Origin of the sequence: Pseudomonas sp. NFACC42-2 (assembly GCF_900116055.1) — a bacterium.
Lineage (GTDB): Bacteria > Pseudomonadota > Gammaproteobacteria > Pseudomonadales > Pseudomonadaceae > Aquipseudomonas > Aquipseudomonas marginalis.
Genome location: NZ_FOZO01000001.1, coordinates 343127 through 572153, shown reverse-complemented (window position 1 = coordinate 572153; position 229027 = coordinate 343127). Strand labels below are relative to the sequence as shown.

Sequence of the window (229027 nt, the reverse complement as noted above, 5' to 3'; positions counted from 1 at the left end):
GATCAGGGCCCAGGCATAGAGCGGGCCTGCCTGGGAAAGGCCGAAGCCGAGCGTCGGCAGCGTGAACAAGCCAAGTGCCTGGATGAACGGCAGCAGGCACAGCGTAGCGACACCGGCACCCACCATCATCAGTGCGGTCCAGAGGCCGGTTGCCTGCGCCGCGAGGTGCGTCAGTTGCCGTTGGTTGATCACGCTGAACCACAACCACAGGGCGACCGCACTCAGGGAAAAAACCAGCCCCGCGAACCAGGCGCTTGTATCCAATGCAGGTTGATGAAAGCTGCTGATGTTGGAAAGCAAGAGGCCCGTCGTGAGGCATGCCAGGGGGGCTGCCAGTCGGCGCCATGGGACTGTCCGGGTGCTGGCGTTACCCACCAGGGCCAACAACACCGGCACCGTGCCGATAAACGCCGGGGTCATGACCGGACCGCCGAACATCACCCCGGCAGCGATGCACAGGCCGTAGCCCAGGCAACCCACTGCCCCGAGGGCGGCGGCAAGGCATCGCTGGGCGGGCCTGAGCGCGCGCAGTTGTGCCCGGCATAGCAGCACACCCATGCCGCCCAGCACGCCTGCGATCAAAAAACGCACGGCCATCAGGTCATAGAGGCTGTAGCCGCCAGTGACGTAGGGCGCGATAAAGTTCAGCGCCCAGCCCAGTGTGGCAACAATCGCGAGCAGCACGCCGACGGCAATGGAGGTCTGTGCAGCGTTCATCCGGGGCATCCATTGAGGTAATGGATCGATGGTGCCCAGTCATGCGGGTGTGCTACAAACGAGTTCTCGGCCGTGGATGTATAACCTCAGATTATGAATACACTTGGCAAGACCCTGCCGCCCCTGGCCAGCCTATTGCCGTTTGAAGCGGCGGCACGCCTGGGCAGTTTCTCCAAGGCGGCCGATGAGCTGCACATCACCCAGGCTGCCATCAGCCGCCAGATTCGCGGGCTGGAAGACAACCTGGGGGTGAAGCTGTTCAGTCGGCGCAACCGAGCGGTGTTCCTCACCCAAGAGGGGCGGGAACTGAGCAAGGTGGTCGGCGAAGCGCTGCGCAGCATCAGTGAGAGTGCCACCAGCCTGCGGGGGGTACCCCACAGTCATCGCGTGGTGTTGCTGTGCCAGTTGTGCGAAGCGTTTTATTGGCTGATGCCGCGCTTGTCGACGTTCCACCAGCAATACCCGCACATCGAAATCCAGGTGGTGACCTCCACCCGAGCCCTGACGGAGTTCACCAGCCACTTCGACGTGGCCTTGCAAAGTACCGGGCGCGCGAGTGGCAGCCATCCGCTGATGTTCACCGCCGCCGACGAAGTGTTCCCGGTGTGCAGCCCCGGCTATCTGGACAGCAAACCACCGCTGTCGCTCGCCGGGTTGCAGTCGCGCACCTTGTTGCACCACAGCTCCCATCCTCCGCACCTGATGGAGTGGGACAGCTGGTTGCAGGTGTTCGGCCAGGCCTTGGGCGGGGAGGTGCGCGGTGCGACCTTCGATAGCTACCCGCTGATGTTGCAGGCGGCGGTGGAAGGGCATGGGATCGCCATGGGCTGGCGGCGTACGGCGAGCCGGTTGATTGACAGCGGGGCGCTGGTAAGGCCCTGTGTCGAGAGTGTGCATTTGCCCCAGGCGCTATCGATTTATCGGCAGCAGGGAGAGGGCATCCGGGCCGAGGTCGTGGCGTTGCTCGACTGGCTGGAGGTGCAATTGCAGGATGAAGGCTGACAGGGGCGCCGCCGCCCCTGTCATATGCCGCTATGGCTTGCGCGTCACCCGCCACACGGTATTGGCCAGGTCGTCGGCGATGATCAGCGCGCCTTTCGGGTCGACCGTCACACCTACCGGGCGCCCACGGGTCTTGCCGTCGTCACCGCGAAAGCCAGTGGCGAAATCAATTGGCTCACCCGATGGCTTGCCATTACTGAACGGCACGAAGATCACCTTGTAGCCCACCGGGTTGTCGCGGTTCCAGCTGCCGTGCTCGCCGACGAATACGCCGTCGGCAAATTGCGCGCCCATGGCCGCGATGGAAAAGTCCACGCCGAGTGCGGCCACGTGGGAGCCCAGGCTGTAGTCGGGCTTGATCGCGGCGGCAACTTTGGCCGGGTTCTGCGGTTGCGCGCGCGGGTCGACGTTCTGGCCCCAATAGCTGTAGGGCCAGCCGTAGAACGCACCTTCTTTCACCGATGTCAGGTAGTCGGGCACCAGGTCGGGGCCGAGTTCGTCGCGTTCGTTGACCACCGTCCACAGTTGCCCGGAGTCGGGTTGGATGGTCAGGGCGGTGGGGTTGCGCAGGCCGGTGGCATAGGGTTTGTGCGCGCCGGTGGCGGCGTCGATCTGCCAGACCATGGCGCGGTCGATTTCCACTTCCATGCCACGTTCGGTCACGTTGCTGTTGGAGCCGATCCCCACATACAACTGGCGTCCATCGGCACTCACCGCCAGGGATTTGGTCCAGTGATGGTTGATCTGCGCCGGCAGGTCGGTGACTTTCACCGGTGCGCCGCTGGCCTTGGTCTGGCCATCGGTGTAGTCGAAGCGCACCAGCGCATCCTGGTTGGCCACGTAGAGCTTGCCATCGGCAAACGCCAGGCCGTAGGGCGCGTTGAGGTTGTCGGCGAACACCGTCTTCAACTCATAGGTGCCGTCACCGTCGGCATCGCGCAGCAGCGTCAGGCGGTTGCCGCCTTTTACCTTGGTGTTGCCCTGGGCCTTGATCACGCTGGCGATCACATCCTTGGGCTTGAGCTTGGCCGCACTGCCGCCACGGCCTTCGGCGATCAGGATGTCACCGTTGGGCAGCACCAACGTCTGGCGCGGGATGGCCAGGTCGGTGGCGATGGCCGTGACGCTGTAGCCTTCGGGCACCTTGGGTTTCTGATCGCCCCAGGGGGTGGGCTCGGCGATCTTCATGCTCGGCAACAGGCTGCTTTGTTGCTCCGGCAACGTGGGGTCGGGGCCACGGGCCTGGGTCTTGTCGCCTTCGCCGCCGCAGGCGCTCAGCAACAGCGCGGCGCTCAATACGCTCAGTGTGTGGGACGTTTTCATTTGGCACCTCCCGAGCGCAGGCCGGTCCAGGTGGCCGCCAGTGTCAGCAGCAAGACGACGGCGGACATGATCAGCCCGGCAGGCATTGAGGCGTAGGCATCCTTGGCATGTTGAAAGGCATTGACCAGCCCTAATACCCAGGTGGCTAACAGCAGCAGGACATACCGCGTGGGTTGCCCCGCCTTGCGCTCGGCGCGAAGCAGGTTGACCAGCGCAAACAGGAACGCGAGCCCACAGAACACCAGAGCACCGGCAATCAACCAGGACGCAAAGTTGGCCCATTGAATCTGGTAGGTCTGGGTGTAGGCAATGTCGCTGAGCAAGGCACCAAGAAACAGCGGCACGGTGCCGGCCAGCAAGGTCGCATGCAGCGGCCCCGGCGTGTATCGGTAGGCGGGAAGGGTTGTCATGGTAAGGCGGCTCCTTGTTGTACAACGCCCCTGGTCGGGGCTGCGCATAGGAAATGAACGCCTTACGTATCAGATAGTTCAGCATAATTCGTGTCGAAATATTAAGAACCAGCCGGAAAGCTGGCATGCTCAAGACTTCACATAAGGAGCCGTACCCATGCCAACCCTGCACCTGCTGTGCGGCAAGATCGCCTCGGGCAAGTCGACACTGGCCAAGACCCTGGTGGCCGAACACGCCGCCATCCTGCTCAGCGAAGACACCTGGCTCGCCCAGTTGTACCCCGGTGAAATCCTCTCGATCGCCGACTACCTGCGCTGTGCCCAGCGTATTCGCGGGGTGTTGGGCCCGTTGGTGATCAACCTGCTTGAGTCCGGCGTCAACGTGGTGCTGGATTTTCCCGCCAATACCCTGGCCAATCGCGAATGGCTGCTGGGGTTGGCGCAGGCCGCCAAGGTTCCGCACCGCCTGCATTATCTCGAGCTGGACGACGCCACCTGCCGCGCAAGGCTGCATGCGCGCAATGCCCGGGGCGATCATGATTTCGCGGCGACGGATGCCGAGTTCGACCTGATCACCCGGCATTTCTGCGTGCCGAGCGAGGCGGAAGGGCTGGTGATCGAGGTGCATCGCCCATGAGTACGCCTGCTGCGGGCATCGACGCGGACGGTTTTATCCTCACCGTCGCCGACACGCCCGTGCAGCTTGAATACCAGCCGCTGCTGGCGGACGTCTGCGCGTCGCTCTCGACGGACGACCTGGGCCTGGACGGCCTCTATCTCTATGGCAGTGTCGCAAGGGGCGACGCCATTCCCGGCGTTTCCGACCTCGACCTCACCCTGGTGCTGCGCGAGCCGGCAACCGCGGAGCTATTGGCCCGGCTGGAGGCAGTCCGCTGTGCACTGGAGCAGCGGCATCCCTTTGTCACCAAGGTGGATTTCGATATCGGCCACCACGCGCAAGTACTGGCGACGGAAAACCGCAACGGGTGGGGCTTCTGGCTCAAACACCAGTGCCGCTGCCTGTGGGGCAATGATCTGTCAGTGCATTTCGAACGGTTTCGGCCATCCCGTGACATCGCGCTGGCGGTAAATGGTGATTTTCACGCCGTATTGAGCGCGTACCTCACGCGCATCGCGAGCGCCGACACTGAGACGCAGCGACTTCGCTTGCAGCGCGAGGCTTCACGCAAGCTGATCAGGTCCACCCATGTATTGCTTTCGGAAGATGCGTCGACATGGCCCCGCACCCTCGAAGAGCATGTGGCGATGTTCGTCCGGGGGTATCCGCAGCGGGTCACTCACCTTGCGTTCTTTCTCTTTGAGGCCAGGAACCCTGGCGCCACGATGGAAAACTTCACCGCGCGGCTTCGGGCTTTTCTGGATTGGATGGATTCACCCACCGTCCTTCCTACGTACGTAGCGGATTAAAAATGTGGGGCTGTGCTTGCGCCATGTGGCTTATCCAAAGATGATAGGTTTATTAGCGTTAAACCTGACCTTTCATACGGCAAGCCTATGGAATTCCCATGATCAACTTCCGCCTTATCCGCCACCTCTGGCTGTTCCTCGCCGTGGCCGAAGAACAGAACTTCGGCCGTGCCGCCAAGCGCCTGGGCATGTCGCAGCCGCCGTTGAGCGAGCAGATCCAGGTGCTGGAGCAGGCGCTCAAGGTCACGTTGTTCGAGCGTTCGCGGCGGGGCGCCAAGTTGACGCCGGTGGGTGCGGCGATCCTGCCGGCGGTGCGCAAGTTCGCCGAGCAGTTGGAGCGCCTGGAGCTGGCGGTGGAGGAGGCGGTGGCGGGGCAGTCGGGCATGCTCACCATTGGCGCGATTTCCACGGCGATGTTTGATGTGTTGCCTGGCTTGATCGACCTGCTCAAGCAGCGATACCCCCAGCTCACCGTGTCGGTACGCGAGATCGACAGCGTGGAGGCGGTACCGGCGCTGGAGGCGGGGGATATCGACCTGGCGTTTGCGCGATTGGACGGCGACCTCGGCCCGGCGATCCAGTCCCTGCCGTTGCGCGAGGACCGCCTGATGGTGGCGCTGCCCAGCGATCACCCGCTGGCGTCGCGCACGCGCATCAGCCTGGCGAGCCTGGCCAGCGAGCCTTTGGTGATGTTTTCGCGCAAGGTCAGCCCGGTGTACTTCGACAACCTGATCGCCACGTGCCGCGCCAGCGGGTTCTCGCCGCGGGTGCTGCATGAGGTGCGCTCGGTGGCCTCGCAGATTGCCTTTGTCAGCTGCGGCCAGGGCATTGCGCTGGTGCCGGCCTCGTTGAAAAAACTCGCGCCGGATAACGTGGTGCTGCGGGCCTTGACCCAGAAGCTCAACGTCGTGACGACGGCGGTCGCCTGGAACTCGCAAAGGCCAAACCCGTTAGTCACAGAACTGGTCGCACAATTCCAGGCTCATACGATTGGCGTATGAAAACGTTCTGCAATCGGTCATTTACACGCGCAGGGAAACCCTTGAAATTGGCCGCCTTTGTGTTCAAGGAGCCCTCGCCATGTCGTTCACTCACACCCGTCTGCCGCTGACGGTAGATGGCGTATCGCTGGATATCGCCGCCCTGCATCGCTCCGGCGAGCACGCGCCGATCCTGTTCCTGCACGGCTTTGGCTCCACCAAGGAAGACTACGCCGATATCGTCCTGCACCCCGCTTTCGACGGGCATCCCTTTGTTGCGTATGACGCGCCCGGCTGTGGCGAAAGTGAATGCGCCGACCTGGGGGCAATCAGCATCCCGCTCCTGCTCGAAACCGCCTTGCAGGTGCTGGAGCATTTCCAGATCGAACGTTTCCACCTGGTCGGACATTCCATGGGCGGGCTGACGGCCTTGCTGCTGGCGCACCGTTTCCCTGACCGTGTCCTGAGCTTCACCGATATCGAAGGCAATATCGCCGCGGAAGACTGCTTTCTCAGCCGCCAGATTGTCGACTACCCGGCGGATGACCCGGAGGTGTTCTTCAGCGCCTTCATCGAACGCACCCGCCAGGCGCCGGCGTATGCCAGCGCCCTGTATTCAGCGAGCCTGCGCCACAAGGTCCGCGCCGGCGCGGTGCGCGGGATTTTCCAGTCGATGGTGACGCTTTCCGACAACGCCGACCTGATGGGCAAGTTCCTCGGCCTGCCATGCCCGAAGCTGTTCATGTACGGCGAGCAGAACGCCGGGCTGTCCTACCTGCCGCACATCCAGGCCAACGGCGTGCGCCTGGCACCCATTGCCACGTGCGGGCACTTCCCGATGTATTCCAACCCGCAGGCCATGTGGCAACAGATCGCGGCATTCATCAGGACTTGAAGCGCCCCACCAAACCATTCAGCTCATCCGACAGATTCGACAGGCGCCCCGAGTCGTCCTGCGCCGAGTTGGCCAGGCTTTCCACCAGGCGCGCCTCGTCGTAGATCTGCTGGATATGCCGGTTGATCTCTTCGGCCACGCTGTGTTGTTCCTCGGCGGCGGCGGAGATTTGCAGGTTCTGGTCACGGATCTCGTTGACCGACAGCCGGATGCCTTCAAAGCTGTCCCGTGCGCTTTCGATGGACGACACACTGGCCCGTGACAGGTCCAGGCAACTGCCCATTTTTTGCGTGACTTCCTGGGTCTTGTTTTCCAGGGTGCCGAGCAGGTGCTCGATCTCGCCGGTGGAGTCGGAGGTGCGCTTGGCCAACGCGCGCACCTCGTCGGCGACCACGGCAAAACCACGGCCCTGGTCACCGGCACGGGCGGCCTCGATGGCGGCATTGAGGGCCAGCAGGTTGGTCTGTTCGGCAATCGCACGGATGGTGCCGATGATCTGGTTGATGCTGCGGCTGCCGGCTTCCAGTTCGACCATGGCGTCGGACGACTCGGTCAAGCGGCGGCCCAGGCGGTTGACGTTATCGGTGGTGACTTCGATCTGCTGCTTGCCCTCGGACACGCGGCGATGGCCGTTCTCCGCCGACTCTGCCGCACTGCTGCAGGAGCGGGCGACTTCGTTGGCGGTGGCGACCATTTCGTTGAACGCGGTGGACACCAGTTCCACTGCCTCGCGCTGGCGCCCGGCGGCTTCGTTCATGTTGTGCGCCACTTCGCTGTTGACCTTGGAGGCGTTGTGCAAATTGGCCGAGGCGGCACCGATGTGCTGGATCAATTGGCGAATCGCGGCGAGGAACTTGTTGAACCAGCCGGCCAGTTCGGCGGTTTCATCCTTGCCCTGCACCTGCAGTGCGTGACGCAGGTCGCCTTCGCCCTCGGCAATCGACTGCAAGCCGCTGCTGACCTGGCCGATGGGCTTGACGATCACTTTGGAAAACGCCGCCGCGAGCACGCCGAAGATCAGCACCAGCACGCCGACGATGACCGCTGTGAGGTAGGTCATGCGCGTGGCTTCGGCCATCACTTCGCGGTGCTCGATCAGGCCGATATAGCGCCAGCCCAGGCCGGGAGAGGTCCACACGTTGGCCATGTAGCGCACGCCGTCGATTTCCACCTCGGTAGAACCCTGGGACGTCTCGGCCAGGTGCGCATAGGCGGCGCCCAGGTCCTTGAGCGGCTTGAAACTGTGGGCGGCGTCGCGCGGGTCGACCAGCACCACGCCGTCTTCGATCAGCATCACGTAGCCGCTTTCGCCGAGCTTGATGCTCTTGACCAGTTCGGTGAGGTTCTTCAGCGACACGCTGACCACGAACACGCCCTTGGCTTTGCCGGCGTTATCCAGCAACGCCCGGGCAGTGCCCACCAGCGCCACATCGTCTTTGTCGTAGTAGTAAGCCGGCGTGCGCACGGTCTTGCCGGGGCTGGCCATCGCCGCCTTGTACCAGGGGCGCGTGCGTGGGTCGTACTTGGCCAGCTGCGGGTCATCCGGCCATTTGGCGTAGGTACCGTCTTCCAGGCCGATGGACAGGATCGCGGCGGCCGGGTGCGTGGCGCCGAAGCGTGCAAAGCGCTTGATCACATCCTGCGCCGCCGCCGGCATCGGCTGGCTGGCTGCATCGGCAGGCTGGTAATTCTTCAGAGAGTCCACGGAGGTGTATACAGGATCGGTGGCCATTTGATCGACGTTCTGCAGTGTGCCGTCGAAGAACTGGCGGATATTGCCATCGATCTGGCGGATTTCCCGGGTGCTGCCATCGATAAACTGATCCACCGCCTGGGTCCGTGTGTTCATCACGGAGATCACGGCCACCAGGCTTACCGGAATAAACGCCACAGAGACAAATGCCAGCACCAGCTTATTTTTTATTTTCATCGAGACGACCATCAGCGCAGAGGGTGGTCAAATCGTCCGCTCAGGAAAAACAGCGCGGCGATTTGCTATCACCGCTGTTTCGGCCCGGAGCCGGTAAATCTTTAGGGTTTTTTGTACACAATACAAAGTGCTTATTGTTCTGTATCCAATCAGTAGACATCACGCAGGTAACGCTTCTGTTCGCTCAACTGGCGCCAGTACTCCACCGCGCCCTCAACGCCAAGCCCGCCGTGGGTTTGCGCGACCTGGCGCAACGCCTGGTCGACGTCCTTGGCCATATGGCTGGCGTCCCCGCAGATATACAGCCTGGCGCCGTCCTGCAACCAGCGCCACAGCTCGGCCCCCTGTTCGTGGATGCGGTCCTGTACATAGATCTTTTGCGCCTGGTCGCGGGAGAACGCCAGGCTCAGGTGGGTGAGCAGGCCGTCGCGCTGCATGCCTTGCAGTTCATCCTGGTAATAGAAGTCGCTGGCCGCGTGCTGCTCGCCGAAGAACAGCCAGTTGCGGCCTTGGTGTCCCTGGGACCGACGTTCCTGCAAAAACGCGCGGAACGGCGCCACACCGGTGCCGGGGCCGATCATGATCATCGGCACGTCGCCGTCGGCCGGTGTGCGGAAGTGCTTGGACGGCTGCACGAACAACGGCACCTCGCTGTCTGCGGCGCGGTCGGCGAGGAAGGTCGAGGACACGCCCTTGCGCTTGCCATAGCGCACGGCGGCCACGGTGAGGTGCACTTCCTGCGGGTAGGCCTTGGCGCTGGAGGCGATTGAATACAAACGTGGTTGCAGGCGCTTGAGGGTGCCGAGCAGTTCGTCCGCCGAGCAATCGATGGGGTACTCGTGCAGCACATCCACCAATTGCCGGCCCCACAGCCAAGCCTGCAGTTCGGTCTTGTGCTCGGGGCTCAGCAGGCGCTTAAGGCCTGGGTTGGCACTGCGCTCGGCAATAAAGGCCAGGGTGTCGCTGCTGGGGCGGGCGATTTCGAAACGCTGGGTCAACGCCTGGTGCAGCGGTACATCGCCGAAGGTGTCGATGTTCACGCAGGCACTGGCATCCAGGCGCGTCAGGTCGAGCAGTTCGTTGACCAGTTCCGGGCAGTTGCGCGGCATCACTCCCAGGGCATCACCGGCTTCATAGCTCAGCCCGGAGTCGGTCAGGTCCAGGGCGAACTGGCGGGTTTCCTTGTGGGTGCTCTGCGGGTTCAGGTGCCGGTTGAGCAGCAGCCGTGAGCCATGCAGCTTGGTTTTGCCCGCCGGTGTGGCGGGTGGGGCGAGCGTCGCGGGTTTGGCCGGGTTGAGGCTGTGTTGCAACTGTGCCAGCCAGGCATAGGCGCGTTCTTCGAATTCGGTGTCGCAATCCACGCGCTCCAGCAGGCGGGTCGCGCCCAGCTCCAGCAGGCGCTGGTCAAGGCGTTTGCCGTGCTTGCAGAACTGGTCGTAATTCGGATCGCCCAGGGCCAGTACCGCAAAACGCAGCGACTCCAGGCGCATCTCGGCGGTGCTGAGGCTGTGCCAGAAGCCTTCGCCGTTGTCCGGTGGGTCGCCATCGCCGAAGGTGCTGCTGATCAGCGCCAGGTTTTGCGTGCTCGCCAGTTTGCTGGCCGGGAAGTCCGCCATCGCGCTGAGTTCCACGCTGATACCGGCGTCGCGCAGGCGCTTGGCGAATCGCTCGGCCAGGGCTTCGGCGTTACCGGTCTGGGAGGCCCATAACAGGGTGACGGCCGGGGAGGGCGTTGCGGCGATGGCGCTGACGTCTGCGCGGCTGAACAATCCGCCGAGCAAACCGTCCAGCCACAGTCGGGAATCCTTGGTCAGCGGCGCATGGGTTGGCATCACCGGCACACCCGCTGCCTGGCGCCCGGCGTCGGAGCGCAGACCGCTGAGGAAACCTGCGAGGTAAGTGCGTTCGCTGTCGCTCAGTGGCGGCGCCGGCAGGTTGCGGAGGCCGGCAATATCGGCGAAGGCGTCGAGGCGCGACATGGTGAGGTCCCCTGCTAAGGCGGGCAGGTCTTGCGAGACCGGCTCATCGAGAAACTGGTGATCGATCAACTCGACCCGGGCCAGGGCGACGGCACAGAACTTGAACTCGGGTTGCAGGGAAATCGGATCGACCGCGTCGTTGGTCACCGCGTTGATCGCCAGGTTTTCGCCAAATACATCGTTCCAGTGGAAAGGCGCAAAACAGTTGCCCGGCCGCACGCGGTCGGTGACCACCGCAGGCAGTACGGCACGCCCGCGCTGGGAGCGCACCTCCACGCGGTCCTTGTCCTGGATGCCCAGGCTGGCGGCATCTTCGGGGTGCAGTTCGACGAAGGGGCCGGGGTTGAGTTTGTTCAGGGTGGCGACCTTGCCGGTCTTGGTCAGGGTATGCCACTGGTGCTGCAAACGGCCGGTGTTGAGCACGAAAGGGAAGGCCTCATCCGGCATCTCCGCCGGCGGCATATGTGGGCGCGCCAGGAACTGGCCCTTGCCGTTCTCGGTGGCGAATCTGAGCGTGCCGGTATTCAGGTAGCGGATCGGGTTGCGGTCCGCGCCGGCGTCTGAAGCGCAGGGCCATTGCAGCGGTTGCGCGCGCAGCCGTGCATGGCTGGCGCCGCGAATGTCATAGCCGGTCTTGGGGTTCCAGGCGCGCTTGATCTCGTCGAAGACCTCGGCGGCGCTGGCATAGGTGAAGGCTTCGGCAAAGCCCATCTCGCAAGCGACCCTGGCGATGATCTGCCAGTCGGGCAAGGTCTGGCCCGGTGGTTCGACGGCTTTTTGCATCAGGGTCAGGTTGCGCTCGGAGTTGATCATCACCCCTTCGGCCTCGGCCCACAGCGCACCGGGCAGCAGGATGTCGGCGTAGCGGTTGGTCTCGGTGTCGAGGAAGGCGTCCTGGGTGATCACCAGTTCGGCGGCTTGCAGGCCTTCGATGACCTTGCGGCGATTGGGCGCGCTGGCCACCGGGTTGGTGCAGATGATCCAGCAGGCCTTGATCTGCCCCGCGCTCATCTGCTCGAACAGCGCCACGGTGCCGCCGCCGACCTGGCGCGGCAGGCTGCCTGGGGGGATCTGCCAGAGGTCTTCGATAAATGCGCGGTCGGCTTCCACCAGCAGCGAGCGCTGCCCCGGCAGGCCCGGCCCCATGTAGCCCATCTCACGGCCGCCCATGGCGTTGGGTTGGCCGGTGAGGGAAAACGGCCCGCTGCCGGGGCGGCAGATGGCGCCGGTGGCCAGGTGCAGGTTGCACAGGGCGTTGGTGTTCCAGGTGCCGTGGGTGCTTTGGTTGAGGCCCATGGTCCAGCAGCTCATCCACTCGGCGGCGGCGCCGATCCAGTCGGCGGCCTGGCGGATATCCGCTTCGGCCAGGCCGGTGATCTCGGCGACCGTGTGCGGCGGGTAGTCCTCGAGAAAGCCGGGCATGGCCTCCCAGCCCTCGGTGAAAGCGGCAATGAACGCGGGGTCGGTGTGGCCGTTCTTGACCAGCAGGTGCAACAGGCCATTGAGCAGGGCGAGGTCGGTGCCGGGTTTGATCGGCAGGTACAGGCCGGCCTTGTCCGCCGTGGCGCTGCGCCGTGGGTCGACCACGATCAGCTTGGCCCCGGCCTTGACCCGGTCCATCATGCGCAGGAACAGGATCGGGTGACAATCGGCCATATTGGCGCCGATCACGAAGAACAGGTCGGCGCGGTCGAAGTCTTCGTAGGAGCCCGGCGGCCCGTCGGCGCCGAGGGACAGCTTGTAGCCGCTGCCGGCGCTGGCCATGCACAGGCGTGAGTTGGACTCGACGTTGTGGGTGCGCACAAAGCCCTTGGCCAGTTTATTGATCAGGTACTGGGCCTCCAGGGACATTTGCCCTGACACATAAAAGGACAGGGCATCCGGCCCGTGGCTGTCGAGGATGCCGCGCAGGCGCCCGGCGGTTTCGCTGATGGCGGTGTCCATGGCGATGCGCACCGGGTCGTGGTCACGCTTCTCGCGCAGGTAGGCGTTTTCCATCCGGCCGGAGTCGGCGATGGCCTGCCCGCAGGTGGTGCCTTTGGTGCACAGGCGGCCGAAGTTGGTGGGGTGGGCCTTGTCACCGATGACCTTGACCACCTTATTGTGCTCGACCTGCATGATGATGCCGCAGCCCACACCACAATAGGGACACACACTGCGTACGCTTTGGTTTGCCATCCGTCACCCTCGAAACTTTTTCTGCCCGCCAACAAAAAAGCGCCCTGCAACCCTCCGTTGGAAACGGGGATTGCACGGCGCCTTTGTCGTGAATGGGCAATCAGCGTTGACTGCTCTGTGTGTGTTCCTAGCAAGTCACGCGCCAGTTTCTTAAGCACGGGCAATAAGCACAGGCAAATTGTGGCAAGCCCGCTCACCACAATAAGCCCGCTCTTCTGTGACCCTTTGATTTGTATCCGGGAATGCACTTTTTTGTCGCGGGATGCACCAGTTGGAGGCGCTGAAGTGTGCATTCAGATTCGATGAGTGCCGCTAGAAGGCGTCGCAGTAAGGCTCGCGACCAATTGGCACAGACCCTGCAAGCTCCCCCTCAACCCACCTCGGTCAACGACGATCGACAACAGGGGCATAAAGCGGTAGATCCGGCGCAGTCGCCGATCCGATCCCGCATAAGAACAGGCAAAGACGCCTGGAACCGCAAGGTTTCAGGCGTTTTTTTTTGCTTTTTAAACCGTGATGAACGTTGTCGGGTGCTTGCTATGAACAAACAGATGAAAACCCTGATCGTCGTCGGCAATGGCATGGTCGGCCACCATTGCGTGGAGCAATTGATCGAACGCGGCGCGCTGGATCACTACCGGTTGCACGTGTTCAGCGAAGAGCCGATGCGTGCCTATGACCGCGTGCATCTTTCCGAGTACTTCACCGGCCGCGATGCCGAGTCCCTGGCGTTGTCGGACGCCGCGTTGTACCAGACGCCGGGTGTCACCCTGCACCTGGGCGTACCGGTGCTGGAGATCGATCGCGAACGCTGTGAAGTGATCACCGCCCAGGGCTGCGTGGGCTACGACAAGCTGGTGCTGGCCACCGGCTCCTATCCGTTCGTGCCGCCGATCGAGGGCGCCGAAGGCGACTCGCGCCTGGTGTATCGCACCCTCGAAGACCTCGACGCCATCCGTGCCGCAGCCGCCAATGCGCGCCGTGGTGTGGTGGTGGGCGGTGGCCTGCTCGGCCTGGAAGCCGCCAACGCCCTGAAAAGCCTGGGCCTGGAAGCCCATGTGGTGGAGTTCGCGCCGCGCTTGATGCCGGTGCAGCTGGATGATTTTGGCGGCCTGGCCCTCAAGGCCCAGATCGAGCGGCTGGGCGTAGGTGTGCATCTGTCCCGCGCCACCCAGTCGATCAGTGCCGGCGAGCAGTACCGCTACCGCATGAACTTTGCCAATGACGAGTTCCTTGAAACCGACCTGGTCGTATTCTCCGCCGGGATCCGCGCCCAGGACGCCCTGGCTCGCCAGGCCGGCCTGGACATTGGCCCGCGCGGCGGCGTGGTGATCAACGACGAGTGCTTGAGCTGCGACCCCAACATCTACGCGATTGGCGAATGCGCTTCCTGGAACGGCAGCCTGTTCGGCCTGGTTGCGCCGGGTTACCAAATGGCCCGTGGCGTCGCCGCGCTGTTATGCGAGCACAGCGCCGAGCCCTTTGTCGGCGCCGACATGTCCACCAAGCTCAAGTTGCTGGGCGTGGACGTGGGCTCCATCGGCGACGCCCACGCCCATACACCGGGTGCGCGCAGCTACCAGTTCATCGACGAGGCAACTGCCAGCTATCGGCGCCTGGTGGTGGATGCGAGCGGCAAACACGTGATCGGCGCGGTGCTGGTCGGCGACAACAGCTACTACGACACCTTGCTGCAATACATGCAGAACAGCATCGCGCTGCCGGCCGAACCGGCCAGCCTGATCCTGCCATCGTCCAGCGGCGCACCGACCCTCGGCCCAGGCGCCTTGCCGGACTCGGCCACGGTGTGCTCGTGCCACAACGTCAACAAGGGCGCGATCTGCTCGGCCATCGACGCCGGGTGCAGCGACCTCGGCCTGCTCAAGTCGCAGACCAAGGCCTGCACCGGTTGCGGTGGTTGTGCCGGGCTGCTCAAGCAGGTGTTCGAGCACGAGCTGATTGCCCGTGGCGTCAGCGTCGACAAGAGCCTGTGCGAACACTTCGCCTACACCCGCCAGGAGTTGTATGCCCTGGTGCGTGTGGAAGGGGTACTCACGTTTGAAGAACTGCTGGCCAAACACGGTCGTGGCCACACCGGTTGCGATGTGTGCAAACCGGCGGTGGGGTCGATCCTGGCCTCGTGCTGGAACCAGCCGATCATGGACGCGTCCCTGGTGCCGCTGCAGGACACCAACGATACCTTCATGGCCAACATGCAGAAGAACGGCACCTACTCGGTAGTGCCACGTATTCCGGGCGGCGAGATCACCGCCGACAAGTTGATCGTGATTGGCGAAGTGGCGAAGAAATACGACCTCTACACCAAGATCACCGGCGGCCAGCGCATCGACCTGTTTGGCGCGCAACTGCACGAGTTGCCGGACATCTGGGCCGAGCTGATCGCGGCCGGGTTTGAAACCGGCCACGCCTATGGCAAGTCCACGCGCACGGTGAAGTCCTGCGTGGGCAGCACCTGGTGCCGCTACGGTGTGCAGGACAGCGTGAAAATGGCGCTGCTGATCGAGGACCGCTACAAGGGCCTGCGTTCGCCGCACAAGCTCAAGTTCGCGGTGTCCGGCTGCACCCGCGAATGCGCCGAGGCCCAGAGCAAGGACGTGGGCGTGATCGCCACCGAGAAGGGCTGGAACCTGTACATCGCCGGCAACGGCGGCATGCGCCCACGCCACGCCGAACTGTTCGCCACCGACTTGGATGACGCCACGCTGATCCAGTACATCGACCGCTTCCTGATGTTCTACATCCGCACCGCCGACAAGTTGCAACGCACCTCGGTCTGGCGCGAAAGCCTGGAAGGCGGCCTGGATTTCCTCAAGGACGTGATCCTGCACGACAGCCTGGGCCTGGGCGCCGAGCTTGAAGCGCAGATGCAACTGGTGGTCGACCGCTATGAATGCGAGTGGGCCAACGCCCTCAAGGACCCGGAAAAACTCAAGCGCTTCCGCACCTTCGTCAACGACAAACGCCCCGACCCGGACATCCACTTCGTCCAGGAACGCGGCCAGCGTCGGCCGATCATGGCCGCCGAACTCAACCTGATTCCCGTCACCGAGGAGCTTGCCTGATGAGCCAGTCCAACACGCAGCGCAACCTTGCCACCTGGAAAAGCGTGTGCAACGAGACCGACCTGGTGAGTAATTCCGGCGTCGTGGTGTGGCTGGACGGCGCCCAGGTCGCGCTGTTCTACCTGCCCGGCGCCCGGGACCAGACGCTGTACGCGATCGACAACCACGACCCGGAATCCGGCGCGAATGTGATCGGACGCGGGCTGGTCGGCAGCATCAAGGGCGACCTGGTGGTGGCTGCGCCGATCTATAAGCAGCATTACCGTTTGCACGACGGCCAATGCCTGGAGGCACCGCACCAGCGTTTGCGGGTGTGGCCGGTGCGGTTGAATGCTGGAGTGGTGGAAATAGGTCTGGGCTGACACGCCTCGGTCTGAATGTGGGAGGGGCGGTGCGACGATTCGACTTGCTCCCGATAGCGGAGTGTCAGTCAACTGATTCATTAGTTGATCCACCGTCATCGGGGGCAAGCCCCCTCCCACAATTGGGTCGTTTTACTGCTCTTTGCTGCAATCCCGCGGCGTGATGCCTTTCTCCTTGGCGTACTGCGCCGCCGAGGCTTCGATGATCGGCCGCAGCAAGGCGCGGTCGGCCTGTACCCAGTCGCTGATCAGGTTCCAGCGTTGGCCATCCCATTGCTGGAAGCGCACGGCGCCGCCGCCTTCGTGGTCGGCGCAGGAGAGTTTCAGCGGTTGCACCAGGCCCTTGGCGCCCAGGGCCTGCAGGCGTGCGTCGTCGAGGTTCAGGTGTTCGAAGCCCCAGCGTACCTGCTCGCCGGTCAGTGGTTTTTGCCCGTATTTTTCCTGGGCCAGGCGCAGGGCCTCGACGTTGAGGATGCCGTTGACCACGCCCAGGTTGTAATACACGGTGCCGAAACGCTTGGGGTCGGCCAGGTTGCCCTTGCCGGCGTCTACCACGCTTTGCTGGATACCTTGCAGCACCGGGAAGTCGGTGCCCGACGGGTGGGTGGTGATCGAGATAAAGCCCTTGGCGGCGGCACCGGCCGGTACCACGTCTTCTTCGGAGTTGCTCCAGATATTGCCGATGATGTGATCGGCCGGGTAGCCGACTTTCTGCGCGGACTTGAGCGCCACCGGGTTCATCACACCCCAGCCGCGCAGGATTACCCAGTCGGGCTTGAGGCGCCGGATGTTCAGCCACTGCGATTGCTGCTCGTTGCCGGGGTGCGGCACTTCCAGCAGGGTCAGTTCGAAGCCGGCGTTTTTCGCCAGGGTTTCGAGCACGCCATTGGTTTCCTTGCCGTAGGGCGAGCCGTGGTAGAGCACGGCGATTTTCTTGCCCTTGAGCTTGTCGGCGCCGCCTTCGCGTTGGCCGATGTAGTTGATGATCGCCGAGACTTCCGAATACGGGTTGAGCTGCAGCGGGAACACGTAGGGGAACACGCTGCCGTCGGTAGAGTCGGTGCGGCCATGGTTGATGGTGATCAGCGGCAGTTTGTCGGCGGTGGAGCGGTCCAGGGTGGCATAGGCGATGCCGACTGACAGCGGGTTGGTGGCGGCGGCCGGTGCACCGTTGAGCCCACCCTTGAGACGCTCGTAGCATTCGACGCCTTTTTCCACCACGTACTCGGTCTCGCACTCGCTCCAGGTCAGCTTGACGCCGTTCACCCCGCCTTTGGCATTGATGTATTGCAGGTAGTCGATAAAGCCACCGAAGAAACCGGTGCCGCCGGCGGCGTACGGGCCGACCCGGTAGCTCTGCAAGGGGAAGTATTGTTCGTTGGCAGCCTGGGCGCCGGCCGTGAGCCCGGCGGTGATCAGGGCCAGGCCCAAGGCCAGGCGGCGCAGCGATAAGCGGTGTGTCATGGAGGTCATTCCTGGGGGGTTATTGAGTTCAGTAACGCAGCGGCCAGACCCTGGCCCGTTGACGAAAGCGCTGCCACAGACGGGCCAGCCCCTCCGGTTCCTTGATCAAAAACGCGATGATCAGCGCGCCAAACAGCATCTTCTGGATGTTTTCCAGCTGTCCGGCATCCATCAGCCCAGCGGGCAACAGCGCGAAGAGATTGGCCAGCAGGATCGGGAACAACACGATGAATGCCGCGCCAAGGACGTTGCCGAGCACGCTGCCCAGGCCGCCGATAATGATGATGAACAGCACCTGGAACGAGCGGCTCAGGTCAAAGCCGTGGGGCTCCACCGTGCCCAGGTAGGCGAACGCCCACAGCGAACCGGCGATGCCCAGGTAGAAGCCGCTGATGGCAAACGCCAGCAGCTTGGCCTTCAACAGGCGAATGCCGATGACGGCAGCGGCGGTGTCCATGTCGCGCACCGCCATCCAGTTGCGGCCCAGTTCGCTGCGCACCAGGTTCTTGCCCAGCCAGAACAGCGTCACCACCACGGCCAGCGTCAGCACGTAGCGGCCGCGCGGTGAGCTGAAATCCAGCCCGGCAATCAGCAGCGGCGGTGAGGTGATCACGCCCGAGGCGTTGTCGTTGGTAAACCAGCTGAAGCGGGTGAGCACCCACTCCACCACGAACTGCGCGGCCAGGGTCGCCACCAGCAGGTAAAAGCCCTTGATGCGCAGGCTCGGCAAGCCGAAGAACACCGCCACCGCTGCGGCGATCACGCCGCCCAGGGCAAAGCTCACCAGCAGCGGCAGGCCGGGCACCCGCAACTGCAGGTTGTAGGCGGCAAACGCGCCCACCGCCATGAACGCCGCCGAGCCGAGGGAGAGTTGCCCGGCGTAGCCCGTCAGCAGGTTGAGCCCAAGCCCGGCCAGCGACAGCACCAGCAGCGGCACCAGGATCGCGCTGAACCAGTAGTCATTGCCCAGCCAGGGCACCGCAAAGAACGCCACGCCCAGCAGCAGCCACAGCGCGACGCGGTCCTGGCGCAGGCGAAAGGTGCGGCGCTCGGCCGCGTAGGAGGTGCTGATTTGACCGACTTCTTGATACAACATGCAGGCATTTCCCCAAGGACAATCAAACCCGTTCGATGGCACGCTCGCCGAACAACCCGGCAGGCCGCACCAGCAGGAACAGCAACGCGAGGACGTACGGCACCCAGTTCTCGATGCCGCTGCCGATGATCGGGCCGAGGTAGATCTCGGCGATCTTCTCCGCTGCGCCGATGATCAGGCCGCCGACAATCGCCCCGCCGATGGACGAGAACCCGCCGATGATCAGCACCGGCAGGGCCTTGAGCACCACCAGCGAGAGCGAGAACTGCACCCCCAGCCGCGCGCCCCAGAGCAGCCCCGCCACCAGGCCGACAAACCCGGCCACCGCCCACACCAGCGCCCAGATGCGCGGCAGGCGAATACCGATGGCCATGGACGCCAGCGGGTCATCGGCCACCGCACGCAACGACAGGCCCACCCGGGTCTTGTTGAACAGCAGCGACAGCACGATCACCAGCGCGGCGGCGGTGCCGGCGGCAAACAGGTCGAATTGCGAAAGCAGCATGCCGCGGATTTCCAGCGGCTCGTCGGCGATGCCCAGGTCGAGCCCGTGCACCTGCGCACCCCACAGGAACTGCGCAAAGCCCTCGATCATGTAGGACAGCCCAAGGGTCGCCATGAAGAGGATGATCGGTGGGCGATTGACCAAGGGCCGCAGCACCACTTTTTCGATCAGCAGCGCCAGCACCACCATGCTCGCCAGGGTGATCAGGAACGCCCAGGCAAACGGGAAGCCGCGCTCCAACAGGCTGACAAACGTCAGCGCGGCGAACAGCACCATGGCGCCCTGGGCAAAATTGAACACGCCGGAGGCCTTGTAGATCAGCACAAAACCAATCGCCACCAGGGCATACATCACGCCCGCCAGCAGCCCGCCGATCAGCACTTCGAAGAAAAATTCCATGCTCAGGTACCCAGGTAGGCGGCGATGACATCGGGGTTGGCGCGCACCTGTTGCGGGGTGCCGTCGCCGATCTTGCGACCGTAGTCGAGGACCACCACGTGGTCGCACAAGCCCATGACCACGCCGATGTCGTGCTCGATCAACACCACGGTGGTGCCGAACTCGCGGTTGATGTCGCGGATGAACTGGCTCATCTGGGCTTTCTCCTGGGCGTTCATGCCGGCCATGGGCTCGTCGAGCAACAGCAGGGTCGGTTCGGCGGCCAGGGCGCGGGCCAGTTCGACGCGTTTTTGCAGGCCATAGGGCAGGGTGCCGACCAGCACATGGCGCCAGGGATGGATCTGCAGGAAGGCAATCACCTTTTCCGCGTGCAGGCGGTGCGCGTCGTCCTCCCGTGGCGCGCGGCCCAGGCGCAGCATCTGTTCCAGCCAACTGCTGCGGCGCTTGAGGTTGCGCCCGGTGAGCACGTTGTCGAGCACGCTCATGCCCTTGAACAGCGCGATATTCTGGAAGGTCCGCGCAATCCCGCCTTCGGCCGCCTGGTGCGCACGCATGCGCCGCCGGGTCTGGCCGGCGTAGCGGATGCTGCCGCCCTGGGGGTGGTAGACGCCGTTGATCACATTGAGCAGCGAGCTTTTACCCGCGCCGTTGGGGCCGATCAGGCCGCAGATGTCACCGGCCTTGACCTCGAAACTGATGGAGGTGATGGCCTTGATGCCCTTGAACGACAGGGAAATGTCATCGAGCCGCAGTAATACCGCTTCAGTGGGTGTGTGCATGGAAGGCTCGTCAGGCAGATTGAGGCAGCAAGTGGTCGCTGGGTTCGTGGCGGGTGGACGGCTCTTGCCAATGGCCGGGACGAATACCCAGGGCCGCAAAGAAGGCGGCACTTTCCGGATGCAGTGGCGGCCCGACCAGCAAGGGCACGCGCAGGCGGCTCATGCCCAGCACATCCAGCAACGGGCGACGCACCAGCCAATGGCCCAGCCAGCGGCGCACGGGGGAGGGTGTCGGCTGCATGGCCCAGTCGTATAAACGATGGCTGAAGCTGCCCGGCAGTGGCAGGCGTTCACGCACCCATTGCTCCAGGCGCCCATAGGATTCGCGGGTGCCCAGCACCAGGGTCGGGCCCAGCTCGCGGCGGTCGGTGTCACGGGTGGCCAGGGCCTCGGGGAAGTTCAGCCGAAAGCCGGCGTGCAGCCAGGGCGCGAGCAGGTAGCGTGCCTGTCCGCTGGCGGCAAACACCCGTGCGGCGAGGGCTTCGTCGTCGGCGCCGAGGTGTTCGCGGTCGACCAGCGTCCGGCCGCCCGCGAGCAGTTGCCCATGGGTCAAGTGCAGGGAGGTGTCGGTATGAAAGACGAAGGCGATGTCGCTCGGCTGCGGGGCGTGGACGGGTGGCGGTGCATCGGTACGCAGCTCGGCATAGTCGATCAAATCGGCGTCTGCGAACTGGCTCAGGCCACGCCCGTCAAGAAACACCACCACCCCGCGTTCACCGAGTTGTTGCAGCGCTTCCAGGTCTTGCACGAGCACGAAGCGCGGTCGCAGCCCGGCCAGCAGCGCCCGGTTGTCGCGGTCCGGGTCCAGCAGCGTCACGCTGGCGCCCAGCCATTGCGCGGCCAGCGCCAGCAGCAACGCTTCGGGGCGCGCCTGGCTGAGGATCAACAGGTTATCGTCAGGCCCGAAGCGGCGCTGATGCAAGGCGGCGGCGAGCTGGCTGACCTCGTCAGCCACCGCGCTCCAGCTGCGCTCATGCCAGATACCCAGGCGCTTGAAGCGCAAGGCAATCGCCGACCCTCGGGTGTGGGCTTGGCGCAACAGCGCCTGGGGCAGTGTCTGGGGCATGGGGGTATCCTTCGTCAGTATGCGAAGGCGATTGCACGCGTCATGCCAGAGGATTAAATGCTTTTATTTCAAGGGGATATCTGGATTTTTGGGGGAGGAGGCGTGTGTTGATTCAGCACAAGCTGTCCAAGCAGTGTTGTTGGGCCAACAGCGATGGGGCCATTGCTGGAGCGCTACCTGTCGCCGGCAGGGCTCCAGCTTGTCACGCCGGGATAAGCCCCGCGTCCCGATAACTCTGGACCAGTTCGTCGTACAAACCGAGATCGGCCCGGGTGCGGGCAATCAACTGCGCGCCGGCAATGGCGGTGTAGATGGCACGCGCGCGACGCTCGCATGCCTCTGTATTGCCGGGTTCGATCTCGGCAAGCAGCGCCGCCAGCCAGGCTACGTTGATATTGGCAAACGTCAGTATCTCTTCCTTCACCGGCTCGGGCAGGTCCTTATATTCGGCCGCCATAAAACTGGACAGGCACAAGCGGTTGCCGTCTTCGAGTGATTTCCGAAAGATGCTCGGATAAGCACGCAGGCACTGCAGCGGATCCGGGTTCTCGCTGCGTATCGCCGCGAGGGCGCTGGCGGCGTCTTCCCAATAGCGCCTGGCAACGGCTGCGCCGAGATCGGCTTTGCTCGGGAAGTGGTAATAGATACTGGCGTTCTTGATCCCCACCGTTTCGCCGATGCTGCGGAAGTTGATGCCACTGTAGCCGTAGTGCTGAGCGGCGAGTTTGGCGGCTTCCAGAATCGCTTCGCGGGCATTTTCACTCACGTGTGGATTGCTCTTAAATGTGGGGAGGGGCGAATTCTACGCTGATAAGGTTTTACCTGCCAACTGGTAGGTAATGCTTGACGGCCTGAAATAATACCTTCAGTCTCTACCTACCATTTGACAGGTAGGCGAGCAGATCATGACGTTCCAACAACCACAACCCCACGTATCCCAACCGCCGTTGATGAAGATTTATGATTGGTACAACGGCCCCTATCCAGCGCGTGTTCGTATTGCGCTGGCCGAGAAAGATCTGTTGCCGCGCGTTGAGTTCGTGTCGGTCAACCTATGGAAAGGGGAGCACAAACAACCTGAGTTCCTGGCCCTCAACTACTCCGGCACCCTGCCAGTGCTGCAACTGGACGACGGCACGTTCATCGCTGAATGCACGGCTATCACCCAGTACCTGGACACGCTCGATGGCAACCCGACCCTCACCGGCAGGACGCCGACCGAGCAAGGCTTGATCCACATGATGACCAAGCGCGCAGAGATTGAATTGATGGATGCGGTCAGCGTGTATTTCCATCATGCCACCCCTGGGCTTGGGCCTGAGGTCGAGCTTTATCAGAACGCCGAATGGGGCATGCGCATGCGGGACAAGGCGGTCAGGGGGATGCACTATTTCGATAACGTGCTCAAGACCCGCGATTTTGTGGCGGGCGACGCCTTCTCAATGGCCGATATCGCGTTACTCGGCGGCATGATCTTCGCGGACCTGGTGCAATTGCCCGTGCCGCAGACGTGTGAAGCCCTGCGCGCCTGGCAGGCCAGGGTCAACGAGCGACCTAGCGTTCAGGCCTGGCGTGCAATGGTTGCACAACCGCACTGAGGCCAACGGCCCGCATAGCTGCCGCCAGCCCGGCCGCTGCGCTGGTGAGGGGCAGCGGGCCGGCCGTTACCTGCACGGCGGCCGCGCTCATCGACGCCTGGCCCAGCGCAACCCGTGTCATTCCATCCCTATAGGCGGCATCGGCAGCTCTGGCGATTGTCGCCAGGTAGCCGTCGATGTCACCCGCCTTGAACAAGCGCCATGCCCCCGGAACCAGCCGCACTTCGACGGCCGCGTTCGATTGCAGCGCGGCCTTTTGAAACAGCCGCGCGGTAGGTTCGAGGGTGGTTTCCACCGCGCACAGCACCGCAATTTTTCCGCCATCCTGCACCGCCGAGGCGGCCAGCGCTTCGTCTGTCCTCAGGATCGGGACACTCCTGGAGATACCTTCAACAACCGGACCCAGGGTCGAGCAGGTGAGCAGCACGGCGTCGGCCTGTTCAGCCAGTGCAAGCAGGGCTGATGCGGTGGATGCGCAGATGTCGGCGCTCAGATGGCCGGCGTTTTCGGCAGCAGCCAATAGGTCGGCGCGCACTTCATGGCGTAGCACATCAGCGCCGATACCCAGTGCTTTCGCGGCGGTGTCAAAGACGCTGATGTTGCTGGCTGCGGTATGAAGGCAGGCGATGCGCATGGGCTGTTTCCAGTGCTGAAAATGTCGACGATGGTTAAGATGCAGCCCGCACTCACCTAACGCAAGGACAGGGTATGCCGCTGATCATGGAACGCGTAGAACAGGCCCGCAACGGCACTAACGACAAAGTCATCTGCCGCATGCCCTCAGGCTGGGCAGTGATGGGCGATGTGCAATTCCTGCCTGGCTACTGCCTGCTATTGCCCGACCCGGTGGTCGCCAGCCTGAACGACCTGGATGCCGACGCCCGTGCGACCTACCTGCTCGACATGGCGCGCATCGGCGACGCGGTGCTGCAAGCCAGCCGTGCGTTGCGTATCAACTACGAGATCCTGGGCAATTCGGAGCCGGAGTTGCATTGCCATATTTTCCCGCGCTACGCCTCGGAACCGGATGACAAGCGCAAGATGCCCGTTTGGTTTTATGACTGGAAAAATGCGTTGCCGTACGCGGAAGACGTGCATGGGGAGCTGCGTAAGGCTATCGCGCAATTACTGGCAGGCTGATGCGTTTACCCTGCGATGTCGTTCAGTTCTGCCAGCACGTCGTCCGTCAGGTCCAGTTCGGCTACGGCGAGGTTTTCTCGTAAATGAGCGACCGATGAGGTCCCCGGAATCAGCAGGATATTCGCTGAGCGACGCAGCAACCACGCCAGGGCCAGTTGCTTTGGCGTTACGCCCAGGCGCTGGGCAACGTTGGTCAGTGTCGATGATTGGACCGGGGTAAATCCGCCTAGGGGGAAGAACGGTACATAGGCGATGCCGTCCCTGGCCAGCTCATCGATCAAGGCGTTGTCGTGTTGGTGGGCGATGTTGTACAGGTTCTGCACGCAGACGAACTCAATCAGGCCACGGGCTTCGGCCACTTGCGTCGGCGTGACGTTGCTGATGCCGATATGGCGTACCAGGCCCTGCTGTTGCAGTTCGGCGAGTGCGGCCAGGGGCGCTGCGATCGAGCCTTCTGCCGTGCCCATCAGGTTGTGGGTGCAACGGAAATTGACCACATCCAGCACGTCCAGGCCCAGGTTACGCAAGTTGTCATGCACGGCCTGGGTCAGTTCCGCCTTCGATGCTGCGCCATGCCATCCACCTTGATCGTCGCGACGGGCGCCGATCTTGGTGACGATCGTGAGGTCGTCCCGGTAAGGATGCAGCGCCTCGCGGATAATTTGGTTGGTGACGTGCGGTCCGTAGAAATCGCTGGTATCGATATGATTCACACCGGCTGCGACGGCCTCACGCAGTACCGCCAGGGCCGCATCCCGGTCCTTGGGCGGGCCGAATACACCCGGCCCAGCCAGTTGCATTGTGCCGTAGCCGATGCGGTTGACCTTATGGTCGCCAAGGGTGAAGGTGCCGCTGCTTGCCAGGTTGCTCATGACTGCTGCTCTTGCTTGAACTGAATAAGGCCCTAATATGAAGGATCCTTCAGATTTTGGAATTCGCATTCCATGAGCACCGCCAAAGCGTCATTGAAACCAAGAAAATCAGCGGTTCAAGCACGCTCCGCGGCAACCGTCGAAGCATTGCATGAGGCAACCCTTCAGGTTTTGACCCAGCAGGGCCTGGTGCGCTGCACCACTACGCGGGTGGCGGAGCGCGCGGGAATGTCGGTGGGCAGTCTCTACCAGTACTACCCAAATCGCGATGCGTTGCTCGCCGCCATTCTGGAAAAACACCTGGTGCGCGTGGCCGATAGCGTCGAGCTGGCGTGCTCCGGGCTTCAGGGCGCGTCGGTTGCGGAGATGGCGGGCGGCCTGGTCAAGGCATTACTCACCGCAAAATTGCGCGAACAGGCGGTATCCAAGGCGCTCTATGCGATCGCAGCCGAACGCGGCGGGCCGGAGTTGGTCGCACGTATCAACCTGCGCATGGTGGGCGCGATTGCAGCCATGCTGGCAACGGCGTCCGACGCCCACTTTGACGACCCAGGCCTGGTCGCGGCGATCTCGCTGAGTGCCATCGTCGGCCCGGTGCGCACCCTGCTTGAGGGGAACGCCGCGCCTGCGTTCGAGGCTGCGCTGGAGCAGCAAACCACCTTGATGCTGAGGGCGTATCTGCAGGCTCATCAACCCCCGACCCCAAGGAAGACCCATGCGTGAACGAAAGGCTGCACGATTGCTGGTGATCAACCCCGCGCACGAAGTACTGCTCTTCAGGTTCATCCATAAAGACGGCGCACTGGCTGGTCAAAATTACTGGGCTACCCCTGGCGGCGGTGTCGAACCGGGGGAGACTTTCGAGGCCGCTGCCATCCGCGAGCTGCGCGAGGAAACCGGTATCCAGGTGCAGGCCGTTGCCGCGCCTATCGCCGAGCGCCGGTTTGCGCTGATGCTGCCCAGCGGTGAAACGGTGCCGGCCGTCGAGCACTACTTTGTGGTGCACACCGCCAGCACCGAACTGTCCAGGGCAGAATGGACGCTGGAAGAAACCCAGGTAATGGCGGACCATCATTGGTGGTCGGCTCAGGCGTTGCGCGCCACCGAGGAAACGGTCTGGCCTGAAGCGCTGGTTGACATGCTGGTGCAAGCCGGCGTGTTCAGCGCATAGCGCCGATAATTCCGGCCGTTTCGACCACCCTGGCGTAGTCCATGGCCAGGTTGCTCAGCGACAGCGCGTGCACGTCCTCCGCCGGCCACAGGCGCCCGGACCCATCGGTTTGATCGAAGGTGTAGCAGGCGTCTGCGGCGACGAGCACGTCAAAGCCCAGGTTGCCGCCTGTGCGTGCCGTTGCTTCGACGGAGTTGTTGGTGATCACCCCGGCGATCACCAGTTGCTTGATCGAACGCGCGTGCAGCCAGCGTTCCAGCCCGGTGGCGATGAAGGCACAGGGTACGTTCTTTTCCACCACATGTTCGTGGGCCAGCGGTTGCAGCGCAGGCTGAAATTCGCAGCCCGGCTGGCCCGGCCAGAATACCGAGCCGGGGGTACGGGAGATGTGCCTGACGTGCACCACAGGCCGCCCCGACTGCCGCCAGGCGCCGAGCAATTGCTGCAACTGTTGCTCGGCCTGCGGATTATTGCGGCGCCCGAGCTTCGGGTCATTCATGCCCTGCTGCATGTCGATGAGCACCAGTGCAGCGTTGGTGGCTAAGGGTTCCATGGCACATCCTTTGGCTCGTGAGGCACAAAACATAGCAGCCAATGAGTGGGCCTAAACAGCGATTTGTTCGAAGCCTTCGCCGTTTGCCTTTACACTGCCGCCCCCGAATTTCAGCAAGGATGCGTTGGATGCGTACGCGACTCAGCGGTGTACTCCTCTCCCTGGCCCTGGCCGCTCCCGTCATGGCCGAGCCCCGTTCGTTCTCGGTCAATGACCCCAGCGGTCAATACCTGGTCGAGGTGTTGTTCCCGGAGGTGCCGCAGGACTTGCAGCATCTGGCGCCGGCGCTCATCACCCTGCGCGATAAAAGCTCCCTCGAAATCCTTCAGCAATTGCAGACCCCGGATGCCCACGTGCCGCTGGACCAGCAAGGCAGAACCGTGGACTGGCGCCTGATGGGGGAGAACGGCGTGGTGTACTTCGCCGATATCAACCAGGATGGCCGCCAGGACCTGGCGATCCGCAATGGCACCGGTGCAGATAAGGACTTCCAGTCCAGTTACGACGTGTATCTGCAAGACCCGCACACGTCCCACTGGGTGCTGAATGGCCCCTTGACCGACCTGGCCAACGAGACCTCCGGCGGGATGTTTTCGATCAATCCCAAGGACGGCGTTATCCATTCGCAGACCGACCGGGGTTGCTGCTGGACCCGCGCCAGTCGCTATCAGATGCGCGATGGCAAACTGGTGCGACTCAGCGCGTACACCCAGGCAGAAGTGCCCGCGACGGACGATGACGCCAACAACAGCATGCCCAGCGGCTACATGTTGCGCACCACCGGTGAGTGGAAGGACGGCCAGTGGCTGGAAACGCCCAGGCTGGAAGGGCCGGTCAACGAAGACCCCGAGTTCCTGGCCGGCACCCTCAACGACAAGATCCCGGTGCAACTCTGGTACCAGCAACAGGGCGCGGTGCTGATCGGTGAGTTGCGCTACACCAAAAGCGGCAGCGGCAAGCCGATCAAACTGGTGGGCGACCAGGGTGAATACGGCGACCAGTCGTTTATCTACCTGCACGAATATGCCGATGACGGCCGTCAAACCGGCATCTGGCGCATCACTCGGGAAACCGTCGAACCTTATGACTACGCGGGCACCTGGGTCAGTGGCGCCAAGGGTGACCAGCCCGAGCTGCAGATTCAACTGCACAGGCAGGACCGGGAGCCTGAGTACGACAAACTCGGCGACGTGGCCCGCGATCAGCGCGATGGCCATTACCAGATGCGCGATGACTTCCTCGACCGCGACGGTGACCTGGACCTGAAAATCCTTCCCGAACGCGACGCCCAGGGCAGGGAAGTGGCGGAACTCAGCGTGACGCTCAAAGACACCGGCACCGACAAGATCATCATCACTACGCACCAACGCGTGCCGATGGAAACCGCAAACCTGATCATCGTGCGCGCCCCCCAGGCGCCCCCTCGGGCCGGGCCGTATCACATCCAACTGGTGAAGGGTTTTGCCGTGATCGAGCACAACTCGGCGCCGGACAGCCAGGACTACCTGACCGGGTTTTATCGTAAGCAGCCCTGAAACCGGGGAGTAATGCCGCCTGAGTGTCGATCCTGGGTCAGGCGGTTAGACACATCGGGTATCTTCAGCCGAGGGCCGCTTCAGGCTCGGCGCACAATTGATTGATCAAGGAAGCAGGCATGGCACTCAGGGTGATGGTGATCGGCGGCTACGGCAACTTCGGCAGCATCATTTGCCGGCACCTGGCGGGCGCGCCGGGCATTGAACTGGTGATCTCGGGCCGCAACTCACACAAGTTGCAGGGCAAAGTCGATGCGTTGAAAACGTCCTCGGGCCGTGTGTGCGAAAGCTGGTGCGGCGACGCCATGGCGGTCGGGTTCGCTGGCGTCTTGCAGTCGATGAACATCCAGTTGGTGATCCACACCGGCGGCCCGTTCCAGGGGCAGTCCTATGCCGTCGCCCAGCACTGCATCGATGCGCGCGTGAACTACTGCGACCTGTCGGACTGCCGGGCCTTCGTCAATGGCATCGGCGTGCTGGACGCGAAAGCCCGGCAGGCGGGCGTGGCCGTCCTCAGCGGTTGCAGCTCTGTGCCGACGTTGTCGTCCGCCATCATCGATCAGTACCGCGATCGCTTCATGCGCATCGACGCCATCGAGCATGGCATTTCCTCTTCGGCCAAGATGCCGGGGCTGTCGACCATCGAAGGCGTGCTTGCCTATGCGGGCAAACCGATCAAGCAACTCAAGCAGGGCCAGGTGCACGAAGTGCTGGGCTGGCAGGACCTGACGCTGCGCAGGATGCCCCAGCTCGGCACGCGGGTGCTGGCCAATGTGGACGTGCCCGACATGGATATATTCGCTGGCCGTTATGGCGCCCATACCCTGCGCTTCAAGGCCGGTGCGGGGCTCAAGCTGGGCGGCGTCGCCAATTACCTGCTGGCCCAGTCTCTACGCATGGGCATCGTGCGCGACCACCTCGTGTGGGCCGCCAGGCTGCATCGCCTGGGCACCTGGTTCGAACGATTGGGCGATGGCAAAAGCGCGATGTACATCGACGTGCAGGGCCTGGGCATTCAAGGCCAGCCGCTGTCCCTGGCGGTGCAACTCACGGCTCTGGACGACAAGGGACCGGAAATCCCCAGCTGCGCGGCCGTCGCCCTCGCCATCAAAATGGCCCACGGCTACGTGCCCGAACCCGGCGCCCGCCCGTGCGTAGGCGAAATCAGCGTCGACGAATACATGGCCGCCATCAACGAACCGACGAAGCTGAGCCTGACGGTGCGCTTCTCTGACGGGCAGGCCTGACCGATGCTCTACCTGTGCCTGAAGTACCTGCACATCATCGCGGCGATTTTCCTGTTCGGCTTCGGCATGGGCTCGTACCTCTACCTGATCGCCGCCAGTCGCACGGCCAACCCGCAAGTGATCGCCCAAGTGGCGCGCATGGTCGTGCGGTTTGATACCTGGATTACCACGCCGGCGGGCGTTATTCAGATCATCACGGGCTTGCTGCTGATCCAGCTTGCGGGGCTGTCTGTGACCACGGAATGGGTACTGACCGCGTTGATCATCTTCCTCTGCGTGGGTTCGCTGTGGCTGCCGGTGCTGGTACTGCAGAAGCGCATGCAGCAGATGGCCTCTCGGGCGGTCGAGACCGACACGGTGCTGGATGATGGATACCGTGGTGTGTACCGGCAATGGTTCTGGCTGGGCGTCTTCGGGTTCCTGGGGATGTTTGTGATCGTGATGATCATGGTGACGAAGATGACGCCGTGGCAGTTGGTCGGGCTGTTGGCGGGGGGCTGAGTGCCCGCTCAAGGCTTGGCATCCCAAACCGGTGCAACGATGCATACCGCTGTGTTCATAGCGGCCCCCCCAAAAAGCGCTGCTCATGCGTCGGCCGCTGCTACGGTTTGGACGGTGTGAGTGCTTAACGCGAGAGCAGCGGCGCCGGGCTTTTGTCCTCAGCGCCCACGTCGTGCAGGGAAATCCTCGACGTCTCCGGCAACGCCAGTCCGCCCGCCAACGCCAGCAATGCCACGGCAATCAGGTAGAGCGCCGGTGACAGGTTGCTGCCGGTGGTGCTGATCAACCACGTGGCCATCAGCGGCGCGGTACCGCCGAAGATCGTATACGCCATGTTGTAGGTAATCGCCGAGGCGGTATAGCGCGTGCGGGTCGGAAAGGTCTCCGACAGCAACGCCGCCGTCACCACACCACACAGTACTGCGCCGACCGCCAGCAACATCACCCCGACAATTGACGCCGTGAACGAACCGGAACTGGCCATCAGGAACGACGGATACACCACCACCATCAACAACACGCACGCCGTCATCACCGTGACCCGACGCCCCACGCGATCCGAATACAGCCCCGCCAGCGGGCAAATCGCCGCGGCGAAGATCAACGCGATCAGCGACACCAGCAACGCCATCGCCCGACTCAGCCCACCGGCCACCTGCAGGTACGTCGCGAAGTAGGTGGTGAACATATAAAACGACAGCGCCGTCAGTGACACAAAAGCGCCCAGGCAGCAGATCGCCGCACCATGGTTGCGCAGGGTTTCCTTGAGCGGGGAGTGGGCGACCGCGTGCTCTTGCTTCACGGCCTGGAAGGCCGGCGTCTCATCCAGTTTCCAGCGCAGGTAAAGGCCCACCAGTCCCAGCGGCGCGGCGATCAGGAACGGCAGGCGCCAACCCCAGCTGCCCATGGCCTCGGCGGACAACGACGCTTCAAGGGCGTACGCCACCACGGCGGCGGCGGCGAAGGCGGAGAACGTCGACACCGGCACGAAGCTGCCGTACCAGGCGCGTTTGTCCCGGGGCGCGTGCTCCATCAGGTAGGCACAGGCACCGGCGTATTCGCCGCCGGCGGAGAAACCCTGGGCGCAGCGGATCAGCGACAACAGGATCGGCGCCGTGACGCCGATGGCGGCGTAGGTGGGCAGCAGGCCGATCAAGGTGGTGGCGCCGGCCATCAGCAGGATGGTCATCGCCAGGGTGCGCTTGCGCCCGATACGGTCGCCGAGCATGCCGAAGAAAATCCCGCCCAGGGGCCGGAAGGCGAAGGCGACGGCGAACACCGCGAAGGTTTTGAGCAAGGCCGCGCTGGCATCGCCGCTGGGGAAGAACTGTTGGGCGATGGTGGTAGCGAGGAAACCGTACACGGCGAAGTCAAACCATTCGACGAAGTTACCGATGCCGGCGGCGATGATGACCTTGCGCAGGGTTTGGGGGCTTACCTGTTCGGTGGAGGGGCTCGTCATGGGGAAGGCCTCGGAAGGGATCGGGGGATGCTGGATTATCCGGGGAAGGGGGATAGGCGGCCGGGCTCAAAAGAGTCGTCCGCATAGTCAGTAGCGACCGGGTGGGATTGGGGAGGCAGGAATTGGGCCAGGTCAGGCGGGGATTTATCGTTACCGGGCAGACGTGCGATAGGTCAGCAGCACAATCCCGGTCACTACGATGACGCCGCCGACTATCTGCCCGGCGCTGAGCATTTGATCAAGCACGATCCAGCCCATCAGCAACGTCGCCAGCGGTTCAATGTTCATGACCGGCGCATTGCGCGGCATGTCCAGGCGCGGGACCGACATGAACAGCACGATAAAACCGGTGCCATACAGCACCACCAACGTTGCGAGTGCCAGCCAGCCGGTACCCGTGGCCGGCGGGTTCAGGCCGCCGGGAAGGGCGCCGCTGAGGCCGGCGAGGTTGACACTGCTGAATACGATGAAGATGGTCAGCAGGCTGCGCACGGAGCCGCGTACCTGGGACAACTTGTGATCGGTGATCCACAGCGCGCAGGCGAACACGAACGCGGCGCAGAAGGCCAGGCCGACGCCAAGCAGCCAGTGCGGGCCGATATCGGCATTGCCTGAGAGGCGGCCGGGTACGTCCAGCACAAACACCAGGCCCACCAGAATCAAGCCCATCAGCAAGGCGGTGCGCGCCGTCGGACGTGGGCCGCCGAATGCCCAGGTGAGCAGGGCGAGCAGAATCGGGAACACGTTGCCCACCAGCAGCGCCAGCGCCACCGGCACACGGGCGACGGCGGAGTAGAGGCACAGGCTCTGGGTAGCGATAAGCAGGCCCAGCAGCACTTGCCAGCGCCATGCACCAGCCGGCAGGCGCAGGCTTTGGCGTTGCCACAGTACCAGCACCGCCAGCACCAGCAAGGTGCCACCCGAGCGCAGCAGAATGGCCAACAGCACACCGGCGCCATCATCGAAGGCGACCCGAGCGGCGATGTGATTGCCGGCGAAGGCACAGCCCATGCAGAGCAGAATCAACACGGCAATGGGACGGGAGAACAGGGTGGGGGCAGTTTGCGTCGGGGCAGGCGGAGTCATGCTGGGGCTCGGGCGGTTGGCGCCATCGTCGGGGATGGCGATTTATTTTTAGGTTGTCGTACAACTTCGCGACCGGGTGATTTGTAGCGTGTTTACGCCGAGGGAGCAAGGAGGGATTTGGTCTGGAAAAACTCAGCGCTTGCTGAGCGCGAGCTTTGCGGCAAACAGCAAGAAGATCACACCGGTGGTGCGATCCATCCACTGGATGACCTTTTCGCGGCGCAGGAACCCGGACAGCGACTGCGTGGCGCCGATCAATACCAGCGACCACAACAGTCCGAGCAACACATGGATGCTCACCAGGCCGAAGGTCCAGGCAATCAGCGAATGGCCTTGGGGGATAAATTGCGGCAGGAACGACACGTAGAAAATCCCCACCTTGGGGTTCAGCACATTGCCCAGCATGCCCTTGATAAACCAGTTGCCGCCGGGCTTGCCATCGGCTGAAGCGGGTGCCAATGAGCGGCGCGGACGCACCAGCATGTTCAGCCCCAGCCAGGCCAGGTAAGCCGCGCCGCAGTACTTGAGCAGGTTGAACGCCATCTCCGACACCGCGATCAACGCGCCCAGGCCAAAGGCAACCGCGGCGCCCCACACCAGGCAACCCGCGTTGATGCCCAGCGTGGCCTGCAGCGCCTGGCGCTTGCCTTCCACCGTGGCGGTGCGCAGGACCAAGGCGGTGTCGAGCCCGGGCGTGAGGGTCAGCAGGGTGGCGGCGAAGGTGAAGGCGAGGAGGTTGTCGGTGATGGACATGAGCGGGCTTCATGCAGAGGGATGAGTGGACATTAACCCAAGCTTGGCATGAGTGGTTATCCTGTGGCGAGCGGGCTTGTTGTGGTGAGCCGGCTTGTAGTGGTTAGCAGGCTTACTATGGTGAGCGGGCTTGTTGTGAGTGACCGGGCTTGTTGTGGTGAGCGGGCTTGCCCCGCGCTGGGCTGCGAAGCAGCCCCAAAACCAGGCAATGCGGTTTGTCTGATGGAACACAGTGATCTTGATTGGGGCCGCTTCGCAGCCCAGCGCGGGGCAAGCCCGCTCACCACAGTAAGCGGGCTTGTCTGCCTTCAGCGGTTGAAGCGCTCAACCAACGCGTATTGGGTGGCCGCGGTATTGGTCAGTTCCTTGCTCAGGTCCGTGGATTGATGGGCTTGTATCGAGGTCTGGTCGGCCAGTTCGGCGATGGTGGTGATGTTGCGGCTGATCTCCTCGGCGACGGCACTTTGTTCTTCGGTGGCGGCGGCGATCTGGGTGGTCATGTCGGTGATATGCGACACCGCTTCGCTGATCCCCACCAGGGCCTGGTCCGCTTCCAGCACCCAGGCCACGCCTTCCTGGGCCTGGCGCTGGCCGTTTTCCATGCTTTGCACCGCGTTGCTGGAGGATGCCTGGAGCTTGGTGATCAGCCCATGGATCTGGGTGGTCGATTGTGACGTGCGCTGGGCCAGTTGGCGCACTTCGTCGGCTACCACGGCAAAGCCTCGGCCTTGCTCGCCGGCCCGCGCCGCTTCGATTGCGGCGTTGAGGGCGAGCAGGTTGGTTTGGTCGGCGATGCCCTTGATCACATCCACCACGCTGCCGATTTCGTCGCTGTCCCTGGCCAGTTGCGCCACGGTCACCCCGGTCTCGCCGACCATGGTGGACAGACGCTCGATGGCTTCACGGGTATCGCGCGCCACTTCGCGGCCGCGCCCGGTCAGCACGTTGGCCTGTTGGGTGGCGTCGGCGGTGCGTTGTACATGGCTGGCGACTTCCTGGGTGGTCGCAGCCATCTGGTTGACGGCCGCCGAGACCTGTTCGGTTTCCACGCGCTGGCGGTTCAGGCCTTTGGCGCTGGCGGCCGCCAACTGATCGGATTGCCCCGCCAGGGTACTCAGTTGTTCGGCGCTGTCCTGCAGGCGGGTGAGGCAGGTTTTCAGGCGCGCGGTCTGGCTGAGGAACGCGGTTTCCAAACGCGACTGTGGGCCGCGTGCGTCACTGTACATCTGCGCGATCAAGGCATCCGACGTCGAGGGTTCGACCCCCTCCAATAGACGCAGGGTACTGCCCTGGCGCCAGCGCGAGCACAGCAGGCCCACCGGCAGCGCGACCGCCACGGCCACTGCGACGGCCACCGGTGCACTGAGGAACAGCCCGGCGACGCTGCCAGCCACACCGGTGGCCATGTACGGCACGCAACTCACTGCCGCCGGCAGCCACGCATCCTGGCGCGGCACGCCCGGCTTGCCTTGGCTCAGACGCCGGTAGAGGGCCTGGGCGCGGCGAATTTCGTCGGCCGTGGGCTTGACCCGCACCGACTCGAAGCCAACGACCCGGCTGCCGTCGAAGATCGGCGTGACGTAGGCATTGACCCAATAGTGATCGCCGTTTTTCGAGCGGTTCTTGACGATGCCCATCCACGGCAGGCCTTGCTTGAGCGCACTCCACATGTGCGCAAAAACGGCGGGTGGCACGTCGGGGTGACGCACGATGTTCTGGGGCGCGCCGATCAGGTCGGCGCGTTCAAAGCCGCTGATATCGACGAAGGCGTCGTTGCAGTAAGTGATCATCCCTTGAACATCGGTGGCGGAGATGAGTTTTTGCGAAGGCGCGAGTGAAATCTCGCGCTGTGTTACAGGCTGGTTGTTGCGCATTCCGACTACTCCCTGGTTGCACACAGTCCATCGGCGGCATTGGGCAGAAGATTAATGCGCATGGCTCATTTCGCCAGCCACTGGTCAAAAGCCTGAAACTTCCCGATGAAAAACCTCATAATGGCGGCCATTTTTGTTTAGCCCGTTATTCTGGTGTGCCCCCATGGAAATCAAGGTCAACTTTCTCGACAACCTCCGGCTTGAAGCCAAGTTCGATGACTTCACGGTGATTGCCGACCAGCCTATTCGCTATAAAGGCGATGGCTCGGCACCGGGGCCGTTCGATTATTTCCTGGCCTCGTCGGCGTTGTGCGCGGCGTACTTCGTCAAGTTGTACTGCAGCACGCGCAACATCCCCACGGACAATATTCGCCTGTCGCAGAACAATATTGTCGATCCGGAAAACCGCTATAACCAGATCTTCAAGATCCAGGTCGAGTTGCCGGCCGATATTTCCGATAAGGACCGCCAGGGCATCCTGCGTTCCATCGACCGTTGCACCGTGAAGAAAGTGGTGCAGGCCGGGCCGCAGTTCGTGATCGAAGAAGTGGACAACCTCGATGCCGATGCCCAGGCCTTGTTGATGCCGAGCGCGGGCAGCGAGGCGGGCACTTATATTGCCGGCAAGGACCTGCCGCTGGAGCAGACCATTGCCAACATGTCCGGGATCCTTGCCGGCCTGGGCATGAAGATCGAGATCGCCTCGTGGCGCAATATCGTGCCGAACGTGTGGTCGCTGCATATCCGCGACGCCCATTCACCGATGTGCTTTACCAACGGCAAGGGCGCGACCAAGGAGGGCGCCCTGGCGTCGGCGTTGGGCGAGTTTATCGAGCGACTCAACTGCAACTTCTTCTACAACGACCAGTTCTGGGGTGAGGAACTGGCCAATGCGCCGTTCGTGCATTACCCGGACGAACGCTGGTTCCAGCCGGGCCCGAATGACGAGCTGCCCGGCGAAATCCTCGACGCGTACTGCCTGAAGGTCTACAACCGCGACGGCGAGTTGCGCGGCTCGCACCTGTTCGACACCAACTCCGGCAACGAAGCGCGCGGCATCGTTTCGCTGCCGTTCGTGCGCCAATCGGATGGCGAGGTGGTGTATTTCCCGTCCAACCTGATCGAGAACCTCTACCTCAGCAACGGCATGAGTGCCGGCAACACCCTGGCCGAGGCCCAGGTGCAGTGCCTGTCGGAGATTTTCGAACGGGCGGTGAAGCGCGAAATCATCGAGGGCGAATTTGCCCTGCCGGACGTGCCGGCTGACGTGCTCGCGAAGTACCCGAGTATCCTGGCGGGTATTGCAGGCCTGGAAGCCCAGGGTTTCCCGGTGCTGGTCAAGGACGCGTCCCTGGGCGGCGAATTCCCGGTGATGTGCGTGACCTTGATGAACCCGCGCACTGGCGGTGTGTTCGCCTCGTTCGGTGCCCACCCGAGCCTGGAAGTGGCGCTGGAACGCAGCCTTACCGAACTGCTGCAAGGCCGCAGCTTCGAAGGCTTGAACGACCTGCCGCAGCCGACCTTCGAAGGCCAGGCGGTGACCGAGCCGAACAACTTCGTCGAGCACTTTATCGACTCCAGCGGTGTGGTGTCGTGGCGCTTCTTCAGTGCCCAATCGGATTACGAATTTGTCGAGTGGGACTTCTCCGGCCAGGGTGAAGACTCCAACGCCCAGGAGGCCGCGACTTTGTTCGGCATCCTCGAAGGCATGGGCAAGGAAGCCTATATGGCGGTGTACGAGCATTTGGGCGCAACCGCCTGCCGCATCCTGGTGCCGGACTACTCGGAAATCTATCCCGTGGACGACCTGATCTGGGACAACACCAACAAGGCGCTGTTCTTCCGCGAGGACATCCTCAGCCTGCACCGCCTGGACGAAGCGGAATTGCAGGGGTTGGTCGAGCGCCTGATCGAAAGCGAGCTGGACGACTACACCGACATCACCACCCTGATCGGCATCGAGTTTGACGACAATACGGCCTGGGGCCAACTGACCATCCTCGAATTGAAGCTGCTGATCTTCCTCGCCTTGCAGCAGTACGAGGAGGCCAAGGAGTGCGTGGAGATGTTCCTGCAGTACAACGACAACACCGCCGAGCGTGGCCTGTTCTACCAGGCGATGAATGCGGTGCTGGAGATGGAACTGGACGACGACCTGGAACTGGCGGACTACGAAGCCAACTTCCGCCGCATGTTCGGCAATGAGCGGATGGATGCGGTGATCGGCTCGGTCAACGGCAGTGTGCGTTTCCATGGGCTGACACCGACCAGCATGAAGCTGGAAGGGCTGGACCGGCATTTGCGCTTGATCGAGAGCTACAAGAAGCTGCATTCGGCGCGTGCCAACATCGTCCAGGGGTGACGCATACCCAATGTGGGAGGGAGCAAGCCTCCTTCCCACAGTTGACCCCTGTTGTCTGGGGGATTTATATCCGGGCCAAGGCTTGCGCCAGGTCCGCCCGTAGATCCTCCACGTCCTCAACCCCCACCGACAACCGCACCAGCCCGTCGCCAATCCCCAACTGCGCACGGGTCGCCGCCGGGATGCTGGCGTGGGTCATGATCGCCGGGTGTTCGATCAGGCTTTCCACGCCGCCCAGGCTCTCGGCCAGGGCGAAGAGCTTGACGGTTTCCAGGAAGCGCGTGGCGCCGGCCAGGTCGCTGTTCAAGTCCACCGATATCATCCCGCCAAACCCGCGCATTTGCCTGCGTGCCAGTTCGTGCTGCGGGTGGGACGCCAGGCCTGGGTAGTAGACCCGGGATACCTGCGGTTGCCGTTCCAGCCAGGTGGCCAGGTCGAGGGCGTTGCTGCAATGGCGCTCCATGCGCAGGGCCAGGGTTTTCACCCCGCGCAGGGTGAGGAAGGCATCGAACGGGCCGGCGATGGCGCCAACCGAGTTTTGCAAAAAGCCCACGCGCTCGGCCAGTTCGGGGTTGTCGCCGACGATGGCGATGCCGCCGATCACATCGGAGTGACCATTGAGGTACTTGGTGCTGGAGTGCACCACGATGTCGAAACCCAACTCCAGCGGGCGCTGGATCCACGGGCTGGCGAAGGTGTTGTCGGCCACGCAGAGAATGCCGCGGCTGCGACAGATCCGGGCGATGGCCGCGAGGTCGGTGAGGCTCAGCAGCGGGTTGCTCGGGGTTTCGACCCAAACCATGCGCGTGTCGTCCTGCAAGGACGCTTCGAACGCCGCCACATCACTCAGGTCGACAAAGCTGAACCGGTGCCCGGCACTGCGCTGGCGCACCTTGTCGAACAGGCGGAAGGTGCCGCCGTAGAGGTCGTTGCCGGACACGATATGGGCGCCGGCATCCAGCAACTCCAGCACCGTGGAGATCGCCGCCAGCCCGGACGCGAAGGCAAACGCCTGGCTGCCGCCCTCGAGGTCGGCCACGCAGCGCTCCAGGGCAAACCGCGTGGGGTTGTGGGAGCGGCCGTAGTCGAAGCCCTTGTGTACGCCGGGGCTGTCCTGCAGGTAGGTGGAGTTGGCGTAGATCGGCGGCATCAGCGCGCCCGTGGTCGGGTCGGGTGACTGCCCGGCGTGGATCACACGGGTGGCAAACGCGCTTTTATCGGGCTGGCTCATGCAAGGGATCTCCGCAGGTGGTTGAGCAGGTCGACGCGGGTGATCAGGCCGTGAAAGCCCGCCGCGTCGGCAATGATGGCGACCAGGCCGCGATCCAGTTCAGCCTGCAATTCGGCCAGGCTGGCGCCGGGGGCCAGGGTGTGGACTTTGTCGCTCATGGCGCTGGCGACCATCATGGAGAAGTCCGCCGCGTCATGGTGCAGGCCCAGCAGGATGTCGGACTCATCGATCACCCCCACCAGTTCGCGGCCGCCCACCAGCACCGGCAGTTGCGACACGTCCGCCAGGCGCATGCGCTGGAAGGCGGTGAGCAGGGTGTCGTCGGGGCTTACGCTGATCACGCGGCCATCTTCGAAGCGCCGCGCGATCAAGTCGCGCAGGTCGCCGTAGTGCTTGTAGTGCAGCAGGCCCGCATCGGTCATCCATTGGTCGTTGTAGACCTTCGAGAGGTAGCGGGTACCGGTGTCGCAAACAAAGGTGACCACGCGCTTGGGCACGGTTTGTTCGCGGCAATAGCGCAGCGCGGCCGCGAACAGGGTACCGGTGGAGGAACCGCCGAGAATGCCCTCGGCCTTGAGCAACTGGCGGGCGTGGTCGAAGCTGTCTTCATCGCTGATGGAGTAGGCGTGGCGCACGCTGGACAGGTCGGCAATCGACGGGATGAAGTCCTCGCCGATGCCTTCCACCGCCCACGAGCCGGGTGTTTCCAGCTTGCCGCTGCGGCTGTATTCGGCCATCACCGAACCCACCGGGTCGGCGAGGACCATTTCCAGGTCGGGCTGCACCCGTTTGAAGAAGCGCGTCAGGCCGGTGAGGGTGCCGGCCGAGCCGACGCCCACCACAATCGCGTCTACATCGTGTTGGGTTTGCGCCCAGATCTCCGGCGCGGTGCTGGTCTCGTGGGCCAGGGGGTTGGCCGGGTTGTTGAATTGGTCGGCGAAGAAACAGCCGTCAATCTCCTTGGCCAGCCGCGCGGCCATGTCCTGGTAATACTCGGGATGGCCCTTGCCGACATCGGAGCGGGTGATATGCACCTCGGCGCCCATGGCCTTGAGGTGCAGCACTTTTTCCGTGGACATCTTGTCGGGCACTACCAGCACCACCCGATAACCTTTCGCCCGGCCCACCAGCGCAAGGCCCAGGCCGGTGTTGCCGGCGGTGGCTTCAATGATGGTGCCGCCGGGGCGCAGGCGGCCGTCGCGTTCGGCGGCGTCGATCATGGCCAGGCCGATGCGGTCCTTGATGGAGCCGCCGGGGTTTTGGGATTCAAGCTTGAGGAACAGCGTGCAGGGGCCGGTATCGAAACGGCTGACCCGAACCAGCGGCGTGTTGCCGATCAGCTCGAGTACGGCAGGGCGGGGTAGTGTGGGCATGTCGTCACCTGGGGGCTTAGGGTGGGGGGACAGCAAATGGCAGAGCATGGTCTGGAACAGTAGGTCGGTATCGGGCCGGTCGCAACCGAGGGGTCGATTGAATGTCTTTTTTTGGCGCATGGACGATGCCCGGGTGCGCTATCTAAGCGCACGTTGTGCGGCGATACCTGCGTAATCACTGGCAGAGTGACCTGGCGTGGGCTTTGCTTAGATAAATCCAAACTTGGATACAAGATGGAGTTTCCCATGCACAACGTTGTTGGCTGGACCCTCGGTGAATGGCAGGCCGCTTACCGCAGCAGCGCGATCACGCCGGACATTTTGCTCACCCTGGCCGCGCAATACCCCGCCGAGGACAGCGCCTGGATCGCCCGCGCTCAACCGCAGGCATTGGCCGAGCAACTGGCACAGTTGAGCGAACGGTTGGCAGCGCTGGGCGGCGATATGACCCGGCTGCCGTTGTATGGCGTGCCGTTTGCGATCAAGGACAACATCGATGCGGCCGGTTGGAACACCACTGCCGCCTGCCCCGAATTTGCCTACCGCGCGACCCGGGATGCCTCGGTCTTACAAAAGCTGCGCGCCGCCGGCGCAATCCTGATGGGCAAGACCAACCTCGATCAGTTCGCCACCGGCCTGGTGGGCACCCGTTCGCCGTATGGCGCGGTGGGCAACAGTTTCAATGGCGATTACGTCAGCGGCGGCTCCAGCTCCGGCTCTGCGTCGGTGGTCGCCCGTGGGCTGGTGGCGTTTTCCCTGGGCACCGACACGGCGGGCTCCGGGCGTGTACCGGCGGGGTTCAACAATATCGTCGGGTTGAAGCCGACCAAGGGGCGTTTGTCCAATACCGGCCTGGTGCCGGCTTGCCGCACGGTGGATTGCGTCTCGGTGTTTGCGTTGACCGTGGAAGATGCCGAGACCGTCGCGCACGTTGCGGCGGGATACGACGCCAGTGATGCCTATTCCCGCGCCAACCCCAACACGGCGCCGGTGGCGGTGGGCGCTTCGATCAAGCTGGCCATCCCGGAGGTCCTGGAGTTTTTCGGCGATACCCAGAACCAGGCCGTGTTCGAACAGGCGGTGGAGCGCTTCAAGGCGCTGGGGGCGGTGATCACCCCGGTGGATTTCACTGCGTTCAAGGAACTGGCGGACCAGCTGTACTTCGGCCCTTGGGTTGCCGAACGCACCGTGGCCCTGGAAAGCATGCTCGAAAACCAGCCGGAGGCAATCAACCCGGTGGTGCGCGGCATTGTCGAGAATGGCCGCCAGTACAGCGCCTGCGACGCCTTCAAAGCCGAATACCTGCGGGCCGAACTGAGCCGCCGCATCAACGACAGCCTGGCCGGTTTCGATGCCTTGCTGGTGCCGACTTCGCCAACCCTGCGCACCATGGCCGAGATGGCGGAAGAGCCGGTGCGCTACAACTCGCAGTTCGGCTACTACACCAACTTCACCAACCTGGCCGACCTCTCGGCCCTGGCGCTGCCGGCCGGTATCCGCGCCGATGGCTTGCCCAGCGGCATTACCTTGCTCGCACCGGCCTGGCATGACACGGCGCTGGCGCACCTGGGCAAGCGCTGGCAAGCCAGCCTGGAGCTGCCTTTGGGCGCCACCCAGCGCTATCTGCCGTCACCGTCCGCACCCGCCCAAGCCCCCGGTTGCGTGCGTGTGGCGGTGGTGGGTGCACATCTCACCGGCATGCCACTGAATGTCCAACTGACGACGCGTAACGCGGTGCTGGTGGAGCAAACCCTGACTGCCGACACTTACCGCCTGTACGCGCTGCCGGGCACGGTGCCGCCCAAGCCAGGGCTGGTCAAGTCGGACAGCGGTCGGGCGATCATCGTCGAGCTGTGGGACATGCCCCTCGCACGCTTCGGCGAGTTCGTCGCCGAGATCCCCGCGCCGCTGGGGATCGGCAACCTGCTGCTGGCCGATGGGCGCAGCGTCAAAGGCTTCATCTGCGAGCCCTGGGCCCTGGCCGATGCCCTCGACATCACCGAGTTCGGTGGCTGGCGCGCCTTTATTGCGAGTCGCGGTTAAACATGCGGGCCAAGACACGCCCTGACAGCCTGGCCGAGCAGATCTACGCACAGCTCAAGGCGGATATTTTCGACTTCCGCCTGCTGCCGGGCGATCGCTTCAGCGAAGGCGAGGTGGCCGAACGCATGCACGCCAGCCGCACGCCGGTGCGTCAGGCACTGTATCGCTTGGAGCGGGAAGGGTATCTGGAGGTGTATTTTCGCAGCGGCTGGCAGGTGAAACCGTTCGATTTCGCCTACTTCGAAGAGCTCTACGACGTGCGCATCGTATTGGAACTGGCGGCTGTCGGCCGGTTATGTGCGATGGATGAACCGAACCCGATGCTGCAAGCGTTGCAGGCCACCTGGCAGGTGCAGGAGGGCGAGCGCCTGGAGGACGCCCAGGCCGTATCGGCGCTGGATGAGCGTTTTCATTGCGCGTTGGTGGAAGCCACCGGCAACCGTGAAATGGCGCGCATGCACTACGCCATCACGGAGCAGATCCGCATCATCCGGCGGCTCGACTTTACCCAGGCGCCCCGCATTGCGGCGACGTACGAAGAGCATGGGCAAATACTTGCGGCCATCGTGCAACGCCAGGCTGACCAGGCGCAGCACCTGCTGAAGCGGCATATCGAACTGAGCAAGCAGGCGGTGCGCGAGATCACGCTGCACCGGTTGCATACGGCCCGGCAGGTGGAGGGGCAGATTTCCTGATGCCCTGAGCTTCTGTGGTGAGCGGGCTTGCTGTGGTGAGCGGGCTTGCTGTGGTGAGCGGGCTTGCCCCGCGCTGGGCTGCGCAGCAGCCCCAATCAGGCTCCCTGTGTTCTGTCAGGTAAACCGCAGCGCCTGGTTTTGGGTCTGCTTCGCAGCCCAGCGCGGGACAAGCCCGCTCACCACAGGTGACGAGTAGTCCTCAGATCACGTGGGGTGTGGAGGTGCACTCTCGAACGCGTTATTGGGTGAGCCTGCGCAAGCTTATTGTGATGAGCGGGCTTGCTGTGGTGAGCGGGCTTGCCCGCGCCGGGCTGCGCAGCAGCCCCAATCAGGCTCCCTGTGTTCTGTCAGGTAAACCGCAGCGCCTGGTTTTGGGTCTGCTGCGCAGCCCAACGCGGGGCAAGCCCGCTCACCACAAGTTACGAGTAGTCCTCAGATCACGTGGGGTGTGGAGGTGCGCTCTCGAATGCGTTATTGGTTGAGCCTGCGCAAGCTTATTGTGGTGAGCGGGCTTGCCCCGCGCCGGGCTGCGCAGCAGCCCCAATCAGGCTCCCTGTGTTCTGTCAGGTAAACCGCAGCGCCTGGTTTTGGGTCTGCTTCGCAGCCCAGCGCGAGGCAAGCTCGCTCACCACAGTTTACTGGGCCTGGCGTGAAAGCCTTTGCAGCTTTGCGATGACCGCCTCGGTTGCCCGCTGCATCGGCGCCCGCAACTCACTGTCGATCAAGCCCTCCAGCGCCAGTGCGGCTTTCACCGGCGCCGGGTTGGGCTCCATGAACAGTGTGTTGATCAACGGCACCAAGCCAAGGAACGTCGCCCGCGCCTCAGCCAACTGGTTATCCCGTACCTGTTGCCACAGCGCCACAAACTGTTCGGTGCACACATGGGCCGACGCGGCAATCGCACCGCTGGCGCCCAGGCACAGCGCATTGAATATCTGCAGGTCCTCGCCACACAACACATCGGCCTCACCGCTGGCCAACACCGCCAGGGTGTTGCCCAGATTGCCGCCGCAGTCCTTGATCGCCACGATCTGCGGGTGCGCGATGATGTTCAGCAAGGTCGCCTGCTCGAAGGTCACGCCGGTACGGTAGGGAATGTCGTAGAGAATGATCGGCACGCTGGACGCATCGGCCACCGTGCGAAAGAACGCTTCAAGGCCGGACTGGGAAGGGCGGATGTAACTCGGCGCCGGCACCAGCAAACCCGACAGCGGGCGCTTGAGGACCTCGGCCTGGAATTGCAGCAGCTCAATCTGGTTGTTGCCCGCCAGGCCCATCACCACACGGTGGGCGGGCACCTGTTGCAATACCGCATCCAGCACCGCCAATTGTTCCTGGCGGCTGAGCGATGCGGCTTCGCCGGTGGTGGTGCACACCATGATCCCGGCCACGTGTTTGTCCAGCAGGTGGCTGACCAGACGGTGCAGGCCGACAAAATCGATGGCGCCATCCTGGAACGGCGTGACCACGGGAACCCAGATACCTTGGAACGATGACATGCACTTTCTCCTGATGATTGACCGTTTGAGTCACCGTCAGAAGGGCATGGGCAATTGTGCAAGGGGGAGGGAGTCCGCGCTCAATGTCCTGTCAGCTCATCTGACGGGACAGCGCGCCCCGGTCACATGAGCGACTGTTTCTTCGATTTGAGGGCGTGCGCCACGCAACCTTGCGCCTTGGCAATCAAGCCAATGACGGAAAGGTTAACCACTGAGGTTGCGGACATAAGCTGACACACCCATGAAGACTGGGGCTATCTTCATGGAATATTACGAGGTGTGTCAACTTCCCCCGTGGCTTGAATGCACCGGTGCAGGTGGATCAGCCTTTTATCGCGGTTTCAATCGCCGCAATGTCGATTTTGGTCATGGTCATCATCGCGTCGAAAGCACGTTTGGCTATTGTCGGGTCAGGGTTGGCCACCGCATCGGTCAACACCCGAGGCGTGATCTGCCACGACAATCCCCACTTATCCTTGCACCAACCGCAGGCGCTGGCCTGGCCGCCGTTGTCGATGATGGCGTTCCAGTAGCGATCGGTTTCGGCCTGGTCATCGGTGGCGACCTGGAAGGAAAACGCTTCGCTGTGGGGGAATATCGGGCCGCCATTGAGGCCGATGCACGGGATGCCCATCACGGTGAATTCCACCGTGAGCACATCGCCCTGTTTGCCGGACGGGTAGTCACCGGGGGCCAGGTGCACGGCGTCGAGCGTGCTGTCGGGGAAGGTGCTGGCGTAGAAGCGCGCAGCCTCCTCGGCGGTGCCGTTGTACCAGAGGCAGAGGGTGTTCTTGGGTTTCATGATCGGTCTCCACGGACAATGGGTCCATGGAGTTTAGACGGCCAACTGCCGTTCGATCGCCGCCTTGTCGATCACCGACCAGACCTGGGCGATTTTGCCGTCGACGAACGTGTAGAAAACGTTCTCCGAGAACGCCACCCGGCGACCATTGATCGCCAGCCCGAAAAACTCGCCCCGGGGCGTGACATTGAAGTTCAGCCGGCAGGCGACGGTAGGCGGGTCGGCGATCAGCAACTGGATGTGGAACACCAGGTCGGGGATCTCGCGAAAGTCGCGCTCCAGCATCGCGCGGTAGCCCTCCAGGCCGACCACCTTGCCGTTATAGGCCACGTCAGGGTGGACGAAGTCGCCCAGGCGGTTCCAATCCTGCCGGTTGAGGCAGTCGATATAGCCGAGGTAAAGGTCGGCAAGTTGGTTGCGGGTCATGTTTTTTCCTCAAGCCCTGCGCGCGGTCAACAACACCGTCGCCGCCGCCGACAACAATCCCGCACAGCAGCGATTGAATATCCGCTTGCCACGCGGCTCGGCAAACCAGCGGCGCATGTGCAGGCCCATATAGGCGTAGAGGCTGATGGCGATCCATTCCAACACCAGGAACAGCGCGCCCAGCACGGCGAATTGCGGCGTGATCGGCTGGCCTGGCACCACGAACTGCGGCAGGAACGCGGTGAAGATCAGGATCGCCTTCGGGTTGCCTGCCGCCACCAGAAACTCCTGTCGTGCCAGCGCCCACAAACCCACCTTCGCGTCTGCCGATTGCGCCTCAGCCTGCGGATCAGCCCGCCACAGCTGGAACGCCAGATAAAACAGATACGCCGCGCCCACAATCTTGATCGCGTAGAACAACAACTCCGACGTCTGCAGCACCACCGCCAAGCCTGCGGAGGCGAGGGCGATCATGCCGGCAAAGGCCAGCAGGCGACCGACACCGGCCAGGCACGAGGTGCGGTAGCCGTAGCGCGTGGCGTTGCTGACGGACAGCAGGTTGTTCGGGCCTGGCGCCATGTTCAGGGCGAAGCAGGCGGGGAGGAACAGGGCGAGGGTGGCGAGGTCCATGGCGGCTCCGGTTTTGGACGGACGGGGAGCGTCGAGGATAAGGGGAGTGGAGGTGGTTGGACAATGTGCGGCTTGATTCCCATGTCCGGCGTGCACTCCGCCGCCTCATGCACAGGCGGCCCTGTGACTGCTCCGGCTAAGCCACCTGATTCGCAAACCTGCCCACCGCGTCGACCACCCGCTTGGCGCCGTCCTGAATTTCCACAATGACCTGGCCTGCCTGCGTGGCGAGTTCAAGACCTTGCTCTGCCTGGGACTTGCTGTTGGCCATTTCGGCGACGGTCTCGTCCACCAGTTTCTGGTTCTGCAGCACCACCGAGGCGATTTCTTCCGTCGCCGTGCTGGTGCGCCCGGCCAGTTGCCGCACTTCATCAGCCACCACCGCAAAGCCTCGGCCTTGCTCGCCTGCACGGGCGGCTTCAATCGCGGCATTCAATGCCAGCAGGTTGGTTTGCTGGGCAATGCTGCTGATGGTCTGAATGATCGAACTGATCAGCAGTGATTGTTTTCCGAGGGCTTCGACTCCGCCGGCAGCCGCCTGCATATCAGCGGCGATTTTATGCATGGTATGCATCGTGTCGTTGACCACCACGGCTCCGCGCTCGGCACTGACATCGGTCTGCCGGGAAATTTCAAACGCGGTTTGCGCCGCGCCACTGACTTCCTGTTCCCGGGCAACCTGGTCGGAGACCACCGTGGCGAACTTGACCACCTTGCACAGTGTGCCTTCAGTGTCATACACCGGGTTGTAGGTTGCTTCCAGCCACACGGTCTGGCCGCGGCTGTCAACGCGTTCAAATCGGCCGGCTACAAACTCGCCCCTGTTCAGGGTTGCCCAGAAATCCTTGTAGTGCTGCGACGAGGTTTCCTCCGGCTTGCAGAAAATCCGGTGGTGGCTGCCTTTGGCTTGCTCCAGGCTGTAGCCCATGGCGTGCAGGAACTGTTCATTGGCGGTGATGACATGCCCGGAGAGGTCGAACTCGATCACCGCCGTCGAGCGCAGCAATGCCTGGATGAAAGAGGTGTTTTCCGAGGCTTTTTCTACCCGGGCGGTAATGTTCGTTGCATAGCAGGTGACATGACTCAGCTGGCCGCTCGCATCCGTGATCGGCTGCCAATGTGCATGCAGCCATATCAGTGAGCCGTCGGCATGCAGGTAGCGGTAATCGTCGGTAATGGACTTGCCAGCGGCGACCGCCGCCCGGAAATTATGAAAGCAGGGCAGCTTGGAGACGTACTGCGGCACGATCTCGGCCATGGCACGGCCGCGAAGCTGGTCCGGGGTGTAGCCCAACGACTTGGCAAAGTTGTCGTTGCATGCGGTGATCTTGAATGTCGAGTCGATACTCAACGTCAGCATTTCACGGTTCAGGCCATCGCGCAGTTGGCGCAGTTCCAACAGCTCGGCTGCCTGGGCGTGAAGCTGGTTCTTGGCTTTTGTATTGAACATGGGAAACCGCCTCCTTGGGTTACATCCAGCCTATCGGCACGTCATTCTGCAAATTTAGACCGTTCGACGGGTAACGCTTCACCAGGCAGGCGAGGTTCCCGCTGATGTGTTGCGGTCCGCCGCATGTACCGCGCCGGCGGCGAGCCCAGTGTCTTGCGAAACATGCTGATGAACGAACTGACCGACTCGTACCCGAGGGCTTCGGCGGTGCGTTGCACGGATTCGCCCTCGGCCAGGCTCTGCAAGGCCACGATGATTTGCCATTGCTTGCGCCATTGGCCAAAGGTTAGCCCAGTTTCGCTTTTAACCAAGCGCGCCAGGGAGCGCTCGCTCATGGCAACCTGGCGTGCCCATTGGGCCATGGTGCAGCGATTTGACGGGTCCTGGGCCAACCCCCGTGCGATGAAACGCAGCTGCGTTGTGGCCGGAAGCGGCAGGTACAGCTGTTCCGAGGGGGCCAGTTCCAACTGTTCGAGGAGCACGCTCGCCACGCGTGCATTGGCAGACGCCGGCGGATAGTCCTGGGCTTGGGCGCTCAGGTGCAGGATCAATTCCAGGACCAGCGGTGACAGCACCAGCGTGCAGCATGTGTGCGGTAGCGCGGCCGCACCGGGCTCGACGAACAGATAGCCGATCTTGCCGTTGGCGGTCACCCGGTTGCTGTGGGCAATACCGCCCGGAATCCATACGCCGAACCCCGATGGCACCATCCACACGCCATCCTCTACGGTGCATACGATGCCGCCGTGATACGCCACTACCAGTTGGCCTTTGCGGTGGGTATGGACGGGGAATTCGGTGTCGTTTCCCTGGCTTCCCAGCATCAACGCCACTGCGGGCTGGTCGAAACTGTCCAGTTCGAATTGATCCACCCCGTAGAGATGTGTCTCGTCCACGTCGCGTCACCTCGATTGTCTGAATTTGATTATATCTTGGCAGCATACTCAATATCGGCACGGCCTTGCAGTCCCTACCATCGTCAGCAAGGCCATTGCCGACTGCGAGATTCAACGATGCTGAGCGAAATCACGATTGCCTACCTCTACCTGCCGCCTTTCTTACTCTACCTGGGCGTTACCGCCGTGGTTTACGCACTGCTGGAGCGGATCGTGCGGCCCTGGCTGGACTGGGCCTGGCACCCGAGCATGGCGCGTTTCTGCATGTCGTTGATCGTTCTCTCGATCCTCGTGCTGAAGTTTTGAGGCGCGGGCGATGACGATCAAACACCTGCTCAAGACCCTCGTCACCCTGGTGCTCGGCTTGACCGCGCTATTGTTGTGTACGCAGTTGTGGCGCGCCTATGAGCTGGCCCCCTGGACACGGGACGGGCGGGTCAGCGCGCAAGTCATCCGTATTGCCCCCGAAGTGTCCGGCCAGGTTGAACAACTGCTGGTCGAGGACAACCAGTGGGTCGCCAAGGGCGCGTTGTTGTACCAGATCGACCGCAGCGCCTATCTGCTGGCCCGGCAACAGCGAACGGCCGAGCTTGCCGAGGCGCGCAGCGTGTTCGAACAGCGCCGCTCACAGCTCAGCCGTCGCCAGCAACTCGGCGATGCGATTGCGCGGGAGGAGACCGACAATGCGGCCCGGGACCTGGCGGTGGCCAGGGCGCGGGTGGACGCGGCCCAGAGCCAGTTGGCCCACGCGCAGCTGGATCTGCAGCGTACGACGGTTCGTTCTCCGGTCGACGGGTATGTGACCCAGCTGCGGCTGCAGCCGGGTGACTACGCGGCGGCGGGCGATACCAATATCTTTGTGGTCGACAGCCATAGCTTCTGGGTCACCGCTTACTTCGAGGAGACCAAGCTGCCGGGTGTTCGCGTGGGGGCCGCGGCGTCCATCAAGCTCATGGGCTTTGCACCGCTGCTTGAAGGGCATGTGGCGAGCCTCGGCAGAGGCATTGCCGACGGCAACGAGCTGCGCAGTAACAGTGGCTTGCCCCAGGTGGCTCCTACGTTCAGCTGGATACGCCTGGCCCAGCGTGTACCGGTTCGGATTGAGCTGGACAAGGTGCCACCGGGCGTGGAGCTGGCGGCGGGGATGACCGCGAGTATCGAGGTCGCCGAGGCGGGGGCCGCCCCCCATTGGCGGCTTACCCAGTGGCTGCAGGATTTCATGTGATGGCCCGTGCACTGCGAATGCTCGGGGCATGGTCGCCGGAGACCCCGGGGTATGTGCTACGCAGTCTTGCGGCGGCCACATTGGCCCTGTGGCTGGGTTTCCAATTGCACCTGGAGGCGCCGTTCTCCGCGGCTTCGACCGTGTTGCTGCTGATCCATCCGCTGCAGGGCGCGGTGGTCGGCAAGGGCTTCAATCGCGTACTGGGAACCCTGGTGGGGTTGCTCGCCGCCCTGGTCCTGACCGGCCTGTTCGCGCAAAAAATGCTGCTGTTCATCCTCGGGGTCGGGGTGTGGCTCGGCCTTTGTGTCGGTGCCATGACCGTGCTTCGGCACTACCAAGCCACGGCGGCAGTGGTCGCAGGCTATACGGTTTGCCTTGCCCTGGGTCCGGCCATTGTCGCCCCGCAGCAAGGTTTCGAGCATATCGTGGCGCGGGGCACGGCCGTGGTCCTCGGGGTGTTGAGCCTGAGTCTGGTGGCGACGTTGTTCAGCCGCAAGACTGTCGAGTCCAAACTGAACAAGGCACTTGAGGACATCGCCGCCCGTACCTTGGGATTGCTGGCCTTGCGATTGGAGGGGGAGCACAGCGCGCAAACCGCTAGTGCGCAGGGCCAGCTGGCCATCGATGTGGGTAAGGTGGACGAGCTTCTCGGGATCGGCCGAGGTGAGTCCCGCCTGATCCGTTCCAGGCTTGCGACCCTGCAGGCAGGGCTTGCGTATGTGCATGGGGTGATCCTGGACGAGTCACCGCTCAACCGCAGTGGCTTGCCTTCCCTCGTTCGGATGGGCGCGCAGCTGCAACAGCTGGCCGAAGCAAAGCCAGGTTTTTCCGCGGCAGCCGAGCATGTCCGGGAGATGCAGCACCGCCTCGCCCAGGCCCATGAAAACTGTCAAAGCCAGCAGTGCTTGAGTGAACAACTGGCAGACCTGTCCAGCGCCTTGCTGAGCTTTGCCGGCCTTGAGCGCGCGCCCCGGACGCCGGCCCGCGCCGTGGGGTTCCACCGTCATTACGGCGACGCGCTGCGTAACGGTCTACGCGCCCTGGTGGCCACGCTTGCAACCGCTGCGGTCTGGTACCTGACCGCCTGGGACCAGGGGCCAACCTTGCTGGCGGTGTTGGGCCCGTGCTGCACCTTGCTGGCCACCAGCCCGGCGCCCGCTCAAGGCATCGGCCGCTTCTTCGAGGGAACGCTGTACGGCATCGTAACGGCAGCGGCGTGCAAGTTCCTGGTGTTGCCCCATATCAGCGGGTTCGCGTTGCTCAGCATCGTGCTGATCGCCTTCTGGACCGTCGGCATTCATGCCACCACCCGGCCGCGCCACGCCTTGCAGGGCATTGCCTACCTGATCGCGTTCAACACCCTCGTCGGCACCGGCGGCACGGCCCAGTACGATTTCACTGACTTCGCCAATCAAGCGCTCGCCTGGCTGGTAGCGCTTGCCATCTGCCTGCTGGCCTTCCAGCTACTGCCGGGGAAATCTGCCCGCCATGTACACGTCCTGACCCAGGCGCTGCACAGGGACACCCGGCGCTTACTCCGGCACGGGCGCCGCATGGACCTGCTCAAGTGGCAGGCCCGGCAACAGCACCGATTGGTCGCCTTGCAGGCGCTCTTGGGCGCTGGTCACCAGCCGGCGGGCGGCGCCGGCTCCGTGTCCCTTCAATTGAGTCGCCGGTTGCTGACTTTGCAACGCCAGACACGCGAGCTGGAACCTGACTCGGCGATCGCCACGTGCGCGCAAAGGGGCGAGCGGCGTATTTCACGGTATGCCTCCAATCCCGCGATCAGCGCGGCTCAGGCACGTCGGACGTCGAGATCATTGACCCGGCTGGGGGCTCACGCTCTGGCGGCGGGCTACCAGGATTTAGCCGGGCTGCTCGACACCTATTCAAGCATTCCCAACGCGGATATCCGCATCCGTTCCAGTTCAAACAACCAAGGTGAGATGAAATGAAGCAACTCCTTATCTGGACGCTTTTCGGCATGATCGCGTCGACGCCATGGGCCGTGCAGGCATCGGACGGGGCTGAGGCGCTGGTGCGCTGGCAGCAGCAATTCAAGCAGGAGCAAAAACAGCGGGCTGAACGCCCGAGGGGGGATCAGGGCTCCAGGTCCAAGGCCGCAATGACCGGGAAAGAGGAAACCTGATCGGATAGCGGCCGGGGCAGGGACATTCATCGGGCGAGGGCTTGATTGAACAGGTTTTGTAGAAGCCCCTCACTCCACCGCAGAGTCAGAAGCTCTCAAGACGCACGTGGATTCCCGCTCGACCAGCCAGCTCGATAACGTCTTCCAGTCGATCCGTGTCAACAATGAAACCGTCGTAATTTTCACCTCCGGAGTCCAGGTGAAGAAACCGTTTACCGAACCGGGCGAGCCACTGGTCAAAGTTATCGAGAACCTGTGGCATGGAGGTAGCGTCTTCCCGTACATAGGGGTAGGGCGCCTTCAAACCACTGGCGCTGACCAGAAAGGGCACTTGATACTCAAACACGTCATAGCCCTTCCAATCCACGCTGAGGAGTACAAGGTGTTCAAGTTTTTGCCCCTTGGCGTCATTCAGGAAACCTTCGGTGAGGGCACTGCAGGGGTCATCTCCCATCGCGTATCTGCGCATAACGCGGCGGACAAGTCTGGTGCCTTCTTTTTCCGCAGTGGTCGCCACCAGCGCCTGGGCAAAGGCTTCGAGGGCTTTTTTCTGGGTGGGGTCGCTGCGCTCGGGCCGCAGCTCTTTCATGATCGCTGAAGCGCTGAGGTTGGTTTCCTCGGGAGGAGGCATGGTAAAGCGTCCACCAAACAATCGATCCAAAATGCCCATGTCTGTCCCTGTATGAGTGTGAGGAAAACCATTGAGTCAAGTGCAACTGCCGTTCAACAACTGTCCCGGGACGATCAAGGCAAGGACGCTGGGGGCACGGTGTACCAGCCCGACGGTGTTTTGGCACATACCTGGGGTCTCAGCGGCGTTTCTACGGTGGTGTCGGCCTGGGTGGAGAGCTGGCGGACGGCAATCACGCAGCCGGCCTTGAACGTGCTGATTTTCATCATTTGAAGTTCCATTTCATAGTCTTTACCGGGCTCGGGGATGAGCGTGACAGGCGCGGGAAAGCAGGATAGCTGCGAGCCCCCCATGGCGAACCCGGCAATAAAGGGTTGGCCCGCCGGGATGACATGTTCGTCAAACACCTTGGGCGATTGATTGATGGCTTTGCTCGCCTTGCTGGCAGGCATGCCAATCACGCTGTTCTGGCGGTCTGTCGCCCGGAAAGGGTAGAGCCCTGCCGAGTCGACATGGGCTGTTTGCCATCCGGCTTCTTCAGGGGTTTTGGTCAGCAGGGACTCGTTGTAGAACATCTCGCAGGTCTGGCCACTGATAAAGCCTGCGTGGGTGGTGTCACCGGTGATCAGACGGATACGCGCGGTAGTGGCCGGGTCATATCGGCTGATGTGTGCTTCGTTGCGAACGTCGGTTTTGGTGGTGGCGCAGCCGATCAGTGTCAAGCTGACGGCCAGGGGAAACAGTAAACGCATGGGTAACCTTCAGATCCTGTGAGGGTTGGTGGCCGCAACCATACTATGAAGGGGCCGTACTCGCCCACTGACAGGTGCATGCACGGCCATCAACTCAGTCACCCATTCGATAAACACGCGCAGCTTGAGGCTGATATGCCGGTTCGGCGGAAAGGCCACGTAAAGCGGCATCGGATCAAGGTCCCAGTCCTTGAACAAGGGCACTAATTCGCCCCGGTCCTCGAAGGCTTTCGACATGTAGCTGGGCAACCACAACACGCCAAGGCCTGCCAGGCCGGCAGCAAGGTAGGCATTGCCATCATCGACCGCCAGGGCGTAGCGGCCCTTGATCTGGAGACTTTCCTGGTGCTTGCCCATGGCATAGGGCAAGGGCTTGCCGGTGCGGGCCCACAGGAAGCCGACGATACGATGGTTGGCGTCTTCCAGTTCCCGTTGATCGACGTGACGGTGTTTATCGTCGATCCCGAATCCAGGTTCGAGACGATCTGGAAGGTGGTGCCGGAGTTCTGGGGCGAGGCGCCGCCCCCGACGCTGACTGGCGTGGGGGTTACTTGGCTGTATGGGTACCAGTTCGAGATCAAGGTGATTGCCAGGCTTCCTTTGTAATCCGTGCTGGCACATCCACCTCAGCAAGCACGGCTAGGCGCAGGCTGTCGGTATAGTCGATCCTATCGTCCAACGCCTATCCCGGAGCTTGCAAACCGTGTCTGACTTGCCAGGCAACGCCGCCTACACACAGCGCTTCGACGCCGTACTCGCTTATATCGACGCGAATCTTGAAGGTGACTTGTCGGTGAAGACGCTGAGCGAGGTGGCGCATTTTTCGGTGTTTCACTTCCATCGGCAATTCACCGCGTTCGTGGGCATGCCGGTTGCGCGCTATGTGCAACTGATGCGCCTGCGCCGCGCGGCACATGACTTGTCTTCCCGCGCTGATTATTCGGTGCTGGAGGCGGCGCTGGGGGCCGGCTTCGAAAGTCCTGAAGCCTTTGCCAGGGCGTTCAGGCGAGCGTTCGGCATGGCGCCGAGCGCATTCCGGAAACGACCGGATTGGCAGCTCTGGCGCGCGGTGTTCAGCGTCCCTTACTTTTCCAGGAGCATCATCATGCAGGTACGAATTGTGGAGTTTCACGCGGTCAAGGTGGCCGCATTCGAGCACCGCGGCGCCCCAGGGCGCGTGAATGAAAGCGTGCAGACATTCATTGCGTGGCGCATGCACAGCGGGCAGTCGCCGGTGGCTTCAAGTCGCAGCTTCGGTATTCCCTTCGACAATCCTGATACGACCCCGGCCGATGAGTTCCGGTTTGCCATTTGCGGCGAGATTCACCAGGCGCTGGCCGCGAATGGGTTCGGCGTCACTGAACGCGTCATCCCCGGCGGGCGCTGTGTGGTGGTGCGTCACGTGGGTTCGCCGGATCACATCGCAGAGTCGATCTATCCGATCTACCGCGACTGGCTGCCTGGCAGCGGCGAAGAGCTTCGGGACCAGCCGTTGTTTTTCGAATACCTGAGCATTTTCCCCGAGACACCGCAGGATCAATGGCAGACCGATATTTATGTGCCGTTGCAATAGCGGCGCTCGCCGGCCTGTGGGAGCGCGACTGCGCTTCCACGCCTGGTGTTGCGGCCAGCTACGGCTGAGCGGTCCACACCGCCAGTTCATAACCATCCGGGTCAATGAAGTGAAACCTGCTGCCACCGGGGAACGAAAAGGTCTCGCGGCTGATCACGGCGCCTGCGGATTTGAGCCGCTGCTGCGTGCCTTCGAGATCATCCGCGTACAGGATCACCAGCGGGCCACCCGGTCGAACGGGCTCTCCGGTCGTGAACCCGCCGGTCAGCCTGCCATCGCTGAACTCGGTGTAGGTGGGGCCGTAGTCGACGAATGCCCAGCCGAACACCGCGCCGTAGAAGGCTTTGCTGCGGGCGATGTCGCCCACGTTGAACTCGATATTGTCGATCTGTCGGTCTTGACCGCGAACGCTCATGGTTGCCTCCTTGGCGGATGGTTGAGGGGCGAGTGTAGCGGTTTACACCCAGGACTGGGTTACCATGCCGCCGCGAAATTCCCGCCGAACCCTCTGGCCACTTATGTCCTCCAACGCGCTGTACACCGACCTGTCCATCTACTACGACCTGATGTGCGCCGACATCGACTACCGCGCGCAGAGCCACAGCGTGCGCCGCCTGCACCAGTTGTTCGGCAATGACGGGCGCCGCCATCTGGACCTTGCCTGCGGCACCGGGCCCCATGTGCGCCACTTCCTCGACTTTGGCTACCGCAGCACCGGCCTGGACATCAGCCAACCGATGCTGGACCTCGCCCAACTGCGCTGCCCCGAGGCACGGTTCAGCCGCCAGGACATGGCCGGCTTCCAGGTGGACGAACCGCAAGACCTGATCACCTGCTTCCTGTACTCGACCCACTACAACCCCGGGCTGGCCCAACTGCGCGCCTGCCTCGCCAGCGTGCACGGCGCACTCGCCGACAACGGCGTGTTCTGCTTCAACGCGGTGGACAAACTGCATATCGACAACCGCTTGCTGGTACGCCATAGCGTGGAGTTTGAAGGCAGCCATTTCACCTTCGGCTCCGGCTGGCATTACCGCGGCGAAGGGGAGCAGCAGGCACTGCGCCTGAGTATCGAGAAGACCACGGCGGGGGTGACCCAGGCCTGGCAGGATGAGCACACCATGGTGGCGCTGAGTTTCACGGAGTTGCAGGGGCTGTTACAGCCGTACTTTGAGGTGCAGGTGTTCGAGCATGACTATGAACGGATCACGCCCTGGGCGGGCGTGACCGGCAATGCGTTGTTTGTGTGTGTGAAGCGGTAATGAACTGCCAGGCAGCCCTGATGCTGACGCGCTGGATCGCAATGATGCCAGCGCGGGTTGAGTTGATTTGATTTAACTTGCTGGCGCTTCTTCTGCGGCTGAAACCTGGGGACGCAAGCGTTGACCGATGATCGCCACATCAGGCGAGGGCCATCACGCAATCATCAACTGCCCTTTGATCAGGTTTTCTTGCCCGCTTCCTCCAGAGCCTTTTCAGCGTTGAACCCGTCGAAGTTCTCGAACACGCCCATAAAGCCCGGCACGGTCACTTCTCGCGCCCAGTCGCGCTGCAGTTCGCAATACATCTGCACGCGGCTGATGAGCTTCGCGCCCGCCTGCTCCATTCTGCGTAGCGCCGCCTCGTGTGCGACGAGCGATGTGCCGCCAACCGCGTCGACCGGCACATACACTTCATAGCCTTCCTGGATAGCGTCGAGCACCGGGAATGTCAGGCAGGCCTCGGTCCAGAGCGCCGTCATGATGAGTTTCCTACGCCCAAGTGCCTTGACCGCCTGTTTGAATTCCATGTCCTCCCAACTGTTGATCGAGGTGCGGTCATAGGTCGGCAGGTGGCCGAGTACCTCTTGCAGTTCCTGGATCGGCGGTTTGTTGCGACCGGTCGCTACATTGACGGTCGAATGGATGATCGGAAGGTTGTAGTTGACCGCCGCCCTGGCGACGCTGGTGATGTTGAAGACGAGTTCGTCACGCGGCATCGAGCGGATCGAGGAAACCTGAACAGGCTGATAATCGATGATGATCAACGCTGAGTTTTCCGGGGTCAGTAGTGGGTCGGTATGGGGGTTGCGCAGAGTCTCGCTTGCCATGGGCAAATCCTTTTTATGGGGGCACGTTGGTAAAAGGGCCTGAGCCCGTGCGGGTAATGGATTCCAGGACACGGGTAGAGGAAGCTGTGCCTGGAAAATCCATTGTGCTGTTCCCATGTTCGACGCAGTAGTAGCATCGTGCGATGTGCTGTGTCGCATGACGGGGAACGCAAGCATGGATATCGAAGAACTACAGACCTTCGTGGAGGTGGCTGACGCCGGGGGCATTTCGCAGGCTGCGGTGCGTCTTGGCGTATCGAAGTCGATCGTCAGTCGTCGCCTGGCTCGGCTTGAAAGCGAACTGGGCGTGCAACTGCTGGCACGCTCCACTCGCGGGGCTGCACTCACTGAGTCCGGCGCGACATTCAGGGACTACGCCGCCAGAGTCTGCACCGAGATCGACATCGCCAAGGAAACGATCCTGCCTGCCGGCGCGCTTCGCGGCCGCCTGCGCGTGGCCGTCCCGCTGTCGTTTGGCCCGACTCATTTCGCACCGGTGCTGGCGGAAATGGCACGCCGTCACCCTCAGTTGCATATGCAGACTTGCTACAGCGATCGCTTCGTTGACCTCATCACCGAGGGCTACGATTGCGCCATTCGCGTGGGGTATCTGAAGGACTCCAACCTGATCGCAAGGCGCATTGGCCCGGTCTATACCAAGCTCGTCGCGAGCACGGATTACATCAAGGCGCACGGTGCCCCCGCGACGCCGGACGACCTGGTCGACCATCAGGCGCTTCTGCAAGGCACTGAAGCCTGGCAGTTCATGGACGGCGACAAGATCATCACGGTTCGTCCACAAGGACGCTTCAAGGCCGACAACGGCATCGCCCTTGTTGCCGCCGCGATTGCTGGCCTCGGCGTCGCCTACCTGCCTGACTGCCTCACCCATGAACACGTGGCATCCGGCGCACTGGTACCGATCATGACAAACCATCCACCACCACCGGCCGGGGCCTACATCCTCCGCCCGCCGGGTCCGCATCCCGCCCGGAAAATACGCGTGCTCACCGAACTGCTGATCGAGTTCTTCGGCGAATCTCCGCACCTGGCGGTGCAGCCGCTGTCACATCGGGAAGATGCGCCGCCGAATAGCTGAATCATGGTGGGCCGAGTAACCGGGCTGAAGGTTGGCACTGTTGGCTGAGCTGGCGCCGTGTGTGAATCAAGGTCCAGCGCTTTGTTTGTTCAAGCCAGGACAGGAGATGTGATGTGCTTCAACGCTCGCGACAGTCAATGGGCCGGACTGCGTTTTTTGCAGACACAACAGCGCTGATCGTGTTTTTCACAATCACCGGCATCATCAATGAACGTTTCATTGCCGGCATGGCGTGGGATCAGGTCCTTCATGCGCGCCTTCTGGGCGCAGTGCTGATGGTGCCGGTCGCGAGACCTTACGGTCTATGGCGGGATTGGGTGATGACGCGCGCCAGTCAGGGGCGGGTTTCCAGGTTGCTATGGGACAGTCTCGCCCTCGTCAGTTTCCAGGTGCCCATCTATGCAGCGATCATTGCCTTCAGTGGTGCATCGGGAAGTGGGCTGGTGCGCGGCACGCTCGGTGCGGCGTTGATGATGCTGGTTCTGGGCCGGCCTTATGGGGCGTTTCTCAATGGGGTGCGCAAGGTGTTTGGATTGCCTCCGGGTGGAGACAAGCCGATGTCGCTGAACAGCTGAGTGACCGCTGCTGGGCGATTCTGTTGCGGTGGTCGGACGGACGTTCTTCGATATATCCGGGCATGGACATCCTCCAGCTAACCCATTTCCCTGGCGAAATGCTTGGTCAGTTCGAGCAAGGTCGTTCGCAATTCAGGCGGACGCACGGGCTTGGACAGGATGGAGATATTCATGTGGATCAATGTGCTGCGGATACGCTCGATTTCATGGCCGGTCATGATCATGGCCGGTACTTCCCAGCCACGCTGTTCGCGAATCGCGGCGATACACTCGGAGCCTGAAATCCTAGGGCCCAGGTCGAAGTCGGCAATGATGATGTCGCATTCCGTGGTCACGTTCAGTCCATCGCTATGACTTTCTACCTCGCATCCCCATTTTTCCAGCAAGGCCGAGGTCGCCATCAGTACGTTGGAATCGTCTTCCACCAGGCATATCCGCAGACCCTGCAGACGGCTTTGCGTGGGCGCTGGCCGTTGTGTCTCGGTGCCCGGCGCGACGCTTTCCAGGCGTTGGATAGTGGCGCGGGTGCCTTGGCCGAGTCGGGAGTCCAACTGGATATCCAGATTGAGCAACTGGCTGATGCGTTTGACGATGGACAAGCCCAACCCCAGGCCCTCGACATCCTTGTCGCGTGCGTGGCGCACCCGGTAAAACTCCTTGAATACGTCCGGCAGATGTTCAGCGGCGATGCCGCGTCCCTTGTCGTAGATAACAATGGCCAAGCCCTTGCCTCTGGGACGCACACCGATCAAGACCGGTTGGCCGGACGCGTATTTGAGTGTATTTGACACCAGGTTCTGCACCATGGTGGTCAACAGCCCCGCATTGACATTCACCCAGTGCTCGCAAGGGCGCAGGCGCAGTTGAACCCCGGCCCAGCGCGCGGCCTCGGTGTTCTGTTTGACGACGTCCCGCAGCAGCGCGCCCAGGTTCACCGGCTCCGCTTGCGGCTCCAGCTTTCCGTTGTCGAGGGTGTAGATATCCAGGATCGAACGGAACAATTGAGAGACGGTATGCAGCGAGCGGTCGATATTGTCCACCAGCCGCAGTTCTTCGCCGCCCAGATTCGCGTCACGCAGGCACGCGGTGAACAGGCCGATGGAGTGGATGGGCTGGCGCAGGTCGTGGCTGGCCTGGGCGAGAAAGCGTGATTTCTCCTGATTGGCGGCGATTGCCTCTTCCGATGCGATACGCGTGCGTTTGAGCAGAATGTGCGCATAGGCCGGCACGACGATGGTGGTCACGATCAGCATCAGGAACATGTAGGGCTGCGCGCGCCAGAAGGGGGTAAGCATGAAGATCATGACCAGCATGCTCAGCGCGATGAGTGTCGCGGCGGTCAAGTAGCGCGAGCCAAAGCGCATGCCATTGCCCAATGTGACCCAGAGCAACGCTGCATAAACCGGCAACGCGCCTTCTCCACCCACGATCATGGCGAAAGCGATGCCGGTATAGTCATGGGCCATGGCGAACAATCGGCGCCAGAAAAAGTGCCCTGGCCAGCGCTTGATCGCCATGCGCAGGGGGACTGCCACACTGATGAAAAACGCCATGTACCACATGATCGGTACATAGGTGGCGAAGTCACTTGAAGGAAGGAGGGCCACCACAAAGATGTACAGCGAAGCACAGGTGCTGACCGTCAACCGCAACGTGGCCTGGTCCAGCTCACTGTTCTTTTCCGTCATGTTCATTGCGATTCTCCAGGGTAAGAAGTCGCTTAAAAGTTGAAACCTGGCGTTACAGTTTGCGTTACGATGCGCCGGACCTGAGGTGAGATGGACCTTGACATGACGCACAGAATCATAGTGGCAGATGACCATCCTCTGTTTCGCGAAGGTATGCTGAGAACCATAGAACGGCTTATGCCGACAGCGATGATAGAGCAGGCGGGCAATCTGGATGAAGTACTGGCGCTGGCGCGTGCGGGCGCAGAAGTTGATTCGTTGATTCTGGACCTGCGCTTTCCCGGTATCACGTCTATGCAGGTCATAGGCCAGCTGCGCAACGAGTTCAAGCGCACCTCGATCATTGTGGTGTCGATGGTCGATGACTTGGACATTATTTCCCAGGTCATCGCCCAAGGTGCTGATGGTTTTATCGGCAAAAACGTTGATCCGGCAGGCATTGCCGAAGCCATCCTGGCGATTCGGGAAGGGGAGGTCGTGGTGAAGTACAACCCCGAAAATCCCCTGCTGGACCCAAGCCTTGCCTCACTCACCGCCCGCCAGCGGCAAGTGCTCGGCCTGGTTGCAGCGGGCAAGACCAATAAGGAAATAGCCAAGCAACTGGGGATCTCCCCGTTCACCGTACGCATCCATGTTTCCACTCTGCTTAAGTCCCTGGGTGTGCCCACCCGTGCGGCGGCGGCGGCTCAATTCAGTAACTTTCCAGGTGCCAGTGGGTGGCCGGGCAAGCTCGATACTTGAATCAAGACGGTGCAATGACCATTAGAGCGTGGGTTGGGGCACGGGGGTGTTACCGGGGATCAACTTGGCGCCTTTAGGCCTTTTTGGACAGTCGCCAGATGAATACCAGCGGGTCACCACGCCCTTTTCAATCATGAACCGCTGTTCGCAACGGGCGTAATCAGGCACATAACCCCATTCCATCGAATGGCTGCCGTTTGTAAGCCATACGTAGTCGTAGCCGATGATTTTCGAGTTGCCATCACTGAGGCCATGGCTGTTTTTTGGCGCTCCCCATGACGTCACCAACTCATCTTCGGACGCACCTACCCATGAAGCAGTAATGTCCGATGTCGTTTGATAACGCTGGTTCGTGACCAGATTACTCAAGGGAGAACCCGCACACCCGGACAGCATCAGAATGGATAAGACGGTGATCCATGATTTCATATTTCGACTCCATTCCCGCGGCTTCAATAATCCGGCGTTACATCAACTGGCGAGCAATTTATTACATTAATTCAAGCCATTAATACCCATCTGTCTATGCTAGACAAGTCCCTGTTGGTCGCCTATAGCACACTTGTACTATAGCGTCAGCTCACGCGCCCTCATAAGCTGTACACGCTCGAAAAAGTCTTAAAGGCTTTGAGCCCGAGCGCACACCGGAATGCACTTTGACTTCAGCGTTGAAGTGTTCCAGTGTGTTTGCCCGCCTGTGAATCCAAAGGCTCGATTAGTTGCACTACGTTGTGTCAACTTCACCGTGCATCCGGTCGAAATGGAATGGTATTAATCACAACTCAAGGTAAGTCTATGTGCTTGAAATATGGAAAACTACTTGGAATCGGATTCACGCTGTGCATACTGACCGCAGGCCTGGGAGGCTGTGCTAACACTGGGGATTTGATGAATTCCTTAAATCCTGGAGCACAAAAGTACGATGTTGCTTACCTGAAGAAAACCATCATCCCGGGAAAAACTACCAAGACTCAGGTGACGCAATTGTTCGGCGCTCCAGCCGAAGAGCAACTTGATTCAACGAGCAGAAGCAACGGATCCAACTGGACCTATGATAAAAACCAGGAGGGTCTGGAAAAGTACATGACCCTGGCCCACAAATATGTCTCGACCGAGACAAGCCTGAAGATGTACGACGCCTCGTCGCAAGTGTCCAAGGCACAGGGTGTCGCCAATGATGTCGGCAGTGTGACGGGCACGAAAAAAGCTCAAAGCCAGACCCAGGGAACGAAGTTGATAATTTACTTCGTGGATGACGTGGTGGATTACTACAGGCTTTACTGACACGTTCCGCTTCTGATACGACACGCCGTGTCGTTTGATGCCTTAACACGCCAACCTACGCCTTATTGTCCTCAAGGGGGCGGCATCCAGCGATGCATCCCCCATGGTCCATGAGGTTGAACGCGTGGAAAAGAACAGCGAACTCAATCAGGCCACGTTGCGCCTGACCGTCAGCGCCTGTGCGCTGCTGTACATCATCATACTGAGCGGGCTGCGCCCCAGCGATACCGCAGCCTACACGCCCATCATCGTGTATATCTCGACCTTCATCGTGGTGTCGATATTCTTGCGCATGGCGATCAAGCGCTGGCCAGGACACTTTTTTTGGCGGCGCTTGCTCTCAATGCTCCATGACTACACCGGTATCGCTTTCGCCATGGTGCTGGGAGGCGAAGGTGCATTGCCTATCTATGCCGCGCTGCTCTGGGTGACCCTGGGTAATGGCATGCGTTTCGGCTCACACTATCTGGCCCTGGCAACCGTGATCGCGTTGTCTACCCTTATCGTTATTTTCTTGTTCAACCCCTTCTGGCGCGCGCAGCCCTACATGTTCCTGATGCTGATCGTGACCACCATCGTCGTGCCGGCCTATGCGCACATTCTGCTCAAACGCACGCGTATCGCATCGGAAGAGGCAATCGCCGCCAATCAGGAGAAATCACGCTTTCTCGCCCAGGCCAGCCACGACCTGCGCCAGCCCATCCACTCCATCGGCCTGTTCACCGCGTGCCTGCGTGACGCGAATCTGGGCGACGAAGAACTGCGACTGGTGGACAACATCGACCGTTCGCTGCATACCGTCTCTCAACTGTTCCGTTCGATTTTGGATATCTACACCCTCGACAACGGAAAGCTGGAGCCGCAAGCGGAACCGGTGAACCTGGGCGCACTGCTGCAGGAGGTTGTCAAACAGAACACCGAGGCCGCGCGCTGGGCCGGGGTTCAACTGCGCCTGCACCCTTGCCCGCATTGGGTGAACGTCAATGGGGGGCTGTTGACCACCATGGTGCAGAACCTGGTGTCCAATGCGATCAAGTACGCATCGGGAGAGCCCGTGCTGATCGGTGTCAGACGCCAGCCAAAGGGCTTGGCCGTGGTGGTTTACGATAAGGGCTGCGGTATCGCCGCCGAACATTTACCGGACGTGTTCAAAGAGTTTTACCGGGTGCGCCACGCACGCGACAAGGATGTCGAGGGCCTGGGATTGGGCTTGTCCATCGTCAAGCGCATCAGCCAATTGCTCAATGTCGATGTACATATTCGCTCCACGCCCGGGCGCGGCACCCAGGTGGCAATCAGCGGGTTGAAACACGCCGCCCCAAAGGTCATCGCGCCTCGGATGAAAAGCACCCATGAGCGCCTGAACGGACTCCGGATATGCCTGATTGAAGACGACGCCAATGTGTTGCTGGCCACCAAGGCCCTGCTGGAGAAATGGGGCTGCGTCGTCGAGACCCACAGTGATGCGGATACCCTGGCCAGCGATTGCGACATCATCATTGCCGACTTCGACCTGGGCACAAAGGTCTCGGGGTCCGAATGTATCGCGGCAATACGCGAGTTCCGGGGTCAAGAGATACCGGCATTGGTCATCACCGGGCACGAAATCGAGCGCATCCGTCAATCACTGCACGCATTCAATATCTCGGTACTGGCCAAACCGGTGCGACCGCCGGAACTGCGCAACGTGTTGCTTGAGCAGGTCAAGTCAATGAAGTGCAGTGCGAGTTACCCGTAGATCCATCAAGGGACTAGCAGGTGTAGCGCCCCGCGAAACGCGCGGCGGCTACTGCTCTATTGGGTACGTTCAAGGCACGTATCAGCGAAGACACGTGAATACGCACGGTATAGGGAGAGATTTCCAGTTCAGCGGCAATTTCCTTGTTGGTTTTACCTTGTGCGATCAAATGCCAGACTTCCCGCTGTCGCGACGTCAGTTTGCCCATCGCGTGATCACTTTCAAATGATGGTGATTCGGCCGGTTCGTATTTGACCACTACTTGGCCGTTACGAATATCGTTGATGGCGTTACGTACCTCTTCGGCTGAAATGTTCTTGCCAATAAAACCATTGGCGCCGGCCTCCATCACTCGCGTAATGACCACACTGTCATCGACTGTCGAAACAACAACGACTGCAGTAGTGCCTCTTTCCTCGCACAGTTTTGCAAGCTCTTTCAAGGAGCAAAGCCCTGGCAAATATACTTCGATAAACAGCATGGCGACAGGTTGCCAGCGTTCCAGGAGAATCCAGACTTCCTCCAGGTTTCCTGCCTGTTTTATCGTTGCTTCAGGTATTAAGCGCTCCAGTAGTCCTGTCATGCCCTCTCGATAAAGTGGGTGTTCGTCCGCCACCACAATTCGGCAACTCATATCAGCAAGCACAACCCGTCCAGATCAATGAAAACACGCTTTGATCATGTCCGACTCATACAACTTATGATATAGAACAGCTGAACTAGTACACCTGTACTAGTTACTAAAGGCCATTAAGCAATTAAGTACATTTTGCTCGATGCAATTGCGGCACAAACAGCGTGCTTGAACCCGTTGCCAGGAAGGGCAGTGCTATCCTCCTTCTCATCGCCTGGGCATAAAGCTACCTAGTTGGCTCGCGTCTCATATCGCATCTTGACCACTTCAACGAGCCGCTCCTGTCCACCATTCGTTCCGGAGAGACTGGTCGACCTGATTGATTGCCCACGGTAGGGCCCTTCGGCAGCAAACCAATTCTGCACCACGACCTTCTGGGTCGGTTGTTGACCGGACGTTGATCCAGTGGAAATTTCATTGGTGAAGCGACAGGTCTCGAACGTCCCGAGTGCTGTCTTGATCGTCTCGCGGCCGTGGTAGGTCAGCTTTTCTGATACCCCAAACTCAAGCGTGGTGCCGCCGCTGACGACCTGGTTCTTGTAACTGACGGTGACTGTCTGCCCGGGTTGTAAATCCAGCGGCGTGGTGGGAGGAGGGGTGTAAAGGGTCGTAGTCAACGAAGGCCCGGCACCGTGCCGATCACCATAGCGAATCAACTGGCCGTCCTTGATTTGCGCAAAGGTGGTCGTTAAATACACCGGCGAATTGCTTATGAACGTGGTGTGTAATGACGCCACCGGGTTGGCCCCGGCGAAGTCTTCATGGCCCAGCGTTTCGGTTTTACTACGATTGGTTACCGCAGAGGTGTTGTCGCGACTTTCAGACTCCACAACGGTGCCGGCCTGGAAATCCGCTTCATTGGTACACGGTGCCGAGGAGGCCGTTGCACCAACGGCTGCCTCGGTCCAGGTAGCGCTGGTGGTTAACAGCGAGATCAAGGCCATTGCCAGCGCAGCGTTCATTTCAATTTTTCTGGTGGTTATAGGTTTCAAAAAAAGCATCCCTGTTCAATACGATCGGCAGCGTCGAATAGTGTAGAAAAGACCTATTAGAGCGCGAACAACTGTGATCCAGCGCTAAAGCGCGATGCAATAGGGCAGCTGTGCTATTGAGTTATCTCGATTGCCCCGGTTTTATAAGCAGCCACGACAGCAGCACCCTATATCCGCTCGACTATCACACCCTGGGTGTTAAGGATTTGCGGGAAGAACATGACGTTATTGAAAAAAACAGCAGCGACTACCCTGGTTTTAATCGTCACCCTGGGGCTTAGCGTTCAAGCCTCGTCATTCGAGCAGGGAGCAGACAACACGGTATTCGATGCCGCGAGCCTTGAGGTGTCGAACGTGCCGTTGGGCGCCTTTCCCTACATCGCTCTTCCCGACGGATATGTCATCGCCACCGCGCCCGATGTCTCCGACTTTGATCAGGTACCCTTCTGGACCGGTGATCGCCTGGCAGTGGTAGAAGGCAAGGTCTGGTCAGCCCATATCGACGCCGCGCAGGGCAAGGCGTTCTCCGACCTGGAATTGCAGCGCAACCTCGAGTCCGTCGTGTCCTCGTTGGGCGGCAGCAAGATCTTCGATGGCAGGATTCCGGAAGACCCTGGCCAGAAGATCAAAGAATGGCCGCGGGACTTCGCGCTCAAATACAACAGCGGCCTGGGGGACATTTGGAATAACGCCGCGCAGGTGTTTGTTATCCATCGCGCCGACCGCGATATCTGGATTCATTTGTGCAGCTACGCGTTCGGCGGCGGCCTGCTGATTGCCGAAACCAAACCGCTGCAAATAACGGCCGGCCTGTTGCCGGCCAGTGAACTGAAAGCGCAGATAGATAAAACCGGCAAGGTGGCATTGCACATCAACTTTGCGACTGACCAGACCCGCATCCTTCCGGGTTCACAGCCACAGATCGAGCAAGTGTCGTTGTTACTCAAGCAAAATACATCGTTGAAACTGGCCATTAACGGCTACACCGATCACACCGGTGACCCCGCGCACAACAAGACATTGTCATACGGCCGCGCCAAGGCCGTCGAGGCTGCCATCACCGCCAAGGGCATCGACGCGGCGAGGTTATCTGCGGCCGGATTTGGCGAGGCTGACCCGGTGGCCGACAACGCCACCGAGGCAGGCAAAGCTGAAAACCGCAGGGTCGAGCTGGTCAAGCAAGACTAAGCGAACGCTCAGGACCAGGGGCGGCCCGGGCCGTCAAGACGAGACCCCTGATGGCTTCCGGCCGATGGCGAGCCCCAAATTATCACGGGTGAAACCGCCTCCCCAACGCATCCAACCGCACCGCAATCGGCGGCAGCTGCTCGCTGCTCCTGGCCAGCATCTCCACGTCGTCAGCGGTGTTTTGAGCAATGCTCTGCACCGATTGCAAGCGCCCGACAATCTCCTGATTCGCCGAAGTCTGTTCGCGTGTGGTGGAGACAATCCGCCCATTCAGCGCATCGATCTGGGTAATGTCATTGCCCACCGCTCGCAGCATTTCCACTGCCAGCTGACTGTCCTCCACACACCGTTCCACGCCCTGGCGGCTGTCGTGCATGGCTTCCACGGCCTGGCGGCTGCCTTGCTGCAGGCCCTCGATGATGGTTTTGATTTCCTGGGTGGAAACGGCGGTGCGTTGCGCCAGGCTGCGTACTTCGTCGGCGACGACGGCGAAGCCGCGGCCTTGTTCGCCGGCGCGGGCCGCTTCGATGGCGGCGTTGAGGGCAAGGAGGTTGGTCTGGTTGGCGATGCTGCTGATGACTTCCAGTACCGAGCCGATTTGTTCGGCCTGGACCGCCAGGCCTTGCACGGTGTGGTTGGTGCCTTCCAGGCGTGTGGCCAGTTGGGTGATTTCGTGTTGGGCGCGGCCGACGCTTTCCTGGCCACGCAGGATTTGTTGGCTGGCGACGCCCGCGTGCTCAACCGCTTCTTCGACGTGCACCGTAATGTGGCCCATGGCGTCTTCCATGCGCTGCATGGAGTCGGTCATTTGCGCGATTTCGGCCAGTTGGTGGCGAGCACCTTTTTCCAGGGTGCCGCTGGCGTGGGCCAGTTCCTGGCCGAGTTGGCCGAGGCCGTGGGAGTCGCGGGCGACGCCGTCGATGAGGTGGGTGATTTGTTGAAGGAAATGGTCAAAGCGCTTGGCAAGGGAGACGTGCATCTTGCCTTCACCTTTGGCGCTTTCCACGGTGAATTGGGTGGTGACGGCGAGCATTTTTTCCAGCATCTCCTCGCTTTCCACCGCCTCGGCCTGGCTGTTTACCGCGAGGTAGAGCAGGGCGATGGTTTCCATCACTACGTAGAAGGCGTGGACAAACACCATGGTCCAACCGCCGTGATGTGCCATCACGAACACCGGGAAGCCTTGATGCTGCAACGCATGGAACACCACGTGGTGCACGGCAATCGTCAGGGCGGCCACCAGGATCGGCAGCCAGTCTCGATAGAACGTCAGCACCGCCAGCAGCGCGAAAATCCCGAAGTGCGCTTCGATCACGCCCTGGGCCTGATTGATGTGCAGCGCCGCCATGACCATCAAGCCCGCGCCCAGTGCACAACGCATCACCCGTGTGCCGCCGATGGCGCGGTAGAGCGCGGTGAGCACCGTGCTGGTGCCTCCTCCCACGACAATCGCCTGGGTCAGGGTGTCGTGCCAGAACGCAAGCCCGACGGAGAACAGCGTCATCAGCCAGATCAATGCCAGCATGATGCGGTCGGCCTTGCGGTAGTGCTCCAGGAAACGTGCGCGTGCGGGCATTCACTCTTACTCCATGTGGTCTGGCAAGGATCAAAGCATGCGGCGTGCCACTACGGCCCGCGGGTACATAGCAAAGCCGGTATCAGGCACTTTGCAGGTGCAGGAAAGCAAAAAGCTTATCGGCATTGGGGGAGGGGACTTTAAGCGCGAACGCGTTCGGAGGGGGCAGAACACATTCCTGGTGGCGAACGGGGGGCCTAATGTGGGAGGGAGCAAGCCCCCTCCCACATTAGGACCCCCGTTCGCCAGGTGGATCAGAAGCTGTACTTGGCCGTCAGCATCATGTTGCGTGGGGTGCCGTAGGCGTCGCCGCCATAGCTCACGGAGTTGGCGATGGTGGAGTAATAGCGGCGGTCGAAGATGTTGTTGGCGTTGAGCTGCAGGTCGAGGTGGTCGTTGACCTTGTAGCCGGCCATCAGGTCGGTGACGGCGTAGGCGCCCTGTTGGAGGCGGTAGGTGCTGCCGTCAGCCAGCTTGACGTCGTTGTACAGGCGGCTTTGCCAGGAGATGTTGCCGCCCACGCGCAGTTTCTCCAGCGGGCCCTGGAAGTTGTAGCGGGTGGTCAGCTTGAACAGGTGCTCCGGAACGTCCGTGTCGTACTGCTTGTTGACCTTCTGCGGGTTGGCTTCATCCTTGATGGTGTGGGTACGCGCGTAGGTGTAGCCACCGCCGACCTGCCAGTTCTCGGTCAGCGCGCCTTGCAGTTCGAAGTCGATCCCCTGGCTGCGAATCTCGCCGGAGGCTTCATAGCACTCCGTCTGTGGGCAGTTTTGCACGGTCACCTGGGTGGCGCGGTTTTCCTGGTCGACACGGAACAGCGCCACGCTCGCATTCAGCGCGCCACCCAGGTATTCGCCCTTGATGCCGACCTCGTAGTTCTTGCCGACAATCGGCTTGACCGGGGTACCGGACGTGTCCTTGGAACTCTGCGGCGTAAAGATGTCGCTGTAGCTGACGTACACCGAGTGATGATCGTCCAGCTCGTAGATCAGCCCCGCGTAGCGGGTGAGGTTGCGGGTGACGTGATAGTCGCCGTCGTTGCTGCCGTGGGCATCGTAGTCATACCAATCCAGGCGCCCGCCGAGGATCAGCTTCAACGGGTCCGCCAGGCTCAGGCGCGTGGTCACGTAGACACCGTCCTGGGTGGTGACCTCGCGGTCGTCCGTGGTGTGGACGAAGTCCGGTTTGCCTGCGGTGAGGGGCCAGTTGGTGTCGTAGGGGCTGTAGTTGTGGGTGGTCATGTCGTAGATGCGTCGGCTGGCGCCCACCACCAGTTCATGGGTGCGCCCGAATGCCTGGAACGGGCCGCTGGCAAAGGCGTCGACGCCGGCCTGGTTTTCATCGTAAGCGGCCTGGTAGACCGTGCGCGCCAGGGTGTTGTTGACCCAGCGCGACTGGTAGGAACCGGAAAACAACGCATTCTGTTCGGCGTAGTTGGCGTTGACCTGAAGCTTCCAGTCATAGGCCAGGCGCTGGCGCAGTTCGGCGAAGACCGTGTTGATTTCCTGGTCCTTGTTCTCCCAGTCGGTACCGGGATTGTAGGAGCGCGGCAGGTCCAGGTGATGGCCGTCCTGGCCGATCATCGACGAGCCCCAGAAGTAGTTGGTCTTGTCCTTCTGGTTCGAGAAGCCGAGGGTGAGGGTGGTGTCTTCGCTCAAGTCGGCTTCGGTGACGGCATAGAACAGGCCGTGATAGGACTCGGCGTTGTCGATGAAGCTGTTGGCGTCGCGGTAGGAGGTGACCACCCGGCCGCGCCAGGTGCCGCTGTCATTGAGCGGGCTGGAGGCGTCGAGCTCGCCACGGTAGTCGTCCCAGCTGCCGGCGGCACCGGTGAGGGTGACTTTCTGTTCGTCCAGCGGCCGCTTGCGGACCAGGTTGATGGCCGCCGACGGGTTGCCCGCGCCGGTCACCAGGCCGGTGGCGCCACGCACGACCTCGACACGGTCGAACATCGCCAGGTTCGGCTGGGCGCCTACGGAAACGCCGTTGTAGCCGCTGGGGATGCCGTCGTACATCAGGTTGTCGATGTCGAAACCGCGTGAGGTGTAGGACTGCCGGCCCGGGCCGCTGGAATAGTTGAGGAATAGCCCAGGCGTGGCATTGACCACGTCGTTGATGCTGGTCATCCCCTGGTCATCCATGCGCTGGCGCGTGATGACGGTGACGGCCTGCGGGGTTTCACGCAGGGTGAGGGGCAGTTTGGTCGCGGTTTTCATCGCGCCGGTGGTGTAGGACTGCGTGCCCTCGGTGGTTTCGCCCAGTTGTTGCTCGCCGGAGATCTGGGTCGCACCCAGTTCCAAGGTGGTTGTCGGCGTTTCAGCGTCGGCGGCGAAGGCCGCGTGCGAAGTGGCGAGACACACCGCCAAAGCGATCAGACTGGGTGTAAAACCTTTACCGCCGTGTTGTTGCACAGACATGGAACGGACTCTCCCCTAGTGCCGTCCTTGGCGAATAATAAATCTGTTGATAATTATTCGCATTAGTTTGGCAGATTAAACCTGCCGGAAAAAGCCTTTGGGGAGAATTAGTTAACGAATTTTTCACATCTGCAGGGCAGGCGTTTGGCCATTACCTGCCGTCGGCGAGTGCTTTTTTTGCGTGTTCAATCGCGCTTCGGAATCGCCATCCGACTCGTCGCCTTCACCTCGCGCAACGCCAGGCTCGACTGGATCGACGCAATCCCCAGCTGCCGTCGCAGCACGCTTTCGACAAATTCGCTGTAGCTGTCCAGATCCTCCGCCAGCACCTGCAACAGGTAATCCGCATCGCCGGTGATCTTGTGGCACGCCAGCACCTGAGGAAGCTCCTTCACCACCGCCTCGAACGCATCCGGCGCGTGGTCGGTGTGGATCGCAAAACGCACATGCACAAACGCCATGATGTCCAGGCCGAGCAGCTTGCGATCGAGGTTGGCCTGGTAGTCCTTGATCACGCCTTCTTCCTCCAGGCGTTTGCGCCGCCGCCAGCAGGGGGTGAGGCTCAGGGCCAGGCGCTCGCTCAGTTGGGCGTTGGAAATACTCGCGTCTTCCTGCAGCAGGGCGAGGATGGCGAGATCGGTGTCGTCCAGAACGACCTGCTTGGTTTTATTTTTCATATTTGACGGTGACCGAGGTAAAAACACCCGATAAATCTATCAGTACAAGAAGTAAAAGCAAAGAAAGCCCTGCGCGGCCAGAAGAAAATAGACCCTGTCTTTTTCTGGCGGATGTATCCAAATGCTGACTGTTTTTAGTGATGACCACCGTTTGCACCACGGCACCGAACTCAAGGACGGCGTGCTCAAGCCCTCATTCGAACAACCCAGCCGCGCCGACACCGTGCGTGACCGCGTCCGGCACGTCGGGCTGGGCGATATCATCGTGCCGCGCAGCTTCGAGCGCACCTGCTACGTCAACGCCCACAGCGAGCGCTACGTCAGCTTCCTCGAAACCGCCTGGGCCGAATGGACCGCCATCGGCCGCCGCCATGATGCGCTGCCGCTGGTATGGCCGGTGCGCGACCTCGCCAATGAGCAGGTGCCGGACTTTATCGACGGCAAGCTGGGTTTCTTCGCCATGGACGCCGGCTCGCCGATCACCGCCACCACCTGGCAGGCCGTCAAGACCAGCGCGGACATCGCGCTCACCGGCCTGGCGCTGATCGACGAAGGCCATCACAGCGCCTTCGCCCTGTGCCGCCCACCGGGGCACCATGCGGCCCGCGAATACATGGGCGGTTATTGCTACCTCAACAATGCCGCGATTGCCGCGCAACAGGCCATCACCCAGGGCGCCAGGCGCGTGGCGGTGCTGGATGTGGATTTCCACCACGGTAATGGCACGCAGAATATTTTCTACGACCGCGCGGATGTGCTGTTCATCTCCCTGCACGGCGACCCGTCGGTGTCCTATCCGTATTTTTCCGGCGCCGGCAGCGAACGCGGCGCAGGTACGGGGGAGGGCTTCAACCTGAACTACCCCTTGCCGAAAAACACCACGTGGGACCAGTACAAAACCGCGCTGATCCACGCCTGCCAGCAACTCAAACACTTCGCCCCCGAGGTGCTGGTGATCTCCCTCGGCGTCGACACCTTCAAGGACGACCCCATCAGCCACTTCCTGCTCGACAGCCAGGACTTCCTCAGCATGGGCGAGATCATCGCCGGGGTGGGCGTGCCGACGCTGTTCGTGATGGAAGGCGGCTACATGGTCGACGAGATCGGCATCAACGCCGTCAACGTCCTGCACGGCTTCGAAAGCAAGACCGCCTGACCTGATAACAACACTCGCTCGATTCTTTTTTCTGTCAAAACTCAAAAACATAACAAGAGGTTTTGTGATGAAAACAACCACGTCCGGGCTGTGTGAAAAGCCTGCGTTGCAACGCACCCTGAACAACCGCCACATCCAGCTGATGGCCATGGGCGGTGCGATCGGCACCGGCCTGTTCATGGGCTCCGGCAAGATCATCGCGTTGTCCGGCACCTCGATCATCCTGATCTACATGATCATCGGGCTGTTCGTGTACTTCGTGATGCGCGCCATGGGTGAGCTGCTGCTGTCCAACCTCAACTTCAAGAGCTTCGCCGACTTTGCCGGCGCCTACCTGGGCCCGCGTGCGGCGTTCTTTCTCGGCTGGTCGTACTGGCTGAGCTGGAGCGTGGCGGTGGTGGGGGACGCGGTGGTGGTCGGCGGGTTTTTCCAGTACTGGTTCCCCCATGTGCCGGCGTGGATGCCGGCGGTGGGCATGCTGTTGACGCTGTTCGCGTTGAACGTGCTGACGGTCAGGCTGTTCGGCGAAGTGGAGTTCTGGTTTGCGATCATCAAGATCATCGCAGTGGTGACCCTGATCGGCGTGAGCGTGGTGCTGATTGCCAGCTCGTTTGTTTCGCCCACCGGGGTCACGGCCTCCGTGAGCCAATTGCTGGACAAACAGGCGGCGTTTCCCAATGGCCTGTTCGGTTTTTTCGCCGGCTTCCAGATGGCGATCTTTTCCTTTGCCGGCACCGAACTGATCGGCACCGCAGCCGCCGAAACCCGAGCACCGGAAAGGACCTTGCCCAAGGCGATCAACTCGATTCCGCTGCGCATCATCCTGTTCTACGTGCTGGCCCTGGCGTGCATCATCGCGGTCACCTCGTGGCAACAGGTGTCGCCGAGCAAGAGCCCGTTCGTGGAACTGTTCCTGGTGGCGGGCTTTCCGGCTGCGGCGGGGATCGTCAATTTCGTGGTGCTGACCTCGGCGGCCTCGTCGGCCAACAGTGGGGTGTTCTCCGCCAGCCGCATGTTGTTCGGCCTGGCTGACCTGGGGGACGCGCCGGGTATCTTTGGACGCTTGTCGAAACGCAGCGTGCCGTTTATCAGCCTGGCCTTCACCACCTTGCTGATGCTGCTGGGCCTGGTGTTGCTGTTTGTGGTGCCGGAGGTGATGACCGCCTTCACGATTGTGTCGACGGTGTCGGCGATCCTGGTGATTTTCACCTGGTCGACCATCCTCGCGTCCTACATTGCCTACCGCAAAAAGCGCCCTGACCTGCACGCCAGATCCCTCTACAAGATGCCCGGCGGTGTGCCGATGGCCTGGTTTTCCCTGGCCTTCATGGCCTTCGTCCTCGGCCTGTTGGCGTTGCGGCCGGATACACGCCTGGCGCTGTGCGTGATGCCGGCCTGGTTTATCTGGCTGGGCATTGCCTTTCAGTTTTCACGCTTCAAGGCGGCCGGGGTGGTCAATCCCGGTCATAGGTGATTCACGGGTTCCCTAGAACTCCATTCTCAAGCCCACCGTGCCCTGGCGGCCGTTGAAGGTGTTGCTGTCCAGGTTGCGGTTGTAGCCCACCTCGCCGTACAGGCTGATGCCCGTGGCCACTTTCAGCGTGGCGCCGGCGCTCAGGTCCAGGGTGGTGGACTTCTGCTCGGTGTCGATCGCTGTCACATCGTTGAAGGTGACGGTGTTCTGCCCGGCACTGGTGTGCCAGACATTCGCCCGTACGTAGGGTTGAAGCGGCATGCTGCGGACCTGATAGTCACCGCGCAGGCGTACACCCAGGCGGCTGGTGACGGTGGTGTCGGCGTCATAGGAAACGTCGGAGATCCCGTCGTTTTGCTTATCCAGTCTGGTCTTGTCGACGATCAGTTGTGCCTGGGGTTCAACCACCCAGCCAGCCCCCCATGCAAACGGCCAGCCGGCCTCGGCGGAGGCTGTGACGTTATGCCCATGGGTGTCCATCTTCACGCCACGATCGGACTCGTTGTGGCCGTCGAAACGGGTGCCCATCAAGACCAGGTCAAGGTAGGCCTGGTTGGCGCCGATCAGCGTCCAGTAGACCCCCAGGCTGTCCCCGCGCAAGGTGGTCTTGCCGGCGTCCTTGTCCTGCCAGCCGCCGTTGAAGCCCTTGATGTTGCCTTTGAGGGTGCTGTGGCCGACAAAGAACCCGCTGCGTTGGGTCAGGCCATTGTCGTAGGTGCTGGCGTACAGGTCGGTACCCACTTGGAAGCCGGTCACCGAACTGTCGAGCGACGGGCTGACCGTCCCGGTAAAGCTCTGGCGCGTGCTGTTGCCGTAGGTCCGTCCCCAGCCCGACGTGAATGGGCCGGTGTACAACTGCTGGCTTTGGTCACCCATACGTTGGTGGAAGGTGCCGAGCATGCCCTGCACGAGTTGCTGTGCGGCGGGAAACAACGCAGCGTAGATCGGCACTTCCGGACGATAAATAGGGATCGGTTCGGTCCCGGGATTGGGCGGCAGTGGCGGTTCACCGGGAACGGGGGTGGGTAACGGCACGATAATCACCGGGCCAGGCGGCACCACGGGGATCGTCGAGCGCAGGTAGTAGTTCTCCGCCGTACCGGCCGTGACACCGCCTTTGAACAGGTAGTAGTCGAACGCGCCGGCAGGCACCGGGCCCGCCAGTGTAAACGCGCTGCCACTGCCAGACGCGCCGTTGAGGGCCTGCACGACCTGGATGCCGTCCTGCAGGGTGGCCGCCCCCGCGCCGCCGAGGTTGGTGACGCTGATGGCGGTGGTACCGGCGAGGGTGCCCTGGTTGATGATCAGTTTGTCGCTGGGGGAATCATCCGCGCCCAGGGCGCTTTGCAATGCGAGCCGCCCGTTGTCGCCGGTGTAATTGCCATTGATGGTCAAGGTGTCGCTGGTGCGGGTGTTGCCGGTGGTCATGTTGAGGGTGCCGCTGTTGGTGACGTTCACCCGTTGGCCGGCCGTAAACGGGTCGATCACCCCCGTGCCGATCAACAGTTCACTGGTTCCGTCGATGCTCAGGCTGCCCGTGCCGGTGTCGCTGTCCCCCAGTTTCAGCGTTCCGCCCAGGGTCAGCTGCGACTGGTTGTCCAGGCGGATGCTTTCCCAGTTGGGAAACAGGCCCGGATCGCCGGCCTTGGTATTGTCCAGTGTGAGCGTGTCGATACCCAGGCCGCCGTCGACCAATTGCGCCGCAGCCAGTTGGGCATTGACCAGGTTTTGCAGCACCGCAGTATCGTCACCCGCGCCCATCAGCACGAACGAGTGCAGGTTTCCGCCCGTCCAGCCGAACTCGTCGTTGCCAAAGCTGAGGAGTATCTGCCCGTTGACGTCGCCACCCGAGACGGTCACGACGTCGTTGCCACCGCTGACACTGATGTTGCCGCCGACAAAGGCCGTGTCCGAGATCAGGATGGTGTCGTTGCCGAAGCCGGTCACCAGGTTGCCGATGATCCTGCCACCCGACATGTCGAACAGGTTGTTATCGAGCTTCATGTCGACCCGGCCGATGGTGCCGCCGCTCATCCTGGCCTGGTCGCCATCCTCGAAGGCTCCGGTGATGGTACCGCCACTCATGTTGAAGGTGTCCAGGCCGTCGCCCTGGGCCAGTGACGCGATGGTGCCGCCGCTCTGGGCGTAGCTGTCGACGCCTGCGCCCTGGCTGACGGCGCCGGCCTGGCCGCCAGTGATCTGCGCCACATCCGCGCCCGAGCCCTGGCTGACGCTGCCGGTGATGCTGCCCAGGTTGAGCCGGAAAATATTACTGCCATCGCCCTGGTTGAGGTTGCCGTCGATCCCGGCACTCGGCCCGTTCACATCCACCAGATCGTTGCCGGCGCCATAGATCACATCCCCGGTAACTCGTCCCGTGGCGCTGATGTTCAGGGTGTTGTTGCCCGCGCTGTCGGTAAACCCCGGTGCCGTGCCGCTGTCGCAGGAAGAAAGGTCATCGCCGGCGGTGTTGCTGATGGTACATGCCCCGTAAGACGCGGGCGGCAACGTCGCCAAGGCAATCAGGTACAGCAGGGTCAGAGTCCGTGAGCGCATGATCCATCCTCGTGCGAGGGGAAAGTTGCCCCTGCACCGGCAAAGGCCGGTGCAGGCCAGACCATGACAACGTGACGCGATACGGATCAGGGACGACGGGTTACCTGTTCGAAAACACCGGCCAATGCAAGGGGTTGGCATGGCTTTCTCGACTGCACCTCAAGCTGTGCAGCGTTTTTTGCACCATAGCCACACATCCTGCGGGCCGCCACTGTCAGAAATAACAGGTATAGACGAGTTATGGCGCAGCATTGGCTTGGCTATGCTGGATGGACCGGGAACGAAACGGTAGTGGATGAATAAGGCAGGGGCCTTGCGGGTCTCAAGGGCGTAGCCAACGGATGATCCTGTAGTCGACGTGCCTGGCGAATGGCCTGTGAGGCCGCCACATCTACAAGGAGTGCTATCGTGAATACCCAAACAGTAAAAGCATTGTGCGCGTCCCTGATATTGATGATTTTGCCCAGCCAGAGCTGGGCCGCGCTGTTTGACTGCGCGGTCTACGACACGACGATCAACGCGGGGCAAGGGGCCGATGCCAAGCAGGCAGATGAATCAGTCGAAGCCGAAAGCGTCGACGAAGCCCAAGCAACATTGCGTGACGACGCTCGCTGGCAGGATGCCAGTCGATACCTCATCAAGTGCCGGGAGTCCGAGGAGTAAATGTACGGCTGACGGGAGCGGCGGGCTGCTCGCTCCCTTTCGTGCCTTACGCAAACACAATCTCGTAAGGCTCGCGCATACGCTCCAGCAGCACCTGGGCCAATATCGGCGCCAGGCCGATCTGCGGGTCGCCCGCCAACTGGCTGGCATACGCATGGACGGCGTGGAGCTTGCGCGCCACGGTCCAGGTGTCCAGGCGTACCTTGCGCGCCCGTTGCCAGGGGATCGTCGCACCCTCGCGGGCGGGGCAGTGCCAGGCCCAGATCGGCAGTTCATAGAGTTGCGCGCCCACCAGCCTGCAGGCGTTGGCGCTGGCACGGCCGACGGCCTCATGGTCGTCATTGCCGTCGTTGCGCCAGGTGGAAAACACCACGTCGCCCGGTTGCAGGTAGCGCGCGATGAATTGGCTCAGTTGCGGCTCGCGAGCGGCGAGGGCGTTGTCGCAGAAACCGCCGCGAATCCACTTCAGGCTGTGCAAGGGCATGCCCAGGCGGCGCAGCGCCTCGGCGCTTTCCTGGGGCCGCACCACACTCAGGCGGCTGGCCGGCCATACGTGGGAACCCGGGTGGCTGGCACTGCCGTCCGTGATGGAGATCATTTGCAGGGGGTGTTCCAGGGTGCTGAGCAATTGCAGTAGACCGCCGCAGGCCACCACCTCGTCGCCGGGATGTGGCGCGATGATGACCACGCGCGCGCCAGCGGGCACCAGGGAGGCGGTAGAGATAGGCGGGATTTGCGCCAGCTGCGGTGCGCTGTTCCAGATTTGCGCGGGGCCGCGACGGCCTTCACTGAGGGAGGCAGGCTTCATGGGCGTTACGTCCTTGTCGATTGATGCTGGGTCGTGCCCCGTTGACGGGACGACTCTATTTATTCACCACAGACTCCGCCGTGGTGCACGCGTGGTAATCCAACCCTGAATTACCAGCAAGGCGTCATCAGCATAGACAAGGATTGGTCGCTTTTACATTTTGCAATGTCGTTTTTTTCAAGACGCGCACATCAGGCTCTTCAAATAATCGCCGAACCCGCCCTGGGCACGGGCCTCCAGGCGCGCGCTGGTGATGACTTGCGGGGCGTGGCTCCAGGCGATGGACGCCCCGCAGCGCTCGAGGTCGCGCACCAATTGCACATCTTCGTGACAGGGCAGCGGCTCGAACCCTCCGGCCCGCACATAGGCCCCGGCACTGATGCCCAGGTTGGCACCATGGATATGGCGATGACCGTCACGGGCGTGGTACGCAGCCTGATAACGGATCTGCGCCGCCGGGTCGAACCCTTCGCTCCAGGTGTCGACGGTCACGGTGCCGCACACCGCGTCGGCGCCCAGTGCCAACTGGGCCACCAGCCAATCGGGGGCCACGCGGCTGTCGGCGTCAGTGCACGAAATCCAGCGTGCACCCTGGTTGAGCAGGTGCCGCGCGCCCACCCCGCGTACATGGCCCACATTGCGCGCCTGCACCTCCAGGCGCTGCACCGGGAACCTCTCGGCAATCGCCGCACTGGCATCGCTGCAACTGTCGAGCAGCACCAGGATCTGCACCGCTTCACCCAGCAGGCCTGGGTGACTGGCAGCCACCAATGCAGCCTCCAGACACTCGCCGAGCAGCGCCTCTTCGTTATGTACCGGGATCAGAATGCCGATCATCGCAGGCCCTCAAGGGTGGCAACCGAAGTGCCATCACGGCTCCACAGGTCGAGTAGAAAGTCGGGTTCGTGGTGGGTGGCGACCAGGGGCATCCCCAGCCGCTCATGGAGCAGGGCATGCACCTGTTCGGCGGTCTGCGGGCACCCGTCGATCGTCGGGCGCCAGTGGCAGGCCAACACCTGGCCGCTGGCGGTGAGGCTGCCGAGGGCGCGATCGATCAAGCGGCACAGGTCATCGCGGTCGAGGTAGTAGCACAACTCGCTCAAGACGATCAGATCGAATTCGCCGGTCGGCCATTGCGCGGGCAGCCGGCTCTGCTCCACCCGGGCATGGGCAAAGCCCAGCAAGCGGCTGCGTGCGAGGGCGACGGCGGCCGAGGCGGTGTCGCAACACAAAAGGTGATCACAGCGCGGGGCCAGTTCGAAGCTCAATTCGCCATTGGCGCAACCGGGCTCGAACACCGAGGCATAGCGCGGCCGGGTCAGGAGTGCCAGGGTCAGCGCCCGTTTGCGACGCTCGTACCAGCGTTGGCGAAAGGCCCAGGGGTCGTCGTTACCGGCAAACAGTTGATCGAAATACGGTGTCGCCACACTCATACGAATACCACTTCAAAAGGTTGTAGCAGACGCTCCACCACATAGGGCGCCAGCACCGGCGGCAGGCCGATCTGCGGGTCACCCTCCAGCTGGCTGGCGAACGCATGGATGGCGTGGCGCTTGCGCGCGACGGCTTCACAGCTCAGGGGGATTTTGCGGGCACGGTGCCAGGGCACCAGGCTGTTCTCGGGAGACGCCCAGTGCCAGGTCCACACCGGCAGCTCATAGAGGGCCGCACCCACCGCGTGCGCTGCCTTGGCGCTCGCGCGGCCAACGGCCTCGTGGTCGCAATGGCCGTCTTCGCGCCAGGTGGTAAACACCACATCCGTGGGTTTGAGGTGGCGCTGGATAAAGGCGCTGAGCTGCTCCTCCCGCGCCGCGACCTGGCTGTCGCTGAAGCCGGCCCGCAACCATTTCAGGCTGTGCAACGGCACACCGAGGCGATGCAGGGCCTGGGCCGATTCCTGCGGGCGCACCACGCTCAAGCGCTCCACCGACCAGTGGGTGGAACCGGGGTGACTGGCGCTCCCATCGGTGACCGAAATCAATTGAATGGGCCGGTCCAGCTCGGCCAAGCCCTGCAACAGGCCGCCACAGCCCAGCACTTCGTCATCCGGGTGCGGGGCGATGATTACCGCGCGGTGGCCCTCGGGCACCAATTGTTCGACGCTGATCTGCGGCAGTTCGGCCATCAGTGGCGAGTCCTGCCAGCGCTGCAGGGGCGTGCCCTGGCCGACGATCGGGTTGGGTTTCATAACTGCCACCTCCCTGTGGGTTCCTCGGCGACCAGTTCGCCGAGGCCGGCCAGGTCGCGTTCGGCATGGCTCTGGCGGACATATACCGGCAGGTCCGCCATCAACTGGGCGAAGTGCGGATCCTTGCAGTACGGACCCGCGCCCACGGCTCGACCGACATGCCGCATGACCTGCTCGACGGTGTCCTCGATGCACGCGCGCACCTGCTGGGCCAGGTGCCGGGCATTGGCCCTGGGGTAGCGATCGATCTGTTCAGCGCTGGCCCGCAGCACACAGGCCGCGCTGTTCAAGGCGCTGTCGACCGCGCCCAGGTGGGCGAGGGCGTGGGGCTCCGAGCGCTTGCTGCAGTGATCGCGTAACACTTCGGCCAGGCGCTGTGCGGCACCGTACCAGCAGGCGGCAATACCGATGCCGCCTTGCCAGAACCCGGGGCGCCCGAGGTACTCGCCGGGGCCGCCCACGGCAAGGCCATGGGCGCCGTCAAAGACGACCTCGACGCTGCCGGTGGCGGCCATGCCCACGGCACTCCAACCGTCGTGGGTGACCGTGATGCCCGGTTGATCCATCTGCACCGCCACCAATTGCTGGCCGCCTTGTTCATCCCATGCCGTCAACAAACCATGGCTGACCACCGCCGCCCCGGAACACCAGGCTTTACGCCCGTCCAGACGCAGGCGATGGCCCTCGCAGCGCACCTGCACCTTGGCATTCGGCGGTTCTGCAGCCCACATGCCCCACAGACTGCCCAAAGGCGGCGCCGGGCTACGCAGCTCGGCAATGATCGCCAACGCATCGGTGTGGCCTTCGAACAGCTTGCACAAGCGCAGGTCATGGCCTGCCACCTGCGCCAGGCGGCTGAACCGCCCCAGGGTGTCGCCGCTGCCAGGCAGCGGCAACTGATCGAGGCCTTCCTCCTGAAGTGCCCTCAGGGCCTTGGCCAGGTCTTGCGTGTCCGCATAGCCCTGGAAGCCTTGAAGGAATCCATGCAGAGCCATGTCACACCTCGTCGTCACGCTGCAGTTCGAACAGCAGCAGCGAGCGGCCGGTCACACCGTACTCGTGGTCGAACTCGAAGCGTTCCTGGCCACGTACCGCCGGCTCGTTGGTGTCGAGCATGCAGGTCCAGAACTCACCCTCCGGCACTGGCGGCAGGCGGAAATTGACCACGTCGTGGTGGGCGTTCACCACCAGCAACAGGGTGGCGTCGGCACCGGCGCGGCGAATCCCGGTTTCCTGGGCGCGGCCATCCATCAGCATGCCCAGGCAACGGCCGTGGCTGTCTTCCCACTGTTCGGTGGTCATCTCGTTGCCATCCGGCGACAACCAGGTGACGTCCTTGACGCCGATGTCCTCGTTGTAGTCGCCCACCAGGAAGCGCCCACGACGCAGGATCGGGTAGGCCAGGCGCAGCTTGATCAGGCGCTTGACGAACTTGAGCAACGCCTTGCCGTCCTCGTCCAGGTCCCAGTTGACCCAGCCGATCTCGCTGTCCTGGCAATAGGCATTGTTGTTGCCGTGCTGGGTCCGCGCGAACTCGTCACCGGCCACGAGCATCGGCGTGCCCTGGGCCAGCAGCAGCGTGGCGAAGAAGTTGCGCATCTGGCGCAGGCGCAGTGCGTTGATTTCCGGGTCGTCGGTGGGGCCCTCGACGCCGTGGTTCCAGGACAGGTTGTTATTGCTGCCGTCCTGGTTGTTTTCGTCGTTGGCTTCGTTGTGCTTGTCGTTGTACGACACCAGGTCATGCAGGGTGAAACCGTCATGGGCGGTGATGAAGTTCACCGAACTGTACGGGCGGCGGCCACGATGGTTGAACATCTCGCCCGAGGCGGTCATGCGCCCGGCGAAGTCCGCCAGTTGGCCGTCATCGCCTTTCCAGAACGCGCGTACGGTGTCGCGGAACCGGTCGTTCCACTCGACCCAGCCGGGCGGGAAGTTGCCCACCTGGTAGCCACCGGGGCCGCAGTCCCAGGGCTCGGCGATCAGTTTCAGCTGGCGCAGCACCGGGTCCTGGCGGCAGGCCACGAGGAAGCTGTGGCGTTCATCGAAGCCATCGCGGTAGCGGCCGAGGATGGTCGCCAGGTCGAAGCGGAAGCCGTCGACGTGCATCTCGTTGGCCCAGTAACGCAGGGAGTCGGTGACCATTTGCAGCACGCACGGATGGCTCAGGTCCAGGGTATTACCGGTGCCCGAATCGTTGATATAGAAGCGCTTGTCGTCCGGCATCAGCCGGTAGTACGAGGCGTTGTCGATGCCGCGCATGGACAGGGTCGGGCCGCGCTCGTTGCCTTCGGCGGTGTGGTTGTAGACCACGTCGAGGATCACTTCCAGCTTCTGCTCGTGCAGGTGCGCAACCATCTCCTTGAACTCGGCGATCTTGCCGCTGGCCAGGTAGCGCGGGTCCGGGGCGAAAAACGCAATGCTGTTGTAGCCCCAGTAGTTGGTCATGCCTTTTTCCAGCAGGTGCTGGTCGTTGACGAAGGCGTGCACCGGCAGCAACTCCACCGAGGAGATGCCCAACTGGCGGATGTGCTTGAGCACATCATCTTCCATCAACCCGGCACAGGTGCCGCGCACGTCTTCGCCCACCGAGGGGTGGCGCATGCTGATGCCGCGCAGGTGGGTTTCGTAGATGATCGTACGGTCCCACGGCACCCGCACCGGCTGGTCGTTGCCCCAGGTGTGCGCGGGGTCGATGACCTTGCACTTGGGCACGAAGGGCGCGCTGTCACGCTCGTCGAAACTGAGGTCGTCGTCCGGGTGGCCGATGGTGTAGCCGAACAGCGCTTCGGACCATTTGAGTTCGCCCACCAGTTGCTTGGCGTAGGGGTCGATCAGCAATTTGTGGTGGTTGAAGCGATGACCATTGACCGGGTCATACGGCCCGTACACACGGTAGCCGTAGATCAGCCCTGGGTGGGCGTCGGGCAAGTAGCCGTGGAAAATTTCGTCGGTGTATTCGGGCAGTTCGATGCGCTCGAGTTCCACTTCGCCAGTGTCGTCGAACAGGCACAGTTCGACTTTCTCGGCGTTGGCCGAGAACAGCGCAAAGTTGACACCCAGGCCATCCCAGGTCGCGCCGAGGGGGAAGGGCAAACCTTCACGAATCCGCGACGGCTCGCTGCCCGGCGTCGATGGGGTCTTATGGGGTTTGCTCATTGAGTTGCTCCTGCAAGGCTGTTTTTTCGGGCCGAACGCGGCCGTGCTGACGCGTTTTCAGCGGATGATAAGAAGAGTGAAATCACCTTTTGCCGACCGCGCCGGCAAAAGGTTGATGGCGCCGTGCGCGTTAAGCCTTGGGCTTTTTCGGCGCGGGTGGCTTTTTGGCCGCCGGCGGCGCCGGCTTGCTCGCGGCTGGCGCCGCTGGCTTGGCCTTCGCCGCAGGCTTGGGGGCGGTCTTGGGCTTGGCGGCGGGCTTGGGTTTGCTCGGCGTCAGCGCTTCGGCTTCGGCCAGTTTGCGCGCCATCTCCCAGTGGCGCGCGTCTTCCCCGTGGGGTTTGCCTTCAGACTCCCAGATCTGATGCGCCAGTTCGCGTATGCGTTTGTCTTCAGTACTCATCACAATGCTCCTCACAGAAAATTTTCAGCTTTCTTGATCATCAGGATTGATAAAGACATTGACCGGGAAATCCCCCAGGGCAGTGCTGATCAACAGCTCCTTGTCTGGTGTGACTGCGCCTGTATGAAAAAGTCCCTTCCAGTTTTGCGTTGGTGCGGCGAACGGTAATTTCACCCGTGTATCGCCCCAAACCCGCGCATTGATCTGGGGACGCACACCGTTTTCAAGCAGCTCATGGGACCAGCGTGGCACCACCACCAGCACGCGTTGGCCCTGGTGTTCGCGGCAGAACGCGACCACCCGCTCGGCGTGTTGGCCGACCACTTCCAACGCTGTATAGCGGCCGCTGCGGAACACCTGCGGATGGGCCTTGCGCAAGGCCAGTACCTGGGCAATCAAGGTTTGCTTGATACGCCCGTCACGCCAGTTGAACAACAGTTCGCCGATGTCCGGCGGGGTATTGAGTGCCTGTTGCCGCGCGGTGAAATCCACCGGACGACGGTTGTCCGGGTCCACCAGGCTGAAGTCCCAGAACTCATCGCCCTGGTACAGGTCCGGCACACCCGGCACGGTAAGGCGAAGCAAGGTTTGCGCCAGACCATTCAGGGCTCCGGCGGGGGCGATGGCCTGGGCGGCGTTATTGATCGCACTGCGCAGGGGCCGACCTTCCTCCGTCAGCAGCAGGCGCGTGAGAAAAGCCTCGACCCCCTGTTCATAGGCCTCATTGGGCGCGCTCCAGCTGCTCTGCAACTTGGCTTCGCGCAGGGCTTTTTGTTGCCACTGCCACAGGCGCTGGTGATAGCCCTCGAAGTCCTCGGCCTGGTCCAGCGGCCAACTGCCCAGCAATACCTGATACAGGATCAGCTCGTCGCCGGCCGACGGCGTGGCCGCGTCGTCGCGCAACGGCGCCGCCAGGGTACGCCAATGCTCCACGTGCTCGACATACCACGGCGCGCACTCGCTGAGCACGGCCAGGCGCGCCCGGGTGTCTTCGCCGCGCTTGTGGTCATGGGTGGCGGTGGCCAGCAGGTTGTCGGGGAAGGCCTGCAAGCGCTGTTGATTGACGGCATGAAACTCGGCCAGCGGCGCGCTGAACTGCTCGGTACTGAAGCCCACATCGTTGCGCGACAGCAGCACGGCCGAGCGGTAGAACGCGGTGTCTTCCACGGCCTTGGCCGCCGCCGGCGAGGTCAGTTGCTGGAAGCGCACGCAGGCATGCTTGAGCATCTTGCGCTCGCGGCCCACCGGACGATTGCGCCAGGGTTGGCCGCCGAGCCAATTTTCCAGATGATCTAGCACCGGCCAGTCGCCCTCGCCAAGGGTCGTGCGGGCGCCGTCCATGGCCTGCTGGAACACCTTGTCGTCATCTGCGCTGCGACCGCGGGCACTGATATAGGTGCGGTACACCGGGAAGTGCACGATCAGTTCCTGCAGCGCGCGGCGGATTGCGCCGAGGGTCAGGTCGCGGGTCATCACGTCGTCGCGGGCCACCTGTAACAGGGCCTGGGCCACGCTTTCAAAGTCGCCGCCCAGGGAACCGTTGAGGATTTGCTGGCGGGCCAGCCGTGCCTCTTCGATAAACGCCGAGGGCCGTTCGCTGTGGCGCGTCCATAAGTCCGCCAACGGCGCAAAGCCCTCGGGATGGTGTTGCAGCAGCGACAGTTGGTTCATGAATTCGTAGCCGGTGGTGCCGTCCACTTGCCAGTCTTCGCGAAGGGTTTCCCCCTCGCCGAGGATTTTTTCGACGAAGATCGGCAAGTGCCGTTCGGGCGACAGCGAATCCACCCGACGACGCAGCTTGCGGCAGTAACCGCGCGGGTCGGCCAGGCCATCGATGTGGTCGATGCGCAGGCCATCCACCAGGCCTTGGCTGATCAGTTCGAAGATCTTGCCATGGGTGGCTTCGAACACCGCCGTGCGCTCCACGCGCAGCCCGCCCAGTTCGTTGACGTCGAAGAACCGCCGCCAGTTGATATCGTCCGCCGCCGTGCGCCAACTGGCCAGGCGATAGGCTTGTTGCTCGAGCAAGTGGTGCAGGCGCTTGAAGCCCTCCGGCGTGCGTCCGTCGAACTCGGTCAGTCGGCGTTCGATGAGCTCGAGGACTTCGGTGGCACGTTCGGCCAAGGCCTGCTTGAGCCAGACGGCTTCGGCGTAGGCATCATCCTGATAGGCCAGGGCGCTGAAGCGGTCGGCCAGGGGTTTAAGCAGCTCGTCGGCGCCGAGGATCGCCGCGTAATCCCGTGGGCAGATCGGGAAGCGGTGTTCGTAATGCTCAACATGAAACGCGCCGTGGGCGGCATCGAAATGCAGCGTCAGCGTGCCGCTCTGCAAGGCTTCGCCGTAGTCGCTGCCGAGGAAGGGCATGAGCAATTGGCCCTTGAGCAGCGGGTCGGGCGAGTGCCACTGGATATCGAAGAACTCGCTGTAGGGGCTCAGCCGGCCCCATTCCAACAGGTCCAGCCACCAGGGGTTGTCGGCGCCGCCCACGGCCATATGGTTGGAGACGATATCGAGGATCAGCCCCATATCGTGCTCGCGCAGGGCCGCGACCAACCGGCGCAAGGCGGCTTCGCCACCCAGCTCGGGATTGACGCTGGTGGGGTCGACCACATCGTAGCCGTGCATGGAACCGGCACGCGCACTCAGCAAGGGCGAGGCATATAGATGGCTGATGCCGAGCTGGGCGAAGTACGGCACCAGCGGCACCGCATCGTCCAGGGTAAAACCTTTGTGGAATTGCAGGCGCTGGGTCGCGCGCAGGGGCAGGGCTTTCATCGGTCACGCTCATAGGCTTGGTTACGCGCGACGGCCAGCAGTTCAAGGCGGCGCGCGGCACCGGCGTTGTCGAGCAGGCTGGAGGCCTCGCCCGGCAGACGGCGGCGCCAATTGGGGTGGGTGTCGGTGGTGCCGGGCAGGTTGGCCTGTTCTTCCAGGCCCAGGGCGTCTTCCAGCGGCAACAGCACCAGCGGCGCTCGGGTGTGGCCGAGGTAGCGCACGCTGGCGTCGATCATGTGGTCGGTTTCATTGCGGATCTCATCGACGAAGTTCTGCGGGTCCTGGCTCAAGGCCTGGCGCAGCGCCTGGCGTTCACGCAGGCGGTGTTCGCTCCATTGCTCCACGGTGGGCGCATCGATCAGGCCCAACTGGACGTTCCAGTCGATATCACGGCTGTGCCACCAACCGTTGAGGGTCGGTAAATCGTGGGTGCTGGTGGTGGCCAGGGCGTTGTCCGGCCAGTCGAGGATCGGCTTGAACTGGCCATCGTGGCCCTGTTCGAACAACAGCACGCGCATACCGAGGATCGAGCGGCCGCTGAGTTTTTCGCGCAGCCCGTCGGGCACCGTGCCGAGGTCTTCACCGAGCACGATCGCCTGGTGGCGGTGGGATTCCAGCGCCAGCAGGCGCAACAGGTCATCTACCGGGTAATACAGGTAAGCGCCCTCACGCGGCGAGGCGTCCATGGGAATCACCCATAGGCGTTGCAGGCCCATTACATGGTCGATGCGCAAGCCGCCGGCATGGGCGAAGTTGGCCCGCAGCATCTCGATAAACGCGCGGAAGCCGTTGCGCTTGAGACCCTCGGGCGAAAACGCGGAAATGCCCCAGCCCTGACCGGCGCGGTTAAGGATGTCGGGTGGTGCGCCCACGGTCAGGTCGGCCAGCAGCTCATCCTGGCGGCTCCAGGCCTGGCTGCCACCGCCGTCGGCACCGACGGCCAGGTCCGCGATCAAACCGACGCCCATGCCGCTGCCTTTGGCGGCTTGTTGGGCGCGCTCCAGGCAACGGGCGATCAGCCATTGGCCAAAGGCGTAGAAGCCGATCTCGGCGTGGTGCTCCTCGGCGAACGCAACCAGCGCAGGGCTCTGCGGCGAACGCCACTCTTCAGGCCAGTGGCGCCAGTCAAGGTCCTCGCCTGCAGCGGCGCGCACAGCCTGTACGGCTTCGAAGCGGCAATGATTTTCCAGGGCCTCGCCACCGGCCTGGCGAAAGCTCAGGAAGTCGGCGTGCTGCGGGTGATGGCCGTGGCGGAAGTCTTCATACAGCGCGCGCAACAGGCGTTGTTTGGCCCGCGCAGCGGCCGGCCAGTCGATCAGGGTGTGCTGTTCCAGCGCGTGCAACTCTTCTTCCAGGCCAATGGCTTCAATCGCATTGCGCACCTCACGTTCACCCAGAATACAGGCGGGCGAGGCATACAGGCTGTTGAGGAACAGGCGGCTGGACGGCGAGTACGGGCTGTAGCGTTCGGTGTCGGCACTGAACATCGCGTGCATCGGGCTGATCGCCAGGGCATCGGCGCCGCGTTCGGCGGCGGAACGGACCAGGTGTTCCAGGGCCAGGGTGTCGCCGAAACCGCCATCGCCCAAACGGCGCAGTGAATACAACTGGGCGCTCAGGCCCCAGGCGCGGGCGGGGCGGTTGTCCACCGCTTCGGCCACGCTGTAGCAATGGGTGGGCGCGACGGCCAAGGTGAAGCTTTGATCGTCGATATGCACCTGGTGGTAGCCCAGGGCGATAACGCCGGGCAGCACGGAGTCGCCGTCGAGGCGTAGCTCCAGGGTCTCGCCGTCTTCGAGGTTGACCCGGCACAGCGTGTCGGGTTCGAAGTAGCGCGCCAGGTCGAGGCCTTCACCGCTGTCGACGGTCATCAGGGGCGGCAGGTGCTTGTCTTGTTGCACCCGCTCCAATTCAAGCAGGCTGGCGTTGATGTCGGCATCGTTGTCGGCCGGGTGGCCCAGGCCTTTGAGAACCGCGCGCAGGGCGTCGGGTGTCACTCGTTGCGGGCGGCCGTTTGCGTCGATCCAATCGACGGCCAGGCCCGCGCGGCTGGCGAGGATTTCCAGGTTCGCTTCGCTCAAGGGTGCTCTCCAACAGGGGATAAGGTGACGCGGGCGCTGAAGGGCGGCAGTTGCGCACCTTGCAGGGCCGGCGTTTCGAACAGGACCGGCGCGGTGGCCGGGTGATCCAGCGGCGTGGCGCTCAGGTTCAGGTCGATCTGCAACAGGCTGCCGTTGCCCAGGCGCCAGCGCGCACTGACGGCGGCGTAGGCCAGCACCTGCGCGCCCAATGCCACGGCGCCAGGCAGGTGCGGCACAATATGGCGATGGCGCAGGCCCAGCAGTTGGCGGTAGAGCTCGGCGTGCGGGTTATCGGCGATCACCGGGGCCGATTGCGCGAATGTCGACAGCGCGTTGGGATCCGGGATGCGTTCACGACGCTCGGGGTCATGGAACGCGGCGAAGTCGGCAAATTCATTGCGTCGGCCTTCGCGTACCGCTTCGGCCAGTTCACCGTGGTGGTCGGTAAAAAACAGGAACGGCTCGCTCGCGTTCGCCTCATCCCCCATGAACATCAGCGGAATCATCGGCGACAGCAGCAGCAGGGCGGTTGCAGCCTTGAGCGCCTGGGGCGAGCAGAGCTGGTGCAGGCGTTCGCCCAGGGCGCGATTGCCGATCTGGTCATGGTTCTGCAGGAATGCGACGAAGGCCGTGGGCGGTAGTTCAGCGCTCGGTTCGCCGCGCTCGTGGCCATGGCGGGTGGTGTGGCCCTGGTAGATGAACCCTTCGCCCAGGCACCGGGCGAGTTTGGTGGTGGGATCCTGGGCAAAGTCGCTGTAATAGGCATCGGTTTCGCCGGTCAGCAACACGTGCAGCACGTTATGGAAGTCATCATTCCATTGCGCGTCGAAATCCTCCTTGAGCAGGCTGGCCTGGTTCAGCTCGTTTTCCAGCACCAGCCACACATGCCGACCGGTATCCACCTGCTGGCGTACCCGATGCGCGAGTTCCTGGAGGAAACCGGGGTTGTCGATGGCGTGTACGGCGTCCAGGCGCAGGCCGTCGAAGCGATATTCGAGCAGCCACATCAGTGCGTTATCGAGGAAGAAATTCCGCACTTCACGGCGCTCGAAGTCGATCCCGGCGCCCCACGGCGTATGCACGTCTTCCTGGAAGAAGCCTTTGGCGTACTGGCCCAGGTAATTGCCGTCGGGGCCGAAGTGGTTGTAGACCACGTCGAGGATCACAGCGAGCCCGTGTGCGTGGGCGCTGTCGACCAGGTGCTTGAGTTGCTCGGGCGAGCCGTAGGAGGACTGTGGTGCGTAGGGCAGCACACCGTCGTACCCCCAATTGCGCTCACCGGGAAATTGCGCCAGCGGCATCAATTCAATCGCGGTGACGCCCAGCTCGGCCAGGCGTGGCAGGTGCTTTTCGACTTCGGCGTAGCCCCCCATCGCGCCGACGTGCACTTCGTAGATCACGGCTTCGTGCCAGGGGCGGCCTTGCCAGTTGGCGTGACGCCAGGTGTAGGCGAGCGGGTCGACCACCAGGCTCCAGCCATGCACGTCCGAGGCCTGGGCCCGGGACGCGGGGTCGGGAACATCCATTTCCCCATCGATGTTGTAGCGATAGCGCGTGCCCGCCGGGCACTTCACTTCAGTCTCGAACCAGCCATCTGCCTGGGGCAGCATGGCGATGGATTTACCGTTTTCCAATTCAACGCTGACATAAAACGCGTCTGGCGCCCACAAGGCAAAACGCGTGTGTTGCGCGTCCAGCATGATTGCGCCGTGGGGCCAGGTTTCCAAAGTCCGTAACGGCATCTATGAAGACCTCCCTTGATTATTTAGTCGATTTCCCCAAGGCCTTGGCCACCAGTTGTTCATACAGCTCGGCGTAGGGTTCCACCGCCTGGCACCAGTTGAAGGGTTGAGTCATGGCGCGGCTGCGCATGGCGTTGAGCAGGCCTTTATTGGCGAAGACCCGGAACGCACGGCTCAGGGCTTCTTCGTAGCTTTCTACGGTGGATTCATTGAACAGGAAGCCGGTGACGCCATTCTCGATGGTGTCCGCCAGCCCGCCGGTGTTGCGAGCCACAGGCAGCGAGCCGAAGCGCTGGGCATACATCTGGCTCAGGCCGCAGGGCTCGTAGCGCGATGGCATCAGCAGGAAGTCACTGCCGGCGAACATGCGCCGCGCGTCGGTCTCGTTGAAGCCGATGCGCACACCGACCTGGCCCGGGAAGCGCAGCGCCAGTTCACGCATGGCCTGTTCTTCTTCCGGCTCGCCGCGCCCGATAATGGCGATCTGCCCGCCGTTCTCGACGATAAAGCTCGCCACCGCTTCGGTGAGGTCGAGGCCTTTCTGGTAGACCAGGCGCGAGACCACCGCGAACAGCGGGCCGGTGGAGTCATGCAGGCCGAACAGCTCGCGCACATGGTCGGCGTTGATCGCCTTGCCTTCCCAGTCACCGATATTGAAGTTGTGGGTCAGGTGCGTGTCGGTGGAGGTTTCCCAACTTTCATCGATGCCGTTGGGGATGCCACTGAGCAGGCCCTGCTGGGTCTTGGCGGCGAGGAAACCGTCGAGGCCGCAGCCGAATTCCGGGGTGGTGATTTCCTGGGCGTAGGTCGCACTCACGGTGGTGATATGGCTGGAGTACGCCATGCCGGCCTTGAGGAACGACATCTTGCCGTAGAACTCCATGCCTTCCTGCTGCAACGCGTGGGGCGGGATACCCAGCTCCGGCGTCGAGGCCAGGCTGACCACGCCTTGATAGGCGAGGTTATGGATGGTGAACAGGGTCGGTGTGCGTGACCCACGCCAGTGCATATAGGCGGGGGCCAGGCCGGCGGGCCAGTCGTGGGCGTGCACCAGGTCCGGGCACCAGTGGATCTGGGCCAGGTTGGCGGCCATGTCGGCGGCGGCCAGGCCCAGGCGGGCGAAGCGAATATGGTTGTCCGGCCAGTCGCGGCCGTTGTTGGCGCCGTAGGGCGTGCCTTCGCGCTCGTAGAGCTCGGGGCAGATCAGCACATAGATGACCAGGCCGTCCTTGAGGTCCATGCGCCCGATCTTGCACGGCGGCAGCGCGGCGTGGCCACCCAGCTCACCGATGATATGGATCGGGTTGTCGCTTTCCATCACCTGCGGGTAACCGGGGATCAGGACGCGCACATCATGCAGGTGGGCCATGGCGCGGGGCAGGGCCGCGGACACATCGCCCAGGCCACCGGTTTTCACCAGGTCGGCGAACTCGGACGTCACGAACAGGACTTTCTTGCGATTGGGGTTATGACTCGGGACCGGCCGCACCGTGTTGAGGTCGACTAAAGCTGTCGACCCGCCAACTGGCTGACTAACACGCTCTCCCTGAATACTTGCAGCGGCACTGATCATAGCTATCTCCACGTGTTGGTCGGCTAATGGCCCGCTGCCATTAGCTCCGATGACCGCATCCTGCGGCCAGGCGCACAAGCGCAATAACAAACTGGCAAGGCGTATGCCAGTTGCACGGTAAGCAAAAAAGAATAGATAGACGGCATCTGGTATGCACCGCTTGTGCGCGCCTTACCCTAGACCTGACCTATGGCAGAGTTCGAAAGTTTAGATTTTTTGCGGGGTTTTTGTTTTGGAAGGGACCCATCGGTCATCAGTCTAGGACAGATTCCAGAGCCTGTAGGGTTTGTGCGGGAATTTTGTAGGACAAAAAACTTGTAACCATATGCAATTGAGGAAGGCGAGAGGTTGTGGTGAGCAGGCTTGCGCCGGTTCAGGGCCGCATCGCGCCCCAGCGCAGGGCAAGCCTGCTTACCACAAAGATTACGCTCACACCCTTAGTGCGGACTGCACCTGATTGGTGCGTCAGCCAAGCACGCGAATGGGCGCGCCCTTGGTCCAGGCCTGGATATCTTCAATCATCTGCTCGTAGAACTGCCGGTAGTTCTGCTCACTGACGTAGCCCACATGGGGCGTGGCGAGTACGTTGGGCAAGTGGCGAAACGGGTGATCCACCGGCAGCGGCTCTTCGGCGTACACATCCAGCGCCGCGCCCGCCAGGCGACCAGTGGTCAATGCCTGCACCAGCGCCTGCTCATCCACAATCGGCCCGCGCGCGGTATTCACCAACCGGGCCGTCGGCTTCATCCAACTCAATGCTTCGGCGTCGACCAGGCCACGGCTGCGGTCGCTGAGTACCAAATGAATCGTGAGAATGTCGGCCTGCTCAAACAGCTCGCGCTTGCTGACCCAGGTCGCCCCGGCCTGCGCGGCGCGCTCCGGCGTGAGGTTTTCACTCCAGGCCAGCACCCGCATGCCGAATACCTGGGCGAACTGCGCAACCTTCTGGCCAATGCTGCCCAGGCCGAGAATGCCCAGGGTCTTGCCATGCAGGTCGCCGCCCAGTCCCACCTGCCAGCCACCCGCGCGCAATGAGGTGGCCTCGGCCAGCAGATTGCGCGTAGACGCCATGATCAGTGCCCAGGTCAGCTCCGGCGCCGCCTGCTTGTAGCTGTCGGTGCCGCACACCTGGATGCCCAGGGCCTTGGCGGCGGCGATGTCGATGGCGGCATTGCGCATGCCGCCGGTCACCAGCAACTTGAGGTTGGGTAAACCCTGCAACAGCGCTTGGTCGAAGGTCGAGCGTTCACGCATGACGCAAATGACCGCGAACGCCTTTAAACGCTCGATCATCGTGGCGGTATCTGCCGGGTAATCGTGCAGGAAGTGCACCTGCCCAACCGACTCCAGCACCGACCAATCCACCACGCCATTGGCTACATTTTGCCAATCATCAATGACTGCGATCTGTACCGACATGCACGCGTGCCTCGAAAAAAGTTGGATTAAAGGGCGCTCAAGCCCTGCAACAGCGCCTGGTGAAACTTCGCCGGCTCTTCCATCTGCGGCGCATGGCCCAGGCCTGGAAACTCCACCAGTGTGGCGTGGGGAATCAGCTTGGCCACTTGCTTGCCCAATACCGCGTAGTTGCCGATCCTGGCCTTGACCGCCGGCGGCGCAACGTCTTTGCCGATGGCGGTGGTGTCGGCGGTGCCGATGAGCAACAGGGTGGGCATCTGCAGGTTCTTGAACTCGTAGTACACCGGCTGGGTGAAGATCATGTCGTAAATCAACGCCGAGTTCCATGCGACCAGCGTGTGCCCGGGGCCATTGCTCAGGCCCGCATACATGTCTACCCAACGCTCGTACTCAGGCTTCCAGCGCCCTACGTAATAGGTGTTGAGCTGGTACTTGCGAATCCCCTCGGCGCTGACTTTTTGCTCCCGCGCATACCATTGGTCGACGCTGAGCGATGGCACGCCCAAGGCTTTCCAGTCTTCCAGGCCAATGGGATTGACCAGCCCGAGCTGTTCGGTCTGCTCGGGGTACATCAGCGCGTAACGGGTGGCGAGCATGCCGCCGGTGGAATGGCCGAGCAGCGTGGCCTTCTGAATGCCGAGTTTTTCCAGCAGTTGGTGGGTGTTGAGGGCCAACTGCTGGAAGCTGTACTGGTAGTGGTCGGGCTTGCTGGAACTGCAGAAGCCGATCTGGTCCGGTGCAATCACCCGGTAACCGGCGTCGCTCAAGGCCTTGATCGTGCTTTCCCAGGTGGCGCCGCAAAAGTTCTTGCCATGCATCAGCACTACGCTGCGACCGTTGGGTTGCCCCTTGGCCGGCACGTCCATGTAGCCCATTTGCAGGGATTTACCTTGGGATTGGAATTGGAAATGTTCGAGGGGATAGGGGTATTGGAAGCCTTGCAGCTCAGGGCCATAGCTGGCGGCGAACGCCGGGGCGATGCTGGCCGTCAGCAGGCCGGCGATGCAAAAAGCACGGGATAGAGGCATGGGCGGGGCTCCGAACAGGGTGCTCGGATGCTGTTTGCGCGGGATTAACGGGGGATTAACACCCACTGCAAGGTGATAGCGGCGAGTACCGCGTATCGCAGGCCTTTGGCCAGGGTCACCAGCAGCAGGAACCGCCACAACGGCTCACGCATCACCCCGGCCACCAACGTCAGCGGGTCGCCAATGACCGGCACCCAACTGAGCAGCAGCGTCCAGTGCCCCCAGCGCTGGTAATGATGGCGGGCCTTTTCCAGCTGCTTGTCGCTGACCGGAAACCAGCGACGCTGCTTGAAGTGTTCCACCCAGCGCCCCAACCACCAATTGACCAGCGAGCCGAGGACATTGCCCAGGGTGGCGATACCCAGCAGCAGCCATAGGCTGTAGTGCCCGCTGATCAACAGGCCGACCAGCACCGCTTCCGATTGCAGTGGCAGTAACGTCGCCGCGCCAAAGGCGGCGAGAAACAGCCCCAGGTAACCCATCGGCACCGATCAGTGCGCCGGGTAGTCCGCCACCACCACATCCTGGCCGTCGCGGGTCAGGCCGATGACTTGATAGGCCTCGGCATGGCCGTCCATTTCCATGCCGGGCGAACCCATGGGCATGCCGGGGGCGGCGATACCCAGCAGGTCGTCGCGCTTGCGCAAGGCCAGTACCTGCTCGGCGGGCACATGACCTTCGACGAACTTGCCGTCGATCACGGCGGTATGGCACGAGCCCAGGCGCGGGGCCACGCCCAGCCGTTGCTTGACCGCGCTCATGTCGGCTTCGACATGGTCATTGACCTTGAAGCCGTTGCTTTCCAGGTGGCTGATCCACTTTTTGCAGCAGCCACAATTGGCGTCGCGGTGCACATCGATGGGGATCAGGTCGGCGGCCTGGGCCAGGGTGGTGGTGAACAGCGCTGAAAGCAGGGCCAATCGCAATGGGGTTTTCATTGGGGTCTCGTCCAATACCGGGCAGTAAGCCGGGCATTCTCCCTGCTTTTATCCGTAGGACGTCGGGTTAATGTTTCAAAATTATACGGAGAGCGAGTTTTCCATCCGTTGCTTGAGCCGGTCCAGTGCAATCGCCGACAGCTCGATCATGCGTTCATGGAGGCTGGCCAACTGCAATTCGGTTTCATAGGTCAGCACGCGCTTGAACAGGGTGCCGTCGCGAAAGGCCTGCAAAAAGTAGTGGATCGAGCCGTCGACGGCCAGTGAGGTGAACACCGTCTTGAACTCGTCGGGACGCCGGGCGATCTGCACGCGGTAGCTCATGGGCACGCGTACTCCGAGCAGGTCGATCATTTCGGTAAAGCGCGCGCCGGCGGGGAGGGGGCCACTGGTGCCGGTGTCGGCACCGAGGGAGGTTGGGTGCCATTCGTGCCAGCGATCCGGTTGGGTCACATAGTCGTAGACGGCATCGATAGGGGCCTGGATAAAACGTTCCTGACTGATCCGTTCCAAGCGGACCGACTGCTCGACAGCGCGCATGGCACACCTCCTGTGTGGCTGTGAACTGTCAGAATAGTCCCACTCCCGCACATTGCACGGGAGTGTTTCAGCCATTTATCAGCGCACCTTGAACCGGCCCATCAACGCAATCACCCGGCCATTGGCGTCCAGCAGGCTTTGTGTATTGGTTTGCGTGGCATGGCCGCTTTGCACCAGCTCTTCGACCATATGTCGGATATGCACCATGCTGCGGTTGATCTCCTCGGTCACCGCGCTTTGCTGCTCGGCAGCGGTGGCGATCTGGGTGCTGAGGTCATTGATATGGCTGACCGAACCGGCCATCTCGTCGAGGCCGGTGTTCACCCGTGCCGTGGCATCCGCCGCCGACTGGCAGCTGGCCTGGGTGTTTTCCATGGCCGCCACCGACGAACTGACACCGGTGGTCAGGCGTGCGAGCATTTCATTGATCTGCGAAGTGCTGGCCTGGGTACGCGCCGCCAGGGCGCGGACTTCGTCGGCCACCACCGCAAAACCACGACCCTGCTCGCCGGCCCGCGCGGCTTCAATCGCGGCGTTGAGGGCCAGCAGGTTGGTCTGGCCGGCAATCGCGCCGATCACGCCGAGGGTTTCGGTGATGCGCGCGGCGTCCTGGCGCATGTTCTCCACGGTGTGAGTGGCACTGGCGACTTCGCCGATCAGCGCACTGACGCTGGTGGACGCTTCCCCCACCACCACGCGGGAGCGGTCGGCGTGTTCGTTGGCGCGCTGGGTGAACGAAGCGGTTTGCGCCGCGTTCTGCGCCACCGTATCGGCGGTGGAACTCATCTCGGTGATGGCGGTAACGGTCTGGTCGGTCTCCGAGGCGTGGCGCACCAGGATGCTGTTGGTGTGCGCCGAGGTTTGCTGCAATTGCTCAAGGCCCGATGACATGGCACCGGTGGCCTGGGTCACTTCGCCGATCATGTCTTGCAGGTAGACGATAAAGCGGTTCACCGAATGACCGATGGCGCCCAGTTCGTCTTCGGCGCGGATGGTAATGCGCCGCGTCAGGTCGGCATCGCCGGTGGACAGTGCGTCGATGTTGGCCTTCAGGATTTTCATGCGCTGCACCAATTGGCGGATCGCATACACCGCCAGCAGCACCAGCAGCAACACCATGGGGATCTGCAACAGGGCCAGGCTGCCGAGTACGTCATCGCGTTGGGCGGTGATCAGCGAGGTGGGCAGGGCGGTGGCGAGGAACCACGGCGTGCCTTCGATGGGGCGCATGTAGAAGGTGCTGGCCACGCCCTGGTTGTCGAACTCGTTGCGCTGCAAGGCCTGGTCGCGATGGGCCAGGGCCTTGCTGACCTGGGCGGCAAAGGCCGAGGTGCCGGTCAATTCACTGATGTTCTTCAACACCACCGGGCTGCTCAGGCGCGTGCTGTTGCTGATGATCTTGCCGTCGCCTTCGACGATCAGCATCTGTCCGCCGATGTCCTTTTCCTTGCTGGCTACCAGTTCGTTGAAGAAACCCAGGGTCACGTCGATGGTGGCCACGCCGTACGCGGCGCCGTCACGCTGGATCGCCATGGCGCAGTTGGTGCGCGGCTCCTGGCTGGCGTCGTCCTTGTAGGCCGCGGCCCAGGCACATTGGCCACGTGGCGACGCGAGGCCGCCCTTGTACCAGCTCTGGTCGTAATAGTTGGGGGCGGGGTCGCTGTTCCAGAAGGTGTTCACTGCCAGCTTGCCCGAGGCATCACGGTGCCAGAAGGTGCTGTGCTTGTTACGCCCCGGCGTGCGCTGGTTGGGCAGCGGCCAGATACCGCCGCCGAAGACCTTCAGCTCACCATATTGATCGACCAGGCCCGGCAGGACCTTGTCGATGGCATCGCTGTCGAGCAGGGGAATGGTCTGGGTGATGGTGCGTTGCTGGGACTGAACCTTGTTGAGTTCGCCCTGGATCTGCTCGGCCACCTCACTGATGCGGTTGAGCACCACCTGTTCCTCGGTATGGCGCAGCGTGGGCGCGACCAGTTGGCCGATGCCGACGACCGTCAACACGAACAACACCAGGACGAACAGCACCAGGAACAGGGTATAGCGAGCTTGGATGGAACGCAGTGGGGGCATGGGGGTCGTCCTTACGAAGCGTTTATTATCGACGCGGCTGTTTTGGAGCTTCGTAGGGCTATCGGCTTGGCGAGGAAGAGCTTTAGGTACGGGGGGCTAAATCAGGTTTTTAACATGGCGAGGCCATCAGCTGCCTCGCCATGGGGATTACCGCTTATCGAATCAATGCCTGGCTTGCCGGCGCGGTATCACTCTCCGCGACCTTGAGGGCTGGGTGTCCATAGGTAGGACTGCCTCAAGGGCTTGCCCATTTCTTCATTCAGTGCGTTCTCAGTGAAGTGTTTCGGATTGGTTACACGCGCTGATGTCGAGGGAGGGGTGCCGTCCTCGGAAGGTTCTTCAACGTAGGGTAAACCGATGGCTTGACGTTCACCATTCTCGACAAGGCCTTCGTCCCCCGGCGCTTCGCGGGTGTACCCCGGCTCAGTTGTACCGGTTGCGTAGGTGTAGGCGTGGTTTATCTCATGGGCGAGATTGGTTACGGGCACCATTGTGTTGGTACGCTCGGCGTTTTCGATAATAGATTGCGGGTCATAGTGAATGATGCCGCGAGTGACGCGGAAACCGGGAACGCCATCCGTGATATGCCCATAGGTTCCGGCTTCTGCGCTTTCGCGCTCCTCGGGCGTCAATTCATCCAGTTCACTACCGCCTGGAATGTAGTCGGTACCGCCGTGACTGATTGGCTTGATGGTAACCTTGCCGCCATTTGCCACCGCGAGCTCATCCATTTGTTTGAGCGCTTGTTGCCCTACTGGTGAACTGCGCAGAAATTCAAAATCGTCGGCGACGCGCTGCTTGAAAGTCTGTGCGTCCTCCTCCGGGGTCTCAGGGCGAATTTCTACACTGAATCCCAGGTTGCCGGCATTGCTTGGCTTCACTTCGGTGAAAGTCGAACCCCTGGTGCGGTCGAAACTATCCGTGGCATTGGCGTAGATAAGATCCTTGGGCTGGTTGTTCCAGATAGTGTCGTTCCCTTTGCCGGTGTAGAAGGTCGTGCGCTCGTACCCTGCAAGGACGTCGTCGCCATTGCCCCCATGTGCAACGGTATGTCCGCTGCCTGAGAGAAGTGCATCGTTGTCGTCGCCACCGTCCAGATAGGTCTGCCTGGTGGAGGGGCCAAAGCCTGCAATGAGCAGGTCCTTGCCTTTATTACCGTACATTACGCCATTGCCGGCACCTCCCATGATTGTGTCATCGCCGTCGTTGCCCTCGGCATAACCCAGGCCACTGCCCAACTGCAGCGCATCGTTGCCAGCCCCTCCGAAAAGCCTGCTGCGACCTCCGCCCGCCTGGAGATAATCGTTGCCGTCGCCGCCTTTCACGCTCACGCGAAGCTTGACGTCATCGTCGATGATGACCGTGTCGTCACCGCCGTGGCTGTCGATGAAAAGCTCGTCATGGCTTCTTTCCTTTGTATTGATATCGACTAAATGCGGTTTATCGTTGATGGAGATCTGCAGCTTGTCCTCCAACCAGCTGCGCACATGGATACGGTCAGGGGCATTCCCGGTTTCCAGGTGCAGATAACTGGTCAGGATCTCCGGTTTTTCGGGATCAGATGGGTCCCAGTCAACGACCCTGCTGATTTTGGTATCACCGTCGACAAGCAGCGTATGGGTGCGGCGGTTCACGATGCCTGGCGTCAGGTCGGTGGGAGGGGTGGAGTACGAAGCGTTTGTTTCAGCGAAAGGCTGGGGGAGTTGCGCGTAGAGTCCGGATGTCAGGGAATGGGCAAGTGCAGATAGCATCGGCATGTCCTCTTGGGTGTGCGTGTAAGGGCACCCTGATTACGTATCAGGGTTGCTATTACGTGGAACTCCGACTGAGAAGGTTCCCCGCCCCCCGGAGGGGCTTTAGTGCTAAACGTGTTGGCGTCGGAGCACCGCAAACCGGGTGCCCTTGAGCTTGGCCGTCAGATATCCAGCATGGCCATCACCTCTGCGGGATAGCGCAGGCCGGCACTGGCATCGGCCGGAAAGATTCTCTCCAGTGCCGCCAGTTCAGCCGAGCCGAGGCGGATCGACACGGCCGCCACGTTCTCCTGCAGGTACTTGCGCTGCTTGGTGCCGGGGATCGGAATAATGAAGTCGCCTTGTGCCAGTACCCACGCCAGCGCCAGTTGCCCGGCGGTGACGCCTTTGTCGGCTGCGAGGGTTTGAACCTGCTCGACCAATTGCAGGTTCTTTGCAAAATTCTCGCCCTGGAAGCGCGGGTTGGTGCGGCGGTAGTCATCGGCATCGAAATCCGCCGGGCTTTTCAGGGCGCCCGTCAGAAAGCCTCGGCCCAGCGGGCTGTAAGGCACAAACGCGATGCCCAGGCGTTGGCAGGCCGCGAGGCAGCCGTTGCTTTCCTGGTCGCGGCTCCACAGGGAATATTCGCTTTGCAGGGCGCTGATCGGGTGCACCTTATGGGCGCGCTCCAGCGTGGCGGCGGATGCCTCGCTCAGCCCCAGGTAACGCACCTTGCCTTGCTGCACCAAGTCGGCCATGGCACCGACGGTTTCTTCGATGGCCACCTGCGGGTCGATTCGGTGCTGGTAGTACAGGTCCAGGGTGTCCACGCCCAGGCGCTGCAAGGTGCCGTTGATCGCCGCGTAAATGTACTCGGGGCGACCGTTCACCCCACGCAAGGCCGGGTTGGCCGGGTCACGCACAATGCCGAACTTGCTCGCCAGGAACACCTGGTCACGTTTGCCGGCAATGGCTTTGCCGATCAGTTGCTCATTGGTGTGGGGGCCGTACATATCGGCGGTATCAAGAAAATTGACGCCCAACTCCAAAGCGCGATGCAGGGTGGCAGTGGCCTCCGAGGTGTCGGTGCCGGGGGTGTAGAAATCACTCATACCCATGCAGCCGAGGCCGATGGCACTGACGTGGGGACCGTTCTTACCGAGTTGACGAGTGTGCATGGGTGCAGCTCCTGATGAGGTAGGACGCCATTGTTACCCTCGACAAAACCTGGATAAACCGGCTAAAAGCACTATCACTATTGGTAATTTCTAAATAATCCTCCTGGAGTCGGCCCTTGGATCGTTTTAACGCCATGCGGGTGTTTACCCGGATTGTCGAGTTGGGCGGATTTGCCAAGGCCGCCGACAGCCTGCAACTGCCGCGCGCGTCGGTGACCATCCTGATCAAGCAACTGGAAGCGCACCTGGGCGTGCAGTTGCTGCAGCGCACCACGCGTCAGGTCAGCCCGACCCTGGACGGCGCGGCGTATTATCAGCGCTGCGTACAGTTGCTCACCGACCTGGAGGAAACCGAGGCGGTGTTCTCCACCCGCCGCCAGAATCCACGCGGCACCCTGAGCGTGGATATGCCCTCGGGGATCGGGCGTTTGATTGTGATTCCCGCGTTGCCGGCGTTCACCGCGCGCTATCCGCAGATCGAATTGGACATCGGCCTGAACGACCGCCCGGTGGACCTGATCCGCGAAGGTGTGGATTGCGTGCTGCGCGGCGGTCCGGCGCTGGATGAGTCGCTGGTGGCCAGGCCCTTGGCAATGATGGACCAGTTGACCCTGGCGAGCCCCGGGTACCTGGAACGCATGGGCATACCGGCGGGCCTCGACGACCTGGCCGATCACCAGATGGTCGAGTATGTCTCCACGGCCAGCGGCAAGCGGTTCGGCCTGGAGTTCCTGATCGGCAACGCCGTGCACCCGATCCAGTTGCCCAAGCGCGTGGCGGTCAACAGCTCCGACGGCTATTTCGCCGCGTGCGAAGCCGGCTACGGCCTGATTCAGGCGCCGCACTATCATGCGATGCGGCAACTGGCCGAGGGCCGCCTGGTGCCCGTGCTGGCGCAGTTGCCGGTGCCGAAAATGGCGCTGACGGCGCTGTATCCGCCCCATCGCCAGTTGTCGCAGCGGGTGAGGGTGTTCGTGGACTGGCTGGTTGAGCTGTGCCGACAGCCGGGCACCGGTTTGCAACGCTAGGCCTGGGCCTTGCGGTAAGCGCCGGGTTGCTGCCCGGTCACTTTGTGGAAGGCGCGGGTAAACGCCGCCACGGACTGATAACCCACCGCCACTGCGACATCCGCGACGGTCTGGTCCTGCTTGAACAATTGGCAGGCGTGGCGCATGCGCATCATCAGCAGCACCTGGCCGGGCGACTGTCCGCACAACTCAGTGAAGCGCTTGAAAAACGCCGAGCGCGACAAGCCGGTGCAGGCCGCCATGCTTTCCAGGGTCCAGGCATCTGCCGGGCGGGCGATCAATTGTTCCAGCAGGTTCGCGAATGCCGGCTGGCGACCCAGCGCGGCCAGGCCACCGAGTTGGTTGTTATCGAGCACTTGCTGGCGCAGTACATACAGGAACAACAGGTGGCACAGGCGCTCGAGCAAGGCCGCGGAAGGCGCCGGGTCGCGCTGGCACTCCTGCAGGATCAGCTCGAACAGGTTGCGGGCCGCCGTCAGCGAGGGGTCGCCGGCCCGCAGGACGATCCACGCGGGCAGGGTATCGACGATCATCGCCGACAAGCCCGACTGGAAGTGAAAGAACCCGCACACCAGCCCCACGCCGTCACTGGCGCTGCTGTCCAGGGGCAGCATCGGGCGTCGCGGACACTCCCGCGCGCCGGCCGCCGTGGCTGCCCCGGACAACCGGTACTCAAGGTCACGGAGCAGGAACACCGCGTCGCCGTTGTTCAACTCGACGGGCGTGGGTTCGCCGGCGATATGCAGCCAGCACTCGCCCTGCACGATCAGGTGGAAACTCGCTCGCGCCAGGCCGTGGGTGCTGGCATGCCAATCGCCGCAATAGCGCCCGACATGGAACAGGCTGGTGTTGAGTTCGAGGCTGTCTAATAACCAATCGACAAGGGCACTGGAAGAATTCATCTAATGGAAAGACTCAAGAGCAAGTAATCGCTACTTTAGCCTATTGAGAGGATTTCTTATAACCAACAGACTGGATACACGAACCCTCAGGAGACCGCTCCATGTCCCGTGTACCGCTGCTCACCCCGCAAACCGCGCCACCCGCCGCCAAGCCGTTGCTGGAAAACGCGCTGAAAACCTCGGGCTTCATCCCCAACCTCCTGGCCGTGCTGGCCAATGCCCCGGCGGCGCTGGAAACCTACATCACCGTCTCGGGCCTGAACGCCAAGGCCGAGCTGAGCCTGGCCGATCGCGAAGTGGTGCAGTTGATTGCCGCCACTACCCACGGCTGCGATTTCTGCGTCGCCGGCCACACCGCCGTGGCGCGCAACAAGGCCAAGCTGCCGGAAGAGGTGATCGACGCCCTGCGCCAGCGCGGCGAATTGCCCAATGCCCGTTATGAGACACTCGCCGCCTTTACCCGGGAAGTCATTGCCACCCGTGGCGATGTCAGCGATGCCGGTTTTGACGCGTTCCGCGCCGCCGGTTACACCGAAGGCCAGGCCTTGGAAGTTATTTTGGGAGTGAGCCTGGCAACCCTGTGCAACTTCGCTAATGTGTTTGCCCGTACCCCGCTGAACCCGGAGCTGGCGCAATACCGTTGGGAAAAACCGGCCAGCTGAATGGCTGATGGTCCCGCTGCTTTGACAAGGAGAAACATGAATGCTTGACCCGATCTTGAGCCGTTGGCTCGATGTTCAAGCGCAGGCCCTGGATGTGGGCAGTTGCGATCCCCAGGAAGTGCTGCCCCGGCTGGCAGAGGCCAACGTACTGCGTATCGGTGTGCCAAAAGCCTTCGGCGGCCTGGGCGGCGATGTGGCCGGTGCAGTCGAGGCCATCGCCAATGTCGCCAGCCATTCGTTGGCGGCGGCGTTTGTGTGCTGGGGCCAGCGCTCGTTTATCGAGTATTTGCTGCAGAGCCCGAATGAGCGGCTGCGCGAGCAATTGCTGCCGGACCTGCTCAGCGGCAGGTTGGCGGGGGCCACCGGTTTGTCGAATGCGATGAAGTTCCTGTCGGGCATCGAGACGCTGCAGATCAGCGCCGAGCCGAACGACCATGGCTGGACCCTCAACGGTCGCTTGCACTGGGTGACCAATCTGCGCAAGAACGGCTTTGTCGCGGCAGCGGCGATCGAGCATGCCGGCGGCGGCGCGCCGTTTATCCTGGCGATTCCGGATTCGGTGGCGGGCCTGCAACGTTCCGGCGACCTGGAGCTGCTCGGCCTGCAATCGAGCAACACCGCAGCCCTGGGCCTCGAAGGTGTCGAGCTGAGTCGCGAGTGGTTGCTGCACGAGGATGCACGCAAGTTCCTGCCGGCCGTGCGCCCGGCGTTCCTGGGTTTGCAGTGCGGTATGTCGATCGGCCTGGCCCGGCGCTCGCTGGCGGAAGTCGCCCATCACCTGGGCGCGGCCCGCACGGTGCTGCGCGAAGAACTCGAAGGGTTGCGCGGGACCTTGGATCACCTGGTGACCGAGCTGCAGAATGGCCTGCTCGCCGGGCGCTTCGCCGCTGAGCCGGTGGCGTTGTTCAAGTTGCGCATCGGCCTGGCCGAGACCGCCGCCAGCGCAGTGCAGCTGGAACTGCAGGCCAGTGGCGGCAAGGCTTACCTCACGGCCCATGGCAGTGGGTTTGCGCGGCGCTGGCGGGAGTCGGCGTTTGTGCCGATCGTTACGCCCAGCCTGGTGCAATTGCGCACCGAGTTGCAACGCCAGGCCAACCTGTGAGCCCGGTGGTATTGAGTGCCCGGGGCATTGGCCTGGGGTACGCCGGCGGCCCGGTGTTGCAAGGCTTCGACCTGCAATTGCAGCGCGGTGAAGTGGTGTCGATCCTGGGGCCCAGCGGGGTCGGCAAGTCCAGCCTGTTGCGGGTGCTCGCCGGCTTGCAGGCGTCCCAGGATGGCAAGGTGCAGGTGTTGGGCGAGCCGTTGAACGGACCCCATCCACGTGTCGCCGTAGCGTTCCAGGACCCCAGCCTGTTGCCGTGGTTGAGCCTGGAAAAGAACGTCGCGTTCGGCCTGGATTTCGCCCGCCAGCCGCACCTGGGCGCTGATGAGCGCCGCCGGCGCGTCGACCACGCCATCGCGGCGGTTGGCCTGGAGCACGCCCGCCAGCAATTTCCGGCGCAGCTGTCCGGCGGCATGGCCCAGCGCACCGCGTTGGCCCGTTGCCTGGCACGCCAGCCCCAGGTGCTGTTGCTGGATGAGCCCTTCGGTGCGCTGGATGAAGTGACCCGTGCCGATATGCAGCACCTGTTGCTCAAGGTCAACCGTGAGCAGGGTTCGGCGGCGGTGTTGATCACCCATGACATCGACGAAGCGCTGCTGTTGTCCGACCGCATCCTGCTGCTGGGCAACCGCCCGGCGCGGACGCTGGGCGAATGGCGCATCGACCTGCCGCAACCGCGGGAAGAACAGGTGGAAGCCATCGGCGCGCTGCGCATCGAGATTCTTAAAACCCTACGGCAGGCGAGCCGCCCTCAACCCCAACCCCTTGACCTGCTGGAGCCCAGCCATGTGCCTGGATGACCTGACCCACTCGCGCCGTGACTTTCTCAAACTTTCCGCGGTACTCAGTGCCGCCGGCGCCTTGCCGCTGCTGAGCAGCCTGCAGGCCCGCGCCGCCAGCGAGCCGGATGCGCCGGTGCGCATCGGCTACCTGCCGATCACCGACGCGACGCCCTTGCTGGTGGCGCATAACAACGGCCTGTTCGAAGCCGAAGGCATCAAGGCCGAGCGTCCGGTGTTGCTGCGCAGCTGGGCGCAGGTGATCGAGGCGTTTATCTCCGGGCAGGTCAACGTGATCCACCTGCTGTCGCCGATGACCGTGTGGGCGCGCTATGGCAGCCAGGTGCCGGCCAAGGTGGTGGCGTGGAACCATGTGGGCGGTTCGGGGCTCACCGTGGCACCGGGCATTACCGAGGTGAAGCAGTTGGGCGGCAAGTCGGTGGCGATCCCGTTCTGGTATTCGATCCATAACGTGGTGGTGCAGCAACTGTTCCGCGATAACGGCCTGACCCCGGTGGCGCGTGCCGCCGGCAGTGCGATCGGCGCCAATGAAGTCAACCTGATCGTGCTGCCGCCTTCGGACATGCCGCCGGCCCTGGCCAGCCAGCGCATCGACGGCTATATCGTCGCCGAGCCGTTCAATGCTTTGGCGGAGAACCTCAAGGTCGGGCGTGTGCAGCGGTTTACCGGCGACGTGTGGCGCAATCACGCGTGCTGCGTGGTGTTCATGCACGAACATGACCTGAACAATCGCCCGGAGTGGTCGCAGAAAGTCGTGAATGCGATCGTCAAGGCCCAGGTGTGGACCCGTGATAACCGCGCAGAGGCGGTGAAACTGCTGTCCAAGGACGGCCCGAACCGCTACACGCCACATGCCGAGCCGGTGTTGAGCAAAGTCCTGGCGCCAGCCGCTGCCGACCGCGCGGCCTACCTGGCCGACGGCGCGATCCGGCACGCCGACTGGGACGAGCACCGCATTGACTTCCAGCCTTATCCATTCCCCAGCTACACCGAAGAATTGGTGCGACGCTTGAAGGACACGCTGATCGAGGGGGACAAGAAATTCCTCGCCGACCTGGATCCGGCCTTTGTCGCCAAGGATCTGGTGGATGACCGCTTCGTGCGCAACGCCATCGAAGCGGTGGGCGGCATGGGCACCTTCGGCTTGCCCGAGGGCTTTGAGCGGACCGAGGAGATTGGCGTTTGAACAACCGCAGAGTCCCGGGCTGGTTGCTCGGGTTGAGTGGCCTGGCCGGCCTGTTGTTGCTGTGGTGGCTGGTGGTGAAGGTGTGGGGCGATGGGGGCGGCCTGGCGGCGCGCTTTTCGCTGGCCGCCACCTTCAGCAGTCTGTGGGAATTGCTGGGGCGCGGTGAGCTGTATCTGCATATTGTCGTGAGCCTCAAGCGCATCTTCGTCGGGCTGTTCCTGGCCTTGCTGGTGGGGGTGCCGCTGGGGCTGCTGGTGGGCAGTTCGCGCAACCTGGAAGCGGCGACCACGCCGGCCTTCCAGTTTCTGCGGATGATCTCGCCGCTGTCCTGGATGCCCATCGTGGTGATGCTGATGGGGGTAGGGGACCAACCGATCTACTTCCTGCTGGCGTTTGCCGCGGTGTGGCCGATCATGCTCAACACCGCCGCCGGCGTGCGCCAGCTCGACCCGCGCTGGCTGCAGTTGAGCAGCAGCCTGAGCGCCACGCGCTGGGAGACCTTGCGCCGGGTGATCATCCCTGGCGTGGTGGGGCACGTGCTGACCGGCGTGCGGCTGGCCATCGGGATCCTGTGGATCGTGCTGGTGCCGTGCGAAATGCTCGGGGTCAGCGCGGGGCTCGGCTATTACATCCTGGATACCCGTGATCGCCTGGCCTATTCGGAACTGATGGCGATGGTGTTGCTGATCGGGCTGTTGGGGTTTGCCCTGGATGCGCTTGCACGCGGGTTGCATCAGCGCTGGGTGCATGGGGGGAGCCAGTGAAGGCATGGCCTGAGCCCGGCGGCCCACTGCCGTCGGGGGGAGCGGCACACCGGAGGAGCCAAAGCTTTTCATCACCTGTAACATAAGACCCTGTCGACCCCGTGCATCCCGTCGCCGGGTATGTGCCTGGCGTGTTCGGCGATACACAGTGAATACATTCTTCCGGTTCAGGAACCCGTCATGACCCAAAAGCAACGCTTGAAATACTCGATCCTGATCGCCCTGGCGGTACTGGCGACGATGTTTGGCCTGTCCTACCTGCAGAACATCGGGTTTATCAGTGAGAAGACGTTCCAGACCATCGCCATCGCCGTCGCGGTCGTCGTGGTGGTGATCAACGGCATCATGCGCCGCAAGGTCAAGCTTTAAGGTCTGCCTCAGCTTCGAGCGTCGAGTACCTTGGCAGCCTCTTCATGGAGGCTGTAGCTTTTATCCGCGTTAAGGGTGATCACGCCTTCGCTGCACAGGCGCTTGAGCACCTCGCGCACACTCAGGAACGACAACGGGATCCCCAGCTCCAGCAAATGGCTGTGCACGCCACGTACCCCCAGGGTGCGCTGGTTGTCGGCGGCGGTGAGCAGGGCGTCGATGACCTTCAGCCGGATCAGGCTGGTGCGCAGGCCGAAACACTTGAGCAGGTGGCGAATACGCTGGTTGCCTTGCTGCTCGGGGGTTTTGCCGAACGCTTGGGCGCCGTTGCCAAATTGGCTGTCGGCTGCGGTTGGATGTCCGTCCGTGGGCACTTGCGGGTTGTACATGCAAAAACTCCTTATCAGAGCCTGATCAGGAAAATGATGGCGCTCTTAGTCAATAAGACGAACGAGCGTGCGAAATCATGAAGGGCGTGATGTAGAAAATTTGTCGGTATCGGTTTTGTCACATCTGCAACGCCTCGAATAAACCCGCTCCAGGGTTAAATTTCTCCCGGTTTTTTGCGTCCTTACGGTGGGGTGGTTACCCCTGTGAGGGTGTTCAATTTGACTGCGGAGTCTGTGTGATTATTTCCAACGGGTTGGCCAGGGTGTGCGTGACGGGGCTGTTGCTGGGGGTGAGCCTGGCTGCAACGGCACGGGAGTCGACGACGCAGGCGTCGGCGGATATCCGCCGCACCAGTTTCGGCGTGCCGCATATTCGCGCCAATGGCGAGCGTGGCCTGGGCTTCGGGATCGGTTATGCCTATGCCCAGGACAACCTGTGCCTGCTGGCCAATGAAGTGGTTACCGTGAACGGCGAGCGGGCCCGGTACTTCGGCCCCGAGCAGTCGACCCTGGAAGAGCGCAACAACCTGGCCAGCGACGTGTTTTTCACCTGGCTGAACACACCGGGCGCGATGGCGGCTTTCTGGAAGGCGCAAAGCCCGCAGATCCAACAGCGCATGCAAGGCTACGTGGCCGGCTACAACCGTTACCTGAAAGAGCAGGGCGCACCCGCCCAGTGCCAGGCGGCCTGGGTGCGGCCGCTGGTGGTTGAAGACCTGGTGAAATTGACCCGCAGATTGTTGGTGGAGGGCGGTGTCGGCCAGTTCGCCGAAGCCCTGGTCGGCGCCACGCCGCCTCAGGCCTCCGCGAGTGTGCAACCCAGCGCCAAGGCATTCGAATTGGCCGCCGCCAATCAGCAGCGCTTCAGCCTGGATCGCGGCAGCAATGCCGTGGCGGTGGGCCGCGACCGCTCGTTCAATGGCCGTGGCATGTTGCTGGCCAACCCGCATTTCCCGTGGGTGGGCGGCATGCGCTTTTATGAAATGCACCTGACCATTCCCGGCCAGCTGGATGTGATGGGCGCCGCGCTGCCCGGCCTGCCGGTGATCAATATCGGCTTCAACCAGCATGTGGCGTGGACGCACACGGTGGATACGTCCAAGCACTTCACCCTGTATCGCCTGACGTTGGATCCCAAGGACTCCACGCGCTATATGCTGGATGGAAAATCCATCCCCCTGGAGAAAACCTCGGTGACGGTGCAGGCCAGGCAAGCGGACGGCAGCGTGAAGCCGGTAACCCGCTCGGTCTACAGCTCGCAGTTCGGCCCCGTGGTGCAATGGCCCGGCAAGCTGGATTGGGACACTCACCACGCCTTCAGCCTGCGCGATGCCAACCTGGGCAACGACCGCGTCCTGCAACAGTGGTACGCCATGAACCGTGCCACGAGCCTCAAGGACCTGCAAACCTCGGTGCACACCCTGCAAGGCATCCCGTGGGTCAATACCCTGGCCGCCGATGACCAGGGCCAGAGCCTGTACATGAACCTGTCGGTGGTGCCCAACGTCAGTGCGGCCAAACTGGCGCAATGCAGCGACCCGCGTGCCGGCCTGCAGATGATCATGCTCGACGGCGCCCGCAGTGCCTGCGCCTGGGACGTCGACCCGCGCGCCGCCCAGGCCGGCATCTTCCCCGCCGACCAGTTGCCGCAGCTGGAGCGTAGCGACTACGTGCAGCACTCTAACGATTCGGCGTGGCTGGCCAACCCCAAGGCACCGTTGACCGGCTTCTCCCCGGTGATCAGCCAGGACCACATCGGCCTCGGCCCGCGCGCACGCTTCGCCCTGCAACGCCTGCAATCCCTGGAGACGCGACCGATCAGCGTCGCCGACCTGCAAAACATGGTCATGGACAACGAGGTGTACCTGGCCGGCCAGGTCATGCCCGACCTGCTGGCGTTCTGCGCCAAACACCTCGGCACCGACGCGACTGCGCTCAAGCCACTGTGCACCAACCTCACCGATTGGGACCGGCACGCCAACCTCGACAGCGGCCTGGGCCTGGTGCACTTCATCAATTTGGTTGAAGACCTGCAGCAACTCCCCGATGCCTGGCGCGTCGCGTTCGACCCGGCCCAACCCCTGACCACCCCACGGGGCCTGGCCATCGAGCGCGCCCCCGTGGCCAAGGCCCTGCGCGAAGCCATGCTGGCCTCCACCGCAGCCGTGGCCAAACTCGGCCTCAACGCCGACAGCAAATGGGGCGATATCCAGGTCAGCGGCCAAACCCCGATCCACGGCGGCCCGCAAGCGCTGGGGATCTACAACGCCATGCAAACCGTGCCCCGGGCCGACGGCAAGCGCGAAGTGGTCAGCGGCAGCAGCTACCTGCAGATCGTCACCTTCGACGACCAGGGCCCCCACGCCCAGGGCGTGCTCGCGTTTTCCCTGTCCAGCAACCCGGCATCCCCCTACGCCAAGGACCAGACCCAAGCCTTCGCGCAGAAAAAACTCCGCCCACTGCCGTTCACCGACGCCCAGATCAAGGCCGACCCGCAGTACCAGCAGCAGCTCATCAAGGAGTAGGGCAGGCGCGCAACCCCTTGATGCCAATACGAAATATTTTTGAAATCAAGGGGTTGCAGGCAAAAGCAAATGAGTACATAATGGCGCCCATCGAACGCAACGAAGCATTAAAAACTTCAATGTATTCAATGAGTTAGAGTAGAGGCAGGGCTCTATGGCCCACTCAAGTTTTTATGCGGTGAATGCCAGCGGCAAGGGCATTGATCGTTTGAGGCCGAGTAGCAAAATGGTTATGCAGCGGATTGCAAATCCGCCTACGCCGGTTCGATTCCGACCTCGGCCTCCACTCTTAGAAACCCCGTAGATTAACGTCTACGGGGTTTTTTATTGTCTGCGAGTTGGTCATCGCTTCCGCAACTTTTTGGATCGCTTCCGCAACCCTACCTTTTTTGGGAAACTCAAGAAGCCGTTATCGGTATGGCTCTCCTCGATTGGACGTGGGATTGTGCTCGAGAATAAGGAGTCTAAACGTCCACTAACGGCCAAAAGCGGACAGTTACGCAAGGTTAGCAGCCCTTCCTTGAAGCTTGAAGGCGTCTATGAAACTAGGGGCGATTCATCGTTAGGATTCATCTGCCAGCTCCGAGCCCACCTCGGCTGGCCACATAGACCCAAGATCGACCGCTCGTGAGTCGATGGTTGCAATTGCGTCGAGACAGTTAGCCATGGCCTCCTTGGTGAGGTGCTCTTGGTAGATACAAAGACTCTCAGCAAATTGCGGAAGAGAAGAATTTATCAAAACTCTCTCGTTGTAACGGTCGTGGTTGAAGTAGATGACATGTCGGCTGTCCATATCAATGGCAACAACGTCGCCAGATCCATTGTGACCGATAGGAAAATAAGATTCGGGCAAGCCGAAATTTTGTACTCGTGACTCAATTTCGGCCTGTGAGTAGGCATAGAACGAAAGAAACGGCGCGGCATCACGCGGCAGCCCCTGTGCCGCCAGAAGGCTTGAATCTTCTCTTACGAGTCGGTCGGGAAGGGTCTCTGGATCAAACAAAACGAACTCATCAAGATGAAGGTCGAGATCTGCAGGAATCTTTCGCAGAGATGCGACGAATCGATCTTTGAAATTTTTGGATATGTCGTTCATGAGGCCTGACAATTGAGTGGGGGGCGGTTTCGCTGGCGTAAGTGAGCGGTTTGCACATTGTTAGATTCCAGCGGTGGGTTGGCAAGAAGGCTATCTCGCCCGTGCAGCAATGATGGTCGATTCCTCGCTAACATATCAGGTGGTATATATTCAGGCTCCACAGGTGGCCCGGCGAACGCATCGGTGCTCAGAGCACGCGCTATGAAAGGCAGTTTTGCGACCGCGGATCATGAGCGTCCGCTTCTGGCCGTTTTCTGTCTATCGTACAAGTAGCAACGGGTCATTTAGTAGGCTTCACAATTTCACCGACTCGCCGATATACCTTCTTGGTCATTTCCTCTGTGGAGTGACCTAGTAGGCGGCTCGCGTGCGTTAGCTCGATCTCGCTAGCAGCTTTAGGCCGGATGTCCTTGAATTGAAACTGACGAATGCTCGTTGCCAGCACGGGATCACCATCAGCTGACGCTTTGATTGCTGCCTTCTCTCGTGCGTCGTCCCATCGATTACGCAGCATCTGATGGCTCATTCGAAGTCCAGAAGCGTTTGTTATCAAGGTAGACGTGCGGATTCCATTGACGGCTCTGCGTTCTTGCAGGTCGTCGATAAAGCTACTCAGGCCGGATTGGATTCCGCCATCCTCCAAACGAAGACGGAGACGTTTTTCGGTCTTGCCCTGACCAATCAGCAAAAAGCCATTGTTCAAGTCGGTGGCTGCAATCTTGAGCACGTCGGCGGGACGTTGGCCGGTCAGGTAGGCTAGATCCATCGCGTCCTTGAGCTCCTGTACCGCTTGCGCGTATACCGCGTTCCATACGGTTTCACCAGCATAATAGTCCCGTGGCTTTTCCTTGTTGCGGCGAACGCCAAAGCAAGGGTTTGCTTTGTCAGTCAGCCCCCATTCACGTGCGATGGTAAATGCATGGGAGAGCAGGGCGATTTCACGGTTTGCCCTCACCTTGGCTGTCCTAGCGTCACGGTACTGGGCTACTACTTGAGGCGTGATCGATTCGATGGGGGCGCTCTCAAATGCTCTCCTGAGTTGCTTGAGTTCTTTGCGGTTGTCGGACTGGGTGCGAATCGACTTGCCCGGGATAATTTCCTTTTCGTAGCGATCAAATACATAGCTCATCAGATGATTGGGCTTCGGTGGTGTCTTGCGTTCCAGCCTGGCCCACTCCACTTTGGCCTGATCGAGGTCTGTACCGAGTGGGATTTCCTTCCGCTTCCCGTCGGCAGTCCTTCCGTCGTAGTAATACGATGTCCAAGTCTTTCCACTCTTACCCTTGCGAATGCGCCGTATCATCCGTGGCGGGAGATCTCGATTGGCTGTACTTTTCTGGCGCATTATCAGCTCACATTTGCGAGATCGAGCGACCAGGTTTCAGTCACGACATTGGCAGCGGAAGGTTTGACACCTGACAGTTTCAGTCGGGCATAAATGCGGCCTACTATCGGACGATGAGCGCCTGTCAGAACAAACTCCCAGTGGTTTGCGGTCAACCAATGGACCTGCTTGGACGGAATCTGGTAGCCGGTGATGGTGGCCAGCTCCTCGTCGGTGAGGGTTTCGCTTTGTAGTTCCATCATGCCGCTTTCCTCCGGTGTTCGATGGCGAGTTGGTCCATGAGGCGCTGGTGATAGGTCAGTCGGGCCTCTGCGGCAGGCCATGGCCGGATGGTTTCAGCCATGGGTTGTATACCAACCAAGCAATCCCAGATAGCCGGATCGGTTGGCATGAGGTCGCGGCGTTCGGTGGCCAGCGCAATCAAGTCGGCCTTGTGAACGCAAGCAGGAAGTTCTGCAGGGATGTCGAAGCGCTGGCACACGCGCTGCCATACCCAGTCTTCGAAGTCTTGGTATGCATGTATCCACTGCTTAAGTGGCTTGGTCATGTCGCCCAGGTACGCCTCTGGCGCGTCGTGGAGCAAGGCTGCGAGCTTGTGTTCTTCCGGCACCAGCTCGGCGACGATGCAGCTGTGTTGCGCCACGCTGTAGAACTCGCGGGTGTGCCCGTTGAAGCGGCAGAGGTATGCCAGTGAGTGGGAAATATCCCGTGGATCGATCATGTCGGCGTCAGGTTCGAACAGGTCAAAACGCTTGCCGGTGTGGGTGAGGATCCAGTTCATGCTGCCTCCTTCATCAGGTCGGCCAGCAGCAGGGCGTCGTCTGTTGCTTTGTGCAGATCGCGCAGCCTGTTGTAGCCGATGAGCGCTCTCAACTGACGATCGAACTCTCGGTTACGGCGAGTTATATCGTGCAGTTCCTTGATCGCCTTTGTGTATTGCTGTTGCAGCGTTCCGGCGGCTTGAGGCGTCAGACGCAGCATCGTGATGGCGCGGCTCATGTCAGATCCCCCTGGCGAAAGGCATTCAACTCGTCGGCCATGCTCAAAGCGTGGTCGCGCAACATGAGTGCTTGAGTTGCGTGGCCCTCCGATTTGATGGCGTGGAAGAAATCGGCGGCCAGTTTGAGTTTCGCCGCGATGGCCAGAAGGATCTGACGGTCCTGGGGCTCCCTGATCAAAATCATTTCCAGGCGCTCACATCGCCGCGTGGCGTTTTCGAGAGCAGTGGCGCCCGACGACTCGGCCTCTTCAATGCCTTCGATATAGCCCTTACCGTGACCGTCGTCGTATCCTTCGCTCCAGCCATCCTTTAAGCCGCCTCGATACCCGACCCAATACAGAATGGCGAGTGCAATTACGAAGCTGATCAATGCGAAAATTTCAAATGCCGTCATGTGGTTTGCTCCTACTGTTGTGTTCCGCTTGGCTGGTGGTGCAGCGGTTGCGGTGGTTCAGCTGTTATTGAAGTGCGTCGGTTAAAGTGTCATCGCTCGTCTGGCTGGGGTTGAGTGTTTGTCAGATCCTCATCTGCAGCATCCGCCTGTGTATCAATGAAAATGGCCAGATGACGGATGTCGATAAAGCGGGGGCGCTTGGCGCTGGTATCCAGAGTGGTGATGGGTAGCGCTACACGGCCATTTGTCAGCGCGCGAGTAAAGTTGTCTTGGTTGAGGTTGCTGAAGTAGCGTTCACGTACTTGGTCGACGGGGACAAGCAGATCCCCGAGGGTTCGGTACAGCAGCTCAACGGTTTGACTTCTGGGCGCCACCGGCAGGCGCAATTCGCGCTGTATAGAGGCCGTCATGCCGCGTTCGCCTTATCTACTTGCGCCTTGAGCGTGCCGAGCGTCAGCTTTCCGGGCTTACGTTGCGGCGCTGCTTTGGCATGGGGTTGGTTACTCGCTCGAATATCGCGGTTGATAGCTGCCAATGCTGTGCGTGCTGTGGTACCAAAGGCCACGAAGCGCGGCAGTGGGGAGGCGCTGTCTAGCGGTTCGAGCACGGCACCTAGCTCTACTCCCTCAATTCCGTAGCCAAGGCGCAGCATTGCGCGGGCCCGGTAATTCGGGCCGAGATTGATGGCGAGATGGTCAAGAGCAGCCGCCAGTTGTAGGTGTTCGATCTGCAGCGGTGCGGCGCTGGCTTCTAGGGAAATGCCAGCAGCTGTGGCGGCCAGTGTGAGGTTGGCCAAAATTTTTTCGGGCGTACGGCGTTCTTCGGGCAGGTTCAGCAGCTCAATCAGTAGGGCGTCAATCAGCTTGCGGTCCATGAGTGTTCCCTCGGGGGTGGTTCCAGGCTATTTCAACGTGGGTGCGTACTAGATCGCGTAGGTGCTCGGGTACTTCTGCCAGTGCGGCAATGCGTTCCTCTCGGGTTCGCATCGCCTTGATCTGGCGGGCGTACTGGCGCGGCCATGCTTCAGGTTGTCTCATTACGCGACTTCTCGCGGGTCAGGCACAGCGGGTGGGATTGGGCGCTCGACACCGATCTGCCTGGCCAGCCAGGAAATACCAATGTCGGTCACGCGCGTGGTGCGCTTGTATTGCATGCCATGCTTCTCGTGAAACCAGCGACTCTCACGGGTGACCAAATAGTCTCTGGTCAAGGCAGGGTTGGTTGGCAGGTTGTGTTGATCCAGAAGGCCTTTGTCGCGCATGCGTTTCATGAGTTCGCGGTGACCCAAACCTAGGCGTTCGGCTACGCGTTTGAGGGATAGGCTCATGACGGCACCTCATGCGACGGCTGCGAGGCTATTGCGGTAGCCCTGCAGGAACTGGTTGAGGTTTTCCGACAGGATTGCGTAGGCACGCTGGTTGTCGGTGGGCAGGGTGAGTAGGCAGCCGGCGTCGTCGTCGATTTCGACCACGGCGATATAGCCGCCGCGTGGGTTGCGCTGTATCTCTAGAGAGGGCTCCAGTTCGTCAGCGATCAGATGGTAAATACCGCGCCCACGCCGAATTGCCAGGCGTAGGGTCGCCTCTATATCACTGACAGTTTCGTGCTCATCTATGTCGGGCACGCCGGTAGGGCTGATGCCGTTTGCGATTCCCTCAATAAACTTTGCAACGCGCGTGGCGTTGTTTTTGCGGTGCTTATCGAGGGTGATTGATGTATTGCGCGTCCCGCAGATGCGCACCATTACCGTGATGCCGGCGGTGCACTGTTCGATCTCGACCTGAGCCGCGACGGATCGGCCGCCATCACACGAATGTAGGGTGTGATTGAACGTGCCGCTAAGGTTTACCTGGGCCTGCAGGCGTATATAGGCGCCTGCATTGAGAGACAGTCTGCTCATGCTGCGCGCCCTCCATCATCAGGATTGAAGGGCGCTGGCGTACGGCTGGTGGCAGCTTTGCGTTTGGTGAGGGCGAAGGTGCAGCCGTGGATTACGGCTAGGCGGCGCACCTCGAAAATGCGGCTGGGTGGGCACGATGGTAGTACGTGCAAGGTTGTGGTTTGCATGGGAAGTGCCTCGCTCTGTGGTAGGAGAGTGAGGCAAAATTAGCAACAGCTAATTTTTTACGCAATAGCAAATGCTAAATTTAGATGTCTATGTATTTGGACGCCTTCAAAATAGCTGCCACGTAATGGACCTTTTCGACGAGATGCTCATCCAAAAAGACTGGGGGATAGCCGTCGCTAATGCTATCGAATCTATATTGGCCGTCCCGAAAGTAAATAAACTCCTTCACCATAGCCCTGCCATCAGTTGTTTTTACCAGCACCTCATCGCCCGTCTGATAGCGATGATTTGGCTCAATAAGAACAAACTCCCCGCTTTTGATGCGTGGGTGCATGCTGCTCCCCACCATCTTTAGGCCATAGGCGTCGGGGTCGGAGCTGACTATGTCTATGTATCCATCACCATGACCGGGTGGATAGTCTAGGGCGTCAAAGTACCCATCGGACCCCAGCATGGCTTTACCTACTACGGGGACCGGGACAGCGCGGCGGTTTTTGGCAGACCACTCTCTTTCCTCGGCAACGCGTTGGGCGGTTTCGTTGATCGTCGCGTTGAAAAACGCGGGATGTGGAAGCGTTGGCGGTTTGAGGTCAAGTGCTAGCCATTTTGCCGTTATGTGGTCTTGGTCGGAAGCAGAGTAATTTCCTGATGTGAGTAGTTCTGCTGGAACGGCGAGCTTCTTTGCAAGGTTCATAGCGGCTCGATCCCCTAGGGTCCTATGGCCGTTAAGGATCTGCGAAAGGTAGGAAGCATCAACATCGGTATGTGCCCCGGCAAAGTCCTTCAGCTGGTTCTCGCCTATAAGGGCCTTGAGGATGGTTAAGCGTTTTTCGTAAATATTCATACTTAAATCATGTCTCTGCCGTTAGCAGATTGTAAATTACGTTCTGCTATTGCTAGGCGGATTAGCGTTTGCTAATCTCCAGGCTGTTTTGGAGATGAAAATGACTCTACTCGACTACATCAAGGGTTTGGAAACAGCGCAACTGGAAGAGTTTGCCGCATGCTGTGACACATCGGCGGGGCAGCTTAAGCAGATTGCTTATGGTAACCGGCGAGCCAATGCGGGCCTCGCGATTGCTATTGATCGGCAGACTAGGGGCTATGTGACTTGCGAAGTGTTACGCCCCGATATCGATTGGCAATATTTGCGTATGCAGGGGCATGCGACTGTTGTTGCAAATGTTACGGCTGACGCTGCTTAAGAAAAAAGGCGGCCTAAGGGCCGCCCAGTTCCTCCAGGCACACACCACCACAGTGATGCCTGGACGCGATAAAGATTGGCGGGCAAACCACATGCAAACCGCCTCCCTTTACCGCGCTGCCAAGGCACGGATGCCTTGGGTTGCCTGCTAACCCACCACGGTCTGCAGGCTGTAACGACAGGGCACATGCGGAGCGTGTGCCTTGCCATTGGGGTGCAGCCGGCTTTCCTACCACAGAGCAACCGGCTGCATGCGACCACCTGTAAGTGACCACGGCGTAACTGTACCAAACAGGCATGCGGCGGTCACTGGCAGAGTTTTTGGAGTTTTGCCATGAACCGAAAACAGTTCAATTCCATTGAGCGCGCACGGCGTTCGCTGTTGACTCTACCGCAAGCTTTGCTCCACGCCGCACGTGACTACCCGGGCGGAGCCACTGCCATTGCCGCTATCGACGGTGGCAACGCCACCACCCTCAATCATAAGCTGAGCCTGACCAATACCAGCCACACGCCTAACATTGGCGATCTTGAATTGGTGCTAGATGCCACGCGCGATCCTCGCATTGTAGATGCGTTGCTGCATCCCATCGGTTGGGTGGGAATCGACGTTTCTGAGTTGAGCGACACCGACACGGCGCAGTCGCTAATGGCAGGCATTGGCGAGTTGCTTTCTCGTGAGGGGGAGTTAGCCACGCATGTATCGACCTCATTGTCCGATGACAAATTGGACGATGACGAGCTGGCTGAGTTTGAACTGCTGGCCGAGCGCATGGTGCAGGCTGTGTTCAAGTTGCGCGCGGTACTCCGCAAGATGCATGCGGAGGATCTGACCTATGTCTGACAACGCAGATGTTGCTGATAACGTCATTGCTCTTAATCTTGCAGTGGCGATGGCCGCGCGACCTACTGCCAATCCAGGCCAATGTACGCTCGGGTGCGTGGACTGCGGGGATGTCATCCTAGAGGCTCGGCGATTGGCAATGCTTGATCGCGGCTGTACGCGCTGCACTGACTGCCAGGAGCTGGCAGACCGGCGTGGGGTACGGGCATGACCAATCACGAACTACTCGATGATGTGTTGGCCCAGTTGCAGGACTACGGGCTTAAACCAGAAACCCCATTGGTGATTGGTAAGCGAACGCGTTGCGAGTGCGACGGTGATAAGGCCCCGGAGAAAACGGGTTGGTATGTGATCTATGAGCATCTGACTGGTGACGGCAAAACACTGTATTGCGGCGCTTTTGGCGACTGGCGTCAGGGTGAAAAGGGCAGTTGGCAGAAGATCAAGCCAAAGGGCGGGCGGCTGAGCGCTGAAGATCGAGCGGTGATGCGCGCCAGGGCCGAGGAAGGCCAGCGCAAGGCCGCCCTGGCTGAGGACCGAAAGCACCGCACTGCCGCCCGGCGCGCTGCTGGTATGTGGAAGCACCTATCTGAAAAGGGCGGTTCGCGTTACTTGGATGCCAAGCGGGTAGTCGGCATCGGTCTGCGTTACAAGGCAAAGAGCGGTACGGCTTTCGTGCCGATGCGCAATGTGAAGGGCGATATTGTCGGGCTACAAGTGCTGTACCCGGAAAAGCAGGCTGCTACGGGCCGAAACAAAACCTACTGGCCGTACGGTTTGGCTAAAGAAGGCGCGTTCCATCTGATCGGCCCAGAGCCTGAGCCGGGCGATGTGATTTTGATCGCAGAGGGATACGCGACAGGCGCCAGCCTGCACATGGCGACCTCACTGACGGTGTGCATTTGCTTTGATGCCGGCAACTTGCTGCCGGTGGCACAAGCCATGCGCACAAAGTATCCCGGCCGGCAGTTGGTGTTTTGCGCAGATGATGATTGGAAGACTGTAGTGAATGGGCACCCGTATAACGCGGGGGTAATCAAGGCTGGCAATGCGTCGGTTGTGGTCGGTGGGCAGGTGGTTATGCCGGTATTCGACAACGACCGGGAAGACGGCTGGACGGATTTTAACGACTTGCACTGTGCTGAGGGCATGGACACGGTTCGCCGTCAGGTGTTGGCGGTGGTTCGACCCTCTACCGATGAGGGGTGGCGTGAGAAGCTGCAGTACTCTGAAAAAGGAGGATTGATCGTACACCCATTCAACGTGGCATTGATTCTGGGTAACGATAAACGCTGGGCCGGCGTAATCGCCTGGGATTCGTTCAGTTCGAAGACGCGCAAGCTGCGTACACCTCCGTATGGCGGTGGTAAGGGGGACTGGACCGATCTTGACGACATCAGGGTGGCGCTGTGGCTTGCTGATGTTTACGGGCTACGGGTGAAAACTGCCCACGTTGTTGAGGCTGTCAGTGCGGTGGCGAATGACAACTCCTACCACCCGGTGCGAGAGTATCTAGATAGCCTTGAGTGGGATGGCGTGCGACGCCTTGAGCGTTGGTTGCAGGATCGGTTGGGTGTTATGGATAGTTCGTACACCCGCAAGGTGGGCAAGCGATGGCTGATTTCTGCGGTGGCACGCGTGTGTCGACCTGGCTGCAAGGCTGACTCAATGTTGATTTTGGAAGGCTTGCAGGGCGAGGGGAAATCCACGGCTGCGCGGGTATTGGGCGGCGAGTGGTTCATGGATACGTCATTTGATCTGAGCAGCAAAGACGCCTATCAGGCGATCCGGGGCAAGTGGATTGTGGAGATGGCCGAGCTGGACTCACTGAACAAGGCAGAGTCAACCAAGGCCAAGCAATTCGTCTCATCGCCCATCGATACCTACCGCGAGAGCTATGGCCGGCGGATGCTGGATGTTCCCCGGCAGAGCGTTTTTATCGGCACGACCAACCAGGATGAGTACCTGAAGGACGATACGGGCAACCGCCGTTACTGGCCGGTAATGTGTACCAAAGTTGATCTTGAGGGACTGCGAGCCGACCGTGATCAACTCTGGGCCGAAGCGTTAGCCTGTTTTCGCGCAGGTGACATATGGTGGGTGGAGCGCGATGAGGCTGATGTGTTTGCAGCTGAGCAGGATCAGCGTTATCAGGCAGATATGTGGGAAGACCTGGTGGTCGGCTACCTAGCCGACAAGCATATTGGCGATACGGTGACAGGCGCTCACCTGCTTGAGCATGCGCTTAACATCGATCCAAGCCACTGGGGTAGACCCGAGCAAATGCGCATCGGCAAGATTATGCATCGGATGAATTGGCCCCGGCGGCGTAAGGGTAACTGTGTGCGTGGGGTGCGCAGCTATGAGTATGTGAAACCGCCGGAGTGGAAGCGAGGGTCGGCGGTGCCCAGACAGGAGACTGCATTTTGATCCCTGAAATGGATGAGATGTTGAAGCTGTGGGCGCTCGATATGCACGGTGGCGGCGGCCCTGACGGATCTGCCAGCAGCATGTTGGGTCAGTTGATCGATTGCCAGGGTGAATTGATTCGTGGCTCGCGCGGCGGTTCAAAGATGCTGCTGCCATGGAGTGCAGACATTGAGGTGATCGTAAACAAGCATCTGTCCTGGCATCTGGCCCAAGTGGTGCAGGAGCATTACCTGAACCGTGAAAGCGTGGAACGCCAGAAATGGGCGCACTGCGGGTGTGGTCGGACGCAGTTTTATGTGCGCTTGCATTCGGCACATCTGGAGATCGCAGGCATGCTGCTGGAGCGCGTAGCTTGATGGTGCGGCGCGTCCCTGTACGGCCTGCTAGTGTTTTGTCGGGTGGGTCATCTGCGCGCCGCGTGTTAATTGATGATGGCCCACCGTCCCACCTTTTTTGCATCTTTCCCGCATGTGACGCACACACCCACATACGCGCGCGCGTACGCGCAGCGTTTATTAATTCTCCCTTTACATGGAAAAAGTAATAAATAGTAGGACGGAGGGGCGCCGCTTTGATTCATCGGTGTTTCAGACGTCGCGCCTCTCTTGAAAACAGTGGGACAAGAGGGTCCATGCCTGCGGCGCTAGAGCCAGTAACGTTATATGTCCGTTGATTGCCGGTGTATTGCCGTTGATTACCGTTGATTGCAGGGTGGCAGCGCTGAGCTCTTGCTGCCACCGGACTGGAGGGGTATAAATCAGTCATATTCAAAGAGGTACGCAAACAGCGATCTCACCAAAAACCCGGCCTTTGCGCCGGGTTTTTTCATTTCTCCTCAGACGTACTACTTCGTACAGCCAATTTTTCTTTTGGAACTGAGAAATGGAACGAGATCAGAAGCTGTTGGTGAAAATCTTAGACGTCTGCATCAAGGACTCCGATGACTGGAAGCTCAATTTATCGGCGAAGGATATTCGCAGCAAATTCTCCAGCGCCGAGTGTGTCCATTGGTCCGGTGTAGTCGTGGATGGCCATATCGAGCTGCTTGTAGATTTGGGTTGTATCAATGTTGAAGGGGACGCTCCGGATATACGTATCCAGCGCGTCACCAATGCGGGATATAACTATCTCGACAGAAGTAGAAGGTTGAGTTCGCGTAGCAGTGAACTACCCATCCACTAGACAACAACGTTTTTGAGCCCTGCCTAGTGCAGGGCTTTTTCGTTTACGGAGTATGCCAATGACGAACGAACAGCAAGCGCTGGCAGAAATGCCGATCTGGTTAGTGATCGTCCTGGCCCTGGTGGGCGGTGTGTCGGGCGAGATGTGGCGAGCGGACAAGGAAGGGACGCGTGGTTGGGCATTGATCCGACGATTGGCCCTTCGGTCCGGCGCCTGCGTGGTGTGCGGGGTATCGGCGATCATGCTGCTGTATGCGGCAGGCATGTCGATCTGGACGTCCGGTGCGCTGGGATGCCTCACGGCGATGGCAGGGGCAGACGTAGCGATCGGGCTGTACGAGCGCTGGGCGGCCAAGCGCCTTGGTCTGCGTGAAGCGCAAGCCAACGGTGAAGCTGGGCCATAAGCATCCAGGGGCAATGACCATGATGCGACTTGAGATGCGTGACAACATCGACAAGATCGTTAGGGAGATGCGTGGGCTCAGCAAGTCGAAGGTGCCGATAGCCGCTGCCAAAGCGCTGACCTTCACCGCTGAACGCGTACAGGCGGCAGAGAAGGCCGAGCTGCAGCGGGTATTTGATCGGCCCACGCGCTGGACGCTCAATTCGGTCTTCAAGCGCAGTGCCACGACCAGCCGCCTGTTTGCCCGTGTGTGGATCAAGGACGAAGCAAGCTCAGGTGTGCCCGCGTCCAAGTACTTGCCGGTGCACATTGACGGTGGCAACCGACCACATAAGCGATTTGAGAAAGCGCTGATCCACTACGGCTTGATGCCAGCGGACATGTACGCTGTCCCTGGTCGGCGCGCCAGGATGGATGGCAACGGCAACATCAGTCGCGGCCAGATCGTCCAGATCTTGTCCGCACTCGGAGCAGCTGAGCGGGTGTCGGGCTTCATGGCCAACCGCACTAAGCGCAGCCGACGCCGCAACCGCAACGCACCGGACTATTTCGTGGGTCGGCCTGGCAACGGCGCCGGCCCTTTGGGTATCTGGCAGCGGATCGGCAACGGGGCACGGCCCATCTTGATCTTCGTCAAGCGCCCGACGTATCGGCGGCGCTTTGATTTCTACGGGGTAGCCAATCGCGTAGCGGAGGCCGAGTTCGAGCCGCTGTTCCGACGTGCACTGGCACGGGAGATGGAGCGAGGCTGACCTCTTGTAGGTTCGAAGCATTTTTTCTCAAAAAACGGTGATTTTTCAATGATTTGTCGGGATTTTTGCTTGACAGGTCGACCTGCGACCCAAAATCAATGGGTCCTTCCAGGCAGCGGGGCCATCGGGGTAATTCGAACCCCGAATTTTTTGCAGATTCAACCCGACATAGGGGGTTCCGCTTCCCTCCCAGCATCAGGAGCAGACCATGCCAACCCAACATGAAATCGCCGAGCACCTGGACATGAGCGAGCGTAATGCCCGCGACGTGCTCAAGGGCCTGACTCTGGATTGGCAAACGGCAAGCATGGACGAGATCCGAACGGCCTATATCCGCGATTTACGCGCGAAAGCCGCTGGGCGCGGGGGCAGCCAACTTGAGGAACTCAACAGAGCGCGGATTGATGACCTGCAGCAGAAGTCAGCCAACGGGCGGTTGGTGTATTACGAAAAACTGCGCTCATTGATTCCCTCCGGAGAGGCAGAGCGTGCGCTGTCTGACTGGGCCAGTTTCGCAAACCGGGAATACCTGGGCGGCCTTGAACGCATCATTCAGGAAATCGAGAACGTGCAGAAACTCACGGTTGATCGAACAGTGGTGGCCAAAGTTGCTGGACCTACGACCGAGCGAATTGCAGGCTACGCGCGAAAACTTGGCGCGGAGCTTGTCGGCAGCAGCGGGGAAATTCAACCCGCCGCGTGACATCCCGACCGCGCACTACCTGAGCACCGAGTTTTACCTGCCCGCTGAAAGCGGCGTGCTGCATGGCCTGTACGATTTCCAATACACGCCTTACTTCCTCGGCGTTGCCGCCGCTCTGGACGATCCACGGGTGAGCGAGGTCGACCTGATGAAAGCGGCGCAGATCGGCTGGACGTGGTTCTTGATCGGCTACCTGTTCAAGTTCATCCATAACCTGCCGCGCCCGATCATGATCCTGTTCGCCAAGGAAAAGGACGGCAAAAACTTTCATGACGAAAAGCTCAAGTTCGGTGTGACGGCGAACACTGAGGTGGCCAAGCTGATGCCGGTCGACGTCAGCCGCACCTCGGGCAACCGTTGGGACCATAAGACCTTCCCGGGCGGCTTCCTCAAACTGGTGGCGTCGAACTCTCCCGGCAATGTTAAGTCCACGTCGTCGGTGGGCTTGTCGGTGGTGGAGGAACCGGACGACACCAGCGACGACGTGAAGGGGCAGGGTGATGCGATCGCCCTGCTGGAGGAGCGCGGCAAGCGCTACCCCGGCTCCAAGATGCTGGTGGGTGGTACGCCGGCGATCAAGGGCGCGAGCAAGACCGAAGCGCGCCTGGCCCAGACCGATTGCCGGGTGTTGCCGATCATCTGCCACGCGTGCGGCCAGTCGCATGTGTTGGACTTTGCCCATATCAAGTGGCTCGACATTGAAGAGGACGCCCAGCCACACGAGATCTACGGCCGTGCGGATCCAGAGACCGCCGGCTACGGTTGTCCGCACTGTGGCGAGATTTGGGACGACTACCAGCGCAAAGAGAACATCCGCAATACGGTGTTCAACGCGATCGATGCTGGAGACCCTTATTGCGGTTGGGTGCCCACCAAACCCTTTGCCGGTCGTGCCGGTTTCATTGAGCTGAACGAGCTGTACGCGTGCCTGCCCGGTACCAGCCTGGCCGACATCGTGCGGGAGAAACTTAACGCCGAACACCAGGCGTCGATTGGCAATCTGTCGTTGCTGATCAAGTTCGTGAACCAGAAACAGGGCCGTGCCTACGAGTACAAATCCGACCTGCCTGAGGCCAATAAACTGGCTGAGCGAGCGGAGGACTACCCGGAAATGTTTGTGCCCATGGGGGGCCTGGTGATCACCGCCGGTGTCGACGTGCAGCACGATCGCCTAGCGGTAGTGATGCGGGCCTGGGGCCGAGGCGAGGAATCCTGGCTGATCTACTGGGGAGAAATCTACGGCGAGGTGGTGTTGCCTGACCAGGGCGTCTGGCTGGATCTGGAAAAGTTGCTGTTTGCGCCGATTTCACACGCCTGCGGCGCCAAGCTGAGAGTGTTAGCGGTTTCGCTGGATACCTCGGACGGCACCATCACCCAGGACGCGGCGTATGCGTTTTGCCGTAAGCATCAGCGCAACGGCGTGATGGCGATCAAGGGTGCGAGCGAGCGTGGCAATACACGTGACGATGAGCGTCGGGAGATCTTCAGCGCACCTCGGCAGGGTGTGGATACGGACAAAGAGCAAAAGGCCTCGAAGTACGGCCTGCGCCCTTACATTGTCGGTACCTCGCGGGCCAAGGATCTGTGGATTGAGGGCCGTTTGCCCTTGACCGGTGATGGGCCTGGTCGGATGCACTTTTACAAAACGGTGCGCCCGGATTATTTCCGGCAGATCACCGCCGAAGTGAAGGCGCCCAGCCGGCGACACCACTACCGCAAGGTTTGGCAGAAAAAGGCCGGCCAGCCGAACGAAGGTACCGACTGCGAGACGTATGCGTTGCACGCGGCCCGCTCCCTGAAAACGCATTTGATGCGCGAGCATGACTGGGCAGGGCTTGATGCACAGATCCGTCAGGGTGCGTTGTTTGACCCACCTGAGCCGGATCAATGCGAGGTAGAACCCGCTCCCGAAACGGACGGGACCAGTCAGGAACCTACACCACCCGTCGAACCACCCAATCTCCCGCCCTCTGGCGGGAGAGTTGTTTCTGGGCGCCGTAGTGCAATGCGCGTGCTCTCCCAACGCAGGAATTAATTCATGGCTATCACCCTGGAACAAGCGCAGGGCCAACTGCAAGCCTGGCTCGATGCGAGCATGAAGGTCAGCCAAAAGCAGAGCTATCGTATCGGCACCCGGCAATTGGAATACGCCGACCTTGCCGAAATCACCAAGACGATCGACTACTGGCAACAGCAAGTTGATCGGCTGGAGAGCGGTCGCCCTCGGGGGATCGTCCTACGTGGGATTACGCCGCGATGAGCCGCGCACCGAAAGTGCCAGAGCCGACGCTGCTGGATAAGGCCATCACCTGGCTCAGCCCCGAGCGCGGCGCCAAGCGCATGCATGCCCGGTTGACCATGACCGCTTTGGGTGGTTACAGCGGCGCGTCGAAGGCCAAGCGTTCGCTGAGCGCCTGGACCCCTACGGCAGGCAGTGCGGCAGCAGACCTGCTACCCGACTTGCCCACGCTTCGCGAACGCTGCCGAGATCTTGAACGGAACAATCCCATCGGTGGTGGTGCGATCAACACGGTGACGACGAAGACGGTCGGCACCGGCCTGGCGCTCAAGTCGGTGGTCAATCGCTCGATTTTGGGCTGGGACGAAGACCAGGCCAGGGAGTGGCAGCGCAAAACGGAATCGCTGTTCAAGTCGTGGGCGGAAACCACCAGCTGCGACATCACTCGCGAACAGAATTTCTATGGCCTGCAGGATCTGACCTGGCGGTCGGTGTTGAGCAGTGGTGACGTCTTCACGTTGCTGGCGCACAAAGAACAACCCGGCCAGCATTACTCGGCGTGCATCCAGCTGATTGAGGCCGACCGGGTTTGTAACCCTAGCAACAAGGCCGACACGGAAGCGCTCACCGCTGGCATTGAGCGTGACACCGATGGTGCACCGATCAAGGCTCATATTTTGCGCAGTCACCCGGGGGCGCTGGGCGTCAAAGAGCGCGTCTGGGATGAGCGCCCGTTCTTCAACGAGCGCGGCGGTCGCGTTCTGCTGCATGTGTACCGGCGTCGTCGGGTGGGCCAGCCACGCGGTGTGCCGTACTTGGCGCCGGTAATCGAGAAGCTCAAACAGTTGGATCGCTACACCGATGCCGAGCTGGAAGCGGCGGTGGTGTCTGCGTTCTTCGCCGTGTTCATCAAGCCGGGACAGTCCGGCAATCTGAGCCCTCTGGCATCGGCCGTTACCGGCAACACCCCGGTGGGTGGCGATAAACCCGCCGGGCGCGACCAGGGCGGTTGGGACGGCTCACTCAGTGGCGGCATTGTCGCCGAGCTGGACGACGGTGCGTCGATCGATACCGCATCACCCGGTCGCCCGAACATGGCGTTCGATCCGTTCGTGCTCGCTATGCTCCGGCAGATCGGCATGGCCCTGGAGCTGCCCTATGAGGTGCTGATTAAGCACTTTACCGCCAGTTACACCGCCGCGCGTGCTGCTGTGATGGAGGCTTGGCAGTTCGTTCGCGGTTGCCGTGACTTCCTGGGCCAACATTTCTGCCAGCCCGTGTACGAGCATTGGCTTGAAGAGGCCGTGGCACAGGGAGACATCGAGGCTCCCGGGTTTTTCGACCATCCGTTGCTGCGCTATGCGTACAGCGGGTCGCTATGGGTGGGTGATGGTCCCGGCACCGTTGATCCGCTCAAAGACATCAATGCTGCCGAAAAGCGCATCGATATTGGCGTCAGCACTCTCGCCAAGGAATCCATGCTTTACGACGGCAGCGACTGGGAAGAGAACCACGAACAGCGTGCGCTTGAAGTGAAGCGTAGGCGCGATGACGGCCTATCCGTGTCACCAACGGCTCGCCCCGAGGATGAGCCTGCGGCCAATCCTGATCTTCCTGAACGGACCTAACTATGAGCGACAACCCAACCGATGCACCTCCCGTGCACCGGGTGACGGCGTTCGACCTGGTATCGCGCGAGCCCTGGGCCATTACCCCGGACATGCTGCAGACCATCACCGCCATCGCCCGCCGGGAGCATGAAGGCCCGGAAGCCTTGGAGGCCAGGCAGGGCAAACCCTTGCAGAACAGTCGCGCGGTGACCCAGCGCGGCAATGTGGCATTGCTGCCCGTCACCGGCCCGGTGTTCCGCTACGCCAACTTGTTTACGGCGCTGTCCGGAGCGACGTCGCTGGATGTGCTGGCCAAGGAGTTCACCACCGCCGTCGACGATCCGCGCACCGACACCATCATCCTGGTGATGGACACCCCCGGTGGTATTGCCAGTGGCATCGCTGAATTCGGCCAGATGATCCGCGCCTCACCCAAGCGGGTGGTTGCGTATGTGTCCGGTAACGCGGCCAGCGCTGGCTACTGGATAGCTGCAGCAGCCCATGAAATCGTCATAAGCCGCACCGGCGCCGTGGGCTCCATCGGCACGGTGCTGACGGTGCGTAAAAGCGACGACGACGGCAGTTTTGAGATCGTCAGCAGCCAGAGCCCGAAAAAACGCCCTGACTTCAGCACTGAATCAGGACGTGCTGTGGCCCAGGCTCATGTCGACCGGCTGACTGACATCTTTGTCGAGGACGTCGCCAATTACCGTGGCCTCAGTGTTGAAACCGTTTTGGCCGACTTCGGCCAGGGCGATATGCGGATTGGCTCCGATGCCGTGGCATTGGGCATGGCCGACCGTGAATCCACCCTTGAACAACTCATCGCTGAGTTCAACAGCAGTTCTTCTGGAGAAAGACCTATGTCCACTACTACCAACAGTAACGCACCCGCTCCAACTGCAGAAAAACCCATTATCAACCGCGAATACCTGGCGGCGAATCATGCCGAGCTGCTGGCCAGCCTGGAACATGACGCACACGCCGCTGGTGTCGCTGCCGGTGCCCGCGCTGAGTGCGAGCGCATCCAGGCGGTGGAAGCCGCCGCACTGCCCGGACACGAAGAGCTGATTGCCACGCTCAAGTTCGACGGCAAAACCACCGGCGCCGAAGCAGCGGCGCAGGTTATCGGCGCCGAAAAAACCAAACGCGCCGGTGCTCTGGCCGACATTCGTGCCCAGGCGCCTGCGCCGGTGCCCAATGCGCTGACGCCACCTGCAGCCCCTGAGGCTGTGAAGGAGGATCCAGAGGCGCCGCTGGAGGAGCGTGCCAAGGCGACTTGGGACAGCGACAAGGAGCTGCGCGCCGAGTTTGGCACCTTCGAGGCCTATCACGGCTACCGCAAGGCCACCGAGCGAGGTCTGGTCAAGGTCCTGAAAAAGTAAACACCGGGTAATTCCGCACCATCTTTAAGCAACTAAATTTCTTGGCTTTGGAGAATCCTATGCCTCTCACTCTCGATACCCCCCGCGCTTATGAGATCGGGGAAATTAACGATTTGTCCGTTGCGGCCGGCGTGCAGATTTTCGAAGGCTCGGCGGTTGGCATTGTTGCGGCCAACGGACTCGCACGTCCCCTGGCGGCAGGTGACCTGTTCGTGGGCTTCGCCGATCGCGGTGTCGACAATCGAATCGGTGCCGCTGCTGCAGCGCGCGTGCGTCTTCGCGAACTGGGCAAAGTTGAACTGCCCGTCACTGCGCTGGCGATCACCGACATCGGCAAACCGGTGTATGCCAGCGACAGCGGCACGTTTCTGCTCACCGCCGCCGGTAACAGCCTGATCGGGCATGTTCACCGTTTCGTGCGCACCGGCGTCGGCATCGTCAAGTTCACCGCCCAGGCCATCCCCATAGCGGCCTGACGCATCACTCAACCCGTTTTTTCAAACTTTTCTCTGACCGTATCCTTCTTCAGGAGAATCACCCATGGGTGCTGAAGTACTTTCCAGCCGTGCCATCATCGGCATGTTTTACGAACTGCTCGAGCAGAATGTGGGGTCGAACTGGATCGACGCCGTGTCCAACCTGTTTGACTCCGACCAGGCCAAAGAAACCTATCCGTGGATCGGCATGGTGCCGACCTTGCGTGAGTGGATTGGTGGTCGCCACGCCAAGGGTTTTATCAGCGCTGATCTCGAAATCGAAAACCTGCATTTTGAGGCCACCCTCGAAGTGCTGGTCACCGAGCTGCGCCGCGATAAAACCGGACAGTTGCGCATCCGCCTGGGCGAGCTGGCCGACCGCACCAACGCGCACTGGGCGCGACTGCTGTCGGTGCTGCTGCTCAACGGTGAAAGCCAGACCTGTTATGACGGCCAGTACTTCTTCGATACCGACCACGAAGAAGGCCAGAGCGGCGTGCAGTCCAACAAGATCACAACCAGTCTTGCCAGTTTGACGGCGGGGACTTCCGGTACCCCAACCCGGCCGAGTGTCGAAGAGTTTCAGCAGGCCGTCGCCAAATCCATCACCCAACTGACCAGCCTGAAGGATGATCAGGGCGAACCCATCAACGAGCTGGCCCGCGAGTTCCTGGTGATGGTGCCGTTCAACCTGCTGAGCGTTGCGCAGACGGCGCTCAGCGTGCCGCGTGGCACCAACATCAATGAGATTGTCATGCCGGACAACGTGGTGGTTCGCGTGGTGGGCAACGTGCGCCTCAACGCCTGGCAGGACAAGTTCGTGACCTTCCGCACGGACGGTCGTTTGAAAGCGTTCATCCGGCAACAGGAAACCGACGTGGCCATGAAAGCCAAGGCCGAGGGCTCGGAGTACGAGTTCGACAACGATGCTCATCAGTACGGCGTCGACACCTGGCGCAACGTGGGTTTTGGGCGCTGGCAGTACGCCGTTCTTAACCAACTGGTGGCCTAAGCCTTTCGGCCTGACACCTCACTGAGGGCATTGATATGCCGAAATACCGCGTGGAACAGACGATCACCCTTTATGGGGGGGAACTGATCCTGAATGCGGCCCAGGCCAGTGCGCGTGCGCATAACCTGGAGCCGGTCGAAAACAAGAAGGGTCGCTACACCATCGTGTCGCCCGTTCAGTTCAAAGCCGGGGAAGTGATTGTGATCCCCGGCGAGCCGGACAAGGCGTTGGGGCAGCGGTTGACGAAACTGGACAAGGTCGCAGGAGAGCGTAATGCCGAATAAATCCTACACGGTGCTATCCGGCTCGTTTCGCGGGCCAGATGACAAACTGACCGGGGCAGGGGGCGTGATCGAGTTGCCTGATGACGTGGCCCAACGCTTTCGCCACCAGTTGGAAGTGCTGGCGGTCGAGCCTGTGCCGGCACCTTCCGCTGCAGCTGAGGGCGGACGCAAGCCCGTCAAGGTGAGCCCTGATGCTTGACGAAGATCTCAGGGGCTTCCTTGAGGACTTCGACGTTGGTGGGATGGTAGATGGTCAGCCGTTTCTGGCCGCGCGGGATATGCCTGACGAAATCCACGGCATGGGCGGCACCAACAGCCAGTCGACCGGCTACGAGATCCTGGTCATCACCGCCGAGGCCGAGCGCCTGGGCATCGACAATCCCAAACTGATCACCGTCGGCGGCGTGAATTTCCGCGTCCGTGACCGCCGGATGATCGATGACGGCGCCTTTAGCCTAGCCTCCCTCACCAAGGTTTAACCCTCATGCCCTCGATTCAAGAACGCATCGTCGCAAAGGCGCAGGCGCTGATTCTGGGCGCCGGTACGTTGGCGGCAGACCGGGTGTATCGGAGTCGCACTGAGGCGATCAGACGGGACATGACGCCGGCGATCGTGCTGCGTCCTGACCTAGAAACCTGTGAGCGCGAAAGCGCTGCATTGGATCGCAACCAGTTCGAGCTGACGGTGGAAATCATCGCCCGGGAGGACACGGTCACAGGTGCTGCCTGGGATCAGGTGGCTGACTTGGTCAAGGTGGCCGTACATGCGGTCTTGATGGCAGAGGACGCCTTTGAAGAGGCGAATCGGGTGCAGCGCTTCTATATCGACTGGATCGAGGACGAAGGCGACAACACCGCCGGCAACTGCATGGTGCGTTACCGCTTCACCTACCTGTGCAATACCGGCGACCTGACGGCCGGACCTACCTTTTACTGAGGAACACATTATGCAAATCGCATTCGGCAGCGGGTTGTTTTACGCGACTCCGCTGATGGACGCCTATGGCAATGCCATTTCCGCACCGACCCCCATCCTGTTGGGCATCATGCAAGAAGCATCGGTGGACCTGTCGTTTGATTCCAAGGAATTGTTCGGCAGCGAGCAGTTTGCGGTCGACGCGGCACGGGGCCAGGGCAAGCTGACGGGCAAGGCCAAGTCCGCCCAGATCAGCCTGCTGCAGTGGAATCAACTGGTGTTCGGGCAGACCCTGACCACTGGACAGGTCTTAGTTCATCACTCCACGGAGCCCACAGTGGTGCCGGCAGGGGCCACCATCACCGTGGAACCTCCAGCGGGCGGGACGCTCTCAGGCGATCTTGGGGTACGGGGCTCCGGTGCAATACCTTATGTACGTGTACTGAGCGCGCCGACAGTTGGGCAGTACACCTTTGATGCCGCCACGGGGGAATATGCATTTGCCGCTGCAGACGTGGCCAAGTCGGTGTTCATTGATTACCGCTACACCGTTACGACAGGTAAAAGCCTGTCGGTGAAAAACCTGCCCATGGGTGACATGCCGGTATTTCAGGGCGAGCTCGTCCTGAAATACAAGGGCAAGACTGTGTACGTGCGCGTGCCGAACTTTGTCAGCAACAAGCTGGGGATCGCCACCAAACAGGACGACTACACCATTCCGGACTTTGAATTCACCGGCTACGCGGATGAGTTCGGCGAGGTGTGCTACTGGAGTGCCAACGAATGACGGTCGTGAATGTCCCCGGCGTTTCGTTCCCGTTTCCAGGGAAAACTCTCGTCATCCCACCCCTTGCGCTGGGGGATCTGGAGCAACTGCTGGAGCGGATCAACGCGGTGATGGCCGGCAACATGGACCGGGACAGTATCGCAACGGTGATCGATGCCACGCACGCGGCATTGCGTCGGAACTATCCCGACATCGAGCGGGCAGAAGTGGCAGCGCTGCTGGATCTTCGCAACATGCGTGAAGCGTTGGATGCTGTTATGAGTGCCTCGGGCTTGGAGGTCACCGAGTCGGCGCCGGGGGAAGGACCGGCCCCTTCGACTGGGGCCAACTCTACGCTCACTTGATTGCGTGTACCGGGCAGAGTCCGGCCATGTTGCGACGAGACTGGGACATGGTCATGGTGGGCCATATGACCGACTACTGGCGCACTCACCCACCGGTACATGTCTTAGTCGCGGGGTATATGGGTTACAAGCCGCCTCAGGACGTCACTGATGCCCCAGATCTGGCGCGCGACTTGGCAACGATTGCCACAGACCTAAGGGATGATTTGCCAGATCATTTGCGCAGTGGTCTGGATGCATTCCTCGGAAAGGCTTAGGCAAGGATCGCCGATCCTCTGGACGCCAAGCCACTCGAACGTAGTTTGCTGGAGACTGCAGACCAAGTCTTTCAATCTTGGAGCACATTTTTCAATAAAACAAAATAGCTTACATGAGCTATTGTCTTTTAATTTTTCGTAATTTAGCTTTAACGCTACTTTTTCAATGAGGAGAGTTTGCCAAGTAAGTGAGTGTGTTAGGACGCGGCTAAACAATCTGCGCGGTGCGTGCGTTAATCAAATTTTGATAACTGGACTTATCTATTATGCTAGACACTAAGATTATGCAAATGGTACTGACTGGCTCTCTGGTCTCTCTGTTAGCTGGTTGCGGCAGCATTGCATCCTCGATGGCAAAGGATAGTGATTTGCAAGAAAAAGCTGGTGTGGCTTTGAATACTTCACCAGACCGAATAAAAATCTTGGATCGCAGCACATCGCTTGACTCGGTTAAGTTTAGAGTGCAAAGCAGCAAGGGTATTTATAATTGCTATTACACTTCGGTCTATGGCGCTCTTGATTCTGATACTCTGTGTTCAGGTCCAGTTGATGGCGCGACAGCTGAGGACTCGAAGACAACGTCCACCAACTGTAATGCCTTGACCAAAGCCGCCGGACGTTGCAAGTGATTTCAATATCTCGCGTTTTTATTCCGGTTGCCTTTATGGCAGCCGGCATTTCCGTGTTAGCTGGGTGTGTTCCGATCCAACCCATTGGACAATCCGGAGCGGGGCAAGGCTCGGGGTTGGATCGGGAAGTAGCCGAGCGCCGTAAGGTTGAGGATGAACTCTTCGCTAATGCGAAATTAGCGGGTAAAGTTGTCCTGGTAGTCCCTACCGCCAGCTTAGATAGCTTGAACGTCGACTTTAAAAACAATGACTCAACGATGGATTTTTTAAAGTTACGTTCGGCAGTAACTGAATGGACTAATACGCGTGCTTCCTCCTCCGTTTTTAAAGTAGGGTACGATACACTTTCCGAGAATATAGGTACCGAACAAGGCTCTTATTTTCAGGTGGTTTTTGGTCGTACATTGTATAAGATCTATTTGATAAACCCAGGTCACTATTCTATTACAGGTCTTAGCTACGATTTACCAAGGACGCCAGCCTATGAGACTCCCGGTGAACGTGGATTTCGCCCTTCAGCCTTGGGTTACGTTACGTTCGAACCTAAGAGCTTCAGGGAATATGATCGTGGTCAGAAGTGGGAAGACGCTACTTATAGAACGGAGACGGTCGAACAATCAGTTTGCACTCAAGTTCGCGTTGTAAATGGCGAGTGTACTTATGTTGATAAACAGACTTATGACGTAAAACGACAAACGGGCGCTGCTGGCTGGCGAGAGAGTATCCAACAGCGGAACGTTGAGGGCAGGACAGTTACCGCTCATTTGACCAAAGAGTTTGCAACTTTTGATGTGGCTGCGGGTGAAGTAGTGTTGATTGATGGGTTCTTTCCGGATCCGCCAAGTATTAATTATGAGCCTGGAAGCTGTAAGCAAACTCAGCAAAGCCAAATGCGCTGTGAACTAAAGCAAGTCAAGATGGTGAAAATACTCGGTGAGGTCAATCAGGTTCTGCATGCCCAAAATCCTGCGGACTACGGTTTTCCGAAAATGGCGGAGGTGCTCAAACAACTTACCTACCGTCCTATCAAAGTGCAGGCTCAGAAAACACCTGGACAATCATCTTGGGGGCCAACCTATTTGCTAAAATCTGATTGACATGTCTGGCTGGGATGCTTGTATCGGCCGTTTAAAAGAAGGCCCGGAAGGTTTCTATGAATATATGGGAATTTTCCGCGAGAAGTAGATTTTAGTGTTTAAGTGAAACTCCGCCCCGGCGGAGTTTTTTGTTTTCTGTGATGTGAGATTTTGGCATGGACAGGAATATCGCATACCAGTTCACGGCCGGAACCCAGGGTTTTGACCGTGCAGTTGAAAGTATCGAAAGCAACATGCGCGAAGCGCGCACGACATTTAGCCGCGAGCTGAGGGCGATCAATACCGAGATGGTCGGCAGTCAAACCCGGCTCGCTCGTTTTGGTCCGGCAGTGAATGAAGCGTTCTCCGGCGTCAGCGCCATCATGCGTTCGGGCCTCGGTGGTGTGGCGGCTGGCATCGCGGGTGTGTTTGGTCTGGGTGCTTTCAAGCTGGGCCAGATCGTTAGCGATAGCAAGGACGCGGCGATCCAACAGGAGGCTGCTTATCGTGGCCTGGAAGCGGTGGCCAATCATGCCGGTGTCGGTATTGGCCGGGCCATGGATGAGGCCAACAAGCTCGCCTCTGACGGCTTGCTCAGCGTCGGTGACGCAGCCAAAGCACTGCAAAACCTGCTCAGCCGTGGTTACAACGTTGACCAGGCAGTGGCGGTGATCAACCGCCTAAAAGACGCTGCAGCGTTCAACCGGCAGGCCAATCTCAGCATGTCGGAAGCTGTGGTGTCGGCCACCGAAGGCTTGAAAAACGAAAACTCGGTGCTGGTGGATAACGCCGGTGTCACGAAAAACGTCGCCAAAATTTGGGACGAGTACGCCAAGAGCATCGGCAGCAGTCGTGACAAGTTGTCGGACTCGCAAAAGATCACGGCCGAATACAACGGCATCATGAAAGAAACCGAGGCTCAGGTCGGCAACGCCGCCAAAGCGGCCGATGGGTTGACTGGGAGCCAGGCCGAGCTCGACTCCAAAAGTAACCAGCTGCAGGTCACCATCGGTACCATCCTTGAGCCTGTCTTCATCAGCCTGAATAAGCGTCTGTCTGAAACCGCCAGTTGGTTCAACAACCTATTGAAAGGTATGACCGGCGTAGGCCTTACCGTTGATGAGGTGGCGGCGAACGTCGCGCGCTACGAAGCGATGTTAGGGACAGTTATCGCCGGCCCGCGCGGTGGGGGTGGCAAGGCCCAGCTGGAAGCCACGCTGGTCGAAGAGCGCCTGCTGCTGGAAAACATGCAGTTGGTGTCCAATAAGCTGGAAGAAGTCGACGCGGGTATGCGCTCCCGTTCAGCTCGCATTGAAGAGCAGCGACGCAAAGTGGCGGAGATGGCCGCGAGCGGCGATACAGCCCTGACCAAAGCACCACAGCAGGGTAGGACAAGTCCGACCGCTTACGGCGTTGAAGTCGCCCGGTTGACCAAGCTGGAGCAGGCATACGCTGCAGCCGTCGAGCATCGGAAAAAAATAGTTGAGTCCACAACTCCCCCTAAAAAAGCGGATGACCCGGTAAGTGCGCCGACGAAGGCCACGTCACGGGTCAGTGAGTGGGCAGAAGCATTGGACGCGCAGAAGGTCGCTCACGCACAGCAGCAGGCCGAACAGGGCACCTTCCTGCAGTTCTCCCAGCAGCAGGAAATGCAGTACTGGCAGGGCATTCTCAAGCGCACGGATTTGAGCGCGGCCGAACGTTTGAGCGTTCAGCGCAATTACCTGGCATCACTGAATGCGTTGCGCCGGCAGGACGAAGGTCAAGCCTTTGCCGATCTGCAGGCCCAGGCACAGCAGTACCGCAACAACATGGACGCGCGTCTGCAGATCGCTCAGCAGACATTAGAGCGCAGCCGGCAACTCTACGGCCAGGACAGCCAGGAATACCGCAAGGCTGCGGCAGAGGTGGTCGCTGTCGCGCGCGAAAAGCAGCAGCAAATCACCAACATGAAACAGCAGCAGCTGGCTGCCGATCAGCAGGCGCGGCTTACCGATGTTGCGCATGCCGAGCAGATGGCCCAGCTGGATCTGCAAGCCAACCTGATCACCCAAGGCCAGCTGCTGCAGGCCCAGGCCGAGTTCGAAAAGCAGCGGTATGCGATCGAAGCTCAGGCATTGGCCGAGCGTAAGGCGCTGCTGGAGCAGGATCCTGACCGCAACCCGGTCGCGCTGCAGCAGGTCCAGCAGCAGATCCTGGCGCTGGAGCAAACGCACCGCAACAGCATGGCGGTGATTGGCAGGCAGCAAACATTCGAGTCGCAAAGCAACTGGACGGGCATGGTCGACAGTCTGCGCACCAGTTGGTCGAGCGGGCTTACCGGCATCATCAGCGGCACCATGAGCACCCAGGGCCTGTTGCGCGGGATCTTCACCAGCATCGGCACCGCGTTCGTTGAGAACATGGTCACCAAGCCGTTGATGGCCTGGATGTTCGGTGAGACGGCTAAAACTGGCGCGACCGTAGTGGGTGTAGGCGCTCGAACGGCTGCAGAGGCAGGCGGTGCGGCCATGTCCGTAGCGATCTGGGGCGCAGCCACGATCAAAAACATCATTGCCAGCGCCTGGCAGGCCATGGCCGGTGCCTTTGCAGCCATGTCGGCCATTCCGATCATTGGCCCTGTCCTGGGCGCGGCGGCGGCAGTCGCCGCCGGTGCGTTCGTATTTGGCCTGGTGAAAAACGTTGCTTCGGCCGAGGGCGGCTATGACATCCCTGCCGGTACTAACCCCATGACACAACTCCACGAGCAGGAAATGGTGCTGCCTAAGCAATACGCCAATGTTATTCGCCAGGCAGCTAATGGGGAAGGGCAGTTAGGCGGTTCTGGCAACAGCTATCACTACCACGACAGCAGCGGCCGGATGTCTCCCGCTGATATTCGGCGTGGTGCCCGGGTGCTGGCTGAGGAAATGCAAAAAATGCGGCGCAACGGCGCCATCAAAACTTAGGGGGGCGAGATGTCGTTAGGACCTTTTTGGCCAGCGCGCTGGATCGCCAGTTACCCCGATATGGGCGCGGCGGCGGAAGGTGTTCTGCCGCGCCTGCCCGGGCAAACCCTGCTTTCAAAAAAAGCACCTGAGTGGAGTACCGGAGTGCAGAAAGCTGCCAGTGGTCGACGCCGGACAACGGCGTACTACCCGGCGCCGCTGTGGTCTTTCCAGCTGAGTTACAACGCCGTGCGCAAGCGCCCTGGGTTGGATGAGTGGTCGAGGCTGATTGAGTTTTTTAACCAGCGCAAAGGGCAATTCGGCGAGTTCCTGTTCTTTGACCGCAGTGATCACCTGGTAACGCTTCAGCGCTTCGGCACCGGGGACGGCACCACGCGAACATTCCAGCTTTCCCGGGAGATCGGTCACTGGGTGGAGCCGGTGTACGGGGTCGTCAATGTGGACGTCGTCACTGTCAGTGGTGCTCCTACTTCAGCCTTCACTGTGGATGAGCTGGGGCGCATCACCTTTACGGTGGCCCCTCCGATTGACGCGGCGCTGGTGTGGAGTGGGGCGTTTTATTTTCGCTGTGCTTTCGAGGCCGATTCGCTCGACGGGGCTCAGCCTTATCGCGCGATTTGGGAGCTCAAAAACATCGCGTTCACGAGTATCAAGCCATGATCGATGCCACACCTGAACTGAAATCATTTCTGGCCACGGCGCGCAGTTTCGTCATGGCGGATCTGTACACGATTGCCCTGGCCAGCGGCCAGGTGCTGCGTTACACCGATGCGGGTTTGCAGATCTTCTACGCCGGACAGAACTACTCGGCCAGCGGGCCTCTGATCAAGCGCACCGGCGTACGTGCGGTGCGCGGGATTGAGGTCGACACGTTGAACGTGACCTTTACCGCCGGCATGGACGACACCGTGTTCGGCGAGCCCTTGCTGCCATTCATTGCCGGCGGCGGTTTTGACGGGGCCACCCTGAACCTTGTCCGAGCGTTTATGGCGGACTGGCGGTCGCCCGTGGTGGGCACGGTCACTCGTTTTATCGGGCGAGTCGCGGAGGTGGATCCTGCCGACCGCGAGCAGGCGACGGTGACAGTAAAGTCGCCGATCGAGCTGCTGGATACCAAGGTGCCCCGGGGCGTTTATCAGCCCTCGTGCCTGCGCACGGTGTACAGCGCCGATTGCGGGGTGAACCGTGCCCTATTTGAAACCGTGGGTGTGGTCCAGGGCGGCAGCACGGCCCTGCGTGTGAACTCCAATGTGCCCGCCACCCAGGGCTGGTTCGACCAGGGCGTGATTCGTTTTGTGAACGGTGCCAATGCAGGTGTGACAAGAACCGTACGCCGATTCACTGCCGATGGCGCCGTGACGATGATCCTGGGGCTGCCAGGCGTGCCAGTGGCAGGTGATCAGTTTCTGATTTACCCGGGTTGCCCACGGACGCTGGATGCCTGCACCAACAAATTCGGCAACCGAGCGCGGTACCGGGGGATGCCGTTCATTCCCGTCGCGGAGACATCGGTATGAGCCCGTTCGAAGTGCTGCAGCGTGATGCCGTGGTCGCGCAGGCTGAGCGCTGGTTGCGCACGCCGTACCAGCACCGGCAGCACCTGCTCGGCGTCGGCGTCGATTGCGCCTGGTTGCTGATTGAGGTGTATCACGCCGCCGGTTTGATTCCCTCGATCGATCCCGGGGCGTATGCCCAGGACTGGCACCTGCACCGCAGCGAGGAACGCTACCTGGGTTGGCTGGAGTTGTACGGCCGGCAGATCGACGTCCCACAGCGTGGCGATGTCGCGGTCTGGAAATTCGGCCGGACCTTCAGCCACGGCGCGGTGGTGGTCGATGAGCATCGCATCATTCACGCCTATCGGGACATCGGCGTCGAGTTTGCAGATATGCGCGAGGAGCGGCTCTCCAGCCACACCGTGCGTTATTACACACTTAACCGATATGGAGTCAGCGATGGGGGGCAGCAGTAGTACCATTTCCAACAGCGCAACGCGCATCAACGCGCTGCAGATCCAGAGCAGTGCGAGTGGCAAGCCGATCGCCTGGATCGCAGGCCGCAATCGCGTCAGTCCTAATCTCATTTATTACAGTGACTTCGAAGCGGTCGCCAAAACCACGACGAAAAAGTCGGGAGGTAAAGGCGGGGGCGGGGCTACTCAAAAAGACACGACCTATACCTATTATGCGGCGCTGATCCTTGCGGTCGGGCGTGGGCCGCTGGGTGCCATTCACCGTGTCTTCCGCGACAAGGAAGTATTCACATCGCTTGCTCAAGTGGGTTTGAACTACGCCAATGGCACTCATGATCAGACCGTGTGGGGTTTTCTTCAAACTCGCCACCCTGCCGAAGCGATTGCCTATTCCGATACGGCCTACGTGTTTTCCAGCAGGTACCTGCTAAACGATAACGCCGGCGTCCAGAATCATACCTTTGAGGTGGACGGGCGTTATCAAGTGCCCGGGCTGCCGGATGCCAACCCGGGCGATTTCCTGCCCGGGCTGTTGCTCGATCCATTGGACGGTATCGGTTTTACCCCGGCATGGGTCGCGGATATGTCGAACTACCGCAACTATTGCTTGGCGGAAAACTTACTCTTGAGTCCGGTACTCGACGAACAGTCGCCGGCGAATGAGGCGATCGCGCGCTGGTTGCAACTGACCAACAGTGAGCTGGTGTGGTCCGCCGGTCAACTCAAGGTGATCCCCTACGGCGACCAGGCCGTCACCGGTAACGGCGTGACGTGGTTTCCGAACATCACGCCGGTGGCGGATCTGACCGATGACGATTTTCTTTCTGAGGACGGTGAGCCTCCGGTCTCGCTCAAGATCAAGAGCCAGGCCGACAGCTACAATGAAGTGTCGCTGGAGATCCTTGATCGTGATCACGAGTACAACACCGACGTGGTGCGTGCGCCTGATCAGGCTGCCATTGAGCAGTTTGGCTCCAAGCCGATGGACACCATCAAAGCGTACGAGATCTGCAATATCGCCATTGGAGCCCATGCGGCGCAGTTGTTGGTGCAACGCAAGCTGTATGTGCGCAATGAATACGAGTTCTCCCTCGGCTGGCAGCATGTGCTCCTCGAACCTATGGACCTGGTGACGATCACTGAGCCTGGCTTGAACCTGCATCAACGCCTGGTCCGGTTGATTTCGGTTGAGGAGGACGAACTGGGTAAGTTGGCGATCGTGGCCGAGGATGCGTTGCTGGGTGTCGGCAGTGCCCCGAATTACCCGGTGCAGAGTAAGAGCGGTTATCAGGGCAATCAGAACGTCGCGCCTGGTCCTGTCCTGGCGCCCATCATGTTCAATCCACCCGAGAGCTTGCTGCCCGCCGGCACATTGCAGATCTGGGGCGGTGTTGCCGGTGTGGGTGAGGCCTGGGGCGGTTGTGAGATCTGGATCAGCGCTGATGGCGACAGCTATCGGTTAGCGGAGACGATTTACGGCAGGGCGCGCATGGGTCAGCTGACCGCAACGCTCGCATCCGGAGGCGACCCCGATACGGTCAACACCTTGTCGGTACAACTGGCAGCGGCGACCGAGCTGGCAGCGGCCACGACCGCCGAAGCGGACAGTGGCGCCACGCTGTGTTGGGTGGCCGGTGAGTTGCTGAGTTACCGAGACGCGGTACTCACGGGCGTCGGAGGCTATGAGCTGAGTTATCTGAGACGCGGACGTCTGAGCACGGCCATCTCCAGTCACTCGGCCGGTTCACCCTTTGTGCGGTTGGATGATGCGGTCTGGAAGTACAGCTACACGTCCGACCAGGTCGGCAAGACTGTCTGGGTCAAGTTCCGCTCATTTAACGTGTTTGGTCGAGCGCTTGAGGATCTGGCGGATGTCACTGCCTACAGCGTCACGTTGTCGCCGGCTCGGGTAGCGCCTGATACCGCGCAAAACCTCGCCCTGGTGGGTGCCTTCGAGGCGCCGTACTTCACCGTCAGCTGGGTGGCCGGTGCTCGTGCCGAGGATCGCTTGGTACGTGTTCGTCACGCGGGCAGTAATGCCCTCCTGCGAGAGGTGGCGACCACCAGCACGGCATTCACGTACCAACGTGAAGATGCGCTGGTGGATGGTGCGCTCATTCGCAGCTATCGGGTGGAGGTCATCGAGCGCAACGCTGCAGGCCAGGCACAGTTGGTGTCGTTGTTGGTCACCAATACGGCGCCGGCGCCCGTTACGGGAACCGCCGCCACGGTCACTGGCACCACCACCGCGGATGTCAGTTGCGCGGCCAGTGCAGCTGCAGACACGGCGGGCTATGTGTTTGTGTATTCGACAGAGGAAGACTTTGATCCGGCAACTGCAGGAACGGTCGGCTATCAAGGCGTATCACGCACCGGGCAGATCACGGGACTGACGCCAGACACCACGTATTACCTCTGCGCTGCAGCGTACGACACCTGGAGCAGTGTACGCAGTCAACTCAACTTCGCCCCGGCGATCACCTTCAACACCTGATAGAGACTCATCATGCAACCTATTCAATTCTTTGCCGCAAGGGCTGAAGACGGCGTGCTATTGCCCGGAGCAACGGTGAGTGTGCTTGTCTCCGGGAGTGAGACGTTGGCGCCGCTGTTTTCCGATGCGGCGGCGACCGTGGTTCTAGCCAACCCCATGCATGCCGATGCCAGTGCGCGGGTGTTCTTCTACACCACAGCGGCCCGCATCGATATTCAGATCGGTTATGCGGGGTACCGAGCGCCGCTGCTGCAGGGCATAGGTACCAGTGATCCGGTGGATATGATCAATGCGGAAATTGATCGTCTCAACCGCGATATGGTCGATGGAAAAGTGCATGCCACTGTCGCTGCAGGTCTCCTAGCGACGGTCGACGGCCAGTCTTTTTACGTCGAACCCACCTCGCCAGATATATCGCGCAGTCTGTATGTGCGGGTCAGTGCAACGGAGGCCAGGCACGTCTCCGATGACCCGTCGGTGGGTTACATCGCAGAGATAGACGTGCGCACCTCGGCAGTTGAGAGCGGCACGTTTAACGGCTTGGAGCTACGGTTTGTTCGACTGGCCGTAGAGTCCGGTTACACCTGGGCGCTGGTCGACTCGGTTGGACGCATGGCGTTGGGGTGCCGGGTGGATGGTTCACTCGTGGGTAAGTTCATGCTGCGCGACGGCACCGTCGATCGCAGCACGCTGAAGCTCGACCTCGACGGATTCATCGCCAAGGCGTTGGACCCTCAGTCGGGATACGCGTGGGCAGTGATCGATACCCTGGGCCGGATTGGTCTGGCTCTTCGAGTGGACGGTACCGTTACCGGGAAATTCTTGCTCGGCACCGGTGCCGTACCTCGCAAAGCGCTGGGGGCCGATCTGTCGGGCTTCATTGCGGTTCAACTGAGCCCAGAGTCCGGCTATGTCTGGGCCGTTGTTGATGCGGTTGGCCGCATTGCGCTGGGCATCACCACAGCCGGCAAAACGGTGGGGAATTTTGATATTCATATCCCCGATGTCACAGGGATCGAGTACCTCAAACCGGTTCACGACCTGCTGTGTGTAGGGGATTCCCTGACAGCCAATAGCAGCCAGGTCACCTGGCGGGAGCAACTGGCGCCACTGATCAGTGCTCGGACCATTGTGAATGGCGGCATTGGCGGCCAGACGTCTCGCCAGATCGCCGCGCGCTTCGGTGCTGGTACCGCACTGCTGACCGTCACTGACAACCAGATCCCGGCCTCGGGTTCGGTGACAGTCACGGCGTTGAGCACCTTGTTGCTGTCCACGCCCGCGACCAATTCGGGGACCTACACGTTGCCAGGTACCTTGGGCGGCATCCATGGGACGCTGACGTGCACGCACAGTGAGACAGGGGACTCGTCTGACGTTTACACGTTTGCTCGGGATACCGCCGGAGACGCCCGATACAGCGCGCCCAAGTCGCCGTTCGTACCCGACGTGCCCGGCGACGGGTTTTACACAGAGATTATCTGGATGGGCCGCAACAACCTCGACAACATCGAGCAGATCAAGGCCGACATTCGAGCCATGGTGGGTGTGCAGAAAACCGTTGAAAAACGCTACCTGATTATCACGCCGCCGCTTGGCGGCAACTCGACACCGGGTACTTCAACAGGGGAGGGTGTTGGTACCGCCACCTACAACAATTGTGTCGCCCTGGAGGATTGGGCCACCGCCGAGTACGGCGATCGCGTGATCAAGATCCGCGAGTGGCTCATGCAGTTCAACGACGGCAGCGCCGACGATCTGGACGACGTGGCCAAGGGCGTGGTTCCGCGTTCACTGCGGCTGGACATCATTCACAACACCACGATCAGCAACGGGCATATCGCCCGTCGCATCGCCTACGAAATTAACCGGAGGTCCTGGTAATGGCCGGACAAAAAACCGTACTGGATGGCATCACCTTTACCGATACGACGTTGCCCATTCTGCGCTCCGATGCGTTGCTGAGTGCGGGGTCGCTGTATTTGTTCGACTTGGGGCATAGCTTGGGTGGTGTGAGCGGAGTGCCGGCAGCTGGAGCCTCCATTCCCAACATCGCTTACGCCGAAGCGGCAGCGGTGCTTGGTGCGGGTACCGAGAGCAGCTTGGCCGGGGTGTTCAGCAGCAACGCGGTCGCGGCCGACGCATTGTTTGAGCGAACGCCCAGGAAGGGCCTGCACGCCATTTACAGCCAAGTGAACAACACAGTGAGCGGTCATGGCTCACAGATCAATGTCGCAACAGCGATCCGTGACTACATCATCGCGAACAAAACCCACCTGTTCTATTTTTCGGTATGGGCACATCGCACACGTGCTGCGCTCTCTACGGGGCATCGATACATGGAGATCGGTAGCGGCGGTAACTTCCTGGGGTACATGAGTGGCGCCGGAAACACCGGCAAGGCTTCCGGGCTTTACAACGTCGTCGGCGGTGCTAACGCCGTGGCCAACCGGTACTCCTCGATGCGAGCGTCTGCGGGGAGTGGTGATACGGTTGCGGCAGCGGCCGGGAGCATTATTTTCGGTAATGGCGGATCTGGTTCCGCGCTGACCAATCAATGCCCCTCGGACATTTTCTATCGCGGCTACTGCGAGGATCTGACCGTGTCGGGGCGAACCTACGCTGACGTCGACGCCCTCGACAAGGCGTTATGGGATGCCGCTTTCGCTGCAGGTGGCCGGTTTGCTGGAGACACTTTCACCGCACCGTCGACTTTCCCATAGCTGGCCAGGTAAACCTATAAGCCCGCCGCAACTCATGGTTTGCGGCGGAAGCGGAATTTTTCCCAACCGTTTTTGAACCTGAAAGTTCCGGTGTCTCCTCTGAGAGCGTAAAGGCTTGCTCTGTACCAAGCATTGAATCGAGAGAATCCAAGACGTCTGATTTTTTTGTAGACCCAAACCCATCCGTGGTGATTGGTAGTTTTGGTGGGTCTCAACACCATTGACGCGTTCCTTGTAGGGTTAATTTGGCGCAGATGATAGCGATGTGCCCTGCCGCCAAGGCTGTCAATTAATAACGGGATGGAACTTCTTATCACGACGAGCTTCCTGGCCTCATTCGTTTGAATACAGCACCGTTTAAAACAAACTCAACAGAGATCATTTCACCTCTAATCCCCGCCGTTGTGCGGGTTTTTTTCGTCTGGAGAAAAGGCTATGGCACGACTCTCAACCACTCAAGCGGGCAGCCGCAATGCGTTGGCCTTCCTCGACATGCTCGCTTTCTCCGAGGGGACCAGCACATCGCCAGCCACTGCCCTGGATGGCTACGACGTCATTGTGACGGGCATCGACAGGAAGCCTGAGATTTTCACGGATTTCAGTGATCACCCGTTCGCAAAGGGACGCCGCTCGAAGGTCATCAACAGCAAGGGCCTGACATCTAATGCCTCGGGCCGATACCAGCAAATGCTGAAGGACTGGCCGTATTACCAAACGTTGCTGGCCCTGCCTGACTTCAGTCCGATCAGCCAGGATCTGCTTGCTCTGCAACACATCCGCGAATGCCGCGCGTTACCGGACGTGCATTCAGGCCGGGTCGAAACCGCCGTCGAAAAGTGCCGAAATATTTGGGCAAGCCTGCCTGGTGCAGGGTATGGCCAGCGTGAACACCGGCTTGCCGATTTGATCCAGCAGTACCGCCTGGCGGGTGGAGCACTGTCATGACGGCATTACGGAAAGTGTCACGCTGTCTGGCCCAGGCCGAGGAGGGCCGTCTGTATTTCTCGTGCCCTGGCTGTGACATCGCCCATGGTGTATCGCATGGAAATGGCCTCGGGCCACGGTGGGGGTGGAATGGCAATGTGGAGGCGCCGACGTTCACGCCGAGCATTCTGGTCCGATACACCTGGTCGGACGGCCCGAGGGTTTGCCATTCGTTCGTGACCGGTGGGCGTATACAGTTTCTTGATGACTGCACCCATCATCTGGCCGGGCGAACCGTCGATCTACCCGATTGGGAGGACGACCAATGCTGACCACACCACAGAAATTGGCAGTTTTGTTGATCGCTATGACCATTGCGTTCGGTGCGGCCTGGCAGGTCCAAACCTGGCGTTACGCGAGGCAGCTTGCGAGCCAGGCCGCGCTGCAGGCTGACGATCTAAACAATCTGACTCAGGCCGCGCTACGCCAGCAGCAGACCGAGCAGGACAAGCACCTGGCCACAGAGCAACAACTCGCTGTCTCCGATCAACTACGCACCCGAGAACTGTCCGATGCCAAACGTAATCAGGCTCTATTGCGTGACCGTCTTGCTACTGCTGATGTACGGCTGTCAGTCCTTCTCGACGCCAAGGACCCAGCCAGTGGCTGCAACGTGTTTGCCACCCCCAGCACCGTCGGCGTGGTTCATGCAGCCCGTCGAGCCAAACTTGACCCAGCGCATGCTCAACGAATTATCGGAATCACCGATGCCGGCGACCAAGGATTGATCGCCCTGCAAGCCTGCCAAACCTACGCACAAGAAGTTTCTAAACCGAAGTAAAAGGAGCGGCCGGGTAGGATGCGTCAACATCCAGCACGGCCACCTTTCCCGCAGAATTCCCCTGCAAGTCCAGCCAAGGCTCCTGCTTCGTGCACAAAGCGAAATGAGCCTAGCACTGTTTATTCATACAGCAAAGGTCTTGCTTTTATGTCCACCCCCATCATCCCTTGGATGGGCGGCAAACGCCGACTGGCCGACCGCCTTATCCCGCTCTTCCCACCCCATGAATGCTATGTCGAAGTGTTTGCCGGCGGCGCCGCGCTCTACTTCATGCGTCCTCAGGCTGCGCCGGTTGAAGTCCTTAATGACATCAACGGCGACCTGGTGACGCTGTATCGCGTGGTGCAGAACCACCTGGAAGAATTTGTGCGCCAGTTCAAATGGGCGCTTAGCTCCCGCCAGGTGTTCGAGTGGCAGAAGATGACCCGTCCTGAAACCCTGACCGATATCCAGCGCGCTGCCCGTTTTTTCTATCTGCAGCACCACGCCTTTGCCGGCAAGGTGACGGGGCAGACGTTTGGAACCGCAACCACTGGCCCTGCCATCAACCTGCTGCGGATTGAGGAAAACCTCTCGGCCGCTTGGCAGCGACTGTCCGGCACTTATGTCGAAAACCTCCCTTGGCTTGATTGCGCTGAACGGTATGACCGTGCGCATACCTTCCACTACATGGATCCACCTTATTGGCAGACGGCAGGCTATGGCGGGAATTTCCCCTTTGAAAATTACGAGCGGATGGCAAATTTTATGCGCAGCTGCAAGGGCAAGGTGATGGTCAGCATCAATGATCATCCCAGTATCAGAGAGGTGTTTCGGGGGTTCCATCATGAGAGACTGAGTATAAAGTACAGTAATTCAAACCATAGGCGATCATGCCAGGAGCCGAGTGGCGAGCTGATTATTATGAACTGGACCCCTGACACATGGGGTAGGCTTATCTGACAGAGATAACCGAGCAATGCCCCAAATCAAAAGGGCAGAAAATGTTTCTTGCCCTCCCTGCAGCAATTGACTACGTTAGGATTCGCATGGCAGGGACGAGGGCAACAGAGTCAATGAAGGCGGCTGATGTGTCACTAGAAAATCGCGAATATTGGCGGAACGAAAAGATCGCTTTCCTTACTCTATCTTCTTTGAAAGGAGTTGGGTTTTGGACTCTCTATAAGCTTGCAAAATCTGGTGTTAGTTTTAAAGAGGTTTTAAAGGATCCTGAAGGAAAACTTGTAGATAAAATTTACGATGGCTCCGATGGCGTAGTAAGTATTACCGAGCAACAAGATGCCCTATGGCAAAAAGGTCTCAGTTTAGCAAGAAGCCTTTTTGCGGATAATATCAGGTTAATATTCAAAGACGAGATAGGCTTTCCACCGAAATTGAGGAATATTCCGGATGCACCCTACTGGATTTTCGTACAAGGAGATTTAGCACCTCTTTTTTGTAAGTCTGTAGCGATTGTGGGTACTAGACAACCGAGCGATGACGGAGTATTCCTATCTAAATTGGTACTTGCAGCCCTAGTTAAGTTTAAGTGTGTAACTGTAAGTGGTCTTGCAATGGGGGTCGATCAATTGGCTCACCAAGGCTCGCTTCGATACGCTTTAAAAACTATCGCAGTACTAGGGACCGGCATTCTGGGTAACTATCCAAAAGGATCGGAGGAGTTAAGAAGGAGGATTTTGGATGGTGGAGGTACTATAGTTTCTGAATATTTACCACATCAGTCTTATAGCGCTGAAAACTTTATCCGCAGGAATAGGCTGCAGGCGGCATTATGCGACTTGTTAGTTCCTGTTGAATGGGGGATAAAAAGTGGAACTGCTCATACTGTAAGGTTTGCAGCCAAGTACGAAAAAGCTATTGTTAATCTTTATATGCCGCTTACGTACAATTCCAAACCAGAATTAAGCTATTCTGAGAGTCAATTTGGCGCGATATCACTTGAGATGCCCCGTGAGATATCGAGACTCGATGATTGTATTTATAACTATTTAAGTGAAGATCTGTTTTTTGATTCGGCAGACCACTCTCAAGATGTAAGTAGTGATGGCTTCGACTTATTTGATAAAGGCATGGTTCTGGCAGATTATAACGAGGGTGAGCAGGTAGTCGGTAGCGGCGAAAATAATGAAGAGTCAGCTGGCGATGATAAAAGAAATGTCGGTTCAGTTGATGGTGCGGGTTTGGAGAGCAAAGATATAGAAAGGTTGTCCGACAAAAAAAACGAAGGGGAGGGTAAGCAGTTTAAGTTAAAAATATAAAATTTAAATAATATGGTATTTGAAAAAGGATGAACAAGTGCTTATCTTAATGTCTTCTCCAAATTTTGTAATTCGCAATGGCCGAGTAGATCCTGAGTTGGTCAAGGTTATTGCAGACACCCGTGCAGCGAAAAATCCTGTCGGTTTTGTTTCTAATGGAGAAGAACCTGCGTGGTTTGCGGAGTCTTTCGCAAATACGGGCGTCCAATTTCTGCAATGTAAGGGACGTCAGAATGGAGAGGTTATTTCCAGAAATGCGATTAAATTTAAGCTTAATAGCTATGATGTAATCGTTTTGGCTGTAAAAGATGAAGATGTGCAAATGGGTAAGAATGGAGGTGCAGTGCTTGTCGCTGCGGGTTGGTCAACAGCGCAACAGGTACGTAATTTAGGTATACGTGTTGATGATTATAATCAACTCAGGGAAGTGATACAGCTTACCGAAAGCTGGAGGGGGGAGTGGTGGTACAAAGCAAAAGCTGATAATTATAATATTTTGGCGCTCGCCGATCTTTCTGAATATGGGAAAGATATAACTCAACAAGAGTTTGGAAAAAAACTCACGTCTACAGTAAAAAATGGTGGAGGGCGATTAAATGCTCTGCTAGCTGTTACTGCCCGCTCATTACTTATTGCAGGTATCGGGAGGACGGACAGCTTGATGTGGGGAGTGTATCCTTCCTCAAATAGTTCGAATAATGATAGTGAGGTTTTGAGCGACTTTACTCACCGCTTGCGAACTACTGTTTCGAGAGTTCACTTTTCAAAAAGAGGTCAACCTCTTTTTATTCGGCACACCGCTTCAGCAAAACGTTCAAAAGGAGGAGGGGGAGATCGGACCGACCCTTCCGAACAAGTTCAAACTATTCATCTAAATTCATTTTATAAAGGTAAGTTGAAAGGTAAAAATGTCATTGTTGTGGATGATTGTACAACATATGGTGTTTCTTTCGGTGTGGCAGCGGCATTTCTTATGGCAGCAGGGGCAGCGTCAGTCACGGGAATAGCTTTAGGGAAGTTTGGCAATCAACTAAGGCAGTATCAGATATCTATTAAGACGGATCCGTATATGCCTATATCGAAAGGTGGCTATTCGGTCGACTCTCAGGGGATAGTTAACGGAGTTGCAAATAAAGATACCCAGCAAAATCTTCTTGCTCTTATTCCTTGACACCCCCCTGCAATTCTTTTTGCTTTGTATGTTGGATGCTTTCTGAGGCCTAAGTGTTCGGCATTGTGGATGCTCGGTCTTTGTGTGTATTTAAAAAGGAAGGTCTTTGGAGTTCGCAAGGAGATATTCATTTTGATCTACGTATTCTAAACTTGTTATTAATGTTAGCGCATCGTCAGCCAATTTTTCTAGAGCTTGCGAGCTATTTTCTGTCGGTTCAAAGCTGAAGGTGTACTTGCCTTGATTGTCTTCCTCACTAACAATTTTTAGATTTTCGCATTGTTTGACTAGTTGTAGTACTTCTTTCCTGTCTGGCATAGAAGTGGCAAAAACAGAGAATAGTAAGTTCCTCCCATCGTCCAGCGTAGTTATAGATAATCTCTCGTGATCTTCGTTGGATTTTGGTTTGGCGTGCCATGAAATGTTCGCGTTCCAGAAGCCATCCCAAATTTCGTCCTGTGCGGCTGGAAGAAGCTTGTGTTGAGCTAAGCAACTGTAGATAGGTTCAACAGATAGAACAGCCATATATCCTAACTGCTCAGGCAGGCTATTCATAACGAGACTTTGAGTAATTACTCCTAGCGCAATTCCATCGCTTGTTATTACTACTCCTCCGCTAAAGCCTCCCCGAGGCATTGCGGAAACAATAAAGTGTACATGACGTGAGTGGCGTAGATCCATCAGGGCATTAACCTCTCCGCGCGCACCTATGAGAGTTGGTTGCCGCGCGAACGGAACAGGTGGGAAACCTAGTACAAGTACCTCGGTTAGTACAAAGTCATCTATGCCTAGCCAATCATCTAAGTGGTCGCCAAGTGGAATTGCTGGTGTATATGGATCTAGCCCTGATACTTTGAAAATTGCAATATCTATATCCTTGTCTTCATGAAAAAAAGGCCCCTTTGTAATCGTTAATGTTGAAGGGGTTATTGAATGTGCTTTGAACTGCGTTTTGCCTGATATGACTGTAACGTCGGATTTTTCAGCATCCTCTCCGCTAAGAGGGATATAGGATCTAGTTACTGTCGCTATATCAAGGATTTTGTTTCCATCGACTACGTGTCTTGCAGTTACGAAGACACCATCTCCAACATGGAATGCTGAACCTATACCCTCAGTGCCATCCGGTTGCTCAATAGCAACGTATGCCATTGCCACGGAGAACTCCTGATATAGTGCTCTTAGTTTATCGCTCATAAATTACTCCGAATGACGTTTTAAATTTATAAAAGTTTACTTAAAGGTTCTGATTTAATGCTGTTCAGTTGGCGTTTTTAGTCGTTGGCTTTGCAAAAAAAGTTCCAAATCGAGGTGTGTAAATGTAAAATTTTGAAGGTAAGCTAATTTTCTTTATGTTTATCAAATAGTTGCGATGTTATTGGGCCGGAAGTTCACAGTTCGAACCGTTATCGGTATAATTCTATTGCCAGGGCTTCTTCCGGTTTTGCAAATATGGAGTTTGTTTATGAAGGGATTAACTGAGCTGACCGATGCGGAGCACCTAATTGTTCAGCAGGCTGTCGACGCACTTAGGCAGTTCCATGAGGCTCAGGCTGCGAATCTGCCAGAGGCGGAAGTGAATCGCTTGCGTCTTCAAGCTGAATCACTCTTTCAGGCTATCACAGACTATCGATTGCATTATTTAGGTGCCCCATCGTCAACTCGTCATTAGCTAAAGTCTTAATATAATATATGTTCCCGCTTCTTACGACTTTAATTTATAGTTTTGGATTTTTTCGGTTCTACAAAAAAATCCTATGCTCGTAAAACTTTCGATAACAGGTTTTGTGGTGAGTTTTAGTGAGGTTATATTGTATTGATTGCTAAAAGGGTTTCGGGACTCAATATGTTAATTGTAGGCTCTAAATAAGGGTAACGATTAAATACCATGATAGTGGACTTTGTTTCTAGTTTGTTATTGTCTTCGTAACTTTCGCCGTCGGAGTATGGCTCTATCTCCCATGTTAGTTTGTCTCTGAATCCTGTTTCAGTTTTAAATGATGTTACTCGGCAACGTTTGTCAGCGGGAATATCTACTAGGGCTACATGGTCACCCTGAGGATCTCGGTGGATGACTTCACAAAACTGTCCTAGATACGCTTTTCCACGTAAGTGATCGCATTTAGAGTAGCGCTGGAGGCATATTGAACAGTCAAGTCGGTTTGATACGAAGCCTGCGCTAAGGAAAGCTTGAGGTGGAAAGAGATTTTCCTCCAGATCTTCCAAGCACTGAATTTTTTCAGCTAAATGTGAAAAGCCTTTATCGGAGCGAGTCGCATCTAAGTGTCCCATTTGAGCTGATACCAAGCAATCCCAAGCTTCATTAGGCATATCTTTTTTTAAAAAGATCCACATCAACAACTCAGAGCGCAGTCCGCCGAGTGCGCACATAAATCCTAGGAATAAGTTGGCATTGCCTTCATTTTCTCGGGCTGCTGCCTGGTCTTTAAGACTAGCGGCCTGATAAATAAGACTGTCGAGTTTATAACATTGCTGTAACTGCAGTTTACTAGAGCGTGCTGGAGATAGTAAGTACTCTGTTTCGTTAACTCCGGAATTAAAGTGGTTTATTATTTCAATTAGTTGCATTTTGGCTTTTCTCCAGCTCTTTAACTATGTCGTAGATTTGGGGTAAACCTTCATGTGGACCGCTATAGTGGATTTCTTTGCAACTGCCGTCTTTATTTTGGTATATGACGTCAAGTGAAGCTTTCCCTCCTTTTGAACCTTTGAATAAATCATATAAGTAATTGGTGATAAGTCCAAGGGTTATTGAAAGTGCATTGGGGTCCTGTGTTAAAAGTCCAGCGGATATAATTAGGGTAGGGCCGTACCATTCGAAGCTGTATTGTTGTAAGTAGGGCGGCTGATCTTCTTCTTCGAATAGCTCGTAATAAGTAATATTATTTTGTCGTAATAAAGTTCTTACTGTGTCCGATTCCACCTGTTGGCGGAGTTCGTTTAAGGAATTTGCGGTAGCTAAATTGCTTGGGATGATTGTAAGTCCGTTGGGTAGGGCGAGGCCAAAACTTTTTAATTTTTCTGATATCGATATGTGGTCGTTAACTAAGATACTCATAATCATCCTTTTAAATTTTTTTGTTGAGTTTGATTCTGCCTGTTTTGAATTTTATTTAGATGTGTCGTTGGGCAATGGTTGAGATTTTATTTTGTTGGTAAGAATGAGTGCGATGTACCATATGAATGAAGCAATTAGTGAGGCAACTAGGCCGATCGCGAAGCCAATTGTGCGCTCTCTCCAAATGGAAGCGCTAGCGCGTTCCTCTTGAGCCAAAAATATAGCTTCAACAGCTGCTTTATCTAGTTCTATTAGGGGTTGAAGCTTTTCTTTTTCGGACTTTAGCTTAGTGATTGCATCTTCTGTGTCACGAAGCGCTAATTGTTGGGTTTTTACAAATTCCAAAAGTTGGTGTATATTCTTTTCGGTTTCGTTTAGTTGTTTAAGTTGTTTGTCGTAAGTGTTGTTTTCAAGTCTCTTTAATTCTTGTTTTTTTCGATCGAATTCTTCTGTATATACTATGATAGCTGCCCCCGATGCCACTATCGCTAATGTTAATATTGTAGTTGCCAGGGGTCTTACAAGGAAAATTTCGACCCATTGCTTTGCGAGCAGAAATATTAATTGATTCATTATAGCACCCAGTCGTCCTTGTTAAGTAGCAGCCTGTCGCAAGCCGCGACATGTGTAAGAGTAGCAATTGGCCACTCTTGCTGCAATGTAGAGTATGCGTTACCAGTAAACGCAGACACACTTTTTCGAGAGGGTACCGGTGACGGCAGAATTTCAACACGTGGCGTGCGCCTTAGAGTTTGGAGCTCTGTCGGCTTGATGGCTCTGATTTTCTATTTTTATTTTGGTTTGCACGGCAGCAGCTAGGGTTAAAGTGGGATGCGCACTCACAGTGCTTTACACCGCCACACTGTCCATGTTGTGACGTTCCCTTCCGAGCCTGGCGTTCTTATGCCTGTTCGCGGCCCCTGCGGGCTAGCAGCACTGTCGCCGGCAGTTGTGGGTGACCGATCATAATCGACGCCCAATCATGCTAACGAATTAGTTATCTTGGATATGCTCACCCTCCGACGATCTCTTTAAAAGTCCGTTTTCCTAAGCGGAGCTGCTTGGCTCGGCGTTTACAACAGTTATGTCAGCAAGGCGGCAGATCAGTTCCAAAACCGAAACCTCAAGCCTTGCAGAATGCGGCCTGTAGCCTGATCTGCTGTTGCGGATAATGGAACGCTTATGGCCCTTAGGGTCGCAGCCAGCTTGAGTCTGCATAGCGGTCTTGAAACCGGCGAATTCTAAGATCTGTCACCCATTGGAATCAGTGTTTTGAAAGCTGGGGAGTCGATGGCCTCTCCGAATCTCTTGCTTAGCATCAGGTAGCCAGGGAGAGTAAAAATAGTTCCGCAACCCAAAGAGGGCCACCCAGCCAGCGGGCTTCACAACCACATTAAAAAAACGATTGTGCGGAATTTAAATTTATTCAACCTTTTGATTTATATATAAAAAATTGGGGATTGCAAATCCGCCTACGCCGGTTCGATTCCGACCTCGGCCTCCACTCTTGAAAACCCCGTAGATTAACGTCTACGGGGTTTTTTATTGGGCGGAAGAAAAGGCCCGGGTGCCAACCTCTCGAGCAGGCCGATCTACCTCCCTCCGCATCCGCCTGTGCAGGCGCCATTCCCTTCCCGTTGTGTACAGCGTTGTGCCTTGTTCCTCCCGCGCTCGAAGGGTTTTTCGACGAGTGACGTGTCTAGATCAAGGGTCAGGAGGCTTTTAAGGTTGTCATGGCCCGTGTTGGCGACTACCCTGAAAATGTTCGTATTGTTACGAATAATTTCGGTTGTGGCTGTTTTCAAGTCACGCTACTTCAGGATGAGGAACGAAAATGTTTTCACACGAAGGTCCCGCAATAGAGCTGTTGCTATTCATTTTTGGTCTGGCGATGCTACTTTTGGTCGTTTGGTTTTTTCATCATCAATACGAGCGAAAGACGGGGAAGGGTGTTAAAAAACTACATGATCTTGACGACAAACGCTCAACCTGACGCTGCTGTCGAATGAGCTGATCGAGTCGGCTCCCGCTGGCTCGCACTATTCACTGACGTAAAGATCGAGGGCTGGCTACGATTTCCGAGTCGAGGCCCTCATTCTAGAGCGTACTGACCTCAATCTTCAGCACTCAGCCTCTGACCTGTTGATGCGCTGCGCCTTCACTTCACCCGCGTACCTGGCGATTTTATCCCGCTGAGTGGCCAACAACGTGCAGATCTTCATTAGCGCCAACGCCTCACTCGGCGTCCTGCTGCTGTTTGCCAGGGCTGTCAGTTCAACCACGGACCAGCCAATGACTGCAGCTGCATCGTCCAGGTCATAAAACAACTCCTGCTGGGCGGTTCTGGGGCCATCGAGGCCCTGTATAAACTCTTTCATCGACTTCTCCCTTTGGTGCTGATCAGGTAGCGAAGTTGGCCTTACTCGCATCAACGAATGACGTGTATCCACCCCAACACAAACCCTACCAAGACGTTACACGAAACCCATGACGGACTTCATTTAACGCGGTCCTACTTGACGTACACCCAACCTTGTAAAGCAGAGAGCGTTGTCATGAAGTTGAATTACCTAACCAAGGCGGCTGTTGTTGTCGCGCTGTTGTCGACCTTGTCGGGCTGCTGGATATTCATGCCACCGGGCGGTGGCGGGGGTGGTGGCCATGGCGGTGGTGGTCATGGTCAAGGCGGCGGCCCTGGTGGCGGTCCGCGCTGACAGTCAGTCAACGGGAGGCTGGCCATGAACAATGGCCTGCCTCTTTTTTTGCCCCGGATAAATCCCAGGCAAAGAAAAGCCCGCGATGGGGAGCACGGGCTAAAAGGGATGTTCATTAGGAGCTGGGTTCACCATAAGGCCGCGCCTGTGAAAGCTTTGTGAAAACGCCGGAGCCATTTGAACCTGAAGTGTATGCCTCGATCCGTGCCTGGCTGTACGGGGCGCCGGGCGGCATAACCCACTACTGTCGCAGGCCTACCACACCGCTCGGATGCCGCACCATGTCCATGTCTACCAGCCTGCTGTCGGCCTTTGTGCTGTTCGCCTTCGTGTCCTCGATCACCCCAGGGCCGAATAACACCATGTTGCTTGCCTCGGGGGTGAACTTCGGGTTTCGTCGCTCGATGCCCCATGCGCTGGGGATCAGTATCGGCTTCATGCTGCTGGTGATTTCGGTCGGCCTGGGCCTGGGCGAAGTGTTCAAGGTATTCCCGTGGGCCTACACGGTGTTGCGCTACGTGGGCGCGGCGTACTTGCTGTACCTGGCCTGGAAGATCGCCACGGCGGGCGGCATGTCCGATAGCAATGATGAGCACGGCAAACCCATGACGTTCTTGGGCGCGGCGGCGTTTCAGTGGGTGAACCCCAAGGCGTGGATCATGGCGCTCGGGGCCATCACCACCTATACGCCGGCCGAGGGTTATGTCACCAACGTGCTGGTGATCGCGCTGGTCTTTGCCGTGGTCAACCTGCCCAGTGTGTGCGTGTGGGTCGGGTGTGGCAGCGGCTTGCGCAATGTGCTGCGCGAACCGCGCTGGTTGAGGCTGTTCAATTGGTCAATGGCCGGGCTGTTGGTGCTGTCGTTGTACCCGATGTTGTTTGCCGGCTAGGCGTCAGACCGGCGAGATGGTCGCCAGCAGCCCGATGCCGATGGTCAGCACTAAAAAACCGAACAGGAAAATCGCCATCTTGGTCATAAGGCCTCCGAAGGGAAGGGGGTGGGGATGTGGGCTATTGTCCGCCCAGGCGGCATTTCAATACAGGCGCAGATAGCAAAGAAAAAACCGTATCAGATGCGCTGGCGAGGGTTCTGCCACGGGCTTTTGGCGCCCGTGGTTTTTTCAAGATCAGTGCCTGAGACAGGCAGCGTTTTTCCCCCTAAGATGGCGCCCATTGCATCAACAATAAAAGTGGGCCAACCCTCGATGGAAAGACGCCAGTTCAGTGGTGGCATGAAAGGCAAGAACCTGCGCTACCTCAACGAAACCTCCCAGCCGGCATCGGTCACCCGCGTCGGCTTCCTGCTGCTCGAACATTTTTCCCTGCCGGCATTCACCCAGACCCTCGACACCGTGGTCACCGCCAACCTGCTGCGACCTGATCTGTTCGCCACGCGCACCTTCGGGTGTGACGACGGGGAAGTCATCAGCGACCTGGGCCTGGTGATCCGCCCCGACGCGCGTCTCGATGCGCCCGCGCTGCAAGGCCTGGATCTGCTGGTGATCTGCGGCGGCTTTCGCACCGAACTCAAGGCTGACGATCCCTTCATCCAGTTGCTGCGCACGGCCGCCGAGCAGGGCGTGAGCCTCGCGGGATTGTGGAACGGCGCATGGTTCCTCGGCCGCGCCGGCCTGCTGCAGGGCTACCGCTGCGCCATCCACCCCGAACACCGCCCGGCCCTGGCGGAAGTGTCCAAGGCCACCCACGTTACCAGCGAACCCTACGTGATCGACCGCGACCGCCTCACCGCGTCGAGCCCCTCCGGCGCTTTCCACATGGCCTTGGACTGGATCAAAAGCTTGCACGACAAAGCCCTGGTCGAAGGTATCGAAGACATCCTGGCCTTTGAAGAATCGCGTTACCGGCGCATCAAACCCACCGAAAACGTCAGCGTCAGCGCGCCCCTGCGCGAAGTGGTCAAGCTGATGGACGCCAACCTCGAAGAACCGCTGGAACTCGACCAACTTGCCGTCTACGCCGGCCGCTCGCGCCGCCAACTGGAGCGCCTGTTCAAGGAACAACTGGGCACCACGCCGCAGCGCTACTACATGGAACTGCGCGTCACCGAAGCACGCCGGCTGTTGCAGCACACCGAACTGTCACAGGTGGAAGTGCTGGTGGCGTGCGGGTTTGTCTCGCCGAGCCATTTCAGCAAATGCTACAGCTCGTATTTCGGATATCGCCCCTCCAAGGAGAAGCGGTTGGTCAAGTAAAGTGACTGTCGCTCTATGCGCGCCGGCATGATTTTTCAAGGAGGGCCCATGTCTCTTACACGTTCGGATCGTTATCGCGGCAGTCTGCTGGGTTTGGCCTGTGGCGATGCAGTCGGGACCACGGTGGAGTTCATGCCCCGTGGCACATTTACACCGCTCACCGATATGGTGGGAGGAGGGCCATTCAACCTCAAGCCCGGCCAGTGGACCGACGATACTTCAATGGCGCTGTGCCTGGCCGAAAGTCTGTTGCGCAAAGAGGGTTTTGACGCGGCGGATCAGATGGGTCGATATCTGAATTGGTGGAAATGGGGCTATTTGAGTTCCACCGGCGACTGTTTCGATATTGGCCTGACCGTGAGTAAGGCGCTAACGGCGTATCAAGACAGTGCAAACCCCTTTTCAGGCTCTACGGATCCGTATTCCGCCGGAAATGGTTCGTTGATGCGCCTTGCACCGGTGGTGCTGTTTTACTTTCCGGACCTTCAACGTATCCGCCATTACGCCGCCGAAAGCTCGCGCACCACCCACGCTGCTCAGGAAGCAATCGAGTGCTGCCTGGTGCTGGCCCAGGCAATCAGCAATGCGCTTGAGGGTGTTTCAAAGGATCAGGTATTGCAGTTGGCGCAGATGGACCTCGCGACCGCCAAAGTCGCCGCACTTGCGCAGGGCAATTACCTGGATAAGTCCCGTGATGACATCGTCGGCACCGGCTACGCCGTGGCGTCTCTTGAAGCCGCACTCTGGTGCTTCCACCATACCGACAGCTTTGCGGCGGCGGTGCTGATGGCGGCCAATCTGGGTGATGACGCGGACACTACCGCAGCCATCGTTGGTCAGTTGGCTGGTGCTTACTATGGTGTGCAAGCGATTCCCGAGGGCTGGTTGGAAAAGTTGTGGATGCGCGAGGAAATCCAAGGCATGGCGGATGCCCTGTTGGCGGCCTCGACCGGTAATCTCGTTCAGTGAAGTCAGTACAAATACGGGAGGTCCCGCTGAATCTTCGGCTTAGCGCTGTCGCACAGCAAACGGTAACCCCCGTGGTGAGGGAGCTTGCTCCCGTTGGGCCGCGAAGCGGCCCCAAAAAGGGGACTGCTGCGCAGTCCAGCGGGAGCAAGCTCCCTCACCACAAGAACCTCAAAACCGCCCCAGTCGATACGCCCCTAGCGCCGGCAACCCTGAAAGCACAGGCGCCCCCGACGCCATTTGCCCCACCATCTCCGCCGTCACCGCCGCCTGGGTCAGCCCCAAATGCTGATGCCCGAACGCAAGCAGCACCTTCCCGTCACACACCCGATCAATAATCGGCAGCGAATCCGGCAGCGACGGTCTGAAGCCCATCCACGGCGTCGCATCCGCTGCACTCAGGTCCTCACGGAACAGTCCCTGGCTTAACCGATGCAACTGCCACGCCCGCGCCATGTTCGGCGGGCGGTCGAGGCCGGCGAATTCCACGGTGCCGGCCAGGCGCAGGCCGCCTGTCATCGGTGTCATGATGAACTTGCGCTCCAGGGACGTGACGGCAAACGGCAGGCGCTGCTGTTCATGGGGCAGCATCAGGTGATAGCCGCGTTCGGTATCCAGCGGGACTTTTTTGCCGGTCAGGGCGGCGGTGAGTCTGGCCGAGTGGGCGTCACAGGCGATCAGGACCTGGCGGGCGGCAAAGGTGCCTTGATCGGTGCTCACGGTGATGCCATCGCCTTCAATCCGCGCATCCAGCACCTGGTGTTGGAGGAACTGCACGCCACTGGCCTTCGCCACCTCCACCAATTCGCAGACCAACCGGTAAGGGTCGAGGAAGTGTCCTGTTCGCGGGAAAAACAGGCCGCCCTGGATCCGGGTGCTCAATTGCGGGGCAACCCCTCGAATGGCATCTACCGACCAGAAATCCACCGGCACGTTTTGCGCCTGCATGCGCCGTTGCAAGCCATCGATGGCCGCCCGGGAGCCTGCCCGTTCGAACACCAGCAGCGAGCCATCTTCGCGCAACAGCCCCGGGCGCTGAATACTGGCCAGCAACCGTTGCCAGGCGCCAAGGCTCGCTTCATTGAGCGTGCGCAGACCCGTCACCGTGCCCTGGTAACTCGCCGGGCGCAGGTTCAGCAGCAGGCGGATGAACCAGGGCAGGGCGCGCGGCAGGTATTTCCAGTCTAGGCGCAGCGGGCCCATGGGGTCCATAAGCATGGCGGGCAAGCGCTTGAGGATCGACAGGTCGGCGATCGGGAACACTTGCTCGGTCGCCAGGTGCCCGGCGTTGCCGTAGGAAGCGCCCATGCCGGGCGCCTGCTGGTCGATCACCCGCACTTTCCGCCCCTGGCGCGCCAGCTGCAGGGCGCAGGCAACGCCAATGATGCCGGCTCCGATTACGGTGATATCCGCAGGGTCAGGGTCGTGCATCAGCTACGCCTCTCTCGACCAGTTGGCATACCACTGGCGAAACAGCGCGTACTGGGTTTCGGCGTAACGCCGCTGGGCATCGCTGAGCACATCGGTTTCGTTGAAGTGCAGGGCGTAGCCCGTGTCGCCGTTAAGCACCATCAGGTGCTTGTAATACAGCACCAGGTCACAGCCTTCATCGAAGGAAGACAGCACCGCCAGCGCCGCTTCCAGTTCCCGGGCCTGGCGCCGGGCCTTGGCATCGCCCTTGGCGGCTTGCTTGCTCAGGGCCACCAGGTGCAGCACTTCGCGGGGCAAGGCATTGCCGACGCCGGTGATCGCACCCGTGGCGTTGCAGTTGACGAAACCGTGCACCACCTGGGTATCGACGCCGACCATCAGGGTCACGCTGTCGTCCTGGGAGGTGATGTGCTCGGCGGCATAGCGCAGGTCGGCAGCGCCACCGAACTCCTTGAAGCCGATCAGGTTCGGGTGTTCGCGGCGCAGTTCGAAGAACAACTCCGCGCGGGTGGCAAAGCCGTAGTAAGGGCTGTTGTAGATCACCGCCGGCAGGTTGGGCGCGGCCTCGAGGATTGCCGAGAAATGCGCCTTTTGCGCGGTGGCGGACGCACCTCTGGACAGCACGCGCGGGATCACCATCAAGCCCTGGGCGCCGACCTTGGCCGCGTGGGCGGCGTGGGCCACCGCCTCGCGGCTGTTCACCGCCCCGGTACCGACAATGGTCGGCACGCCGGCCGCCACCAGGCGCGCCACGCCTTCCTGGCGCTCGGCTTCGGTGAGCAACGGCCAGTCGCCCATGGACCCGCAATACACCACGGCGCTCATGCCGATATCGATCAACTCGCGGCCCTTGGCGACCAGCGCGTCGAAGTCCGGCTTGCGCGCGGCGGTGCACGGGGTCATCAACGCGGGGACGCAACCGGTGAAGATGTTGTCGCTCATTGTTCTGGCTCCTTGCAGCGTTCAATCAAAGGGGTTGGGCTCAGATGCCCCAGGCAAACGGGTCCTGCTCGTCGATCAGCAAGGTGCTGTCGGCGGTCATGTAGGCGCGGCCGGTGATGAAGGGGATGACACGTGTGCCGTCCCATTCATATCGGCCTTCGAAGCGGCTGCCGGTGATGCTGGCTTGTACCCAGGTTTCACCGGGGTTGAGTTTCCCATCGGCGGCCAGGCACGCCAGCTTGGCGCTGGTGCCGGTGCCGCAGGGTGAGCGGTCGTAGGCTTTGCCGGGGCACATGACGAAGTTGCGGCTGTCGGCGTGGGCGTCGTCGGCGAACAGTTCGATATGGTCGATCAGGGCGCCGTCTGCGCCGTGGATGCCCTGGGCCTCGAGGGCCTTGAGCATCGCCCAGGTGTAGTCGGTGAGGGCGTCGACGTTGCTCATCTCCAACGCCATGCCATGCTCGCAGACCAGGAAGAACCAGTTGCCGCCCCAGGCAATATCGCCCTGGACTGCGCCATGGCCCGGTACATCCACCGTCACCTGCTGGCGATAGCGATAGGCAGGCACGTTGCGCAGGGTCACGGCGCCGTCATCGTGCAAGGTCGCGGCCACCGGCCCCACCGGGGTGTCGAGGGTGTGCACGCCCGGCTGGATATGCCCCAAGTGCTGCAGGGACGCCACCAGGCCGATGGTGCCGTGGCCGCACATGCCCAGGTAACCGGCGTTGTTGAAGAAGATCACCCCGCAGGTGGCGCCCGGGGTGAAGGGCGCGCAGTACAGCGCGCCCACCAGTACCTCATTGCCACGGGGTTCCAGCAGGCAGGCGCGGCGCCATGGGTCGTGCTCCGTGCGCAGGTTTTCCAACTGGTCGGCGATGCTCGCGCCCTTGAGCGCGGGGAAACCGGTCATTACCAGGCGCGTGGGTTCGCCGCCGGTGTGGGAGTCGATCACATGCAGTCGCTTCATAACGCGCTCCATCAATAAGAGCTGTGGGCTGCCTTCTTGTGAGTGTAGGGATAGGCATGCAGTGGCCCTATCGTGAACGCGCAGGCTGGGCGGCGATTGATGTTTTTTGCCGATATCGATGACGAAATCAGCACAGTTCGCCCTGCTCGACAGCACCCCAGGCATGGGGCAATCTGCTTGCCATCAAGGTGACAGCCGGGGAGAGACACTCATGCTTCAACGCGCGTTTGCGAGCCTTTGCCAAGGGGCCAGTCCTCCCCACAACATCGAGCAACTATTGACCGGCGTAGCGCAACTGCTGCCGATGCTGGACGTGATCCCCAATGCCGCCATCTTCATCAAGGACCTGGAGGCCCGTTACGTCCTCGCCAACCGCACCCTGGTGCAGCGCTGCGGCCTCAAGCAGTTGCAACCGTTGCTGGGCAAGACCAGTGCCGAGGTCTTTCCCGCACCATTGGGGCCGGGCTACACCGAGCAGGACCGGCGCGTGCTGCAACAGGGTTTTGTGCTGGAAGACCAACTCGAACTGCACCTCTACGGCAGCCGCGAACCCGGCTGGTGCCTCACCCACAAATGGCCGCTGTACAACCACGAAGGCCGCATCATCGGCCTGGCCGGGATCTCGGTCGACCTGCAATCGGCCAGCCAGACCCACCCGGCCTACCAACGCCTGGCCGCCGTGGACGAGCATATCCGCACGCACTTCAACCGCCGCGTCACCCTCGGCGAACTGACGCGCATCGCCGGGATTTCCGTGGCGCAACTGGAGCGCTACTGCAAGCGCGTGTTCCACCTGACACCCCGGCAGATGATCCAGAAAGTACGCTTGGAACACGCCCATCGGTTGCTGCACAGCGACATGCCGATCACCGAGGTCGCGCTGCAGTGCGGCTATACCGACCACAGCGCGTTCACCCGGCAGTTCAAGGCATCGACGGGGTTTACGCCGAGGCAGTATCGGGAAACCTGCTGAGCGCCCGAGCCCCCGTTCAGGCACGCCACATTGCAATGCAACGAATGGCCCACCGAGCCCTCATATGTTCACGAGTAATGTTTAACCACGACAGGTACCAAGCTTATGACCGCGGCTGAAAACAACCATGTGAACTGGCTGGTGGAACAATCGATGCTGCACGCGGCACGCCAGCGCGCCAAGCTCTATTCGGGCCAGGGCCGGTTGTGGCAACAGCCGTACGCGCAGACCCGGCCCCGTGATGCCTCGGCCTTGTCGTCGGTGTGGTTTACCGCCTACCCGGCGTCGATTGTGACGCGCGAGGGTGGTACGGTGCTGGAGGCGCTGGGGGATGAAACGCTGTGGCATGCACTGTCGAAGATCGGCATCCAGGGCATCCACAACGGCCCGCTGAAAAAATCCGGTGGCCTCACCGGCACCCGGCACACGCCGACCATCGACGGCAATTTCGACCGCATCAGCTTCGAGATCGACCCGCAGTTGGGCACCGAGGCGCAGTTGCAGGCGTTGACGCGCATGGCGGCGGCGCACAATGCGGTGATCATCGACGACGTGATTCCGTCCCACACCGGCAAGGGTGCGGACTTTCGCCTGGCGGAGATGGCCTACGAGGATTACCCCGGCCTTTACCACATGGTGGAGATCCGCGAGGAGGACTGGCCGCTGCTGCCCGACGTGGCCGAGGGCCGTGATGCGCAGAACCTCAGCCCGGCCCAGGTGGACGCCCTGCGCGACAAGCACTACATCGTCGGCCAGTTGCAGCGGGTGATCTTCTTCGAGCCCGGCGTCAAGGAGACCGACTGGAGCACCACGCCGGTGGTCATCGGCGTGGATGGCAAGCCGCGTCGCTGGGTGTACCTGCACTACTTCAAGGAAGGCCAGCCGTCGCTGAACTGGCTCGACCCGACCTTCGCCGCGCAGCAGATGATCATCGGTGACGCCTTGCACGCCATCGACGTGATGGGCGCGAAAATCCTGCGCCTGGACGCCAATGGTTTCCTCGGCGTGGAACGCACCCTCGATGGCACGGCCTGGTCCGAGAGCCATCCGCTGTCGATCACCGGCAACCAGCTGCTGGGCGGGGCGATTCGCAAGGCCGGTGGTTTCAGCTTCCAGGAGTTGAACCTCACGGTGGATGACATTGCGTCGATGTCCCATGGCGGCGCCGACCTGTCCTATGACTTCATCACCCGCCCGGCGTACCAGCACGCGCTGTTGATGGGCGATGCCGAATTCCTGCGCCTGATGCTGCGCGAAATGCACCGCCAGGGCATCGACCCCGGTTCGCTGATCCATGCGTTGCAGAACCACGATGAGCTGACCCTGGAGCTGGTGCACTTCTGGACCCTGCATGCCCACGACACCTTCCTTTACCAGGGGCAGACATTCCCCGGCAATATCCTGCGCGAGCACATCCGTGAGCAGATGTACGAACGCCTGGCCGGCGAGCATGCGCCGTATAACCTCAAGTTCGTGACCAATGGCGTGTCCTGTACCACCGCCAGCATCATCACGGCGGCGCTGGGCATTCGCGACCTGGAGGCGATCAGTGCCGCCGACATCCAACAGATTCGCCAGATCCATTTACTGCTGGTGATGTACAACGCCATGCAGCCCGGGGTGTTCGCCTTGTCCGGCTGGGACCTGGTAGGCGCGCTGCCGTTGGCCGCCGAGGAAGTCGCGCACTTGATGCAGGATGGCGATACCCGCTGGATTCATCGCGGCGCCTACGACTTGGTGGACCTGAACCCGGACGCAGAATTGTCGGCCGGCCAGATGCCGCGCTCAAAAAGCCTCTACGGCAGCCTCAACAGCCAGTTGCAGGACCCGGACTCGTTCGCCTCGCAACTGCAAAAGATCCTCGCCGTGCGCCGCGCCTACGACATCGCCGCCAGCCGCCAGATACTGGTGCCCGACGTGCAGAACCCCGGCCTGTTGATCATGGTCCACGAATTGCCGGCCGGCAGAGGCACGCAAATCACCGCGCTGAACTTCGGCGCCACGCCGATCACCGAAACCCTTAACCTGCCGGATATCGCAGCGGGGATGGTGGTGGACATCATCAACGAACGGGTGGAGGGCGACCTGACGGCGGAGGGCGAGTTCACCATTACCCTGGATGCGTACGAGGGGTTGGCGCTGCGGGTTATCAGCAGCACGCCGATGTAACCTCAATCTTCCAAGCACCGAAGAACCCAATGTGGGAAGGGGTGTTGTCAGGCCTGTGGCTGCTTTTCAGCCAACTGAAACCGATACCCCACCCCATACAACGACTCAATCGGGGTTTCCCCCGGGCATACCTGTTCCAGCTTGCGCCGCAGGTTGCGGATATGGCTGTCCACCGTGCGGTCGGTGACCACCCGGTGGTCGGAGTAGAGGTGATCCAGCAACTGGTCGCGGGAAAAAACGCGGCCGGCGGCGCGGGCGAAGGTGTTGAGCAGGCGCAGTTCCAGGGGCGTGAGGTCCAGCGCGATGCCGTCCAGCGAGGCCTGGTAGCGGGCTTCTTCGATCAGCAGGCGCGGCGCGCCGGTGCCGAGCAGCTGCGGGCTGCGGCGCAGGATGGCCTTGACCCGGGCCACCACTTCACGGGGGCTGAAGGGTTTGCAGATGTAGTCGTCGGCACCCAGTTCCAGGCCGAGCAGGCGGTCCACTTCTTCGACGCGGGCGGTGATCATGATGATCGGCACCGCGCTGAAACCGCGCAGGTCCTGGCACAGCTGCATGCCGTCACGGCCGGGCAGCATCAGGTCGAGCAGGATCAACCTGGGCTCGTGGGCACGCACGGCGGGCACCACGTGCAGGCCATTGTCCAGGCACCGGGTGGTATAGCCGGCGGCCTCCAGGTAGTCGCGCATCAGGGCGGCGAGCTTGGGTTCGTCTTCGACGATCAGGATCGGCGGCTCATCGTGCATGGTTCACAGGCTCCGGGGCAGGCGCAGGATCAGCCACAGACCGCCGTAGGGCGAGTGGTCGGCAACCAGGCTGCCATCGTGGGCGTTGGCGATGCTGCGGCAGATTGCCAGGCCCAGGCCGGCGCCGCCATGCTCGCGGTTGCGCGATGACTCGCCGCGGTAGAACCGCTCGAACAAGCGTGGCAACTGGCTTGCGGACACGCCCGGCCCGGAGTCGAGAAAGTCGATACGCACCGTGTCGCGGTCGACCCCCACACTGAGGCGCAACCTGCCGTTGACGTCGGTGTAGCGCAGCGAATTTTCCAGCAGGTTGGAAAACAATTGCTGCAGGCGACTGGCATCCGCCAGCAGCTCCACGGGCTCGCGCGGCAGCTCCAGGTCGAGCTGCAACTGGCGGGCAGCGAAGCGTTCCCGGTACATCGCCAGGCTGTTTTCGAGCACGTCGTTGAGCATGCATGGGGCCTTGCGGTAGGTCAGCGCACCGATATCCGCCAGGGACAACTCATACAGGTCATCCACCAGTTTGCTGAGCATGCCGACTTCGCCGAGCAGGGATTTCATCGTATTCGGGTCCAGGCTGCGCACACCGTCCTCGATCGCCTCCAGCTCGCCGCGCAGCACCGACAGCGGCGTGCGCAGTTCGTGGGAGACATCGGCCATGAACTCCCGGCGCATTTTTTCGTTGCGCTCCAGGGTATAGGCCAACTGGTTGAAGTCGCGGGCCAGTTGGCCGACTTCGTCGTGGGAGGCCACGGCCACGCGGCTGCTGTAGTCGCCGCTGGCCAGGCGGTGGGTGGCGGCGGCCACGCGCTTGACCGGCTCCAGTAGCGTGCGGGCGATCCACCAGGCAATCAGCATCGCCAGCAGCAGCGAGAACACGCCCATCACCAGGCTGGTGCGCAGCTGGTATTGCTGGAAGCGTTCGCCACCGGCCTCGGTCACGCTCTGGAACGGGGTCACGGCCAGCCAGCCCACGGTTTCGCCCGCGACCACAATGGGGCTCACCAGCGCATCCTCACCAATCGCCGTATAGCCGGTGACGCGCTTGCGGTCCTTGTCGAGCAAGGCGATGCGAAACAGCGCACCCGTCAAGTCCGAGGCCAGCGGTGTACGCAGGTCATGGGTGACCCGTTCTTCGTCGGGGTCTGGGCGCATGATGTCGAACCAGCGATCCGGGTGGTTACGCATGAACGCCCAATTGCCTTCACGCGCATAAGCACTGGCCAGGCGCGGCACCACCATGGCCATGCGCTCCAGCGCCTGTTCATTGATATAGCCAAGGAACCCGCGGCCAAAACTCCAGCCGGTGGCCAGGCCCATGCTGAGGATGACCAGCAGCACACCGGCCGATACCGCGACAAACAGTTTGGTGGAGATACTCAACTTCATGAACAAGGGCCGTAAAAGAGTGGACCCGCCCATTTAGGGCCCCATGGAGGAAAGATTCAACCCAGGCTGGCAATCTTCAATTTTCCTGCACATTTGCCCAGCAGCATGACGGTAAGGCTTGCACCACCCCGTCTTGCAGAGGCAACTATGTCGACCAAACTTTTCGCCAAATACCTGGTAACCGCCGCGGTACTCCTGTCGTTCCTCATTCTGGTGCTGCTCGGCGGCTGCTCGGCCGGCGACCCCGCGCCCGCAGTCGCCACCCCCATGGTCTCGGTGATCACCGTGCAGCCCAAGCGCCAGGTAATGACCACTGAGCTGGCCGGGCGCACCCAGGCGTTTATGGTCGCCGAGATTCGCCCGCAGGTCGGCGGTATCGTGCAGCAGCGCCTGTTTGTCGAAGGCGCCGAGGTCAAGGCCGGGCAGGCGCTGTACCAACTGGATGCGGCACCCTACAAGGCGGCATTGGCTGAGGCCCAGGCGAGCCTGGCCAAGGCGCGCGCCACCTTGAAGTCGGCACAGACCACCGCCGCGCGTAACGCCCGGTTGGTGAAGATCGACGCCATCAGCCAGCAAACCAACGAAGACTCCCAGGCCACCCTGCTGACCGCCGCCGCTGACGTCCAGGTGGCCCAGGCCGACCTCGACACTGCCCGCATCAACCTGGCCTACACCCGCATCAGCTCGCCGGTGGCCGGGCGTATCGAGACCTCCACGGTCACCCCCGGCGCACTGGTGGTGGCCAACCAGGACACCGCACTCACTACCGTGCAGCAATTCGATCCGATCTATGTGGATGTGACCCAGTCCACCACTGAATTGCTGGCCCTCAAGCGCGACCTGGCCCGTGGTGTGTTGCAGGCCAACGGCGACGGCGAGGCCCGCATCAGCCTCAAGTTGGATGACGGCAGCACCTACAACCACGACGGCCGCCTCAAGTTCAGCGGGGTCAGCGTCAACCAGGGCACCGGCACCGTGACCTTGCGCGCGGTGTTCGACAACCCGGAGCATGTGCTGCTGCCCGGCATGTACGTGCGTGGCGTGTTGGAGCAGGCCCGCGATGACCAGGCGATCCTGATCCCGCAAAAAGCCGTAAGCCGCAGCGCCAGCGGCATGACCTCGGTGTTGCTGGTGGTTGACGGCAAGGTCGAGCAACGCGTGCTCAGCGTTGACCGCGCCGTGGGCAACCAGTGGTGGGTGACGGCGGGTTTGCAGGCCGGTGAGCAGGTGATCGTCGAAGGTGGCCAGAAAGTCCGCATCGGCGCCGTGGTCCAGACCCAGGCCGCCGATGCCGGCGCCCTGGCGCAGGAGGGTTGAACATGGCGCGTTTCTTTATCGATCGACCGATTTTCGCCTGGGTCATCGCCATCGTGATCATGCTCGGCGGCGCGCTATCCATCAGCCAGTTGCCGCTGGAGCAGTACCCGGACATCGCACCGCCCACCGTGCGTATTTCCGCCACCTACACCGGCGCGTCGGCCAAGACCGTCGAAGACTCGGTGACCCAGGTCATCGAGCAGCAGATGAAAGGCCTGGACAACCTGACCTACATGTCGGCCTCCAGCAGTTCGGCGGGCAGCGCCAGTATCAGCCTGACCTTTGGCGCCGGTACCGACCCGGATGTAGCGCAGATGCAGGTGCAGAACAAGCTGCAACAGGCCGAGTCGCGGTTGCCGCAGTCGGTGCAGAGCGAAGGCCTGACCGTGACCAAGGGCGGCTCGGATTTCCTGATGATTGCCGCCCTGGCCTCGGACAACCCCAGCGTCACCGGCACCCAGATCGGTGACTACATCTCCAGCACCTTGCTCGACTCCATCAGCCGTATCGACGGCGTGGGCGACGTGCAGATCCTCGGTTCGGGCTACGCCATGCGCATCTGGCTGGACCCGGCGCTGCTGGAAAAATACGCGCTGATGCCGTCGGATGTGAGCACTGCGCTGGAGGCGCAGAACACCGAGGTATCAGCTGGCCAACTCGGTGCATTGCCGGCGGTGAAGGGCCAGCAACTCAATGCCACCATCAGCGCGCGCAGCAAACTGCAAACGGCCGAAGCGTTCCGCAATGTGGTGGTCAAGTCCGGCAGCGACGGCGCGGTCGTGCTGCTCGGTGATGTGGCGAGCGTGGAGTTGGGCAGCGAGAGCTATGACATCAACTCGGCCCTCAACGGCAAGCCGGCCGCCGCCATGGGTGTGCAACTGGCGGCGGGCGCCAATGCGCTGGAGGTGGGCGAGGCAGTCAAGGCCAAGCTCAAGGAACTGGCGCCGTTTTATCCCACCGAAATGCAATTGAAGAACGTGATCGCCTACGACACCACGCCCTTTGTGAGCCTGTCCATCGAGGAAGTGGTCAAGTCCCTGGGCGAGGCCATCGTGCTGGTGGTGCTGATCATGTTCCTGTTCCTGCAAAACCTGCGGGCCACGCTGATCCCGGCGATCACCGTGCCGGTGGTGTTGCTGGGCACGTTTGGCGTGTTGGTGTTGTTCGGTTACTCGATCAATACCCTGACCATGTTTGCCATGGTCCTGGCCATTGGCTTGCTGGTCGACGATGCGATTGTGGTGGTGGAAAACGTCGAACGGGTGATGAGCGAGCAGGGCTTGTCGGCCCTGGCGGCCACGCGTCAATCGATGGATGAAATCACCAGTGCACTGGTCGGCATCGCCCTGGTGCTGAGCGCGGTGTTTATTCCCATGGCGTTTTTTGGCGGTTCCACCGGGATCATCTATCGGCAGTTCTCGGTGACCATCGTCTCGGCCATGGTGCTGTCGGTGGTGGTGGCGATGACCCTCACGCCGGCACTGTGCGCCACGCTGCTCAAGCCGGGGCATGCGGTTCAACGGGGCTTCTTCGGTTGGTTCAACCGTTCCTTCGAACGCTGTTCCAGCGCCTATGAAGCGTTGGTCGGCGCTGTCCTGCAACGCTCATGGCGCAGCCTGGTGGTGTATGTGCTGATCGCCGCAGCCATGGCGGCGGGTTATGCCAGCTTGCCTACTTCGTTTCTGCCGGATGAGGACCAGGGCATTCTCATGGCGCAAATCCAGCTGCCGGTGGGCGCTACCGACAGCCGCACCCAGGCGGTGTTGCAGCAGTTCGAGGCGTACATGCTCAAGCAGCCGGAAGTCGAGGCGATGATCAGCATCAGCGGCCTGGGCATGGGCGGCAACAGCCAGAACACCGCGCGGGCGTTCATTCGCTTGAAGGACTGGAGTGAGCGCTCGGACGATGCCGCCACGATTGCCCAACGTGCCACGTTGGCCCTGGCAAGCATCGGCGATGCCGATGTATTCGTGATGCAACCGCCCGCCGTGCGTGGCCTGGGCCAGAGCTCGGGGTTTGATTTGCAGCTCAAGGACCTCGCCGGTCTTGGCCACGACGCATTGGTGGCGGCGCGCGAGCAGTTCATCGCGCTGGCCAGGCAAGACCCGCGCCTGCTGGGCGTGCGCAGCAATGGCCTGGACGACGCGCCGCAACTCAAAATCAGCATCGATGACCGCAAGGCGGGGGCCCTGAGCCTGAGCACCAGCGACATCAACAGCACCTTGTCCACGGCGTTGGGCGGTACCTATGTGAACGACTTCCTCAACCAGGGCCGCGTGAAGAAGGTCTACGTGCAGGGCGAAGCCAGCACGCGGATGCAAGCGGCCGATCTGGACCACTGGTTCGTGCGCAACAGCAACGATGAAATGGTGCCGTTTTCGTCATTTGCCAGCAGTGCCTGGAGCTATGGCTCGCCGTTGCTGGAGCGCTACAACGGCACATCCTCCCTGGAAGTGGTCGGCGACCCGGCACCCGGTGTGAGCTCCGGCGCGGCGATGGACGCGGTGGAGGCGATTGCCCGGCAACTGCCCGATGGCATCGGCTACGAGTGGACCGGCCAGTCGTACCAGTTGCGTCTTTCCGGGTCCCAGGCGCCGTTGCTGTATGCGGTGTCCATCCTGTTTGTGTTCCTGTGCCTGGCCGCGCTGTACGAGAGCTGGTCGGTGCCGTTCTCGGTGATCCTGGTAGTGCCCCTGGGTATCGTCGGCGCGGTGTGGGCCACTCGCTTTACGGGGTTGAGCAATGACGTGTACTTCCAGGTCGGCCTGCTGACCACCGTAGGGCTGGCAGCGAAGAACGCGATCCTGATCGTCGAGTTTGCCAAGCACCTGCAGGAGCAGGGCAACAGCCTGCGCGAGGCGACGCTGATCGCCGTGCGCCAGCGCCTGCGGCCGATCCTGATGACGTCCCTGGCCTTCATGTTCGGCGTGCTGCCCCTGGCCGTGAGCAGTGGCGCAGGTTCCGCCGGGCGCCGGGCCATCGGCACCGGTGTGCTGGGCGGCATGTTCAGCGCCACGGTGCTGGGGATCTTCTTTGTACCGCTGTTTTTTGTGTTGATCCGTCGCCGCTTTGGCCGTGTCAGCACGACGCCCATTGTCGAAAAAGGTGACGCATGACCCGCTTTCTCTTCCCGTTAGTGGCCGCAGTGGTCTTGAGTGGCTGCATCAACCTGGCGCCACACTACCAGCAACCCGAGGCACCGGTGCCTGGCGAATGGCAAGCGGGTGTGCAGGGTGAGGTGCCGGCCGACATCCAGTGGCAGCAGTTCTTTACCGACCGCCGCCTGGCACACCTGCAAACCCTGGCCCTGGCCAATAACCGCGACCTGCGCCTGGCCAGCCTGAATATCGAGAAGGCCCAGGCGCAATACCGCATCCAGCGCGCAGCGGCGTTCCCGACCCTCGACGCCAGCGTCAGCGGTACCCACAGCCGCACGCCGGGCTCGCTGTCCAGCAGCGGCACGGCCGTCACCAGCCACGACTACAGCGCGCAATTGGGCCTGAGCAGCTATGAGGTCGACGTGTTCGGCCGCGTGCAGAACCTGCAGGACGAAGCGCTGGAAGACTACCTGGCGCTGACCGAAACCCGGCGCAGCACGCAAATCAGCCTGGTGGCCGAAGTGGCCAACGCCTGGCTGACCCTGGCCGCCGACAACGAGCACCTGCAACTGGCCGAAGAGACCCTGGCCAGCCAGCAGTCCACCTACGAACTGACCCAGCGCAGCCACGCCCTGGGTGGCTCCACGGCGTTGGCCGTGGCCCAGGCGCAAACCACCGTCGAATCGGCGCGGGTCGATGTGGCCGAGTATCAGAGCCAGATCCTCCAGGACCGCAACGCCCTGCGCCTGCTGGTCGGCAGCGACATCCCCGACGCCTTGCTGCCCGACGCCCACCTGCGATCGGCAGCGGCGTTGGTGCAGGTGCCGGCCGAGCTGCCGTCGAGCCTGTTGCAGCGGCGCCCCGACGTACTGGCGGCGGAGCACAGCCTCAAGTCCGCGAACATCGACATTGGCGCGGCCCGCGCGGCGTTTTTCCCCAGCATCAGCCTCACCGCGAATGCGGGTTCCGCCAGTGCGTCACTGTCCAGCCTTTTCAAGGCCGGCAGCGGCGCGTGGACCTTCGCCCCGAGCATCAGCCTGCCGATCTTCGATGCCGGCAGCAACCGCGCGACCCTGGATGCGGCCAAGGTCGAGAAAGAGATCCAGGTGCAGACCTACCAGCAAACCCTTCAAACCGCATTCAAGGAAGTCGCCGACGCCCTGGCCGTGCGCAGCACCCTGGACCAGCGCCTCACCGCCCAGCAAGCGTTGACCGAGGCGAGCCAGAAGAGCTACGACCTGTCTGACGCGCTCTACCGCGCCGGCTCGCAAAGCTACCTCGAAGCCCTGGATTCCCAACGCTCGCTGTACAGCGCCCAACAGGACCTGATCACCCTGCGCCTGGCGGAGCAGAGTAATCGGGTGAGTTTGTATAAGGTGATGGGGGGAGGGTGGCAGTCGCTTTGAGCTTGATGATTGGGTCTGACAATGGAGTGTTAAGCAGCAGTAACGCTTGACACCCACGTTAAATAGTCAATGTTCTTCACTCAATAGCCGTTCTTAGGGTTCAGCTCAGGAAGTGATATTCATCATTTTGATCATAAGTGAAGATAGCGCCATCCCAATGCTTTGAGTAGATGCCGATAATGTCTCTAAGGAAATCCGCATTTCTACTGGAGTATTCACTTAGCGTGTCTTTATATTCCTCAGGATCACATTCCTCAAAGCCTAGAGAGGTTAGCTTTTTACACCGTTCGGTACCGGCTTCAATAGTGCGGGAGTAGGTTTCATATGAAAGACCCGAGCTTCGGACGATAAAGGCGTCATTCTCGTCGAGCCCACCCCAGTTCAAAGGCGCTAGGAGATTTACTATTTTTCCCTCAAAGTGATTATTTACGATGCTTTTCATTGAGGGCGTTTTATGCGTATCGGTCAGTCTGCCGATATATTCGGTTATTGTGGTTTGTGTGTCGACCTGTATGGAGAAGTGTGGTAGGAAATTGGCTTCATCTTCTGAAGTGAGTGTTTTATATAGAGATAATAGGATGTGGTTGGGGTTGAATATGTAAACGCTGATTTTATTTATATTATTTTGTTTTTCTAACTCGACAAACGTCCTGTTGATCTGCTCGGTCCATTGAGGGTTGTGGATCAAGCATTTCCTTATTTCTTCGCGGGTAGTGGCGAGATAGCGAGTGTCTTCTCCGCTCAGCGTCTTCTTGTAATGCTGTCGCGTGTTCCCCTGGTCGCCGCATAATTCGCTGACGAGGGTTTCTTTAACCAGAAGATCGTTGTGCGCGAGGGCGCCGAATTTCAAAACATCCATAATCTCCCATTCATCATGGAAGAGCTTGTCGGCGAACTTCGCCGGATAACCCATTTCGTGGTCATCGTAGGGAACTTCAGGAGGCGCTGCCATAATTTGCTCATGGGCGTCATGCAGCAGCTGTTCGTTATTCTCGGTGTATTTCAAGGTGTCGCGCCATTCTTCCAGGGCGTCACCCTCAAGAAGCGTTTCGAGTTGCATAAGGCAGTACTCTAAATCAAGCTCCACCATCGCAAAGTACAACATGTATGGCATCAACGGTACGCGTTTTATGTAGTCGTCATAGGTTCGAGCAGGTCCTAGCTGCTCGAACAATTTAGTGAATTTTTCGTATTTCTTGCGGCGGTCTAATTCTGGTCTACCTTGGGCGGCGCTGAGTTGAATAAGCACATAGTCTTTGATGCCTTTTGCTGCGCAGGAAGCGATGTATTGCTCAGTCCCAATCCTCAGGTTCTCTAAAGACTGGTAGCGAATTAAATGGTGTTGCGAGCTGAATAATCTGTCTGACCGCACCGGCGCTGGGGTGACAGGTTTAGCATGCGTTGGGTTCCCAGATGTATCAACGGTCAACTGGATTCCGGAAAGTCTGAAGTTTACTCGGGCTACTAGTGAGGAGAAGGGTATCAGCAACTCCTTCCATTCCGTTGAGACAATCAAGATTCTGAGTTCGTCTTCTTTTAGTCCGAGATTTAGTTTGATGCCTTCGATGTACTTTAATATTTCATGAATGGCTTGGCGTGCTGCGGCATTGGTTTTTTTTAACTCAATCAGTACATACTTTCCATTTTTATCGCGGGCCAAAATATCCACAAAACTTCGTGTGCCTTCTGGGTTTGGTAAAAACTTTTCAGTTTTTTCCAATGTGAGGCCCTCTTCAAGAATGTCGAGGTTCTCAGCCAGTTTGTCTCTAATTACAGATTCGTCGACCTTCATTATCTATCCTTGATGTTGCGTTGAGTCAGTCCCTTCGGAGTGCTGGGTGGCATATTGCCACTGATTGTGTGGAGTTCGCTAGTGGGGCTGTTGGTGAGTCCAATGGCCGTTGCCATTGGGCTACGCTCCAGGCGCCTTAAGCTTTACGGAGCAAATGAAACGTTGTTAAACGCCTCAGGGCCGCCGCTGATCCTGCGCCGCCTGCAACACCCGCAGCAAATTTCCGCTCCAGATATTGGCCACCTGCTGCTCGCTACACCCGGCATCCAGCAACCGCTGGGTAATCACCGGCAACTGGCTCACATCTTCCAGCCCGCTTACGCCACCGCCGCCGTCCCAGTCGGCGCCGATACCGACGTGGTCCGGGCCGGCCACTTCCAGCAGGTGCAACAGGTGCTTCATGAACACATCGAGGCTGGCCTTGGGTTGGGCGAAGCGTTGGTTGAGGCTGTCGCGTTCCTGATAGAGCGCCTTGACCTGTTCCGGGCTGAGGGCGGCAAGGTTGTGGAAGCGTGCGCCGAGCGCGGCCATGGCTTTGTTGCGATCCGGGTTGGGCGTGAGGGGGATCAGGTAGTCGCTGTAGGCGTTGACCTGGATTACCCCGCCCTTGGCCGCCAGTTGGCGCACGCGGTTGTCGTCGAGGTTGCGTGGGTGCGGGTTGACCGCGCGGCTGCTGGAGTGGGAGGCGATGAGCGGGGCGCTGGACAGCGCCAGCATCTGGTCGAACACCGCGTCGCTGGCGTGGGACACGTCGAGCAGGATGCCCAGGCGGTTGGCCCGTTGCACCAGGTCGCGGCCCTTGGAGCTCAGGCCTTTCCATTCCGGCAGCGCGGTGGCCGAGTCGGCCAGGTCGTTGTTCATGAAATGCACCAGGCCGAGCATGCGCAGGCCTTGGCGGTAGTAGGTGTCGAGCAACTCGGGATCGGAGCTGAGTGGATCGGCGTTTTCCATGCTGATAAACACCACGCGCTTGCCTTGGGCCGCGATACGCCGGGCGTCGGCGGCGGTCAGGGCCAGGGCGAAGCTGTCGGGGTTGCGGTCGATCACATCGCGGATGCGGGTGAGGGTGGCCAGGCCATAGGCGCTGGCGTAGGCGCGGCCTTCCTCGGTGCGTGGGCCCTGGGGGGTGTAGACGGCGAAGAACCCCCCATCCAGGCCGCCTTCGCGCATGCGCGGCAGGTCGACCTGGCTGCCGTCCTGGCGGTAGTCGTGGCGCTCGAGGATGTTCCAGCCGGGGCGGGTCAGGGTCAGCGGTGTATCCAGGTGGCTGTCCAGCACCAGCAAGCGCTGGTGCAAGGCCAGGGTGGTGGGGCTGACGGCGGTGTCGGCGTGGGCCAACAGTGGCAGCAGGGCGAGCAGCAGCATGTACTTGTTCATGTTCAGAACTCCATGCTCAAGGTGCTTTGGAAGGTGCGCGGCGAACCTGGGCGGAACACGGCGGGGCCGCTGGTGCTGGTGAGGATGTAGCCGAGGTAATCCTTGTCGAACAGGTTGTCGACATTGAAGCGCACCTTCACATTCTTCAGTGGGCCGTAGTGCAGGCGCTCGCCCCCCAGGTCCAGGTAGGCGTTGTACAGGGTGTAGCCGGGCACCGATTCACTGTTGGTGAAGTTGCTGTAGCGCTCGCCGATATAGCGTGCCGAAAAGTTCAGCAGTGCCCATGGCGCCAGCTCATAGGTAACCCCGGCCTGGGCCAGCCAGCGCGGGCTGTCGGGCACCTCGTTGCCTTTGATCGAAAGGCCGCCGGCGTCGTTCCGGAACGTGGAGGTGTTGTAGGTCAGGTTGCCGTTGAGCACCACCTTGTCGGCCAGGACCGGGGGTTTCCATTGCCCGCTCAGCTCGCTGCCGTAGGCCTGCACCTTGCCGACGTTCTGGTAGTAGGTTTCCACCTGGCTGCTGCCGGGCACGGCTGAGGCGAAGGCTTGCAGGCGGTTATCGAAGTCGGTGCGGTACAGCGCCCAGGCCGCGTTGAAGGTCGGCCGGTTGATGCGATAGCCCACCTCGTAGTTCTTCGCCCGCTCCGCCTCCGGTGGCGGCGCGCTGGGGCTGGCCGCGCGGAAGATGTCGTCGGCGCCACGGGGCAGGGCCATGTTTTCCGAATAGGAAGCAAATACCTGGGTGTCATCGGTGAGGTTGTAGACCAGCCCGGCCTGGGGCAGAAAGGCGTCGTTCCACTGGGTGGCCAGGCGCGGCTGGCGGTCGTTGATGTAGTCGCCGGCGTTGCGATAGCCCTCGATGCGGTACTTGAGGTGCAGGCTCTTGAAACCGAACTGCAGGCGCAGACGGTCGTCGAGCAGGGTCCAGGTGTCCTTGAGGTGGTACTGCAACGAATCGCGCGTAGAGCTGAAATCCCCTTGCAGGTGCACCGGCTCATTGAACAACGGCTCGCCGGCCGGGCTGCCGTCGGTGAGGTTGTAGCGCGCCTGCTGGCGGTTGAACACATCGGTCTCGGCCCACACACCGGTGTCGATCTGGTGCTGGCCGATGTCCCATTGCAGCCCGGTGCGCCCGCCGAAGCGATGGCCGCTGAGAGACGACAAGCCGTATTGCACGCCCCGTGGGGCAAACAGGCCATCCACGTTGTTTTCGGCAGTGTGCAGCACCAGGGAAGTGGCGTAGGCCTCCGGGGACACGCCAAAGCCTTTCTTGGCCTCGTAGTAGAGGGTGGTGTAGTTGAGCAGGTCCGGGCGGATCTCGAACTGGCCGCCCAGGCTGTACAAGGTGTCGCGGCGCTGGTTCACCGCCTGTTTGTAGAACTGGTTGTAGTGGGTGTTGCTGTAGCGCACGCCGGGCACGCTCTCGGGTAAGTCGGGCAGGCTGCCGAGGTAGGCGAAGTAACGGCCCGAGCGACCGAACGGGTCATTGGCGCTGCCGTCGTACTGGGCGCTGCTCACGTAGGGCGAGTCGTAGTCGTAGAACGCGTTGTGCACGGCGCGCAGCCACACCTCGTCACGTTCACCGAAGCGATAGCGCACCTTGGCTTCCAGGTGTTCACGGTCGATGGTGCCGGGGCCGCGCCACAGGTCGCCGTCGATTTTCGAGCGGCTGAAATACGCCGACAGGCCCTGGTACTCGCCGCTTTGCAGCTTGACGAAACTGCGCCGCAGGCTGTCGCTGCCGAGGGTGTAGGACAGGCTGGCGCCCGGCTCGAGGGTGGGATTGCTGGTCTGGTAATCCACATACGGGCCCAGGGACGCATAGCCCGATTGCGACACGTCGCCCGCGCCGGTGGAGGCGGTGACCCGCTCGGTGTTTTCATTGTCGACGTAGCGATAGATCGGGCTGCCGCCGAACTGATCGGTACGGCCCAGGGGCACACCGTCGATGGAAAAGCCGATCTGCTGCAGGTTGAAGGCGCGCACGAATACCGAGTTGCCGAACTCATACAGGCCCAGCGCATCGTTGACCTGCACGTTGAAGCCGGGCAGCGCCTCGAGCATTTTCAGCCCCGAAGTGCCGGCCGGCGCCGACAGCAACGCCTGGTGCGAGATGCTCAGGGTATTGCTGACTCTGTCTTCGCCGATGGCGGCGCTGGCTTCGGTCACGCGGGCACCGACCACCTCGACTTTGCTCAGTTGCGGTTCGGTGGAATCGGCGGCCTGCGCCGCCCAGCTTGAATCGGCGACCAGCAGGCTGGCCAGCAGGGTCTTGCGGTACTGAGCAATCATTGTCTGTCCTTGGCAAAGGTGTGGCGTTAAAGCCCGGCGTGGGCTTGGGCGAGAAACCCGGGCTGGGCCCACTCGTGCACGCTGAAGTCGTTCTGCAGGAAGCCGCGTTGCACCAGGAAGTCCTTCTTCAGCTCCAGGGCCGCCAGGTTCTGCGGCGCCAGGTTCGGCACAAAATCCAGCTCGGCAATGGCGCGGCGGATAAACCCGGCGTCCGGCAGGAAGGTCACGCGGGTGAACAGCTCGGCGGCGGCATCGCGGTGCTGGTTGATCCAGCGCCCGGCGCGGATCGCGGCGCGCAGGAACGCCACGACCACCTGGGGATGCTCTTCGGCAAAGGCGCGGTTGACGGTGGTGGCGTAGGGGCCGTTGTGGTTTTTCAGGGTCCAGTCCGGGTAGCGTTCCAGGTCTTCGATTACCGTGAATTCACCGCTGGCGAGCAGCGCCGGCACGTGCCCGGCGGCGACATGCAGCGCATCCACACGGCCTTCGGCCAGGGCCTGCACCTCATGCCCGGGTTGGCCGTGCAGCCCATGCAGTTGCGACCAGAACGCCGAAGGCCGCACCGCCGGCAGCAAGGTCTGCGGATCACCTTCATCCTCCAGCTCGATCAAGCGCACTTGCGACGGCTCCAGCCCGGCCAGTTGCAGGGCATTGAACAGGCCATGCTCGGCCAGCGCCTTGAGCACATCGACCCGCGCCGTGTTGCGGCTCACCGGCACGCCGATGCGCTTGCCGAACAGGTCGGCGACCTGGCGGATACGCCCCTCGGCACGCACCAGGATCTGCCCGGCGCGCTGGGTGGCGGTGCTGGCCACCAGCAGCGTATCGGCCTGGTCGGCGCGCGCCCACAAGGCCGGCACCGCGCCGCCGTCGCGAATCAAGCGCGCTTCGCCATGGGTGAAGTGCGGCAGCCAACCGAGGTTATCGGGCAGTGAGCGCAGGTAGATCGCGTCGGCGCCGACGCGTTGGTATTCCTCGTCCAGCCAACCGAGTTCAACGGCAATGTTGGATGCGACCAGCAGCGGGCAAATGCTGTAGTGGGTGGGCAGTGTTTGGCTCATGGCAGACTCCTTGGGGAATGGGGGGTGGCGCTCAGGCGTTCGAGGCCTTGTTGCAGGTCGGCGAGCAGGTCCTCGACGGCTTCAAGGCCCACGTGCAGGCGCAGCAGCACGCCCGCTTCAATCTGTGCCGAAGGGTGGCGTTGCTGTTGGCGAATCAGGCTCTCGAAACCGCCCCAGCTGGCGCCCATGGCGAACAACTGCAGGCTTTCCAGGAAGGCCTTGGTTTGGGGCTCGAAATGCGGCTTGAGGACCACGCCGAACAGCCCGGTGGAGCCGAGGAAGTCGCGCTTGAACAAGTCGTGCCCGATGGCCCCCGGCAGCGCCGGGTGCAGCACCTGGGCCACTTCGGGACGCTGTTGCAGCCACTGCGCGACGGTGAGCGCCGAGCGCTGGTGCTGGCGCAGGCGTACACCCAGGGTGCGCAGGCCACGCAGGCCCAGGTAGGCGTCGTCGGCGCTGGCGATATAGCCCAGTTGACGGACGGTCTCGCGCACCGTCGAATACAGGGTCTGGGTGGTGACGATCACGCCGAGCATGGCGTCGCTATGGCCCACCAGGTACTTGGTGGCGGCATGAATCGAGATGTCCACGCCATGGGCGAACGCCTTGAAGAACAGCGGCGTGGCCCAGGTGTTGTCGAGCATCAGCAGTGCGCAGTGGGCATGGGCGACGCGGGCCAGGGCGGGAATGTCCTGGACCTCGAAGGTGCTGGAACCGGGTGCTTCGGCGTACACCAGGCGCGTATTCGGGCGCAGCAACCCGGCGATGTCGGCACCGAGCATCGGCGCGAAGTACGTGGCCTCAATGCCATAGCGCGGCAGGATCTGGTCGAACACCTGGCGCGCATGCCAATAGCAATTGTCGGTCACCAGGATATGGTCGCCGGCCCGCGCCACCGCCAGCACCGCGCCGACAATCGCCGCCAGCCCGCTGGGCATGATCAGCCCGCGAAAGCCGCCTTCCAGCTGCGCCACGGCGTCTTCGAAGGCGGCGGTGGTGGGGTTGCCGTTACGGCCGTAGATATGCCCGCGATAGTGCGGGTCGGCGGCCTGTTGCAGGTGGTTTTCGAGAGTGCCGGTGTCGGGCCAGATAAAGGTCGAGCTGCGATACACCGGGGTGTTGACGCTGCCTTCGTGGCTGGCGGGGTCGCGTCCCAACTGGGTCAGCAGGGTATCGTCATGCATGGGGTCAGTGCTCATGTGCGCTCCAGCCGTTTGGCCAGGCGGGAGAGGGGGTAGATGTAGACAAAGAAGGCGATGAACACCAAGCCGTAGGCGGGCAGCAGCAGGTCGTTGCGCAGTTGGGTGGACAGGTGCGATTGCACGGTGGTCATCAGCTCTTCCACCCCCAGCAGGTTGGCCAGGGAGGTGGACATGGTCACCTCGCAATACAGGTTCATCCACGGCGCCATCAGGCTCGGCAGGGTCTGCGGGATGATCACGTAGCGCAGCGCCTGGCCGTGATGCATGCCCAGGGCCTGGGCGGCTTCCCATTGCCCCATCGGCACCGCGCGCACGGCGCCGCGCACGATCTCCGAGACATAGCCCACAGCGGGCAAGGCCAGGCCCAGCGCGACCTTGAGCCAATCCGGCAATTGCCACCAGCGCCCGGCCCAGTGCACTTCATAGGGCAACAGGTAGGCCACGTAGAACATCACCACCAGCCACGGCAGGTTGCGCAGCAGGCGGCTCAGGTGCCCGGCACCACGACGCAGGCGCGGCCGGGCGCTGACCTGCAGGCTGCCGAGCACGACACCGGCCAGCGTGGCCACCAGCATCGCGGTGACGCCCATCAGGATATTCAGGCCGAAGCCTTGCAGCAGCGCCGGCGCCCACTGCCACAACAGTGCGGGCCAGGACGGTTCAGGCAGCATCGGGCAACTCCTGGCCTGGCAGGCGAAGGTGGTTTTCCAGGCGGCGCAGCAGCCAACTGCTGGTGCCGATCAGCAGCAACCAGACCAGCAACAGCACCTGCATCATCTCGGCGACGTTGAAGTTGTCCGACCAGATCCGATTGCTCGCATAGAGCAATTCCGGCACCGCAATCGCGTAGGCAATCGAGGTCGACTTGATGGTTTGCACCACCGTATTGCCCATGGCCGGCAGGCTGTTGCGCAGCGCCAGCGGCAGCACGATATGGCGCAGTACCGTGGCGCCCTGCATGCCGAGGGCGGCGGCCGCGTCGAGGGTGGCGCGGGGCACGGCATCGATCCCGGCGCGCAGGTTCTCGGCCTGGAACGCACCGCTGTGCAGGGCGATCACGATGATCGCCCATTGCGTGCCGTTGAGCAGCCGCACGCTGGTGTCGTCCGCCAGCGGCAGCCAGGCGCCGACGCCGAAGTAGAAAAAGAACAGCTGCACCAACAACGGCGTGTTGCGAAACAACGCGACGTACCCCGCGCTCAACCGGCGCCACAGCGAGCGGCGCGAACCCAGGCCGGCAGCCCCCCACACACCCATCACCAGGGACAGGGCAATACTCGCCACCGACAGCAACAGTGTCAGGCCAAGGCCGAGCAGGAAGCGCTGGCGGTCCATCGGGTCCCACAGGATGCTCAGCGACAGGCCATGCTGTTCCAGCCACAGGCGCAGGTTGGCCTCACTCATGGCTGGCCCGCGCATGCTGCTGCGCTACCCAGGCATTCGGCGCCAGGCCGTAGCGCTGTTCCAGGCCGATGATCACGCCCTGGGCATGCCAGCCTTCGACAATACTCGACACCGCCGCCAACAACGCCGGCTGGCCCTTGCGCAAAGCAATGCCCCACGGCGCCGGGTCCTGGCCCGGCAGTTTGACCTCGTAGTCGGCCCATTCCGGCTGGCGCGCCAGGGCGCTGTACAACGCATCGTCACCCATCGCCCCCAGGCAACGGCTGTCGGCCACCGCCTTGCGCACTTCGGCCGTGCCGTTGAACGAGGCGAACTGCACGCCGTAGCGCGTTTCAAACGGGCGCACCCACACACTGGTGGCGGGCGCACACAGGGTCTTGCCGCGCAGGCTTTGCCAGTCCGGCACGGCGGTGCTTTTCGGCGCAAACACCGTGGCGGCCGAGCTGTAGAAACCGGGAACGGCAAAATCCACTTCGCGCCGCCGTGCGGGGGTGTCGAGCAGGGACGTGACCAGCACCTCGCAACGGCCCTGTTCGAGGAACAGCAAGCGGTTGAGCGGATTGACTTGCACAAGTTGCAGCTTGAGCGGCTGGCCGACCTTGGCAGACAGCTGCTGTTGCAGGTCGACGATCAGGTCCAGGATCAACCCGCCGGGCTTGCCTTGGGCATCGAAGGTCTTGAAGGGGGGGAATTCGTCGCTGGTGCAGACGTTGAGGGTGCCACGGGATTGGGCGCGTTCCAGCAGGGGTTCGGCGTGGGTGTGGAGTGCGCCGAATGCAAAAATAACCAACAGCGCCCGCTGCCAAAGTGACCTGTCGTAAGGGCCGGGGGCAAGTCGAATCGTCGCACCGTCCCTTCCACTTTTATCAGGGCGATGAGCGAGCGCACTCATGTCGCACTCCAGCCCAGGCGCGACCGCTGCGCCGCGCCGCTGGGAAAGGGCTGCGGCGTACCGAGCTGCTGCGCCAGGAAGGTCAGGTAGGCCGCCTCTTCCAGGTTCACCAACAACCGCGTCGCTGCCAGCACGTCCCGCTCCGACCAGGCAAACGGCCCGTGATTGGCCAGCAATGCCGCCGGCGCACGCGGATGTTCGCGTAACACCGCCACCACCGGCTCCGGCGCATACCGCGGCCCCCACGCCGTCAGCGGCACCTCCTGGTCTTCATCCAGAATGCCCAGCAACTGCGTGGCATGGGGGCGCAACGCTCGCCCGGCAATCGCGAAGGCGGTGAGGTACGGCGAGTGCGTGTGAATCACCGCATTCACCAAGGGTCGCTCGCGGTAGATCGCCACGTGCAGCGCCGCCACTTCCCTGAGGTTATCGGTGAGGCTGCCCTGGCTGTGTTGCAGGTCGAAGTCGACAATCGCCGCCACGCCACTGTCGGCGCCGCTGAGCGAGGCGATCACCAGCCGTGCTTCGCCGGGAATACGCAGGCTGATATTGCCCGCCTCATTGCTCGACAACACCTGGTGCTTGATCAGCAGCTGCTTGGCCAGGGCAAAGTCGTGTTCGAACACTTGGGTAAAACGCACAGGATCAAAGCTCATGGGAACTCCTTGGTTGAGTCAGAAGCGGTAGTCGGCTTTCACGTAGTAGAAGGCGCCTTCGGCACCGGCCGGGGAGATGCTCTGGTAGGCCACGCGCCCGCCGACAAAGCGGTTGGCCACGTCGATCTTGCCCGGGTAACTGTCGAAAATATTGTTGCCGCCCAGGGTCAGGGTGAGCGCCTGGCTGATGTCGTAGGACAGGCTGGCGTTGCTCACCCATTGCGCCGAAAAGGTCTGGTCGCGGGCTTCGCCCAGGTTGGAATCGAGGGTGTAGGTGCCGTAGCGAATCGTGTTGACGCTCGCCTGCCAGGCGCCCTTGCGCCAGTCGGCACCGAGAATCAGCTTGCTGTTGGGCGAGGCACTTTCCACATAGCTCAGGGCTTCGCGATTGATCAGGGTGATGCCGGTGCCGGCCAGCGGGCCGGGGTTGTCCTTGATGTCGGTGACCTGGGTCTTGCTGTAGTTGAAGGCGCCGTTGAGGGTCAACTGGCTGGCGTCGGCCAGGTCCAGGCGATAGTGGGCGGCGAGGTCCACGCCGCTGGTCTTGGTGTCGAGTGCGTTGGTGAAAAAGCTCACCCCGGAGTAGTTGCCATAGCCTTGGTTGGCGAGGATCTGGCTGACCTGGGTGCCGCTGAGGGTTTCCGACAGGGCAATGCGGTCCTTGATGCGGATGTGGTACGCATCGAGGCTGACACTTGCACGCTCGAGCGGCTGCCAGACCACGCCGAGGGACAGGCTGGTGGATTTTTCCGGCTTCAGGTCACTGGCGCCCAAGGCGCGGGCGACCGGGGTGTTCACGCTGACGGTGCCGACCTGGTAGGCGGTGGGGTCGCCGGCCTTGAACTCGGTCTGGGTCGCCGAGGTACCGATCTGCCCCAGGGTGGGCGCGCGGTAGCCGCTGCTCAGGGTCGAGCGCAGGCCCCACTGCGGGGTGAAGTCGTAGCGCGCGGAGAACTTGCCGGTGCTGGTGGTACCGAAGTCGTCGTAGTGCTCGCTGCGCCCGGCCAGGCCCAGTTGCAGTTTGTCGGTGACTTGCTGCTCCAGGCCCAGGTAGCCGCCGAACACATGGCGGGCGTAGCGGCCTTCGTCGCTGTCCTGGGTGCCGGGGAAGCCCTGGGCGCCGCCGGCGCGGGCGGGCAGGGCGCTGCCGTGGGTCCAGGAGGCGAGGTCGCCGGCGATCACTTCATAGGCTTCGTTGCGCCACGCCAGGCCGCTGGAGAACACCAGCGGGCCTACGCCCCAGCCGACCTTGAGTTCCTTGATGTGGTCCAGGCCAAGGTTGGTTTGCTCATTGACCAGCGCCCCGGCATTGAAGCTCGTAGGGCTCGCGGCGCCGAGGCTGGCGTTGAGCGAATCGCTGAGGTGATAGTCGATGCGGTTGCGCCCGTAGTTGGCACTGAGGTCAAAGCTGCCAAGTTGCTCATCGCGAATCTTCACGCCGCCGGTGACCGAGGCATCCCGCGAGCGTACGTCGAGCAGTGGCAGGAAACCGTTGGGGTACACGGTCACTAGGTTGTTGGGGTCGATGGGGCGGCGAAAGGTTGCCTGGGATTCGCCGGTACGGTCCTGGTAGGTGGCGAAGCCGTACAGGTCGACGGTGTCGCTCAGGGACAGGCCGCTGTTCAGCGCCAGGTTCCAGTCCTCGAGGCCCGGCGAGCCGTAGCGCCAATGGCGGTCGGCATCCGCTTCACGGGCGTCGCCGCTGGGGTAGAACTGCCGGCCATCGGTGCCGCCGGTGGAGGTGCGTTCGCTGCGCAGGCCTTCGCCGCTGAGGGTGAGGAAACCATCGCCGGGCAAGGTGAAACCGCTCCAGCCGCCCACCGACCGGCGAAAGCCATCGCCCTTGGTGTACTGGCCGAAGGTGCTTTGCACGGCGCCGCCGTGGTCCTGCTCCTTGAGCACGATATTGACCACCCCGGCGATTGCATCCGAGCCGTATTGGGCCGAGGCGCCATCACGCAGCACTTCGATATGGTCGACGGCGCTGACGGGAATCGTCGACAAGTCCACCGCCTGTGAGCCACGCCCCAGGGTGGCCTTGGTGTTGACGAACGCTGAGGCATGCCGACGCTTGCCATTGACCAGCACCAGCACCTGGTCGGCCGCCAACCCGCGTAACGACACCGGCCGCTGCGACGACACGCCATCGGTGCCGTTGACCTGCGGGTAGTTCACTGACGGCACCAGGGTTTCCAGGGCCTTGGCCAGGTTATCGGTGCCGGCGCGCTGCAACTGCTCGCTGCTGATCACATCCACGGGCGCCGCGCTTTGCAGCGCGGTGACGTCGCTGCGCCGGGTGCCGATCACCTCCACGGATTTCAAGCGTGGCGCCAGCGGTTCGATGTTGGCCGCCGCTGCCGGGCTGGCCAGACGATGGATCAACACTGCACCGCTGGCCGTCTGGCTGAAGCCCAACGGGGAGCCGCCCAAGGCAATGCCCAGCGCCTGTTCCTGGCTCAGTCGGCCCTGGATCGCGCGGCTCCCACGGCCTTCCACCAGCGGCGGGTCGAAGGCGATAGGGTGGCCGCTTTGCTGGGAGATGCTCAGCAGCACCTCATCCAGGGGGCCTGCGGGGATATTGAAGTCAATCACCCGTTGTACCGTCGCCGCGTCGTTTTGCGCCAACGCCAGGCTCGGCAGCGTCAGCCCGCCCATGGCCAATGCACACGCCAAAGGCGCCAGGGTGAATCCTGTTTTCAACATGCCAATCTGCTCCGGGTCGTGATGTTCTTTACGACCTTGAGCAACTTCGCGTGTGGATTTTCACTACTAAGTTAGAACGATTAGTTGGGTGTCTAGATGATTTAGTTGCGCTTATAAGCTTCGATCAAATAGGTCTAAGTGCGCAGTGAAAATATAAGGGACTATCTGCACAAGGGTACTGACAGCCAGAACGGGTTGTCCGCGCAAAGCATACAACGTTCACCGCGATGAACGTGTACGGCGGTCTGCACGCTTACGGAGAAGCTCATCAGGAGACAGATGCCCATGTCTGAAGTGCAAGTTCTACAGGTTCATGTCCAACGACCTAGCCGTTCGGTCAGTTGTGGCGAAAAAACGTTTCAGCTTAGCCTTCTCGCGGTAATCAAAGGAGGAGATTGCTATGTCTGAAGCCCTGGCTATTCGTTGCGAAAACACCGTGCCGCGCAGCATGGTGCACCGTGCCGCCGTCAGCGAAGTGTTCCTGACCGGCGCGGAACTGGTAAAGGAAGGACACTTTCGCTGCAGCGCCCAACTACCGCGTACCCACAGTTACTTCAGTGAACATACCCACCGCGCCGCACACTACGACATGCTGTTATTGCTGGAAGTATTCCGCCAGGCGTCAATTTATATCTCCCATGCGTTCCTCGACGTCAGCGCCCAGGACAAGTTTATCTACTTGGACAGTGTGACGCGCGTGACGGACCGGAGTTTATTGGTGGTGGGGGATCGTCCGGCATCCGCCGAGATCGATGTCTACGTGGTAGATGAATACCTGCGCCACGGCGAGCGCAGTGGCGTGACCCTGAACATGTCCCTGAGCATCAATGGCGAAGTGGCTGCACGCCACGAACGCATGAGCATTCGCTGGATGAGCGGCGCGGCCTGGAACAAGATGCGTGCCCGTGGCCTGGCGGCGATTCCCGCCAACGCCGACCCATTGGCACAGTTGCCGCCACCCTTGAGTCCATCCGCCGTAGGGCGTCACTGGCTGAACAATGTGGTGCTCGGCCGTGAACTGGAGCAGGGCGCCGCGACGCTGGTGGCGCCGCTGATCGTCGACCTGAACAATCCGGCGATCTTCGACCACCCCCTCGACCATATCCCCGGCATGCTGTTGCTCGAAGGCTTCCGCCAAGTGGCGCTGGTGGCGGCGGACCGGCAGTTGCAGGTCGGCCCCGAGCAGTTGCTGTTATCCAGCTGCCATGTGGTGTTTACCCGCTTCGGTGAGTTTGGTTTGCCAACCCAGGTGCGTGCGGACCTGACCTCCCTGGCCCGTGACGAACATGGTTGCATCACCGTGGCGCTGGAGGTCGAGCAGGGCGGCGCGGTGATTGCCACCGCTGAGCTCGAGTTGCTGCCGTTGGTCGCCAGCCAACCCTTGGCCCTGGTGGCGGGAGGTGTGCGATGAGCGACCTGCAATTTATCTGGTTCGATTTCGGTGGCGTGCTGTCGCCGCCGATTCCGGCGCTGTTCGAGCAATACCAGGTCAAGACCGGCCTGGCCCCGCACGTGCTGCAACAGGCCATGGGCGATGTGGCCGATGAGTTGGGCGTGCCCATGCTCGCGCCGGTGGAGAGTGCCTTGCTCACCGAGCGCGAGTGGGGCGAGCGCCTGGCGCAGGCCCTGCGCCGCCGTGACCCGCAGGTCGATTTATCCCGCGCTCACCTGCACACCTTCGGCGCGCAATGGTTCGCCGGGGTGCCGGCCAATGCGCCGCTGGTGGCCGCCGTGCGCGCACTCAAGCGTGCCGGTTTTCGCGTCGGCATCCTCACCAACAACGTGGTGGAGTGGGAGCGGCATTGGCGGGCGATGGTGGGCCTGGATGAGGTGGTGGACCTGATTGTCGATTCCAGCCGGGAGCGCAGCCGCAAGCCTGAGCCGGCGTTCTTCCAGGTGGCGACCGCGCGCTCGGGCGTCGCACCGCAGCACAGCCTGTTGATCGACGACGTCGCGGAAAACATCGAAGCCGCCGCCGCGCTTGGCTGGCAAGTGCTGCACTTCATCGACAACCACCAGGCGCTCGCCCAACTGCAGCGCCTCACCGGTGTCAGCCTGTTGCAACCTGCCGTGGAGCCTGCCTGATGAATATCGCCGTGATCGCCAGACCCGAGGTCACCGTGGCGCGCATCCCGCAGTTGGATGCACCGCCGGCCTATCAACCCGCCAGCCCCGCCAATGGCCTGCCGAGGATTCTGCTGCCCAGCGGCCACCTGGCCTTTCACCTGACCCGTTACGAACACGTGCAGGCGCTGCTGCTGGATAACCGCGCGATACGCGCGCCGTGCAACGAAGAGGACGGCGCGAGCTTTTTGCCGACCATCACGCCGCCTGAACTGCTGCTCAACAATGACATCCCCGACCATGGTCGCCTGCGCAAGGTGGTGGCCCGGGACTTCAGCCCCAGTGGCGTGGCGTTGCTGCGCGACAAGGTGGAACACGCCACCCATGAACGCCTCGATGTACTGCAACGCCAGGCGCCCGGCGCCGATCTGTTTGCCCAGGTGCTTGACCACATCCCCGCCACCGTGGATTGCCAGTTGCTCGGCATCCCCTTGAGTGACCGCGAGTATTACCGGCCCCTCAGCCACACCGTGCAGGTGGCGTCGGACGCCGATGTGCCGGAACTGCTGAACCAGTTCTGGGGCGTGTACAACTACCTGACGGACCTGGTCACCGGTGCGCGGCCCACCGATCCCGATGGGCTGATCCAGCGCTTCGTCGCGACCCGCGCCGACAGCGAGCCGCCGCTCAACGACAAGGAGCTGGTGGGCATCCTCCTGGGGGTATTGATCGGCGGCGACCAGAACATCCTCACCGTGCTGACCAAATCGGTGTACACCCTGTTGGCGGCCCCCGAGCTGTGGCAGCAATTGGTCGACGATCCGGGGCTGATCCCGGAGGCGGTCGAGGAGCTGCTGCGCCTGATTCCCCTGGGCACCATCTCGACCTTTCCGCGCCTGGCCAGCGTCGACCTGGAAGGGCCGTGGGGGCTGATTCCCGCAGGCAGCATCATTTACGCCGATGCGTTTGCCGCCAACCGTGATCCGGCGGCGTTCCCCGAGCCCCTGGCGATTCGCCTGGACCGCAAGGGCGCGCGGCATTTGCAGTTCGGCTACGGCATGCACAACTGCATGGGCGCCGCCCTGGCGCGCCTGGAAATCACCACGGTGCTGCAGATTCTCGTGCAGCGCTTCCCGAACCTGCGCCTGGCGGTGCCGGCGGACCAGGTGCCCTGGGTCGACGGCATCATCCTGCGCCGTCCTGCCCGCTTGCCGGTGCACGGCTTCACTTCAACCTGACCTTGGAAGGACCCATGAAAACGACCTTTGCCGATACGGCTTTACTGACCATCATCCTGCTGGCGATTTTCGTCGTGCCCAGTTCCATCTCGGGTACGGCGCTCGCGTTGCCGGCCATCGGCGCCGACATCCAGGCGCCGTTGACCAGCCTGCAATGGGTGGTCAATGCGTTCAACCTGGCGTTTGCCTGCTTCACCCTGGCGTGGGGCGCGCTGGCGGATCGGCTCGGGCGCAAACGCTGTTTTGTCGCAGGCGCTTCGCTGTACGTGGTGGCCTCGGTGCTGTCCGCCGTGGCCGAGAGCGCCTGGCTGCTGGATGCGGCGCGGGGGCTGGCGGGCATCGGGGCGGCGGCGATCTTTTCCTGCGGCATCGCGATTTTGTCCACCCACTTCAGCGGCCCGGCGCGGCTGCGCGCGTTTGCCCTGTTCGGCACCGTTGCCGGCCTGGGCGTGAGCCTGGGCCCGACCTTGTCCGGCCTGCTGCTGGACAGCGTCGGCTGGCGCGCGATTTTCTGGGCCCATGGGGTGACCCTGGTGATCGTGCTGCTGGGCAGCCCGTTGATTACCCGCGATGGCGTGTTGGCTGAGCGCACCGCGCGCTTCGATGTGCCGGGGGCGACGCTGTTTGTGCTGGCATTGCTGGCGCTGATGGTGGCGATTGTGCAGGGCTCGCAATGGGGCTGGAGCAGCCGCGGTGTACTCGGCCTGGTGGCGCTCGCCGTGGTGCTGTTGGCGGTATTCACCTGGCAGGAGCGCCGCCACCTGCAGCCGATGCTCGACCTGTCGCTGCTGGCGCGCGGGCCCTTTGTCGGCCTGGCGCTGGTCACCGTGGCGGCGTCGTTCGGCTTTGTGACCTTGCTCACGTACCTGCCGAGCTACCTGTTCGGCGTGCTGCAATTGAGCGCAACCCATGCGGGCCTGGCGATGTTGCTGCTGACGGTGCCGATGCTGTTTTGCCCGATCCTGGCGGGCAAGTGGGCGGCACGCGGGGTCTCGGCGATCGGCATTCTCAAGGCCAGCCTGATTGCGTTGCTGGTCGGTGTGGTGGCGTTGGCGCTGGTCAGCCAGGTCGGTGTGGCGCTGTGGCAACTGGCAGTGCCGCTGTTGCTGGTGGGCATCGGCATGGGCCTGTCGGCCGGGCTGGTGGATGGCCTGGCGCTCAAGACCGTGCCGGAGCAAAAGGCCGGGATGGCGGCGGGCCTGCTCAACACCTTCCGCCTGGGCAGTGAAGCGATTGCGGTGGCCTTGTATGGCTCGCTGCTGGCGACCTTGCTCGACAGCCAGTTGCGCGGCACGTTGAGCCGCCTGGCGCCTGACCCGGCGACCCTGCAACGCTGGATCGACGACGTCGCCGCCGGCAACCTCACCGGTGGCCTGCAAGCCCTGGGCGCGGAGCAAGCCGCGACGGTGCACAGCCTGTTTATCGGCGGCTATGACAGCGCCTTCCACGGCGTGCTCTGGGCGCTGGCGGCGATCCTGCTGGTGCTGACCGTGGCGGTCACCTGGCTGGTGCGCCCATTGCGCGAACAGGAACGCAGCGAGGCGCAATTGGCCACGCACTGAGCCACGCGCCGTACCGCCTGCGACAGCCGCAGGCGGTGCTTTGGCGTGCCCGTAAAAGCGCCGAAAGTTATGCAAAAAATGCAGCTTGATGGCTTTTTTTATTCTTTTATCTGGTGAAGCCCCCTGGGGCAAACTGGACTCACCTGCCCGGACGCAGGTCTACCTCAAACCGACAGGCCCACCACCACTTGTCCGCTGGCGTGTGCAGTCCATGAAGATTATGGACCTATGGACCCGAATGCTTTGCTCAAGACCCGCCTTATCGGCCAGATTTTCCAGCAGCACTACAGCTGGCTATGCGCCCGCCTGTCCTATCGTACCGGTTGCAGTCACAGCGCCGAGGACATCGCCGCCGAGACCTTCCTCAAGGTGTGGATGCTGCCCGACCCCACGGCCATTCGCGAACCGCGCGCGCTGCTGACCACCATCGCCCAGCGGCTGATGTACGAGAGCTGGCGCCGGCGCGACCTGGAAAAAGCTTACTTGCAGATCCTGGCCGACGTGCCCGAACACGTGCACCCATCGCCCCAGGAACAACTGATTCTGATCGAGAGCCTGTTGGCCATCGACCGGCTGCTGGACGGCCTGTCAGGGCAAGCCAAGGCGGTGTTCGTGCACAGCCAGTTGGACGGCATGACCTACACGCAGATCAGTGAACGCCTGGGCCTGTCCCTGGGGCGCATCCACCAATTGATGACCCAGGCCCTGCGCGCCTGTTACCTGGGGTTGAGCGAGTGAGCAAACAGCCTTTGAACGACCCGGTGGCCGAGGAAGCCATCGGCTGGCTGGTGCAGATCCAGTCCGGCGACTTCAGCCCCGCCCAGCAGCAGGCGCTGGATGAATGGCGGGGCACCTCGGCCCATCATCGCCAGGTATACGCGCAACTGCTCGCCGGCCTCGATCAGCTCAAGGCCTCACCCTGGCGCGGGCGCTCCAGCGCGCAGTTGCTGCGCAGCCTGGAGCAACCCAACAGCCGTCGCGCATTTCTGCGTACCAGTCTGTGTGCGCTGGGACTGGCGGCCGGCGCGGGGTGGGGCTGGCGTTTTGAAGACGCGGGGCAGACCTACGCCACCGGCACGGCCGAGCGTCGCACCTGGCAACTGGCCGATGGCAGCACCCTCAAGCTCAATGCCCGCAGCGAGGTGGTCTCGACGCGGGCCGGGGACGCGCAAAGCCTTGAACTGCGCACCGGCGAAATGCTGGTGAACCTGCTGCGTCCGCTGCAGGTCAAGACCCGCGCCGCCCATATCAGTGCCACGACGGGCCGTCTGATGCTGAGTGAACAGGACGGCGCGATGCGCCTGGTCACCCTGGATGCCGATGCGGTGCTGCACTTCGACGGCGGTGCGCAGCAACGGGTGGCCATGCACCAGAGCACGCTGTTCGACCACCAGCGCATCCTCACCCAAGTGCCCATGGCCGCCACCGAAACCGCCTGGCTCGACGGCTGGCTGGTGGTGCGCAACCAGACACTGGCCAGCGTGGTGGAAGCGATCCGGCCCTACCGCAAGGGCATCGTGCGCCTGGATGCCGCGGTGGCGCAGCTGCACGTGAGTGGCCGGTTCCCGCTGGATGATGCGCGCCAGACCCTGGAGGCCTTGGAGCAAAGCTTGCCGATCAGGGTGACGCAGTGGGGTGGGGTGCTGGTGTTGATCGGGGCGCGGGCCTAGGGGCCGGCCAGGCGCATGGATGGCTGCCGGGGTTATTTCATGTCCCTTGCCTGCACCCACAACACGGCGTCCTGGGACAAAGGTTTGCCCTTATAGGTTTTCGTTGCCCCTATGTTCAGTGCCGCAATGCCCCACCAGCCGGCACGGGGCAGGCCGAGGGTGACGACCCCCTGGGCATCCGCATACGTACTCAGGGATTTGAACGAGGCTTGGGGGGCCGTGACATGGTCCTGCTGGCCGAAGGCGTTGTTTTTGATGTCGACGGAGTGGTTGAGGTATTCGATTTCAACCTCGGCGAACGGCACCGGCTTGCCGTCGGCCAGCACCACGGCACGGAACACGCCGCCGGTCCAGTTGGCATAGGGCTTGTTCAGCGGTTGGATCTCAACCGGTAGCCCCTGGGGTTCCGACCAGTTGCCGGGGACGCCGCCGACGTTCACGATCAGTTTGGTGAACTGCTGGATGTACACGCCTTCGGCGGTTTCCAGGTAGGGTTCGGGTTCGAGTACGAACACATGGTCACCCAGGGAACGCACCAGTGCCCGTGGGATCGATGCACGGTAGGCGGTGGCCTGGTTGTCGCGACTCTGCCACTGCACCGGTCGCAGGTATTTGCGCAGGTCGATTTTTTCTGCGCCGTGGGCGCTGGTGTGGTTGAAGGCGAGGGGTTCGCCCATGACCATGGTCGGTCCGGCGGAGAACGGGTGGGTGAACACGATGGCGAATTCCAGGTTGTCCGCGCGGGGCAGCGCCGTGTCCTCCACGTAGAGCATCTGGAAATGCGCCTGCGCGGCGCAGGTCATGCAACCGAAGGCCGTGGCGGCAAAGGCTTGGAGCAGTCGTCGTTTGATGGTCATGGTCGATTTCACTGTGTAATGTCGGAGGATTGGATCGTGGCGCCATGGTTCTCGCCACCGAGGAACTCCACGGAGTAGGCTCCGGCCGGGGCCTGGAATGTGAAGCTGTTGTCCTGGTCCACGGTGCCTTCGAGCAACACCCTGTTGCGGGTGTCCTGGACATGGATTTTGCGACCCACGGCGGAGCTGCCATCGGTGTAACCCGCCTCACACTTCACCCAGTCGTCGTGCTCGATATAGCAGTCGAACACGGGGCCATGGGCTGCGGCGGCCTGGCAGAACAGCAGTGCGCCGGCCAGCAGGATCGGGTGGAGCACATCTCGCGTTTTCATAAGGTTTTCAGTCTCCATGGTCAACGTTGATCACTGGGGCGTCGCGGCTTGAACGGTCGCGAAGGCCGCCAGCAAGGCATCCAGGTTCGTACCCAGCAGCGCCTCGTAGCCGTTGGCCGTGTTGGCGAGCAGGCCGGGGTTGCCGATGTCCAGGATCAGCAGGTGGGCGCCGCCGTCCTCGATGGCCTGGGCAATCCTGGCGTCGGGCGCCCACTTGTGCACCACCACGCGGATCTCGCGCTCGCGCAGGTAGCGGGTCAGGGCGGCAAGGTCGGCGTCAGTCCAGTCGATGTCCTGGCGCACGAACCAACCGTCCACATACACGCCGAACTCGCCGAACAGGTAGACCGGCTCGCTGGCCAGCGACAGCACGCGCAGGTCCGGCACCTGCAGCAGCCGGGCACCGTAGTCGGCCCTCAGTTGGCGCAAGCGGCCGTCGAGTGCGGCGAGGTTGCGCTCGATCCGCGGCGCATCGGCGGGTGACAGGCGCGCCAGGTCGGCCGCGATCAGCGCCGACATGCGCATGGCATTGACCGGGCCGAGCCAGGCGTAGGGTGACGGGCCGCCATCGCCCTTGCGGTTGCCAGCCCAGGGCACATCGTTCGAGGGCGTGCGGGTCACGGCGACGCCCGGTTTGAGGCTGTCCCATGAGTGCGACGCATCGATCTCGACGATGCGCAGGTTGTGGCGTCGAGCCGTAGCATACAGCGGGTCAGCGCGCCACAGGCTGCTCAGGGTGACCACCGCCACGGCGTTCTGGAACGCGGCCGGCTCCAGGCGTGACAGCGCGTTGGCCTGGCTTTCCATGGGCACGGCGGCGTCCAGTGGCACACGTACCACTTCGATCCGGGTGCCTTCGCCGAGTGTCGAAGTCAGCGCATACAGCGCCGGCAGGGCGACCAGTACCTGTTGCTGGCCGACCTGCGCAAAGGCCGACGGCAGGCCGCCCAGCAGCACCGCCAGCAATGCCAGCCAGGGGCGCATGGATCGATTGAACCCGGTCATACGCTGGCCCCCCTGAACTGCGGCGCGGTACTGCGGATAAGGATGGTGAACGCAAACACCAAGGCTGCGACGATCACGATGGCGCCGCCCGTGGGCACGGGAATATGGAACTGCATCGGCGCCAGAATGCCGACCACACAGGAAAAGCTCGCAATCACCACGGCCCACGTGACCAGGCCCGGCAGTGAGTGGCTGATGTTGCGGGCCGCCGCTGCCGGTATCAGCAACAGGGCCTCCACCAGCACGGCGCCGATGATCTTCAGGCAGGCGACCGTGACCAGGGTGACCAGCACCACGAACAGGTACTCGACGCTGCGCACCTTCACGCCACGGGCATGGGCCAGGCTCGGATTGAGGCTGGAGAGCAGCATGCCGTTGTAGAGGGGCAGCCCGATCAGCGCACACATCACCGTCACGCCCAGCAGCACGTTCATGTCGGTATGGTCCACCGCCAGGATCGAGCCGAACAGCACACCTTCCATGACGTGTGTGTTGATTTTTGCCGACACGAACAGCAGCAACGAAGCACCCACCGCCAGCGAGATGGACAGGAACACGCCGATCAGCGTGTCATTGGCCAGGGTGGTGCGATGCTGCGTGTACTTGAGGGTCAGGGCAAACAGCAGGCAGAAGCCGAACATCGAAAAGTACGGCGAGGTGTAGGACTCGCCGACCAGCACGCCAATCGCCACGCCGGTCATCGCCGCATTGCCCACGGACTGGCTGAAGAACGCCATCCGCTTGATCATCACCATCGACCCCAGCACACCCAGCAACGGTCCGATCAGCACTGAACACATCAGCGCGTTGATCACGAACTCGTACTCGAACGGTTGCGGCAGCAGGTGACTCGCGGCGAGCGCCTGCAGGTGGTCGCGGATAAAGTCGTACAAGGCATTCATCGAATGGCCTCCAGGCGGTTGTCGATCTGATCGGCGGGGCCGTGAAACAGCACCCGTTGGTTGATAACGGTCACGGACTGCGCGATTCGCTTGACCTGTTCCAGGTCGTGGTTGATCCACAGGATCGTCACTCCACGGCCGTTCAGTTCGGCCACCAGCGCCTCCACCAGGCGCACACCGGCTTCGTCGATCCCGGCGGTCGGTTCATCGAGGATCAGCAGCCACGGCGCCGGGCTGATTGCCTGGGCCAGCAGCACGCGCTGGCGCTGGCCGCCGGACAGGCTGCCAAACGGCTTTTTACCCATCCCCGCCATGCCGGTCCGCGCCAGGGCCTGGGCGTTGGCCGCCCTGGCGGCGCGGCCTGCGCCGAGAAAGGCCGGCCGGCGTTGACCGAGCATGGCCATGAGGTCGTTGACCGTCATCGGCACGTTGCGGTCGAAGTCCGGCAATTGCGGGACATAGCCCATGGGCGTGGCGACCTCACCCTCGAAGCGGATCGCCCCCGTATGCGGCATCTGCCCCAGCAGCGCACGCACCAGTGAGGTCTTGCCGCCGCCGTTGGGGCCTACCAGGCAGTGCAAGGCGCCGGCTTCAATGCGCATCGTTACCTGGTCGAGCACCTGCGTACCTCCCAGTCGCAGGGAGACGTTGTCGAACACAATGGCGGGGCCGCGCATCCCGTAGTCCTCCTTCAGCGCATTCATTGCTGGGTGTACTCAACGGCTTGCGCCAGGGTTTCGAGGTTGTCGCGCATCGCCACCTCGAATTCGTCAGCGCTGTAGGTATCCCCGGTGATATGGGACAGGGCGAACACCTTCACGCCGGTCGCGGCTTCGATGGGCTTGGCCAGGTCGAGGGAAAAGTTCTTCTCGGCGAACAGCACCTTGACGTTGGCCTTCTTGATCGCCTCGATGGTGTTGGCCAATTGGCGTGCCGTCGGCGCGACGCCGTGGCGCGGCTCGATCACCGCGCTCACGAACAGGCCGAACTCCTGCATCATGTAGTCGTAGCCGGCATGGGTCGTCGCACAACGGAACGAAGACAAGTCCAGCGCGGCGAAGCGCGTCATGAAGCCGGCGCGCAGCTCGCGGATACGGCCCGCATACGCCAGGGCATTTTTTCGATACGCCGCGGCGTTGTCCGGGTCCAGCTCTCCGAGCCGGCGAGCGATCTCGAACACCTGCTGTATCGCCGCCGTGGTGGAGACGAAGGTGTGCGGGTTGACCACCTTGACGCCTTCCTGGTCGCCACCGATGGGAATCAGCGCCACCGTGGCATTTGCCTGGATAATCGGCAGCGTCTGCGTGCGGCCGGCAGCCTTGATGATCTGGAAGGCCCATTCATCGTGGCCGATGCCGTTGACCACCAGCACATCGATATTCATCGCGCGGGTAATGTCATCGGGCTGCGGCTGGTAGTTGTGCGGGTTGGCCTCTGCCGGGATCAGCGCAACGACCTCGGCCCGATCGCCGACGATATTGGCGACGAAGCTGTAGTAGGGATGCAGGGTGATGCCGATCCTGAGTTTCTTCGCCGAGGCGAAGGCCGGGCCGGCGAGTGCGATGGCGGGTATCAGCACCAGCAGCGCGATGCAGCGGCGCCACAGGGCGCGGTGTTTCAGGGCAACAGTCATGGCTGGGTTCCTTTTACGCGTTCGATTTCGCTGGCGCCGTCGTAGGGGATGACTTGGCGCCAGCCTTCGCCGACCAGGGATTCGGGCTTTACGATGGCGGGGTAGGGCGCGTTCGGGTCACGGTGGACCCAGATCGTCGCCTGGTTGGCCCACATCACCCCGGCATGGGCGTGACCGATGACCAGCAGGTAGGCGCTCTGACCCGGTGCATGGCCGCCGGAGCCGTAGTAAACCGTCGCGCCCTGGCCCTGGGTGGCCTGGGACACGTCGCTGACGGGCTGGTCCGCCCCATGGGCATCCTCGTCGCCACCCTGATGGGCCAGGTGGGAACCGGGCAGGATCAATTGCCAGTGCACCTCGCCATTGGCCTTCCAGAAGGCGTCACGGTAGAAGGGCGGCAACAGCAGTTTCTGCGCGCGCTCCAGGGTGATCCAGCCGCCGGTATCGTTGTTGGACCAGATGATTTCTTCACCGGCGGGCAACAGCGCGCTGTGAATCGCCTGGTCGACCGCACCCAAGCCATCGAAGGAGCGCACCTGCCAGCTCAGCGGGGTGGGCGGGTCCACTCTTTCCGGGCGCAGCAGCACATAGCCGGCCACACCGGCGACGACGGCCAGGGTCGCCAGCACCAGGGCCAGGGACTCCCAGCCGCCGGAGCGCGGGCGCACCTGTGTGATTGCAGTGCTCGGGCGCGCCATCAGAGGAACGCAATCCAGCGGCCCAGGAACACCACCCCGGCCCACAACAGCAATGAGCTGAAGCCGGCGATGCGCGCCTGGCCGGGCGGTGGCAGCGTCGTGTCCCATTCGGCGATTCGACGAAAGGCCCCCAGGTGGAAGACGGCCATGTTGATCCCCGCCAGCATCAACAGGCCCATCTTGAACAGGAACGCGGTGTTCTGCACATAGGTGGTGCCGTTGGCGCAGAACATCAGCAGGCCGGTGATCACACAGACCACGAATGCGGCCCAGGTGTACGGCAGCAAATCCTGGATCAGCTTCAGCGCGCCGCGCCGATGGGCGGCCACGCCCAGCAGGCGCAGGTCGACCACGGCAATGGTGCCGTAGACGATGGCGATGCCGATCACATGCACCGACTCCAGCATCGGGAACGCCGAGCCTGACTCGCGAATGAACGTCGCGACCGGGGTGTCCTGGACGGCTTGCAGCAGGGGTTGAATATCCATGGCGAATACCTGAGAACGTGGGTTGAAAACGCTTAGATCGTGTAGGCGATCCAGCGACCGCAGATGATCACGACGCACCACAGGCCGATCGATAGCCACGCAAAGGCCTTGACCGGGCGCGACGCGTCGTCGCCGCCGGCCTGGCCGGCAGGACGCAGCAGGGGACGGCGCAGCAGCCAGGTCACACTGAACGCCGTCACCACCAGCACCATCTTCAGCCAGAACGTCGAGTTGACGAGGACCCGGTCAGGCTCGGCGATGATCATCACCAACCCGGTACACAGCAGCACGATCAGCGCGTTGCGCATCCACGGGTAGTAACGGCGTACGACGCCGCGCAAGGGCTCGTCGCCGGCGAATACCCCCGCCAGTCGCAGATCGGAAATCAGCGCGCAGCCGAAGAGCACGGTGATGGCGATGATATGAATGCTCTGCACCGTGGGGATGACCCACAGGATGTCGCGGATGGCAGTGCTCAACGGCGACGCATAGATCCAGGCAATGATGAGTGAAGAGGACATCGGCTTTTCTTCCGCAGTGGGTTAGAAATCTTGGGGGGTGGCGATCGGATGCAGGCCCGCCGCATCTTCCGGCAGCAAGTACCCTTCCTTGATCGAAACGGCTTTGGCGTCTTCGAACTTCTGGGCGTAGCGGCCGAAATTTCCATAGCGCCGGCCCAGCACGTCCTTCGAGTAAGGCACCTTGGTGTCGTAGATCAGCCCGCAGCCGGTCTCCTGATCGGTGAGGTAGCTGGCGCTGGGGACCTGGACCCACGGCGGGCGCACGCCGCCCTGCAGGTTGCCGGTGGCGGGTGCGCGGGCGGCGGCCTTGCCATCGCGCACCACCCGGGGGGCGGTGGGCATGGGCTTGCCGTCGCGTACCCATTGGTCCATGCCATCCAGCAGCGCCGCGACCACCAGCTCGACCGGTTCGTCATACAGCGTCCGGCAGCGCGGGTCGTCGCCCTTGCCGACGTCGGCAGCGAGGTGTTCGGTGTGCTCGGTGCCGAGGTCGGCCAGGCGCAGGTGGGGCATGCCGGTCACTTCGTAGTAGCGAAGCTGCGGGGTGTCGGTGTCCGGGGGAAGGGGGATGCCTTCGATCACGTCGTGCATCAGTTCGGACTGGCTGTAGACCGTCACGAAGGGCACGCCTTCGGGCATCTGCCGTGGCACTCGGATCACGTCGCCGCCCACTTCGCCGTAGGCCATGCGGCCGGTCATATAGGCGTCGATCAGCGGGGTGTCGTCGGGCATGCGCCATTGCTGGTGGCGGCCCTGGTCGAGATAGTCCATCCAGACCTGCGCGGTGACGGCCCAGCTATTCACATACACGCGCTGCACATCGAGGCCTGCCAGCGGGCTCTGGGCGCCGTTGGTTTTTAGCAGCAACGCCAGTTGTGCGCCGATGCCCTGGGACTGGGGCGCAAACGGATCGGGCGCTGCGCCGCGGGTGAAGTGTGCCGGGTCGTAATAAGTGCCCAGGGGCGCATAGCGGGCAAAGTCGAAGCGGCGCATGAACTCGAAGTTGACGATCCTTCCGTACTGGGCGATCTGCTCGGCTTCGGCTGCCGGGGTATCGGCGATGAACTTGGGATCCACCGCCGGCGCGTTCACATTCAGCGTGTAGCCGACGTACGCGTAGCCGCGCCGCAGCAGATAGTCGCGGGTCAGGATCCAGCCCGCGCCCCGCTCGCCGAACCAACTGAACGGTTCGATGACCACCGTGCCATTGAAGCGCGCCGGGTCGGCCGGTTTGCGTACCAGGATACGCGTGGTGTAAGGCGCTTCCAGCAGGGTTTGGCCGGCGGCGTTGATGGCCGGGGCAACGCCTTGCAGGTAGTACTCCTCTTCGACGTAGCCGTACCGGTCGAGGTCGCTGTATTCGGTGCCCGGGCGTTTTGCCGAGGACAGCGGCGGTTTGCCGGAGGGCGGCACGGCGATGGCCGTGGGCATGCGCGGCACTTCGGCGAAGGTGTTCGAGGCGATCAGCAGCGACAGCACGACGCTGATACTGATGGGGATCAGGCGTTCCATGGGTAAAGCTCCAGCAGGGGTGGATGGGTGGCGTCACTCAAGGCTCAGAGATGCCTTGCCCTCGCTGTCGATCACGATCTGGTTGTTCTCGCACACGTATTCTTGAATGGCGTAGTTGGAGCGCTTGTACTCAAACGTAAAGCGATACGGGGTATTGAGTACCTGCGGGTCTTCGATCAGGACCTGGTTTTCCAGGTGATCCGGCCCGCGCAGCCGGATGCGTTCGGTGATCTTCATCGCCGGCCCGTGGGGCACGTCGTAGAAACGCACGTCCGTTCGCACGCGCTGGGTTTCGACTACGAGCGTGTCGCCTTCCCAGTGGCCGCGGGAATGGCCCTGGTACAACGGGTCGAGCTTTTCGCTTGGCGGCATGGCCTGGTCCAGGAGAATCCGCCGCACTTGCTGGAGATACTCGCCGAGGATGATCACTTGCTTGTCATCGCGAATGATCTGGATCGGGAAGAGCGCCGCCATCATCGTCGGCATGCCCTCGGGCAGGCACCTGGAACTGGTGGTGGCAATTGGCGTGCCGGCTGCGTTGGCCACGGCTTCTTTCTTCTTGAGCTCGACGTACTCGGCGGCGTAGGGCGCCTTGAGGTCCATCGGCCCGCCGGGGTGAACCGGGTCATCGGGGTTCTCGCCGAACCAGTCATCCGGGGTTCTTTCCCAGGTGCCACTGATGTCCGGCCGGGTAGCGGCGCTGTGCTTGTCGGCCTGGGTTTTCGCTGGCGTGGCGGCGTTGCTCAGCCCGGCGAATGTCACGAGGACCACACTCAGGACGAGCATGGCGGCGTTGGCGGTGCGTGCTGGTTTCATTGAAATATCTCCGCGTTGCTGGTTTGCCCAGTTCTGTTGTTATCGCACTCGGGGAGGGATGCGTTCAGCCGCCGCCCGTGAGCACCACGTCGCCGATCTTGATCTCCACCAGCAGCCCGCCCGGCTCACCGTTTTTCAACGGCTTGTAGGACACCTCGGCGTTCTCGCCGGCCTTGATCGACTCCGCCGTCCAGCCCGTGCGCTGCAGCGCGTTGACGCTGCCGGTCTCGATCTTGAAGCGCTGGGCCGGCGGGCCGGGAACGTCGACGTAGATCGTGATGTGCGGGTTGGTCCAGGCGAAGCGCTCGACCACACCCTTGATCGTGAGCGTCTGGGTCTGGTCGAACAGCGCGAATGAATGGTGGGCGCTGGCAACAGGCGGCAAGGCGCTGCAGGTGATGAGGGTCAGAAGACAAAGCCCCTGACGGAGCAGCGGGAAGGGGGACAAAAGGGTCATGACGGTGCCTCGGGTTTTTATGGTTCTTATGGGCCCAGCATAGGGCGCGTGCGTTCCGAGGCCGTAGCCCAAAACGGCAACCATTGAAGGCACTCGGACGGTTTTGTGCGGTGGAGACCGTGTGCAACGACGAGTGGGCGCCCCGGCCCGCGCACATGCTGATTTGGGTTACCGCATGCCCGGCCCTGGCCGGAACACTCCTGCCTCGCCTCACAACTATAAAAACAGGAGAGACGTCATGCGCATTCCCCCCTACGCGCCATTACTGTCGCTGGTTGCACTCTGTGCCGCCGGCTCCCAGGCACACGCCTATACGGTCTACAGCGAAGATGACGGTGCAACCGTTTTGAACGCTGACCTGGGCGCCGGCTTCGGCTGGTTCGCCAGCACCCGCAACTACATCGGCGACCCGCAGAAACGGCCCGGCAGCATGCGCTGGCAGGAGGGCTACGCCAAATATGGCCTCAACGGCACCACCGACAAGATCACCGCCGGTTCCGTATACGGCGGCTTCGCCCTGCTCAGCAGCGGTACATGGGGGGACGGGGACCCGGGGGCGATCACGGCGGGCAATGAGCGCAGAACTGCGGTGGAAGACGCTTTCCTGGGCTGGAGGTCCGGCGACCTGCTGCCGGCCCTGGGCCCGGACGGCGTGGATTTCTCGTTTGGGCGCCAACTGGTCACGGTGGACGGTTTCCTGATCACCGACGATGGTTTCAACCCCGGCAAGGCATTCAGCCCCATCGAGGGCGTGCGCGATGGTCGGTTCGACCGTGGAGGCGCCTTTTACCTTGGGCAGCGCCTGGCGTTCGGCAACACGGCGGTGCTGAAACTGGGCGGCAAGGAGGGGCTGCATGGCAGCCTGATATGGCTGAAATCCGAGAACCCCGGCCAGTCCAAGACCGAGCTGGCGGTAGGCACTGTCGATTACACCACACCCATTGGCTCGATCGGTTCGACCTATATTCACGGCCTGGATGTGGATGAGAAATACGCCTTCGCGGATCGGCTCGAACGCAAGGGCATGAACGTCTACAGCATTCGCGGGCAGGGCAACGCCGGGATTGAAAACGCCGACTTTGCATTCGAGGTGGCTCGCCAGGAAAAACGTTCCGGTTCGCAGCGGGCAATGTTCTTCGACGCAGGCTACACCTTTGCCGATGTGCAATGGCAACCGACCGTCAGTTATCGCTACTCGCGCTATTCCGAAGGCTGGGATTTCCTGTTCCAGGGCGGCTTTCGCAAACGCTACCAGGGTGAAATCGCAGCCAACTACGCCGGCTCGGTGACGTCGAACATGCAGATCAACGATGTGCTGCTCTCTGTCCGGCCCACCGAGAAATTGACCCTGAACGCGATGGCTTTCGACTACCACCAGCTGTCCCGTCGCAATGAGCGGGATTTCGCGGCGCGGGAGGTTGACCTGTTCCTGGATTGGATGGTCACGGATAACGTCACGTTGTCACCGTTGATCGGCCTCTATAAGCCTGAGAAATGGTTCGGTAACGGTGGCGGGCAGAGCGGCAGCGCGTCGACCAACGCGTACCTGCAGTTCATTGTGTGGGTGACGTTCTGAGTCGTCATTGACGGTTGTTGCAGGTCCCGCAGGCGTTGACGTGTCGCGTCAACGCCTGATTCATTCAGAGCATCCGGCGCAGCACGTCGTTGCGCGGATCGCGGTCGTAGAAGCGGTGCTTGAGGGCGCCTGCGACATGCAGCACGATCAGCACCAGCAGCGTGTAGGCGAGGACTTTGTGCAGCCACTGGAACACCGCGAACCAATCGTCATTCTTCGGCAACAGCTCCGGCAGGTTGACCCCGAAAAAGAACACCCCGTCGCTCATCGTAAAGGTGCTCGACATGGAGTAACCCATCAGCGGCACGATCACCAGCAGGACATACATGACGCGCTGTGTCAGGCGTGACAGGAAGCGTTCATATCCGGCCAGGGTTTCCAGCGGCTGCGGCAGCCTGGGGGTACGAAAGCGCACGGCGAGCTGAGTCAGCACCACCAGGAACGTCAACACCCCGAAGGACTTGTGCCACGGGTAATAGAGCTCGAATTTGCTCGCCACCTCATCATTCATGCCGGTCATATGCCAGCCTGCCCAGAGCAGGCCCAGCACCAGTACGGCCCGCAGCCAGTGCAACAGGCGCAGGGACGTCGGGTAGCGATCGATTGTCGGTTGATCCATTGGGTTCATATCAAGCTCTCCAGGGAGCGATGCACGGTGGAATGGCCACCCTCGACGTTGGAGGGTGGCTCGGTCAGGACAGCGCGTGTGCTCAGGCCGGCAGCAGCACGGTGATGACTTTCTCCTCGGTGTAGGCCAGCGCGCCGCTGAACCCGCCTTCACGCCCGATACCGCTGGTCTTGACGCCGCCCCAAGGCAGGTTGGCGTCCAGCGGGCTCCAGCAGTTGATACCGACGGCGCCGGCCTTTACCGCCGCCGCCACACGGTGCGCCCTGGCCAGGTCGCCGGTCCAGACCGTGGCCGCCAGGCCGTAGGTGCTGTCGTTGGCGAGGGCGATCGCTTCGTCTTCGCTGTCGAAGGTGATCAGCGTGCCGACCGGCCCGAAAATCTCGTCCCGGGCGATGTCCATGTCGTTGCGGGCGTTGGCGAAGATCGTCGGGCGCACGAACCAGCCTTGCTCGGGCGTCGAGACGCCGCCGGCCAGCAGTGTTGCCCCCTGGTCGATGCCCCGCTGGATGTAGCGGTTGACGCGATCGAACTGGGCTTTCTTGGCCACCGGGCCCATCTGTACCCCGGGCTCGCGCGGGTCGCCGACGTTCACTGCGTGTGCGGCCTCGGCCAGCGCGGCGCCGAAACGCTCGGCGAGGCTGCGCTGCACCAGGATCCGCGAGCCGGCGGCACACACCTGGCCCTGGTTGGCGAACAGGCCAAGTGCACAGCCGCGCAGGGCATCGTCGAAGGACGCATCGTCGAACACAATCTGCGGGCTCTTGCCGCCCAGTTCCAGGGCCACGCGCTTGAACAGCACGCCGGCCGTGCGCTGGATTTCACGCCCGGCCTCGGGGCTGCCGGTGAAGCTGATCTTGGCCACATCCGGATGCTCGCACAGGGCGCGACCGACTTCGTTGCCGTAGCCGGTGACCACGTTGATCACGCCGTCCGGGAAGCCGGCTTCCTGCGCCAGCAGCGCCAGGTGCAGGGCCGACTGCGGGGTTTCCTCCGAAGGCTTGACCACCACGGTACAGCCTGCCGCCAGCAACGCGGCGAGCTTCCACACGGTGATCATCAGCGGCGAGTTCCAGGGCACGATGGCACCGACTACGCCGACGGGCTCGCGCACCGTGTACGACAGGGTTTTGGTGCCGAAGTAACCGCCGGTGGGAATGGTGCGACCTTCGAGCTGGTTGGCCCAGCCGGCGGCGGCGCGCAGGTTGGCGATCGCGTTGGGCAGGTCCATCCGGCGCGGTTCGACGGGCGAGCGGCCGATGGCATTGGCGTCCAGATCGGCCAGCCGTTCGCTGTCGCGCTCGACCAGATCGGCCAGTTTCGCCAACAGTCGGCCACGCTGGGCGCCGTCAAGTTGGCTCCAGTCGCCCCTTTCCAGTTGGTGGCGTGCCGCCGCCACGGCACGTTCCACGTCTTCGCGGGTGCCACGTGCGGAGCTGCCATACACCTGCTCGGTCACGGGGTTGACCAGGTCGAAACGGCGACGGTCGAAGGCTTCGCAGGGCGTACCTTCGATGAAATGATTCAAGTGCTCAGTCATGTTGCGGTCCTCGAGTAGTGGGCAGGCTCACGCCTTGAGGGACGCCAGGGCGTCGCCGAAGATGTCCAGGGCCTTGAAGAACAGTTCGCGGGAGATCGTCAGCGAGGGCATCACGCGCATCACGTTGCTGTAGCGGCCGCAGGGGATCATCAGCACGCCGTGGTTGAGCAGGTAGCCCATCAACTGGCCGATCTTTTCGCCCGCCAGGGGCGCCTTGGTGAGCGGATCCTCGACCAGTTCGATACCGATCATCAGGCCGCGCCCGCGCACTTCGCCGACCAGCGGGCTGTTGAAGCCGCGAATATGCGCCTGGGCTTCCAGCCCCAACGTGTGGGCGCGGTTGAGCAGGTCGAGTTGTGGATCCTGCAGGATGCTGATGTTGGTCAACGCCACGGCCGCCGACAACGAGTTGGCGGCAAAGGTGTTGGGCATCGAGCCGTCGGGAATCTTGGCCGCCAGGTCCGAGCGCATGATCAGGCCGGCCATGGGCAGGTCGCTGCCGATGCCCTTGCCGAAGGTGAGCATGTCGGGCTTCACGCCGGAATGTTCGACCGCCCACATCTTGCCGGTGCGTCCTGCGCCGGATTGCACTTCATCGACAATCAGCAATGTGCCGCTGCGGTCGCAGGCCTGGCGCAGCAATTGCAGGAATTCCGGCGAGGGTGGCACGTAGCCGCCTTCGCCCTGCACCGGCTCCACGATCACGGCTGCCACGTCATCGGCGGCGGTGTATGGGGTGTTCAACAGGTAATCGATGTACTCGCCAGCGATCTGCTCGGCGCTTTTGTGGGTGGTGTCGAAGGGGAAACGGTAGGCGTACGGGTAGGGCGCGTGGATTACGCCCCCCATCTGGGCACCGAAGCCCTTGCGGTAGGCCGTGCCGGTGGTCAGCGCGCCCGAGGCATGCCACACGCCGTGGTAGCCGCCATGGAAGGCGATGATCTGGTGGCGTCCGGTAATGCGCCGGGCAAACTTGATCGCGGCCTCCAGCGCATCGCTGCCGCTCTGGGTGAAGAAGGTCACGCAGTCGCCACGCAAGCCATCGGGGGCGATCTCGGAGAGCTTGGCCGCCAACTCGGTGCGCCGTGTGCTGTTGATTTCCAGGGCGTGCATCAGCACTTCGGACTGTTCGCGAATCGCCTGCACCACTTTGGGGTGGCAGCGGCCGACGCTGCTGACGCCCACGCCGGCAGACAGGTCGATGTAGGTGTTGCCGTCGGGGTCTTTGAAGGTCGCACCGAAGGCGCGGTCCATGGCCACCGGCATGCGGCCGCCGCCGCGTGCCATCGACTCGGTGCGCGCCGACAGCGCCAGGGCCTCGAGGGTCTTGGGGCCGGGCAGTGTGCCGGAGACAATGTGCGGGGCATCCGCGAAGTGCAGGGCTTGAAAGTTGGCTTCACTCATGACGGTCTCTCTGGAATGTCGATTTAAGTGTGCCGATCATCTCCGCCGCGGGTTCCCGGCCGGTAGCCCGAATCGGCACATGAGACGCGGGCAATCCAGCGCATAAACAATTTGCAGGATGTGACCGATGTGCGAGTATCAAAGGCATCGGCGATCTAAAAACAAGAATGTTGGTAGAGGCACACCCCCCCAATGAAAAACCAGACGATCAGCCATTTCCGCGATATCCACGTCCACGCAGCCACCATCCAGCAGTGGAGCCAGGACTACAGCCAGCTCACCGCCGGTTCGGCCGAGAGTTCGCTGATGCAACTGACGACGACCGGTTGCCACCTGTTCCTCGAGCAGATCAACCAGCGTGTGGTGCAGAACGGCGTGGCGCCTCGCGACAAGATGTGTTTTGCGGTGCCGATCAATGTGCCCGGCTCGGTTCGCATGCAGGGCCGCGAGGTGGATGACAGCAGCCTGTTCTTCCTCCACGGTGGCGAGGAGTTCATGTTCCATATGCCGATGGGCATGGAGCTTTTGTCCATTACCTTTGAGCGTGAATTGTTCGAAGAGGCGCTGGAACAGACGGCGTCGGCGAAAGAACTCAATCGGTTGCTGCGCCAACCGGTGATAAAGGTGTCTCCCCAGCGTTTCGTCCAGGCCCGGCGTCGATTGCTGGCATTGTTCTCCGAGGCCCTGGTAAACGATGACCTCGACTACACGCGCGAGCGTGAGTCGGCGCTGGAACAGGCCATGCTCGGCGAGCTGCTGCAACTGATGACCGACCCGGCCTGTGACAAGCAGCAGCGCAGCCCCAGTTCCACGCGCAGCTTTATCGTCGAGAAATGTCATCGCCTGGCCACGACCGAAATGATCGACGTGCCCAGCGTGATCGATTTGTGCCAGCGTCTCCAGGTGAGTCGGCGCACGGTGCAGAACAGCTTCCGCTCGGTCGCCGAGACCACACCGCTGAATTACCTGCGCTCAGTGAGGCTCAACGGCGTACGCCGAACCTTGATGTCTACCCGGGCATCCGAGCTGTCGATTGGGGATGCCGCCGCCCAGTGGGGCTTCTATCACCTGAGCCATTTTGCCGCGGAGTACCAGGAGCTGTTCGCGCAGTTGCCGTCCCACACGACCCGCGCCGCCATTACCGGCAACGTGCGCGCCTGAACCCAAGCCTTTAGCAAGATCTGAATCAGCCTGCGTCGTCCGCTCGGGATGTGCAGGTGTTTCGCCGTGGGCGCTTGCGTTACCGATTTGGGATACCGGCACGCTGTCGGGCAGGCATAGGATCGATGCCAGCGTGCAACAACAACGACAAGCTATTCGGTACCGGTCGACAGCCGGCTGCACCGATCCTACAGCGACTGCCTCATACAATAAGGTCAACAGCATGAGTGTATCCAACTCGATCAACAGCTCCACGGAGCTCAAGCGTGGCGCCCTGGGTGTGGGCTTTATCATCTTCTTCGTGGTATCGGCGGCAAGCCCGCTGAGTGTGATCGCCGGCGGCTTCCCCATCGGCATCATGCTGGGTAACGGCGCGGGCACCCCGACGTTGCTGATCCTGGCCTTGCTGGTGCTGCTGGCGTTCTCGGTGGGCTACACCACCATGGCGCGCCACCTGACCAATGCCGGCGGTTTCTACGCGTTCACCGCCCGTGGGCTGGGCGGCCTGGCCGGTGGCGCGGCCGGGGTGCTGGCGATGTTTGCCTATAACATCCTGCAGGTCGGCTTGTACGGCATGTTCGGCGGGGTAGTCAGCGGCACCATGGAAGCCGCCTTCGGCCTGGTGCTGCCGTGGTGGTCCTATTCGCTGATGGCGATGGCAAGCATCGCGATCCTGGGGTATCGCAAGATCGACCTGTCCGCGCGGGTATTGTCGGTGATGGTGATCGCCGAGTACCTGGCGATCCTGGTCCTGGATTTCGCCATTCTCAAGTCCGGTGGCGACAGCGGCATCAACCTGGATTCGTTCAGCAGCCGCCATGTGTTCAGCGGCACGCCGTCAATCGGCCTGCTGTTCTGCTTCGCCGCCTTTATCGGCTTCGAGGCTACCACCATCTACGGTGAAGAAGCCCGGGACCCGCAGCGTACCATTCCGATTGCGACCTACTGCTCGGTGTTGCTGATCGGCGGTTTCTACGCGTTGTCGGTGTGGTCGATGGTGGTGGGCGTGGGCGCGGACAAGATCGTGCCGATGCTGCAGGCCTTGCAGGACCCGACTACGTTTATCTATGGCATGTCCGACCACTTTGTCGGCCCGCAACTGACCCAGGTTATCCGGGTGCTGTTTATGGTCAGCATCTATGCCGGCCTGCTGGCCTTTCACAACGCCGCCGCGCGTTACTTCTACGCCATCGGCCGTGACGGCTTGTTGCACAGCCAGTTGGGCACCACCCATCGGGTGCACCAGAGCCCGCATATGGGCTCGGCCTTGCAGAGCCTGATCTCGGCCGTGGTGGTGTTGATTTTCGCGGCGCTGGATGCCGATCCGATCCTGCAGCTGTTTGCCTGGCTGTCCAACCTGGCCACACTGTGCGTGATACTGCTGATGGCGCTGACCTCGGCCGCGGTGCTGGTGTTCTTCCGGCGCCATCCGCAGCTCAAGGTCGGGCTCTGGCGTGGGCAGATCCTCCCCGGGTTCTCGTGCCTGGCGCTCGTGGCCGTGCTGGTGCTGGCGGTGGTGCATTTCGATGTGCTGACCGGTGCCAGCCAACTGCTGTCCTACGGCCTCTGCGCGATCATTCCCCTGGCGTTGCTGGGCGGTGTATTCCTCGCGGCGCGGCTGCGCAAGGCGTCGCCGCAGCGGTTCCTGGCCTTGGGCAGCCACAAGCTTTAAGGCGTGGGCGGCGGTGTCTGCCTGCTCAGCCTGACCAGCAGCGCGTGGTCAAGGCTGTCGAAGGGTAAACCAGGCTGGAATGACCACGCCTGCCGAGTAGGCCCCGCTGGAAATAATCCCGAGGATCAGCCAGCGGCGTGGATAAATCATGGGGGAACTCAATGTTGGAGAGTTGAAAGGCGGCCACCGCAGCTCAGTCAGGCGGCACGCCCATTACACGCGGAAATGCCCGACCAGCTGTTGTTGGTGATTGGCCATCTGATGCAATGCGTCACTGGCCTGCGACGCCTCGTGCATGCGCCCGGCGAGTGTTTCGCTGATACCGCGGATGTCGCTGACGCGATGGCTGATATCGTCCACCACGCTGCTCTGCTCCAGGGCCGCACTGGCGATCTGCTGATTCATCTGTTCGATCACATCCACGGCCTGGGAAATATGCCCCAGCGCCACCCGGGTCTGTTGCACCTGGAGCACGCTGCCGCCGGCTTGCTCGCGGCTCAGTTGGGTACTGTGCACCACCGCCTGGCTCAGCTGTTGCAACGTTTCGATCACCGTGCGCACCTGTTCGACCGAACTCTGGGTGTTGCTGGCCAGGTGCCTGACTTCATCGGCCACCACCGCAAAACCGCGACCCTGCTCGCCGGCACGGGCCGCTTCGATGGCCGCATTCAACGCCAGCAGGTTGGTCTGTTGCGCGATGGCGCTGATCACGTCCAGTACCTGACCGATCTGGTTGCTGCTGTCGGCCAGGGCGTTGACTTGCTGGAGGGTGGTTTCCAGGCGTTGGTCGAGGGCCTCGATGCTGCGTTCGGCGGTGGAGAACACCGCCTGGCCTGAGCGGCTCGCGTTTTCGGCGGCGGTGGCGGCGTCGGCGGCGCTGTGGGAGTGACGGGCCACTTCCTGGGCACTGGCGCTCATTTCGTGCAGCGCGGTGGCGGCCAGCTCCACTTCGCGGTATTGGCGCTGCATGCCGGCGCTGACTTCGCGGGCAATACCGGAGGAGGTGTCGGCGCTGTCGCGGGTGTCCAGGGACGCGGTCTGGATGGCGCGAATAATCGGCTGCAAGGTGTCGAGGAAACGGTTGAAACCATTGGCCAGGCGGCCCAGCTCGTCGCGTCGCCCGAGGGGCAGGCGCTGGGTCAGGTCCCCGTCGCCTTCGACAATGGCATCGAGCAGCTCGGCCATCTTCAGCAATGGGCGAGTCACGCCGTAGGCCGCCAGCCAGATCAGCAGCATCCCAAGGCTGCTGGCCAGGATGCCCAGGCCAAGGTTGAGCCAATTGGACTCACGGCTTTTGTCGTCCAGTTCGCTCTGCATCTGCCGGGCGGAGGCCTGCACCCGTGCCTGCGGGACCTTGATCTGCAGTTGCCAGGCTGGAGTGCCCGCTGCCGTTTGCACGGATTGGCGGATGTCCAGGGTTTCCCCCGCGACATCGCCGCTGCGTCCCGCCACGTGACCCGAAGCCGACACCAGGGTGACCTGGCTGTCGCCCTGGTAGAGGTCCTGGCTGAGGTTGGCGGCCAGTTTCTGCAAGGTGTCGAGGCTGATGTCCATGCCCACCACGCCGAGCACGTTGCCGTCGACGATCAGGGGGATGGAAATGCTGCTCATCAGGGCTTTGTGGCCTTCCACTTCGATGGTGTACGGCTCGACCACACACACCTGTCGTTGCGCCTGAGGGCAAGCGTACCAGGCGTTTGCCGGTGCGCTGCCGGGGGGCGCAGTGTTGGCGGCGATTTGTGCCTCGCTCAACACCTCCTGCACCAGTTGACCCGGCTGGCTCTGGGACCAGTACAGCGCAAAGCGCCCGGTTTCATTGCCGGCCAGGGCGCGTTGGTCGCGCCAGTCGGCGTCGCTGCCGGCCAGTGCATCGGGCAGCATGATCACGTACAGGCCGAGGACTTTTTCGCGCTGCCTGAGGGCTTCTCGGGCGATGCCGACCAGGGCTTGACGCAATTGCACGACCGTCAGGCGTCCATTGAGGGTTTGCTCGCGCAGTTGCAGAACCTGCTGGGCGAACCCTTCGCCATACAGCGCGGTTTCATTGAAAAACCGCTCCACCTGTTGGCCATGAGCCACGGCCTGGGCCTGCAAGCGTTCCAGCGCGGCCTGTGTCAGCAACGCGCTGCTCTGCTCCTTGAGCAGCTTTGCACTGGTTTGATTCTGGTAGGCGCTGGCGCCAATCAGCGCGCCCACGACTGCCAGCAGGCAAAGTCCGCTCAGCAGGGTGATACGCCATTGGAGGGTGAGATGGGCTGGACGCATGGCTGGGGCTTCCTACGGGGGCGTTGGCGGTGATGGGCACGTTCTTATTCTTGTTGCCGGCATCCGCGCATAGCACGGGTGAGGCTAGGGTGCGGGCATGACAGGCCGGGCGGCTATCCCAAATCGGCAACAGCGCGAGGAGGGATCGAGCGGCCCCGACCTGTTTTGGGGCGGGGCTTTGGATGCTACCGATTTGGGATAGCGAGCCGTTCCAAGGCGGGCATAGGATCAAATTCAGCGCGCAACTAAAACAAAACGCTAACCGGTGCCGATGCGGTGTGGTCGGGCCAACCCTAAAGCGACTGCCTCATACAATAAGGTCAACAACATGAGTGTATCTATCCCGGTCAACAGCTCTACGGAGCTCAAGCGCGGTGCCCTGGGTGTGGGCTTCATCATCTTCTTCGTGATATCGGCGGCAAGCCCGCTCAGTGTGATCGCCGGCGGTTTCCCGATCGGCATCATGCTGGGCAACGGTGCGGGCACCCCGGCGTTGCTGATCCTGGCCTTGCTGGTGCTGCTGGCGTTTTCGGTGGGCTACACCACCATGTCACGCCACGTGACCAATGCCGGCGGTTTCTACGCGTTCACCGCCCGTGGGCTGGGCGGCCTGGCCGGTGGCGCGGCCGGGGTGCTGGCGATGTTCGCCTATAACATCCTGCAGGTCGGCTTGTACGGGATGTTCGGTGGCGTGGTCAGTGGCACCATGGAAGCCGCCTTTGGCCTGGTGCTGCCCTGGTGGGCCTACTCGCTGATGGCGATGGTGAGCATCGCCATCCTGGGCTATCGCAAGATTGACCTGTCGGCACGGGTGCTGTCGGTGGTGGTGATCGCCGAGTACCTGGCGATCCTGGTCCTGGACTTCGCCATCCTCAAGTCCGGCGGCGACAGCGGCATCAACCTGGACTCGTTCAGCAGCCGTCATGTGTTCAGTGGTACGCCGTCAATCGGCTTGCTGTTCTGTTTCGCCGCCTTTATCGGCTTCGAGGCAACGACCATCTACGGTGAAGAGGCCAGGAATCCCAAGCGCAGTATTCCGATTGCGACCTACTGTTCGGTGTTGCTGATCGGTGGTTTCTACGCGCTGTCGGTATGGTCGATGGTGGTGGGGGTGGGGTCGGACAAGATCGTGCCGCTGCTGCAGTCCTTGCAGGACCCAACCACGTTTATCTATGGCATGTCCGACCACTTTGTCGGCCCGCAACTCACCCAGATTATCCGCGTGCTGTTCATGGTCAGTATCTATGCCGGGCTGTTGGCCTTTCACAACGCCGCCGCGCGTTACTTCTACGCCATCGGCCGCGACGGTCTGTTGCACAGCCTGCTGGGCACCACCCATCGCGTGCACCAGAGCCCGCATATGGGCTCGGCGTTGCAGAGTTTGATCGCTGCGGTCGTGGTGCTGATATTTGCCGCGATGGATGCCGATCCGATCCTGCAACTGTTTGCCTGGCTGTCCAACCTGGCCACGCTGTGCGTGATCCTGTTGATGGCGCTGACCTCGGTGTCGGTGTGCGTCTACTTCCATCGCCATCCCGAGCTGAAGGTCGGGCTGTTGCGTGGACGGATCCTGCCCGGTATTTCGTGCCTGGCGCTGGTGATGGTGCTGGTGTTGGCGGTGGTGCATTTCGATGTGCTGACTGGCGCCAGCCAACTGCTGTCCTACAGCCTCTGCGCGATTATTCCGGCGGCCTTGATCATCGGCATCGTGCTCGCCGCGCGACTGCGCAACAGCTCGCCGCAACGCTTCCTGGCCTTGGGCAGCCACAAGCTTTAAGGCCCCCGCGTTTTTATCGCTCGACTAACCAGACAATCGCAGCCTGCCGTTGCTCGGCATGGCGCGCCAGCGTGTGAAAGGAAGGTTTCAAATGCACAACTATAAAATGCTCATCGATGGGATCCAGGTGGCCGGTGAAGAAGGCCGGTTCGATGTGATCAACCCGGCCACCGGGGCCGTGTTCGCCCAGTGCCCGGCCGGTTCCCTGGGGCAACTCGACCAGGCGGTGAACGCCGCGCAGTTGGCCTTCAAGAGCTGGCGCCACAGCAGCCACCCTGATCGCTGTGAACGTTTGTTGGCGATTGCCGCCGATATCGAGCAGGAGGCCCCATCACTGGCCCGGCTGATTGTGCTGGAACAGGGCAAGCCGCTGGAGCTGGCCTTTTCCGAGGTCATGGGCGCCGCCGCCTGGACCCGCTACGCGGCCGGGCAGGAAATTGCGGTGGAACGGGTGGAAGAAACGCCCACCCAGCGCATTGAGCTGCACCGCAAACCCTTGGGCGTGGTGGCGTCGATCACCCCCTGGAACTGGCCGTTCATGATCGCCGTCTGGCACATCATGCCGGCGCTGCGTGCCGGCAACTGCGTGATCAGCAAACCGTCGAGCCTGACGCCGCTGAGCACCCTGGGCCTGGCCGACATCATTGCCCGGCATGTGCCCCGTGGTGTGATCAACTGCGTGACCGGCGAGCAGGGCTTCGGCAGTGCGATCACCTCGCACCCGGGGATCCAGAAGATCGTGTTCACCGGTTCCACCGCCACCGGGCAAAGCGTGATGCGCGGTGCCGCCAGCAACCTCAAGCGCCTGACCCTGGAACTGGGCGGTAACGACGCCGCCATCGTATTGCCGGGGACCGCCGTGGAGGCCGTGGCCGAGGAAATTTTCCAGGCGGCCTTTCTCAACATGGGCCAGACCTGTGCTGCGCTCAAGCGCCTGTATATCCATGAGTCGCAGTACGAGGCTTTTGCCGACGCGCTGACGCATATTGCGGCGCGCCAGGTCGTGGGCGACGGCCTGGACGCCGGTGTCACCTTCGGGCCGGTGCAGAACCTTGAGCAACTGGAACTGGTGGAAGCCCTGGTCGATGACGCACGTGCCAACGGTGCGCGGGTGTTGTGCGGCGGTGCGCGTCTGGACCTCCCCGGGTTTTTCTATCCGCCCACCCTGGTGGCGGACGTGACCGACGGCCATCGCCTGGTGGACGAAGAACAGTTCGGCCCGGTGTTGCCGTTGATTGCCTACCGGGATGTCGAGGATGTCCTGAAGCGCGCCAATGCCGGTGACATGGGCCTCGGCGGCTCGGTCTGGGGGCCGGATGTCGAGCAGGCCCAGGCCTTGGCCAGTCGCCTGGAGAGTGGTGTGGCGTGGGTCAACTGCCACGCCCAGATCCAGCCGAACACGCCGTTTGGCGGCAGCAAGATGTCGGGGTTCGGTGTCGAGTTCGGCCTGGAGGGGCTGCTGGAGTTCACGGGGCAGCAACTGTTGTTTGTGCGCAAGCAGGCTGTCGAAGAAGGAGTTTGAGCCATGCGTTATCTATCCCGTCATCCCGTATTCGGTTGCACGCTTGTGTGCACCCTAGCGCTCGGCGCTATCAGTCAGGTGCACGCTTATGAGCTGTACAGCGATGAGAGCCGTCACCTCAACGCCGACATGACCGCGGTGTTCGGTCAGTTCAACAGTCGCAAGAACTACGACGGCACGCCGGGCGGCTCCAGTTGGCGTGAAGGCTTTATCAAGTATGGCTTGAGTGGCGACCAGGGACTCGGCGGCAATGGCCGCGCCTACGGGGCATTTGCCCTGGTCAGCTCCGCCACGTGGGGCGATGGCGATCCGGGTGGCAACAGCGTTGGCACCGAGCGCACCACGAAGATTGAAGACGCCTACCTGGGCTGGCGCTCCGGCGACCTGTTCCCGGCGCTCGGTCAAGACGGCGTGGATATTTCCGGCGGGCGCCAGGTGGTCAAGGTCGGCCGAGGGTTCCTGATCAACGACGATGGGCTGAACCCGGGCAAAGGCCCGGCGGACGGCACCTTGAACCGTGGGGGCGCCTACTACCTGGCGGCCCGGCACGCGTTCGACCAAACCGCGGTGGTGCGCCTGGGGGGGCAGGATGGCCTGCATGGCAGCGTGTTGTGGCTCAAGTCCGACAACCGTATCCAGGCCGAGACCGAGTTGGCCGCCGGCACCCTGGATTACACCGCCCAACCGGGGACGCTCGGCTTGACCTGGGTCCATGGCCTGGACGTGAACGATCAATGGGCCAGCGATTTTCAACGCCAGCGCAAGGGCATGAATGTCTACAGCGTGCGCGGTGAGGGCGATGCGGGTATCCCCAACGTCAGCCTGGCCTTCGAGTACGCCTGGCAGGACAAGGACGCCGGGCCAGAAAAAGCCTGGTACGGCGAAGCGGGCTACACCTTCGCCGATATCGCCTGGGCGCCCAAGGTGACGTATCGCTACACCCGCTATTCGCAGAACTGGGACGCACTGTTCACCGGCCAGAGCACGGGCTACGGCACCTGGTTCCAGGGCGAAGTGGCCGGCAACTACGCCGGGCCGTTCAACACCAATACCCGCATCCACCATGTCGGGCTGAAGGCAACCCCACTGGAAAACCTGAGCCTGGGCGCGCTGTATTTCGACTACGCCACCGTGCGCAAAAGCAACGCGTTGAACCTCGATGGCCGTGAGTTGGATGTGTACGCCGAGTGGGCGGTCAACCCGCACTTGATCATCACCCCGCTGGTGGGGCTGTACACACCCAGGCAGGACGCGACCACCGGGGGCAACCAGGTCGGCAACGGCACCAACCTGTACAGCCAGTTGACGGTGGCCGTGCCGTTCTGAGCATGACGCCTAGGGGGCGGCGTGGCTCGGCGGGTTGCGCATGTTTTCGGCAATCCGCCGGGTGGTGTCCATGACCATTTCGATCACGGTTTCCTGGCGCAGCAGCTTGAAGTTCTGGGTGGTGCCGACGGCCGACAGGCTGCCGACCACCTCGTCGAGGTCCGCCTGGATGATCGGCGCAGCGATACCGGTCAGGCCCAGGTTGAGTTCGTCGTGGGTCAGGCAGTAGCCGTCCTTGCGGATTTTTTTCGCGGCCCTGGAGAAGCCCGCCCAGTCATACGGGCTGTCCGGGTCGTTGGCCATGTGCTCGTCGAACAGGCGTTGCAGGCGGCGTCCTTTCTGGAAGGCGATCAAGACCTTCGATTGTGCCCCGCGGAAAAACGGCAACGGTTGCCCGCGCCCGAACGCGAAGTGATAGGTGTCGGTGGGTTCGGCGATGTAGGTGTTGATGATGCGACCGTCGTAAAACACGCTGGCGAACACCGCCAGGCCCGTTTGCGCCGACAGCTCGTGCATCAGCTCGCGCCCGGCGAGAAGGATCGGGTCGTACTGGCGCATCATCCAGTCCAGCTCGATGACCCGCGGGCCCAGGCCGTAGCTGCCGGCGTCCACGCGGGTCAGCAGGCCGGCGTCACACAAATCCTTGACGTAGCGGTACACGGTCGCCCGTGACAGGCCCATGCGCTCGGCAATGGTGTCGGGGTCGATCTTCAGCATTTGCGGACCGAACAGGTCGAGGATGCTCAGCAATTTGCTCAGGCTGCTCATTGTGTTCCTAAAAGAAAGGGAAGGGCGCTTGTGGCGTCCCCACGGGGAGCCGGTTGCCCAAGCGCAGGCGCAACACTACCGCAGTGAGAGAAAAACGCAATCGCGGGTTAGCTTTTGAGAGTGTTTAAGTCACACAAATCTCATTAAATGAGAAAAACAAACATAAAATGCTTGTTGGTTGCGGATTTGTATGTGATAAATCTCATCACTACAAATGCTCAAGCAAGAGGGCTGAAAATGAATGGTGCGCAACTGATAGTGAATGCGGCAGCGGCAAGCGGTATCGAGTACTGCTTCGCCAACCCCGGGACCACCGAGATTCCCCTGGTGGCCGCCATGGCCAGCGCACCTGCTCTCAAGCCGGTGTTGTCGCTGTTCGAAGGGGTCTGCACGGGGGCTGCGGACGGCTATGGCCGGATCGCCGGCAAGCCGGCCATGACCCTGACCCACCTGGGGCCGGGCTTTGCCAATGGCATCGCCAACCTGCACAACGCGCGTCGGGCCAATACGCCGATCGTCAACGTCATCGGCGATCACGCCTCCTGGCATGTCAACTACGATCCGCCCTTGGCCAGCGACATCCAGGCCCTGGCCGGTGCCGTTTCCGGTTGGGTGCGCACCTCGCGCACCGCTGCCGGTATCGGTGAGGATCTGCAGGAAGCCGTGCGTGCGGCCTGGCAGGCCAAAGGCCAGATCGCCAGCCTGATCCTGCCCATGGACCTGCAGGCCCACGCAGTGACCCATAACGGTGTATTCGCCCCTCTGCGCGCACCGGTTCGTCGGTTTGCCGGTGACCGGGTCGAAACCGTGGCGCAGGCATTGCGTGACGGCCAGCGGCTGGTGTTTATCGTCGGCGATGAGGGCTTGTCGGTCGCGGGCCTGGAAGCGGCAGGACGCCTGGCGCAACTGCCCGGCGTGCGCCTGTTTGCCGAGACCTTTCCGCGCCTGAGCTACCGTGGCGGTGGCTTGCCCGACCTGGATCGCCTGCCGTATTTCCCGGAAGTGGCGATTGAAATCCTTGAGCAGTACGACCTGGTCATCTGTGCAGGCGTGCCGGAGCCCATCAGTTACTTTGGCTACGAAGGCATCCCGTCGCGCCTCGCCGAGCGTGAGCGCCTGCTGAGCCTGGCCGAGGTCGGTGACGATGTCGCCGGCGCGTTGACGGCGCTGGCCGATGCCCTGGCTGCACCGGCCTACGTGCCGACGCCGGAGGGCATCGAACTGCCGCCCGGCCATGCCGAACTGACACCGCAGTCGATCGGCCAAGTGCTCGCTGCGTCACTGCCCCACGACAGCATTGTCTCGGTCGAGGGCGGCACCTGCGGCTACCCGTTCTTTACCGCCTCCGCCCGCGCCGCGCGGCATCGGGTATTGACCAATACCGGTGGCGCGATCGGCCAGGGGATTCCGGTGGGTTTCGGCGCCGCTTTGGCGGAACGCGGCAATAGCGTGTTCTGCCTGCAATCCGACGGCAGTGCCCAGTACACCATCCAGACCCTGTGGAGCATCGCCCGCGAGCAGTTGCCGGTGGTGATCCTGATTGCCGCCAACCATCGCTACGCGATTTTGCAGAACGAACTGCGCCGTTTCGGCATGACCGAAATGGACCCCCAGGCCCTGCGCCTGACCGTGCTCGACAACCCGCGTATCGACTGGAAGGCCCTGGCCAAAGGCTACGGGGTACCGGCCTGCACGGTCCAGACCAATGCCGAACTGCAACGGGCCCTGGCCAATGCCAAGGCCGACCGTGGCCCTTGCCTGATCGAAATGGCGCTGTGAAGGAGTCGACTATGCATCCGCTCGAATTATTACCTGCCGTCCGGGCGTTCCTGGCGCAGCCCGGTCGCCTGTTCATCGGCGGCACCTGGCAGGACGCCGCCAGCGGTCGTCGCTTTGCAGTGGAAAACCCGGCCACCGAACAGACCCTGGCCGAAGTCGCCCAAGGCGATGAACGCGATGTGAATGCGGCCGTCGCGGCCGCCCGCGCAGCCTTTACTGGCACGTGGGCCTTGCAGTCACCGGCGCAGCGCGGCCTGTTGCTGTTTCGCCTGGCCGATCTGTTGGATCAGCACCGTGAGGAACTGGCGCAACTGATAACCCTGGAGAACGGCAAGCCTATCGCCAATGCACGCGGTGAAGCGGCCAGCGCGGCGAATATCATCCGCTACTTTGCCGGCTGGCCCACCAAGATCGAAGGCAGCACGCTGCCCGTATCCCCGGCCAGCGGCGCGCCGATGCTCAACTATACGTTGCGCGAACCGGTGGGGGTCTGCGCGCTGATCGTGCCGTGGAACTTCCCGTTGACCATGTGCGTGTGGAAGCTCGGCCCGGCGTTGGCCACCGGTTGCGTGGCGGTGCTCAAGCCCGCCGAGCAGACGCCGCTGATCGCGATCCGCCTGGTGCAACTGATCGAGGCCGCAGGTTTCCCCGCCGGCGTCGTCAACCTGATCACCGGCCTGGGCGCCGACACGGGTGCACCGCTGGCACAGCACCCCGACGTGGACAAGATCGCCTTTACCGGCTCGACCCAGGTTGGGCGGCTGATCGCCCAGGCGGCCACCGGCAACATGAAAAAGGTCTCGCTGGAACTGGGTGGCAAGTCGCCGAACATCATTCTTCCAGACGCCGACATTGTGCGCGCCGCCAAGGGGGCCGCCGATGGGATTTTCTACAACCAAGGGCAGGTGTGCACGGCGGGTTCACGCCTGTATGTACACGCCAGTGTGCTCGACCAGATGCTCGAAGAATTGCAGCGCCATGCCGCCGGCTATGTGCTGGGTAACGGCCTGGACCCGGCCAACAGCATGGGGCCGTTGGTGTCCGCGCGGCAATTGAACACCGTCAAGGGTTACCTGCAGCGGGGCCAGGAGGAGGGCGCCGAACTGATCTGCGGCGGCGGCCGTCCCGAACACCTGGAGCATGGGCATTTCATTCAACCGAGCGTGTTCCTCGACCGTGCCGAGCGCGCCTGCGTGGCCCGCGAAGAAATCTTCGGCCCGGTACTGACCGTCATGAGCTGGACCGACATCGACGACCTGGTGCTGCGCGCCAACGATTCGCCGTATGGCCTCGCCGCCGGCCTGTGGACCCGCGACCTGCGCTCGGCGCACCGCGTGGCGGCACAGCTCAAGGCCGGCTCGGTATGGATCAACTGTTGGAACGTGGTCGATCCCTCTTCACCGTTCGGTGGCTACAAACAATCCGGCTGGGGCCGGGAAATGGGCAAGAACGTGATCGATGCCTACACCGAGACCAAAAGCGTGTTTGTCGATCTGGCCTGAATTGAATAATCACACGAGGTAATTGCTATGGATCTGGAATTGAAAGGCCGCGTGGCCATTGTCACCGGTGGCGGTATGGGCATCGGCAAGGAAGTCGCACGTTTTCTCTCCGAGGAAGGCTGCAAGGTGGTGATCTGCGCACGGCGCATGGCGTTCCTGCAGCTGGCGGCCGAAGAGATCACCGCACAGACCGGCAATGAAGTGCTGCCGCTGTTCTGTGACACCAACGACATGAACGCTGTGTCGGAGATGGTCGAGGCGGCGCACAAGCATTTCGGCCGCATCGACATCCTGGTCAACGGTGCTGCGGCGCCGTCCGGCGTGGTGCGCAATGACATCGAACACGCCGGCGACGATGAGTTGCTGTCGGACCTCAACACCAAGGTGATCGGCTATTTCCGCTGCGCCAAGGCCGTGACCCCGCACATGAAGGCGGGCGGCTTCGGACGCATCATCAACATCGGCGGCCTCACCGGGCGCAGCAGCAAGGTGCTTTCGGGCATGCGCAACCTGGCGATCGCACACATGACCAAGACCCTGTCCGACCAGTTGGGCCCGTCGGGGATCACGGTCAACCTGATTCACCCTGGCGTCGTCGACACCCCGCATATCCAGGAGCTGTACGAGCGCGAAGCAGTCAAGCAGGGCAAGACTGCCGAGCAGGTCGAGCAGGCCTACATCGACGCCACACCGATTCGCCGCACCCTCGCACCGATTGAAATGGGCTGGCTGATTGGCTTCCTGGCGTCGCCGAAAGCGGCTGCTGTGACCGGTGAATCCATCGGCATCGACGGCGGTTTGACCCGTGGCATCTATATCTGAGGAGTATCACAGATGAGTAATGGAACCCTTCTGGTCGCCACCGTCGGGCAAGCGGTGATCCGCAGTGCCGACGATGGCCGTACCTGGCATCGCCTGGGCCTGGGGCAGGACCTGGAGTTCGATGCGATCACCCGATCCTTGAGCCTGCATCCCGACACGCCCGAGCGAATCTATGCCGGTACCGATGTGGGCTTGTGTGTGAGCCACGATACCGGTGGGCATTGGCAGCGCATCGATTCGCCTTTCAACGGGCAGACCGTGTGGAAAGTTGCGGTTGACCCGCAGGATGCACAACGAATTTTCGTCGGCACCGGCGCGCCTTCGCGTGCCGTGTTGTGGCGCACCCTGGACGGCGGCCTGAGCTGGGATCGCGCCCCGGTGGAAATCCCCGAGTTCTGCGATGGCGTCAGCCGCCCACGCCTGCTGGCCTTCGCCTATGACCCTACCGACCGCAACCAGCTGTGGTTCGGCCTGGAAGAGGGCGGGCTGTTCCATTCCCGCGACGGCGGCGACAGTTGGACCCGCGTCGACGACCGGCTGCTGTGGGACTACAACTCCGACGTCCACAACATCCTGGTACTGCCCAACCACGGCGAGAAAGTCATTGTGGTGGTCTGCGTCAATGCGGTGTACCGCAGCCTGGACGAGGGGCTGACCTGGACCGGCATCATCGGTCGCGAAGCCTTCGGCCTGTACTACATCCGCGCCATGAACGCGCCGTTGGGCACGCAGAACGAGCTGTACCTGAGTATTTCCGATGGCACCCCCGGCACCACCAGCAAGATCCTGGTGTCCCGTGATGCCGCACTCACTTGGAGCGTGCTGCCGCTGCCACAGCAGCCCAACTCCTGTGTCTGGGCGATTGCCTTCAACCCGACCAACCCGCGACAGATCGTGGCGGGCACCAAGTACGGGCATTTGTTCACCTCCGACAATGGCGGTGACGGCTGGCAGAAGCATTGGCGGGAATTCAGCGAGATCGCTGATGTGCTCTGGACGCCTGCGGTTGCGCAGATCAAGTCCGGGCATCAATCCATCGTCAAAAAGCACTGAGGGATAACGCCATGAAGATCGAGATCCTGCGGACTCATTTATCGCTGTGGGTCAGTGACCCTGACGTGTCGGCACGCTGGTACGCCGACATCCTGGGCATGCACGAAAGTGCCCGGGGCGAGAGCTGGGTCATGATGGCATTTGGCGGCAAGCACCACGACATCGCCCTGATTCGCGCCGACCCCGGCGCCCATCAAGGCGGGTTGGGCCTGCAGCACTACGGCCTGGAAATCGCCGGGGACATGACCACCCTGCGCCAGCTCTACGGCATGTTGCTGGGCAAGGGCGTCGAGGTGGTGAAGATCACCGATCACGAGATCGGCCATGGCGTGTATTTCAACGACCCCGACGGCAATCGCATGGAGTTCTTCCTCGAGACCGAACACGACGATGCGCGCGGCAAGGCCCGGTTCAAGGCCGCCGGCGCGCCAAGCCGACATTTCAACCTGGATCCACTCGACCCACTTTGAGGCAACCCTGATGAAAACCGCGAATTTTGCTACGTATCACATCCGCAAATGGTACAGCTTTGTCGAAGAAACCCTGGCCAACGAAACCGGCCAGCTGGCCGATGGCGAGCCCCTGTTCAAGTATGCGATCGCCGCCGTGATCGCCAACCCCTATGCCGGTCGCTACAGCGAGTCGCTCGCCGAACTGGTCGACCCTTCACCGTTGCTGGGCGAAGAGTTTGGCCGGCGCATACAGGCACTGGCCGGTGCCCATGAGATTGTCAGCTATGGTAAGGCGATCCTGGTGGGCAGCGCGGGCGAGTACGAGCACGGCAACGCGTTCCTGACCAATCCGGCCGCCGACCCGATTCGCGTCGCGCTGGGCGGTGGCAAGTCGTGGGTGCCTTCCACCGGCAAGCGCGGCGGCCCGGGTTCGACCATTGACGTACCCCTGGCGCACAAGGATGCGCTCTACGTACGTTCCCACTACGACAGCATGTCGCTGATGTTCGGCGACGGCCCCGCGCCGGACGAAGTCATCGTGATCTGGGCCTTCGCCACGCGCGGGCGCCTGCACGCACGGCTGGGTGGCCTGCGTGCCGAAGACATCCAGGGCGTTGACGGGCTGCACTGATGACACGCGTGCGGGCCTTGGCAACGCCGGTTTAAAACCACAACAAGAAAGCGGTGAACAGCGATGAAGCAGGAGAAGACCCAGGTTGTGATTGTCGGGGGCGGGCCCAATGGGATCACGGCCGCGCACTATATGGGGATGTACGGTATCGACTGCGTCGTCCTTGAGCTTGCCGACTGCATACTGCCTTACCCACGCGCGGTGGGTATGGATGATGAAGCGCTGCGCGTGTTGCAAGCGATCGGCATCGCCGAATTGGCAGTGCGTGACATGATCTGTGATGTGCCGCTGCGTTATTACAACGCGCGGGGCGTGTGTTTTGCCGAGGTCAAGCCAAGTGCCGCGCAGTACGGCTGGCCGATGCGCAACATCTTCATGCAGCAGTTGCTCGAAGGCACGCTGCGCGAAACCCTGGGGCAGCGCAGCACTGTGGTGTTGCGCCAAGGCCATGAAATGCTGGAGCTGGAACAGGATGGGGAGGGCGTGACCTTGCAGGTGCGCGATGCCCAGGGCGAGGTCTATCAGCTGCGCGCCGATTACGTGATCGGCGCCGACGGCGGCCGCTCCACCGTACGCAAAAAGCTTGGCGTCGAACTGCTGGGGCTGACCCATGCGCGCAAATGGGTGGTGGTCGATACCGCCAATGACACCCTGGATGCGCCTTACACCGCACTGCACGCTGACCCGCAGCGGCCCTTCGTGTGCATCTACCTGCCGTACCAGCAGCGGCGCTGGGAATTCATGCTGATGGAGGGCGAGGACGAGGCGAAGATGTGTGACGAGAACACCATCCGCGACCTGATCCGCGGGCATATCGGCGACGCCGTGGACGCGCTGAATATCATCCGTATCCGCGCCTACACCCACCATTCGCGTGTGGCGGCGCGGTTTGTCCAGGGGCGTGTGGCACTGGTCGGCGATGCCGCGCATATATCGCCACCCTGGGCCGGGCAGGGCCTTAATTCCGGGCTGCGCGACGTGGCCAACGTGGCCTGGAAGCTGGCCGCGATCATCCAGGGGCGTGCGGCCCATGGGATCTTTGCCAGCTACGACCAGGAACGTCGCGGACACGCCACCGAACTGGTCGCCCTGGCCGACAATATGGGCACGGTCCTGGGGCTGACCAATCCGTTGATGGCCGGCGTGCGCGACTGGTTGTTCCAGGCGGTGAACAGCGTCGATAACCTGCGTTCGCACCTGCTGGAGTTCAAGTTCAAACCCAAGGCCACCCTCACCAAAGGGCTGGTCTATCACGAACGTGCCGAACTGCGTGAAGACGACCTGGTGGGCCAGCTGTTTGTGCAGCCGTTTATCGAAGATGCCCAGGGCCAGCGTCGGCGCCTGGATGACGTGCTGGGCAATTCCTATGCGGTGCTGGGTTACCGGGTCAATCCCCGTGAGCCACTGAGCGAAGACATGGCAAGGTTCTGGGCGCGCTGGGACACGCGCTTTATCCAGGTCAATCGCTCGCGCAGCGGCCTGGGCCGCCACCAGCCCTTGACGGCCACGGACGCCATCAGCGTGGAGGATGTGGATAACCGCCTCGGCGAATGGTTTTCCAGGGTGCGTGACTGCGTCGTCGTGGTGCGTCCTGACCGGTTTGTCGCCGCCATTACCACGCCTGAGCGACTTGACGCGGTATTACGCAAGTTAGCGGGGCAGCTGTCATGAGCATCGATACGGGCGTATTGAATCAGTTAGACCAGGCCACGCGTGCGGTGCAAGCGATTGCGCCACTGGCCCCCGAGGCGTTGGACCTGCGCGGCGGCTACGCCCTGCAACGCCAGGCGCTGGATGCGCGCCTGGCGGCGGGCGAACAGTTCAGCGGTTGGAAGATCGCCTTCGCCGGCAGCGCCGCGCAACGGCGCTTCGGCATTGACGAACCGGTGTATGGCGGCCTGACCGACGCGATGTGCGTGCAGCCGAACACGGCGGTGGCGCTGTCGCGCTTGATCCAGCCCAAGCTGGAGATCGAAGTGGCGATTGTGCTGGGGCGCAGCCTCGCGCCCGGTGACTACAGCGATGAACAGATCCTGGACGCGATTGCCGAAGTGGCGCCGGCGTTCGAGATTGCCGACTGCCGTTGGCAGGGCTGGGCGTTCGGGGTCGGAGCCTTTCTTGCCGACAATGCGGCGGCGGGGCTGTATTGCCTGGGGCCACGAAGCGCGTTCGATGCCGTCGCGCACACCCACGTCGCCTATCGCCTGGAATGTGCCGGCGCGCTGTGCGGCGAAGGCGATACCGAGGGCCGGGAGGACTCGCCGCTGACCAACCTGTGCTGGCTGGTTCGCCGTCTGCTGGCCGACGGTCAGCCGGTGGAGGCCGGGCAGGTGGTGCTGTCCGGTGCGTTGTTGGCGCCCATGGATATCCAGCCCGCCACCTACCGCCTGCAGATGTTTGGCACGGAACTGGCTTTGCTTTTCACCGCGGACACCACCCCCGTGTAAGCGACAGCTGCCGTCATGGATGACTTGAGTCCCCTTCAGGCCGATGACAACAACGGGGCCCCCGAGGAACGACCACCATGCTTGCCGAAGTTCGAACCTTCAATGACCCTCAACTGCACGCCGGTTCCATCCAGGGCTGGCAGCAGGTGTATGACCAACTGGGGCGTGGCAGCCTGACCAGTGAGCTGCGCCAGTTGTCGGCCGAGCGCTTTCAGATCTTCCAGGAAGTATTGGACAAACGCGTGGTGCAGCGCGGCCATGCGCCCAAGGGACGATTGTGCGCGGCCATGTCATTGGGCGGCGAGCCCGTTGTGCAGGGCCAGCAGGTGGGCACCCACAGTGTGGTGCTGTTGCGCGCTTGCGAGGAGTTTGTGCTGCATGCGCCGGAAGGCACGCACTTCTTCGCTTTCAACGTCGACACGGTGCGTTTCGCCAAACTCGCCGCCTTCGAGTTGTCCGGCGACCAGCTCAAGCGCTTGAGCACCCGCTCCCAGCTGTGCGTGGATGACGCGTTACGGCTGCGGATACGCCAGCGTATCTACCCGCTGTTTCGTCACCTTTTGCAACAACCCGAGGCCATCAGTGCAACCGCCGAGAACATGCTGGAAGACGAGTTGCTCAATGCCTTTCTCGACCTGTTCAGCAATGCCACCGACGAAGTGCGTTGCCGCCGCGGCAACTTCGCCGTGAGTGCCTACCTGGTCAAGCGTTGCCAGGAGTTGATCGATGCCAGCGGTGACACACCACTGAGCATTCTCGACCTGTGCGAACACCTGCGGGTCAGCCGACGGACCCTGCAGAACAGTTTCCAGGCGGTGACCGGCATGCGTCCGCTGGAGTACCTGCGCAACCTGCGCCTGAATGCGGTGCGTCGACGCCTGATCGCAACGCCGGCCTGCAGCCAGAACGTCGGTGATGTGGCGGTGGCGATGGGCTTTTTCCACCTGAGCCACTTTGCCGCCCATTACCGCGAGTTGTTTGGCGAATCGCCTTCGCAAACCCAGCGGGCGATCGGCTGAATAGACGAAGGGTCAGGCCGCCGTGTCATCCAGTCCCGGGTCCACGCGTTTGCCGATGTCCTTGAGCCGGGCCAATTGGTCGACCACGCTGGGGGCTTCATCCAGGCAACTGACGAACGTCCACAGGTACGTCATCACCGCATAGATATGGCCGGCCTTCACTGCGGGCGCCAGGGCCAACTGGCTGATGGCGACCACGAACAGCAAGGCCGCAAGGATGCCGATGGTGAGGAAGGCAACCGCCTCACGGTCCGACAGCCCGATACGCAGCCGCGACAGCACCTGATAGTGGCGGCGCAGCGTGGGGGCGCCGACCTTTTCCACCAGGCTGATTTCCTTTTCCAGGCGG

At 61.4% G+C, this 229027-nt stretch carries 210 protein-coding genes, 1 tRNA gene and 8 pseudogenes (2 of these 219 cut by a window edge); 107 read left to right on the top strand and 112 right to left on the bottom strand.

The window, feature by feature from the left end; genetic code table 11:
* A pseudogene (locus BM416_RS02585) lies at positions 1–717 on the bottom strand (DMT family transporter) (it extends 272 nt beyond the left edge of the window).
* A gap of 93 nt (positions 718–810) precedes the next feature.
* Between BM416_RS02585 and BM416_RS02580 the strand changes: the two are divergent.
* Positions 811–1719 carry a LysR substrate-binding domain-containing protein gene (locus BM416_RS02580; RefSeq protein WP_092485030.1) on the top strand — a complete coding sequence of 303 codons (909 nt, stop codon included), beginning with the start codon at positions 811–813 and terminating at the stop codon, positions 1717–1719.
* Between the two features lie 30 nt (positions 1720–1749).
* Here BM416_RS02580 and BM416_RS02575 read toward each other — a convergent pair whose 3' ends face one another.
* Both BM416_RS02575 and BM416_RS02570 read right to left on the bottom strand, forming a co-directional pair.
* Complete coding sequence (locus BM416_RS02575; protein WP_092485027.1) at positions 1750–3042, bottom strand: PQQ-dependent sugar dehydrogenase; 1293 nt, start codon at positions 3040–3042, stop codon at positions 1750–1752.
* Positions 3039–3452 (bottom strand): DUF2231 domain-containing protein, encoded by a 414-nt coding sequence (locus BM416_RS02570; RefSeq protein ID WP_065928058.1) that lies wholly within the window; start codon positions 3450–3452, stop codon positions 3039–3041. Before BM416_RS02570 ends, BM416_RS02575 begins: the two co-directional genes overlap by 4 nt.
* Positions 3453–3609: 157 nt before the next feature.
* Between BM416_RS02570 and BM416_RS02565 the strand changes: the two genes are divergently transcribed.
* The 4 genes from BM416_RS02565 (at position 3610) to BM416_RS02550 (ending at position 6755) form a co-directional block, all read left to right on the top strand.
* Positions 3610–4089: a P-loop nucleotide/nucleoside kinase family protein gene (locus BM416_RS02565; RefSeq protein ID WP_027608492.1), complete on the top strand. Its 480-nt coding sequence runs from the start codon at positions 3610–3612 to the stop codon at positions 4087–4089.
* Positions 4086–4880 carry a nucleotidyltransferase domain-containing protein gene (locus tag BM416_RS02560; protein WP_092485024.1) on the top strand — a complete coding sequence of 265 codons (795 nt, stop codon included), beginning with the start codon at positions 4086–4088 and terminating at the stop codon, positions 4878–4880. The genes BM416_RS02565 and BM416_RS02560 overlap by 4 nt, the downstream gene beginning before the upstream one ends.
* A gap of 98 nt (positions 4881–4978) precedes the next feature.
* Positions 4979–5881, top strand: a complete 903-nt coding sequence (locus BM416_RS02555) for a LysR family transcriptional regulator (protein WP_065942089.1) — start codon at positions 4979–4981, stop codon at positions 5879–5881.
* A gap of 79 nt (positions 5882–5960) precedes the next feature.
* Positions 5961–6755, top strand: a complete 795-nt coding sequence (locus BM416_RS02550) for an alpha/beta fold hydrolase (protein WP_092485021.1) — start codon at positions 5961–5963, stop codon at positions 6753–6755.
* On the opposite strand, the gene BM416_RS31090 is transcribed toward BM416_RS02550, so the two are convergent.
* From BM416_RS31090 to BM416_RS02540, 3 genes and pseudogenes are all read right to left on the bottom strand, one after another.
* Positions 6745–7512 carry a methyl-accepting chemotaxis protein gene (locus tag BM416_RS31090; RefSeq protein WP_371856034.1) on the bottom strand — a complete coding sequence of 256 codons (768 nt, stop codon included), beginning with the start codon at positions 7510–7512 and terminating at the stop codon, positions 6745–6747. The genes BM416_RS02550 and BM416_RS31090 overlap by 11 nt on opposite strands.
* 87 nt (positions 7513–7599) lie before the next feature.
* A pseudogene (locus BM416_RS31085) lies at positions 7600–8604 on the bottom strand (cache domain-containing protein); the annotation flags it as partial.
* A 230-nt stretch (positions 8605–8834) separates the two neighbouring features.
* Complete coding sequence (locus BM416_RS02540) at positions 8835–12842, bottom strand: bifunctional nitrate reductase/sulfite reductase flavoprotein subunit alpha (RefSeq protein ID WP_092485018.1); 4008 nt, start codon at positions 12840–12842, stop codon at positions 8835–8837.
* A gap of 539 nt (positions 12843–13381) precedes the next feature.
* Between BM416_RS02540 and nirB the strand changes: the two genes are divergently transcribed.
* Together nirB and nirD are read left to right on the top strand one after the other, a co-directional pair.
* Positions 13382–15925 carry a nitrite reductase large subunit NirB gene (nirB, locus tag BM416_RS02535; protein WP_092485015.1) on the top strand — a complete coding sequence of 848 codons (2544 nt, stop codon included), beginning with the start codon at positions 13382–13384 and terminating at the stop codon, positions 15923–15925.
* On the top strand, positions 15925–16287 hold the full coding sequence (nirD, locus tag BM416_RS02530; protein ID WP_092485012.1) for a nitrite reductase small subunit NirD: 363 nt from the start codon (positions 15925–15927) through the stop codon (positions 16285–16287). The genes nirB and nirD overlap by 1 nt, the downstream gene beginning before the upstream one ends.
* 132 nt (positions 16288–16419) lie before the next feature.
* Here nirD and BM416_RS02525 read toward each other — a convergent pair whose 3' ends face one another.
* The 6 genes from BM416_RS02525 to BM416_RS02500 all read right to left on the bottom strand — a co-directional run bounded on the left by BM416_RS02525 (position 16420) and on the right by BM416_RS02500 (position 22362).
* Complete coding sequence (locus BM416_RS02525; protein ID WP_092485010.1) at positions 16420–17751, bottom strand: ABC transporter substrate-binding protein; 1332 nt, start codon at positions 17749–17751, stop codon at positions 16420–16422.
* Positions 17752–17779: 28 nt separating this feature from the next.
* A complete protein-coding gene (locus tag BM416_RS02520) occupies positions 17780–18847 on the bottom strand; it encodes a branched-chain amino acid ABC transporter permease (RefSeq protein ID WP_027608468.1) in 1068 nt (355 codons plus the stop codon).
* A 22-nt stretch (positions 18848–18869) separates the two neighbouring features.
* Positions 18870–19751: a branched-chain amino acid ABC transporter permease gene (locus BM416_RS02515; RefSeq protein ID WP_053139125.1), complete on the bottom strand. Its 882-nt coding sequence runs from the start codon at positions 19749–19751 to the stop codon at positions 18870–18872.
* 2 nt (positions 19752–19753) lie between these two features.
* On the bottom strand, positions 19754–20530 hold the full coding sequence (locus tag BM416_RS02510) for an ABC transporter ATP-binding protein (RefSeq protein WP_092485007.1): 777 nt from the start codon (positions 20528–20530) through the stop codon (positions 19754–19756).
* A gap of 10 nt (positions 20531–20540) precedes the next feature.
* A complete protein-coding gene (locus BM416_RS02505) occupies positions 20541–21596 on the bottom strand; it encodes an AMP-binding protein (RefSeq protein WP_092485004.1) in 1056 nt (351 codons plus the stop codon).
* 202 nt (positions 21597–21798) lie between these two features.
* Positions 21799–22362: a TetR/AcrR family transcriptional regulator gene (locus BM416_RS02500; protein WP_092485001.1), complete on the bottom strand. Its 564-nt coding sequence runs from the start codon at positions 22360–22362 to the stop codon at positions 21799–21801.
* Positions 22363–22501: 139 nt separating this feature from the next.
* Between BM416_RS02500 and BM416_RS02495 the strand changes: the two genes are divergently transcribed.
* Positions 22502–23194, top strand: a complete 693-nt coding sequence (locus BM416_RS02495; protein WP_092484998.1) for a glutathione S-transferase family protein — start codon at positions 22502–22504, stop codon at positions 23192–23194.
* On the opposite strand, the gene BM416_RS02490 is transcribed toward BM416_RS02495, so the two are convergent.
* On the bottom strand, positions 23151–23828 hold the full coding sequence (locus BM416_RS02490; protein ID WP_092484996.1) for an aspartate/glutamate racemase family protein: 678 nt from the start codon (positions 23826–23828) through the stop codon (positions 23151–23153). The two genes, BM416_RS02495 and BM416_RS02490, sit on opposite strands and share 44 nt — an antisense overlap.
* 74 nt (positions 23829–23902) lie before the next feature.
* Between BM416_RS02490 and BM416_RS02485 the strand changes: the two genes are divergently transcribed.
* Positions 23903–24334: an HIT family protein gene (locus tag BM416_RS02485; RefSeq protein WP_092484993.1), complete on the top strand. Its 432-nt coding sequence runs from the start codon at positions 23903–23905 to the stop codon at positions 24332–24334.
* Between the two features lie 5 nt (positions 24335–24339).
* Here BM416_RS02485 and BM416_RS02480 read toward each other — a convergent pair whose 3' ends face one another.
* Positions 24340–25206, bottom strand: coding sequence for an aldo/keto reductase family oxidoreductase (locus BM416_RS02480; protein ID WP_065942111.1), 867 nt, complete (start codon positions 25204–25206; stop codon positions 24340–24342).
* Positions 25207–25278: 72 nt separating this feature from the next.
* On the opposite strand from BM416_RS02480, the gene BM416_RS02475 reads away from it, so the two are divergent.
* Both BM416_RS02475 and BM416_RS02470 read left to right on the top strand, forming a co-directional pair.
* Entirely contained in the window at positions 25279–25929 is a 651-nt protein-coding gene (locus BM416_RS02475; RefSeq protein WP_092484990.1) for a TetR/AcrR family transcriptional regulator, read from the top strand.
* Positions 25922–26377 (top strand): NUDIX hydrolase, encoded by a 456-nt coding sequence (locus BM416_RS02470; protein ID WP_092484987.1) that lies wholly within the window; start codon positions 25922–25924, stop codon positions 26375–26377. Before BM416_RS02475 ends, BM416_RS02470 begins: the two co-directional genes overlap by 8 nt.
* Here the strand turns inward: BM416_RS02470 and BM416_RS02465 are convergent.
* Positions 26367–26930 carry a cysteine hydrolase family protein gene (locus BM416_RS02465; RefSeq protein WP_092484984.1) on the bottom strand — a complete coding sequence of 188 codons (564 nt, stop codon included), beginning with the start codon at positions 26928–26930 and terminating at the stop codon, positions 26367–26369. The genes BM416_RS02470 and BM416_RS02465 overlap by 11 nt on opposite strands.
* 128 nt (positions 26931–27058) lie before the next feature.
* On the opposite strand from BM416_RS02465, the gene BM416_RS02460 reads away from it, so the two are divergent.
* The 3 genes from BM416_RS02460 to BM416_RS02450 all read left to right on the top strand — a co-directional run bounded on the left by BM416_RS02460 (position 27059) and on the right by BM416_RS02450 (position 30213).
* Positions 27059–28465 carry an XAC2610-related protein gene (locus BM416_RS02460; protein WP_092484981.1) on the top strand — a complete coding sequence of 469 codons (1407 nt, stop codon included), beginning with the start codon at positions 27059–27061 and terminating at the stop codon, positions 28463–28465.
* Between the two features lie 119 nt (positions 28466–28584).
* A complete protein-coding gene (locus BM416_RS02455; RefSeq protein ID WP_092484978.1) occupies positions 28585–29712 on the top strand; it encodes a saccharopine dehydrogenase family protein in 1128 nt (375 codons plus the stop codon).
* 3 nt (positions 29713–29715) lie between these two features.
* Positions 29716–30213 (top strand): DUF2269 family protein, encoded by a 498-nt coding sequence (locus tag BM416_RS02450; RefSeq protein ID WP_092484975.1) that lies wholly within the window; start codon positions 29716–29718, stop codon positions 30211–30213.
* A gap of 124 nt (positions 30214–30337) precedes the next feature.
* Here BM416_RS02450 and BM416_RS02445 read toward each other — a convergent pair whose 3' ends face one another.
* The 4 genes from BM416_RS02445 to BM416_RS02430 form a co-directional block, all read right to left on the bottom strand.
* Complete coding sequence (locus BM416_RS02445) at positions 30338–31675, bottom strand: MFS transporter (RefSeq protein ID WP_092484972.1); 1338 nt, start codon at positions 31673–31675, stop codon at positions 30338–30340.
* 150 nt (positions 31676–31825) lie between these two features.
* A complete protein-coding gene (locus BM416_RS02440; RefSeq protein ID WP_092484969.1) occupies positions 31826–32761 on the bottom strand; it encodes an EamA family transporter in 936 nt (311 codons plus the stop codon).
* A gap of 132 nt (positions 32762–32893) precedes the next feature.
* Entirely contained in the window at positions 32894–33514 is a 621-nt protein-coding gene (locus tag BM416_RS02435) for a LysE family translocator (protein ID WP_092484966.1), read from the bottom strand.
* 308 nt (positions 33515–33822) lie between these two features.
* Positions 33823–35304, bottom strand: coding sequence for a methyl-accepting chemotaxis protein (locus tag BM416_RS02430; RefSeq protein WP_370671254.1), 1482 nt, complete (start codon positions 35302–35304; stop codon positions 33823–33825).
* Between the two features lie 247 nt (positions 35305–35551).
* Between BM416_RS02430 and BM416_RS02425 the strand changes: the two genes are divergently transcribed.
* A complete protein-coding gene (locus BM416_RS02425; protein WP_092484963.1) occupies positions 35552–37750 on the top strand; it encodes an OsmC domain/YcaO domain-containing protein in 2199 nt (732 codons plus the stop codon).
* Positions 37751–37814: 64 nt separating this feature from the next.
* Here the strand turns inward: BM416_RS02425 and BM416_RS02420 are convergent, their stop codons facing one another.
* Positions 37815–38981, bottom strand: a complete 1167-nt coding sequence (locus BM416_RS02420; protein ID WP_065941733.1) for a cystathionine gamma-synthase — start codon at positions 38979–38981, stop codon at positions 37815–37817.
* The gene (locus BM416_RS02415; RefSeq protein ID WP_092484961.1) at positions 38978–40354 is read right to left on the bottom strand and encodes a pyridoxal-phosphate dependent enzyme; all 1377 of its coding nucleotides are present in this window, start codon (positions 40352–40354) and stop codon (positions 38978–38980) included. The genes BM416_RS02420 and BM416_RS02415 overlap by 4 nt, the downstream gene beginning before the upstream one ends.
* Before the next feature lie 246 nt (positions 40355–40600).
* Here BM416_RS02415 and atzF point away from each other — a divergent pair, with 246 nt between their 5' ends.
* On the top strand, positions 40601–42397 hold the full coding sequence (atzF, locus tag BM416_RS02410; protein ID WP_092484958.1) for an allophanate hydrolase: 1797 nt from the start codon (positions 40601–40603) through the stop codon (positions 42395–42397).
* A gap of 2 nt (positions 42398–42399) precedes the next feature.
* Complete coding sequence (locus BM416_RS02405) at positions 42400–43092, top strand: GntR family transcriptional regulator (RefSeq protein ID WP_092484955.1); 693 nt, start codon at positions 42400–42402, stop codon at positions 43090–43092.
* 635 nt (positions 43093–43727) lie between these two features.
* Here BM416_RS02405 and dapA read toward each other — a convergent pair.
* From dapA to BM416_RS02375, 7 genes and pseudogenes are all read right to left on the bottom strand, one after another.
* A complete protein-coding gene (gene dapA, locus BM416_RS02400) occupies positions 43728–44591 on the bottom strand; it encodes a 4-hydroxy-tetrahydrodipicolinate synthase (protein ID WP_092484952.1) in 864 nt (287 codons plus the stop codon).
* Between the two features lie 322 nt (positions 44592–44913).
* A complete protein-coding gene (locus tag BM416_RS02395; RefSeq protein WP_065941728.1) occupies positions 44914–45393 on the bottom strand; it encodes a VOC family protein in 480 nt (159 codons plus the stop codon).
* Between the two features lie 33 nt (positions 45394–45426).
* A complete protein-coding gene (locus BM416_RS02390; RefSeq protein ID WP_092484949.1) occupies positions 45427–45819 on the bottom strand; it encodes an ester cyclase in 393 nt (130 codons plus the stop codon).
* 9 nt (positions 45820–45828) lie between these two features.
* Entirely contained in the window at positions 45829–46449 is a 621-nt protein-coding gene (locus BM416_RS02385) for a LysE family translocator (protein ID WP_092484946.1), read from the bottom strand.
* Between the two features lie 136 nt (positions 46450–46585).
* Positions 46586–47020 (bottom strand): annotated as a pseudogene (locus BM416_RS31080) (methyl-accepting chemotaxis protein); the annotation flags it as partial.
* Positions 47021–47122: 102 nt separating this feature from the next.
* Positions 47123–47809 (bottom strand): annotated as a pseudogene (locus BM416_RS31075) (PAS domain-containing protein); the annotation flags it as partial.
* A gap of 131 nt (positions 47810–47940) precedes the next feature.
* Positions 47941–48795 (bottom strand): AraC family transcriptional regulator, encoded by an 855-nt coding sequence (locus BM416_RS02375; protein WP_092484940.1) that lies wholly within the window; start codon positions 48793–48795, stop codon positions 47941–47943.
* A gap of 117 nt (positions 48796–48912) precedes the next feature.
* Between BM416_RS02375 and BM416_RS02370 the strand changes: the two genes are divergently transcribed.
* From BM416_RS02370 to BM416_RS02355, 4 genes are read left to right on the top strand one after another with little or no spacing between them, the layout of a single operon-like run.
* Positions 48913–49101: a DUF1656 domain-containing protein gene (locus BM416_RS02370; RefSeq protein WP_175539027.1), complete on the top strand. Its 189-nt coding sequence runs from the start codon at positions 48913–48915 to the stop codon at positions 49099–49101.
* A 10-nt stretch (positions 49102–49111) separates the two neighbouring features.
* The gene (locus BM416_RS02365) at positions 49112–50020 is read left to right on the top strand and encodes an efflux RND transporter periplasmic adaptor subunit (protein WP_092484937.1); all 909 of its coding nucleotides are present in this window, start codon (positions 49112–49114) and stop codon (positions 50018–50020) included.
* Entirely contained in the window at positions 50020–51975 is a 1956-nt protein-coding gene (locus tag BM416_RS02360; protein ID WP_092484934.1) for an FUSC family protein, read from the top strand. Before BM416_RS02365 ends, BM416_RS02360 begins: the two co-directional genes overlap by 1 nt.
* A complete protein-coding gene (locus BM416_RS02355) occupies positions 51972–52169 on the top strand; it encodes a hypothetical protein (RefSeq protein ID WP_092484931.1) in 198 nt (65 codons plus the stop codon). The genes BM416_RS02360 and BM416_RS02355 overlap by 4 nt, the downstream gene beginning before the upstream one ends.
* An 85-nt stretch (positions 52170–52254) precedes the next feature.
* On the opposite strand, the gene BM416_RS02350 is transcribed toward BM416_RS02355, so the two are convergent.
* The 3 genes and pseudogenes from BM416_RS02350 to BM416_RS02340 form a co-directional block, all read right to left on the bottom strand.
* A complete protein-coding gene (locus BM416_RS02350) occupies positions 52255–52839 on the bottom strand; it encodes a DUF6630 family protein (protein ID WP_092484927.1) in 585 nt (194 codons plus the stop codon).
* Between the two features lie 74 nt (positions 52840–52913).
* Positions 52914–53552 (bottom strand): hypothetical protein, encoded by a 639-nt coding sequence (locus BM416_RS02345; protein ID WP_092484924.1) that lies wholly within the window; start codon positions 53550–53552, stop codon positions 52914–52916.
* A gap of 9 nt (positions 53553–53561) precedes the next feature.
* Positions 53562–53984: pseudogene (locus tag BM416_RS02340) on the bottom strand (LysR substrate-binding domain-containing protein); the annotation flags it as partial.
* Here BM416_RS02340 and BM416_RS02335 point away from each other — a divergent pair.
* Positions 53985–54158 (top strand): annotated as a pseudogene (locus tag BM416_RS02335) (RidA family protein); the annotation flags it as partial.
* Positions 54159–54255: 97 nt separating this feature from the next.
* Entirely contained in the window at positions 54256–55125 is an 870-nt protein-coding gene (locus BM416_RS02330) for an AraC family transcriptional regulator (RefSeq protein WP_092484921.1), read from the top strand.
* Positions 55126–55183: 58 nt separating this feature from the next.
* On the opposite strand, the gene BM416_RS02325 is transcribed toward BM416_RS02330, so the two are convergent.
* The gene (locus BM416_RS02325; protein ID WP_092484918.1) at positions 55184–55540 is read right to left on the bottom strand and encodes a VOC family protein; all 357 of its coding nucleotides are present in this window, start codon (positions 55538–55540) and stop codon (positions 55184–55186) included.
* Between the two features lie 103 nt (positions 55541–55643).
* Between BM416_RS02325 and BM416_RS02320 the strand changes: the two genes are divergently transcribed.
* Positions 55644–56387, top strand: coding sequence for a class I SAM-dependent DNA methyltransferase (locus BM416_RS02320; protein WP_065941714.1), 744 nt, complete (start codon positions 55644–55646; stop codon positions 56385–56387).
* Positions 56388–56566: 179 nt separating this feature from the next.
* Here BM416_RS02320 and BM416_RS02315 read toward each other — a convergent pair whose 3' ends face one another.
* Positions 56567–57214, bottom strand: coding sequence for a hydrolase (locus tag BM416_RS02315; protein WP_092484912.1), 648 nt, complete (start codon positions 57212–57214; stop codon positions 56567–56569).
* A gap of 175 nt (positions 57215–57389) precedes the next feature.
* Here BM416_RS02315 and BM416_RS02310 point away from each other — a divergent pair, with 175 nt between their 5' ends.
* Complete coding sequence (locus tag BM416_RS02310) at positions 57390–58313, top strand: LysR family transcriptional regulator (protein WP_065941712.1); 924 nt, start codon at positions 57390–57392, stop codon at positions 58311–58313.
* 113 nt (positions 58314–58426) lie between these two features.
* Positions 58427–58888 (top strand): L-alanine exporter AlaE, encoded by a 462-nt coding sequence (alaE, locus tag BM416_RS02305; RefSeq protein ID WP_092484909.1) that lies wholly within the window; start codon positions 58427–58429, stop codon positions 58886–58888.
* Between the two features lie 77 nt (positions 58889–58965).
* Here alaE and BM416_RS02300 read toward each other — a convergent pair whose 3' ends face one another.
* On the bottom strand, positions 58966–60582 hold the full coding sequence (locus BM416_RS02300; protein WP_371856026.1) for an ATP-binding response regulator: 1617 nt from the start codon (positions 60580–60582) through the stop codon (positions 58966–58968).
* A 96-nt stretch (positions 60583–60678) separates the two neighbouring features.
* Here BM416_RS02300 and BM416_RS02295 point away from each other — a divergent pair, with 96 nt between their 5' ends.
* Complete coding sequence (locus tag BM416_RS02295) at positions 60679–61317, top strand: response regulator (protein WP_027608115.1); 639 nt, start codon at positions 60679–60681, stop codon at positions 61315–61317.
* A gap of 21 nt (positions 61318–61338) precedes the next feature.
* Here the strand turns inward: BM416_RS02295 and BM416_RS02290 are convergent, their stop codons facing one another.
* Positions 61339–61746, bottom strand: a complete 408-nt coding sequence (locus BM416_RS02290) for a hypothetical protein (RefSeq protein WP_092484906.1) — start codon at positions 61744–61746, stop codon at positions 61339–61341.
* A gap of 459 nt (positions 61747–62205) precedes the next feature.
* Between BM416_RS02290 and BM416_RS02285 the strand changes: the two genes are divergently transcribed.
* Both BM416_RS02285 and BM416_RS02280 read left to right on the top strand, forming a co-directional pair.
* Positions 62206–62601, top strand: a complete 396-nt coding sequence (locus BM416_RS02285) for a hypothetical protein (RefSeq protein WP_092485590.1) — start codon at positions 62206–62208, stop codon at positions 62599–62601.
* Between the two features lie 103 nt (positions 62602–62704).
* A complete protein-coding gene (locus BM416_RS02280) occupies positions 62705–64339 on the top strand; it encodes an ATP-binding response regulator (RefSeq protein ID WP_175539026.1) in 1635 nt (544 codons plus the stop codon).
* 13 nt (positions 64340–64352) lie between these two features.
* Here BM416_RS02280 and BM416_RS02275 read toward each other — a convergent pair whose 3' ends face one another.
* Together BM416_RS02275 and BM416_RS02270 are read right to left on the bottom strand one after the other, a co-directional pair.
* Positions 64353–64973, bottom strand: a complete 621-nt coding sequence (locus tag BM416_RS02275; RefSeq protein ID WP_092484903.1) for a LuxR C-terminal-related transcriptional regulator — start codon at positions 64971–64973, stop codon at positions 64353–64355.
* Positions 64974–65203: 230 nt separating this feature from the next.
* Positions 65204–65917, bottom strand: a complete 714-nt coding sequence (locus tag BM416_RS02270) for a DUF3108 domain-containing protein (protein WP_092485584.1) — start codon at positions 65915–65917, stop codon at positions 65204–65206.
* Between the two features lie 267 nt (positions 65918–66184).
* Between BM416_RS02270 and BM416_RS02265 the strand changes: the two genes are divergently transcribed.
* Positions 66185–67153 (top strand): OmpA family protein, encoded by a 969-nt coding sequence (locus BM416_RS02265; protein ID WP_092484900.1) that lies wholly within the window; start codon positions 66185–66187, stop codon positions 67151–67153.
* Between the two features lie 82 nt (positions 67154–67235).
* On the opposite strand, the gene BM416_RS30970 is transcribed toward BM416_RS02265, so the two are convergent.
* The 3 genes from BM416_RS30970 to BM416_RS02250 form a co-directional block, all read right to left on the bottom strand.
* Positions 67236–68729, bottom strand: a complete 1494-nt coding sequence (locus BM416_RS30970; RefSeq protein ID WP_092484897.1) for a methyl-accepting chemotaxis protein — start codon at positions 68727–68729, stop codon at positions 67236–67238.
* Positions 68730–68983: 254 nt separating this feature from the next.
* Entirely contained in the window at positions 68984–71146 is a 2163-nt protein-coding gene (locus BM416_RS02255) for a TonB-dependent siderophore receptor (protein ID WP_092484894.1), read from the bottom strand.
* A 185-nt stretch (positions 71147–71331) separates the two neighbouring features.
* Positions 71332–71823, bottom strand: a complete 492-nt coding sequence (locus BM416_RS02250; protein ID WP_027606753.1) for an Lrp/AsnC family transcriptional regulator — start codon at positions 71821–71823, stop codon at positions 71332–71334.
* A 121-nt stretch (positions 71824–71944) separates the two neighbouring features.
* Between BM416_RS02250 and BM416_RS02245 the strand changes: the two genes are divergently transcribed.
* A complete protein-coding gene (locus BM416_RS02245) occupies positions 71945–72979 on the top strand; it encodes a histone deacetylase family protein (RefSeq protein ID WP_092484891.1) in 1035 nt (344 codons plus the stop codon).
* A gap of 67 nt (positions 72980–73046) precedes the next feature.
* Complete coding sequence (locus tag BM416_RS02240) at positions 73047–74453, top strand: amino acid permease (RefSeq protein WP_092484888.1); 1407 nt, start codon at positions 73047–73049, stop codon at positions 74451–74453.
* Between the two features lie 12 nt (positions 74454–74465).
* Here the strand turns inward: BM416_RS02240 and BM416_RS02235 are convergent, their stop codons facing one another.
* A complete protein-coding gene (locus BM416_RS02235) occupies positions 74466–77009 on the bottom strand; it encodes an autotransporter family protein (RefSeq protein ID WP_092484885.1) in 2544 nt (847 codons plus the stop codon).
* 408 nt (positions 77010–77417) lie between these two features.
* Between BM416_RS02235 and BM416_RS02230 the strand changes: the two genes are divergently transcribed.
* The gene (locus tag BM416_RS02230) at positions 77418–77672 is read left to right on the top strand and encodes a hypothetical protein (protein WP_092484882.1); all 255 of its coding nucleotides are present in this window, start codon (positions 77418–77420) and stop codon (positions 77670–77672) included.
* 46 nt (positions 77673–77718) lie between these two features.
* Here BM416_RS02230 and BM416_RS02225 read toward each other — a convergent pair whose 3' ends face one another.
* The 19 genes from BM416_RS02225 to BM416_RS02135 form a co-directional block, all read right to left on the bottom strand.
* The gene (locus tag BM416_RS02225) at positions 77719–78480 is read right to left on the bottom strand and encodes a PIG-L deacetylase family protein (RefSeq protein ID WP_092484879.1); all 762 of its coding nucleotides are present in this window, start codon (positions 78478–78480) and stop codon (positions 77719–77721) included.
* A gap of 177 nt (positions 78481–78657) precedes the next feature.
* A complete protein-coding gene (locus tag BM416_RS02220; RefSeq protein WP_092484877.1) occupies positions 78658–79317 on the bottom strand; it encodes a glycosyltransferase family 2 protein in 660 nt (219 codons plus the stop codon).
* Complete coding sequence (locus BM416_RS02215; protein ID WP_092484874.1) at positions 79314–79913, bottom strand: SAM-dependent methyltransferase; 600 nt, start codon at positions 79911–79913, stop codon at positions 79314–79316. Before BM416_RS02215 ends, BM416_RS02220 begins: the two co-directional genes overlap by 4 nt.
* Positions 79910–80668, bottom strand: coding sequence for a PIG-L deacetylase family protein (locus tag BM416_RS02210; protein ID WP_092484871.1), 759 nt, complete (start codon positions 80666–80668; stop codon positions 79910–79912). The genes BM416_RS02215 and BM416_RS02210 overlap by 4 nt, the downstream gene beginning before the upstream one ends.
* Positions 80665–81663, bottom strand: coding sequence for an acyl-CoA dehydrogenase family protein (locus BM416_RS02205; RefSeq protein WP_092484869.1), 999 nt, complete (start codon positions 81661–81663; stop codon positions 80665–80667). The genes BM416_RS02210 and BM416_RS02205 overlap by 4 nt, the downstream gene beginning before the upstream one ends.
* A gap of 1 nt (position 81664) precedes the next feature.
* Entirely contained in the window at positions 81665–83824 is a 2160-nt protein-coding gene (glgX, locus tag BM416_RS02200) for a glycogen debranching protein GlgX (protein WP_092484866.1), read from the bottom strand.
* 130 nt (positions 83825–83954) lie between these two features.
* Positions 83955–84224 carry a DUF2934 domain-containing protein gene (locus tag BM416_RS02195; protein WP_065941695.1) on the bottom strand — a complete coding sequence of 90 codons (270 nt, stop codon included), beginning with the start codon at positions 84222–84224 and terminating at the stop codon, positions 83955–83957.
* A 24-nt stretch (positions 84225–84248) separates the two neighbouring features.
* Positions 84249–86999: a malto-oligosyltrehalose synthase gene (locus BM416_RS02190; protein WP_092484863.1), complete on the bottom strand. Its 2751-nt coding sequence runs from the start codon at positions 86997–86999 to the stop codon at positions 84249–84251.
* Complete coding sequence (gene malQ / locus BM416_RS02185) at positions 86996–89080, bottom strand: 4-alpha-glucanotransferase (RefSeq protein WP_092484861.1); 2085 nt, start codon at positions 89078–89080, stop codon at positions 86996–86998. The genes BM416_RS02190 and malQ overlap by 4 nt, the downstream gene beginning before the upstream one ends.
* Positions 89077–90822 (bottom strand): malto-oligosyltrehalose trehalohydrolase, encoded by a 1746-nt coding sequence (gene treZ, locus BM416_RS02180; protein ID WP_092484858.1) that lies wholly within the window; start codon positions 90820–90822, stop codon positions 89077–89079. The genes malQ and treZ overlap by 4 nt, the downstream gene beginning before the upstream one ends.
* Positions 90823–90841: 19 nt before the next feature.
* The gene (gene glgA, locus BM416_RS02175; RefSeq protein WP_092484855.1) at positions 90842–92395 is read right to left on the bottom strand and encodes a glycogen synthase GlgA; all 1554 of its coding nucleotides are present in this window, start codon (positions 92393–92395) and stop codon (positions 90842–90844) included.
* Between the two features lie 465 nt (positions 92396–92860).
* Entirely contained in the window at positions 92861–93814 is a 954-nt protein-coding gene (locus BM416_RS02170) for a D-2-hydroxyacid dehydrogenase family protein (RefSeq protein WP_092484852.1), read from the bottom strand.
* A gap of 26 nt (positions 93815–93840) precedes the next feature.
* A complete protein-coding gene (locus tag BM416_RS02165) occupies positions 93841–94842 on the bottom strand; it encodes an alpha/beta fold hydrolase (protein ID WP_092484849.1) in 1002 nt (333 codons plus the stop codon).
* Between the two features lie 44 nt (positions 94843–94886).
* Positions 94887–95324 carry a YqaA family protein gene (locus BM416_RS02160; RefSeq protein ID WP_092484846.1) on the bottom strand — a complete coding sequence of 146 codons (438 nt, stop codon included), beginning with the start codon at positions 95322–95324 and terminating at the stop codon, positions 94887–94889.
* A 9-nt stretch (positions 95325–95333) separates the two neighbouring features.
* Positions 95334–95780 (bottom strand): DUF411 domain-containing protein, encoded by a 447-nt coding sequence (locus tag BM416_RS02155; RefSeq protein ID WP_092484843.1) that lies wholly within the window; start codon positions 95778–95780, stop codon positions 95334–95336.
* 81 nt (positions 95781–95861) lie between these two features.
* The gene (locus tag BM416_RS02150; RefSeq protein ID WP_092484841.1) at positions 95862–96320 is read right to left on the bottom strand and encodes an SRPBCC family protein; all 459 of its coding nucleotides are present in this window, start codon (positions 96318–96320) and stop codon (positions 95862–95864) included.
* A 78-nt stretch (positions 96321–96398) separates the two neighbouring features.
* A complete protein-coding gene (locus BM416_RS02145) occupies positions 96399–98393 on the bottom strand; it encodes a methyl-accepting chemotaxis protein (protein ID WP_092484838.1) in 1995 nt (664 codons plus the stop codon).
* 188 nt (positions 98394–98581) lie between these two features.
* On the bottom strand, positions 98582–100144 hold the full coding sequence (locus tag BM416_RS02140) for a M91 family zinc metallopeptidase (RefSeq protein ID WP_092484835.1): 1563 nt from the start codon (positions 100142–100144) through the stop codon (positions 98582–98584).
* Between the two features lie 164 nt (positions 100145–100308).
* Positions 100309–101304 carry an aldo/keto reductase gene (locus BM416_RS02135; protein WP_092484833.1) on the bottom strand — a complete coding sequence of 332 codons (996 nt, stop codon included), beginning with the start codon at positions 101302–101304 and terminating at the stop codon, positions 100309–100311.
* Positions 101305–101420: 116 nt separating this feature from the next.
* Between BM416_RS02135 and BM416_RS02130 the strand changes: the two genes are divergently transcribed.
* A complete protein-coding gene (locus BM416_RS02130; protein WP_092484830.1) occupies positions 101421–102332 on the top strand; it encodes a LysR family transcriptional regulator in 912 nt (303 codons plus the stop codon).
* Here BM416_RS02130 and BM416_RS02125 read toward each other — a convergent pair.
* Complete coding sequence (locus BM416_RS02125; protein WP_092484827.1) at positions 102329–103234, bottom strand: AraC family transcriptional regulator; 906 nt, start codon at positions 103232–103234, stop codon at positions 102329–102331. The genes BM416_RS02130 and BM416_RS02125 overlap by 4 nt on opposite strands.
* A gap of 101 nt (positions 103235–103335) precedes the next feature.
* Here BM416_RS02125 and BM416_RS02120 point away from each other — a divergent pair, with 101 nt between their 5' ends.
* The 6 genes from BM416_RS02120 (at position 103336) to BM416_RS02095 (ending at position 108117) form a co-directional block, all read left to right on the top strand.
* Positions 103336–103896, top strand: a complete 561-nt coding sequence (locus BM416_RS02120; protein ID WP_092484824.1) for a carboxymuconolactone decarboxylase family protein — start codon at positions 103336–103338, stop codon at positions 103894–103896.
* A gap of 40 nt (positions 103897–103936) precedes the next feature.
* The gene (locus BM416_RS02115) at positions 103937–104998 is read left to right on the top strand and encodes an acyl-CoA dehydrogenase family protein (protein WP_092484821.1); all 1062 of its coding nucleotides are present in this window, start codon (positions 103937–103939) and stop codon (positions 104996–104998) included.
* The gene (locus BM416_RS02110) at positions 104995–105798 is read left to right on the top strand and encodes an ABC transporter ATP-binding protein (RefSeq protein WP_092484818.1); all 804 of its coding nucleotides are present in this window, start codon (positions 104995–104997) and stop codon (positions 105796–105798) included. The genes BM416_RS02115 and BM416_RS02110 overlap by 4 nt, the downstream gene beginning before the upstream one ends.
* On the top strand, positions 105785–106984 hold the full coding sequence (locus BM416_RS02105; protein ID WP_065941680.1) for an ABC transporter substrate-binding protein: 1200 nt from the start codon (positions 105785–105787) through the stop codon (positions 106982–106984). The genes BM416_RS02110 and BM416_RS02105 overlap by 14 nt, the downstream gene beginning before the upstream one ends.
* Positions 106981–107748 (top strand): ABC transporter permease, encoded by a 768-nt coding sequence (locus tag BM416_RS02100; RefSeq protein ID WP_092484815.1) that lies wholly within the window; start codon positions 106981–106983, stop codon positions 107746–107748. The genes BM416_RS02105 and BM416_RS02100 overlap by 4 nt, the downstream gene beginning before the upstream one ends.
* 180 nt (positions 107749–107928) lie before the next feature.
* Entirely contained in the window at positions 107929–108117 is a 189-nt protein-coding gene (locus BM416_RS02095) for a hypothetical protein (protein WP_027606724.1), read from the top strand.
* An 8-nt stretch (positions 108118–108125) separates the two neighbouring features.
* Here the strand turns inward: BM416_RS02095 and BM416_RS02090 are convergent, their stop codons facing one another.
* The gene (locus tag BM416_RS02090; protein ID WP_092484812.1) at positions 108126–108506 is read right to left on the bottom strand and encodes a fe2+ zn2+ uptake regulation protein; all 381 of its coding nucleotides are present in this window, start codon (positions 108504–108506) and stop codon (positions 108126–108128) included.
* Between the two features lie 236 nt (positions 108507–108742).
* Between BM416_RS02090 and BM416_RS02085 the strand changes: the two genes are divergently transcribed.
* Together BM416_RS02085 and BM416_RS02080 are read left to right on the top strand one after the other, a co-directional pair.
* Complete coding sequence (locus BM416_RS02085; protein ID WP_092484809.1) at positions 108743–111031, top strand: bifunctional acylase PvdQ; 2289 nt, start codon at positions 108743–108745, stop codon at positions 111029–111031.
* Between the two features lie 212 nt (positions 111032–111243).
* A tRNA-Cys gene (locus BM416_RS02080) sits at positions 111244–111317 on the top strand.
* A 276-nt stretch (positions 111318–111593) separates the two neighbouring features.
* On the opposite strand, the gene BM416_RS02075 is transcribed toward BM416_RS02080, so the two are convergent.
* From BM416_RS02075 to BM416_RS02020, 11 genes are all read right to left on the bottom strand, one after another.
* A complete protein-coding gene (locus tag BM416_RS02075) occupies positions 111594–112127 on the bottom strand; it encodes an SUKH-4 family immunity protein (protein WP_092484806.1) in 534 nt (177 codons plus the stop codon).
* Positions 112128–112407: 280 nt separating this feature from the next.
* A complete protein-coding gene (locus tag BM416_RS02070; RefSeq protein ID WP_092484803.1) occupies positions 112408–113472 on the bottom strand; it encodes a tyrosine-type recombinase/integrase in 1065 nt (354 codons plus the stop codon).
* Positions 113473–113474: 2 nt separating this feature from the next.
* Positions 113475–113711 (bottom strand): DUF4224 domain-containing protein, encoded by a 237-nt coding sequence (locus tag BM416_RS02065; RefSeq protein ID WP_065927415.1) that lies wholly within the window; start codon positions 113709–113711, stop codon positions 113475–113477.
* The gene (locus BM416_RS02060; RefSeq protein ID WP_092484800.1) at positions 113711–114253 is read right to left on the bottom strand and encodes a phosphohydrolase; all 543 of its coding nucleotides are present in this window, start codon (positions 114251–114253) and stop codon (positions 113711–113713) included. The genes BM416_RS02065 and BM416_RS02060 overlap by 1 nt, the downstream gene beginning before the upstream one ends.
* The gene (locus tag BM416_RS02055) at positions 114250–114471 is read right to left on the bottom strand and encodes a hypothetical protein (protein ID WP_092484798.1); all 222 of its coding nucleotides are present in this window, start codon (positions 114469–114471) and stop codon (positions 114250–114252) included. Before BM416_RS02055 ends, BM416_RS02060 begins: the two co-directional genes overlap by 4 nt.
* Positions 114468–114866: a hypothetical protein gene (locus BM416_RS02050; RefSeq protein ID WP_092484795.1), complete on the bottom strand. Its 399-nt coding sequence runs from the start codon at positions 114864–114866 to the stop codon at positions 114468–114470. Before BM416_RS02050 ends, BM416_RS02055 begins: the two co-directional genes overlap by 4 nt.
* 89 nt (positions 114867–114955) lie before the next feature.
* Positions 114956–115276 carry a pyocin activator PrtN family protein gene (locus tag BM416_RS02045; RefSeq protein ID WP_092484792.1) on the bottom strand — a complete coding sequence of 107 codons (321 nt, stop codon included), beginning with the start codon at positions 115274–115276 and terminating at the stop codon, positions 114956–114958.
* Entirely contained in the window at positions 115273–115740 is a 468-nt protein-coding gene (locus tag BM416_RS02040) for a hypothetical protein (protein WP_092484789.1), read from the bottom strand. The genes BM416_RS02045 and BM416_RS02040 overlap by 4 nt, the downstream gene beginning before the upstream one ends.
* A gap of 162 nt (positions 115741–115902) precedes the next feature.
* On the bottom strand, positions 115903–116193 hold the full coding sequence (locus tag BM416_RS02030) for a phage antirepressor KilAC domain-containing protein (RefSeq protein ID WP_092484784.1): 291 nt from the start codon (positions 116191–116193) through the stop codon (positions 115903–115905).
* Between the two features lie 9 nt (positions 116194–116202).
* A complete protein-coding gene (locus BM416_RS02025; protein WP_092484781.1) occupies positions 116203–116766 on the bottom strand; it encodes a hypothetical protein in 564 nt (187 codons plus the stop codon).
* A gap of 247 nt (positions 116767–117013) precedes the next feature.
* Positions 117014–117778 (bottom strand): XRE family transcriptional regulator, encoded by a 765-nt coding sequence (locus BM416_RS02020; RefSeq protein WP_256577414.1) that lies wholly within the window; start codon positions 117776–117778, stop codon positions 117014–117016.
* 100 nt (positions 117779–117878) lie between these two features.
* Here BM416_RS02020 and BM416_RS02015 point away from each other — a divergent pair, with 100 nt between their 5' ends.
* From BM416_RS02015 to BM416_RS01840, 35 genes are all read left to right on the top strand, one after another.
* Positions 117879–118139: a transcriptional regulator gene (locus BM416_RS02015; protein WP_092484778.1), complete on the top strand. Its 261-nt coding sequence runs from the start codon at positions 117879–117881 to the stop codon at positions 118137–118139.
* Positions 118140–118472: 333 nt separating this feature from the next.
* Positions 118473–118982, top strand: a complete 510-nt coding sequence (locus BM416_RS02010) for a phage regulatory CII family protein (protein ID WP_074844100.1) — start codon at positions 118473–118475, stop codon at positions 118980–118982.
* A gap of 207 nt (positions 118983–119189) precedes the next feature.
* Positions 119190–121412: a VapE domain-containing protein gene (locus tag BM416_RS02005; protein ID WP_092484775.1), complete on the top strand. Its 2223-nt coding sequence runs from the start codon at positions 119190–119192 to the stop codon at positions 121410–121412.
* A complete protein-coding gene (locus tag BM416_RS02000; protein WP_256577413.1) occupies positions 121409–121768 on the top strand; it encodes a PA0613 family protein in 360 nt (119 codons plus the stop codon). The genes BM416_RS02005 and BM416_RS02000 overlap by 4 nt, the downstream gene beginning before the upstream one ends.
* 526 nt (positions 121769–122294) lie before the next feature.
* Positions 122295–122594 carry a hypothetical protein gene (locus BM416_RS01995; RefSeq protein WP_092484772.1) on the top strand — a complete coding sequence of 100 codons (300 nt, stop codon included), beginning with the start codon at positions 122295–122297 and terminating at the stop codon, positions 122592–122594.
* A 58-nt stretch (positions 122595–122652) separates the two neighbouring features.
* A complete protein-coding gene (locus BM416_RS01990; RefSeq protein ID WP_065927355.1) occupies positions 122653–122997 on the top strand; it encodes a phage holin family protein in 345 nt (114 codons plus the stop codon).
* 19 nt (positions 122998–123016) lie between these two features.
* Positions 123017–123748: a hypothetical protein gene (locus BM416_RS01985; RefSeq protein ID WP_139237727.1), complete on the top strand. Its 732-nt coding sequence runs from the start codon at positions 123017–123019 to the stop codon at positions 123746–123748.
* Between the two features lie 208 nt (positions 123749–123956).
* Positions 123957–124451, top strand: a complete 495-nt coding sequence (locus tag BM416_RS01980; protein WP_092484766.1) for a hypothetical protein — start codon at positions 123957–123959, stop codon at positions 124449–124451.
* Complete coding sequence (locus BM416_RS01975; protein ID WP_218190212.1) at positions 124414–126486, top strand: phage terminase large subunit family protein; 2073 nt, start codon at positions 124414–124416, stop codon at positions 126484–126486. The genes BM416_RS01980 and BM416_RS01975 overlap by 38 nt, the downstream gene beginning before the upstream one ends.
* A gap of 3 nt (positions 126487–126489) precedes the next feature.
* A complete protein-coding gene (locus tag BM416_RS01970; protein ID WP_065899722.1) occupies positions 126490–126711 on the top strand; it encodes a DUF6148 family protein in 222 nt (73 codons plus the stop codon).
* Positions 126708–128318, top strand: a complete 1611-nt coding sequence (locus tag BM416_RS01965) for a phage portal protein (protein ID WP_092484764.1) — start codon at positions 126708–126710, stop codon at positions 128316–128318. Before BM416_RS01970 ends, BM416_RS01965 begins: the two co-directional genes overlap by 4 nt.
* A gap of 2 nt (positions 128319–128320) precedes the next feature.
* Positions 128321–129685, top strand: coding sequence for a S49 family peptidase (locus BM416_RS01960; RefSeq protein WP_092484761.1), 1365 nt, complete (start codon positions 128321–128323; stop codon positions 129683–129685).
* Positions 129686–129744: 59 nt separating this feature from the next.
* Entirely contained in the window at positions 129745–130161 is a 417-nt protein-coding gene (locus BM416_RS01955; RefSeq protein ID WP_092484758.1) for a hypothetical protein, read from the top strand.
* A gap of 64 nt (positions 130162–130225) precedes the next feature.
* Positions 130226–131173 carry a Mu-like prophage major head subunit gpT family protein gene (locus BM416_RS01950; protein WP_074844120.1) on the top strand — a complete coding sequence of 316 codons (948 nt, stop codon included), beginning with the start codon at positions 130226–130228 and terminating at the stop codon, positions 131171–131173.
* 35 nt (positions 131174–131208) lie between these two features.
* Entirely contained in the window at positions 131209–131457 is a 249-nt protein-coding gene (locus BM416_RS01945; RefSeq protein ID WP_092484756.1) for a hypothetical protein, read from the top strand.
* The gene (locus BM416_RS01940; RefSeq protein WP_092484753.1) at positions 131447–131656 is read left to right on the top strand and encodes a hypothetical protein; all 210 of its coding nucleotides are present in this window, start codon (positions 131447–131449) and stop codon (positions 131654–131656) included. Before BM416_RS01945 ends, BM416_RS01940 begins: the two co-directional genes overlap by 11 nt.
* Positions 131649–131936: a hypothetical protein gene (locus BM416_RS01935; protein WP_092484750.1), complete on the top strand. Its 288-nt coding sequence runs from the start codon at positions 131649–131651 to the stop codon at positions 131934–131936. Before BM416_RS01940 ends, BM416_RS01935 begins: the two co-directional genes overlap by 8 nt.
* Before the next feature lie 5 nt (positions 131937–131941).
* Positions 131942–132394 (top strand): hypothetical protein, encoded by a 453-nt coding sequence (locus BM416_RS01930; protein ID WP_092484747.1) that lies wholly within the window; start codon positions 131942–131944, stop codon positions 132392–132394.
* 10 nt (positions 132395–132404) lie between these two features.
* Complete coding sequence (locus BM416_RS01925) at positions 132405–133160, top strand: hypothetical protein (RefSeq protein ID WP_092484744.1); 756 nt, start codon at positions 132405–132407, stop codon at positions 133158–133160.
* Positions 133157–133504: a hypothetical protein gene (locus tag BM416_RS01920; protein ID WP_092484741.1), complete on the top strand. Its 348-nt coding sequence runs from the start codon at positions 133157–133159 to the stop codon at positions 133502–133504. The genes BM416_RS01925 and BM416_RS01920 overlap by 4 nt, the downstream gene beginning before the upstream one ends.
* Before the next feature lie 523 nt (positions 133505–134027).
* Positions 134028–134390, top strand: a complete 363-nt coding sequence (locus BM416_RS01910; protein WP_092484735.1) for a hypothetical protein — start codon at positions 134028–134030, stop codon at positions 134388–134390.
* 35 nt (positions 134391–134425) lie between these two features.
* On the top strand, positions 134426–135487 hold the full coding sequence (locus tag BM416_RS01905; protein WP_256577412.1) for a hypothetical protein: 1062 nt from the start codon (positions 134426–134428) through the stop codon (positions 135485–135487).
* A 155-nt stretch (positions 135488–135642) separates the two neighbouring features.
* Positions 135643–138414 carry a coiled-coil domain-containing protein gene (locus BM416_RS01900; protein WP_092484732.1) on the top strand — a complete coding sequence of 924 codons (2772 nt, stop codon included), beginning with the start codon at positions 135643–135645 and terminating at the stop codon, positions 138412–138414.
* A gap of 9 nt (positions 138415–138423) precedes the next feature.
* A complete protein-coding gene (locus tag BM416_RS01895; RefSeq protein ID WP_092484729.1) occupies positions 138424–139074 on the top strand; it encodes a DUF2460 domain-containing protein in 651 nt (216 codons plus the stop codon).
* Entirely contained in the window at positions 139071–139931 is an 861-nt protein-coding gene (locus BM416_RS01890) for a DUF2163 domain-containing protein (RefSeq protein WP_092484726.1), read from the top strand. The genes BM416_RS01895 and BM416_RS01890 overlap by 4 nt, the downstream gene beginning before the upstream one ends.
* Positions 139928–140386: an NlpC/P60 family protein gene (locus BM416_RS30540; RefSeq protein ID WP_175539024.1), complete on the top strand. Its 459-nt coding sequence runs from the start codon at positions 139928–139930 to the stop codon at positions 140384–140386. Before BM416_RS01890 ends, BM416_RS30540 begins: the two co-directional genes overlap by 4 nt.
* Entirely contained in the window at positions 140370–142880 is a 2511-nt protein-coding gene (locus BM416_RS01885; RefSeq protein ID WP_175539023.1) for a phage tail protein, read from the top strand. The genes BM416_RS30540 and BM416_RS01885 overlap by 17 nt, the downstream gene beginning before the upstream one ends.
* A 12-nt stretch (positions 142881–142892) precedes the next feature.
* Positions 142893–144764 carry an SGNH/GDSL hydrolase family protein gene (locus BM416_RS01880; RefSeq protein ID WP_092484721.1) on the top strand — a complete coding sequence of 624 codons (1872 nt, stop codon included), beginning with the start codon at positions 142893–142895 and terminating at the stop codon, positions 144762–144764.
* Positions 144764–145603, top strand: coding sequence for a hypothetical protein (locus BM416_RS01875; protein ID WP_092484718.1), 840 nt, complete (start codon positions 144764–144766; stop codon positions 145601–145603). Before BM416_RS01880 ends, BM416_RS01875 begins: the two co-directional genes overlap by 1 nt.
* Positions 145604–146038: 435 nt before the next feature.
* Entirely contained in the window at positions 146039–146548 is a 510-nt protein-coding gene (locus tag BM416_RS01865) for a glycoside hydrolase family 24 protein (protein WP_092484712.1), read from the top strand.
* Positions 146545–146859, top strand: coding sequence for a ubiquitination-like system serine protease family protein (locus BM416_RS30725; protein WP_092484709.1), 315 nt, complete (start codon positions 146545–146547; stop codon positions 146857–146859). The genes BM416_RS01865 and BM416_RS30725 overlap by 4 nt, the downstream gene beginning before the upstream one ends.
* Entirely contained in the window at positions 146856–147368 is a 513-nt protein-coding gene (locus tag BM416_RS01855; RefSeq protein ID WP_092485569.1) for a lysis system spanin subunit, read from the top strand. The genes BM416_RS30725 and BM416_RS01855 overlap by 4 nt, the downstream gene beginning before the upstream one ends.
* A gap of 147 nt (positions 147369–147515) precedes the next feature.
* Entirely contained in the window at positions 147516–148310 is a 795-nt protein-coding gene (locus tag BM416_RS01850) for a DNA adenine methylase (protein ID WP_092484706.1), read from the top strand.
* A gap of 41 nt (positions 148311–148351) precedes the next feature.
* Positions 148352–149626: a DNA-processing protein DprA gene (locus tag BM416_RS01845; protein ID WP_256577411.1), complete on the top strand. Its 1275-nt coding sequence runs from the start codon at positions 148352–148354 to the stop codon at positions 149624–149626.
* Between the two features lie 37 nt (positions 149627–149663).
* Positions 149664–150797, top strand: a complete 1134-nt coding sequence (locus tag BM416_RS01840; protein ID WP_092484702.1) for a hypothetical protein — start codon at positions 149664–149666, stop codon at positions 150795–150797.
* A gap of 90 nt (positions 150798–150887) precedes the next feature.
* Here the strand turns inward: BM416_RS01840 and BM416_RS01835 are convergent, their stop codons facing one another.
* The 5 genes from BM416_RS01835 to BM416_RS01820 all read right to left on the bottom strand — a co-directional run bounded on the left by BM416_RS01835 (position 150888) and on the right by BM416_RS01820 (position 156254).
* Positions 150888–151994: a S1 family peptidase gene (locus BM416_RS01835; RefSeq protein ID WP_092484699.1), complete on the bottom strand. Its 1107-nt coding sequence runs from the start codon at positions 151992–151994 to the stop codon at positions 150888–150890.
* Between the two features lie 609 nt (positions 151995–152603).
* Positions 152604–153386: a hypothetical protein gene (locus BM416_RS30285; protein WP_139237725.1), complete on the bottom strand. Its 783-nt coding sequence runs from the start codon at positions 153384–153386 to the stop codon at positions 152604–152606.
* Positions 153373–153876, bottom strand: coding sequence for a hypothetical protein (locus BM416_RS30280; RefSeq protein ID WP_139237724.1), 504 nt, complete (start codon positions 153874–153876; stop codon positions 153373–153375). The genes BM416_RS30285 and BM416_RS30280 overlap by 14 nt, the downstream gene beginning before the upstream one ends.
* A gap of 51 nt (positions 153877–153927) precedes the next feature.
* Positions 153928–154449: a hypothetical protein gene (locus tag BM416_RS01825; protein WP_092484693.1), complete on the bottom strand. Its 522-nt coding sequence runs from the start codon at positions 154447–154449 to the stop codon at positions 153928–153930.
* A 1547-nt stretch (positions 154450–155996) separates the two neighbouring features.
* Positions 155997–156254: a hypothetical protein gene (locus BM416_RS01820; RefSeq protein ID WP_092484690.1), complete on the bottom strand. Its 258-nt coding sequence runs from the start codon at positions 156252–156254 to the stop codon at positions 155997–155999.
* A 177-nt stretch (positions 156255–156431) separates the two neighbouring features.
* On the opposite strand from BM416_RS01820, the gene BM416_RS30535 reads away from it, so the two are divergent.
* From BM416_RS30535 to BM416_RS01805, 4 genes are all read left to right on the top strand, one after another.
* Positions 156432–156590, top strand: coding sequence for a hypothetical protein (locus BM416_RS30535; protein ID WP_167361111.1), 159 nt, complete (start codon positions 156432–156434; stop codon positions 156588–156590).
* Positions 156591–156871: 281 nt separating this feature from the next.
* On the top strand, positions 156872–157480 hold the full coding sequence (locus BM416_RS01815; protein ID WP_092484687.1) for a LysE family translocator: 609 nt from the start codon (positions 156872–156874) through the stop codon (positions 157478–157480).
* A gap of 315 nt (positions 157481–157795) precedes the next feature.
* Positions 157796–158803 carry a GlxA family transcriptional regulator gene (locus BM416_RS01810; RefSeq protein WP_092357095.1) on the top strand — a complete coding sequence of 336 codons (1008 nt, stop codon included), beginning with the start codon at positions 157796–157798 and terminating at the stop codon, positions 158801–158803.
* Positions 158804–158851: 48 nt separating this feature from the next.
* Complete coding sequence (locus BM416_RS01805; protein ID WP_092484684.1) at positions 158852–159772, top strand: ADP-ribosylglycohydrolase family protein; 921 nt, start codon at positions 158852–158854, stop codon at positions 159770–159772.
* A 168-nt stretch (positions 159773–159940) separates the two neighbouring features.
* Here BM416_RS01805 and BM416_RS01800 read toward each other — a convergent pair whose 3' ends face one another.
* From BM416_RS01800 to BM416_RS01790, 3 genes are read right to left on the bottom strand one after another with little or no spacing between them, the layout of a single operon-like run.
* The gene (locus BM416_RS01800) at positions 159941–161200 is read right to left on the bottom strand and encodes an FAD-dependent oxidoreductase (protein WP_092484681.1); all 1260 of its coding nucleotides are present in this window, start codon (positions 161198–161200) and stop codon (positions 159941–159943) included.
* A 3-nt stretch (positions 161201–161203) separates the two neighbouring features.
* Positions 161204–162142, bottom strand: coding sequence for a dihydrodipicolinate synthase family protein (locus BM416_RS01795; protein ID WP_092484678.1), 939 nt, complete (start codon positions 162140–162142; stop codon positions 161204–161206).
* A gap of 40 nt (positions 162143–162182) precedes the next feature.
* A complete protein-coding gene (locus BM416_RS01790) occupies positions 162183–163109 on the bottom strand; it encodes a 4-hydroxyproline epimerase (RefSeq protein ID WP_092484675.1) in 927 nt (308 codons plus the stop codon).
* Between the two features lie 211 nt (positions 163110–163320).
* Between BM416_RS01790 and BM416_RS01785 the strand changes: the two genes are divergently transcribed.
* The gene (locus tag BM416_RS01785; protein ID WP_092484673.1) at positions 163321–164082 is read left to right on the top strand and encodes an AraC family transcriptional regulator; all 762 of its coding nucleotides are present in this window, start codon (positions 163321–163323) and stop codon (positions 164080–164082) included.
* 105 nt (positions 164083–164187) lie between these two features.
* On the top strand, positions 164188–166251 hold the full coding sequence (treS, locus tag BM416_RS01780; RefSeq protein ID WP_092484670.1) for a maltose alpha-D-glucosyltransferase: 2064 nt from the start codon (positions 164188–164190) through the stop codon (positions 166249–166251).
* A gap of 47 nt (positions 166252–166298) precedes the next feature.
* On the opposite strand, the gene BM416_RS01775 is transcribed toward treS, so the two are convergent.
* The gene (locus BM416_RS01775; protein ID WP_092484667.1) at positions 166299–166994 is read right to left on the bottom strand and encodes a response regulator; all 696 of its coding nucleotides are present in this window, start codon (positions 166992–166994) and stop codon (positions 166299–166301) included.
* A gap of 3 nt (positions 166995–166997) precedes the next feature.
* Complete coding sequence (locus BM416_RS01770) at positions 166998–168383, bottom strand: ATP-binding protein (RefSeq protein ID WP_092484664.1); 1386 nt, start codon at positions 168381–168383, stop codon at positions 166998–167000.
* A gap of 147 nt (positions 168384–168530) precedes the next feature.
* Here BM416_RS01770 and BM416_RS01765 point away from each other — a divergent pair, with 147 nt between their 5' ends.
* Genes BM416_RS01765 through BM416_RS01755 form a run of 3 tightly spaced genes read left to right on the top strand, consistent with a single transcriptional unit; the run spans position 168531 to position 174204 of the window.
* Entirely contained in the window at positions 168531–169700 is a 1170-nt protein-coding gene (locus tag BM416_RS01765) for an efflux RND transporter periplasmic adaptor subunit (protein ID WP_092484661.1), read from the top strand.
* A gap of 2 nt (positions 169701–169702) precedes the next feature.
* The gene (locus BM416_RS01760; protein ID WP_092484659.1) at positions 169703–172816 is read left to right on the top strand and encodes an efflux RND transporter permease subunit; all 3114 of its coding nucleotides are present in this window, start codon (positions 169703–169705) and stop codon (positions 172814–172816) included.
* Positions 172813–174204 carry an efflux transporter outer membrane subunit gene (locus tag BM416_RS01755; protein WP_092484656.1) on the top strand — a complete coding sequence of 464 codons (1392 nt, stop codon included), beginning with the start codon at positions 172813–172815 and terminating at the stop codon, positions 174202–174204. The genes BM416_RS01760 and BM416_RS01755 overlap by 4 nt, the downstream gene beginning before the upstream one ends.
* Before the next feature lie 100 nt (positions 174205–174304).
* Here the strand turns inward: BM416_RS01755 and BM416_RS01750 are convergent, their stop codons facing one another.
* From BM416_RS01750 to BM416_RS01705, 10 genes are all read right to left on the bottom strand, one after another.
* Positions 174305–175996, bottom strand: a complete 1692-nt coding sequence (locus BM416_RS01750) for an endonuclease NucS domain-containing protein (RefSeq protein WP_092484653.1) — start codon at positions 175994–175996, stop codon at positions 174305–174307.
* Positions 175997–176170: 174 nt separating this feature from the next.
* The gene (locus BM416_RS01745) at positions 176171–177373 is read right to left on the bottom strand and encodes a dipeptidase (protein ID WP_092484650.1); all 1203 of its coding nucleotides are present in this window, start codon (positions 177371–177373) and stop codon (positions 176171–176173) included.
* 2 nt (positions 177374–177375) lie between these two features.
* Positions 177376–179664 carry a TonB-dependent receptor gene (locus BM416_RS01740; protein ID WP_092484647.1) on the bottom strand — a complete coding sequence of 763 codons (2289 nt, stop codon included), beginning with the start codon at positions 179662–179664 and terminating at the stop codon, positions 177376–177378.
* Positions 179665–179690: 26 nt separating this feature from the next.
* Complete coding sequence (locus BM416_RS01735) at positions 179691–180725, bottom strand: ABC transporter substrate-binding protein (protein WP_092484644.1); 1035 nt, start codon at positions 180723–180725, stop codon at positions 179691–179693.
* A complete protein-coding gene (metC, locus tag BM416_RS01730) occupies positions 180722–181924 on the bottom strand; it encodes a cystathionine beta-lyase (protein WP_092484641.1) in 1203 nt (400 codons plus the stop codon). Before metC ends, BM416_RS01735 begins: the two co-directional genes overlap by 4 nt.
* Complete coding sequence (locus tag BM416_RS01725) at positions 181921–182598, bottom strand: amino acid ABC transporter permease (RefSeq protein ID WP_092484638.1); 678 nt, start codon at positions 182596–182598, stop codon at positions 181921–181923. The genes metC and BM416_RS01725 overlap by 4 nt, the downstream gene beginning before the upstream one ends.
* On the bottom strand, positions 182588–183331 hold the full coding sequence (locus BM416_RS01720; protein ID WP_092484635.1) for an amino acid ABC transporter permease: 744 nt from the start codon (positions 183329–183331) through the stop codon (positions 182588–182590). Before BM416_RS01720 ends, BM416_RS01725 begins: the two co-directional genes overlap by 11 nt.
* Positions 183324–184121, bottom strand: coding sequence for a transporter substrate-binding domain-containing protein (locus tag BM416_RS01715; protein WP_175539022.1), 798 nt, complete (start codon positions 184119–184121; stop codon positions 183324–183326). Before BM416_RS01715 ends, BM416_RS01720 begins: the two co-directional genes overlap by 8 nt.
* Before the next feature lie 98 nt (positions 184122–184219).
* Positions 184220–184879, bottom strand: coding sequence for a class II aldolase/adducin family protein (locus BM416_RS01710; RefSeq protein ID WP_092484629.1), 660 nt, complete (start codon positions 184877–184879; stop codon positions 184220–184222).
* Positions 184880–184897: 18 nt separating this feature from the next.
* Positions 184898–187582 carry a TonB-dependent receptor gene (locus BM416_RS01705; protein ID WP_092484626.1) on the bottom strand — a complete coding sequence of 895 codons (2685 nt, stop codon included), beginning with the start codon at positions 187580–187582 and terminating at the stop codon, positions 184898–184900.
* 400 nt (positions 187583–187982) lie between these two features.
* Here BM416_RS01705 and BM416_RS01700 point away from each other — a divergent pair, with 400 nt between their 5' ends.
* The 6 genes from BM416_RS01700 to BM416_RS01675 all read left to right on the top strand — a co-directional run bounded on the left by BM416_RS01700 (position 187983) and on the right by BM416_RS01675 (position 194116).
* Positions 187983–188993 (top strand): ScbA/BarX family gamma-butyrolactone biosynthesis protein, encoded by a 1011-nt coding sequence (locus BM416_RS01700; RefSeq protein WP_092484623.1) that lies wholly within the window; start codon positions 187983–187985, stop codon positions 188991–188993.
* Positions 188990–189667, top strand: a complete 678-nt coding sequence (locus BM416_RS01695; protein WP_027606695.1) for an HAD family hydrolase — start codon at positions 188990–188992, stop codon at positions 189665–189667. Before BM416_RS01700 ends, BM416_RS01695 begins: the two co-directional genes overlap by 4 nt.
* Positions 189667–190884, top strand: a complete 1218-nt coding sequence (locus BM416_RS01690; protein WP_092484620.1) for a cytochrome P450 — start codon at positions 189667–189669, stop codon at positions 190882–190884. The genes BM416_RS01695 and BM416_RS01690 overlap by 1 nt, the downstream gene beginning before the upstream one ends.
* Positions 190885–190898: 14 nt before the next feature.
* On the top strand, positions 190899–192446 hold the full coding sequence (locus BM416_RS01685) for an MFS transporter (protein ID WP_092484616.1): 1548 nt from the start codon (positions 190899–190901) through the stop codon (positions 192444–192446).
* Between the two features lie 228 nt (positions 192447–192674).
* Entirely contained in the window at positions 192675–193184 is a 510-nt protein-coding gene (locus BM416_RS01680) for a sigma-70 family RNA polymerase sigma factor (RefSeq protein WP_065927404.1), read from the top strand.
* Positions 193181–194116, top strand: a complete 936-nt coding sequence (locus BM416_RS01675) for a FecR family protein (protein WP_092484613.1) — start codon at positions 193181–193183, stop codon at positions 194114–194116. Before BM416_RS01680 ends, BM416_RS01675 begins: the two co-directional genes overlap by 4 nt.
* Positions 194117–194148: 32 nt before the next feature.
* Here BM416_RS01675 and BM416_RS01670 read toward each other — a convergent pair whose 3' ends face one another.
* The 12 genes from BM416_RS01670 to BM416_RS01615 all read right to left on the bottom strand — a co-directional run bounded on the left by BM416_RS01670 (position 194149) and on the right by BM416_RS01615 (position 203337).
* The gene (locus BM416_RS01670; protein WP_092484610.1) at positions 194149–194973 is read right to left on the bottom strand and encodes a DUF4198 domain-containing protein; all 825 of its coding nucleotides are present in this window, start codon (positions 194971–194973) and stop codon (positions 194149–194151) included.
* A gap of 8 nt (positions 194974–194981) precedes the next feature.
* Complete coding sequence (locus tag BM416_RS01665) at positions 194982–195305, bottom strand: hypothetical protein (protein ID WP_242001070.1); 324 nt, start codon at positions 195303–195305, stop codon at positions 194982–194984.
* 30 nt (positions 195306–195335) lie between these two features.
* The gene (locus tag BM416_RS01660) at positions 195336–196310 is read right to left on the bottom strand and encodes a metal ABC transporter solute-binding protein, Zn/Mn family (protein ID WP_256577410.1); all 975 of its coding nucleotides are present in this window, start codon (positions 196308–196310) and stop codon (positions 195336–195338) included.
* The gene (locus BM416_RS01655) at positions 196307–197212 is read right to left on the bottom strand and encodes a metal ABC transporter permease (protein ID WP_065927408.1); all 906 of its coding nucleotides are present in this window, start codon (positions 197210–197212) and stop codon (positions 196307–196309) included. Before BM416_RS01655 ends, BM416_RS01660 begins: the two co-directional genes overlap by 4 nt.
* A complete protein-coding gene (locus tag BM416_RS01650) occupies positions 197209–197916 on the bottom strand; it encodes a metal ABC transporter ATP-binding protein (protein WP_092484604.1) in 708 nt (235 codons plus the stop codon). The genes BM416_RS01655 and BM416_RS01650 overlap by 4 nt, the downstream gene beginning before the upstream one ends.
* A complete protein-coding gene (locus BM416_RS01645) occupies positions 197913–198845 on the bottom strand; it encodes a metal ABC transporter solute-binding protein, Zn/Mn family (protein WP_092484601.1) in 933 nt (310 codons plus the stop codon). Before BM416_RS01645 ends, BM416_RS01650 begins: the two co-directional genes overlap by 4 nt.
* Complete coding sequence (locus tag BM416_RS01640) at positions 198842–199543, bottom strand: DUF6162 family protein (RefSeq protein ID WP_092484598.1); 702 nt, start codon at positions 199541–199543, stop codon at positions 198842–198844. Before BM416_RS01640 ends, BM416_RS01645 begins: the two co-directional genes overlap by 4 nt.
* Positions 199543–200031: a DUF6644 family protein gene (locus tag BM416_RS01635; RefSeq protein WP_065927412.1), complete on the bottom strand. Its 489-nt coding sequence runs from the start codon at positions 200029–200031 to the stop codon at positions 199543–199545. Before BM416_RS01635 ends, BM416_RS01640 begins: the two co-directional genes overlap by 1 nt.
* 32 nt (positions 200032–200063) lie before the next feature.
* The gene (locus BM416_RS01630) at positions 200064–200552 is read right to left on the bottom strand and encodes a DUF6644 family protein (protein WP_092484595.1); all 489 of its coding nucleotides are present in this window, start codon (positions 200550–200552) and stop codon (positions 200064–200066) included.
* Positions 200553–200573: 21 nt separating this feature from the next.
* Entirely contained in the window at positions 200574–202064 is a 1491-nt protein-coding gene (locus BM416_RS01625; RefSeq protein ID WP_092484592.1) for an alpha/beta hydrolase domain-containing protein, read from the bottom strand.
* A gap of 33 nt (positions 202065–202097) precedes the next feature.
* A complete protein-coding gene (locus BM416_RS01620; protein WP_092484589.1) occupies positions 202098–202880 on the bottom strand; it encodes a hypothetical protein in 783 nt (260 codons plus the stop codon).
* Positions 202881–202944: 64 nt separating this feature from the next.
* A complete protein-coding gene (locus BM416_RS01615; RefSeq protein ID WP_065927423.1) occupies positions 202945–203337 on the bottom strand; it encodes a DUF6152 family protein in 393 nt (130 codons plus the stop codon).
* A gap of 238 nt (positions 203338–203575) precedes the next feature.
* On the opposite strand from BM416_RS01615, the gene BM416_RS01610 reads away from it, so the two are divergent.
* Complete coding sequence (locus BM416_RS01610) at positions 203576–204913, top strand: alginate export family protein (protein ID WP_092484586.1); 1338 nt, start codon at positions 203576–203578, stop codon at positions 204911–204913.
* A 64-nt stretch (positions 204914–204977) separates the two neighbouring features.
* Here the strand turns inward: BM416_RS01610 and BM416_RS01605 are convergent, their stop codons facing one another.
* From BM416_RS01605 to BM416_RS01595, 3 genes are all read right to left on the bottom strand, one after another.
* Positions 204978–205541, bottom strand: a complete 564-nt coding sequence (locus tag BM416_RS01605) for a cytochrome b (RefSeq protein WP_027606691.1) — start codon at positions 205539–205541, stop codon at positions 204978–204980.
* 82 nt (positions 205542–205623) lie between these two features.
* Positions 205624–207078, bottom strand: coding sequence for an aldehyde dehydrogenase family protein (locus tag BM416_RS01600; RefSeq protein WP_092484583.1), 1455 nt, complete (start codon positions 207076–207078; stop codon positions 205624–205626).
* 27 nt (positions 207079–207105) lie between these two features.
* Positions 207106–208482, bottom strand: coding sequence for an aspartate aminotransferase family protein (locus tag BM416_RS01595; protein WP_065941651.1), 1377 nt, complete (start codon positions 208480–208482; stop codon positions 207106–207108).
* A 192-nt stretch (positions 208483–208674) separates the two neighbouring features.
* Here BM416_RS01595 and BM416_RS01590 point away from each other — a divergent pair, with 192 nt between their 5' ends.
* Both BM416_RS01590 and BM416_RS01585 read left to right on the top strand, forming a co-directional pair.
* Positions 208675–209643: a helix-turn-helix domain-containing protein gene (locus BM416_RS01590; RefSeq protein ID WP_027606688.1), complete on the top strand. Its 969-nt coding sequence runs from the start codon at positions 208675–208677 to the stop codon at positions 209641–209643.
* 223 nt (positions 209644–209866) lie between these two features.
* The gene (locus BM416_RS01585; protein ID WP_065927428.1) at positions 209867–211315 is read left to right on the top strand and encodes an APC family permease; all 1449 of its coding nucleotides are present in this window, start codon (positions 209867–209869) and stop codon (positions 211313–211315) included.
* Positions 211316–211528: 213 nt separating this feature from the next.
* Here BM416_RS01585 and BM416_RS31070 read toward each other — a convergent pair.
* Positions 211529–212071: pseudogene (locus BM416_RS31070) on the bottom strand (methyl-accepting chemotaxis protein); the annotation flags it as partial.
* 315 nt (positions 212072–212386) lie between these two features.
* Positions 212387–213196, bottom strand: a pseudogene (locus tag BM416_RS31065) (HAMP domain-containing protein); the annotation flags it as partial.
* A gap of 712 nt (positions 213197–213908) precedes the next feature.
* Here BM416_RS31065 and BM416_RS01575 point away from each other — a divergent pair.
* The 3 genes from BM416_RS01575 (at position 213909) to BM416_RS01565 (ending at position 218205) form a co-directional block, all read left to right on the top strand.
* Positions 213909–215357 (top strand): APC family permease, encoded by a 1449-nt coding sequence (locus BM416_RS01575; protein WP_092484577.1) that lies wholly within the window; start codon positions 213909–213911, stop codon positions 215355–215357.
* A 91-nt stretch (positions 215358–215448) separates the two neighbouring features.
* Positions 215449–216879, top strand: coding sequence for an aldehyde dehydrogenase family protein (locus tag BM416_RS01570; protein WP_092484574.1), 1431 nt, complete (start codon positions 215449–215451; stop codon positions 216877–216879).
* A 3-nt stretch (positions 216880–216882) separates the two neighbouring features.
* The gene (locus BM416_RS01565) at positions 216883–218205 is read left to right on the top strand and encodes a hypothetical protein (protein WP_175539021.1); all 1323 of its coding nucleotides are present in this window, start codon (positions 216883–216885) and stop codon (positions 218203–218205) included.
* Between the two features lie 9 nt (positions 218206–218214).
* Here BM416_RS01565 and BM416_RS01560 read toward each other — a convergent pair whose 3' ends face one another.
* On the bottom strand, positions 218215–218973 hold the full coding sequence (locus BM416_RS01560) for an IclR family transcriptional regulator (RefSeq protein WP_065927432.1): 759 nt from the start codon (positions 218971–218973) through the stop codon (positions 218215–218217).
* Positions 218974–219210: 237 nt separating this feature from the next.
* Between BM416_RS01560 and BM416_RS01555 the strand changes: the two genes are divergently transcribed.
* The 9 genes from BM416_RS01555 (at position 219211) to BM416_RS01515 (ending at position 228678) form a co-directional block, all read left to right on the top strand.
* Entirely contained in the window at positions 219211–220752 is a 1542-nt protein-coding gene (locus BM416_RS01555) for an acetolactate synthase large subunit (RefSeq protein ID WP_027606681.1), read from the top strand.
* 11 nt (positions 220753–220763) lie between these two features.
* Positions 220764–222254, top strand: coding sequence for an aldehyde dehydrogenase family protein (locus BM416_RS01550; RefSeq protein WP_092484571.1), 1491 nt, complete (start codon positions 220764–220766; stop codon positions 222252–222254).
* 27 nt (positions 222255–222281) lie between these two features.
* Positions 222282–223076, top strand: a complete 795-nt coding sequence (locus tag BM416_RS01545; protein ID WP_092484568.1) for an SDR family NAD(P)-dependent oxidoreductase — start codon at positions 222282–222284, stop codon at positions 223074–223076.
* 12 nt (positions 223077–223088) lie between these two features.
* A complete protein-coding gene (locus BM416_RS01540) occupies positions 223089–224129 on the top strand; it encodes a WD40/YVTN/BNR-like repeat-containing protein (protein ID WP_092484565.1) in 1041 nt (346 codons plus the stop codon).
* An 11-nt stretch (positions 224130–224140) separates the two neighbouring features.
* Positions 224141–224599: a VOC family protein gene (locus tag BM416_RS01535; RefSeq protein WP_012724261.1), complete on the top strand. Its 459-nt coding sequence runs from the start codon at positions 224141–224143 to the stop codon at positions 224597–224599.
* 10 nt (positions 224600–224609) lie between these two features.
* Positions 224610–225212 (top strand): amino acid synthesis family protein, encoded by a 603-nt coding sequence (locus BM416_RS01530; protein WP_027606677.1) that lies wholly within the window; start codon positions 224610–224612, stop codon positions 225210–225212.
* 63 nt (positions 225213–225275) lie between these two features.
* Complete coding sequence (locus BM416_RS01525) at positions 225276–226883, top strand: bifunctional 3-(3-hydroxy-phenyl)propionate/3-hydroxycinnamic acid hydroxylase (RefSeq protein ID WP_092484562.1); 1608 nt, start codon at positions 225276–225278, stop codon at positions 226881–226883.
* Positions 226880–227659: a 2-keto-4-pentenoate hydratase gene (locus BM416_RS01520; RefSeq protein WP_027606675.1), complete on the top strand. Its 780-nt coding sequence runs from the start codon at positions 226880–226882 to the stop codon at positions 227657–227659. The genes BM416_RS01525 and BM416_RS01520 overlap by 4 nt, the downstream gene beginning before the upstream one ends.
* Before the next feature lie 77 nt (positions 227660–227736).
* Positions 227737–228678 (top strand): helix-turn-helix domain-containing protein, encoded by a 942-nt coding sequence (locus BM416_RS01515; RefSeq protein ID WP_092484559.1) that lies wholly within the window; start codon positions 227737–227739, stop codon positions 228676–228678.
* A gap of 12 nt (positions 228679–228690) precedes the next feature.
* On the opposite strand, the gene BM416_RS01510 is transcribed toward BM416_RS01515, so the two are convergent.
* Positions 228691–229027, bottom strand: partial view of an ABC transporter six-transmembrane domain-containing protein gene (locus BM416_RS01510; protein ID WP_027606673.1) — the 3' end only. Its footprint extends 584 nt past the window's final position; only the last 337 of its 921 coding nucleotides appear in the window; the start codon falls outside the window, past its right edge; its stop codon occupies positions 228691–228693.

Coding starts and splice junctions, on each gene's coding strand:
- BM416_RS01625 (WP_092484592.1), bottom strand. CDS start 202,064: ATGGAACGCCTGATCCCCATCAGTATCAGCGTCGTGCTGTCGCTGCTG.
- BM416_RS02370 (WP_175539027.1), top strand. CDS start 48,913: ATGCTGAGCGAAATCACGATTGCCTACCTCTACCTGCCGCCTTTCTTA.
- BM416_RS02470 (WP_092484987.1), top strand. CDS start 25,922: ATGCGTGAACGAAAGGCTGCACGATTGCTGGTGATCAACCCCGCGCAC.
- BM416_RS01560 (WP_065927432.1), bottom strand. CDS start 218,973: ATGAGCAGCCTGAGCAAATTGCTGAGCATCCTCGACCTGTTCGGTCCG.
- BM416_RS02020 (WP_256577414.1), bottom strand. CDS start 117,778: ATGAATATTTACGAAAAACGCTTAACCATCCTCAAGGCCCTTATAGGC.
- BM416_RS02245 (WP_092484891.1), top strand. CDS start 71,945: ATGCTGACTGTTTTTAGTGATGACCACCGTTTGCACCACGGCACCGAA.
- BM416_RS02275 (WP_092484903.1), bottom strand. CDS start 64,973: ATGAGTTGCCGAATTGTGGTGGCGGACGAACACCCACTTTATCGAGAG.
- BM416_RS02555 (WP_065942089.1), top strand. CDS start 4,979: ATGATCAACTTCCGCCTTATCCGCCACCTCTGGCTGTTCCTCGCCGTG.
- BM416_RS02320 (WP_065941714.1), top strand. CDS start 55,644: ATGTCCTCCAACGCGCTGTACACCGACCTGTCCATCTACTACGACCTG.
- BM416_RS02235 (WP_092484885.1), bottom strand. CDS start 77,009: ATGCGCTCACGGACTCTGACCCTGCTGTACCTGATTGCCTTGGCGACG.
- dapA (WP_092484952.1), bottom strand. CDS start 44,591: ATGTCATCGTTCCAAGGTATCTGGGTTCCCGTGGTCACGCCGTTCCAG.
- BM416_RS01905 (WP_256577412.1), top strand. CDS start 134,426: ATGGCAGCCGGCATTTCCGTGTTAGCTGGGTGTGTTCCGATCCAACCC.
- BM416_RS01520 (WP_027606675.1), top strand. CDS start 226,880: ATGAGCATCGATACGGGCGTATTGAATCAGTTAGACCAGGCCACGCGT.
- BM416_RS02105 (WP_065941680.1), top strand. CDS start 105,785: ATGTGCCTGGATGACCTGACCCACTCGCGCCGTGACTTTCTCAAACTT.
- BM416_RS02170 (WP_092484852.1), bottom strand. CDS start 93,814: ATGTCGGTACAGATCGCAGTCATTGATGATTGGCAAAATGTAGCCAAT.
- BM416_RS01875 (WP_092484718.1), top strand. CDS start 144,764: ATGGCCGGACAAAAAACCGTACTGGATGGCATCACCTTTACCGATACG.
- BM416_RS01940 (WP_092484753.1), top strand. CDS start 131,447: ATGCCGAATAAATCCTACACGGTGCTATCCGGCTCGTTTCGCGGGCCA.
- BM416_RS01990 (WP_065927355.1), top strand. CDS start 122,653: ATGACGAACGAACAGCAAGCGCTGGCAGAAATGCCGATCTGGTTAGTG.
- BM416_RS02270 (WP_092485584.1), bottom strand. CDS start 65,917: ATGGCCTTGATCTCGCTGTTAACCACCAGCGCTACCTGGACCGAGGCA.
- BM416_RS01550 (WP_092484571.1), top strand. CDS start 220,764: ATGCATCCGCTCGAATTATTACCTGCCGTCCGGGCGTTCCTGGCGCAG.
- BM416_RS01630 (WP_092484595.1), bottom strand. CDS start 200,552: ATGTCCTCTTCACTCATCATTGCCTGGATCTATGCGTCGCCGTTGAGC.
- BM416_RS02210 (WP_092484871.1), bottom strand. CDS start 80,668: ATGAAACCCAACCCGATCGTCGGCCAGGGCACGCCCCTGCAGCGCTGG.
- BM416_RS01610 (WP_092484586.1), top strand. CDS start 203,576: ATGCGCATTCCCCCCTACGCGCCATTACTGTCGCTGGTTGCACTCTGT.
- BM416_RS01525 (WP_092484562.1), top strand. CDS start 225,276: ATGAAGCAGGAGAAGACCCAGGTTGTGATTGTCGGGGGCGGGCCCAAT.
- BM416_RS01735 (WP_092484644.1), bottom strand. CDS start 180,725: ATGAGCCAAACACTGCCCACCCACTACAGCATTTGCCCGCTGCTGGTC.
- BM416_RS01705 (WP_092484626.1), bottom strand. CDS start 187,582: ATGTTGAAAACAGGATTCACCCTGGCGCCTTTGGCGTGTGCATTGGCC.
- BM416_RS02280 (WP_175539026.1), top strand. CDS start 62,705: ATGGTCCATGAGGTTGAACGCGTGGAAAAGAACAGCGAACTCAATCAG.
- BM416_RS01600 (WP_092484583.1), bottom strand. CDS start 207,078: ATGACTGAGCACTTGAATCATTTCATCGAAGGTACGCCCTGCGAAGCC.
- BM416_RS01880 (WP_092484721.1), top strand. CDS start 142,893: ATGCAACCTATTCAATTCTTTGCCGCAAGGGCTGAAGACGGCGTGCTA.
- BM416_RS01965 (WP_092484764.1), top strand. CDS start 126,708: ATGAGCCGCGCACCGAAAGTGCCAGAGCCGACGCTGCTGGATAAGGCC.
- BM416_RS02030 (WP_092484784.1), bottom strand. CDS start 116,193: ATGAGCCTATCCCTCAAACGCGTAGCCGAACGCCTAGGTTTGGGTCAC.
- BM416_RS02015 (WP_092484778.1), top strand. CDS start 117,879: ATGACTCTACTCGACTACATCAAGGGTTTGGAAACAGCGCAACTGGAA.
- BM416_RS02465 (WP_092484984.1), bottom strand. CDS start 26,930: ATGGAACCCTTAGCCACCAACGCTGCACTGGTGCTCATCGACATGCAG.
- BM416_RS02065 (WP_065927415.1), bottom strand. CDS start 113,711: ATGGAACTACAAAGCGAAACCCTCACCGACGAGGAGCTGGCCACCATC.
- BM416_RS01920 (WP_092484741.1), top strand. CDS start 133,157: ATGACGGTCGTGAATGTCCCCGGCGTTTCGTTCCCGTTTCCAGGGAAA.
- BM416_RS02290 (WP_092484906.1), bottom strand. CDS start 61,746: ATGAAATCATGGATCACCGTCTTATCCATTCTGATGCTGTCCGGGTGT.
- BM416_RS02310 (WP_065941712.1), top strand. CDS start 57,390: ATGGATATCGAAGAACTACAGACCTTCGTGGAGGTGGCTGACGCCGGG.
- BM416_RS01710 (WP_092484629.1), bottom strand. CDS start 184,879: ATGAGCTTTGATCCTGTGCGTTTTACCCAAGTGTTCGAACACGACTTT.
- BM416_RS01925 (WP_092484744.1), top strand. CDS start 132,405: ATGCAAATCGCATTCGGCAGCGGGTTGTTTTACGCGACTCCGCTGATG.
- BM416_RS01740 (WP_092484647.1), bottom strand. CDS start 179,664: ATGATTGCTCAGTACCGCAAGACCCTGCTGGCCAGCCTGCTGGTCGCC.
- BM416_RS02445 (WP_092484972.1), bottom strand. CDS start 31,675: ATGACGAGCCCCTCCACCGAACAGGTAAGCCCCCAAACCCTGCGCAAG.
- BM416_RS01755 (WP_092484656.1), top strand. CDS start 172,813: ATGACCCGCTTTCTCTTCCCGTTAGTGGCCGCAGTGGTCTTGAGTGGC.
- BM416_RS02515 (WP_053139125.1), bottom strand. CDS start 19,751: ATGGAATTTTTCTTCGAAGTGCTGATCGGCGGGCTGCTGGCGGGCGTG.
- BM416_RS01535 (WP_012724261.1), top strand. CDS start 224,141: ATGAAGATCGAGATCCTGCGGACTCATTTATCGCTGTGGGTCAGTGAC.
- BM416_RS02190 (WP_092484863.1), bottom strand. CDS start 86,999: ATGAAAGCCCTGCCCCTGCGCGCGACCCAGCGCCTGCAATTCCACAAA.
- BM416_RS01960 (WP_092484761.1), top strand. CDS start 128,321: ATGAGCGACAACCCAACCGATGCACCTCCCGTGCACCGGGTGACGGCG.
- BM416_RS01815 (WP_092484687.1), top strand. CDS start 156,872: ATGTCCATGTCTACCAGCCTGCTGTCGGCCTTTGTGCTGTTCGCCTTC.
- BM416_RS01620 (WP_092484589.1), bottom strand. CDS start 202,880: ATGAAACCAGCACGCACCGCCAACGCCGCCATGCTCGTCCTGAGTGTG.
- BM416_RS02135 (WP_092484833.1), bottom strand. CDS start 101,304: ATGCACACTCGTCAACTCGGTAAGAACGGTCCCCACGTCAGTGCCATC.
- BM416_RS01890 (WP_092484726.1), top strand. CDS start 139,071: ATGATCGATGCCACACCTGAACTGAAATCATTTCTGGCCACGGCGCGC.
- BM416_RS01565 (WP_175539021.1), top strand. CDS start 216,883: ATGCGTTATCTATCCCGTCATCCCGTATTCGGTTGCACGCTTGTGTGC.
- BM416_RS02195 (WP_065941695.1), bottom strand. CDS start 84,224: ATGAGTACTGAAGACAAACGCATACGCGAACTGGCGCATCAGATCTGG.
- BM416_RS01570 (WP_092484574.1), top strand. CDS start 215,449: ATGCACAACTATAAAATGCTCATCGATGGGATCCAGGTGGCCGGTGAA.
- BM416_RS01700 (WP_092484623.1), top strand. CDS start 187,983: ATGTCTGAAGCCCTGGCTATTCGTTGCGAAAACACCGTGCCGCGCAGC.
- BM416_RS02520 (WP_027608468.1), bottom strand. CDS start 18,847: ATGTTGTATCAAGAAGTCGGTCAAATCAGCACCTCCTACGCGGCCGAG.
- BM416_RS01865 (WP_092484712.1), top strand. CDS start 146,039: ATGGCACGACTCTCAACCACTCAAGCGGGCAGCCGCAATGCGTTGGCC.
- BM416_RS30540 (WP_175539024.1), top strand. CDS start 139,928: ATGAGCCCGTTCGAAGTGCTGCAGCGTGATGCCGTGGTCGCGCAGGCT.
- BM416_RS01660 (WP_256577410.1), bottom strand. CDS start 196,310: ATGACCGGGTTCAATCGATCCATGCGCCCCTGGCTGGCATTGCTGGCG.
- BM416_RS02090 (WP_092484812.1), bottom strand. CDS start 108,506: ATGTACAACCCGCAAGTGCCCACGGACGGACATCCAACCGCAGCCGAC.
- BM416_RS02040 (WP_092484789.1), bottom strand. CDS start 115,740: ATGGACCGCAAGCTGATTGACGCCCTACTGATTGAGCTGCTGAACCTG.
- glgA (WP_092484855.1), bottom strand. CDS start 92,395: ATGATCAGTGCCGCTGCAAGTATTCAGGGAGAGCGTGTTAGTCAGCCA.
- BM416_RS02565 (WP_027608492.1), top strand. CDS start 3,610: ATGCCAACCCTGCACCTGCTGTGCGGCAAGATCGCCTCGGGCAAGTCG.
- BM416_RS02440 (WP_092484969.1), bottom strand. CDS start 32,761: ATGACTCCGCCTGCCCCGACGCAAACTGCCCCCACCCTGTTCTCCCGT.
- BM416_RS01895 (WP_092484729.1), top strand. CDS start 138,424: ATGTCGTTAGGACCTTTTTGGCCAGCGCGCTGGATCGCCAGTTACCCC.
- BM416_RS02540 (WP_092485018.1), bottom strand. CDS start 12,842: ATGGCAAACCAAAGCGTACGCAGTGTGTGTCCCTATTGTGGTGTGGGC.
- BM416_RS02120 (WP_092484824.1), top strand. CDS start 103,336: ATGTCCCGTGTACCGCTGCTCACCCCGCAAACCGCGCCACCCGCCGCC.
- BM416_RS02025 (WP_092484781.1), bottom strand. CDS start 116,766: ATGAGCAGACTGTCTCTCAATGCAGGCGCCTATATACGCCTGCAGGCC.
- BM416_RS01695 (WP_027606695.1), top strand. CDS start 188,990: ATGAGCGACCTGCAATTTATCTGGTTCGATTTCGGTGGCGTGCTGTCG.
- BM416_RS02455 (WP_092484978.1), top strand. CDS start 28,585: ATGGCACTCAGGGTGATGGTGATCGGCGGCTACGGCAACTTCGGCAGC.
- BM416_RS02145 (WP_092484838.1), bottom strand. CDS start 98,393: ATGCCCCCACTGCGTTCCATCCAAGCTCGCTATACCCTGTTCCTGGTG.
- BM416_RS01515 (WP_092484559.1), top strand. CDS start 227,737: ATGCTTGCCGAAGTTCGAACCTTCAATGACCCTCAACTGCACGCCGGT.
- BM416_RS02285 (WP_092485590.1), top strand. CDS start 62,206: ATGAATTCCTTAAATCCTGGAGCACAAAAGTACGATGTTGCTTACCTG.
- BM416_RS01590 (WP_027606688.1), top strand. CDS start 208,675: ATGAAAAACCAGACGATCAGCCATTTCCGCGATATCCACGTCCACGCA.
- BM416_RS02390 (WP_092484949.1), bottom strand. CDS start 45,819: ATGACCCGCAACCAACTTGCCGACCTTTACCTCGGCTATATCGACTGC.
- BM416_RS01795 (WP_092484678.1), bottom strand. CDS start 162,142: ATGAGCGACAACATCTTCACCGGTTGCGTCCCCGCGTTGATGACCCCG.
- BM416_RS01945 (WP_092484756.1), top strand. CDS start 131,209: ATGCCGAAATACCGCGTGGAACAGACGATCACCCTTTATGGGGGGGAA.
- BM416_RS02365 (WP_092484937.1), top strand. CDS start 49,112: ATGACGATCAAACACCTGCTCAAGACCCTCGTCACCCTGGTGCTCGGC.
- BM416_RS02560 (WP_092485024.1), top strand. CDS start 4,086: ATGAGTACGCCTGCTGCGGGCATCGACGCGGACGGTTTTATCCTCACC.
- BM416_RS02485 (WP_092484993.1), top strand. CDS start 23,903: ATGCCGCTGATCATGGAACGCGTAGAACAGGCCCGCAACGGCACTAAC.
- BM416_RS02505 (WP_092485004.1), bottom strand. CDS start 21,596: ATGCCCCAGACACTGCCCCAGGCGCTGTTGCGCCAAGCCCACACCCGA.
- BM416_RS02415 (WP_092484961.1), bottom strand. CDS start 40,354: ATGCCCACACTACCCCGCCCTGCCGTACTCGAGCTGATCGGCAACACG.
- BM416_RS02345 (WP_092484924.1), bottom strand. CDS start 53,552: ATGCGTTTACTGTTTCCCCTGGCCGTCAGCTTGACACTGATCGGCTGC.
- BM416_RS01935 (WP_092484750.1), top strand. CDS start 131,649: ATGCTTGACGAAGATCTCAGGGGCTTCCTTGAGGACTTCGACGTTGGT.
- nirD (WP_092485012.1), top strand. CDS start 15,925: ATGAGCCAGTCCAACACGCAGCGCAACCTTGCCACCTGGAAAAGCGTG.
- BM416_RS02160 (WP_092484846.1), bottom strand. CDS start 95,324: ATGGGTTACCTGGGGCTGTTTCTCGCCGCCTTTGGCGCGGCGACGTTA.
- atzF (WP_092484958.1), top strand. CDS start 40,601: ATGCACAACGTTGTTGGCTGGACCCTCGGTGAATGGCAGGCCGCTTAC.
- BM416_RS01760 (WP_092484659.1), top strand. CDS start 169,703: ATGGCGCGTTTCTTTATCGATCGACCGATTTTCGCCTGGGTCATCGCC.
- BM416_RS30280 (WP_139237724.1), bottom strand. CDS start 153,876: ATGAGTATCTTAGTTAACGACCACATATCGATATCAGAAAAATTAAAA.
- BM416_RS01745 (WP_092484650.1), bottom strand. CDS start 177,373: ATGAACAAGTACATGCTGCTGCTCGCCCTGCTGCCACTGTTGGCCCAC.
- BM416_RS02070 (WP_092484803.1), bottom strand. CDS start 113,472: ATGCGCCAGAAAAGTACAGCCAATCGAGATCTCCCGCCACGGATGATA.
- BM416_RS01825 (WP_092484693.1), bottom strand. CDS start 154,449: ATGAATCAATTAATATTTCTGCTCGCAAAGCAATGGGTCGAAATTTTC.
- BM416_RS02475 (WP_092484990.1), top strand. CDS start 25,279: ATGAGCACCGCCAAAGCGTCATTGAAACCAAGAAAATCAGCGGTTCAA.
- BM416_RS02395 (WP_065941728.1), bottom strand. CDS start 45,393: ATGAAACCCAAGAACACCCTCTGCCTCTGGTACAACGGCACCGCCGAG.
- BM416_RS01595 (WP_065941651.1), bottom strand. CDS start 208,482: ATGAGTGAAGCCAACTTTCAAGCCCTGCACTTCGCGGATGCCCCGCAC.
- BM416_RS01670 (WP_092484610.1), bottom strand. CDS start 194,973: ATGACCATCAAACGACGACTGCTCCAAGCCTTTGCCGCCACGGCCTTC.
- BM416_RS01785 (WP_092484673.1), top strand. CDS start 163,321: ATGCTTCAACGCGCGTTTGCGAGCCTTTGCCAAGGGGCCAGTCCTCCC.
- BM416_RS30725 (WP_092484709.1), top strand. CDS start 146,545: ATGACGGCATTACGGAAAGTGTCACGCTGTCTGGCCCAGGCCGAGGAG.
- BM416_RS02225 (WP_092484879.1), bottom strand. CDS start 78,480: ATGAAGCCTGCCTCCCTCAGTGAAGGCCGTCGCGGCCCCGCGCAAATC.
- BM416_RS02240 (WP_092484888.1), top strand. CDS start 73,047: ATGAAAACAACCACGTCCGGGCTGTGTGAAAAGCCTGCGTTGCAACGC.
- BM416_RS01640 (WP_092484598.1), bottom strand. CDS start 199,543: ATGGCGCGCCCGAGCACTGCAATCACACAGGTGCGCCCGCGCTCCGGC.
- BM416_RS02510 (WP_092485007.1), bottom strand. CDS start 20,530: ATGCACACACCCACTGAAGCGGTATTACTGCGGCTCGATGACATTTCC.
- BM416_RS02425 (WP_092484963.1), top strand. CDS start 35,552: ATGGAAATCAAGGTCAACTTTCTCGACAACCTCCGGCTTGAAGCCAAG.
- BM416_RS02385 (WP_092484946.1), bottom strand. CDS start 46,449: ATGGACCTCGCCACCCTCGCCCTGTTCCTCCCCGCCTGCTTCGCCCTG.
- BM416_RS02495 (WP_092484998.1), top strand. CDS start 22,502: ATGACGTTCCAACAACCACAACCCCACGTATCCCAACCGCCGTTGATG.
- BM416_RS01665 (WP_242001070.1), bottom strand. CDS start 195,305: ATGAAAACGCGAGATGTGCTCCACCCGATCCTGCTGGCCGGCGCACTG.
- BM416_RS01805 (WP_092484684.1), top strand. CDS start 158,852: ATGTCTCTTACACGTTCGGATCGTTATCGCGGCAGTCTGCTGGGTTTG.
- BM416_RS02165 (WP_092484849.1), bottom strand. CDS start 94,842: ATGCCTCTATCCCGTGCTTTTTGCATCGCCGGCCTGCTGACGGCCAGC.
- BM416_RS01985 (WP_139237727.1), top strand. CDS start 123,017: ATGATGCGACTTGAGATGCGTGACAACATCGACAAGATCGTTAGGGAG.
- BM416_RS01835 (WP_092484699.1), bottom strand. CDS start 151,994: ATGAGCGATAAACTAAGAGCACTATATCAGGAGTTCTCCGTGGCAATG.
- BM416_RS02360 (WP_092484934.1), top strand. CDS start 50,020: ATGGCCCGTGCACTGCGAATGCTCGGGGCATGGTCGCCGGAGACCCCG.
- BM416_RS02355 (WP_092484931.1), top strand. CDS start 51,972: ATGAAGCAACTCCTTATCTGGACGCTTTTCGGCATGATCGCGTCGACG.
- BM416_RS01720 (WP_092484635.1), bottom strand. CDS start 183,331: ATGAGTGAGGCCAACCTGCGCCTGTGGCTGGAACAGCATGGCCTGTCG.
- BM416_RS01910 (WP_092484735.1), top strand. CDS start 134,028: ATGCTAGACACTAAGATTATGCAAATGGTACTGACTGGCTCTCTGGTC.
- BM416_RS02125 (WP_092484827.1), bottom strand. CDS start 103,234: ATGAATTCTTCCAGTGCCCTTGTCGATTGGTTATTAGACAGCCTCGAA.
- BM416_RS02155 (WP_092484843.1), bottom strand. CDS start 95,780: ATGAAAACCCCATTGCGATTGGCCCTGCTTTCAGCGCTGTTCACCACC.
- BM416_RS01970 (WP_065899722.1), top strand. CDS start 126,490: ATGGCTATCACCCTGGAACAAGCGCAGGGCCAACTGCAAGCCTGGCTC.
- BM416_RS02420 (WP_065941733.1), bottom strand. CDS start 38,981: ATGAGCCAGCCCGATAAAAGCGCGTTTGCCACCCGTGTGATCCACGCC.
- BM416_RS01950 (WP_074844120.1), top strand. CDS start 130,226: ATGGGTGCTGAAGTACTTTCCAGCCGTGCCATCATCGGCATGTTTTAC.
- BM416_RS02115 (WP_092484821.1), top strand. CDS start 103,937: ATGCTTGACCCGATCTTGAGCCGTTGGCTCGATGTTCAAGCGCAGGCC.
- BM416_RS02250 (WP_027606753.1), bottom strand. CDS start 71,823: ATGAAAAATAAAACCAAGCAGGTCGTTCTGGACGACACCGATCTCGCC.
- BM416_RS01765 (WP_092484661.1), top strand. CDS start 168,531: ATGTCGACCAAACTTTTCGCCAAATACCTGGTAACCGCCGCGGTACTC.
- BM416_RS01995 (WP_092484772.1), top strand. CDS start 122,295: ATGGAACGAGATCAGAAGCTGTTGGTGAAAATCTTAGACGTCTGCATC.
- BM416_RS01615 (WP_065927423.1), bottom strand. CDS start 203,337: ATGACCCTTTTGTCCCCCTTCCCGCTGCTCCGTCAGGGGCTTTGTCTT.
- BM416_RS30970 (WP_092484897.1), bottom strand. CDS start 68,729: ATGCCCGCACGCGCACGTTTCCTGGAGCACTACCGCAAGGCCGACCGC.
- BM416_RS01790 (WP_092484675.1), bottom strand. CDS start 163,109: ATGAAGCGACTGCATGTGATCGACTCCCACACCGGCGGCGAACCCACG.
- BM416_RS02580 (WP_092485030.1), top strand. CDS start 811: ATGAATACACTTGGCAAGACCCTGCCGCCCCTGGCCAGCCTATTGCCG.
- BM416_RS01930 (WP_092484747.1), top strand. CDS start 131,942: ATGCCCTCGATTCAAGAACGCATCGTCGCAAAGGCGCAGGCGCTGATT.
- BM416_RS01635 (WP_065927412.1), bottom strand. CDS start 200,031: ATGGATATTCAACCCCTGCTGCAAGCCGTCCAGGACACCCCGGTCGCG.
- metC (WP_092484641.1), bottom strand. CDS start 181,924: ATGAGCACTGACCCCATGCATGACGATACCCTGCTGACCCAGTTGGGA.
- BM416_RS01885 (WP_175539023.1), top strand. CDS start 140,370: ATGGGGGGCAGCAGTAGTACCATTTCCAACAGCGCAACGCGCATCAAC.
- BM416_RS02490 (WP_092484996.1), bottom strand. CDS start 23,828: ATGCGCATCGCCTGCCTTCATACCGCAGCCAGCAACATCAGCGTCTTT.
- BM416_RS01800 (WP_092484681.1), bottom strand. CDS start 161,200: ATGCACGACCCTGACCCTGCGGATATCACCGTAATCGGAGCCGGCATC.
- BM416_RS02150 (WP_092484841.1), bottom strand. CDS start 96,320: ATGCGCGCTGTCGAGCAGTCGGTCCGCTTGGAACGGATCAGTCAGGAA.
- BM416_RS01775 (WP_092484667.1), bottom strand. CDS start 166,994: ATGCACGATGAGCCGCCGATCCTGATCGTCGAAGACGAACCCAAGCTC.
- BM416_RS02570 (WP_065928058.1), bottom strand. CDS start 3,452: ATGACAACCCTTCCCGCCTACCGATACACGCCGGGGCCGCTGCATGCG.
- BM416_RS01585 (WP_065927428.1), top strand. CDS start 209,867: ATGAGTGTATCCAACTCGATCAACAGCTCCACGGAGCTCAAGCGTGGC.
- BM416_RS01575 (WP_092484577.1), top strand. CDS start 213,909: ATGAGTGTATCTATCCCGGTCAACAGCTCTACGGAGCTCAAGCGCGGT.
- BM416_RS01555 (WP_027606681.1), top strand. CDS start 219,211: ATGAATGGTGCGCAACTGATAGTGAATGCGGCAGCGGCAAGCGGTATC.
- BM416_RS01955 (WP_092484758.1), top strand. CDS start 129,745: ATGCCTCTCACTCTCGATACCCCCCGCGCTTATGAGATCGGGGAAATT.
- BM416_RS01605 (WP_027606691.1), bottom strand. CDS start 205,541: ATGAACCCAATGGATCAACCGACAATCGATCGCTACCCGACGTCCCTG.
- BM416_RS01530 (WP_027606677.1), top strand. CDS start 224,610: ATGAAAACCGCGAATTTTGCTACGTATCACATCCGCAAATGGTACAGC.
- BM416_RS02450 (WP_092484975.1), top strand. CDS start 29,716: ATGCTCTACCTGTGCCTGAAGTACCTGCACATCATCGCGGCGATTTTC.
- BM416_RS01685 (WP_092484616.1), top strand. CDS start 190,899: ATGAAAACGACCTTTGCCGATACGGCTTTACTGACCATCATCCTGCTG.
- BM416_RS01810 (WP_092357095.1), top strand. CDS start 157,796: ATGGAAAGACGCCAGTTCAGTGGTGGCATGAAAGGCAAGAACCTGCGC.
- BM416_RS01770 (WP_092484664.1), bottom strand. CDS start 168,383: ATGAAGTTGAGTATCTCCACCAAACTGTTTGTCGCGGTATCGGCCGGT.
- treZ (WP_092484858.1), bottom strand. CDS start 90,822: ATGCCGTTACGGACTTTGGAAACCTGGCCCCACGGCGCAATCATGCTG.
- BM416_RS02405 (WP_092484955.1), top strand. CDS start 42,400: ATGCGGGCCAAGACACGCCCTGACAGCCTGGCCGAGCAGATCTACGCA.
- BM416_RS02045 (WP_092484792.1), bottom strand. CDS start 115,276: ATGACGGCCTCTATACAGCGCGAATTGCGCCTGCCGGTGGCGCCCAGA.
- BM416_RS01655 (WP_065927408.1), bottom strand. CDS start 197,212: ATGAATGCCTTGTACGACTTTATCCGCGACCACCTGCAGGCGCTCGCC.
- BM416_RS02295 (WP_027608115.1), top strand. CDS start 60,679: ATGACGCACAGAATCATAGTGGCAGATGACCATCCTCTGTTTCGCGAA.
- BM416_RS02525 (WP_092485010.1), bottom strand. CDS start 17,751: ATGACACACCGCTTATCGCTGCGCCGCCTGGCCTTGGGCCTGGCCCTG.
- BM416_RS02140 (WP_092484835.1), bottom strand. CDS start 100,144: ATGCTATCTGCACTTGCCCATTCCCTGACATCCGGACTCTACGCGCAA.
- BM416_RS02060 (WP_092484800.1), bottom strand. CDS start 114,253: ATGAACTGGATCCTCACCCACACCGGCAAGCGTTTTGACCTGTTCGAA.
- BM416_RS02460 (WP_092484981.1), top strand. CDS start 27,059: ATGCGTACGCGACTCAGCGGTGTACTCCTCTCCCTGGCCCTGGCCGCT.
- BM416_RS02435 (WP_092484966.1), bottom strand. CDS start 33,514: ATGTCCATCACCGACAACCTCCTCGCCTTCACCTTCGCCGCCACCCTG.
- BM416_RS02050 (WP_092484795.1), bottom strand. CDS start 114,866: ATGACGGCATTTGAAATTTTCGCATTGATCAGCTTCGTAATTGCACTC.
- BM416_RS02350 (WP_092484927.1), bottom strand. CDS start 52,839: ATGGGCATTTTGGATCGATTGTTTGGTGGACGCTTTACCATGCCTCCT.
- BM416_RS02315 (WP_092484912.1), bottom strand. CDS start 57,214: ATGGCAAGCGAGACTCTGCGCAACCCCCATACCGACCCACTACTGACC.
- BM416_RS30285 (WP_139237725.1), bottom strand. CDS start 153,386: ATGCAACTAATTGAAATAATAAACCACTTTAATTCCGGAGTTAACGAA.
- BM416_RS01545 (WP_092484568.1), top strand. CDS start 222,282: ATGGATCTGGAATTGAAAGGCCGCGTGGCCATTGTCACCGGTGGCGGT.
- BM416_RS01725 (WP_092484638.1), bottom strand. CDS start 182,598: ATGCTGCCTGAACCGTCCTGGCCCGCACTGTTGTGGCAGTGGGCGCCG.
- BM416_RS02010 (WP_074844100.1), top strand. CDS start 118,473: ATGAACCGAAAACAGTTCAATTCCATTGAGCGCGCACGGCGTTCGCTG.
- BM416_RS01900 (WP_092484732.1), top strand. CDS start 135,643: ATGGACAGGAATATCGCATACCAGTTCACGGCCGGAACCCAGGGTTTT.
- BM416_RS02055 (WP_092484798.1), bottom strand. CDS start 114,471: ATGAGCCGCGCCATCACGATGCTGCGTCTGACGCCTCAAGCCGCCGGA.
- BM416_RS02325 (WP_092484918.1), bottom strand. CDS start 55,540: ATGAGCGTTCGCGGTCAAGACCGACAGATCGACAATATCGAGTTCAAC.
- BM416_RS01820 (WP_092484690.1), bottom strand. CDS start 156,254: ATGAAAGAGTTTATACAGGGCCTCGATGGCCCCAGAACCGCCCAGCAG.
- BM416_RS01980 (WP_092484766.1), top strand. CDS start 123,957: ATGCCAACCCAACATGAAATCGCCGAGCACCTGGACATGAGCGAGCGT.
- BM416_RS02205 (WP_092484869.1), bottom strand. CDS start 81,663: ATGGCTCTGCATGGATTCCTTCAAGGCTTCCAGGGCTATGCGGACACG.
- BM416_RS01650 (WP_092484604.1), bottom strand. CDS start 197,916: ATGAATGCGCTGAAGGAGGACTACGGGATGCGCGGCCCCGCCATTGTG.
- BM416_RS01645 (WP_092484601.1), bottom strand. CDS start 198,845: ATGACTGTTGCCCTGAAACACCGCGCCCTGTGGCGCCGCTGCATCGCG.
- BM416_RS02095 (WP_027606724.1), top strand. CDS start 107,929: ATGACCCAAAAGCAACGCTTGAAATACTCGATCCTGATCGCCCTGGCG.
- BM416_RS02265 (WP_092484900.1), top strand. CDS start 66,185: ATGACGTTATTGAAAAAAACAGCAGCGACTACCCTGGTTTTAATCGTC.
- BM416_RS30535 (WP_167361111.1), top strand. CDS start 156,432: ATGAAGTTGAATTACCTAACCAAGGCGGCTGTTGTTGTCGCGCTGTTG.
- BM416_RS01680 (WP_065927404.1), top strand. CDS start 192,675: ATGGACCCGAATGCTTTGCTCAAGACCCGCCTTATCGGCCAGATTTTC.
- glgX (WP_092484866.1), bottom strand. CDS start 83,824: ATGAGCAAACCCCATAAGACCCCATCGACGCCGGGCAGCGAGCCGTCG.
- treS (WP_092484670.1), top strand. CDS start 164,188: ATGACCGCGGCTGAAAACAACCATGTGAACTGGCTGGTGGAACAATCG.
- BM416_RS01690 (WP_092484620.1), top strand. CDS start 189,667: ATGAATATCGCCGTGATCGCCAGACCCGAGGTCACCGTGGCGCGCATC.
- BM416_RS02550 (WP_092485021.1), top strand. CDS start 5,961: ATGTCGTTCACTCACACCCGTCTGCCGCTGACGGTAGATGGCGTATCG.
- BM416_RS02300 (WP_371856026.1), bottom strand. CDS start 60,582: ATGAACATGACGGAAAAGAACAGTGAGCTGGACCAGGCCACGTTGCGG.
- BM416_RS02480 (WP_065942111.1), bottom strand. CDS start 25,206: ATGAGCAACCTGGCAAGCAGCGGCACCTTCACCCTTGGCGACCATAAG.
- nirB (WP_092485015.1), top strand. CDS start 13,382: ATGAACAAACAGATGAAAACCCTGATCGTCGTCGGCAATGGCATGGTC.
- BM416_RS01845 (WP_256577411.1), top strand. CDS start 148,352: ATGTTTCTTGCCCTCCCTGCAGCAATTGACTACGTTAGGATTCGCATG.
- BM416_RS02005 (WP_092484775.1), top strand. CDS start 119,190: ATGACCAATCACGAACTACTCGATGATGTGTTGGCCCAGTTGCAGGAC.
- BM416_RS02430 (WP_370671254.1), bottom strand. CDS start 35,304: ATGATCACTTACTGCAACGACGCCTTCGTCGATATCAGCGGCTTTGAA.
- BM416_RS01540 (WP_092484565.1), top strand. CDS start 223,089: ATGAGTAATGGAACCCTTCTGGTCGCCACCGTCGGGCAAGCGGTGATC.
- BM416_RS02215 (WP_092484874.1), bottom strand. CDS start 79,913: ATGAGTGTGGCGACACCGTATTTCGATCAACTGTTTGCCGGTAACGAC.
- BM416_RS02075 (WP_092484806.1), bottom strand. CDS start 112,127: ATGAACGACATATCCAAAAATTTCAAAGATCGATTCGTCGCATCTCTG.
- BM416_RS02255 (WP_092484894.1), bottom strand. CDS start 71,146: ATGTCTGTGCAACAACACGGCGGTAAAGGTTTTACACCCAGTCTGATC.
- BM416_RS31090 (WP_371856034.1), bottom strand. CDS start 7,512: ATGAACGAAGCCGCCGGGCGCCAGCGCGAGGCAGTGGAACTGGTGTCC.
- BM416_RS02220 (WP_092484877.1), bottom strand. CDS start 79,317: ATGATCGGCATTCTGATCCCGGTACATAACGAAGAGGCGCTGCTCGGC.
- BM416_RS02575 (WP_092485027.1), bottom strand. CDS start 3,042: ATGAAAACGTCCCACACACTGAGCGTATTGAGCGCCGCGCTGTTGCTG.
- BM416_RS01850 (WP_092484706.1), top strand. CDS start 147,516: ATGTCCACCCCCATCATCCCTTGGATGGGCGGCAAACGCCGACTGGCC.
- BM416_RS01750 (WP_092484653.1), bottom strand. CDS start 175,996: ATGAAGGTCGACGAATCTGTAATTAGAGACAAACTGGCTGAGAACCTC.